At 67.1% G+C, this 220463-nt stretch carries 217 protein-coding genes and 2 tRNA genes (1 of these 219 cut by a window edge); 78 read left to right on the top strand and 141 right to left on the bottom strand.

Annotated elements, in window-relative coordinates; all coding sequences use genetic code 11:
- Positions 1-15 precede the first annotated feature (15 nt).
- From VAR608DRAFT_RS21785 to VAR608DRAFT_RS21765, 5 genes are all read left to right on the top strand, one after another.
- Complete coding sequence (locus tag VAR608DRAFT_RS21785; RefSeq protein WP_231972915.1) at positions 16-1374, top strand: CHASE3 domain-containing protein; 1359 nt, start codon at positions 16-18, stop codon at positions 1372-1374.
- A gap of 289 nt (positions 1375-1663) precedes the next feature.
- Positions 1664-1828 carry a DUF1328 domain-containing protein gene (locus VAR608DRAFT_RS21780; protein ID WP_088955960.1) on the top strand — a complete coding sequence of 55 codons (165 nt, stop codon included), beginning with the start codon at positions 1664-1666 and terminating at the stop codon, positions 1826-1828.
- Between the two features lie 56 nt (positions 1829-1884).
- Positions 1885-2259 carry a hypothetical protein gene (locus tag VAR608DRAFT_RS21775; protein ID WP_088955959.1) on the top strand — a complete coding sequence of 125 codons (375 nt, stop codon included), beginning with the start codon at positions 1885-1887 and terminating at the stop codon, positions 2257-2259.
- Positions 2260-2315: 56 nt separating this feature from the next.
- On the top strand, positions 2316-2696 hold the full coding sequence (locus tag VAR608DRAFT_RS21770; protein WP_088955958.1) for a phage holin family protein: 381 nt from the start codon (positions 2316-2318) through the stop codon (positions 2694-2696).
- On the top strand, positions 2686-3129 hold the full coding sequence (locus VAR608DRAFT_RS21765; protein WP_088955957.1) for a hypothetical protein: 444 nt from the start codon (positions 2686-2688) through the stop codon (positions 3127-3129). The genes VAR608DRAFT_RS21770 and VAR608DRAFT_RS21765 overlap by 11 nt, the downstream gene beginning before the upstream one ends.
- An 84-nt stretch (positions 3130-3213) precedes the next feature.
- Here the strand turns inward: VAR608DRAFT_RS21765 and VAR608DRAFT_RS21760 are convergent, their stop codons facing one another.
- The 19 genes from VAR608DRAFT_RS21760 to serA form a co-directional block, all read right to left on the bottom strand.
- On the bottom strand, positions 3214-3639 hold the full coding sequence (locus VAR608DRAFT_RS21760; RefSeq protein ID WP_088955956.1) for a BON domain-containing protein: 426 nt from the start codon (positions 3637-3639) through the stop codon (positions 3214-3216).
- A 25-nt stretch (positions 3640-3664) separates the two neighbouring features.
- Complete coding sequence (locus VAR608DRAFT_RS21755) at positions 3665-3862, bottom strand: CsbD family protein (protein WP_088955955.1); 198 nt, start codon at positions 3860-3862, stop codon at positions 3665-3667.
- A 148-nt stretch (positions 3863-4010) separates the two neighbouring features.
- Positions 4011-4835, bottom strand: a complete 825-nt coding sequence (locus VAR608DRAFT_RS21750) for a DUF429 domain-containing protein (RefSeq protein WP_088955954.1) — start codon at positions 4833-4835, stop codon at positions 4011-4013.
- A 49-nt stretch (positions 4836-4884) separates the two neighbouring features.
- The gene (locus VAR608DRAFT_RS21745) at positions 4885-5307 is read right to left on the bottom strand and encodes a BLUF domain-containing protein (RefSeq protein ID WP_088955953.1); all 423 of its coding nucleotides are present in this window, start codon (positions 5305-5307) and stop codon (positions 4885-4887) included.
- A gap of 5 nt (positions 5308-5312) precedes the next feature.
- On the bottom strand, positions 5313-6044 hold the full coding sequence (gene folE, locus VAR608DRAFT_RS21740; protein WP_088955952.1) for a GTP cyclohydrolase I: 732 nt from the start codon (positions 6042-6044) through the stop codon (positions 5313-5315).
- Positions 6045-6114: 70 nt separating this feature from the next.
- Positions 6115-6873 carry an endonuclease/exonuclease/phosphatase family protein gene (locus tag VAR608DRAFT_RS21735; protein ID WP_088955951.1) on the bottom strand — a complete coding sequence of 253 codons (759 nt, stop codon included), beginning with the start codon at positions 6871-6873 and terminating at the stop codon, positions 6115-6117.
- A complete protein-coding gene (gene nudB / locus VAR608DRAFT_RS21730) occupies positions 6870-7337 on the bottom strand; it encodes a dihydroneopterin triphosphate diphosphatase (protein ID WP_088955950.1) in 468 nt (155 codons plus the stop codon). Before nudB ends, VAR608DRAFT_RS21735 begins: the two co-directional genes overlap by 4 nt.
- A 105-nt stretch (positions 7338-7442) precedes the next feature.
- Entirely contained in the window at positions 7443-9248 is a 1806-nt protein-coding gene (aspS, locus tag VAR608DRAFT_RS21725) for an aspartate--tRNA ligase (protein WP_088955949.1), read from the bottom strand.
- Between the two features lie 29 nt (positions 9249-9277).
- The gene (locus tag VAR608DRAFT_RS21720) at positions 9278-9898 is read right to left on the bottom strand and encodes a DUF502 domain-containing protein (protein WP_088955948.1); all 621 of its coding nucleotides are present in this window, start codon (positions 9896-9898) and stop codon (positions 9278-9280) included.
- A 12-nt stretch (positions 9899-9910) separates the two neighbouring features.
- Positions 9911-10234 (bottom strand): FmdB family zinc ribbon protein, encoded by a 324-nt coding sequence (locus tag VAR608DRAFT_RS21715; protein ID WP_088955947.1) that lies wholly within the window; start codon positions 10232-10234, stop codon positions 9911-9913.
- 83 nt (positions 10235-10317) lie between these two features.
- Complete coding sequence (locus tag VAR608DRAFT_RS21710) at positions 10318-11766, bottom strand: sodium:solute symporter family protein (RefSeq protein WP_088955946.1); 1449 nt, start codon at positions 11764-11766, stop codon at positions 10318-10320.
- A gap of 15 nt (positions 11767-11781) precedes the next feature.
- Positions 11782-13347 carry a ubiquinone biosynthesis regulatory protein kinase UbiB gene (gene ubiB, locus VAR608DRAFT_RS21705; RefSeq protein WP_088955945.1) on the bottom strand — a complete coding sequence of 522 codons (1566 nt, stop codon included), beginning with the start codon at positions 13345-13347 and terminating at the stop codon, positions 11782-11784.
- Positions 13344-13898, bottom strand: coding sequence for a ubiquinone biosynthesis accessory factor UbiJ (locus tag VAR608DRAFT_RS21700; protein ID WP_088955944.1), 555 nt, complete (start codon positions 13896-13898; stop codon positions 13344-13346). The genes ubiB and VAR608DRAFT_RS21700 overlap by 4 nt, the downstream gene beginning before the upstream one ends.
- Positions 13899-14036: 138 nt before the next feature.
- A complete protein-coding gene (locus VAR608DRAFT_RS21695; RefSeq protein WP_088955943.1) occupies positions 14037-15077 on the bottom strand; it encodes a Tim44 domain-containing protein in 1041 nt (346 codons plus the stop codon).
- A gap of 34 nt (positions 15078-15111) precedes the next feature.
- Positions 15112-15843, bottom strand: coding sequence for a bifunctional demethylmenaquinone methyltransferase/2-methoxy-6-polyprenyl-1,4-benzoquinol methylase UbiE (gene ubiE / locus VAR608DRAFT_RS21690; RefSeq protein ID WP_088955942.1), 732 nt, complete (start codon positions 15841-15843; stop codon positions 15112-15114).
- Positions 15844-15917: 74 nt separating this feature from the next.
- Positions 15918-16331: a gamma-butyrobetaine hydroxylase-like domain-containing protein gene (locus VAR608DRAFT_RS21685; RefSeq protein ID WP_088955941.1), complete on the bottom strand. Its 414-nt coding sequence runs from the start codon at positions 16329-16331 to the stop codon at positions 15918-15920.
- Positions 16331-16771 (bottom strand): HIT family protein, encoded by a 441-nt coding sequence (locus VAR608DRAFT_RS21680; RefSeq protein ID WP_088958901.1) that lies wholly within the window; start codon positions 16769-16771, stop codon positions 16331-16333. Before VAR608DRAFT_RS21680 ends, VAR608DRAFT_RS21685 begins: the two co-directional genes overlap by 1 nt.
- An 11-nt stretch (positions 16772-16782) precedes the next feature.
- A complete protein-coding gene (locus tag VAR608DRAFT_RS21675) occupies positions 16783-20673 on the bottom strand; it encodes a DUF3683 domain-containing protein (RefSeq protein WP_088955940.1) in 3891 nt (1296 codons plus the stop codon).
- A gap of 93 nt (positions 20674-20766) precedes the next feature.
- Positions 20767-21996: a phosphoglycerate dehydrogenase gene (serA, locus tag VAR608DRAFT_RS21670; protein ID WP_088955939.1), complete on the bottom strand. Its 1230-nt coding sequence runs from the start codon at positions 21994-21996 to the stop codon at positions 20767-20769.
- Between the two features lie 192 nt (positions 21997-22188).
- Between serA and ugpB the strand changes: the two genes are divergently transcribed.
- The 6 genes from ugpB to VAR608DRAFT_RS21640 all read left to right on the top strand — a co-directional run bounded on the left by ugpB (position 22189) and on the right by VAR608DRAFT_RS21640 (position 29720).
- Positions 22189-23499, top strand: a complete 1311-nt coding sequence (ugpB, locus tag VAR608DRAFT_RS21665) for a sn-glycerol-3-phosphate ABC transporter substrate-binding protein UgpB (protein WP_088955938.1) — start codon at positions 22189-22191, stop codon at positions 23497-23499.
- A gap of 223 nt (positions 23500-23722) precedes the next feature.
- On the top strand, positions 23723-24604 hold the full coding sequence (ugpA, locus tag VAR608DRAFT_RS21660; protein WP_088955937.1) for a sn-glycerol-3-phosphate ABC transporter permease UgpA: 882 nt from the start codon (positions 23723-23725) through the stop codon (positions 24602-24604).
- A 1-nt stretch (position 24605) separates the two neighbouring features.
- On the top strand, positions 24606-25463 hold the full coding sequence (ugpE, locus tag VAR608DRAFT_RS21655) for a sn-glycerol-3-phosphate ABC transporter permease UgpE (protein ID WP_088955936.1): 858 nt from the start codon (positions 24606-24608) through the stop codon (positions 25461-25463).
- A 31-nt stretch (positions 25464-25494) separates the two neighbouring features.
- Entirely contained in the window at positions 25495-26502 is a 1008-nt protein-coding gene (gene ugpC / locus VAR608DRAFT_RS21650; protein ID WP_088955935.1) for a sn-glycerol-3-phosphate ABC transporter ATP-binding protein UgpC, read from the top strand.
- Positions 26499-27257 (top strand): glycerophosphodiester phosphodiesterase, encoded by a 759-nt coding sequence (gene ugpQ / locus VAR608DRAFT_RS21645; protein ID WP_088955934.1) that lies wholly within the window; start codon positions 26499-26501, stop codon positions 27255-27257. The genes ugpC and ugpQ overlap by 4 nt, the downstream gene beginning before the upstream one ends.
- A 39-nt stretch (positions 27258-27296) precedes the next feature.
- Complete coding sequence (locus VAR608DRAFT_RS21640; RefSeq protein WP_088955933.1) at positions 27297-29720, top strand: DUF3772 domain-containing protein; 2424 nt, start codon at positions 27297-27299, stop codon at positions 29718-29720.
- Here the strand turns inward: VAR608DRAFT_RS21640 and VAR608DRAFT_RS21635 are convergent.
- Positions 29717-29995, bottom strand: a complete 279-nt coding sequence (locus tag VAR608DRAFT_RS21635; protein ID WP_088955932.1) for a hypothetical protein — start codon at positions 29993-29995, stop codon at positions 29717-29719. The two genes, VAR608DRAFT_RS21640 and VAR608DRAFT_RS21635, sit on opposite strands and share 4 nt — an antisense overlap.
- 72 nt (positions 29996-30067) lie before the next feature.
- Between VAR608DRAFT_RS21635 and hemA the strand changes: the two genes are divergently transcribed.
- The 7 genes from hemA to VAR608DRAFT_RS21600 all read left to right on the top strand — a co-directional run bounded on the left by hemA (position 30068) and on the right by VAR608DRAFT_RS21600 (position 36718).
- Entirely contained in the window at positions 30068-31354 is a 1287-nt protein-coding gene (gene hemA / locus VAR608DRAFT_RS21630; protein WP_088955931.1) for a glutamyl-tRNA reductase, read from the top strand.
- Positions 31355-31446: 92 nt separating this feature from the next.
- Positions 31447-32535 (top strand): peptide chain release factor 1, encoded by a 1089-nt coding sequence (gene prfA, locus VAR608DRAFT_RS21625; RefSeq protein ID WP_088955930.1) that lies wholly within the window; start codon positions 31447-31449, stop codon positions 32533-32535.
- A gap of 38 nt (positions 32536-32573) precedes the next feature.
- Positions 32574-33386 carry a peptide chain release factor N(5)-glutamine methyltransferase gene (prmC, locus tag VAR608DRAFT_RS21620; protein ID WP_172843989.1) on the top strand — a complete coding sequence of 271 codons (813 nt, stop codon included), beginning with the start codon at positions 32574-32576 and terminating at the stop codon, positions 33384-33386.
- Between the two features lie 30 nt (positions 33387-33416).
- A complete protein-coding gene (gene grxD, locus VAR608DRAFT_RS21615; RefSeq protein WP_088955928.1) occupies positions 33417-33734 on the top strand; it encodes a Grx4 family monothiol glutaredoxin in 318 nt (105 codons plus the stop codon).
- A complete protein-coding gene (locus VAR608DRAFT_RS21610) occupies positions 33731-34210 on the top strand; it encodes a cupin domain-containing protein (protein ID WP_088955927.1) in 480 nt (159 codons plus the stop codon). Before grxD ends, VAR608DRAFT_RS21610 begins: the two co-directional genes overlap by 4 nt.
- A gap of 98 nt (positions 34211-34308) precedes the next feature.
- Positions 34309-35301 carry an AAA family ATPase gene (locus VAR608DRAFT_RS21605; RefSeq protein ID WP_088955926.1) on the top strand — a complete coding sequence of 331 codons (993 nt, stop codon included), beginning with the start codon at positions 34309-34311 and terminating at the stop codon, positions 35299-35301.
- 76 nt (positions 35302-35377) lie between these two features.
- Positions 35378-36718 carry a hemolysin family protein gene (locus tag VAR608DRAFT_RS21600; protein ID WP_088958900.1) on the top strand — a complete coding sequence of 447 codons (1341 nt, stop codon included), beginning with the start codon at positions 35378-35380 and terminating at the stop codon, positions 36716-36718.
- On the opposite strand, the gene VAR608DRAFT_RS21595 is transcribed toward VAR608DRAFT_RS21600, so the two are convergent.
- Complete coding sequence (locus tag VAR608DRAFT_RS21595; protein WP_172843885.1) at positions 36696-37355, bottom strand: lytic transglycosylase domain-containing protein; 660 nt, start codon at positions 37353-37355, stop codon at positions 36696-36698. The two genes, VAR608DRAFT_RS21600 and VAR608DRAFT_RS21595, sit on opposite strands and share 23 nt — an antisense overlap.
- A 121-nt stretch (positions 37356-37476) precedes the next feature.
- Positions 37477-39225: a proline--tRNA ligase gene (locus tag VAR608DRAFT_RS21590; protein WP_088955925.1), complete on the bottom strand. Its 1749-nt coding sequence runs from the start codon at positions 39223-39225 to the stop codon at positions 37477-37479.
- Positions 39226-39347: 122 nt separating this feature from the next.
- Between VAR608DRAFT_RS21590 and VAR608DRAFT_RS21585 the strand changes: the two genes are divergently transcribed.
- Together VAR608DRAFT_RS21585 and VAR608DRAFT_RS21580 are read left to right on the top strand one after the other, a co-directional pair.
- Positions 39348-40004 (top strand): RNA pyrophosphohydrolase, encoded by a 657-nt coding sequence (locus VAR608DRAFT_RS21585; RefSeq protein WP_088955924.1) that lies wholly within the window; start codon positions 39348-39350, stop codon positions 40002-40004.
- Positions 39961-40491, top strand: coding sequence for a CNP1-like family protein (locus VAR608DRAFT_RS21580; protein ID WP_231972914.1), 531 nt, complete (start codon positions 39961-39963; stop codon positions 40489-40491). The genes VAR608DRAFT_RS21585 and VAR608DRAFT_RS21580 overlap by 44 nt, the downstream gene beginning before the upstream one ends.
- 4 nt (positions 40492-40495) lie before the next feature.
- On the opposite strand, the gene proB is transcribed toward VAR608DRAFT_RS21580, so the two are convergent.
- From proB to rplU, 4 genes are all read right to left on the bottom strand, one after another.
- Entirely contained in the window at positions 40496-41641 is a 1146-nt protein-coding gene (gene proB, locus VAR608DRAFT_RS21575; RefSeq protein ID WP_088955922.1) for a glutamate 5-kinase, read from the bottom strand.
- 12 nt (positions 41642-41653) lie between these two features.
- Positions 41654-42709 carry an Obg family GTPase CgtA gene (cgtA, locus tag VAR608DRAFT_RS21570; RefSeq protein WP_088955921.1) on the bottom strand — a complete coding sequence of 352 codons (1056 nt, stop codon included), beginning with the start codon at positions 42707-42709 and terminating at the stop codon, positions 41654-41656.
- A 67-nt stretch (positions 42710-42776) separates the two neighbouring features.
- Entirely contained in the window at positions 42777-43034 is a 258-nt protein-coding gene (gene rpmA, locus VAR608DRAFT_RS21565) for a 50S ribosomal protein L27 (protein WP_088955920.1), read from the bottom strand.
- Positions 43035-43055: 21 nt separating this feature from the next.
- The gene (rplU, locus tag VAR608DRAFT_RS21560) at positions 43056-43367 is read right to left on the bottom strand and encodes a 50S ribosomal protein L21 (protein ID WP_088955919.1); all 312 of its coding nucleotides are present in this window, start codon (positions 43365-43367) and stop codon (positions 43056-43058) included.
- A 186-nt stretch (positions 43368-43553) separates the two neighbouring features.
- Here rplU and VAR608DRAFT_RS21555 point away from each other — a divergent pair, with 186 nt between their 5' ends.
- The 10 genes from VAR608DRAFT_RS21555 (at position 43554) to VAR608DRAFT_RS21510 (ending at position 53195) form a co-directional block, all read left to right on the top strand.
- Positions 43554-44546, top strand: a complete 993-nt coding sequence (locus VAR608DRAFT_RS21555) for a polyprenyl synthetase family protein (RefSeq protein ID WP_088955918.1) — start codon at positions 43554-43556, stop codon at positions 44544-44546.
- A 37-nt stretch (positions 44547-44583) separates the two neighbouring features.
- Positions 44584-44660, top strand: a tRNA-Pro gene (locus VAR608DRAFT_RS21550).
- A gap of 408 nt (positions 44661-45068) precedes the next feature.
- Positions 45069-46802, top strand: coding sequence for a type IV-A pilus assembly ATPase PilB (gene pilB / locus VAR608DRAFT_RS21545; protein WP_088955917.1), 1734 nt, complete (start codon positions 45069-45071; stop codon positions 46800-46802).
- A gap of 20 nt (positions 46803-46822) precedes the next feature.
- Positions 46823-48046, top strand: a complete 1224-nt coding sequence (locus VAR608DRAFT_RS21540; protein ID WP_088955916.1) for a type II secretion system F family protein — start codon at positions 46823-46825, stop codon at positions 48044-48046.
- Entirely contained in the window at positions 48046-49002 is a 957-nt protein-coding gene (locus tag VAR608DRAFT_RS21535) for a prepilin peptidase (protein ID WP_088955915.1), read from the top strand. The genes VAR608DRAFT_RS21540 and VAR608DRAFT_RS21535 overlap by 1 nt, the downstream gene beginning before the upstream one ends.
- A gap of 11 nt (positions 49003-49013) precedes the next feature.
- The gene (gene coaE / locus VAR608DRAFT_RS21530) at positions 49014-49616 is read left to right on the top strand and encodes a dephospho-CoA kinase (protein ID WP_088955914.1); all 603 of its coding nucleotides are present in this window, start codon (positions 49014-49016) and stop codon (positions 49614-49616) included.
- A gap of 78 nt (positions 49617-49694) precedes the next feature.
- The gene (locus VAR608DRAFT_RS21525; RefSeq protein ID WP_088955913.1) at positions 49695-51188 is read left to right on the top strand and encodes an MBOAT family O-acyltransferase; all 1494 of its coding nucleotides are present in this window, start codon (positions 49695-49697) and stop codon (positions 51186-51188) included.
- A gap of 1 nt (position 51189) precedes the next feature.
- On the top strand, positions 51190-52203 hold the full coding sequence (locus VAR608DRAFT_RS21520) for a hypothetical protein (protein ID WP_088955912.1): 1014 nt from the start codon (positions 51190-51192) through the stop codon (positions 52201-52203).
- A gap of 30 nt (positions 52204-52233) precedes the next feature.
- Complete coding sequence (zapD, locus tag VAR608DRAFT_RS21515; protein WP_088955911.1) at positions 52234-52989, top strand: cell division protein ZapD; 756 nt, start codon at positions 52234-52236, stop codon at positions 52987-52989.
- Positions 52986-53195: a DNA gyrase inhibitor YacG gene (locus tag VAR608DRAFT_RS21510; protein WP_088955910.1), complete on the top strand. Its 210-nt coding sequence runs from the start codon at positions 52986-52988 to the stop codon at positions 53193-53195. Before zapD ends, VAR608DRAFT_RS21510 begins: the two co-directional genes overlap by 4 nt.
- A gap of 8 nt (positions 53196-53203) precedes the next feature.
- On the opposite strand, the gene VAR608DRAFT_RS21505 is transcribed toward VAR608DRAFT_RS21510, so the two are convergent.
- The 4 genes from VAR608DRAFT_RS21505 to secA form a co-directional block, all read right to left on the bottom strand.
- Positions 53204-53641 carry an NUDIX domain-containing protein gene (locus VAR608DRAFT_RS21505; protein WP_088955909.1) on the bottom strand — a complete coding sequence of 146 codons (438 nt, stop codon included), beginning with the start codon at positions 53639-53641 and terminating at the stop codon, positions 53204-53206.
- A gap of 4 nt (positions 53642-53645) precedes the next feature.
- Positions 53646-54515, bottom strand: coding sequence for an ATP-binding protein (locus tag VAR608DRAFT_RS21500; protein ID WP_088955908.1), 870 nt, complete (start codon positions 54513-54515; stop codon positions 53646-53648).
- A gap of 76 nt (positions 54516-54591) precedes the next feature.
- The gene (gene argJ, locus VAR608DRAFT_RS21495) at positions 54592-55821 is read right to left on the bottom strand and encodes a bifunctional glutamate N-acetyltransferase/amino-acid acetyltransferase ArgJ (protein WP_088955907.1); all 1230 of its coding nucleotides are present in this window, start codon (positions 55819-55821) and stop codon (positions 54592-54594) included.
- A gap of 22 nt (positions 55822-55843) precedes the next feature.
- On the bottom strand, positions 55844-58621 hold the full coding sequence (secA, locus tag VAR608DRAFT_RS21490) for a preprotein translocase subunit SecA (RefSeq protein ID WP_088955906.1): 2778 nt from the start codon (positions 58619-58621) through the stop codon (positions 55844-55846).
- Positions 58622-58803: 182 nt separating this feature from the next.
- Here secA and VAR608DRAFT_RS21485 point away from each other — a divergent pair, with 182 nt between their 5' ends.
- A complete protein-coding gene (locus VAR608DRAFT_RS21485) occupies positions 58804-59109 on the top strand; it encodes a hypothetical protein (protein WP_088955905.1) in 306 nt (101 codons plus the stop codon).
- Positions 59110-59170: 61 nt separating this feature from the next.
- Here VAR608DRAFT_RS21485 and VAR608DRAFT_RS21480 read toward each other — a convergent pair.
- From VAR608DRAFT_RS21480 to petA, 6 genes are all read right to left on the bottom strand, one after another.
- A tRNA-Thr gene (locus VAR608DRAFT_RS21480) sits at positions 59171-59246 on the bottom strand.
- Positions 59247-59285: 39 nt separating this feature from the next.
- Entirely contained in the window at positions 59286-59861 is a 576-nt protein-coding gene (locus VAR608DRAFT_RS21475) for a ClpXP protease specificity-enhancing factor (RefSeq protein WP_088955904.1), read from the bottom strand.
- A 19-nt stretch (positions 59862-59880) separates the two neighbouring features.
- On the bottom strand, positions 59881-60492 hold the full coding sequence (locus VAR608DRAFT_RS21470; protein ID WP_088955903.1) for a glutathione S-transferase N-terminal domain-containing protein: 612 nt from the start codon (positions 60490-60492) through the stop codon (positions 59881-59883).
- Positions 60493-60583: 91 nt separating this feature from the next.
- Positions 60584-61339: a cytochrome c1 gene (locus tag VAR608DRAFT_RS21465; protein WP_088955902.1), complete on the bottom strand. Its 756-nt coding sequence runs from the start codon at positions 61337-61339 to the stop codon at positions 60584-60586.
- A gap of 15 nt (positions 61340-61354) precedes the next feature.
- On the bottom strand, positions 61355-62755 hold the full coding sequence (locus VAR608DRAFT_RS21460; protein ID WP_088955901.1) for a cytochrome b: 1401 nt from the start codon (positions 62753-62755) through the stop codon (positions 61355-61357).
- Positions 62756-62765: 10 nt separating this feature from the next.
- The gene (gene petA, locus VAR608DRAFT_RS21455) at positions 62766-63380 is read right to left on the bottom strand and encodes a ubiquinol-cytochrome c reductase iron-sulfur subunit (protein WP_088955900.1); all 615 of its coding nucleotides are present in this window, start codon (positions 63378-63380) and stop codon (positions 62766-62768) included.
- A gap of 181 nt (positions 63381-63561) precedes the next feature.
- Here petA and mscL point away from each other — a divergent pair, with 181 nt between their 5' ends.
- Positions 63562-63984, top strand: coding sequence for a large conductance mechanosensitive channel protein MscL (gene mscL, locus VAR608DRAFT_RS21450; RefSeq protein WP_088955899.1), 423 nt, complete (start codon positions 63562-63564; stop codon positions 63982-63984).
- Between the two features lie 7 nt (positions 63985-63991).
- Here mscL and pdxA read toward each other — a convergent pair whose 3' ends face one another.
- The 3 genes from pdxA to VAR608DRAFT_RS21435 are packed head-to-tail and all read right to left on the bottom strand — an operon-like array spanning position 63992 to position 67160.
- Complete coding sequence (gene pdxA / locus VAR608DRAFT_RS21445) at positions 63992-65029, bottom strand: 4-hydroxythreonine-4-phosphate dehydrogenase PdxA (RefSeq protein WP_088955898.1); 1038 nt, start codon at positions 65027-65029, stop codon at positions 63992-63994.
- Positions 65030-65034: 5 nt separating this feature from the next.
- Positions 65035-65808, bottom strand: coding sequence for a Nif3-like dinuclear metal center hexameric protein (locus VAR608DRAFT_RS21440; protein ID WP_088955897.1), 774 nt, complete (start codon positions 65806-65808; stop codon positions 65035-65037).
- A complete protein-coding gene (locus tag VAR608DRAFT_RS21435) occupies positions 65805-67160 on the bottom strand; it encodes an MFS transporter (protein ID WP_088955896.1) in 1356 nt (451 codons plus the stop codon). Before VAR608DRAFT_RS21435 ends, VAR608DRAFT_RS21440 begins: the two co-directional genes overlap by 4 nt.
- Before the next feature lie 284 nt (positions 67161-67444).
- Between VAR608DRAFT_RS21435 and VAR608DRAFT_RS21430 the strand changes: the two genes are divergently transcribed.
- Positions 67445-68605: a S1C family serine protease gene (locus VAR608DRAFT_RS21430; protein WP_088955895.1), complete on the top strand. Its 1161-nt coding sequence runs from the start codon at positions 67445-67447 to the stop codon at positions 68603-68605.
- 16 nt (positions 68606-68621) lie between these two features.
- Here the strand turns inward: VAR608DRAFT_RS21430 and tatC are convergent, their stop codons facing one another.
- From tatC to VAR608DRAFT_RS21385, 9 genes are all read right to left on the bottom strand, one after another.
- Positions 68622-69419 carry a twin-arginine translocase subunit TatC gene (gene tatC, locus VAR608DRAFT_RS21425; protein WP_088955894.1) on the bottom strand — a complete coding sequence of 266 codons (798 nt, stop codon included), beginning with the start codon at positions 69417-69419 and terminating at the stop codon, positions 68622-68624.
- A gap of 57 nt (positions 69420-69476) precedes the next feature.
- Positions 69477-69935 carry a Sec-independent protein translocase protein TatB gene (tatB, locus tag VAR608DRAFT_RS21420; RefSeq protein ID WP_088955893.1) on the bottom strand — a complete coding sequence of 153 codons (459 nt, stop codon included), beginning with the start codon at positions 69933-69935 and terminating at the stop codon, positions 69477-69479.
- 13 nt (positions 69936-69948) lie between these two features.
- Positions 69949-70185, bottom strand: a complete 237-nt coding sequence (tatA, locus tag VAR608DRAFT_RS21415; protein ID WP_088955892.1) for a Sec-independent protein translocase subunit TatA — start codon at positions 70183-70185, stop codon at positions 69949-69951.
- A gap of 65 nt (positions 70186-70250) precedes the next feature.
- A complete protein-coding gene (locus tag VAR608DRAFT_RS21410; RefSeq protein ID WP_088955891.1) occupies positions 70251-70610 on the bottom strand; it encodes a histidine triad nucleotide-binding protein in 360 nt (119 codons plus the stop codon).
- Entirely contained in the window at positions 70600-70989 is a 390-nt protein-coding gene (locus VAR608DRAFT_RS21405; protein WP_088955890.1) for a DUF4870 family protein, read from the bottom strand. The genes VAR608DRAFT_RS21410 and VAR608DRAFT_RS21405 overlap by 11 nt, the downstream gene beginning before the upstream one ends.
- Positions 70990-70998: 9 nt before the next feature.
- Positions 70999-71388 (bottom strand): phosphoribosyl-ATP diphosphatase, encoded by a 390-nt coding sequence (locus tag VAR608DRAFT_RS21400; protein ID WP_088955889.1) that lies wholly within the window; start codon positions 71386-71388, stop codon positions 70999-71001.
- Positions 71385-71786, bottom strand: coding sequence for a phosphoribosyl-AMP cyclohydrolase (hisI, locus tag VAR608DRAFT_RS21395; protein WP_088955888.1), 402 nt, complete (start codon positions 71784-71786; stop codon positions 71385-71387). Before hisI ends, VAR608DRAFT_RS21400 begins: the two co-directional genes overlap by 4 nt.
- A gap of 44 nt (positions 71787-71830) precedes the next feature.
- Positions 71831-72610 carry an imidazole glycerol phosphate synthase subunit HisF gene (gene hisF, locus VAR608DRAFT_RS21390; protein WP_088955887.1) on the bottom strand — a complete coding sequence of 260 codons (780 nt, stop codon included), beginning with the start codon at positions 72608-72610 and terminating at the stop codon, positions 71831-71833.
- 20 nt (positions 72611-72630) lie between these two features.
- Positions 72631-73473 carry a D-hexose-6-phosphate mutarotase gene (locus VAR608DRAFT_RS21385; protein ID WP_088955886.1) on the bottom strand — a complete coding sequence of 281 codons (843 nt, stop codon included), beginning with the start codon at positions 73471-73473 and terminating at the stop codon, positions 72631-72633.
- Between the two features lie 132 nt (positions 73474-73605).
- Here VAR608DRAFT_RS21385 and VAR608DRAFT_RS21380 point away from each other — a divergent pair, with 132 nt between their 5' ends.
- A complete protein-coding gene (locus VAR608DRAFT_RS21380; protein ID WP_088955885.1) occupies positions 73606-74913 on the top strand; it encodes a dicarboxylate/amino acid:cation symporter in 1308 nt (435 codons plus the stop codon).
- A gap of 8 nt (positions 74914-74921) precedes the next feature.
- Complete coding sequence (locus VAR608DRAFT_RS21375) at positions 74922-75860, top strand: amino acid ABC transporter substrate-binding protein (RefSeq protein ID WP_088955884.1); 939 nt, start codon at positions 74922-74924, stop codon at positions 75858-75860.
- Positions 75861-75873: 13 nt separating this feature from the next.
- Here VAR608DRAFT_RS21375 and hisA read toward each other — a convergent pair whose 3' ends face one another.
- The 31 genes from hisA to VAR608DRAFT_RS21220 form a co-directional block, all read right to left on the bottom strand.
- Positions 75874-76620, bottom strand: coding sequence for a 1-(5-phosphoribosyl)-5-[(5-phosphoribosylamino)methylideneamino]imidazole-4-carboxamide isomerase (gene hisA / locus VAR608DRAFT_RS21370; RefSeq protein ID WP_088955883.1), 747 nt, complete (start codon positions 76618-76620; stop codon positions 75874-75876).
- A gap of 136 nt (positions 76621-76756) precedes the next feature.
- Positions 76757-77407, bottom strand: coding sequence for an imidazole glycerol phosphate synthase subunit HisH (hisH, locus tag VAR608DRAFT_RS21365; RefSeq protein WP_088955882.1), 651 nt, complete (start codon positions 77405-77407; stop codon positions 76757-76759).
- Between the two features lie 31 nt (positions 77408-77438).
- Positions 77439-78068, bottom strand: coding sequence for an imidazoleglycerol-phosphate dehydratase HisB (hisB, locus tag VAR608DRAFT_RS21360; protein WP_088955881.1), 630 nt, complete (start codon positions 78066-78068; stop codon positions 77439-77441).
- Positions 78065-79156 (bottom strand): histidinol-phosphate transaminase, encoded by a 1092-nt coding sequence (hisC, locus tag VAR608DRAFT_RS21355; RefSeq protein WP_088955880.1) that lies wholly within the window; start codon positions 79154-79156, stop codon positions 78065-78067. Before hisC ends, hisB begins: the two co-directional genes overlap by 4 nt.
- Before the next feature lie 5 nt (positions 79157-79161).
- Positions 79162-79515, bottom strand: a complete 354-nt coding sequence (locus tag VAR608DRAFT_RS21350) for a Rap1a/Tai family immunity protein (protein WP_088955879.1) — start codon at positions 79513-79515, stop codon at positions 79162-79164.
- Entirely contained in the window at positions 79515-80831 is a 1317-nt protein-coding gene (gene hisD / locus VAR608DRAFT_RS21345; protein WP_088955878.1) for a histidinol dehydrogenase, read from the bottom strand. Before hisD ends, VAR608DRAFT_RS21350 begins: the two co-directional genes overlap by 1 nt.
- Before the next feature lie 7 nt (positions 80832-80838).
- Positions 80839-81480 (bottom strand): ATP phosphoribosyltransferase, encoded by a 642-nt coding sequence (hisG, locus tag VAR608DRAFT_RS21340; protein WP_088955877.1) that lies wholly within the window; start codon positions 81478-81480, stop codon positions 80839-80841.
- Entirely contained in the window at positions 81477-82763 is a 1287-nt protein-coding gene (gene murA / locus VAR608DRAFT_RS21335) for a UDP-N-acetylglucosamine 1-carboxyvinyltransferase (protein ID WP_088955876.1), read from the bottom strand. The genes hisG and murA overlap by 4 nt, the downstream gene beginning before the upstream one ends.
- Positions 82764-82781: 18 nt before the next feature.
- Positions 82782-83036 (bottom strand): BolA family protein, encoded by a 255-nt coding sequence (locus VAR608DRAFT_RS21330; RefSeq protein ID WP_088955875.1) that lies wholly within the window; start codon positions 83034-83036, stop codon positions 82782-82784.
- 27 nt (positions 83037-83063) lie between these two features.
- Positions 83064-83828 carry an ABC transporter permease gene (locus tag VAR608DRAFT_RS21325; protein ID WP_088958898.1) on the bottom strand — a complete coding sequence of 255 codons (765 nt, stop codon included), beginning with the start codon at positions 83826-83828 and terminating at the stop codon, positions 83064-83066.
- Positions 83829-83913: 85 nt separating this feature from the next.
- The gene (locus VAR608DRAFT_RS21320) at positions 83914-84861 is read right to left on the bottom strand and encodes an ABC transporter ATP-binding protein (protein ID WP_088955874.1); all 948 of its coding nucleotides are present in this window, start codon (positions 84859-84861) and stop codon (positions 83914-83916) included.
- A gap of 34 nt (positions 84862-84895) precedes the next feature.
- The gene (locus VAR608DRAFT_RS21315; protein ID WP_088955873.1) at positions 84896-85168 is read right to left on the bottom strand and encodes an STAS domain-containing protein; all 273 of its coding nucleotides are present in this window, start codon (positions 85166-85168) and stop codon (positions 84896-84898) included.
- A 7-nt stretch (positions 85169-85175) separates the two neighbouring features.
- A complete protein-coding gene (locus VAR608DRAFT_RS21310) occupies positions 85176-85829 on the bottom strand; it encodes an MlaC/ttg2D family ABC transporter substrate-binding protein (protein ID WP_088955872.1) in 654 nt (217 codons plus the stop codon).
- Positions 85830-85950: 121 nt separating this feature from the next.
- Positions 85951-86688 (bottom strand): MlaA family lipoprotein, encoded by a 738-nt coding sequence (locus VAR608DRAFT_RS21305; RefSeq protein ID WP_088955871.1) that lies wholly within the window; start codon positions 86686-86688, stop codon positions 85951-85953.
- Entirely contained in the window at positions 86685-87176 is a 492-nt protein-coding gene (gene mlaD, locus VAR608DRAFT_RS21300) for an outer membrane lipid asymmetry maintenance protein MlaD (protein WP_088955870.1), read from the bottom strand. The genes VAR608DRAFT_RS21305 and mlaD overlap by 4 nt, the downstream gene beginning before the upstream one ends.
- 27 nt (positions 87177-87203) lie before the next feature.
- Positions 87204-87986, bottom strand: coding sequence for a lipid asymmetry maintenance ABC transporter permease subunit MlaE (mlaE, locus tag VAR608DRAFT_RS21295; protein ID WP_088955869.1), 783 nt, complete (start codon positions 87984-87986; stop codon positions 87204-87206).
- Positions 87987-88101: 115 nt separating this feature from the next.
- A complete protein-coding gene (locus tag VAR608DRAFT_RS21290; RefSeq protein ID WP_088955868.1) occupies positions 88102-88926 on the bottom strand; it encodes an ABC transporter ATP-binding protein in 825 nt (274 codons plus the stop codon).
- Between the two features lie 118 nt (positions 88927-89044).
- Positions 89045-90523, bottom strand: a complete 1479-nt coding sequence (locus VAR608DRAFT_RS21285; protein WP_088955867.1) for a glutamate synthase subunit beta — start codon at positions 90521-90523, stop codon at positions 89045-89047.
- Between the two features lie 167 nt (positions 90524-90690).
- Positions 90691-95433 (bottom strand): glutamate synthase-related protein, encoded by a 4743-nt coding sequence (locus VAR608DRAFT_RS21280; protein WP_088955866.1) that lies wholly within the window; start codon positions 95431-95433, stop codon positions 90691-90693.
- A gap of 178 nt (positions 95434-95611) precedes the next feature.
- A complete protein-coding gene (locus tag VAR608DRAFT_RS21275) occupies positions 95612-96313 on the bottom strand; it encodes a transposase (RefSeq protein WP_088955865.1) in 702 nt (233 codons plus the stop codon).
- A gap of 22 nt (positions 96314-96335) precedes the next feature.
- A complete protein-coding gene (locus VAR608DRAFT_RS21270) occupies positions 96336-97196 on the bottom strand; it encodes a class I SAM-dependent methyltransferase (RefSeq protein ID WP_231972913.1) in 861 nt (286 codons plus the stop codon).
- Positions 97193-97765: a DUF1415 domain-containing protein gene (locus tag VAR608DRAFT_RS21265; protein WP_088955863.1), complete on the bottom strand. Its 573-nt coding sequence runs from the start codon at positions 97763-97765 to the stop codon at positions 97193-97195. Before VAR608DRAFT_RS21265 ends, VAR608DRAFT_RS21270 begins: the two co-directional genes overlap by 4 nt.
- The gene (locus VAR608DRAFT_RS21260; protein ID WP_088955862.1) at positions 97762-99027 is read right to left on the bottom strand and encodes an MFS transporter; all 1266 of its coding nucleotides are present in this window, start codon (positions 99025-99027) and stop codon (positions 97762-97764) included. Before VAR608DRAFT_RS21260 ends, VAR608DRAFT_RS21265 begins: the two co-directional genes overlap by 4 nt.
- Positions 99024-100154, bottom strand: a complete 1131-nt coding sequence (locus VAR608DRAFT_RS21255) for a deoxyguanosinetriphosphate triphosphohydrolase (RefSeq protein ID WP_088955861.1) — start codon at positions 100152-100154, stop codon at positions 99024-99026. Before VAR608DRAFT_RS21255 ends, VAR608DRAFT_RS21260 begins: the two co-directional genes overlap by 4 nt.
- Before the next feature lie 9 nt (positions 100155-100163).
- A complete protein-coding gene (gene aroB / locus VAR608DRAFT_RS21250; RefSeq protein ID WP_088955860.1) occupies positions 100164-101264 on the bottom strand; it encodes a 3-dehydroquinate synthase in 1101 nt (366 codons plus the stop codon).
- Positions 101265-101299: 35 nt separating this feature from the next.
- On the bottom strand, positions 101300-101845 hold the full coding sequence (locus tag VAR608DRAFT_RS21245) for a shikimate kinase (RefSeq protein ID WP_088955859.1): 546 nt from the start codon (positions 101843-101845) through the stop codon (positions 101300-101302).
- Between the two features lie 22 nt (positions 101846-101867).
- Entirely contained in the window at positions 101868-103991 is a 2124-nt protein-coding gene (gene pilQ / locus VAR608DRAFT_RS21240) for a type IV pilus secretin PilQ (protein WP_088955858.1), read from the bottom strand.
- Positions 103988-104527: a pilus assembly protein PilP gene (locus VAR608DRAFT_RS21235; RefSeq protein ID WP_088955857.1), complete on the bottom strand. Its 540-nt coding sequence runs from the start codon at positions 104525-104527 to the stop codon at positions 103988-103990. Before VAR608DRAFT_RS21235 ends, pilQ begins: the two co-directional genes overlap by 4 nt.
- On the bottom strand, positions 104524-105198 hold the full coding sequence (locus VAR608DRAFT_RS21230) for a type 4a pilus biogenesis protein PilO (RefSeq protein WP_088955856.1): 675 nt from the start codon (positions 105196-105198) through the stop codon (positions 104524-104526). The genes VAR608DRAFT_RS21235 and VAR608DRAFT_RS21230 overlap by 4 nt, the downstream gene beginning before the upstream one ends.
- Before the next feature lie 9 nt (positions 105199-105207).
- Positions 105208-105816, bottom strand: a complete 609-nt coding sequence (locus tag VAR608DRAFT_RS21225; protein WP_088955855.1) for a PilN domain-containing protein — start codon at positions 105814-105816, stop codon at positions 105208-105210.
- The gene (locus VAR608DRAFT_RS21220) at positions 105813-106892 is read right to left on the bottom strand and encodes a pilus assembly protein PilM (RefSeq protein WP_088958897.1); all 1080 of its coding nucleotides are present in this window, start codon (positions 106890-106892) and stop codon (positions 105813-105815) included. The genes VAR608DRAFT_RS21225 and VAR608DRAFT_RS21220 overlap by 4 nt, the downstream gene beginning before the upstream one ends.
- A gap of 241 nt (positions 106893-107133) precedes the next feature.
- Here VAR608DRAFT_RS21220 and VAR608DRAFT_RS21215 point away from each other — a divergent pair, with 241 nt between their 5' ends.
- Complete coding sequence (locus tag VAR608DRAFT_RS21215) at positions 107134-109536, top strand: penicillin-binding protein 1A (RefSeq protein WP_088955854.1); 2403 nt, start codon at positions 107134-107136, stop codon at positions 109534-109536.
- Here VAR608DRAFT_RS21215 and cyaY read toward each other — a convergent pair whose 3' ends face one another.
- A complete protein-coding gene (gene cyaY / locus VAR608DRAFT_RS21210; RefSeq protein ID WP_088955853.1) occupies positions 109537-109869 on the bottom strand; it encodes an iron donor protein CyaY in 333 nt (110 codons plus the stop codon).
- Positions 109870-109881: 12 nt separating this feature from the next.
- Between cyaY and lptM the strand changes: the two genes are divergently transcribed.
- Both lptM and lysA read left to right on the top strand, forming a co-directional pair.
- Complete coding sequence (gene lptM / locus VAR608DRAFT_RS21205; protein WP_088955852.1) at positions 109882-110127, top strand: LPS translocon maturation chaperone LptM; 246 nt, start codon at positions 109882-109884, stop codon at positions 110125-110127.
- Positions 110124-111407, top strand: a complete 1284-nt coding sequence (gene lysA, locus VAR608DRAFT_RS21200; RefSeq protein ID WP_088955851.1) for a diaminopimelate decarboxylase — start codon at positions 110124-110126, stop codon at positions 111405-111407. Before lptM ends, lysA begins: the two co-directional genes overlap by 4 nt.
- A gap of 22 nt (positions 111408-111429) precedes the next feature.
- On the opposite strand, the gene VAR608DRAFT_RS21195 is transcribed toward lysA, so the two are convergent.
- The 5 genes from VAR608DRAFT_RS21195 to VAR608DRAFT_RS21175 all read right to left on the bottom strand — a co-directional run bounded on the left by VAR608DRAFT_RS21195 (position 111430) and on the right by VAR608DRAFT_RS21175 (position 117550).
- Positions 111430-112086: a sulfite oxidase heme-binding subunit YedZ gene (locus VAR608DRAFT_RS21195; RefSeq protein ID WP_088958896.1), complete on the bottom strand. Its 657-nt coding sequence runs from the start codon at positions 112084-112086 to the stop codon at positions 111430-111432.
- 12 nt (positions 112087-112098) lie between these two features.
- Positions 112099-113097, bottom strand: coding sequence for a protein-methionine-sulfoxide reductase catalytic subunit MsrP (gene msrP, locus VAR608DRAFT_RS21190; RefSeq protein ID WP_088955850.1), 999 nt, complete (start codon positions 113095-113097; stop codon positions 112099-112101).
- 109 nt (positions 113098-113206) lie between these two features.
- Positions 113207-114637: a c-type cytochrome biogenesis protein CcsB gene (ccsB, locus tag VAR608DRAFT_RS21185; RefSeq protein WP_088955849.1), complete on the bottom strand. Its 1431-nt coding sequence runs from the start codon at positions 114635-114637 to the stop codon at positions 113207-113209.
- Positions 114634-116775: a cytochrome c biogenesis protein ResB gene (locus VAR608DRAFT_RS21180; RefSeq protein ID WP_088958895.1), complete on the bottom strand. Its 2142-nt coding sequence runs from the start codon at positions 116773-116775 to the stop codon at positions 114634-114636. Before VAR608DRAFT_RS21180 ends, ccsB begins: the two co-directional genes overlap by 4 nt.
- Before the next feature lie 106 nt (positions 116776-116881).
- Positions 116882-117550: a c-type cytochrome gene (locus tag VAR608DRAFT_RS21175; RefSeq protein ID WP_088955848.1), complete on the bottom strand. Its 669-nt coding sequence runs from the start codon at positions 117548-117550 to the stop codon at positions 116882-116884.
- A 70-nt stretch (positions 117551-117620) separates the two neighbouring features.
- Between VAR608DRAFT_RS21175 and yihA the strand changes: the two genes are divergently transcribed.
- Both yihA and VAR608DRAFT_RS21165 read left to right on the top strand, forming a co-directional pair.
- Positions 117621-118358 carry a ribosome biogenesis GTP-binding protein YihA/YsxC gene (gene yihA, locus VAR608DRAFT_RS21170; RefSeq protein ID WP_088955847.1) on the top strand — a complete coding sequence of 246 codons (738 nt, stop codon included), beginning with the start codon at positions 117621-117623 and terminating at the stop codon, positions 118356-118358.
- 51 nt (positions 118359-118409) lie between these two features.
- Positions 118410-119321: an alpha/beta fold hydrolase gene (locus tag VAR608DRAFT_RS21165; RefSeq protein ID WP_088955846.1), complete on the top strand. Its 912-nt coding sequence runs from the start codon at positions 118410-118412 to the stop codon at positions 119319-119321.
- On the opposite strand, the gene VAR608DRAFT_RS21160 is transcribed toward VAR608DRAFT_RS21165, so the two are convergent.
- Both VAR608DRAFT_RS21160 and VAR608DRAFT_RS21155 read right to left on the bottom strand, forming a co-directional pair.
- Positions 119315-120199 carry an LpxL/LpxP family acyltransferase gene (locus VAR608DRAFT_RS21160; protein ID WP_088955845.1) on the bottom strand — a complete coding sequence of 295 codons (885 nt, stop codon included), beginning with the start codon at positions 120197-120199 and terminating at the stop codon, positions 119315-119317. The two genes, VAR608DRAFT_RS21165 and VAR608DRAFT_RS21160, sit on opposite strands and share 7 nt — an antisense overlap.
- Complete coding sequence (locus tag VAR608DRAFT_RS21155; protein WP_088955844.1) at positions 120196-121086, bottom strand: lysophospholipid acyltransferase family protein; 891 nt, start codon at positions 121084-121086, stop codon at positions 120196-120198. Before VAR608DRAFT_RS21155 ends, VAR608DRAFT_RS21160 begins: the two co-directional genes overlap by 4 nt.
- Positions 121087-121264: 178 nt before the next feature.
- Between VAR608DRAFT_RS21155 and metK the strand changes: the two genes are divergently transcribed.
- Positions 121265-122446 carry a methionine adenosyltransferase gene (gene metK / locus VAR608DRAFT_RS21150; RefSeq protein ID WP_088955843.1) on the top strand — a complete coding sequence of 394 codons (1182 nt, stop codon included), beginning with the start codon at positions 121265-121267 and terminating at the stop codon, positions 122444-122446.
- A 70-nt stretch (positions 122447-122516) separates the two neighbouring features.
- Here metK and VAR608DRAFT_RS21145 read toward each other — a convergent pair whose 3' ends face one another.
- Positions 122517-123149 (bottom strand): phosphoribosyltransferase, encoded by a 633-nt coding sequence (locus VAR608DRAFT_RS21145; protein ID WP_088955842.1) that lies wholly within the window; start codon positions 123147-123149, stop codon positions 122517-122519.
- Positions 123150-123171: 22 nt separating this feature from the next.
- Positions 123172-125283 (bottom strand): TonB-dependent receptor, encoded by a 2112-nt coding sequence (locus VAR608DRAFT_RS21140; RefSeq protein WP_088955841.1) that lies wholly within the window; start codon positions 125281-125283, stop codon positions 123172-123174.
- A gap of 110 nt (positions 125284-125393) precedes the next feature.
- Here VAR608DRAFT_RS21140 and VAR608DRAFT_RS21135 point away from each other — a divergent pair, with 110 nt between their 5' ends.
- From VAR608DRAFT_RS21135 to groL, 8 genes are all read left to right on the top strand, one after another.
- Positions 125394-126992: a phospholipase D family protein gene (locus VAR608DRAFT_RS21135; protein WP_088955840.1), complete on the top strand. Its 1599-nt coding sequence runs from the start codon at positions 125394-125396 to the stop codon at positions 126990-126992.
- A 131-nt stretch (positions 126993-127123) separates the two neighbouring features.
- Complete coding sequence (pgm, locus tag VAR608DRAFT_RS21130; protein WP_088955839.1) at positions 127124-128779, top strand: phosphoglucomutase (alpha-D-glucose-1,6-bisphosphate-dependent); 1656 nt, start codon at positions 127124-127126, stop codon at positions 128777-128779.
- Positions 128780-128883: 104 nt separating this feature from the next.
- Positions 128884-129516 (top strand): response regulator, encoded by a 633-nt coding sequence (locus tag VAR608DRAFT_RS21125; protein WP_088955838.1) that lies wholly within the window; start codon positions 128884-128886, stop codon positions 129514-129516.
- A gap of 115 nt (positions 129517-129631) precedes the next feature.
- Positions 129632-130024, top strand: coding sequence for a hypothetical protein (locus VAR608DRAFT_RS21120; RefSeq protein ID WP_088955837.1), 393 nt, complete (start codon positions 129632-129634; stop codon positions 130022-130024).
- A gap of 264 nt (positions 130025-130288) precedes the next feature.
- Positions 130289-130453, top strand: coding sequence for a hypothetical protein (locus tag VAR608DRAFT_RS37185; protein ID WP_157731080.1), 165 nt, complete (start codon positions 130289-130291; stop codon positions 130451-130453).
- Between the two features lie 96 nt (positions 130454-130549).
- Positions 130550-130960, top strand: a complete 411-nt coding sequence (locus tag VAR608DRAFT_RS21115; protein WP_157731079.1) for an FHA domain-containing protein — start codon at positions 130550-130552, stop codon at positions 130958-130960.
- Between the two features lie 188 nt (positions 130961-131148).
- On the top strand, positions 131149-131439 hold the full coding sequence (gene groES / locus VAR608DRAFT_RS21110) for a co-chaperone GroES (RefSeq protein WP_088955835.1): 291 nt from the start codon (positions 131149-131151) through the stop codon (positions 131437-131439).
- Positions 131440-131484: 45 nt separating this feature from the next.
- The gene (gene groL / locus VAR608DRAFT_RS21105; RefSeq protein ID WP_088955834.1) at positions 131485-133137 is read left to right on the top strand and encodes a chaperonin GroEL; all 1653 of its coding nucleotides are present in this window, start codon (positions 131485-131487) and stop codon (positions 133135-133137) included.
- Positions 133138-133201: 64 nt separating this feature from the next.
- On the opposite strand, the gene VAR608DRAFT_RS21100 is transcribed toward groL, so the two are convergent.
- The gene (locus tag VAR608DRAFT_RS21100) at positions 133202-134668 is read right to left on the bottom strand and encodes a sensor histidine kinase (protein WP_088955833.1); all 1467 of its coding nucleotides are present in this window, start codon (positions 134666-134668) and stop codon (positions 133202-133204) included.
- Positions 134665-135381 (bottom strand): response regulator transcription factor, encoded by a 717-nt coding sequence (locus VAR608DRAFT_RS21095; protein WP_088955832.1) that lies wholly within the window; start codon positions 135379-135381, stop codon positions 134665-134667. Before VAR608DRAFT_RS21095 ends, VAR608DRAFT_RS21100 begins: the two co-directional genes overlap by 4 nt.
- 98 nt (positions 135382-135479) lie before the next feature.
- On the opposite strand from VAR608DRAFT_RS21095, the gene VAR608DRAFT_RS21090 reads away from it, so the two are divergent.
- The 4 genes from VAR608DRAFT_RS21090 to msrA all read left to right on the top strand — a co-directional run bounded on the left by VAR608DRAFT_RS21090 (position 135480) and on the right by msrA (position 138011).
- The gene (locus VAR608DRAFT_RS21090; RefSeq protein ID WP_088955831.1) at positions 135480-136106 is read left to right on the top strand and encodes a cytochrome b/b6 domain-containing protein; all 627 of its coding nucleotides are present in this window, start codon (positions 135480-135482) and stop codon (positions 136104-136106) included.
- The gene (locus VAR608DRAFT_RS21085; RefSeq protein WP_088955830.1) at positions 136103-136894 is read left to right on the top strand and encodes a molybdopterin-binding protein; all 792 of its coding nucleotides are present in this window, start codon (positions 136103-136105) and stop codon (positions 136892-136894) included. The genes VAR608DRAFT_RS21090 and VAR608DRAFT_RS21085 overlap by 4 nt, the downstream gene beginning before the upstream one ends.
- 86 nt (positions 136895-136980) lie before the next feature.
- Entirely contained in the window at positions 136981-137247 is a 267-nt protein-coding gene (locus tag VAR608DRAFT_RS21080) for a pentapeptide MXKDX repeat protein (RefSeq protein WP_088955829.1), read from the top strand.
- A 2-nt stretch (positions 137248-137249) separates the two neighbouring features.
- The gene (msrA, locus tag VAR608DRAFT_RS21075; RefSeq protein WP_088955828.1) at positions 137250-138011 is read left to right on the top strand and encodes a peptide-methionine (S)-S-oxide reductase MsrA; all 762 of its coding nucleotides are present in this window, start codon (positions 137250-137252) and stop codon (positions 138009-138011) included.
- Positions 138012-138014: 3 nt separating this feature from the next.
- Here the strand turns inward: msrA and VAR608DRAFT_RS21070 are convergent, their stop codons facing one another.
- The 3 genes from VAR608DRAFT_RS21070 to tal all read right to left on the bottom strand — a co-directional run bounded on the left by VAR608DRAFT_RS21070 (position 138015) and on the right by tal (position 140953).
- Positions 138015-138365 (bottom strand): DUF805 domain-containing protein, encoded by a 351-nt coding sequence (locus VAR608DRAFT_RS21070; protein ID WP_088955827.1) that lies wholly within the window; start codon positions 138363-138365, stop codon positions 138015-138017.
- A gap of 81 nt (positions 138366-138446) precedes the next feature.
- Positions 138447-140003 carry a glucose-6-phosphate isomerase gene (gene pgi / locus VAR608DRAFT_RS21065; RefSeq protein WP_088958894.1) on the bottom strand — a complete coding sequence of 519 codons (1557 nt, stop codon included), beginning with the start codon at positions 140001-140003 and terminating at the stop codon, positions 138447-138449.
- Complete coding sequence (gene tal / locus VAR608DRAFT_RS21060; RefSeq protein ID WP_088955826.1) at positions 140003-140953, bottom strand: transaldolase; 951 nt, start codon at positions 140951-140953, stop codon at positions 140003-140005. Before tal ends, pgi begins: the two co-directional genes overlap by 1 nt.
- A 122-nt stretch (positions 140954-141075) precedes the next feature.
- Here tal and VAR608DRAFT_RS21055 point away from each other — a divergent pair, with 122 nt between their 5' ends.
- Positions 141076-141747: a lipocalin family protein gene (locus VAR608DRAFT_RS21055; RefSeq protein ID WP_088955825.1), complete on the top strand. Its 672-nt coding sequence runs from the start codon at positions 141076-141078 to the stop codon at positions 141745-141747.
- On the opposite strand, the gene VAR608DRAFT_RS21050 is transcribed toward VAR608DRAFT_RS21055, so the two are convergent.
- From VAR608DRAFT_RS21050 to VAR608DRAFT_RS21040, 3 genes are all read right to left on the bottom strand, one after another.
- Positions 141693-142355, bottom strand: coding sequence for an HAD family hydrolase (locus VAR608DRAFT_RS21050; RefSeq protein ID WP_088955824.1), 663 nt, complete (start codon positions 142353-142355; stop codon positions 141693-141695). The two genes, VAR608DRAFT_RS21055 and VAR608DRAFT_RS21050, sit on opposite strands and share 55 nt — an antisense overlap.
- Entirely contained in the window at positions 142352-143410 is a 1059-nt protein-coding gene (locus VAR608DRAFT_RS21045; RefSeq protein ID WP_443082879.1) for an ABC transporter ATP-binding protein, read from the bottom strand. The genes VAR608DRAFT_RS21050 and VAR608DRAFT_RS21045 overlap by 4 nt, the downstream gene beginning before the upstream one ends.
- Before the next feature lie 162 nt (positions 143411-143572).
- Positions 143573-145786, bottom strand: coding sequence for an ABC transporter permease (locus tag VAR608DRAFT_RS21040; RefSeq protein WP_088955823.1), 2214 nt, complete (start codon positions 145784-145786; stop codon positions 143573-143575).
- Between the two features lie 139 nt (positions 145787-145925).
- Here VAR608DRAFT_RS21040 and zwf point away from each other — a divergent pair, with 139 nt between their 5' ends.
- Entirely contained in the window at positions 145926-147395 is a 1470-nt protein-coding gene (zwf, locus tag VAR608DRAFT_RS21035; protein WP_088955822.1) for a glucose-6-phosphate dehydrogenase, read from the top strand.
- A gap of 1 nt (position 147396) precedes the next feature.
- Here the strand turns inward: zwf and VAR608DRAFT_RS21030 are convergent, their stop codons facing one another.
- The 7 genes from VAR608DRAFT_RS21030 to VAR608DRAFT_RS21000 form a co-directional block, all read right to left on the bottom strand.
- Positions 147397-148389, bottom strand: a complete 993-nt coding sequence (locus tag VAR608DRAFT_RS21030) for an ABC transporter ATP-binding protein (protein ID WP_088955821.1) — start codon at positions 148387-148389, stop codon at positions 147397-147399.
- Positions 148386-149378 (bottom strand): ABC transporter ATP-binding protein, encoded by a 993-nt coding sequence (locus VAR608DRAFT_RS21025; RefSeq protein ID WP_088955820.1) that lies wholly within the window; start codon positions 149376-149378, stop codon positions 148386-148388. The genes VAR608DRAFT_RS21030 and VAR608DRAFT_RS21025 overlap by 4 nt, the downstream gene beginning before the upstream one ends.
- Positions 149379-149585: 207 nt before the next feature.
- A complete protein-coding gene (locus VAR608DRAFT_RS21020; protein WP_088955819.1) occupies positions 149586-150497 on the bottom strand; it encodes an ABC transporter permease in 912 nt (303 codons plus the stop codon).
- Between the two features lie 154 nt (positions 150498-150651).
- Positions 150652-152244 carry an ABC transporter substrate-binding protein gene (locus VAR608DRAFT_RS21015; RefSeq protein ID WP_088955818.1) on the bottom strand — a complete coding sequence of 531 codons (1593 nt, stop codon included), beginning with the start codon at positions 152242-152244 and terminating at the stop codon, positions 150652-150654.
- Positions 152245-152272: 28 nt separating this feature from the next.
- Complete coding sequence (locus VAR608DRAFT_RS21010) at positions 152273-153526, bottom strand: M20 aminoacylase family protein (RefSeq protein ID WP_088955817.1); 1254 nt, start codon at positions 153524-153526, stop codon at positions 152273-152275.
- Complete coding sequence (locus VAR608DRAFT_RS21005) at positions 153526-154506, bottom strand: ABC transporter permease (RefSeq protein WP_088955816.1); 981 nt, start codon at positions 154504-154506, stop codon at positions 153526-153528. The genes VAR608DRAFT_RS21010 and VAR608DRAFT_RS21005 overlap by 1 nt, the downstream gene beginning before the upstream one ends.
- A 174-nt stretch (positions 154507-154680) precedes the next feature.
- Entirely contained in the window at positions 154681-155946 is a 1266-nt protein-coding gene (locus VAR608DRAFT_RS21000; protein ID WP_088955815.1) for a porin, read from the bottom strand.
- Between the two features lie 282 nt (positions 155947-156228).
- Between VAR608DRAFT_RS21000 and coq7 the strand changes: the two genes are divergently transcribed.
- Positions 156229-156858, top strand: a complete 630-nt coding sequence (coq7, locus tag VAR608DRAFT_RS20995) for a 2-polyprenyl-3-methyl-6-methoxy-1,4-benzoquinone monooxygenase (RefSeq protein WP_088955814.1) — start codon at positions 156229-156231, stop codon at positions 156856-156858.
- Positions 156859-156883: 25 nt separating this feature from the next.
- Here coq7 and VAR608DRAFT_RS20990 read toward each other — a convergent pair whose 3' ends face one another.
- Complete coding sequence (locus tag VAR608DRAFT_RS20990; protein WP_088955813.1) at positions 156884-157333, bottom strand: OsmC family protein; 450 nt, start codon at positions 157331-157333, stop codon at positions 156884-156886.
- A gap of 263 nt (positions 157334-157596) precedes the next feature.
- On the opposite strand from VAR608DRAFT_RS20990, the gene ilvA reads away from it, so the two are divergent.
- Entirely contained in the window at positions 157597-159162 is a 1566-nt protein-coding gene (gene ilvA, locus VAR608DRAFT_RS20985) for a threonine ammonia-lyase, biosynthetic (protein ID WP_088955812.1), read from the top strand.
- A 10-nt stretch (positions 159163-159172) separates the two neighbouring features.
- Here ilvA and VAR608DRAFT_RS38295 read toward each other — a convergent pair whose 3' ends face one another.
- Positions 159173-159817, bottom strand: a complete 645-nt coding sequence (locus tag VAR608DRAFT_RS38295) for a type II secretion system protein N (RefSeq protein ID WP_088955811.1) — start codon at positions 159815-159817, stop codon at positions 159173-159175.
- A 67-nt stretch (positions 159818-159884) separates the two neighbouring features.
- Here VAR608DRAFT_RS38295 and gspG point away from each other — a divergent pair, with 67 nt between their 5' ends.
- The 10 genes from gspG (at position 159885) to gspE (ending at position 169448) form a co-directional block, all read left to right on the top strand.
- The gene (gene gspG / locus VAR608DRAFT_RS20975) at positions 159885-160325 is read left to right on the top strand and encodes a type II secretion system major pseudopilin GspG (protein ID WP_088955810.1); all 441 of its coding nucleotides are present in this window, start codon (positions 159885-159887) and stop codon (positions 160323-160325) included.
- Entirely contained in the window at positions 160300-160803 is a 504-nt protein-coding gene (locus VAR608DRAFT_RS20970) for a pilus assembly FimT family protein (RefSeq protein WP_088955809.1), read from the top strand. Before gspG ends, VAR608DRAFT_RS20970 begins: the two co-directional genes overlap by 26 nt.
- Before the next feature lie 95 nt (positions 160804-160898).
- On the top strand, positions 160899-161285 hold the full coding sequence (gene gspI, locus VAR608DRAFT_RS20965; RefSeq protein ID WP_443082962.1) for a type II secretion system minor pseudopilin GspI: 387 nt from the start codon (positions 160899-160901) through the stop codon (positions 161283-161285).
- Positions 161285-161932 (top strand): PulJ/GspJ family protein, encoded by a 648-nt coding sequence (locus tag VAR608DRAFT_RS20960; protein ID WP_088955807.1) that lies wholly within the window; start codon positions 161285-161287, stop codon positions 161930-161932. The genes gspI and VAR608DRAFT_RS20960 overlap by 1 nt, the downstream gene beginning before the upstream one ends.
- Positions 161929-163047: a type II secretion system minor pseudopilin GspK gene (gspK, locus tag VAR608DRAFT_RS20955; protein WP_088955806.1), complete on the top strand. Its 1119-nt coding sequence runs from the start codon at positions 161929-161931 to the stop codon at positions 163045-163047. Before VAR608DRAFT_RS20960 ends, gspK begins: the two co-directional genes overlap by 4 nt.
- Positions 163048-163178: 131 nt before the next feature.
- Positions 163179-164387, top strand: a complete 1209-nt coding sequence (gene gspL / locus VAR608DRAFT_RS20950; RefSeq protein WP_088955805.1) for a type II secretion system protein GspL — start codon at positions 163179-163181, stop codon at positions 164385-164387.
- Positions 164384-164938 (top strand): type II secretion system protein GspM, encoded by a 555-nt coding sequence (gene gspM, locus VAR608DRAFT_RS20945; protein ID WP_088955804.1) that lies wholly within the window; start codon positions 164384-164386, stop codon positions 164936-164938. Before gspL ends, gspM begins: the two co-directional genes overlap by 4 nt.
- Before the next feature lie 3 nt (positions 164939-164941).
- Positions 164942-165745: a type II secretion system protein N gene (gene gspN / locus VAR608DRAFT_RS20940; RefSeq protein WP_088955803.1), complete on the top strand. Its 804-nt coding sequence runs from the start codon at positions 164942-164944 to the stop codon at positions 165743-165745.
- A gap of 2 nt (positions 165746-165747) precedes the next feature.
- Positions 165748-168015: a type II secretion system secretin GspD gene (gspD, locus tag VAR608DRAFT_RS20935; protein ID WP_088955802.1), complete on the top strand. Its 2268-nt coding sequence runs from the start codon at positions 165748-165750 to the stop codon at positions 168013-168015.
- Between the two features lie 11 nt (positions 168016-168026).
- A complete protein-coding gene (gspE, locus tag VAR608DRAFT_RS20930) occupies positions 168027-169448 on the top strand; it encodes a type II secretion system ATPase GspE (protein WP_088955801.1) in 1422 nt (473 codons plus the stop codon).
- 1 nt (position 169449) lies between these two features.
- Here gspE and VAR608DRAFT_RS20925 read toward each other — a convergent pair whose 3' ends face one another.
- Positions 169450-170019 (bottom strand): hypothetical protein, encoded by a 570-nt coding sequence (locus tag VAR608DRAFT_RS20925; protein WP_088958892.1) that lies wholly within the window; start codon positions 170017-170019, stop codon positions 169450-169452.
- 95 nt (positions 170020-170114) lie between these two features.
- Between VAR608DRAFT_RS20925 and gspF the strand changes: the two genes are divergently transcribed.
- From gspF to VAR608DRAFT_RS20905, 4 genes are all read left to right on the top strand, one after another.
- Entirely contained in the window at positions 170115-171347 is a 1233-nt protein-coding gene (gspF, locus tag VAR608DRAFT_RS20920) for a type II secretion system inner membrane protein GspF (protein ID WP_088955800.1), read from the top strand.
- Between the two features lie 3 nt (positions 171348-171350).
- Positions 171351-172262, top strand: coding sequence for a 5'-nucleotidase (locus tag VAR608DRAFT_RS20915; protein ID WP_088955799.1), 912 nt, complete (start codon positions 171351-171353; stop codon positions 172260-172262).
- Positions 172259-173677 (top strand): 8-oxoguanine deaminase, encoded by a 1419-nt coding sequence (locus VAR608DRAFT_RS20910; protein WP_088955798.1) that lies wholly within the window; start codon positions 172259-172261, stop codon positions 173675-173677. The genes VAR608DRAFT_RS20915 and VAR608DRAFT_RS20910 overlap by 4 nt, the downstream gene beginning before the upstream one ends.
- Positions 173678-173776: 99 nt before the next feature.
- Positions 173777-175543, top strand: a complete 1767-nt coding sequence (locus VAR608DRAFT_RS20905) for an ABC transporter ATP-binding protein/permease (protein ID WP_088955797.1) — start codon at positions 173777-173779, stop codon at positions 175541-175543.
- Here VAR608DRAFT_RS20905 and queC read toward each other — a convergent pair.
- From queC to VAR608DRAFT_RS20885, 5 genes are all read right to left on the bottom strand, one after another.
- Positions 175522-176223, bottom strand: coding sequence for a 7-cyano-7-deazaguanine synthase QueC (gene queC, locus VAR608DRAFT_RS20900; RefSeq protein WP_088958891.1), 702 nt, complete (start codon positions 176221-176223; stop codon positions 175522-175524). The two genes, VAR608DRAFT_RS20905 and queC, sit on opposite strands and share 22 nt — an antisense overlap.
- Before the next feature lie 43 nt (positions 176224-176266).
- Positions 176267-176704 carry a TA system VapC family ribonuclease toxin gene (locus tag VAR608DRAFT_RS20895; protein ID WP_157731078.1) on the bottom strand — a complete coding sequence of 146 codons (438 nt, stop codon included), beginning with the start codon at positions 176702-176704 and terminating at the stop codon, positions 176267-176269.
- Positions 176701-176928, bottom strand: coding sequence for a hypothetical protein (locus VAR608DRAFT_RS37180; protein WP_157731077.1), 228 nt, complete (start codon positions 176926-176928; stop codon positions 176701-176703). The genes VAR608DRAFT_RS20895 and VAR608DRAFT_RS37180 overlap by 4 nt, the downstream gene beginning before the upstream one ends.
- Before the next feature lie 66 nt (positions 176929-176994).
- Positions 176995-177459, bottom strand: a complete 465-nt coding sequence (locus VAR608DRAFT_RS20890) for a cyanophycin metabolism-associated DUF1854 family protein (protein ID WP_088955795.1) — start codon at positions 177457-177459, stop codon at positions 176995-176997.
- Positions 177456-179726, bottom strand: coding sequence for a cyanophycin metabolism-associated ABC transporter (locus VAR608DRAFT_RS20885; RefSeq protein ID WP_088955794.1), 2271 nt, complete (start codon positions 179724-179726; stop codon positions 177456-177458). The genes VAR608DRAFT_RS20890 and VAR608DRAFT_RS20885 overlap by 4 nt, the downstream gene beginning before the upstream one ends.
- A gap of 139 nt (positions 179727-179865) precedes the next feature.
- Between VAR608DRAFT_RS20885 and VAR608DRAFT_RS20880 the strand changes: the two genes are divergently transcribed.
- Together VAR608DRAFT_RS20880 and cphA are read left to right on the top strand one after the other, a co-directional pair.
- On the top strand, positions 179866-182106 hold the full coding sequence (locus VAR608DRAFT_RS20880; protein WP_231972912.1) for a cyanophycin synthetase: 2241 nt from the start codon (positions 179866-179868) through the stop codon (positions 182104-182106).
- Between the two features lie 167 nt (positions 182107-182273).
- Complete coding sequence (gene cphA, locus VAR608DRAFT_RS20875) at positions 182274-184841, top strand: cyanophycin synthetase (protein ID WP_088955792.1); 2568 nt, start codon at positions 182274-182276, stop codon at positions 184839-184841.
- A 415-nt stretch (positions 184842-185256) separates the two neighbouring features.
- Here cphA and VAR608DRAFT_RS37175 read toward each other — a convergent pair whose 3' ends face one another.
- Positions 185257-185481 carry a hypothetical protein gene (locus VAR608DRAFT_RS37175; protein WP_157731076.1) on the bottom strand — a complete coding sequence of 75 codons (225 nt, stop codon included), beginning with the start codon at positions 185479-185481 and terminating at the stop codon, positions 185257-185259.
- A gap of 101 nt (positions 185482-185582) precedes the next feature.
- Between VAR608DRAFT_RS37175 and VAR608DRAFT_RS20865 the strand changes: the two genes are divergently transcribed.
- Both VAR608DRAFT_RS20865 and VAR608DRAFT_RS20860 read left to right on the top strand, forming a co-directional pair.
- On the top strand, positions 185583-185834 hold the full coding sequence (locus VAR608DRAFT_RS20865; protein WP_088955790.1) for a hypothetical protein: 252 nt from the start codon (positions 185583-185585) through the stop codon (positions 185832-185834).
- Between the two features lie 30 nt (positions 185835-185864).
- A complete protein-coding gene (locus tag VAR608DRAFT_RS20860) occupies positions 185865-187379 on the top strand; it encodes a CYTH and CHAD domain-containing protein (RefSeq protein WP_088955789.1) in 1515 nt (504 codons plus the stop codon).
- A gap of 20 nt (positions 187380-187399) precedes the next feature.
- On the opposite strand, the gene VAR608DRAFT_RS20855 is transcribed toward VAR608DRAFT_RS20860, so the two are convergent.
- From VAR608DRAFT_RS20855 to VAR608DRAFT_RS20810, 10 genes are all read right to left on the bottom strand, one after another.
- Entirely contained in the window at positions 187400-188329 is a 930-nt protein-coding gene (locus VAR608DRAFT_RS20855) for a dihydrodipicolinate synthase family protein (protein ID WP_088955788.1), read from the bottom strand.
- A gap of 9 nt (positions 188330-188338) precedes the next feature.
- Positions 188339-190072: an IlvD/Edd family dehydratase gene (locus VAR608DRAFT_RS20850; RefSeq protein ID WP_088955787.1), complete on the bottom strand. Its 1734-nt coding sequence runs from the start codon at positions 190070-190072 to the stop codon at positions 188339-188341.
- Between the two features lie 8 nt (positions 190073-190080).
- Positions 190081-191115: a galactofuranose ABC transporter, permease protein YjfF gene (yjfF, locus tag VAR608DRAFT_RS20845; protein WP_088958890.1), complete on the bottom strand. Its 1035-nt coding sequence runs from the start codon at positions 191113-191115 to the stop codon at positions 190081-190083.
- The gene (locus tag VAR608DRAFT_RS20840; RefSeq protein ID WP_088955786.1) at positions 191112-192176 is read right to left on the bottom strand and encodes an ABC transporter permease; all 1065 of its coding nucleotides are present in this window, start codon (positions 192174-192176) and stop codon (positions 191112-191114) included. The genes yjfF and VAR608DRAFT_RS20840 overlap by 4 nt, the downstream gene beginning before the upstream one ends.
- Positions 192173-193678, bottom strand: a complete 1506-nt coding sequence (locus tag VAR608DRAFT_RS20835) for a sugar ABC transporter ATP-binding protein (protein WP_088955785.1) — start codon at positions 193676-193678, stop codon at positions 192173-192175. The genes VAR608DRAFT_RS20840 and VAR608DRAFT_RS20835 overlap by 4 nt, the downstream gene beginning before the upstream one ends.
- A gap of 161 nt (positions 193679-193839) precedes the next feature.
- Positions 193840-195012, bottom strand: coding sequence for a multiple monosaccharide ABC transporter permease (gene mmsB, locus VAR608DRAFT_RS20830; RefSeq protein ID WP_231973580.1), 1173 nt, complete (start codon positions 195010-195012; stop codon positions 193840-193842).
- Between the two features lie 94 nt (positions 195013-195106).
- On the bottom strand, positions 195107-196630 hold the full coding sequence (mmsA, locus tag VAR608DRAFT_RS20825; protein ID WP_088958889.1) for a multiple monosaccharide ABC transporter ATP-binding protein: 1524 nt from the start codon (positions 196628-196630) through the stop codon (positions 195107-195109).
- A gap of 88 nt (positions 196631-196718) precedes the next feature.
- Positions 196719-197792, bottom strand: coding sequence for a multiple monosaccharide ABC transporter substrate-binding protein (gene chvE, locus VAR608DRAFT_RS20820; RefSeq protein ID WP_088955783.1), 1074 nt, complete (start codon positions 197790-197792; stop codon positions 196719-196721).
- A gap of 64 nt (positions 197793-197856) precedes the next feature.
- On the bottom strand, positions 197857-198822 hold the full coding sequence (locus tag VAR608DRAFT_RS20815; RefSeq protein ID WP_088955782.1) for an ABC transporter substrate-binding protein: 966 nt from the start codon (positions 198820-198822) through the stop codon (positions 197857-197859).
- A 57-nt stretch (positions 198823-198879) separates the two neighbouring features.
- Positions 198880-200331: an aldehyde dehydrogenase family protein gene (locus VAR608DRAFT_RS20810; protein WP_088955781.1), complete on the bottom strand. Its 1452-nt coding sequence runs from the start codon at positions 200329-200331 to the stop codon at positions 198880-198882.
- Between the two features lie 88 nt (positions 200332-200419).
- On the opposite strand from VAR608DRAFT_RS20810, the gene VAR608DRAFT_RS20805 reads away from it, so the two are divergent.
- The 3 genes from VAR608DRAFT_RS20805 to VAR608DRAFT_RS20795 all read left to right on the top strand — a co-directional run bounded on the left by VAR608DRAFT_RS20805 (position 200420) and on the right by VAR608DRAFT_RS20795 (position 203123).
- Complete coding sequence (locus VAR608DRAFT_RS20805) at positions 200420-201376, top strand: LysR family transcriptional regulator (protein WP_088958888.1); 957 nt, start codon at positions 200420-200422, stop codon at positions 201374-201376.
- 33 nt (positions 201377-201409) lie between these two features.
- On the top strand, positions 201410-202312 hold the full coding sequence (locus VAR608DRAFT_RS20800) for an SMP-30/gluconolactonase/LRE family protein (protein WP_088955780.1): 903 nt from the start codon (positions 201410-201412) through the stop codon (positions 202310-202312).
- A gap of 166 nt (positions 202313-202478) precedes the next feature.
- Positions 202479-203123, top strand: a complete 645-nt coding sequence (locus VAR608DRAFT_RS20795; protein ID WP_088955779.1) for a response regulator transcription factor — start codon at positions 202479-202481, stop codon at positions 203121-203123.
- A gap of 52 nt (positions 203124-203175) precedes the next feature.
- Here the strand turns inward: VAR608DRAFT_RS20795 and VAR608DRAFT_RS20790 are convergent, their stop codons facing one another.
- From VAR608DRAFT_RS20790 to VAR608DRAFT_RS20705, 18 genes are all read right to left on the bottom strand, one after another.
- Positions 203176-203730: a hypothetical protein gene (locus tag VAR608DRAFT_RS20790; RefSeq protein WP_088955778.1), complete on the bottom strand. Its 555-nt coding sequence runs from the start codon at positions 203728-203730 to the stop codon at positions 203176-203178.
- Positions 203731-203774: 44 nt separating this feature from the next.
- Positions 203775-204404: a hypothetical protein gene (locus VAR608DRAFT_RS20785; protein WP_088955777.1), complete on the bottom strand. Its 630-nt coding sequence runs from the start codon at positions 204402-204404 to the stop codon at positions 203775-203777.
- A 37-nt stretch (positions 204405-204441) separates the two neighbouring features.
- The gene (locus VAR608DRAFT_RS20780) at positions 204442-204810 is read right to left on the bottom strand and encodes a hypothetical protein (RefSeq protein ID WP_088955776.1); all 369 of its coding nucleotides are present in this window, start codon (positions 204808-204810) and stop codon (positions 204442-204444) included.
- 307 nt (positions 204811-205117) lie between these two features.
- Entirely contained in the window at positions 205118-205453 is a 336-nt protein-coding gene (locus VAR608DRAFT_RS20775) for a hypothetical protein (RefSeq protein ID WP_088955775.1), read from the bottom strand.
- Between the two features lie 96 nt (positions 205454-205549).
- Complete coding sequence (locus VAR608DRAFT_RS20770) at positions 205550-206446, bottom strand: hypothetical protein (protein WP_231972911.1); 897 nt, start codon at positions 206444-206446, stop codon at positions 205550-205552.
- Positions 206447-206555: 109 nt separating this feature from the next.
- Positions 206556-208001, bottom strand: coding sequence for an NAD-dependent succinate-semialdehyde dehydrogenase (locus VAR608DRAFT_RS20765; RefSeq protein ID WP_088955774.1), 1446 nt, complete (start codon positions 207999-208001; stop codon positions 206556-206558).
- Between the two features lie 132 nt (positions 208002-208133).
- Entirely contained in the window at positions 208134-208751 is a 618-nt protein-coding gene (locus tag VAR608DRAFT_RS20760; protein WP_157731074.1) for a hypothetical protein, read from the bottom strand.
- Between the two features lie 86 nt (positions 208752-208837).
- Entirely contained in the window at positions 208838-210313 is a 1476-nt protein-coding gene (locus tag VAR608DRAFT_RS20755) for an efflux transporter outer membrane subunit (RefSeq protein ID WP_088958886.1), read from the bottom strand.
- A gap of 25 nt (positions 210314-210338) precedes the next feature.
- Positions 210339-211991 carry a complex I subunit 5 family protein gene (locus tag VAR608DRAFT_RS20750; protein WP_088955772.1) on the bottom strand — a complete coding sequence of 551 codons (1653 nt, stop codon included), beginning with the start codon at positions 211989-211991 and terminating at the stop codon, positions 210339-210341.
- Positions 211988-213517 (bottom strand): complex I subunit 5 family protein, encoded by a 1530-nt coding sequence (locus VAR608DRAFT_RS20745; protein ID WP_197700402.1) that lies wholly within the window; start codon positions 213515-213517, stop codon positions 211988-211990. Before VAR608DRAFT_RS20745 ends, VAR608DRAFT_RS20750 begins: the two co-directional genes overlap by 4 nt.
- Complete coding sequence (locus tag VAR608DRAFT_RS20740) at positions 213518-213868, bottom strand: NADH-quinone oxidoreductase subunit K (RefSeq protein WP_088955771.1); 351 nt, start codon at positions 213866-213868, stop codon at positions 213518-213520.
- Positions 213868-214809, bottom strand: a complete 942-nt coding sequence (locus VAR608DRAFT_RS20735) for a hydrogenase subunit MbhD domain-containing protein (RefSeq protein WP_088955770.1) — start codon at positions 214807-214809, stop codon at positions 213868-213870. The genes VAR608DRAFT_RS20740 and VAR608DRAFT_RS20735 overlap by 1 nt, the downstream gene beginning before the upstream one ends.
- Positions 214806-215138: a cation:proton antiporter gene (locus tag VAR608DRAFT_RS20730; protein WP_088955769.1), complete on the bottom strand. Its 333-nt coding sequence runs from the start codon at positions 215136-215138 to the stop codon at positions 214806-214808. Before VAR608DRAFT_RS20730 ends, VAR608DRAFT_RS20735 begins: the two co-directional genes overlap by 4 nt.
- On the bottom strand, positions 215135-215452 hold the full coding sequence (locus tag VAR608DRAFT_RS20725; protein WP_197700401.1) for a monovalent cation/H+ antiporter complex subunit F: 318 nt from the start codon (positions 215450-215452) through the stop codon (positions 215135-215137). Before VAR608DRAFT_RS20725 ends, VAR608DRAFT_RS20730 begins: the two co-directional genes overlap by 4 nt.
- Entirely contained in the window at positions 215449-215952 is a 504-nt protein-coding gene (locus VAR608DRAFT_RS20720; RefSeq protein ID WP_088955768.1) for a Na+/H+ antiporter subunit E, read from the bottom strand. The genes VAR608DRAFT_RS20725 and VAR608DRAFT_RS20720 overlap by 4 nt, the downstream gene beginning before the upstream one ends.
- A gap of 11 nt (positions 215953-215963) precedes the next feature.
- Entirely contained in the window at positions 215964-219044 is a 3081-nt protein-coding gene (locus tag VAR608DRAFT_RS20715) for an efflux RND transporter permease subunit (RefSeq protein ID WP_088955767.1), read from the bottom strand.
- Positions 219041-220135 carry an efflux RND transporter periplasmic adaptor subunit gene (locus tag VAR608DRAFT_RS20710; protein WP_197700400.1) on the bottom strand — a complete coding sequence of 365 codons (1095 nt, stop codon included), beginning with the start codon at positions 220133-220135 and terminating at the stop codon, positions 219041-219043. The genes VAR608DRAFT_RS20715 and VAR608DRAFT_RS20710 overlap by 4 nt, the downstream gene beginning before the upstream one ends.
- A 51-nt stretch (positions 220136-220186) precedes the next feature.
- On the bottom strand, positions 220187-220463 hold the final stretch of the coding sequence (locus tag VAR608DRAFT_RS20705) for an arginine deiminase (RefSeq protein WP_443082961.1). It continues 914 nt past the right edge of the window; the window shows 277 of its 1191 coding nt (coding positions 915-1191); its start codon lies beyond the right edge, outside the window; the stop codon is at positions 220187-220189.

Here is a 220463-nt window from a genome sequence, read left to right as displayed (position 1 = left end):
TCGATCGGAGACCCCATGCGCTGGCTAGCTTTCCCGAAGATGGCGCTGAGCCTGACGCTGGCGACCCTCGCCGCCCTCGTGCTCGTGGGCATCAACGAAGCCGGCTATCGCCAGTCCCGCCAGGCCCTCGCGGAGGTGGGCGATGCGCAGCGCGCGCGTGTGGTGCTCAACCTCATGCTTCAGAACATCCTCGATGCAGAAACGGGCCAGCGCGGTTATCTGCTGACAGGCGAGCCCCGCTATCGCGAGCCCTATGACGTCGCGGTCAGGCAGGTCGACGGCCACCTTGCCGCACTCCAGCTTCTCTATGCCAATCGGCCGAACGAGCTCGCGCAGTTGAATCAGCTCGCCAAGCACGTCTCGAAGAAGCTGGCCGAGATGGACATGAGCGTGCGCCTGCGGCAGAGCGGCAACGAGGACGCCTGGAAGTTCATCATCACGACCGACGTCGGCCGCGAGGAAATGGACGCCATCCGCAACGAGGTCGGCGACCTCGTCGCCCTCAGCAGCGACGAGCTCACGCGCGGACAGCTCCAGGTCGTGAAGTCGCTGCGCTTCGCGCGCATCGGCATTGCGATCATCGCGATCGCCGCGCTCGTCGCGTTCTACCTCTACCTCAGGCAGACGCACGCATTGCGTCTGGCGGGAGAACGACAGCAGCAGGCCCTCGAACGCGAGCGCAATGCGCTGGAGGATGAAGTGCGCGAGCGCACCGCGACGCTCGCCGAGCTCGCGACCCACCTGCAGCAGGTGCGCGAGACCGAGCGCGGCTTTCTCGCGCGCGAGCTGCACGACGAGCTGGGCTCGCTGCTCACGGCGGCCAAGCTCGATGTCGCGCGGCTGAAGTCGCGAATGACCGATTCGCCGGATGCGATCCAGCGGCTCCAGCACCTCAACGACCTTCTCAACAGCGGTATCGCGCTCAAGCGCCGCATCATCGAGGACCTGCGGCCTTCGTCGCTCTCCAACCTCGGGCTGGTCGCGTCGCTGGAGATCCTGGGCCGTGAATTCGCGGAGCGTTCGAACATCGAGATCGAGATGGTGCTCGAACCGGTGGTGCTGAACGAGGCGAACCAGCTCACGGTCTACCGGATGGTGCAGGAGGGCCTGACCAACATCAGCAAGTACGCGCAGGCGACCGAGGCCAGCATCGTCATGAAGAACTACGGCAATCACGTCGTCGTCGAAGTGACGGACAACGGCAAGGGTTTCGATACGCAGCACAACCGGCCTACGAGCCACGGTCTTGCCGGCATGCGCCATCGCGTCGAGGCGGCCAAGGGCCGGCTGACCGTCACATCCAGGCCAGGGCACGGCACCCGACTGAGCGCGGTACTGCCGGCCACCCCCGTGCCATCCGCCGCCGTGGCATGAGCCGCCGGGCCGCCCCAAGGCGAATCCCGAGGCGCCGCTGCGCGAGGGTAGCCCGGTGAGCCGCCCGGCCGCCCCGAAGGCGAATACCGAAGCGCTACTGCGCGAAGGTACTCCAATGAGCCCCCGCCCGGCCGCTCCAAAGGCGGTCGCCGAGGCTTTCGGCCCTCTCCTACGCCTCGCTCCCGTCACTGCTGACAGGGTCGCCGCAGGGTGCCTCTTAACGTGGATCCGAGCGTGTTCCAAAAGAGCACGCTTGCACATCAATGCGGCCACGCCAAAGGAGTCAAGCATGTTGTACTACGCAGTCGTGTTCCTGGTCATTGCCCTGATCGCAGCCATCTTCGGCTTCGGCGGCATCGCAGCAAGTGCGGTGGGCATCGCCAAGATCCTGTTCATCATCTTCCTGGTCCTCGCGCTCGCGAGTTTCATCGCGGGCTTGATACGACGCGGGTAGCGTCGGTACGATGAGCAGGTTCCCGCAACCATCTTCCCGGAAGGAATTTTTTCATCATGAACACGACCGTCAAGACTCCCTCGCAACTGGCCGAAGACGCGCGGCAGACCGCGGCCGATGCGATCGATACCACGCGGGCCTATGCGCAGAACGCCGTGAACGCGGCGGGGGAAAAGGTGCGCGACCTGCGCCGTGACGCAGAGCCTGCCGTGGAGCAACTGGCAGCCCGCGTCCAGCAAGCCGTGCAGCGCGGACTGGACGCCGCATCGACCACCAGCGCCCGCGCACAGCGCCGCCTGGAACAAGCGGCCGACGTGACGGGCAAGTACATCGCCGATCAGCCGATGCGCTCGGTCCTCATCGCCGCCGCGGCCGGTGCAGCCATCACCGCGCTCATCGTGCTCGCAAGCCGCCGTCGGGATGACTATTGATCCCTAGTCCCTGACCTTCATCGGCGGCTCCCGGCGAGCCTCAACTGCCCGGCACCATGCTTCATCCCATTTATTCCACGGTGCTCGGGCATCCCGAGCTGATTGCCGATCACCTGGCCAACTATGCCGCGCTCCTGCGGGAAGAAGCGCGGGAAGCCAGCCGCAGCCTCATCGCCCGAACGGTCGCGGGCGTCCTGGCCGTGGTGAGCGTCATGCTGGCGCTCGGCCTCATCGGCGTGGCGATCATGCTCGGGGCAATGCACGACCGATTCCACTGGACGCTCGTGGCCGTACCCGCGGTCGCGATGCTGGTCGCACTGGTCTCGGCGCTCTACGCAGCCCGGCAGCGTGACGTTCCTGGCTTCGCGGAATTGCGGGCGCAGGTCGAGGCCGACATCCTTGCGCTTCACCTCGCGGGAGAACGCCATGAGCGCTGAGCATGAACAGCTCACGCCGCAGCAGCGCCTCTCGCTGTCGCGCCGGGCGTTGATCGCGCAACTGCAAGAAGGCACGTCGGCCGACTGGCGCGACGCGGCGCCCGATGAGTCGCCGCCGCGGCAAGTCGACGGACACCGCGGCCATCCGTGGAGCGAAGTGGCAAGCCATGTGGTGCGGCGCTGGTGGCGCCGCCATCCGGCCAACGCGGCGGGTCAGCTCGCCCGGCCCCTGCTCGAACGCTATGCGCGCGAGCAGCCGGCCAAGCTCATCGCAGCAGCCGCTGCAACGGGCGCGCTCGTCGTGCTGATCAGGCCATGGCGGCTGCTGTCGATCACCGCCGTCCTGGCCGCCGTGCTCAAGACATCGGACGTGGCCGATCTCGTGACCACGCTGATGAAGAAAACAGCCAACCCACGAAAGGATGCCCCATGAACACCGCGGTCACCGAACCGCGAATCGCCACCGCAATGAAAAAGCCCGGCATGCCGGGCTTTTCGTCGACCAGGCAGTGAAACCCTACATAGACTTCACTTCGAGGTTGTTGTGAACCGAGGCCACGCCGTTCACGGACTTCGCGATCTCTTCGGCGCGCGCCTTCGCGGCTGCATTCGGCGCCGGTCCGCTCAGACTCACGACGCCTCCCGCGGTGTCCACGTCGATCTTCGTGGCACTCAGGTCAGGGTCCTTCGCGAGCTTCGTCGACACGCTGGCGGTAATGGCCGCATCGTCGACGGCAGCACCCACCTTGGCGGCGGCGGATTCCGTCTTGGCCTTGGCGTCGGCACCGGCCTGCTCGGTCTTGGCGATCACCGAGTCCATCTTCTGACCCGCCGTCTGGTCGCCGGGCCCTTTGCCGCAAGCCGTCAGCGACAGCGCGGACCCCGCGACCGTCAGAATGAGCGCGGTGCGCAGGTGTTTCAAAACTTGATCGAGATCAGTCATAGGAGAGCTCCTTTGCTCAATCGGGTCAGGGTTTGCCCGCGCCGCTGCGGCCTGCATCCTTGACCTGTTCCTTGATATCGCCGTAGGTCTTCTGGACCTTGCCGGCGGCCTGTTCCACCGCGCCTCGAGTCTTCAGCTTGTCGCTGCCGAGGACCTTGCCCGCGGCTTCCTTCAACTTGCCCTTGGCTTCTTCCATGCGGCCCGACACCTGATCGTTGTTCATGACACATCCTTGCTGCGAATCGATAGATCGATGGGTTCGCGGATGACTCGCGCGAGCCCGTCCGTCTTCAATCTACGCAGCAACTCATCCGCCCGTATGCCAGCATGGGCGCGAAACAATGTAGGACAGGGGATAGGGCAGGAGAACCTCAGGCTGTCACGATCCAGCCTTCGAGCGGATCGATATCCGGGGGGAGTCCGTACCCGGGGCCTGCGCTCGCATGCCGCGCCACGCCCCAGGCGGCCTGCATCAGGCAGAGCACCGCATCGATGAAATCGCCCTTGGCATCGTCCACCATGCGGTCGCGCAGGCCCTCGGGCAGCACGAGCCGCAGCCCCAGCCTGGACGAACCCCGCTCCAGCGCCGCCAGAAGTTCGCTTCGCACCCACCGGCGCGCCGCCGATTGCGAGGCGGCCTGGTCACTCTTGTAGCTGCGGCGGCCGACCAGTTCGCGCGCCAGCAGGCCCGGATAGCCTTCCAGCGCGATACGGCTGCCGCCCTCCGCCCGCACGTGCAGGCCCGGCAGCGATGCGCCCGCCTCGATCAGCCGCGGCACGCCGGCGTGGAGCATGAACGCCACCGGCGGATTGACCCACTTCATCGACGGACTGGAGCCTGCGGGCCGATCCGTCGCGCGGTGCGCGAACTTGCCGCCCGCCGGACGGGCGGCGCAGAACGCCGCGAAAGTGTCCCGAATCCTCGCGCGCTCGATGGCCGTGTAGTGCTCGATGAGCGGCTTCCACTCCGAAGGCCATCCGAGTTCCACGACGAGTTCACGTGGAAGACCGAACGGGAAATCGAAAGCGCCCACCCACTGCGGTGTCTCGGCCAGCCAGCGGCCCCACGCGTCCAGCGATGGGAAGCACTCGAATCCATGAAGCTCGACCACGCCATCGCCCGATGCGCCGAGCGCGACGACGATCGGCTTGCGTGCAGTCGGCGCGCTCGAGAAATCGCAGCCGATCAGGCGCATGGAGCGCCCTCGATCCGCCGCGGCCCGGGCGGCGGTGGACACCGCAGGCTCAGTGCCGCCCGACGATGGCGGCGGTCGCCATCAGCTCTTCGAGCAGCGCCAGCGAGACCTGGCCCGAGACCGAATACGGGTCGAGTTCCGCCCGTTCGGAATACTTGAGCAGCGTCGACGCATTGAGCTTCGACAGGTTCACCTGCCCCATGGTCCAGCCGCCGAAGCGGCGTTCCGAGATCTCCTCGTAGTGCAGCAGCACCACGTCCTTGTGGCGGGGATCCCTCTGGATATGGCCGTACAGCTCGCTGATCGCCATGCGGCCACCCTCGATCGCCTGCAGGAACACGCCGGCGCCGTAGCACAGGATGCCGGTGACGCCGCAGGTCGTGTTGTGCGACCGTGCCTGGGCCAGGATCGCGTCGATCGCCTCCTGGCTGGTGTCCACGGCGCGGCTGGCATAGAGAAGACGTACGAGCATGATGTTCAGCGCTGGCGCGGAAGAAGGGAAAGAAATTCGCGGCGAAGGTTCGGGTCCTTCAGGAACACGCCGCGCATCACGGAGTTGATCATCTTGCTGTCCATCTCCTTGACGCCGCGCCACTGCATGCAGAAGTGCTCCGCCTCCACCACCAGCGCGAGGCCGTCGGGCTGCGTCTTCTCCTGGATGAGATCGGCGAGTTGCACCACCGCCTCTTCCTGGATCTGGGGGCGGCCCATGACCCACTCGGCGAGGCGCGCGTACTTCGAGAGGCCGATGACGTTGGTCTTCTCGTTGGGCATGACGCCGATCCACAGCTTGCCGATGATCGGGCAGAAATGGTGCGAGCAGGCGCTGCGCACCGTGATCGGCCCGACGATCATCAGTTCGTTGAGATGCTCCGCGTTGGGGAATTCGGTGAGCGAGGGCTGATTCACGTAGCGGCCCTTGAACACCTCCTGCAGGTACATCTTGGCGACGCGCCGGGCGGTGTTGTCCGTGTTGTGATCGTTCTCGATGTCGATCACGAGACTGCGCAGCACGTCCTTCATCTTGTCCTCGACCTCGTCGAGCAGATGCTCGAGTTCGCCCGGCTCGATGAATTCGGCGATGTTGTCGTTGGCGTTGAAGCGTCGTCGTGCGGCCTGCAGGCGCTCGCGAATCTTCACGGACACGGGTGTGCCCTCGTCTTCATCCCCTTCCACGGGGCGCCGTGCGGCGTCGATGGTCCTTAGCATCCAAGCATCCTAACAGCGAATGGGCGGTGGGCGATAAGCCCGGCAGCGCCCTACCCGCTTACGGTTGTTGCTACTTTTTCGATAGCAAAAAGTCGGTCACGAGCGGGAGATGGTCGGACATCCGCGCCCAGATCGGACCGCGAGGCACCGAACAGGCGACCGGTTCGAGCCGCCGCCCGTAGATGAAATCGAGCTGGGTCACCGGCAGCCGCGACGGATAGGTCAGCGTGCGCGGCCCGCGCAGGTCGCTCGAATCGCGCATGCCCATGGCGTTCATCGCATAGCGCATGCGCGCCCCCCAGTCGTTGAAGTCGCCGGCCACCACCAGCGCCTCGTGCGATGGGATCTCGCTGTCGATGAACTCCCGCAACTGGGCCACCTGGCGGATCCGGCTGCCCTTGATCAGGCCCAGGTGCACCACGATCGCATGCACCGGCTGGCGCTCGATCTCGATCACCGCATGCAGCAGCCCGCGCTGCTCGAAGCGGTGGTCCGAAATGTCCTGATGCGTCGTTTTGAGCACCGGCCAGCGGGTGAGCAGCGCGTTGCCGTGCTCGCCGTGCCGGGTGATGGCGTTGGTCTCGTAGACCGCGGTGTAGCCTTCAGGCGCGAGGAAGTCCGCCTGCGGCATTTCGGGCCAGTGCAGGAACCGCCGCGCCGCCTGCCGGTTCATCTTGCGGACTTCCTGCAGGCACACGATGTCCGCGTCGAGCTGCTCGATGGCGTGGCCGAGATTGTGGATTTCGAGGCGCCGCGCCGGCCCGATCCCTTGCACACCCTTGTGGATGTTGTAGGTGGCCACGCGGAGGGTGTTCGCCTGCGGATTCATCGCGCAAATTGTGGCAGGAGCAGGATGGCCTCGGCGTTCGACGGAGAAAAACAGGCATCCGCCGCTTCGCGGTACGGCAGCCAGCGCCAGTCCGTATGTTCGCGCGGATCGAGCCGTGGCGTCACGCGATCGGGCACGCAAAGGCCAAAAAGATGCTCCGTGTTGTGCGTCACGCCCGGCGCATAGCGCGAGCGCCAGCGCGGGTAGATCTCGTAGACGTTTTCCAGGCCCCAGTCGACCAGCCGTGCCGCCAGCTCGGAGCCTTCGCCGCAGTCGATGCCGGTTTCTTCCGCCACCTCGCGCGCCGCGGTGAGGGCCAGGGGCTCGTCTTCGGAATTCCTGCTGCCGGTGACCGACTGCCAGAAATCTTCGGCGTCGGCACGGCGGATCAGGAGCACGTCGAGCGCCGGCGTGTGGATCACGACCAGCACCGACTCCGGGATCTTCCAGGGGCGCGCGCTCATTGCGGCCCCCACGCTCGGCACTGCGTGTCCTCGCTGCCCCCCGAGGGGGCGCGAGCTTGCTTGGGGCGGCCCGGCGCGGCGCTCATGCTCGCCGCCCCTTCCCGATCAGTTTGCGGGTTGCGGGTTGCGCAGCTTGATATGCAGCTCGCGCAGCTGCTTCTCGTCGACCGGGCTCGGCGCCTGCGTGAGCAGGTCTTGCGCGCGCTGGGTCTTCGGGAAGGCGATCACGTCGCGGATCGACTCGGCGCCGCTCAGGAGCATCACGAGGCGGTCCAGGCCGATCGCGATGCCGCCGTGCGGGGGCGCGCCGTACTGCAGCGCGTCCAGCAGGAAGCCGAACTTGTTCTGCGCATCCTCGGCGCTGATCTTGAGCGCGCGGAAGACCTTGCTCTGGACTTCCTCGCGGTGGATACGGACCGACCCGCCGCCCATCTCGATGCCGTTGAGCACCATGTCGTAGGCCTTGGCGATGCACTTCTCCGGTGCGCTGTCCATGAGGTCCTCGTGGCCGTCCTTGGGCGCGGTGAACGGGTGGTGCACCGCCGACCAGCGCTGGCCTTCCTCGTCGAACTCGAACATCGGGAAGTCGACCACCCACAGCGGCGCCCAGCGGTCGTCGAACAGGCCGCTCTTCTTGCCGAAGGCGCTGTGGCCGATCTTGATGCGCAGCGCGCCGATCGCGTCGTTGACCACCTTGGCCTTGTCGGCGCCGAAGAACAGGATGTCGCCGTTGCGCGCGCCGGTGCGGGCGATGATCTCGGCCAGCGAGGCATCGTTGAGGTTCTTGACGATCGGGCTCTGCAGGCCCTCGCGGCCCTTCTCGGCATCGTTGACCTTGATATAGGCCAGGCCCTTGGCGCCGTAGATCTTGACGAACTCGGTGTAGGCGTCGATGTCGCCGCGCGACAGGCCGCCCTCGGCGCCGCCGCCCGGTACGCGCAGTGCGACCACACGGCCGCCCGTCGTGCTGGCAGCCTGAGCGAACACCTTGAACTCGACGTTGCGCATCACGTCGGTCAGCTCCGTGAACTCGAGCTTGACGCGCAGGTCCGGCTTGTCCGAGCCGTACTTGAACATGGCGTCGCCATAGGTCATGACCGGGAACGGCGGCAGCTCGACCTCGGCCGCGGCGCGGAACACCTTGCGGATCATGCCTTCGAACATCTCGCGGATCTCTTCCTCGGCCATGAACGAGGTCTCGATGTCGATCTGCGTGAACTCGGGCTGGCGGTCGGCGCGCAGGTCCTCGTCGCGGAAGCACTTGACGATCTGGTAGTAGCGGTCGAAGCCGGACACCATCAAGAGCTGCTTGAAGAGCTGCGGCGACTGCGGCAGCGCGAAGAAGCTGCCGTCATGCACGCGGCTGGGCACGAGGTAGTCGCGCGCGCCTTCGGGCGTGGACTTGCCGAGCATCGGCGTCTCGATGTCGATGAAGCCGTTGGCGTCGAGGAACTTGCGCGTCTCCATCGTCACCTTGTAGCGCAGCATCAGGTTGCGCTGCATCGCGGGGCGGCGCAGGTCGAGCACGCGGTGCGTGAGGCGGGTGGTTTCCGACAGGTTGTCGTCGTCGAGCAGGAACGGCGGCGTCACGGAAGGATTCAGCACCTTCATCTCGTGGCACAGCACCTCGATCTTGCCGCTCTTGAGGTTCTCGTTGGTCGTGCCCTCGGGGCGCGCGCGCACGAGGCCCGTGATCTGCAGGCAGAACTCGTTGCGCAGGCCCTCGGCGGTCTGGAAGGTGGCGGCGCGATCCGGGTCGCACACCACCTGGACGTAGCCTTCGCGGTCGCGCAGATCGATGAAGATCACGCCCCCATGGTCACGCCGGCGATTGACCCAGCCGCAAAGGGTGACGGTTTGCCCCAGTTGGGCTTCGGTCACGAGACCGCAATAGTTTGTACGCATGGCCATAGATGGATTCCGGCGCCTGTGGGCGCGTTTTATTTGATCGCGATCGCTGCGGGGCCGCCTGGTACGACGACCCCCATCGAGACGATGTACTTGAGCGCGTCGTCCACGCTCATCCTGAGTTCGATGCAGTCGCTGCGCTTGAGCATCACGAAATAGCCGCCCGTCGGGTTGGGCGTCGTCGGCACATACACGCCGAGATAGTCGCCGCCGCCCAGGTGGTTGACGACCTCGTGGCCGGGCGTGCCGGTCACGAAGGCGATCGTCCAGACACCCTCGCGCGGCCACTGGACCAGCACGGCGGTGCGGAATGCGTTGCCGTTCTCGGAGAACAGCGTGTCGGAAACCTGCTTGACGCTCGAGTAGATCGACCGCACGACCGGAATGCGCCGGACCACCGCGTCACCCCAGCCGAGCAGGCGCTTGCCGACGAAATTGCTCGCGACCGCGCCGACGGAGAGCAGGATGGCCAGCGTCAGCAGCACGCCGAGCCCGCGCACCTTGTGCTCGCTGAGGTATCGCTGCCAGTCCCCCGGCAGCAGCCACAGCGTCTGGTCGAGCGTGCCGATGATCCAGTTCAGCACGGCCAGCGTGATGGCCAGCGGAACGATGACCAGCAAGCCGGACAGCAGCCATTTGCGCAGGGCGAGCATGGCGCGGCGGCCTCAGTCCGAGCTAGGTGCGGGCGCCGCAGCAGGCGCTGGCGCTGCCGCAGGCGCCGGTGCGCTCGCGGGCGCTTCGGCCGGCTTGGCGGAAGCACCGTCGGAAGGAGAGCTGACGGAAGTCTTGTCGCCACCGGCCTTGCCGCCACCGCGGAAGTCGGTCACGTACCAGCCCGAGCCCTTGAGCTGGAAGCCGGCGGCGGTCACTTGCTTGCTGAACGCATCGGCGCCGCAAGTCGGGCACTCCGAGAGGGGTGCATCGGACATTTTCTGCAGCACATCCTTGGCAAAGCCACAGGCGCTGCACTTGTATGCGTAGATGGGCATGGATGGGGGACGATAGAAGCGGCCGGCGGCCGCTCGCAAAGCCCTCGATTATAGGGGCCGCCCCTCCAGCTGGGCGCCGCCGGTCAGGCCAGGTCGACCGCCAGGGGCCGGTGCGGCGTGCGCGCATTGGCCACCCATTGCGGCGCCAGCGATCCCACGACCATGCCGCCGAAGGAGGCGATCAGGCCCGCCAGTTGCGCGGGGAACACCGTGCTCCACGACGTCGCCAGGAACGCCAGCCACACGCCGACGCCGAGCAGCACCGCGGCCACGGCGCCCTGGGTGGAGGCGCGCCGCCAGTAGAGCCCGCACACGAGCGGCACGAAGGCGCCCACGAGCGGCACCTGATAGGCGCCGGACACCAGTTCGTAGATCGGCGTCCCCTGCATGCGGATCGCGTAGGCCAGCACGCAGACGCTGAACACCAGTACGGTGAGGCGCATCGTCATGAGGTTCGAACGGTCGGTGCCCGCGGGGCGGAACTGGCGCCAGATGTTTTCGGTGAAGGTCACGCTGGGCGCCAGCAGGGTCGCCGAAGCGGTGGACTTGATGGCGGAGAGCAGCGCCCCGAAGAAGAACACCTGCATCACGAAGGGCATCTTCTCGAGCACCAGCGTCGGCAGGACCTTCTGCGGATCTTCCTTGAGCAGCGTCGCGGTCTCGCTCGGCATGATCAGGAGCGCGCTCGCCACCAGGAACATGGGCACGAACGCGAACAGGATGTAGGCCACGCCGCCGATGACCGGCCCGAGCGTCGCGGCCCGGGTCCCGTTGGCCGACATCACGCGCTGGAACACGTCCTGCTGCGGGATCGAGCCCAGCATCATGGTGATCGCGGCCGCGAAGAAGAAGATCATGTCCTTGAGGGTCGGCTCGGGCCAGAACTTGAACAGGTCGCGGCTCACCGCGAAGCCGACCACCTTCTCGGCACCGCCGGCCATGTTGCCGGCGAAGACCGCGATCACGGCCAGGCCCAGCACGAGGATGATCATCTGGATGAAGTCGGTCACGGCCACGGACCACATGCCGCCGAAGAGCGTATAGGCCAGGATCGACACGACGCCGATCACCATGCCCATCGACACCCCGATCGCGCCGCCCGACAGCACGTTGAACACCAGCCCCAGCGCCGTGACCTGCGCCGACACCCATCCGAGGTAGCTCAGCATGATGATCAGCGAGCAGGCGATCTCGATGAACCGGCCGTAGCGCTCGCGGTAGTAGTCGCTGATGGTCAGCAGCGTCATGCGATAGAGCTTGCCGGCGAAGAACAGGCCGACCAGGATCAGGCAGGTGCCGGCGCCGAAGGGGTCCTCGACCACCGCATTCAGGCCGCCCTCGATGAACTTGGCCGGAATGCCGAGCACCGTTTCCGACCCGAACCACGTCGCGAAGGTGGTGGTCACGATCATGTACAGCGGCAGGTGGCGCCCCGCGATCGCGAAGTCGGTGGTGTTCTTCACCCGCTTGGCCGCATACAGGCCGATGGCGATGGTGACGAGCAGGTAGGCGATGACCAGGGTCAACAACAAGGCAAATTCTCCAAGTCAGAAAAGACGCACGCGCACCAGCACCTGCATCGCAAGCAATCCCAATACAAAACCCATGCCACCGTAGATGATCGCCTGCAGGAGCCGGTTGGTCCGCTTCTGGGCGGCCAAGAGCTCCAGCAGTTCGCGCCGGTGGTCGGCGGGGCGATTCTCCAGGAAATCGTGCATCAGGCGCGGCAGCTGGGGCAGCAATTTTGCGTACCGCGGCGCTTCGGCGCGCAATTGCTCGAACAGCTTGCGCGGGCCGATCTGCTCGCTCATCCACTTCTCGAGGAACGGCTTGGCGGTGTTCCAGAGGTCCAGATCGGGGTCGAGCTGCCGGCCCAGCCCCTCGATGTTGAGCAGCGTCTTCTGCAGCAGCACCAGCTGCGGCTGGATCTCGACGTGGAAGCGGCGCGAGGTCTGGAACAGCCGCATCAGCACCATGCCGAGCGAGATCTCCTTGAGCGGCCGGTCGAAGTAGGGTTCGCAGACCGTGCGGATCGCCGCTTCGAGCTCGTCGATGCGGGTGCCCAGCGGCACCCAGCCGCTTTCCAGGTGCAGCTCGGCCACGCGCTTGTAGTCGCGCCGGAAGAAGGCCACGAAGTTCTGCGCGAGGTATTCCTTGTCGGACTCGGTCAGCGTGCCGATGATCCCGAAGTCCAGCGACACGTAGCGACCGAAGGTCTCGGGCTCCAGGCTCACCTGGATGTTGCCCGGGTGCATGTCGGCATGGAAGAAGCCGTCGCGGAAGACCTGCGTGAAGAAGATCGTGACGCCGTCGCGCGCGAGCTTCGGGATATCGACGCCGGCCGCGCGCAGGCGGTCGAGCTGCGCGATCGGCACGCCCTTCATGCGCTCCATCACGATCACTTCGGGATGGCAGAAGTCCCAGAACATCTCCGGGATCAGCACCAGCTTTAGCTTGTCCATGTTGCGGCGAAGCTGGGCCGCGTTGGCCGCCTCGCGCACCAGGTCGAGCTCGTCGTGCAGGTACTTGTCGAATTCGGCGACCACTTCGCGCGGCTTCAGCCGCTTGCCGTCGGCGGAGAGGTTCTCGACCCACCGCGCCATCACGGCCATGAGCGCGAGGTCCTTCTCGATGACGTCGCGCATGCCCGGCCGCAGCACCTTGACCGCGACCTCCCGCACGGTGCCGTCGGGCACGCGCAAGGTGGCGAAGTGCACCTGCGCGATCGAGGCGCTGGCCACCGGCGTCTCGTCGAACTCCTCGAAGATCTCGCCCACGGGCCGCCGGAAGGCGCGCTCGATGGTCGCGATGGCCACCTTCGACGGGAAGGGCGGCACCCGGTCCTGCAGCCACGCCAGCTCGTCGGCGATGTCGGGCGGCAGCAGGTCGCGGCGCGTCGACAGCACCTGGCCGAACTTGACGAAGATCGGCCCGAGCCGCTCCAGGGCTTCGCGCAGGCGCTGGCCGCGCGGGGCATCGAGATTGCGGCCGAACGAGACGATCCGTGCCACCACGCGAAGCCAGGGCTTCTGCAGGCTCGTGAGGACGAGTTCGTCGAGGCCGTAGCGCAGCGCGACCCAGACGATGAAGATGCCGCGATAGATGCGCCTCATTCGGCGCCCGCGGAGCCGCCGCCCTTGCCGGAACGCTCGCCGACAAAGCGGCGCAACGCCTCCACCACCCGGCGTGCGCCGGTCGCGATCGTGTGCGCCGGCACATCGCCGATCAGGCGGGCGAGGTCGTCCTCGACATCCCATCGAACATGGTCGACGAGCCAGTTGACTTCCGCCGCCAGCTGCACGTCGCCCTCGATGCGCACCGCCGGCTTCTCACCGCTGAATGCGGCCCGGGCCAGGCCGAAGGGCGATTCCTCCGTGACGGTCAGGGTGAGCTCGGGTTCGGGGCCCTCGGGGGCGAGGTCCAGCAGACCGGCAGGCGTCGCGACGAACTTCATGGTCACGAAGCGCCATTGGAAAAGCGCCACCCGGCCCTGCTGGCGCATCAGCCGCTGCTGCGCCTCGGGCTCCTGTTGCAGGACGTGGTTCAGGAACAGCACCGTCCGGTGCTGGATTTCGCGGATCGCCCAGTCCGGCGGCTGCAGCCGGCTGCCGACGCGATTGAAGAGATCGTCTAGAAACGAAAAAGGGGACGATGGTGTAACCATGTCCCGATTATCAGCTCGCCCCCAGGCTTGCCCACTTCGTGTGGCCGCCAACCCCCTGCCGGGGGCAACACCAGCGGCCCGGCGGAGCCGGTTCCGCGGTGTTTCACCAACGGACCTGGCTACGCCGGCCGCATCCGTCTATTGCAATGCTTGGACGCCTGCCACCAGCCAGCCGCCGCCGCCGGTGGGCTTGGTCATGTTCCAGACTTCGCGGAACGGGCTCGGGCCGTTGGAAACGTCCTCGCGGATCATGCCGGAGAACTCGACGCTCGCCAGATAGGCGTCGGGCAGTTCCTCGATGCCCAGGAGCTTCGCGTCGAGCATCACGACCTCGGTCTTGTTCGGCTGGCCGCCGGTGTGGGTCTCGCGCTCGGCCAGCTGCTGGCGGATCTCGCCGACCATCTCGTCGGTCATCATCGATCGCAGCGTGCCGATGTCGGCGCGATCCCAGGCGTCCTGCAGGGTGACGAAGTTGCGCTTCGCGGCGGCGAGGAAGCCATCGGTGTCGAAGCCCGCCGGGATGCCCCAGGACTGCGATCCGACCAGGGCCGAGCCGATCATGCTGCCGCCCGCGGCGGCGGCGCCCGCCATCGACGAACCGGCCGGGTGGTCGGGCTGCTTGGCAGGGGTCGAATCGAAGGGCAACTGATTGCGCTCCCACGGCCGGGCCGAGGCATCGTTGCCGACGTTCTTGGGGCTGTACTGCGCCGGTGCCGTGGCATCGGCCGGATTGCCGGCGCCCTGGAACGCGAAGCCGCCGGTGCGCGGTGCCGATGCGCCGCGCGAACGCGAGGCAAAGATGCGCCACACGGCCACCGCGGCCAGCGCCAGCAGGATCATCAGCAGAACGTTGCCGAAGGCGGCGCCAAGGCCGAGGGAGTTGGCAAGCCACGCGAGGCCCAGGCCCGCGGCCAGGCCGCCGAGGATGCCGGCCCACGGACGCTTGGGGGCTGCGGGCGCGGTTTGCGGCGCAGCCGGCGCCGGCTTCGTCGCGGTGTCGTTCGCGCTCTGGGCGGGTGCGCCGGGCTGTGCGGGCGCCGCCGGCGGTGTCGCCTGGCGCTGGGTCACATTGCTCGACTGCTTGCCGAACGACTTCCCGCCACCCAGGCGTGCGGCGTCGGCGTCGATGCTCACGACGGCCAGCGCACACACCAGCATGACGGACCACAAATTCTTCATGACGTCTCCTCTACGGCCAACAAACATCTCAGGTTCAGCACTTGATTCCAACATGCAGCGCGACGACGCCGCCGGTCATGTTGTGATAGTCCACATGCCCGAAACCGCCCTCCTTCATGAGGGTCTTGAGTTCTTCCTGGCCCGGATGCATGCGGATCGACTCCGCGAGATAGCGATAGCTCGCATCGTCGCCCGCGACCACCTTGCCCAGGCGCGGCAGGACACTGAACGAATACCAGTCGTAGACCTTCTCCAGCGGCTTGGCGACCTTCGAGAACTCGAGCACGAGCAGCTTGCCGTGCGCTTTCAGCACGCGGTTCATCTCCTTGAGCGCGGCGTCCTTGTGGGTCATGTTGCGCAGGCCGAAGGCGACCGTGACGACATCGAAATGGTTGTCGGGGAACGGGAGTTTCTCGGCATCGCAGACCATGGTGGGCAGCACGACGCCCGCATCCAGCAGGCGGTCGCGACCGGTGCGCAGCATGGCCTCGTTGATGTCGGTGTGGACGACCTGGCCCGTAGCGCCGACCTTCTTCGCGAAGGCCAGGGCGAGGTCGCCGGTGCCGCCCGCGATGTCGAGCACCTTCGAGCCTTCGCTCACGTTCGCCACCATGACGGTGTAGGCCTTCCATGCCCGGTGAAGGCCCATGGACATGAGGTCGTTCATGAGGTCGTAGCGCGAGGCGACCGAGTCGAACACGCCGCGCACGCGCCGTGCCTTGTCGCTCTCGTCGACCGATTGGAATCCGAAGTGGGTGGTACTCATCCTGCCGATGTTAGGCCGGAAGCGTTCACTCTGCGCCGACGACCCCGTGGGGACACCGGGCATTTCTCACTGCATCAGTGGCTGCCACAGGCGTGCCCGCCCTTCTCGGGCATCGGTGCGTCGCGATCGACACCCGCGGCAGCGAGGCGCTTTTCATACTCGGCCCACAGTTCGTTCTGGCGTGCGCCGAGGTCGTAGAGCAGGTCCCACGAAAAGATGCCGCTCGCGTGGCCGTCGCTGAAGGTGGGCTGCACCGCATAGTTGCCGACGGGCTGAAGGTCCAGCAGGTCGACGTCGCGCTTGCCGGTCTGGAGGATTTCCTGCCCCGGGCCGTGGCCCTGCACTTCCGCCGAGGGCGAATAGATGCGCATCAGCTCGAAGGGGATCCTGAAGACCGCGCCGTCGGAAAAGCCGATCTCCAGCACGCGCGAAAGGCTGTGCACCGTGATCGATTGCGGCGTCGGAGCGCCTGCCTGCAAACCTGCCATCAGAAACTCCTGCTCGAAAGGCGCCGGATCATGTCGCGCTCCACCGCGGGCAGCGCCTGCTCGATGGCGGATTCGCGCCCGATATCTCGTTCGCGCTGCGCGGGCGCCCACACCGGCTGAGGGAAGCGCGTGTCCCAGTCGAAGCGCGCGATCACGTGCCAGTGAAGATGCGGCACCATGTTGCCGAGCGCCGCGAGATTGATCTTGACCGGCGCCAGCGCATCGCGCAGGCATTGCTCGACGATGGCGACGGCCTCCATGCAAAGGCCGCGATCCTCCGCCGAAAGCTCGGACCACTCCGCGACATGCGCCTTCCAGACCACACGATAGAACGCGGGAAAGCCCGCTTCCGCCGCATGGATCACGCGGAACTTCGCCGCATCGTGGACCAGCCTTCCGCCGGTCTCGTCGCACAGGGGGCAGCCTTCGACGCGGTTCATCAGCGCGGCGCTCACACCAGCACGCGCTCGATGCCGCCCTGGTTCGCGGCGGCCACGTAGTCGGGCATCCAGTTCTCGCCGAGGATCCTGCTGGCCATCTCGACCACGATGTAGTCGGCTTCGAGCAGGCCGTTGCTCAGGTCGTTGCCGTAGCGGCTCAGGCCCTGCAGGCAGCTCGGGCAGCTGGTGAGGATCTTGATGTTGCCTTCGGGCGCGACCTTGCCGGACGCGCGCAACGCGGATTCGCCCTTCTGCAGTTCCTCCTCCTTGCGGAAGCGGATCTGCGTGGAGATGTCCGGCCGCGTCACGCCGAGCGTGCCCGATTCGCCGCAGCAGCGGTCGCTCTTGAGCACGTTGTCGCCGACCAGCGCCTTCACCGTCTTCATCGGGTCCTGCAGCTTCATCGGCGTGTGGCAGGGGTCGTGGTAGAGGTAGCCCGCACCGCCCGCCTCGCCCAGCATGATGCCCTTTTCGAGCAGGTACTCGTGGATGTCGACGATGCGGCAGCCCGGGAAGATCTTGTCGAACTGGTAGCCCTGGAGCTGGTCGTAGCAGGTGCCGCAGCTCACCACCACGGTCTTGATGTCGAGGTAGTTGAGCGTATTGGCGACGCGGTGGAAGAGCACCCGGTTGTCGGTGATCATCTTCTCGGCCTTGTCGTACTGGCCGCTGCCGCGCTGCGGATAGCCGCAGCACAGATAGCCCGGCGGCAGCACCGTCTGCACACCGGCATGCCACAGCATGGCCTGGGTGGCGAGGCCCACCTGCGAGAAGAGCCGCTCCGAGCCGCAGCCCGGGAAGTAGAACACCGCCTCGGTCTCGGGCGTGGTCGCCTTCGGGTCGCGGATGATCGGCACGTAGTCGGCGTCCTCGATGTCGAGCAGCGCACGGGCCGTCTTCTTGGGCAATCCGCCGGGCATCTTCTTGTTGATGAAGTGGATCACCTGCTCCTTGACCGGCGCAGGGCCCAGCGTGGCCGGCGGCGCCGCGGTCTGCTTCTTCGCCAGCCCGCGCAGCAGGTCGTTGGCGAAACGCTGCGCCTTGAAGCCGATGTCGACCATGCCGGTGCGCATCGCCTTGATGGTCTGCGGGTTGGTGGCGTTGAGGAAGAACATCGCCGCCGCGTTGCCCGGCCGGAAGGACTTCTGCCCCATCTTGCGCAGCAGGTTGCGCATGTTCATCGACACGTCGCCGAAGTCGATCTTCACGGGGCACGGCGTCAGGCACTTGTGGCAGACCGTGCAGTGGTCGGCCACATCCTCGAACTCTTCCCAGTGCTTGATGCTCACGCCGCGCCGCGTCTGCTCCTCGTAGAGGAAGGCCTCGACCAGCAGCGAGGTCGCGAGGATCTTGTTGCGCGGCGAATAGAGCAGGTTGGCGCGCGGCACGTGCGTGGCGCACACCGGCTTGCACTTGCCGCAGCGCAGGCAGTCCTTGACGCTGTCGGCGATGGCGCCGATGTCGCTCTGCTGCATGATGATCGACTCGTGCCCCATGAGGCCGAAGCTCGGCGTGTAGGCATTGGTCAGGTCGGCATGCAGCGCGCGGCCGCCCTGCGCGAAGCCCGCGTTGTCGCGCAAGAGCTTGCCCTTGTTGAAGCGGCCTTCCGGATCGACCCGGCGCTTGTAGTCCGCAAAGGGCTGCAGTTCGTCTTCGCTCAGGAATTCGAGCTTGGTGATGCCGATGCCGTGCTCGCCGGAAATCACGCCGTCGAGGCTGCGCGCCAGCTCCATGATGCGCCCGACGGCCTGATGCGCCGTCTGCAGCATCTCGTAGTTGTCGCTGTTGACCGGGATGTTCGTATGCACGTTGCCGTCGCCGGCATGCATGTGCAGGGCGACCCAGACGCGGCCCTTCAGCACGCGCTTGTGGATGGCGTTGCACTCGGCCAGGATCGGCGCGAACTCGCCACCGGTGAAGATCGTCGCCAGCGGCGCGCGGATCTGCGTCTTCCAGCTCGCGCGCAGCGAGTGGTCCTGCAGCTGCGGGAACAGCGTGTCGACGTCGGCGAGCCAGCCCTGCCACAGCGTGCGAATCTCGGCCACGAGTGCCACCGCCTGCGCCACGCGGTCTTCCAGCAGCTCGGCCGTGGGGATGTCGTTCGCGTCGTCGCTCTTGCCCAGCGGCAGGTTGCCGCGCGCGAGGAACGCTTCGAGCTCGTCGGCGAGCGCGATCTTGTTGCGCAGCGACAGCTCGATGTTGATGCGCTCGATGCCGTCGGTGTACTCGGCCATGCGCGGCAGCGGGATCACCACGTCCTCGTTGATCTTGAAGGCGTTGGTGTGGCGGCTGATCGCGGCGGTGCGCTTGCGGTCGAGCCAGAACTTCTTGCGCGCCTCGGGGCTGATGGCGATGAAGCCCTCGCCGCTGCGCGAGTTGGCGATGCGCACCACTTCCGACGTGACACGCGCCACCGCGTCGGCATCGTCGCCGGCGATGTCGCCGAAGAGCACCATCTTCGGCAGGCCGCCGCCATGGCGCTTGGACTTGGTCGCGTACCCAACCGCCTTGAGGTAGCGGTCGTCGAGATGCTCCAGCCCGGCCAGCAGCACACCCGATCGCTTCTGTTCGGCGAACATGAAGTCCTTGATCTCGACGATGCTCGGCACCGCGTCCTTGGCGTTGCCGAAGAACTCGAGACAGACGGTGCGGGTGTGGGCCGGCATGCGGTGCACCACCCAGCGGGCGCTGGTGATCAGGCCGTCGCAGCCTTCCTTCTGGATGCCCGGCAGGCCCGAGAGGAACTTGTCGGTCACGTCCTTGCCGAGGCCTTCCTTGCGGAAGGTCTTGCCGGGGATTTCCAGCCGTGCAGTGCGCAGCGCGGTCTTGCCGTCGGCCGCGAAGTACTGCAGTTCGAAGACCGCGCTTTCGGCGTCGTGGATCTTGCCGAGGTTGTGGCCGACGCGCGTGACTTCGAGCCATTCGGCCTCTGGCGTCACCATGCGCCACGAGGCGAGGTTGTCGAGCGCCGTGCCCCAGAGCACGGCCTTCTTGCCGCCCGCGTTCATCGCGACGTTGCCGCCCACGCAGGAGGCCTCGGCGGAGGTGGGATCGACCGCGAAGACGAAGCCCGCGCGCTCGGCCGCATCGGCCACGCGCTGCGTGACGACGCCGGCTTCGGTCCAGATCGTCGGCACCGGTGCCGCGAGGCCCGGCAGCGAGCGCATCTCGACTTCGGTCATCGCCTCGAGCTTCTCGGTATTGATGACCACGCTGTTCCAGGTCAGCGGAATCGCGCCGCCGGTGTAGCCGGTGCCGCCGCCGCGCGGAATGATGGTCAGGCCGAGCTCGATGCAGCCCTTGACCAGGCCGGCCATCTCGGCCTCGGTATCGGGTGTGAGCACGACGAACGGGTATTCGACCCGCCAGTCGGTCGCGTCGGTCACGTGCGACACGCGCGAGAGCGCGTCGAACTTGATGTTGTCCTTGGCGGTCAGCCGGCGGAGCAGGCGCGTGGCCTTGCGCCGCAGGGCCGCGACGTCGCGGAACAGGGTGTCGAAGGCGGCAATGGCCCTGGCGACGAGCTCGACCAGCTCGCCCACCAGCGCGTCGCGCTGCGGATCGCTGGCGGGCGTGCGGCGCTTCTGCACTTCGGACAGGCGATGGTTGAGCGCGTCCACCAGCTGGCCGCGCCGGCGCGGGTTGTCCAGCAGGTCGTCGACCAGGTAGGGGTTGCGCTGCACCACCCAGATGTCGCCCAGCACCTCGTAGAGCATGCGGGCCGAGCGGCCGGTGCGGCGCTCGGAGCGCAGGGTCTGCAGCAGTTCCCAGCCCCGTTCGCCGAGCAGGCGGATCACGATCTCGCGATCGGAGAAGCTGGTGTAGTTGTAGGGGATCTCACGCAATCGCACAGGCTCTGCGGCCTGCGACAACAACGCCGTCAGGGCGGTCGGAGCATTCATCTGGGCGTCAAGGGTTGGGCCTCGGTCGGGCGCTGCGCGCCCCTGAACCAGGGGCACGGATTTTAAGACAGCCCCAAAGGACCTGCAGCCGGGTCAGAAGAGGACCCGGCTCCGGATGGTTCCCGGGACCTTGGCGAGCTTCTCCAGCGCAAGGTCGGACGATGCCGCATCGATGTCGGTCACGACGTAGCCGACCTTCTCGTTGGTCTGCAGGTACTGCGACGCAATGTTGATGTTGTTGTCGGAAAAGATCCGGTTGATCTCCGACAGCACCCCCGGCACGTTGCGGTGGATGTGCAGCAGCCGGTGCTTGCCCGGGTGCGCCGGCAGCGCCACCTCGGGGAAGTTGACCGACGAGGTCGAGGTGCCGTTGTCGCTGTACTTGACCAGCTTCTCGGCCACTTCGAGCCCGATGTTGGCCTGCGCCTCCATGGTCGAGCCGCCGATGTGCGGCGTCAGGATCACGTTGTCCAGCCCGCGCAGCGGCGACTGGAACTCGTCCTTGTTGCTGCGCGGCTCGACAGGGAACACATCGACCGCGGCGCCCAGCAGCTTGCGCTCCTTCAGCGCGGCGGCCAGCGGCTCGATCTCGACCACGGTGCCGCGCGAGGCGTTGATCAGGATCGCGCCCGGCTTCATCGCGGCGATCTGGGCCGCGCCGATCATCCATTGCGTCGCCGGCGTCTCGGGCACGTGCAGGCTCACGATGTCGGCGAGCGAGAGAAGCTCGTCCAGGTCCCTCACCTGCCGTGCGTTGCCCAACGGCAGCTTGGTCACGACGTCGAAGAAGACGACCTGCATGCCCAGCGCCTCGGCCAGCACCGAGAGCTGCGCGCCGATCGAGCCGTAGCCGACGATGCCGAGCGTCTTGCCGCGGATTTCGAAGGCGTTCTCGGCCGACTTGAGCCAGCCCCCGCGGTGCGCGACGGCGCTCTTCTCGGGCACGCCGCGCAGCAGCAGGATGGCTTCCGCCAGCACGAGCTCGGCCACCGAACGGGTGTTGGAGAAAGGCGCGTTGAAGACGACGACGCCATGCTCGCGCGCCGCATCGAGATCGATCTGGTTGGTGCCGATGCAGAAGGCGCCCACCGCCACGAGCTTCTGGGCGGCGGCGAACACTTGCGCCGTCAGCTGCGTGCGCGATCGGATGCCGAGGAAGTGCACGTCGGCGATGCGGGCCCTGAGCTCCGCGTCCGGCAAGGCGCCGGGGAGCGCCTCGACGTTGGTGTAGCCGGCGGCATTCAACACCTCGATCGCCGAAGGATGGATACCTTCGAGCAGGAGGAACTTGATCTTGCTTTTCTCGAGGGAGGTCTTGCTCATGAGGCAGGGCCGAAAAAAGGGAGGGCGATGCTAGCATGGTGCGCCGCAGCATGCAGGCGTCATGGCTGTTGCACCCAAAAAGGGTTTCCCCCGTTGGTGCACACTCCGCACCGCTTGAAAAATATTGTGACGCTGTCGTGTCATACGCGAACCCTAGCATTCGCGTTTCTCTTTTCCCCCAGAGGAGTCTTCATGCGATTCAAAACGCTCGCCTTGGCCTCGGCGCTCGCCGCAACGATTTCCACGTCCGCGCTGGCACAGACCGAGATCCAATGGTGGCATTCCATGACCGCCGTCAACAACGAGTGGGTCAACGATCTGGCCAGGCAGTTCAACGAGAGCCAGAAGGAATACAAGGTGGTGCCCGTCTTCAAGGGCCAGTACGACGAGTCGATGACCGCCGCGATCGCGGCCTTCCGCGCCGGCAACGCGCCGCACATCCTGCAGGTGTTCGAGGTGGGCACCGCGACGATGATGGCGAGCAAGGGCGCCATCATCCCCGTGGCCAAGGTCATGCAGGACGCGGGCCAGAAGTTCGATCCGAGCGTGTACATCCCCGCCGTCGCCGCCTACTACACGGCCCCCAACGGCCAGATGCTGAGCTTCCCGTTCAACAGCTCGACCACGGTCTTCTACTACAACAAGGACGCGTTCAAGGCCGCCGGCCTGGACCCGAACAAGGCGCCGTCGACCTGGCCTGAAGTGGTTGCCGCGGCGGCCAAGCTGAAGGCCAGCGGCCACAAGTGCCCGTTCACGACGGCATGGCAGAACTGGACCCAGTTGGAGAGCTTCTCCGCGTGGCACAACGTCGAGTTCGCCTCGAAGAACAACGGCCTCACGGGCATGGACGCCCGCCTGAAGGTGAACTCGCCGCTGCACGTGCGCCACATCGAGAACCTCGCGAACATGGCCAAGCAGGGGCTCTTTGTCTACAAGGGCCGCTCCAACATCCCCGAGGCCACGTTCATCTCCGGCGAATGCGCCATGATCAACACCTCGTCGGGCTTCTACGGCAACGTCGCCAAGAACGCGAAGTTCGCCTATGCCGTCGCGCCGCTGCCCTACTACCCCGACGTGCCGGGTGCGCCGCAGAACACCGTGATCGGCGGCGCCAGCCTCTGGGTGATGGCGGGCAAGAAGCCGGACGAGTACAAGGGCATTGCCGAGTTCTTCAAGTTCATCTCGAAGCCCGAAGTGCAGTCCGCCAGCCACAAGCGCACCGGCTACCTGCCCATCACCACCGCGGCCTACCAGCTCACCGAGGAGTCCGGCTTCTACAAGCAGAACCCCGGCACCGATGTGGCGGTGACGCAGATGATCCGCAAGGTGACGGACAAGAGCCGCGGCGTCCGCCTGGGCAACTACGTGCAGATCCGCACGATCGAGGACGAGGAACTCGAACAGGTCTGGAACGGCAAGAAGACCCCCAAGGAGGCGCTGGACGCCATCGTGAATCGCGGCAACGAGCAGCTTGAGCGGTTCCAGAAAGCGAATAAAGGCTGACGCCTTTTTCGCCAAGGCGGCACTGTTCGCACCCCACCCTGCCCTCCCCGCCGAGCGGGCTGACAAGGGCTGGGGCCCTTGCAGCCCTTCGGGCACAGGATGGCACCCCACCCTGCCCTCCCCGCCAGGCGGGGAGGGGTGCCTGCCGATAGGCCGCTGACTGGGGCGCAGTTAGACTCGCTGCCCCGCCGGGTGACTGGCGGGGTTTCTTCTTGAGGGGTTCATGGAAAAACGCGTTGTCTTCCGCTCGGGCTGGCTGCCTTGGGCGCTGCTCGCGCCGCAGTTGATCGTCATCGGCGTGTTCTTCTTCTGGCCCGCCGGCCAGGCGCTCGTGCAATCGATGCAGATGCAGGACGCCTTCGGCGCTTCGACCGAATGGGTGGGCCTGCAGAATTTCCGGGACCTGTTCAACGATCCGGGCTACATCGAGTCCTTCGAGACCACGGCCCTGTTCTCGGTCCTGGTCGCAGGCATCGGCATCGCGCTGTCGCTGCTGCTCGCGGTGTTCGTGGACCGCATCGTGCGCGGCGCGATGATCTACAAGACGCTCCTCATCCTGCCCTACGCCGTCGCGCCCGTCGTGGCCGCGGTGCTGTGGGTCTTCATGTTCTCGCCTTCGCTCGGCGTGGTCGCCTACGGGCTCGGCAAGCTCGGCTTCGACTGGAACCATCTGCTCAGCGGATCGCACGCCATGGCGTTGATCGTCATGGCGGCCGTCTGGAAGCAGATCTCCTACAACTTCCTGTTCTTCCTCGCGGGGCTGCAATCGATCCCGAAGTCGCTGATCGAGGCGGCGGCCATCGACGGCGCGCGACCCTGGCGGCGCTTCTGGACGGTGCAGTTTCCGCTCTTGTCGCCGACCACCTTCTTCCTGCTGGTGATGAATGTCGTCTACGCCTTCTTCGAGACCTTCGCGATCGTCGATGCCGCCACCCAGGGCGGCCCCGGCACGGCGACGCGCATCCTCGTCTACAAGGTCTACCACGACGGTTTCAAGGGCATGGACCTCGGGGGTTCGGCCGCGCAATCGGTGGTGCTGATGGCCGTCGTCATCGTGCTCACGGTGCTGCAGTTCCGCTACGTCGAGAAGAAAGTCAATTACTGAAATGATCGAACGTCGCCCCAGCCTCGGCATCCTGGCGCACGCCGTCGCGATCCTCGGCGTGCTCATCGTCGCCTTTCCGATCTACCTGGCCTTCGTCGCCTCGACCCACACTGCGCAGGAAATCGTCCAGAGGCCGATGCCGCTGCTGCCGGGCGGACATCTCTGGGAGTCCTACAAGACCGCGCTTCTTGGCCGCGCCGGGGGAGCGGGCGCGGGCTCCACGGCGCCGGTCGCGCGCATGATGTGGGTGAGCCTCGTGATGGCGCTGGGCATCACCTTCGGCAAGATCGCGATCTCGCTGCTGTCGGCCTTCGCGGTGGTGTACTTCCGCTTTCCCCTCAGGAGCCTGTGCTTCTGGGCCATCTTCGTCACGCTGATGCTGCCGGTCGAAGTGCGGATCGGGCCGACGTACCAGGTGGTCTCGGACCTGGGCATGCTCAACAGCTATTCGGGTCTGACCATCCCCTTGATCGCCTCGGCGACCGCGACCTTCCTGTTCCGGCAGTTCTTCCTCACCGTGCCCGATGAGCTCATCGAAGCGGCCCGCATGGACGGCGCCGGACCGATGCGCTTCTTCTGGGACGTGCTCGTGCCGCTGTCGAAGACATCGATCGCGGCCCTCTTCGTCATCCAGTTCATCTACGGTTGGAACCAGTACCTCTGGCCGCTGCTCGCGGCCACCGGCGAGGACATGTACCCGATCGTGATCGGCATCCGCCGCATGATCGGCGGCGGGGACAGCCAGAACGAATGGAACATCGTGATGGCGACTGCACTGCTCGCCATGCTGCCGCCTGCGTTGGTGGTGGTCCTCATGCAGAAGTGGTTCGTCAAGGGACTCGTGGATACCGAGAAGTGACCCTTTCCGACCCGAAGAAACAGAACAGAACATGGCATCCCTCTCGCTTCGCAACGTCATCAAGCGCTACGGCCACGGGCCGAAGGCGAACCAGGTCATCCACGGGGTCAGCGCCGAGATCGCGGACCACGAATTCATCGTCATCGTCGGCCCTTCGGGCTGTGGCAAGTCCACGCTGCTTCGCATGGTCGCGGGTCTGGAAGAGATCAGCGTGGGCGACATCCTCATCGGCGACCGGGTGGTGAACAATCTCGAACCGGCCGAGCGCGACATCGCGATGGTGTTCCAGAACTACGCGCTCTATCCGCACATGTCGGTGTTCGACAACATGGCCTACGGCCTGAAGATCGCCAAGGTGCCGTCCTCCGAGATCAAGATCCGGGTGGACAAGGCCGCGAAGATCCTCGAACTCGGCCACCTGCTCGACCGCAAGCCACGCCAGCTCTCGGGCGGCCAGCGCCAGCGCGTGGCCATGGGCCGTGCGATCGTGCGCCAGCCGAAGGTCTTCCTGTTCGACGAACCGCTGTCCAACCTCGACGCCAAGCTGCGCGCGCAAACCCGCCTCGAAATCCAGAAGCTGCACCGCGAGCTGGGCATCACCTCGCTCTTCGTGACGCACGACCAGGTCGAGGCCATGACGCTCGCACAGCGCATCATCGTGATGAACGGCGGCGTCATGGACCAGTTCGCGACGCCGGAAGAGGTGTATTCACGCCCGGCGACCACCTTCGTGGCCAGTTTCATCGGCTCGCCGCCGATGAACCTGCTCAAGCACGCGCCCGGCGTGCGGCCGGGCACGATCCTGGGCATCCGCCCCGAGCACCTGATGCTCGATGCGAACGGCTGGTCGGTGCAGGTCGAACAGGTCGAGCTCCTCGGCGCCGAACGCCTGATCTACGGCCGCATCGGCGAAGAGCAGCTCGTCATGCGTGTGGACGAAAGCCAGCCGGCGCCAGTGCCCGGCGACACGATGCGGATCGCCGCACGGCCCGACAAGTTGCACTGGTTCGACGCCGGCTCCGGCAAACGCGCGACATGAATACCGGCACGCCACTGGCCGATTGGCCCTATCCGCGCTGGGTTGCGCATCGCGGCGCCGGCAAGCTGGCGCCCGAGAACACGCTCGCGGCCTTCCGCCTCGGCGCCGAATACGGCTTTCGCATGTTCGAGTGCGATGCCAAGCTGAGCGCCGACGGCGTGCCCTTCCTGCTGCACGACACCACGCTGGATCGCACCAGCAATGGGCGTGGCGTTGCGGGCGACCAGCCGTGGTCCGCGCTGTCCCGGCTCGATGCCGGCGGCTGGCATTCGCGCCGCTATGCCGGCGAACCGCTAGCCAGCCTCGAATCCCTCATCCGCTTCTGCCTGGCCAACCGCCACGCCCTGAACGTCGAGATCAAGCCGACCCCGGGCCTCGAACGCAAGACCGGCGAGGTGGTCGCCCGGCATGCGGCCGAGGGGTGGTCCGACAGGGCTCTCCCGCCGCCGCTGCTGACCTCTTTTCAACCTGACTCCCTGCGCGGCGCGATGGCGGCGCAGCCCGAGCTGCCGCGCGGCCTGCTGCTCGACAGCCTGTGGGACGGCTGGTTCGACACCGCGCTGCAACTCGGTTGCAAGGCGATCGTCTGCAACTACGCACTCTGGGATGCGCAGGTGGTCGCCAAGGTGCATGCCGCCGGCCTTCGCGCGCTGAGCTACACCGTCAACGACGAATGGGTGGCCGAGCGGTTGACCGCGCTCGGCACGGACGGAATCATCACGGACCGCGTCGACAGGTTCAGCCCGGCCGGCTGACGCTTTCGGCAGGCGGCGGATGCCTTCTATGATGAAGTCATGAGCTGGTTCCCCCGCCTCGCGGCCCTGCTGCTGGCCGCCCTGTTCTGCTGCGCCTCGTTCGCGCAGGCCGACGCCCAGCAGGTCGAGCCCACGATCGCGGCGCTGCGCGCCGAGCTCGAGAAGATGCCGACGGTGGTCGAGAGCTCGGAGGACGTGAGCGCCCTGATCGCACAGCTCAACACCATCACCGCCGCGACCGAGAAGTTCATCGCCTCGCGCACCGGCGAACTCAACGACCTCAACGCGCGGCTCGGAGAGCTCGGACCCGTGCCCGCCGGCGGCGCCGCGGCCGAAACACCGGACATCACGGCGCGACGCGCCACGCTCACCAAGGAACGCAACGCGGTCGACGCCGATATCCGGCTGGCCCGGCTGGTGGCGGTCGATGCCCGGCAGCGCGCGACCGACCTGCTCGCCAAGCGCCGGGCCATCTTCGAGGCCCAGCTCACCGAGCGCGCGCCCACGCCGCTGGGACGCGAGTTCTGGGGCGATCTCGCCGAGGCGTGGTCCGGCGACGTCGACCGGCTCCAGGCGCTCGGCTCGGAAATCAAGGCCAGCGTGGGCGTGGCGACGCAGCCGGAGCACATCACGGCGGTGGTCTTCAGCCTGCTCTTCGCGCTACTGATCGCCCTGCCGGGCAACTGGCTGGCAGAACACACACTCACCCAGCTTGCGGCGCACGTCCTTCCGGCGGGCCGATTGAGACGCTCGCTGCTCGTGATCGCGATCGTCGCGGCCAACGTCCTCCTGGTCTTCCTGGCCGTCCGCGGCATCTACACGACCTTCGAGCTGCATGGCGTCTGGGGCGACGAGACGCGCAAGCTCGGGGATGCCATGGTGCAGTCGAGCATCTTCATCGCCTTCGTGGTCGGGCTCGGGCGAGCGCTGCTGTCCAACGGCCAGCCCTCGTGGCGGCTGCCGCCGATACCCGACGCCCTGGCGGCGCAGCTGGCGCCGTTCCCCTGGCTGATGGCCCTGGTCGCGGCGCTGGTCTGGCTGCCGACGCAGGTGAATGCCGTCGTGGAAGCCAGCTTCGCGGCCGTGGTCGCAACGCACGTCGTGGTGGCACTGGCGCTGACCGGCATGATCGGCGCCATGCTCCTGCGGCTGCGCGCCTCGCAAGCGGCACCGTTCGCGGAAGAAACGGCCGCTGCCGCTGCGTCGGCGGAAGAGGCGGAACGCCCCCTCTGGGTCGGCATCGTGCTGGGCCTGGTCGCGCTGATCCTGGTGGTGATCTGGATCCTGGTGGCCATCGGTTACGTCGCGATGGCGAGCTTCCTGGCGCAGCAGCTGAATTGGTCGGGCATCGTCCTGGCGGCGTTCTACGTGCTGTTCAAGTTCGCGGACGACCTGTTCATGGCGGTGGTGTCGTCGCACAGCAGCTTTGGCCAACGGCTGCAGGCCAGCTTCGGGCTCGCGTCGCGGACGCTCGATCAGGCGGCGGTCGCGCTGTCGGGCCTGAGCCGGGTCGCGCTCTTCTTCTACATGCTCATCGCGCTCGCGACGCCGCTGGGCACCAGTCCGGGCGAGGTGTTCCAGCGCAGCGGCAAGTTCGGCACCGGCGTGAAGGTCGGCGAGATCCAGCTGGTGCCGGGCGCGATCTTCAGCGCGACCGCGGTGCTCGTCGCGGGCTTCATCGCGCTGCGCATCGTCAAGAACTGGCTGGACCGGCGCTTCCTGCCGACCACGGCGCTCGAGCCGGGCATGCAGAGCTCGATCACCACGCTGCTCGGCTACGTGGGCGGCATCACGGTGATCGCGTTCGCGCTCTCCGCACTGGGCATCGGCATCGAGCGCATCGCCTGGGTGGCGAGTGCGCTGTCCGTCGGCATCGGTTTCGGCCTGCAGGCGATCGTGCAGAACTTCATCTCGGGGCTGATCCTGCTCGCGGAGCGGCCGGTCAAGGTCGGCGACTGGGTGGTGCTGGGCAACGCCGAGGGCGACATCCGGCGCATCAACGTGCGGGCCACCGAGATCCAGCTCGGAGACCGCTCGACGATGATCGTGCCGAACTCGGAGTTCATCACCAAGACCGTGCGCAACATGACGCTGGCGAACGCGGAAGGCCGCGTCCTGATCCGGCTGCCGATGCCGCTGAGCACCCATGCGACGCGGGCGCGGGAGGTGATCCTCGCGGCCTTCGGCAATCACCCCGGCGTGCTGTCGACCCCGGCGCCGAGCGTCACGCTGGAAGGGGTCGAGGTCGGCTTCCTCATCTTCCAGGCGGTGGCCTATGTGCAGAGCCCGCGGATCGCCGGAACGGTCCGCAGCGACGTGCTGTTCGCGATCCTCGACGGCCTGCGCGAGGCCGATCTGCAGATGGCCGCCTATCCGGGTATCCCCTCGCCGACCGGCGCACCGGCCCCCGCGCCAGCCGTGGCCACCCCCGCCCCGGGGATCCTGCCCGGCACCACCGCCTAGCGCCTCCAGGCGCCGGAAACGAGCCATTGGCTGGTGGCGCACGCGAGCACCAGCGCGCCATAGGTCGCCATCCGGCCGTCCTGCCCGAAGACGATCAGACCCGCCGCCAGCACCGCGACGCCGACCCCGAAATTGACGGCGCCCTGCACCCACCAGGCCATCCGCTGGCCCGACGGCCCCAGGCCGACCCGCCCGAGCAGCGCGCACAGGAAGCCGACGGCGAAGGCCGGGGCGACGAAGTTGAGGAGGTGGTCGAAAAAGTCCAGCGGGGCCATGGGAGTCGGCGCCGGGCGGTCATTTTGGGATGCCGGCGCGTCTGCGGGCGGCGGATTTTATAATCCCCGGCTATGTCAGTCTGGGCCCTGGGCTTGAACCATACGACCGCGCCGCTCGATCTGCGCGGTCGTTTTGCGTTCGCCGTCGACCAGATCGCCCCCACGCTGCACAGCCTGCGGCACTCCTTCGGCTCCAGCCGGCACCCCGACGTCGAAGCCGCCATCATCTCGACTTGCAACCGCACCGAGATCTACTGCGCGGCCGAACATCTCGCGCTCGACCACACCGTCGACTGGCTGGCCCAGAGCGGCGGCGTGTCGCCGGCGCTGCTGCGCTCGCACGCCTACACGCTGCATGACGACCAGGCGGCGCGCCACGCCTTCCGAGTCGCGAGCGGGCTCGATTCGATGGTCCTAGGCGAAGCGCAGATCCTCGGCCAGATGAAGGACGCCATCCGCGCGGCCGAAACCGCCGGATCGCTCGGCAGCACGCTGAACCAGCTGTTCCAGCGCTCCTTCGCGGTCGCGAAGGAAGTCCGCACCGCCACCGAGATCGGCGCCCATTCGATCAGCATGGCCGCCGCCGCGGTTCGGCTTGCCGGCCAGCTCTTCGAGGATCTCCAGCACACGCGCGTCCTCTTCGTCGGCGCCGGCGAGATGATCGACCTCGCGGTGACGCACTTCGCGGCCAAGCAGCCCAAGTCCATCGTGATCGCCAACCGCACACTGGAGCGCGGCGAAAAACTGGCTTCGCGCTTCGGCGGCGAAGCCATGCGCCTGGCCGACCTGCCGGGCCGGCTGGCCGAGTTCGACATCGTCGTGAGCTGCACCGCGAGCACGCTGCCGCTGATCGGCCTCGGTGCGGTCGAACGCGCGCTCAAGCTGCGCAAGCATCGCCCGATGTTCATGGTCGATCTGGCCGTGCCGCGCGACATCGAGCCCGAGGTCAAGGCGCTCGAAGACATCTATCTCTACACCGTCGACGACCTGGCGCAGGTCGTGCAGCAGGGCCACGCCAACCGGCAGGCCGCGGTGGCGCAGGCCGAGGTCATCATCGACGCCGGCGTGCAGAGCTTCATGCACTGGCTCGACCAGCGCGGCACCGTGCCGCTGATCCGCCAGCTCAATGCGCAGACCGACGAGTGGCGCGCGACCGAACTGGCGCGCGCGCGCAAGCTGCTCGCCCGGGGCGAGAACATCGACGCCGTGCTCGAAGCGCTGTCGCGCGGCATCACGCAGAAGATGCTCCACGGCGCGATGGCCGAGCTGCATGCGGGCGATGCCACCGCGCGCGAGCACACGGCGCAGACCATTTCGCGCCTCTTCCTGCGCAACGACCTGCGCAACAAAGAGCGTTAGCGACGCCTGCTCTCTTCCGGCGCCGCGCGCCGACCCGCCGTTGCCGCACCGCCTCTGCGGTCAACCTCTTCCGCAATCTGCCCCGATCTCCCGTGAAACCCTTTTTGCGTCACCAGCTCGAGCGCTACGCGCAACGCCTCGGCGAACTCGATTTCCTGCTTTCGCGCGAAGACATCATGTCCGACATGGCGCAGTACCGCACCATCTCGCGCGAGCATGCGGAGGTGACGCAGATCGCCGGCCGCTACGGCCGCTACAAGCAGCGCGAAGCCGACTTGGCCGGCGCGCGCGAGATGCTCGAAGACCCCGACATGGCCGAGATGGCGCAGGAAGAGATCGCGAGCGCCGAAGCGGAGCTGGTGCAGCTCGAGGACGAACTCCAGCGCCTGCTGCTGCCCAAGGACCCGGACGACGCGCGCAACGCCTTCCTCGAAATCCGCGCCGGCACCGGCGGCGACGAATCCGCGCTGTTCGCCGGCGACCTGCTGCGCATGTACACCCGCTACGCCGACCGCGCCGGCTGGCGCTGCGAGATCGTGAGCGAAAGCGAAAGCGAGCTCGGCGGCTACAAGGAAGTCGTGGTCCGCGTCGTCGGCGCCGATGTCTACGGCCGGCTGCGCTTCGAATCGGGCGGCCATCGGGTGCAGCGCGTGCCGGCGACCGAAACGCAGGGCCGCATCCACACCAGCGCCTGCACCGTCGCCGTGCTGGCCGAGCCGGACGAAGCACAGGCCGTGCAGATCAACCCGGCCGACCTGCGCATCGACACCTTCCGCGCCAGCGGCGCCGGCGGACAGCACATCAACAAGACCGATTCGGCGGTGCGCATCACGCACATCCCGACCGGCATCGTGGCCGAGTGCCAGGACGACCGCAGCCAGCACCGCAACAAGGCCAAGGCGCTGCAGGTGCTGTCGGCGCGCATCCAGGAAAGGGAACGCAGCGAGCGCGCCGCCAAGGACGCCGCGCTGCGCAAGGGGTTGGTGGGCAGCGGCGACCGCAGCGACCGCATTCGCACCTACAACTTCCCGCAGGGCCGGCTCACCGACCACCGCATCAATCTCACGCTCTACAAGCTGCTCGCGATCATGGAAGGCGACCTCGGCGAAGTGCTGGACGCGCTGAAGGCCGCGCGCGAGGCCGAGCAGCTTGCGGAGCTCGAAGCCAGCTTGCCGGCGTGACTTCCACCTACCCGCTCTCCCCCGCAACGCCGGCCGCCATGCTGTCCGCGGCGGCGTCGATGGGCATCGACCGCCTCGACGCCCAACTCCTCCTCTTGCATGTGCTCGGGCGGCAGCCGACCGATCGGGCCTGGCTGCTCGTGCACGACGCCGATCCGCTCGACGACGCGATCTGGCCGGACTACGCGCGCCTTTGCGCCCGCCGCAAGGCCGGCGAGCCGGTGGCCTACCTGGTCGGGGAGAAGGAGTTCCACGGCCTGCGCCTTCAGGTCGACCGCCGCGTGCTGGTGCCGCGCCCCGACACCGAAACACTGGTCGAGTGGGCGCTTCAGTGCATCGACGGACGGGCGGCGCCGTCGGTGCTCGACCTCGGCACGGGCAGCGGCGCCATCGCGCTCGCGATCCAGAACGCGCGGCGCGATGCCCGGGTCACGGCGGTCGACGCCAGCGCGGATGCCCTGGCGGTCGCGCGCGGCAACGCCGAGCGCCTGGGGCTGCCGGTGCGCTTCCAGCTGGCGGACTGGCTCGCCGACGCCGACGCGGGCTACGACCTGATCGTGTCGAACCCACCGTACATCCCGCGCAACGACATCCATCTTGCGGCACTGCAGCATGAGCCCCAGGGCGCGCTGGTCTCCGGCGAGGACGGGCTGGACGACATTCGCCGCATCGTCGAGGCCGCCCCGGCGCACCTCGCGGCCGGCGGATGGCTCCTGCTGGAACACGGCTACGACCAGGCCGAGGCGGTCCGGCAACTGCTCTCGCAGCGCGGCTTCTCCGAAGCCCAAAGCCGCGACGACCTCGCCGGCATCGCGAGATGTTCCGGCGGGATCTGGCGTGCGGTGAAATAATCCGCCCAGCCCAATTTCAGGAGTGCTCCCATGTCCGACGCCCAGCAACGCATCGACGATCTCGTCAAGACCAACGACCTTGTGCTCTTCATGAAGGGCAACGCCAGCTTTCCGATGTGCGGCTTCTCCGGTCGCGCGATCCAGATCCTCAAGGCCGTGGGCGTGGACCCCAAGACCCTCAAGACCGTCAACGTGCTGGAAGACGATGCCATCCGCCAGGGCATCAAGGAATACAGCAACTGGCCGACGATTCCCCAGCTCTACGTCAAGGGCGAGTTCGTCGGCGGCTCGGACATCATGATGGAGATGTACGAGTCCGGCGAACTGCAGCAGATGCTGAACGCATGACTCACCCCCAGGCTGGCGATGCCTGGAAACATGACGGCGTGCGCGTCATCCCCGGCAACCAGCTCGACACCAACACGGCCCAGACGCCGGGCATGAACCGCGCAGCCGCGATCAACTTCGCGCGCGTCGGTGCGCAGAAGCTCTGGGCCGGCACCGTCACCATCCACGCGAATGCGAAAACCGGCGCGCACCATCACGGCCATCTCGAATCGGTGATCTACGTCGTGCGGGGCCGCGCCCGCATGCGCTGGGGCGAACACCTGGAATACACGGCAGAGGCCGGTCCCGGCGATTTCATCTACGTGCCGCCCTACGTGCCGCACCAGGAAATCAACGCCAGCGAGACCGAAGCGCTCGAATGCGTGCTGTGCCGCAGCGATGGCGAAGCGGTCGCTATCAACCTCGACATCGAGCCCGTCGAGAAGCCCGAATCGGTGCTCTGGGTCGATCCCACGCACCCGCAAGGCGGTATTTGAGCGCCGCGCGACGAATCGGCAAATCCGAGAAAACATAGACACCCGCGGACGTTGGGCACGGCTTATGCTGTGTTCGAGTGTCCGAAACGGAGGTGTCCATGGAATCCCGCAGTCTCGTGCCAGCGTCGTCGTTCCAACTGCCGGTCGCTCACCTGCGCAGCGTCTTCCAGACGCAGGATGTCGAGCGCAAGCTCGCGAAGCTTCCGGATCACGATCACGAACACCTGCGCACCACCTACGAACGCATGCTGGAGCGCGGCCCCGAACGCTTCCAGGTCAAGCCCAGCGGTGTGCCGGAGATGTCCGGCCTTTACGCGCAACTGCCCAACTTCACCGAGGTGCTCGACGACGTGCGTCGCCATGTCGCCCTCTCGCAGGACAGCCGCGACGGACTCGAAGTCACGCCGATGCTGCTGGTGGGGCCGCCGGGCATCGGCAAGACCCACTTCGCGCGCAAGCTCGCCGAGCTGCTCGGGACCGGCATGTCGCTGGTGCCGATGAACTCGATGACCGCCGGCTGGCTGCTTTCCGGCGCCTCCTCGCAATGGAAGGGCGCCAAGCCCGGCAAGGTGTTCGAGGCGCTGGTGGACGGCCAGTACGCCAATCCGGTGATGGTCATCGACGAGATCGACAAGGCCGGCGCGGACACCCAGTACGACCCGCTCGGCGCACTCTACAACCTGCTGGAGCACGACACCGCGCACGCCTTCGTCGACGAGTTCGCCGAAGTGCCGATCGACGCCAGCCAGGTGATCTGGATCACGACCGCCAACGACGAGCGCAGCATCCCCGAACCGATCCTGAACCGCATGAACGTGTTCGAGATCGAGGCGCCCTCGCCCGAAGCCTCGCGCCAGATCGCGCACCAGCTCTACGCATCGATCCGCGGCGACCACGACTGGGGCCGGCGCCTGGCGCCGGAACCTTCGAGCGACGTGCTGGACCTGCTCGCCACGCTGGCGCCGCGCGAGATGCGACGCGCGCTGATGACCGGCTTCGGCAATGCCCGGCTCGCCGGCCGCGACGAGGTTCGCGTGGAGGACCTGCCGCGCGCCGGCGTTCAGCGCGGCCGCATGGGATTCGTGCAGTAGGCCCCGCGGCCGGGCGGCTTCACGGCTGAGCGCTCGCCGCTCTCGTGGCACCATGTCGGTCTTCGACGACCGACCCATGACCCTGACCCAAAGCCTGCTGGTCATCGTCGCGCTGATCGCGACGAGCGCCTTCTTCTCCCTCGCCGAGATATCCCTCGCGGCTTCGCGCCGCCTGCGCCTGCGGCAAATGGCCGACGAGGGCGATCTGCGCGCCGAGCGCGTGCTGCGCATGCAGGAGCAACCGGGCCACTATTTCACCGTGGTGCAGATCGGACTCAACGCGGTCGCGATCCTGGGCGGCGTCGTCGGCGAGGGATCGCTCAGCCCCTATTTCGCCGACCTGTTCGACCTGTGGCTCAGCCCGAAGGCCTCGCAGACCGCCGCGTTCCTCGCGTCGTTCGTCACGATCATCGCGATCTTCCTGATCTTCGCCGACCTCTTTCCGAAGCGGCTGGGCATGAGCAATCCCGAACGGCTCGCGGTGCGGATGGTCGGGCCGATGGGGATGCTGATCACTGCCATGAAGCCGCTGGTCTGGCTCTTTACCGTCAGCACGGACCTGCTCTTCAAGCTGCTTCGCATGCCGGCTGAGCGCGACGAGAAGATCACCTCGGCCGACATCCTCGCGATGACCGAAGCCGGCGCCCGGGCCGGCGTGCTCGCTGAGCGGGAACAGCAGGTGATCGCGAACGTCTTCGAGCTCGACACCCGGCTCGTCAGCAGCGTGATGACCTCGCGCGACCGCATCGCCTGGTTCCTCAAGGATGACGCCGAGTCGGTGCTGCGCGCCCGCATCATGGCCGAACCCTTTTCCGCCTATCCGGTGTGCGACGGCGATATCGACCATGTGCTCGGCTATGTGGACGCCAAGTTCATGTTCCAGCGCGTGCTGAGCGGCCAGCCGCTCTCCTTCGAACACGGCTTGCCGCTGCACAAGGCGCTGGTGGTCCCCGACAGGCTCTCGCTCACCGAGATGCTCGAACAGTTCCGGCAGGCGCACGAGGACTTCGCGATCATCGTCAACGAGTACAGCCTGGTGGTCGGCGTGATCACGCTGAACGACGTCATGAGCACCGTGATGGGCGACTTCGTCGGCGCGCAGGACGAGGAGCAGCAGATCGTCAAGCGCGACGAGAACTCGTGGCTGATCGACGGCGTCACGCCGATCCAGGACGTGGAGCGCGCGCTCGACCTCGAAGAGCTGCCGCACCGCGAGGAGTACGAGACCCTCGCCGGCTTCCTGATGGTGATGCTGCGCCGCGTGCCCAAGCGGACCGACAGCGTGACCTGGGCCGGCTACACCTTCGAGGTGATGGACGTGGACAGCTTCCGCATCGACCAGGTGATGGTCACGCGCGGCAAGCCGGCGGCAAGCGCCGATCTGGCCGCAAGCCTCAATCCGGGCGGGAATCCTTGAACACCCACAGGCGCTGGTTCGCGAACACGGCGCTCGGGTAAGGCGACTTGCCGCGGCTGCCGTTGTAGCGACCGAGCGTCATGAACAGATCGCCGCCCTCGCGGTCGAGGTAGTGCCGCAGGATCACGCAACCGAAGCGCAGGTTGGTCTGCATGTGGAAGAGCGTGGACGGATCGCCGTCGCCGATCGAGCGGGTCCAGAACGGCATCACCTGCATGTAGCCCCGCGCCCCGACGCTCGAGACGGCGAATTTGCGGAAGTTGCTCTCGACCTGGACCAGGCCGAGCACGAGGCTCACGTCGAGCCCCGCGCGGCGCGACTCGTACCAGACGGTCTGCAGGAATTCCTTGCGCATGGGCCAGTCGGGAAGCTTCTTCTTCAGCCGTTCGCTCATCTCGCCGAGCCAGCGCAGGTAGGCCAGGCGCGACGCGGTGTCCTTGAACTCGGGAACCGGCGGCGCCGTGTTGCGGATCGCCGCGGTCAACGCGGTGCGCACCGAGTCGATCAGGGGTTCCTCGATCTGGGCGCCGGCCAGCGCCGGCGTCGGCAGCGCCAGGGTCAGCGCCCCGGCTGCGGCGCCGCCCAGGCACAGGCGTCGCGAAAGTCCGGGCGCATCCATCGGCGCCACGGGGGTCATTGGGTAACCTTCGTGCTTCGCACTGCGGTGCGAGCCCCCTTCGGAACGGCCGGGCGGGGGCTCATTGGGCTACCCTCGCGCAGCGGCGCTTCGGGATTCGCCTTCGGAACGGCCGGGCGGCTCATGCAGCGGCCAGCCGGCCGGTGATGAAATCCGCGATGCCGGCAGCCGGCACCTTGGTCGCGGAGGTTTCGCGGCGGTGCTGGTATTCGTACTGGCCTTCCTTCAGGCCACGATCGGAAATCACCACGCGGTGCGGCACACCGATCAGTTCCCAGTCGGCAAACATCGCACCGGGCCGCTCGCCGCGGTCGTCGAGCATCACGTCGACGCAGGCCGCCAGCAACTGGTCGTGGAGCGCTTCGGCGGCGGTCTTGACCTCGGCGCTGCGGTCCATGCCGATCGGGCAGATGACCACGGTGAACGGCGCGATCGCGTCGGGCCAGATGATCCCGCGCTCGTCGTTGTTCTGCTCGATCGCCGCCGCCGGCAGGCGCGTGATGCCGATGCCGTAGCAGCCCATTTCCATGAACTGGGGCTTGCCCGCTTCATCGAGGAAGGTCGCGTTCATCGGCTTGCTGTACTTGGTGCCGAGCACGAACACATGGCCGATCTCGATGCCGCGCTCGATCGCCAGCACGCCCTTGCCATCGGGCGAGAGATCGCCGGCAACCACGTTGCGGAGGTCGGCCACGGCATCGGGCTCGGGCAGATCGCGGCCCCAGTTGACGCCGGTGATGTGGAAGTCGACTTCGTTGGCGCCGCAGATCCAGTCCGCCATCACGGCCACCTCGCGGTCGGCGACGATCCTGACCGACTGCTTCCGGTTCAGCGGCCCGAGGTAGCCCGGCTTGCAGCCGAAGTGGTCCTCGATCTCGGCGGTGGTCGCGAAGCGGAAGCCCTGGTCGAGCCCCGGCACCTTGCCGACCTTGATCTCGTTCATGTCGTGATCGCCGCGAACCAGCAGCAGCCAGATTTCGGCACCCTTGATCTCGCCCGCCTCATCGAGGATGTCGGTCGCGAGAACGAGCGACTTCACCGTGGTCGAGAGCGGCACGCCCAGCAGCTCGGCGACCTCTTCGCAGGTGGCCTTGCCCGGCGTCGGCGTCCTGGTCATCGGCTTGGCCGCCGCGGGACGGGGGCCGGACGGCGCGAGCGCCTCGGCCTTTTCCATGTTGGCGGCGTAATCGCTGCCCGGGCAGTAGACGATCGCGTCCTCGCCGGTGGCGGCGATGACCTGGAATTCCTGGCTGACGTCGCCGCCGATCGCGCCGCTGTCGGCGGCCACCGCCCGGTAGCGCAGGCCGAAGCGGTCGAAGATCTTCCGGTAGGCGTCGGCCATCACCTTGTAGCTGGCCTTGGCGGCATCCAGGTCGCGGTCGAAGCTGTAGGCGTCCTTCATGGTGAATTCGCGGCCGCGCATCAGGCCGAAGCGCGGCCGGCGCTCATCGCGGAACTTGGTCTGGATCTGGTAGAAGTTCTTCGGCAGCTGCTTGTAGCTGCGGATTTCCTGGCGGGCGATGTCGGTCACGACCTCCTCGCTGGTCGGCTGGATCACGAAGGAACGCTCGTGCCGGTCCTTGATGCGCAGGAGCTCCGGGCCGTAGGCCTGGAAGCGGCCGCTCTCCTCCCAGAATTCGGACGGCTGGACCACCGGCATGGTCAGCTCGACGGCGCCGGCGCGGTTCATTTCCTCGCGCACGATCGCCTCGACCTTGCGGATCACGCGCAAGCCCATCGGCATGTAGGTGTAGATGCCGGTGCCCAGCTTCTTGATCATGCCGGCCCGCATCATGAGCCGGTGGCTGACGATTTCGGCATCCGCCGGTGCTTCCTTGAGGGTGGAGATAAAGAACTGGGAAGCTTTCATCGGATGCGCAGAAGTGGAGAGGTAGGATGCAACGGATGGGCCCTCGGGCCCCGGGACTGGCCGCTTGCCGTGCGCAACTCGGCAGGCATAATCGACTCAGTTCAAAAAATTGGGGTTTGATTATGCTCGACCGGGACGGCTTCAGGCCCAACGTCGGCATCATCCTGCTCAACCAGAGAAACCAGGTTTTCTGGGGTAAGCGAATTCGTACACACTCCTGGCAGTTTCCTCAAGGCGGCATCGATCGCGGCGAAAGCCCCGAGCAGGCCATGTTCCGGGAACTGCACGAGGAAATCGGCCTCCACCCGGAGCATGTACGGATCGTGGCCCGTACCCGCGACTGGTTGCGCTACGAGGTGCCGGATCGGTTCATCCGCCGTGACGCACGCGGCCACTACAAAGGCCAGAAGCAGATCTGGTATCTGCTGCAATTGATCGGCCACGACTGGGACCTGAACCTGCGTGCCACCGATCATCCGGAATTCGACGCATGGCGTTGGCACGACTACTGGGTGCCACTGGACGTGGTCGTCGAATTCAAGCGCGGCGTCTATGAAATGGCGCTGACCGAACTTGCCCGCTACCTGCCGCGGCAGGATTTCCGCAACCGCTTCCTGCGCAGCAACGTGCGCGCCCGCGAATTCGAGCGACATCCGCCCGGGCCAGGCCACGAACCGACCTTCGAACTGCCGCCCGGCGCCAGCTTCGATCCCAATCCGAATGCCAATCTTGCGAATGAGTCTCCCTCGACAAGCGACCCGTTTTCTGCTCCGCGCTAGCGGGAGCGCTGTACTTGCCTGTGTTCTAGGCGCCTCGGGCCTTGCGCATGCCGAGCTGTTCGGAGATTCCGACTGGAAGGAATCGGAGGCGCCCCCGCCGCCCGCGTTCAGCCAGGACAAGCTGGTCGACATCGAGATGCCGCGCTATTCGAGCCTGAAGTTCGGCGTCGACCCGAACACCATCAAGGTGACCGGCGATGGCGTGGTGCGCTACGTGATCGTCGCCATGAACAAGGAGGGGGGCGGATTCAACGCCTTCTACGAAGGCGTGCACTGCGCCACCGATGAATACAAGACCTACGCGCGCTTCACCAGCGGCGGATCGTGGGAGGCTGTGCAAGCGCCCGAGTGGAAGCGGATCGGCGACCGGACTTCGCGCTACACCCAGGCCCTGGCCAACCAGGGGCTGTGCCGCGGCCACGCACCGCGTGCATCGGTCGGCGAGATGATCCGGTTCCTGAAGACGCCGATCCGGGAAGTCGAGTAGGCGGTCAGCGGCCGTCAGGCATCAGGACCATGTTGTCCCGATGGACCATTTCGGCCTCGGCGACGTAGCCGAGAAGCCGCTCGAACTCGGAGGACGGTTTGCGGCACAGCAGGCGAGCCTCGGCGCTCGAGTAGTTCGCCAGCCCGCGGGCAAGCTCGAAGCCCTGCTCGTCGCGGATGGCGATCACATCGCCGCGAGAGAAGTCCCCCTCGACCCCGGTCATGCCGATCGGCAGCAGGCTCTTGCCTTCGCCGCGCACCTTGGCGGCCGCACCGGCGTCTACCGACACAGCGCCGCGCAGCTGCAGGTGATCGGCCATCCACCGCTTGCGCGCCTGGTGCTTGGCCGTTTGCGCGAGCAGGAGCGTCCCGATGGACTCCCCGCGCGTCAGCCGCAGGAGCGCGTCGGGCTCGCGCCCCCAGGCGATCACCGTCGAGGCACCGGAACCCGCCGCGCGCTTGGCCGCGAGAATCTTGGTGATCATGCCGCCGCGCCCGATGCTGCTGCCTGCGCCGCCGGCCATGACCTCCAGCGCGGGATCGCCGGCGGTCGCCTCGTGCACGAAGCGGGCCTCGGGGTCCTTGCGCGGGTCGGCCGTGTACAGGCCCTTCTGGTCCGTCAGGATGACGAGCGCGTCGGCTTCGACGAGGTTGGCGACCAGCGCGCCGAGCGTGTCGTTGTCGCCGAACTTGATCTCGTCGTTGACGACGGTGTCGTTTTCGTTGATGACCGGCACCACGCCCAGTGCGAGCAGCGTCACGAGGGTGCTGCGGGCATTCAGATAGCGCTCGCGATCGGCGAGGTCCGCGTGGGTGAGCAGGACCTGCGCACTCCCGAGGCCGTTCTCGCGCAGCTTCGTTTCGTAGATCTGCGCCAGGCCCATCTGGCCGACGGCGGCGGCGGCCTGGAGTTCGTGGACTTCGTGCGGACGAGTCCGCCAGCCGAGCCGCTTCATCCCTTCCGCGACCGCGCCGCTCGACACCATGACCACTTCGCGGCCGTCGCGCACCAATGTCGCCAGCTGACGGCACCACTCGCCGATGGCGTTCTCATCCAGCCCCCGGCCTTCGTTGGTGACGAGGCTCGAGCCCACCTTGACGACGATGCGACGGGCGTCACGAAGTGCGGCCGAACCGGAACTTGATGTCATGGGAATTGAAACTCAGGAAAACCGCGGATCGACCTCGGCGGGCGGCTGCTCGGCTTCCTGCTGAGCCTTGACCTGCTGATAGATTGCCTGCACGAGCGGCTCACAGCCCTCCCGCGTGAGGGCGGAGATCTCGAAGACCGGCCCCTTGAAGCGAAGGCGCTTGACGAAATCCTTCACGCGCGCAGCGCGCTCGTCGAGCGGGATCATGTCGAGTTTGTTCAGGACCAGCCAGCGCGGCTTTTCGTACAGCTGGGGATCGTACTTCTTGAGCTCGCCGACGATCGCCTTCGCCTGCGCGACCGGATCGACGCCCTCGTCGAACGGCGCGAGGTCGACCACATGCAGCAACAAGCGCGTGCGCTGCAAATGGCGCAGGAACTGATGCCCGAGCCCGGCACCGTCGGAGGCCCCTTCGATCAGACCGGGCAGGTCGGCCACGACGAAGCTCTGCTCGGGCCCCACGCGGACGACGCCCAGATTGGGGTGAAGCGTGGTGAAGGGGTAGTCGGCCACCCGCGGACGGGCGTTGGAAACGGCGCTGATGAAGGTCGACTTGCCGGCGTTCGGCATGCCCAGCAGGCCGACGTCGGCCAACACCTTCAGTTCGAGCTTGAGACTCTTCTTCTCGCCGGGCCAGCCCGGCGTCTTCTGGCGCGGGGCACGGTTGATCGCGCTCTTGAAGCGCATGTTGCCGAACCCGCCGTCGCCGCCCTTGGCGATGGTGATCACCTCGCCAGGATTCAGCAGCTCGTAGAGCACTTCGCCCGACTCGGCGTCGGAAATGATCGTGCCGACCGGCATCTTGAGGGTGATGTCGTCGCCTGCGGCACCGAACATGTCCGACCCCATGCCGTGCTGGCCCCGCTTGGCTTCGTGACGACGCGAATAGCGGAAATCGACGAGCGTGTTCAGGTTCGGATCGGCAACGGCGAAGACATGGCCGCCTCGACCGCCATCGCCGCCGTTCGGGCCGCCGAACTCCTTGTACTTCTCATGGCGGAACGACACGCAGCCGTTGCCGCCATCGCCAGCGGCAATGTCGATGAAGGCTTCGTCGACGAACTTCATGAGATGTCCAGTTTACAAATGAAGAAGCCCCGGCAAAGCGGGGCTTCGAAAGATCGAAGTGATCGGCTCAGGCCGGGGTCACGCTGACCGTCTGCTTGTTGAGCGCACCCTTGGTGCCGAACGACACATGGCCGTCGACCAGGGCGAACAAGGTGTGATCCTTGCCGACGCCGACGTTCACACCGGGGTGGAACTGGGTGCCGCGCTGGCGCACGATGATCGAGCCCGCGCTGATCAGTTCGCCGCCGAAGGCCTTCACGCCGAGCATCTTGGGCTTCGAATCGCGCCCGTTTCGCGTAGAGCCGCCGCCTTTTTTCTGTGCCATGGAATCAGCTCCCGACCTGGGTTAAGCGGCGATCGCGCCGATTTGCAGTTCGGTGAACTGCTGGCGATGGCCTTGACGTTTCTGATAGTGCTTGCGACGGCGCATCTTGAAGATGCGAACCTTGTCGTGCTTGCCGTGCGACAACACGGTTGCCGTTACCGTTGCACCGGACACCAGGGGCGTACCAACCTTGATTGCGCTGCCGTCGCCGACTGCGAGCACCTGGTCGATCACGATTTCCTGGCCTACGTCCGCAGCAATCTGTTCTACTTTGATTTTTTCGCCGGAAGCAACGCGATACTGCTTGCCGCCGGTTTTTATGACCGCGTACATGTAAACCTCTTGGGAAAAGATGGCTCTACGGCGAATTCCGCAGAGCCGGCGATTCTAGCACGTAGACGATTTTCGCGCACCAGGAGCCGCCGCCCAACTGCGTGGCGGCCCCTTCCCTCCCTATAATCAGCAGCTTCCGGCCCAGCGCCATCGTCGCACCTCACGCAGCGCGCAAGCGCCCTCGCCTTGTCAGTTCCTGCCTCAGACCCCTCTTCCGCCGCCGGCGTCCTTCGCCTGATCGCCGACGACATGGCAGGGGTCGACCGCGTGATCGCGCGCCGCCTCGACACCGGCGTCCCACTCGTGAGCGAGGTGTCGAAGTACATCATCTCCGCCGGGGGCAAACGGCTGCGCCCTGCCCTGCTCCTGCTGATGGCAGGCGCACTGGGCTACCACGAGGACCAGCGCTTCAATCTGGCCGCCGTCGTCGAATTCATCCATACGGCAACCTTGCTGCACGACGACGTGGTCGACGAATCCACGCTCCGGCGCGGACGGCCGACCGCCAACGAATCCTTCGGGAATCCCGCCAGCGTGCTGGTCGGCGATTTTCTGTACTCGCGCGCGTTCCAGATGATGCTGGACGCGCACGACATGCGCGTCATGGAAATCCTCGCGGAAGCGACGAACGTCATCGCTGAAGGCGAGGTCCTCCAATTGATGAACATGCACGACGCTTCGCTCGACGAGGAAGCCTATCTGCGCGTCATTCGCTCCAAGACCGCAAAGCTGTTCGAGGCGAGCACACGGCTCGCCGCGGTGCTCGCCAAGGCGCCTGCGCATATCGAAGAGGCGTGCGCGACCTATGGCCAGGCGCTCGGCACGGCGTTCCAGGTCATCGACGACGTGCTCGACTACGCCGGCGACGCGAGCGAAACCGGCAAGAACGTCGGCGACGATCTGCGCGAAGGAAAAACGACCTTGCCCCTGATCCTGGCAATGCAGCGTGGAACGCCCGAGCAGCGCGATCTCATTCGCGCCGCGATCGAGGCAGGCGACACCAGCCAACTGCCCCAGGTCGTCTCGATCGTCCGGGAAACCGGAGCGCTGGAAGCCACACGAGCAGCCGCCGCGGCAGAGGCTCAACGTGCAATCGACGCACTTTCTGGCTTCCCCGAGAATTCTTACTCCAGAGGTTTGCTACAATTAGCGGCTCAGTTGCTTGAGCGACGCGCCTAAGTCACCACGAAGGACGACTCACTTTTCTTGCAACCATCGGGGTGTAGCTTAGCCTGGTAGAGCGCTACGTTCGGGACGTAGAGGCCGGAGGTTCGAATCCTCTCACCCCGACCAGATTTCTGGTCCTGCTCAATTCAGAGAATCGCCGCAGCGCGGACATCGAGCAGCTTCTCGCGCCAACCACACGACCGCCTATTTCGCAGTCGGTCGCTGTCGGTCGCAGCCGGTGTTGGACATCGACAACATTTTCCCAAGCGTAACGACACGGGATCTGCGTCGCGCTGCGCTGGACTGCTGCTAAGATGCCCTTCCCCTCTGCCATCGTGGCGAAGTGGGCCCGATCGTCGCGATGACCTGTTCGGGTTTTGCAAGCCGGAGGTACTAATCCCCGCTCAGCCCGACCCGCCTTTTTGCGCTGCAACTGCCAAATGCTCCGCGAGCGGAGCCGCCGCGGCGGTTTACAGCCCGAAGGTGATCAGCGATGATCGTGAAGCAAATTCTCACGTTTTTTACATTCGTTGAATGGCCGCTGCCGAACCCCTAGTCAAAGAAAGCTCGCCAGTCGCCTTGCCGGGACTCGCGCGTGCCTTGGTTTCGGCTGGAAAACTCCCCGCCAAAGCCGCCGAGGACATCTACCAGAAGTCGCTTAGCGGACGGACCAGCTTCATTGCGGAGCTGACCGGTACCGGGGCCGTCTCGGCCGCCGACCTGGCGCACACCTTGTCGAGCGCATTCGGCGCCCCCCTTCTCGATCTCGACGCGATCGATCCCCAGCGCCTTCCCAAGGACCTTCTGGACACCAAGCTTTGCCAGGCCTACCGCGTGGTGGTCCTGAGCAAGCGCAACAACCGCCTCATCGTCGCGACCGCAGATCCGTCGGACCAGCAGGCGGCGGAGAAGATCAAGTTCGCCTCGCAGATGGGGGTGGACTGGGTCATCGCCGAATACGACAAGCTCTCGAGGATGATCGAAGCGGCCGCGGTGACCGCTTCCGAGACCATCGACAACATCATCGGCGCCGAGTTCGAGTTCGACGAGGTTTCGACGGAAGCCGCCAGCGACACGGCCGAGCAGGCCGTCGCCGAAGTCGAGGATGCGCCCGTCGTCCGCTTCCTGCACAAGATGCTGCTCGATGCATTCAGCATGCGTGCGTCGGACATCCACTTCGAGCCCTACGAACACAACTACCGCGTGCGCTTTCGCATCGACGGCGAGTTGCGCGAGATCGCCAGTCCGCCGACCGTCATCAAGGACAAGCTCGCGTCGCGGATCAAGGTGATCTCCCGGCTCGACATCGCGGAGAAGCGCATCCCGCAGGACGGGCGGATGAAGCTCAAGATCGGTCCCGAGCGCGTGATCGACTTCCGGGTGAGCACGCTCCCCACGCTTTTCGGCGAGAAGATCGTCATTCGTATCCTCGACCCGAGCAGCGCGCGCATGGGCATCGACGCGCTCGGCTACGACGCCGACGAAAAGGAGCGCCTGCTCCACGCGATCAACCGGCCCTACGGGATGGTGCTGGTCACGGGGCCCACCGGCTCGGGCAAGACGGTCTCGCTCTATACCTGCCTGAACCTGCTCAACAAGCCCGGCGTGAACATCGCGACGGCGGAGGATCCGTCCGAAATCAACCTGCCGGGCGTGAATCAGGTCAACGTCAACGAGAAGGCGGGCCTCACTTTCGCGGCCGCGCTGCGCGCTTTCCTGCGGCAGGATCCGGACATCATCATGGTCGGCGAAATCCGCGACCTGGAGACGGCCGACATCGCGATCAAGGCGGCACAGACGGGCCACCTGGTGCTCTCGACGCTCCACACCAACGACGCACCCACGACGCTCACGCGGATGCGCAACATGGGCATCGCGCCCTTCAACATCGCTTCGAGCGTGATCCTGATCACCGCCCAGCGCCTTGCCCGCCGCCTGTGCACCGTGTGCAAGGCGCCCTCGGATGTTCCCCGGCAGGCGCTGCTCGACGCAGGCTTCCGGGAACACGAGCTCGATGGCAGTTGGAAGCCCTACCACCCCGTCGGGTGCTCCGCATGCAACGGCGGCTACAAGGGGCGCGTCGGCATCTATCAGGTGATGCCCATCAGCGAGGAGATCCAGAAGATCATTCTTCGCGACGGGTCGGCACTCGACATTTCAACCCAGGCCGAAGCCGAAGGCGTCCGTTCGTTGCGTCAATCGGGACTGAAGAAAGTCATGCAGGGACTGACCTCGCTCGAGGAAGTGCTCGCAGTCACCAACGAATAGCATTCAACGGCGGAGAACCCATGGCAACGGCAGCAGCATCGAACCGAACGCTCAAGGAATACATCTTCGAGTGGGAAGGGAAGGACCGCAACGGCAAGGTGGTGCGCGGCGAACTTCGTGCCGCCGGCGAGAACCAGGTGCAGGCTGCGCTGCGGCGCCAGGGCATCCTCACGACGAAGATCAAGAAGCGGCGGATGCGGTCCGGCAAGGCGATCAAGCCGAAGGACATCGCAATCTTCACCCGCCAGCTGGCAACGATGATGAAGGCCGGCGTGCCTTTGCTGCAAGCCTTCGACATCGTGGGCCGCGGCAATGCCAATCCGAGCGTCGGCAAGCTGCTCAACGACATTCGCAGCGACGTCGAGACGGGTACCTCGCTGTCGGCCGCGTTCCGCAAATTCCCGAAGTACTTCGACAGCCTCTACTGCAACCTCGTGGAAGCCGGCGAGGCGGCCGGTATCCTGGAAGACCTGCTCGATCGCCTCGCCACCTACATGGAGAAGACCGAGGCCATCAAGTCGAAGATCAAGTCGGCCCTGATGTATCCGACCTCGGTGATCGTGGTGGCCTTCGTGGTGGTGGCGATCATCATGATCTTCGTGATCCCCGCCTTCAAGCAGGTGTTCACCTCCTTCGGTGCGGACCTGCCCGCGCCGACGCTGTTCGTCATGGGCATGAGCGAATTCTTCGTTGCCTACTGGTGGTTGATCTTCGGCGTGGTCGGCGGCGGGATCTACTTCTTCCTCCAGGCCTGGAAGCGCAACGAGCGCGTGCAACAGGTCATGGACCGCCTCCTGCTTCGCCTGCCGATCTTCGGCGCGCTCATCGACAAGTCCTGCGTCGCGCGCTGGACGCGCACGCTCGCCACCATGTTCGCGGCCGGCGTACCGCTGGTCGAGGCACTGGACTCGGTGGGTGGCGCGTCCGGCAACTCGGTCTATTCGGAAGCGACGACCAAGATCCAGCAGGAGGTGTCGACCGGCACCAGCCTGACCGCCGCGATGACCAATGCCAACCTCTTTCCATCGATGGTTCTGCAGATGACCGCCATCGGCGAGGAATCCGGCTCCATCGATCACATGCTGGGCAAGGCCGCCGACTTCTACGAACAGGAAGTCGATGACATGGTCGCAGGGCTTTCGAGCCTCATGGAACCGATCATCATCGTGTTCCTCGGCGTCATCATCGGCGGCATCGTGGTGTCGATGTACCTGCCCATCTTCAAGCTCGGCCAGGTCGTCTGATGCTCGTCTCGCAGGGGGTGGACGCGGCACTGGCCGGCGTCCTCGGGTTATTGATCGGCAGCTTTCTGAATGTGGTCGTCTACCGGACGCCCGTGATGATGTACAGGGACTGGCTGTTCGACGCCGTCGGCCATCTCATGACCTCGCCCGACGGCGGGCCGTCGCTCTGGGCGCGCGCGCTGGCGCCTGCGTCGCCGGCGGACGAGGGACTCAGGGCGGCGGCGGACGAAGCCGTCCCGGTGCTCGAGGCGCTGCCGCCTTTCGACCTCGCACGGCCCGCGTCCCGCTGTGGCCATTGTGGGCAGCCGGTGCGCTGGTATCGCAACGTGCCGGTGATCAGCTATCTGGCGCTCGGTGGCCGCTGCGGCGACTGCAAGGCTCGCATCAGTCCGCGCTACCCCATCGTCGAACTCCTGACCGGCCTGTTGTTCGCATGGTGCGGATGGCGCTTCGGTCTCACACCGGTTGGCGCGTTGTGGGCAGCTTGCGCGGCGCTCCTGGTGTGCCAGTTCCTCATCGATCTCGACACGCAGTATCTGCCTGACAGCTACAACTACATGCTGCTCTGGCTGGGCCTGATCGGCGCGGCCCTGGGGTGGACCGGCATTCCGCTCGCTTCCGCCGTCTGGGGGGCGGTGGCCGGCTACGCGAGTCTCTGGCTCATCTACCAGGCCTACCTGCGGCTCACCGGCAAGGAGGGCATGGGCTTTGGCGACTTCAAGCTGCTGGCCGCGCTGGGCGCCTGGTTCGGGGTCGAGTTCCTGCTGGCGATCGTGCTGGTCTCCTCGCTCGTCGGTGCGGTGATCGGCGGCACGCTGCTCCTGGTCGGCAAGCTCGCGCACAAGGACGTGCCGATCTCGTTCGGGCCCTTCCTCGCCGGCGCCGGCCTGGTCTGCCTGGTCGCCGGACCGGCGCGCGTCCAGGACTGGCTGCCATTCGCTTTTCCCTTCCACTGAGAACTGCTGCCATGCGCATCGGGCTGACCGGCGGGATCGGCAGCGGCAAGAGCACCGTGGCCGCGATGCTGGTCGCACGCGGCGCGAAGCTGGTGGACACCGATGCCATCGCCCGATCCATCGCAGAGCCGGGCGGCGCCGCCTTGCCTGCACTCGAAGCGGAATTCGGACCCTCCATCCTGACCGCCGAGGGAGGCATGGATCGGGCCCGGATGCGGGAACTCGTGTTTTCCGATGCAGAGGCGAAAAAGCGCCTCGAGGGCATCCTCCATCCGCTGATCGGCGCCGAGTGCGAGCATCAGGCGGCCTCGGCCCAGCCTGGCCAGCCCGTCGTCTTCGACGTGCCCTTGCTGGTCGAATCGAAGCGCTGGCGCGCCATCGTCGACCGCGTCCTGGTGATCGATGCGAGCGAGCAAACGCAGATGGAACGCGTGATCGCCCGCTCCGGCTGGACGCCCGATGCAGTCCGCGCCGTCATCGCGCAGCAGGCGCATCGCGCCCTTCGCAGGGCTGCGGCGGACGCCCTGATCTACAACGATGGCCTGGGGCTGGCGGAACTCTCCTGGCACGTCGAGGGTCTCTGGGAACAGTGGACTGGCGCAGGCGCGCGATAATCCACGGTTGGCCGGCCTTCAGCGCCGGAGAAAAAGAAAGCGGCGTGCCAGCGAGCCCCGCGGCAACGCTCCCCCAAGATGCTCTTCAACTCCTACGCGTTCATCTTCTGCTTTTTCCCGATCGTCCTCTTCGGGTTCTTCCTTATCGGAAGGCGAAATGTACGCGCTGCAGCCGGCTTTCTCGCGCTTTCGTCGCTGTTCTTCTACGGCTGGTGGAGCGTCGAGGCCCTGCCGCTGCTGTTGGCATCGATCTGCTTCAACTACTGGGCGGGCCTCCGCCTGACGCGCGGCCCCGGCCGCACCGACGCGGGACGAAAGCGCATGCTCGTGCTCGCGCTGGTCGTGAATCTCGCAGTGCTGGCGACTTTCAAATACGCGAACTTCTTCCTCGGCAACGTGAATGCAGGGATTGCCGCGGCGGGATTCACGCCGCTGCCGATGCTGCATATCGCCCTGCCGATCGGCATTTCCTTCTATACCTTCACGCAGATCGCGTTCCTGGTGGACTGCTGGCAGGACAAGGTCCACGAACGCAGCTTCGTGCACTATCTGCTCTTCGTCACCTACTTCCCTCATCTGATCGCGGGCCCGGTGCTGCATCACGCGCAGATGATGCCGCAGTTCGCGAATCCGGCGACCTACCGCATCGATCTCGACAAAGTCTCGCTCGGCCTGGCGATCTTCGTCTTCGGTCTGGCCAAGAAGCTCCTCTTCGGCGACAAGGTGGGCGAGTACGCCGACCTCATGTTCAACGGCGTCCACAACGGCACGGCGCCCGGGATCTACACGGCATGGCTTGGCGTGCTGGCCTACACCCTGCAAATCTATTTCGACTTCTCGGGCTATTCGGACATGGCCGTCGGCCTGTCGTTGTGCCTGGGGGTGAAGCTGCCGCTCAACTTCAACGCGCCCTACAAGTCGACCAACATCATCGAGTTCTGGCGCCGCTGGCACATCTCCCTGTCGACCTTCCTGCGGGACTATCTCTACATCCCGCTGGGCGGGAATCGCAAGGGGCCGGCGCGCCGCTACCTGAACCTGTTCATCACCATGCTGCTGGGCGGCCTGTGGCACGGCGCCGCATGGACCTTCGTGATCTGGGGCGGCCTGCACGGCATGTACCTCGTGATCAACCATCTCTGGAACGGCAAGGTTCGCCGCGACGCAAAGCCCGGCCGGCTGGCGAAGGTCCTCGGCTGGTTCCTCACGTTCCTGTGCGTCATGATCGCCTGGGTCGTGTTCCGCGCGGAAAGCATGCATGCCGCGATGGAGATCTACAAGGGCATGCTCGGCTTCCACGGAACTGCGCTGGAGGCATTCACCGAGTTCGGGCCCGTCCCGTCCCGCAAGCCGGAATTCTTCCAGACCTTGCTGGTCGGCCTCTTCATCTGCCTTGCGCTGCCGCCGACCATCACGCTGCAACGCTGGGTTCCGCTGGCCCAGTCGCTGGCCGGCCGGCCGCGCGCCTCGCTCGTGTTCACCCCATTCATGGCGCTCCTCACGGTCCTCCTGCTCGGGCTCTGCGTCTCGAAGCTGGGCTCCTACAGCCCGTTTCTCTATTTCCAGTTCTGATATGACGCCCGCAAAACTCTGGCTGCAAATCTTCACAGCCGGCTTCGCTGTGATCGTTGCCATGCTGATCGTCACGCTGAACACGCCGATCCCCTACGGCGACCTGTCGCGGATCGGCCTGGTCTCCGACCACGAGTTCGGATGGCAGCTCGAGCCGCCGCACGTCGAGCGGAAGTACCTTCGCTCCGCGCCGATCAACGAAGCCGACATCCTCGTGATCGGGGACAGCTTCTCCATGAGCCTGCGCTGGCAATCGGTGCTGCAGAAGCGGGGCTTGCGCATCGCCACGATCTACTGGGGCGAATTCCGCGAGTCGCTCTGCGACGACTTCGACGCGTGGCTCGACCACGCGGGCTTCAAGGGCAAGCTGGTCGTGATCGAGAGCGTCGAGCGGCTTCTCGCCGACCGCCTGGCCAACACGCAGAAGTGCAAGGCGATGAGCAAGCCCCCCGAGTCGCGCGCCGAGCCCTTCTACGAGTTCCCCGAGCACGTGCCAGGGTTCGCACTCAACTGGAAAGCCAAACTCACCTCGGGCTATCTCACCTACCTCAACACGCGCGAAGCGAAGGAGGAAGAAGGGTCGACGCTGGCCGCGAAGCAGACCTGGGTCCGCCCCGTGCCCGATGGCTGCTCGATGTTCAGCAACCGCTTCTGCAGCAAGGCCCTGTTCTTCAGGGACGACGACGACAACGGCGAACTCACGGTGGAGCACGTCGAGCAGATGCGCGCCTTCTCCGAAGCGCATCGCGCCCGCTCCATCGTGTGGATGGTGATCCCCAACAAGACGACGACATACGTCATGCCGGACCATTCGAAAGATTTTGTGACCGCTTTTGCGAAAGCCGGCCTCGGGCCTGACCTCTTCACGTTCGCCCGGGAGCAGAAGTCCAGGATCCGGGACTTCTATTTCCCCAACGACACCCACCTGTCGATGCATGGCCAGTTGGCGGTCGGGGATGTCATGCTCGGCGCGGTCCGCAAGATCTTTCCGCAAGCTCCCACGCAGCCTTCTTGAGGCTATGATCGCGACCGGAAGCCGTCACGCGTGATCCTTTACGAGTACCCATTCAACGAGCGCATCCGGACCTACCTTCGGCTGGAGCACCTGTTCCGCCGTCTCGGCGAGTTGGTGCCGGCCGAATCGGCACTGCTTCATCACTACGCGCTCGTCACGATCTTCGAGATCATGGATGTGGCGGCGCGCGCCGACCTCAAGGCCGACGTGCTGAGGGACCTCGACAAGCACAAGAATGTCTTCAACAGCTATCGCGGCAACCCCGCGATCGCCGAGACGGTGCTCGATCAGGTGGTCGGCAAGCTCGAGAGCAACTTCAATACGCTCAATACCGTGCCGGGAAAGGCGGGCCAGGCGCTCACCGAGAACGAGTGGCTGATGAGCATTCGCAGCCGCGCGGGCATTCCCGGCGGGACCTGCGAGTTCGACCTGCCCGCCTACTACGCCTGGCAGAACCGCCGCGCCGACGATCGGCGCGCCGACCTGGAGCGCTGGTCGTCGACGCTCGCCCCCTTGGCCGAGTCGATCTACCTGCTGCTCAAGCTGCTGCGCGACGCGGATGTCCCCTACAAGGTCATGGCATCGAAAGGACAATTCCAGCAGGCCCTGCCGCAGGGTCGGAGCTTTCAGTTGCTGCGCCTCCGGATCGACCCCCGACTCGGGCTGATTCCGGAAATCAGCGGCAACCGTTTGATGGTGTCGGTGCGGCTGATGCGGCAGGAAGCCGATGACCGGCTCCACCAAAGCACCGAGGACACCCCGTTCGAATTGACGCTCTGCGCATGAGCACGTCCCCTCCGATCGGCGAACGCATCGTCAAGTGCCCTGCGTGCGGGAAGGACAGCGTCTACGCCGCCAGCAACCCCTACCGGCCTTTCTGCAGTGCACGCTGCAAGGGCATCGACCTGGGCGCCTGGGCCAGCGAGGAATTCAGGGTGCCCGCGGAGTCACCGCCGGACGATGATCCGTTCGGCGATCCGAAACGCCAGTAAGGGCCCGGCTACGCCGCCGGCGTGACGACCGCATCCGCCGGCAGCCCACGCTCTTCGGCCAGCCACGCCAGCACCGGGAGCGCGCCCGGCAGCACCGGCGACACATCGAGCGGCAACTGCTGCCAACACATCGCCTGTCCCTCGCGCATCTCGAAATCACCGGACCAGTCGGTCACCTTGCACCAGTGCAGGCGGACCAGGGCATGGGGATAGTCGTGCTCGGTCACCTTCCACACGTCGGCGCCGGCGATCGTGATGCCGAGCTCCTCGTGCAGTTCGCGCCGCAGCGCCTCTTCGACTGTTTCACCGGCTTCGATCTTTCCGCCCGGGAACTCCCAGTAGCCCGCGTAAGGTTTGCCTTCGGGCCGGGTGGAAAGCAGCAGTGCGTCGTCCCCGCGAATGAGGATGCCGACCGCGACCTCCGTATGCTTGCGCTGCGCATTCATGGCGTCAGCTGCGTCCCGCATAGTCACGGGCGAACTGGTAGGCCACGCGCCCGCTGCGCGATCCGCGCTCGAGCGCCCACACCAGCGCTTCGGCCCTCGCCGCTTCGATCGCCTTCTCGTCGACACCGAACGAAGACAACCACTGCGCAACGATCGTCAGGTATTCGTTCTGCGTGAACGGATAGAAGCTCACCCAAAGCCCGAAGCGCTCGGACAGGGAGATCTTTTCCTCGATCACCTCGCCAGGATGGACCTCGCCGTCCTCGGTGTGGGTGTAGCTGAGGTTCTCCTTCATGTACTCGGGCAGCAGATGGCGCCGATTGCTGGTCGCGTAGATCAGCACATTCGGCGTCGCCGCGGCCACAGAACCGTCGAGGATCGACTTGAGCGCCTTGTAGCCGGGTTCGCCCTCGTCGAAGCTCAGGTCGTCGCTGAAGACGATGAATTTCTCGGGCCGGTTGGAAACCACCTCGACGATGTCCGGCAGATCGGTGAGCTCGGCCTTGTCGACCTCGATCAGACGCAAACCCTGGGGCGCGTAGGCGTGAAGGCAGGCCCGGATCAACGACGACTTGCCGGTGCCACGCGCGCCGGTCAAGAGCACGTTGTTGGCCGGCTTGCCTTCGACGAACTGGCGGGTGTTGCGTTCGATCTTCTCTTTCTGGGCGTCGATCTCCTTCAATGCATCGAGCGGCATCGACGCCACATGCCGGACCGGCTCCAGCGTCCCGTGGCCCGAACTGCGGCGGCGATAGCGCCAGGCGATGGAGGCATTCCAATCCGCCGGCGCGGCCAATGGCTGCGGAAGAATCGATTCGATCCGGCCGATCAGTTGCTCGGCGCGCTCGATCAGGCGTTCGAACTTTTCATTCATGACAGCGCCCGCCCGGCCGCCCGAAGGGCGCTGAGCTCCCCCTCGGGGGGCAGCGAGCAAAGCGAGCGTGGTGGCCTCATGATCTGTAGTCGGCGTTGATCGACACGTAGTCGTGGCTCAGGTCGCAGGTCCAGACGGTGTCCGCCGCGTTGCCGCGACCGAGCGCGATGCGAACGGTGATCTCGCTCTGCTTCATCACGCGCTGCCCGTCTTCCTCGCGATAGGACGGATTGCGGCCGCCCCTCACCGCCACGTGCACCTCGTCCAGGAAGAGGTCGATGCCCGTCTGATCGAGGTCCGCGATGCCGGCGTAGCCGACGGCCGCGAGGATGCGGCCCAGGTTCGGGTCGCTCGCATAGAACGCGGTCTTCACCAGCGGCGAATGCGCCACGGCATATGCGACCTGCCGGCACTCGGCTTCGTCGCGGCCGCCCTCGACGCGGACGGTGATGAACTTGGTCGCCCCTTCGCCGTCACGCACGATCGCCTGCGCGAGCTGGCGCGCCACGTTCTGCATGGCCTGCAGCAGCGCCTGGCCGGCGGCGGATTCGAGCGAGGTGATCGTCGGGTGCGCCGCCTTCTGCGTGGCGATGACGACGAAGGAATCGTTGGTCGACGTGTCGCCGTCGATCGTGACGCGATTGAACGACGCGTCCGCCAGCGCCTTGGATAGCGGCTGGATCAGGGACGGATCGATCTTCGCATCCGTCGCCATGAAGCCGAGCATGGTGGCCATGTTCGGACGGATCATGCCGGCGCCCTTGCTGATGCCGGTGATGGTGACGGTCGCGCCGTCGATCGGCACCTGCTGGCTGAAGGCCTTGGGCACGGTGTCCGTGGTCATGATGCCCTCGGCGGCTCGCGCCCAGTGAGTGGGCGATGCATCGGCGAGCGCCGCCGGCAATCCGGCTTCGATGCGATCGATCGGCAGCTGCTCCATGATCACGCCGGTGGAAAACGGCAGGATCTGCTCAGGCGCCAGGTTCAGCCTGCGTGCCAGCGCGATGCAGGTCGCCCGCGTGCGCGCCAGGCCGTCTTCGCCGGTTCCCGCGTTCGCATTGCCGGTGTTGATCAGCATCGCGCGGATGCCGAGATTGCGGGCCAGATGATCGCGGCAGACCTGCACCGGCGCGGCGCAAAAGCGGTTCTGCGTGAACACGCCACCGACGGCGGCGCCTTCGTCGATCAGCACCACCGTGAGGTCCTTGCGGTTGGCCTTGCGCACACCGGCTTCGGCGACGCCGATACGAATACCCGGCACCGCATGCAGCGCGGCGGGATCGGGAGCAGAGAGATTCACGGGCATGGCGATGTCCTGCTGATCGATATCAAGTGAGCTTGCCGTGGCAGTGCTTGAACTTCTTGCCACTGCCGCATGGGCAAGGATCGTTGCGGCCCACGCGCGCGAAGGCCGCCGCCCCGATGCTCAGGCCGCTCGCGGCCTGGCGGTTGACGCTTTCTTCGTCCACGCGAACCTCGACCTCGCCGGTCTCGGTCGGTGCGCTGTAGGTGATGTTCGACAGGTTCTCGCCACGGCTTTCCATGGCTTCGGCGGCCTGCTCGAGCTGCTCGCTCGATTGCACGCGGACCGTCATCAGCTGGCGGGTGACCTCGTTCTTCACGGAGTCGAGCAGCTGGCCGAAAAGCTCGAAGGCTTCGCGCTTGTATTCCTGCTTCGGCTGCTTCTGCGCATAGCCGCGCAGATGGATGCCCTGACGCAGGTAGTCCAGCGAGGCCAGATGCTCGCGCCAGTGCGTATCGATGCTTTGCAGCAGCACCATGCGCTCGAACTGCGTGAAGTTCTCCTGGCCGATCAACGCGACCTTGCCGCTGAATGCTTCGTTGGCCGCGGCGCCCACTTTCTCGACCACGTCCTCGTCACCGACCGCACTGGCGGCCTCGACCTCCTTGCGCAGCGGCAGGTCGATCTGCCAGTCGTCCGCGAGCACCTTTTCGAGACCGGCGAGATCCCACTGCTCCTCGACCGATTCGGCGGGCACGTACTGGCGCACCAGGTCGTTGAAGCAGCCTTCGCGCAGCGCCTCGATCTGCGCGGTCAGGTCGCCGGCGTCGAGGATGTCGTTGCGCTGCTGGTAGATGACCTTGCGCTGATCGTTGGAGACGTCGTCGTACTCGAGCAGCTGCTTGCGGATGTCGAAGTTGCGCGCTTCGACCTTTCGCTGCGCGCTCTCGATGCTGCGCGTGACGATGCCGGCCTCGATCGCCTCGCCGTCGGGCATCTTGAGGCGGTCCATGATGGCCTTCACGCGGTCGCCGGCGAAGATGCGCATCAGCGGGTCGTCCAGGCTCAGGTAGAAACGCGAAGAGCCCGGGTCGCCCTGACGGCCGGAACGGCCGCGAAGCTGGTTGTCGATGCGCCGCGATTCGTGGCGCTCGGTGGCGATGATGCGCAAGCCGCCGACGGACTTGACGAATTCATGGTCCTTGTCCCACTGGGCACGCAGCCGGGCGACCTCCGCCGCCCTGGCCGCGGGATCGGCCGCCTCGTCGGCTTCGACCGCCTCGATGGTCTTCTCGACATTGCCGCCCAGCACGATGTCGGTACCGCGACCCGCCATGTTGGTCGCGATCGTGATCATCTTGGCACGGCCGGCCTGGGCCACGATCTCGGCTTCGCGCGCATGCTGCTTGGCGTTGAGCACCTGGTGCGGCAAGTCGGCCTTCTGCAGCAGGGCCGAGATGATCTCGGAGTTCTCGATCGACGAGGTTCCGACGAGCACCGGCTGGCCCCGCTCATTGCATTCGCGGATGTCCTGGATGGCCGCTTCGTATTTCTCGCGCGTGGTCTTGTAGACGCGGTCGAGCTGGTCCTCGCGCTTGCTCGGCCGGTTCGGCGGAATGATCACGGTCTCCAGGCCGTAGATCTCCTGGAACTCGTAGGCTTCGGTGTCGGCCGTGCCGGTCATGCCCGCAAGGCCGGTGTAGAGCCGGAAATAGTTCTGGAAGGTGATCGAGGCGAGGGTCTGGTTCTCGGACTGGATCTCGACGCCTTCCTTGGCCTCGACGGCCTGATGCAGGCCGTCGCTCCAGCGCCGGCCGGTCATCAGGCGGCCGGTGAACTCGTCCACGATGATCACCTCGCCCTGCTGGACCACGTAGTGCTGGTCGCGGTGGTAGAGGTGCTTCGCCCGCAGCGCTGCGTTCAGGTGGTGCATCAGCGTGATGTTGGCCGGGTCGTAGAGCGACGCGCCTTCGGGCAACAGCTTGAATTCGGTCAGGACCTGTTCGGCCTTTTCATGGCCGTCCTCGGTCAGGAACACCTGGTGGGTCTTCTCGTCGACCGTGAAGTCGCCGGGCTTGGTGACGCCCTCGCCGGTGCGCGGATCGGCTTCGCCCTCCTGGCGCACGAGCAGCGGCACGACCTTGTTGATCGCCAGATAGAGGTCGGTGTGGTCCTCGGCCTGTCCGCTGATGATCAGCGGGGTGCGCGCCTCGTCGATCAGGATCGAGTCCACCTCGTCGACGATGGCGTAGTTCAGCCCGCGCTGGACCCGGTCGCCGGGCTCGTACACCATGTTGTCGCGCAGGTAGTCGAAGCCGTATTCGTTGTTCGTGCCGTAGGTGATGTCGCTGCCGTAGGCCTGCTGCTTTTCCTCGCGCGGCATCTGCGGCAGGTTGATGCCGACCGACAGGCCGAGATAGTTGTAGAGGCGCCCCATCCAGGTGGCGTCGCGGCTGGCGAGGTAGTCGTTGACCGTCACCACATGCACGCCCTTGCCGGTGAGCGCGTTGAGATAGACCGGCAGCGTCGCGGTCAGCGTCTTGCCCTCGCCGGTGCGCATTTCGGAAATCTTGCCGTAGTGCAGCGCCATGCCGCCCAGCAACTGGACGTCGAAGTGGCGCATCTTCATGACCCGCTTCGATGCCTCGCGCACCGCGGCAAAAGCCTCCGGCAGCAGCGAATCGAGCGATTCGCCCTTGGCGACGCGGTCCTTGTACTCCTGGGTCTTGGCGCGGAGCGCGGCTTCGTCCAGCTTCTCGAACGACGGCTCCAGCGAGTTGATGCGTTCGACCGTCTTGCGATACTGCTTCAGAAGGCGATCGTTGCGACTGCCGAAAATTTGAGTCAGGAAGTTGGTGGCCATGAATGGAGATCGAAGCACACTCGCTGCATGCGGATGCCTCGACCGAAATCCCTAAGGTAGACGAGAAGGAACTTGGGCGCGCTTTGCCACAATACAAGCTGCAAGCCAATCGGCCCGCGCGATTGCCGGCAAACCGCGCATTTTAGCCCTCTTGTTTGATCCCCTGATTGCAGACCACCCCCATGAAGAGCCGCTTCAACGCCGTCACCGTGTTCCAGGCCACCGAGGGGTCGCCGACCCTCGCGAGCCTCACGGCGCGGGCGCGCGACGCGTCTGAAAGACTCGCGGCCATCCAGGATCTGATCCCCCCGGAGCTGCGTCCCAGCGTCAAGGCGGGCCCCGCGGAAGACGACGTCTGGTGCATGCTCGTCACCGGCAACGCGGCCGCCGCCAAGCTGCGTCAGTTGGCTCCGGCATTCCAGTCGCGCCTCAAGGCCCGGGGGTGGCATGTCGCGACGCTGCGCATCAAGGTCCAGGCGCGAAGCTGACGGCGCTCGGCAACCCGGCAATGGGAAAGCCCCGGACAGCAGAGCTGCCCGGGGCCTGGATTGGTGCCGCTTGTCGGAATCGAACTGACGACCTACCGCTTACAAGGCGGTTGCTCTACCAACTGAGCTAAAGCGGCGAAGTATGGGATTCTAGCGAGCCGAGGTTCGCGGAAATCTCACTTGATGCGCTTCAGCGAGGGGCGGGACCCCCCTCCCGCGGGCGGCCTGGGCGGATCTTCCGGATGGGTTGGCAGAGGGCCGGCCTCCACGGTTTCCTCGGGCCCCTCGCCGGTGACGAGGTGGACGACGCGTCCGGGATCGCCTTCCGCGCCCCGCGTGGCGTCGCGCAGCGGCGCACGCGGCGGGGCGGCCAGGGGCGCAGGCACCGGCGCCGCGGCTGCCGGAGCGCCTTCGGGCGGCTGGACCGGCACCGGCGCGGGAAACGCCATCCCCTGCCCGTTCTCGCGCGCATAGATCGCGATCACGCGGCTGACCGGCACGATGATCTCCCGGGCCGTGCCCGCGAAACGCGCCTTGAATTCGATGAACTCGTTGCCGAGGTTCAGCGAACTCGTCGCATCGAAGCTGATGTTCAGCACGATCTCGCCGTTCTTGACGTACTCGCGCGGGACCTGGACCGAGTCGTCGACCTGCACCGCGACATACGGCGTGAAGCCGTTGTCGGTGCACCATTCATAGAGCGCCCGAATGAGATACGGGCGGGTCGAGGACGATTCGAGCGCGTTGATCATGACCGGCTGCGCCAGCGTTTCACTTCCGCATGACCTTTTCGGACGGGGTCAGTGCTTCGATGTAGGCCGGACGGGAAAAGATTCGCTCAGCGTACTTCAAAAGCGGCGCCGCGTTCTTGCTGAGGTCGATGCCGTAGTAATCCAGGCGCCAGAGCAAGGGGGCGATCGCGACGTCGAGCATCGAGAAATTGTCGCCCAGCATGTACTTGTTCTTGAGGAACACGGGCGCGAGCTGCGTCAGGCGGTCGCGGATGTGCGAACGGGCCTTTTCGAGGGCCTTTTCATTGCCCTTGGAGCTGCGGTTCTCGAGCGTGGAGACGTGCACGAAGAGCTCCTTCTCGAAGTTGAGCAGGAACAGGCGCACGCGCGCGCGGTCGACCGGATCGCCCGGCATCAGTTGCGGGTGCGGGAAGCGCTCGTCGATGTACTCGTTGATGATGTTCGACTCGTACAGGATCAGGTCGCGCTCGACGAGGATCGGCACCTGTCCGTACGGATTCATCACGCTGATGTCTTCCGGCTTGTTGTAGAGATCGACGTCGCGAATCTCGAAATCCATGCCCTTCTCGAACAACACGAAACGGCAGCGATGAGAAAAAGGGCAGGTCGTTCCCGAATACAAGACCATCATGGCGAAAGGCTCCTAAAAATCAAAAAGAGTGGGTCGCGTACGCAACCCACTCTGCGGGACCAGGCGCACGGGGCACCCGATCGGCATGGCGTTACTTGACGTCTTTCCAGTACGCGGCATTCAAGCGCCAAACAAAAACCACTGCCATGACAAGGAACAGCAGCACCCAGACGCCCACGCGGACGCGCGTGTTCTGCGCCGGCTCGGCCATCCATTGCATGTAGCTGACGAGGTCGCCCACGGCCTGGTCGTACTGGACCGGCGTCATGGTTCCGGGCGTGATCTGCTCCCAGCCCTTGAACACCTCGACTTCGTGGTCGTGCGACTCGACCTTGTCGAAAATGGGCCGGCGCTCGCCCTGCAGTTCCCACAGCACGTGCGGCATCGCGACGCTCGGGAAGGCCAGGTTGTTCCAGCCCGTGGCCTTCGTGTCGTCGCGGTAGAAGGTGCGCAGGTAGGTGTAGAGGTAGTCCGCACCGCTGCCGCCGTGGCCGGCGCGAGACCGGGCGACCAGCGTCAGGTCGGGCGGAATGCCACCGAACCACTCCTTCGCCTGGCGCGGATCGATGTTGGCCTTCATGGTCTCACCGACCTTGTCGGTCGTGAAGAGAAGGTTGTCCTTGATCTGCTGCTCGGTGATGCCGAGGTCCTGCAGCCGGTTGTAGCGCATGAACGCCGCCGAATGGCAGTTGAGGCAGTAGTTGACGAAAAGCTTCGCACCGTTCTGCAGCGCCGCCAGGTCGGTCGTGCGGTTCGGCGCCTTGTCCCAGGGGATGCCGCCTTCCGCGGCATGGGCGCCGGCCACGAAACCAAGCGCCGCGATCAGCGTGAGGATCAGTTTCTTCATTCTTGTTTTCTCCGGTCAGTGGGCTGCGAAGGTCACGCGCTCAGGGACCGGCTTGAATTCGCCCAGACGGCTCCACCATGGCATCAGCAGGAAGAAGCCGAAGTAGAACAGCGTCCCGACCTGCGACACGCGCTCGCCGACGGGCGACGGCGGCTGCACGCCGAGGTAGGCGAGCACCACGAAGTTGATCACGAAGACGCCGTACAGGTACTTGTGCCAGCCCGGACGGTAGCGGATCGACTTCACGGGGCTGTGATCCAGCCACGGCAGGAAGAACAGGATGATGACGGCGCCGCCCATGATGATCACGCCCCAGAACTTGGCATCGGTGTTGAGCATCGTGGCGATCACGGCCACGGCAACCACGGCGATGGCGCCCTTGAAGATCGAAGGGATGCGCGCCTTCCAGACACCGAAGCCCGCCCCGGCCACCACGCAGGCGATGAGCACGTACACCATTTCGCTCGTGATCGCCCGAAGCATCGAATAGAACGGCGTGAAGTACCACACCGGCGCGATGTGATTCGGCGTCTTCAGCGAGTCGGCGGGAATGAAGTTGTTGTACTCGAGGAAGTAGCCGCCGGCCTCGGGCGCGAAGAAGATCACCGCCGAGAAGATCGTGAGGAACACCACCGTGCCGAGGATGTCGTGCACCGTGTAGTAAGGGTGCGAAGGGATGCCGTCCACCGGATGGCCGTCGGGGCCGCGGTTGGCCTTGATCTCGATGCCGTCGGGGTTGTTCGAGCCCACTTCGTGCAGCGCGATCAGATGCGCGACCACGAGACCCAGCAGCACCAGCGGCACCGCGATGACGTGGAAGCTGAAGAAGCGGTTGAGGGTCGCATCGCTCACCACGTAGTCGCCGCGGATCAGGATCGCGAGATCCGGACCGATGAACGGGATCGCGGAGAACAGGTTGACGATCACCTGCGCGCCCCAGTAGCTCATCTGGCCCCACGGCAGCAGATAGCCCATGAACGCCTCGGCCATCAGGCAAAGGAAGATCGCGCAACCGAAGATCCAGACGAGTTCGCGCGGCTTGCGATAGCTGCCGTACATGAGCCCGCGGAACATGTGCAGGTACACCACGATGAAGAACGCCGAAGCGCCCGTGGAGTGCATGTAGCGGATCAGCCAGCCCCAGGGCACGTCGCGCATGATGTACTCGACCGACGCGAAGGCCAGCGCCGCGTCGGGCTTGTAGTGCATCACCAGGAAGATGCCGGTCACGATCTGGATCACGAGGACCAGCATCGCGAGCGAGCCGAAGATGTACCAGATGTTGAAGTTCTTGGGCGCGTAGTACTTGCCCCACTGGTCCTCCCAGAGCTTGGTCAGCGGGAAGCGGTTGTCGACCCAGTTGAGGAGCTTCTCGCCTGCCGGCGCGTTCGGGGAGATTTCCTTGAAGTCAGCCATGTCGTTCTCCTCAAGCCTTCTTGTCTTCGCCGATCAGCAGGCGGGTGTCGGAGAGGTACATGTGGGGAGGGACTGGCAGATTGTCCGGCGCGGGCTTGTTCTTGAAGACCCGGGCCGCGAGATCGAAGGTCGAGCCGTGACAGGGGCAGAGGAAGCCGCCTTTCCAGTCATCGGGCAGCGACGGCTGGGGACCCGCCTGGAACTTGTCGGTCGGAGAGCACCCGAGATGGGTGCAGATCCCGACGACCACCAGGATTTCGGGCTTGATCGAGCGATGCTCGTTGCGCGCGTACGGGGGAGTGAACTCGTCCGGATTGCGCTTGGATTGCGGATCGGCGAGCAGCGGATCGAGCTTGGACAGTTCGGCGATCTGCTCGGGCGTGCGCTTGAGGATCCACACGGGCTTGCCGCGCCATTCGACCGTCATCTTCTCGCCCGCCTGGAGGCCGCCGATGTCGACTTCCACCGGAGCTCCGGCAGCCTTGGCTCTTTCGGATGGCTGGAAAGTGCTGACGAACGGCACGGCGACAGCCACTCCGCCCACCGCTCCTGCACAACCCGATGCGATCAACCACGTCCGCTTGCTAGTGTCAACCCGGGCGTGGCCGGCTGCGCTATCACTCATGGGGGATCCTCAATGTTCTTCGCTAAGGTCTTGGGGTCAACCAACGATTGTAGCGGAGCGTAAATCGCGAATTCAATGCAGCGAGACGCGCGTAAGCGACACATTGCCTTCGTATTAATCCACGTCAAACGCACCCCTATACTGGCCGGCGTTTCGCAATTCCGGACATGAGGTACCCGACATGAGCTTTCTCAAGGAGTTTCGTGAATTTGCCGTCAAGGGCAACGTGATCGACCTCGCGGTCGGCGTGATCATCGGTGCTGCCTTCGGCAAGATCGTCGAGTCCTTGGTGGGCGACATCATCATGCCGATCGTCGGGCTCGTGTTCGGCAAGCTCGATTTCTCGAATCTCTATATCCTCCTCGGGCCCAAGCCGGCCAATGTGGGCGACGCGCTGGTGGAACTGAAGAAGGCCAACGTGCCGGTGCTGGCTTATGGCAATTTCATCACCGTCGCGGTCAACTTCCTGATTCTTGCCTTCATCATTTTCCTGATGGTCAAGCAAATCAACCGGCTGCGGAAGACGCAAGAAGCACCGCCACCGGCAACACCGGAAGACACCGTGTTGCTGCGCGAGATCCGGGACAGCCTCAAGCAGCGCTGAGCGCCGCTCAGTGCGCTTTCGCCGCCTCGCGTGAAAGCGATCGCGCCATGCGAACCGCCTCGATGAGGCTCGACGCATCGGCGCGTCCGGTCCCCGCGATATCGAACGCGGTGCCGTGATCGGGGCTCGTCCGCACGAGCGGCAAGCCGAGCGTCACATTGACGCCCTTCTCCACACCGAGGTACTTCACCGGGATCAGCCCCTGGTCGTGATACATCGCGACCACCACGTCGAACGCTCCGGTCCGCGCGCGCATGAAGACGGTGTCCGGCGCATGCGGCCCGTCCGCATCGATGCCCTCGTTGCGCGCCGCGGCGATCGCCGGCGCGATGATGTCCCGCTCCTCGGTGCCGAAGAGACCCCCCTCCCCCGCATGAGGATTGAGGCCCGCGACACCGATCCTCGGCGGCCTGCCGAGCACGGCGGTCAACGAGCGCTGCGTGATCCGCAGCGTCTCCAGGACGCCGTCGAAGCTCACCGCCTCGATGGCTGCGCGCAGCGACACGTGAATGCTCACGAGGACCGTGCGCAACTCGTCGTTGGCGAGCATCATCCGCACCGGCACCTCGGAAACCGGGCGGCCGAGGTAGGCGGCCGCCTCGGACTGGAGCAGTTCGGTATGACCCGGGAAGCTGAACCCGGCTGCGGCGAGGGCTTCCTTGTGCAATGGCGCGGTCACGATGGCCGCGATCTCGCCGTGCAGCGCCGCGCGGGCGGCCCAGACCACGCAATCGCCGGCAATGCGCCCCGCCGGGGCGCTGACCTCGCCGAGCGGAATGGACGCTTCGGCCTTCTGCACGACCTGCAGCACCGGCACGCAGTTCGGAGGGATGCCGGCCACCTCCGCAAGCGATTCGATCTCGGCAACAGGCAATGCGAGGGCGCCGGGCGCCGCGAGCCGCCCCGCGGCACGCCGGACGAGGCCGACATCCCCCGCAACGAAGCATCCGCGCATGGCCTCGCCCGCATCCCGGAACGCCTTGACGATGATCTCGGGACCGATGCCTGCAGGGTCACCCAGGGTGACGGCAATGGGAAGCGACACGGTACTCAGGCGGGGTTGTCGATGTCGATGAATTCGTGCGCCAGCCCCAGTTGCTGCGCCACATGGCCCGCAACCGCCGGCGCACCGTAGCGCTCGGTCGCATGGTGCCCGCAGGCCAGGAAGGCGACGCCCATCTCGCGCGCATAGTGGACCTGCGGTTCGGAGATCTCGCCGGTGATGAAGGCATCCGCCCCGGCGGCAATCGCGGCCTCGAAATAGCCCTGCGCGCCGCCCGTGCACCACGCGACGTTCCTGATCGGGCGTGCGGCGCCCTCGACGAGCGTGACCGGCTTCCCGAGCGCCTTCTCGACGTGCGTTGCCAGGGCCTTCGCATTGGCAAAGGTCTCGCCATTGCTTCGGGCACCGAGAAAGCCCAGTTCCTGCTCGCCGAATCGGCCTGCGGATCCGGCATGGGCGGCGAGGCCCAGTCTGGCGCCAAGCTGCGCGTTGTTGCCGAGATCCGGATGCGCATCCAGCGGCAGGTGATAGGCGAACAGGTTGACGTCGTCGCCGAGCAGCAAGCCCAGGCGCTGCCGCATCCACCCCGTCACACGGCCGTCCTGTCCGCGCCAGAACAGGCCGTGGTGAACGAAGATCGCATCGGCCTCGGCGTGGATGGCGGCCTCGATGAGCGCGCGGCTCGCGGTGACGCCGGAAACGATCTTGCGGACCGTGGTGCGGCCTTCGACCTGCAGGCCGTTCGGTCCGTAGTCCTTGAATCGCTCGGGAGCGAGCAGCAGATCGAATGCGTGAAGGAGTTCGTGGCGGGTCGTACTCATTGCGCCATTGTGGCCCGGGCCGGCGCGGCCCGCATCGCATGGCCGCGCGCCGCCAGGGGCGACAGGCCGAGCGCGAAGCCCAGCACCGCCAGCAGGCCGACGTAGTGCGCCGGCGCCATCGGGTCCTTCGCGAGCCACAGCGTGAGGATGACCGGCGTCAGGCCGCCGAAAACCGCATACGACATGTTGTAGGCGAACGAGAGCCCGGTGAAGCGCACCGGTGCCGGAAAGGCGCGCACACCGACGATCGGCACCGTGGCGACGGTGCCGACGAAGAGGCCCACCAGCCCGTAGTGCCACACGAGCGAAGCCGGCGTGCCGGGCAGGCTCGTGTAGAACAGGTACGTGGTGACGAAAAGGCCACCCCAGCCGATCAGCATGACTGCGCGCGTGCCGATACGGTCCGTCGCCCAACCCACGAGGATGCAGCCGAGCGACAGCATCAGCGTGGCGACCGCGTTCGCTTCGAGCGCGAGCGTCGCGGGCACATGGTGAACCTTCTGCAGGTAGGTGGGCGTGTACAGCGCCACCACCACGATCGCCGCCGACAACACCCAGGTCAGCAAGGCGACGAGCACACTGGCGCCGCGATGTTCGCGCAGCACCGTCTTGAGCGGCAGTTCGCGCGCGACGCTGCGGCGGTCCGCCAGCTCCCGGAAGACCGGCGTCTCGTGAAGGAAGCGCCGCAGGTAGACCGACACCAGTCCGAACACCCCGCCGAGGATGAACGGGATCCGCCAGGCAAAGCCCGACACCTCGGCCGGCGAATAGTGCCTGTTGATGGCCACCGCGACCAGCGATCCCAGCAGGATGCCGCCCGTGATGCCCGAGGTGAGCGTGCCGACACCGAACCCGTAGCGGCGTGCCGGCACGTGCTCGGCCACGAACACCCAGGCGCCGGGCATCTCGCCGCCGATCGCCGCGCCCTGCAGCACCCGCATCGCGAGCAGCAGCAGCGGCGCCGCCACACCGATGCTCGCGTAGGTCGGCAGCAGACCGATGACCAGCGTCGGCGCCGCCATCAGGAAGATCGAGAGGGAGAACATGCGCTTGCGGCCGAGCTTGTCGCCGAAATGCGCGATCACGACGCCGCCGATCGGCCGGGCCAGATAGCCGGCGGCGAAGATGCCGAAGGTCTGAAGCTGGCGCAGCCAGTCCGGCATGTCGGCCGGGAAGAAAAGCGCCCCCAGCACCGAGGCGAAGAAGACGTAGATGACGAAGTCGTAGAACTCGAGCGTGCCACCGAGCGCCGACAGCGCCAGCGTCTTGTAGTCGCGGGCATCGAGAGTGCGCGCCGAAGAGGCGCGCGCGGAGGGCGCCGAAGCGCCTTCGACGAAGGCTTGTGCAGTCATGGGCAGACGAAAGAGAAACCGGGAAAAGCGACCCTCGGCGGACCGAGGCCTGGGGTCTTGCGGATGCGGCTTCTCGCTGCAGGGTCTTGCGCGCGCCGCGCCGAAGAAATCCCTGTAGGGCGCCCGGCTGCAAGCGCCTCGATTTTAGGGTTTACCCTTATTTCTTGCCGTCCGTAGGGATGAAGCCCCTACCCACGCCTGCCAGCCCGAGCTAGCGACTGGTGGACAATCGAATTCTTTGGCGCCCACGCGGGGCACCGTTTTCATCGTTCTTCAGCTCTTTCATGAAACGCACCTGGCTGCTGTTCTCACAGGCCGTCACCGTCCTTCTTGCGGCCTATTTCGTGGTCGCAACGCTCAAACCCGAATGGCTCGACAAGAGGGCGAGTTCGCTCGGCGGCGTGGTCTCGGTCGTCGAGGCACCGCCGGCCAATCCCCTGGCCGCCGCGCCGGGCAGCCTGAGCGCCGCGGCGAAGAAGGCCTCCCCGGCCGTGGTGAGCATCAACACCAGCAAGGCGGCCCAGCTCAATCCGCGCAACAGCGATCCCTGGTTCCGCTTCTTCTTCGGCGACCAGGGCACGGACCAGCCCCAGGTCGGCCTCGGCAGCGGCGTGATCGTCAGTGGCGAGGGCTACATCCTGACCAACAACCATGTCGTGGACGGCGCGGACGAGATCGACGTCACGCTCAACGACGGCCGCCACGCGCGCGGCAAGGTGATCGGCACGGACCCCGAGACCGACCTCGCGGTCCTCAAGATCGAGCTCGACAAGCTGCCCGTGGTCGTGCTGGGCAACTCCGACGCGCTGCAGGTCGGCGACCAGGTACTCGCCATCGGCAATCCGTTCGGCGTCGGCCAGACTGTCACGAGCGGCATCGTGTCGGCGCTCGGCCGCAACAAGCTCGGCATCAACACCTTCGAGAACTTCATCCAGACCGATGCCGCGATCAACCCCGGCAATTCGGGCGGCGCGCTGATCGACGTCTACGGGAATCTCGAGGGAATCAACACCGCGATCTTTTCCCGCTCGGGCGGCAGCATGGGGATCGGGTTCGCCATTCCAGTCTCGACGGCCAAGCAGGTGCTGGAGGACATCGTGAAGTCCGGCCGGGTCACGCGCGGCTGGATCGGGGTGGAACCGAACGATCTTTCGCCGGAACTGGCGGAGACCTTCGGCGTGAAGGCCCGTACCGGCGTCATCATCACCGGCGTGCTGCAGAACGGCCCCGCGGCCAAGGCCGGGGTGCGTCCCGGCGACGTCATCACCGGCGTCGGCGACAAGAACATCGGCAATGTTCAGGAACTGCTGACGGCCGTCGCCGGACTCAAGCCGGGCAGTGCCACGCGCTTCGCGCTGCAGCGCGGCGGCGACAAGCTGGAACTGGACGTCACGCCGGGTTCACGGCCGAAATCGCAGATCCGGCGCGCGCCGGACAGCGAATAACGGCCCGGGGATCCGCTCAGGACTGGGCGGAATCGGCGCTCTCTTCGGGCGCCTTGCTGTACTTGGTGAAGTAGCGCGCCCCGACGATGCCGACCTCGTACAGCAGGCACATCGGGATGGCGAGCGCCAGTTGCGAAACGACGTCCGGCGGCGTGAGCACCGCCGCGACGACGAACGCGACGACGATGAAATAGCCACGGAAGGAGCGCAGCTTCTCGATCGTGACCATGTCGAAGCGCACCAGCAGCATCACCACGATCGGCACCTGGAACGCCACACCGAAGGCGATGTAGAGCGACAGGATCGCCTCCACGTAGGACGCGATGTCGGGCGTGGCCGCGACCGCCGCGGGCGTGAATCTCTGGATGAAGCCGAACATCTTGTCCAGCACGAAGAACTGCACGAAGGCAATGCCGGCATAGGCCAGCAGGCTGCCGAAGATGATCAGCGGCAGCGCGAACCGCTTTTCGTGGCTGTAGAGCCCCGGCGCCACGAACATCCAGCACTGGTACATGAGCCAGGGCAGCGCCAGCAGCACCGCCGTCATCAGCAGCACCTTCAGCGGCACGAAGAAGGGCGAGAAGACGCCGATGGCGATCAGCTTCGCGTCGTGCGGCATGTGGGCGCGGATCGGCACCGCGATCAGGTCGATCAGGCCGCTCGGCCCCGGCCAGATGGCGAGCAGCACGCCGGCGACCGCAAGACCATAGATGCAATAGAGCAGGCGGTCCCGCAGCTCCATCAGGTGTTGGACGAAGGGCTGTTCCGTGCCAGCCAGTTCGTCTTCTTTGTTCTTGTCTGTGGGGTCAGCCATGTGGGGGCGCGGTCGGGAACTCGGGACGCGCGGGGCGCGAGCGGATCGCCGCCGGAGCTAGTTGATCTTGTGGGGGCGGTAGCGCGCCACGCGCGCCGCGCCTGAAAGCGCCTTGGTGCGCACACCGTTGCGGGCCTTGTACCACTGCGGCGTGGCGCCCTGCTTCAGGCGCCAGTTCTTGCGCGGATGCTTGTACTCGGGGTAGACCGGCGCTGCCTCGACAGATTCGGAGAACGACTGGCCGACATCGGCGAACTGCTTTTCGAGCTCGCTCGCGCCGGACTGGATGCTGTGCTCGACCTCGCGGGCGGCATCCTGCACCGTGTCCTTCATCCTGCGCAGCTCGTCGAGGTCCATCGAGCGATTGACCTCGGCCTTGACGTCGTTCACGTAGCGCTGCGCCTTGCCGAGCAAGGTGCCGACCGTGCGCGCCACCCGCGGGAGCTTTTCCGGCCCGAGAACGATCAGCGCAATGGCGCCGATCAGCGCAAGCTTCGAGATGCCGAGATCGATCACGGACGGCTGTCGCTCAGGACTTCTGGCGCGCTTCGACGTCGATCGTCGACTTGTCGGCCGCCGCGTTGTTGGTGACCTGCGCGTTCGGCGCCGGCGGCGTTTCGGGGGCCGAGCCGTCCTTCATGCCGTCCTTGAAACCCTTGACGGCGCCGCCGAGGTCGGACCCGATGTTGCGAAGCTTCTTGGTGCCGAAAATCATCACGACGACCAGCAGCACGATCAGCCAGTGCCAGATGGAAAGTGAGCCCATGGATTACTCCTGAAGAATGTGAACAATTTTAGTCGGCGCGCAAATGCCGCCCGACAAGGCGGATATCAACCTCTGAGCCAGGGACGCGGACCGCCCATGACGTGGACATGCAGATGGTGGACTTCCTGGCCGGCTTCGGCACCGGTATTGACCACGATGCGGAAACCGCCCTCCGGATACGGCCTGCAGCCCTGCTCGATCGCCAGTTTCGGAGCCAGCGTCATGATCCGTCCGAGCAGCGCGGCATCGTCCGAAGTGACCTGGGCCATCGAGGGAACGTGGCGCTTGGGCACGATCATGAAGTGCACCGGCGCCCACGGCGCGATGTCATGGAAGGCGACAAGCTCCTCGTCCTCGTAGACCTTGCGGGAAGGAATCTTCCCTTCGATGATCTTGCAGAAGACGCAGTGGGGGTCAGAGGACATCGGACGGCTCCATGGATCGGCCCGCATTCATTCGCACCATCCCCTTGACGATGCGATAGAGGAACCAGAGGGAAATGAGTGCCCAGGCAGCCCAGCCCGGCACCAGAAACAGCAGCCACAGCCAGGAGGTCAGCACATACAGCAGGCCGGCCCAGAGCACGGAGCGGATGCGCCAGCTGAAATGCGACGCCTGCCAGGTGCCGGCGGCATCGTCGCGCTTGACCAGGTCGACGATGAGCGCGATCAGCAAAAGCCCGATCGAGGCCTGGGCGCCCGGCAGCACGGCGCCCACGGCCACCACCAGGTGCAGGATGTAGCTGACCCAGCCCCAGGTCTTGAGCGAGTCATCAGGGTCCACGGTGACGATGTCGTTGGGCATGGTGTCCTCTCAATCGTTCGAAGCTTCGCGCACCTGCGCCTTGCGCAGGGCCTTTTCCTCGATCCCGCTGGTGCCTTCGCGGCGCTCGAGTTCCGCCACCACGTCGCTCGGCGCAAAGCCGTAGTGCGCGAGGGCGATCATGCTGTGGAACCACAAATCGGCGACTTCGTTCACCAGTTTCGTGCGATCGCCGCCATGGTCGGCGTCTTTCGCGGCCATGACGACCTCGGTCGCTTCCTCGCCGATCTTCTTGAGGAACGCATCCGGGCCGCGGTGCAGCAGCCGGGCAACATAGCTCTTCTCGGGGTCGCCGCCGCGCGCAGGCAGGCGGCTTTCGATGACGGCGGCGAGACGCGCCAGCGCGTCCTCGGCATTCCGCCCTGGGGTGTCGGTGCTCATCTTGGAGTCGGTGTGTAGATCGATGCGGGGTCTTTCAGGACCGGTTCGGTCACGACCCAGCGGCCATTCTCGTACTTGCTGAAAAAGCAGCTGTGACGGCCGGTATGGCAGGCAATGCCCGGCTCGTGGCCCTGCTGCGTGACCTTGAGCAGCACGACATCGTTGTCGCAGTCGAGCCGGATCTCGTGCACGGTCTGGACGTGGCCCGACTCCTCGCCCTTGAACCAGAGCCTGGCGCGCGACCGGCTGAAATACACGGCACGGCCGGTCTCCGCGGTCTTGGCCAGCGCCTCGCGATTCATCCAGGCGAACATCAGCACGTCGTTGCTGCCGCGTTCCTGCGCGATGACCGGCACGAGGCCGTTCGCGTCCCACTTCACTTCGTCCAACCAGTCCATTCGCCTATTGTCGGTGCAATAGAGGCCACACCGCCGGCAGTCGGTTACTGCCGCACGGGAATGCCGCGCGCAGCCATCTGCGCCTTGGCTTCGCCGACGGTGAATTCGCCGTAGTGGAAGATGCTGGCCGCGAGCACCGCATCCGCGCCGCCGATCTGGATGCCGTCCGCCAGATGCGCCAGGCTGCCGACGCCGCCGGAAGCGATCACGGGGACGCTGACCGCATCGCTCACCGCCCGGGTGAGCTCGAGGTCGAAGCCGCTCTTGGTGCCGTCGCGGTCCATGCTGGTGAGCAGGATCTCGCCGGCGCCGCGGCGGGCCATCTCGACCGCCCACTGCACCGCATCGAGGCCGGTGTTCTTGCGGCCGCCGTGGCTGTAGACGTCCCAGCCCGGCCCGCGCGTCGCCGCGTCCTCGGCACTGCGGCGCTTGGCGTCGATGGCCACCACGATGCACTGCGCACCGTACTTGCGGGACGCGTCCTCGATCACCTGCGGATTGGCGATCGCGGCCGAATTGAAGCTGGTCTTGTCCGCCCCGGCATTCAGCAGCCGGCGCACGTCCGCGACCGTCCGCACGCCGCCGCCGACGGTCAGCGGAATGAACACCTGCGAGGCGACCGCCTCGATGATGGGCAGGATCAGGTCCCGGTCGTCGCTGGTCGCCGTGATGTCGAGGAAGGTGAGTTCGTCGGCGCCCTGAGCGTTGTAGCGGGCAGCGATTTCGACCGGGTCGCCGGCGTCCCGCAGTTCGACGAAATTGACGCCCTTGACGACACGGCCGCCGGTGACGTCGAGGCAGGGAATGATGCGTTTGGCAAGCATGGGAGATTCAGGACAAGGATTCAGGAGACGGTGAGCTGCTGCCAGCACTGCCACTGCGCACCGGGCGCCAGCAGAACGGACTCGTCGATGCGCGCGGCCTCGACGCACAGCATGTGGCGCCAGCCGTCGTCCGGCAGGTCGTCGAGCTTGGCGCTCAAGGCCGGACCGGGGTTCCACACCACGGTTTCTGTGCAGCTCGCGCTCTGGGCGATTTCGAGCGTGCCGGACGGCTGAACGAGGCGCAGCGGCTGCGCGGGGGACGCATAGACGCTATCGAATTCGCTGCCGAAGCGAAGCGCCGGCGCCACATCCACATGGCGGTCGTCGCGCACCGCGTCCCAGCGGTTGGCGCCTTGCAGGCCCTCGAGCCGGGCCGCCGTGACGTCGTCGACGCGCAGATAGGAATGAAGCGCCGCGGCGAACGACCACGGCCCGCTGCCGGTGTTGCCGATCGCGAGCGCCAGCCGCAGCGAATGCGGCTCCAGCGTGACGACGAGACGCGCCCGGAACGAATGCGGCCAGATCGCCCGCGTCGCGGCGTCGTCGTGCAGCGCGAGGGTGGCGGTCGCGTGCCTGCCGTTCACCTCGACGGCTTCCGCCTGCCAGGCGACATTGCGCACGAAGCCGTGCTTGGGCAGGGGGCCGCGCATGTTGAACTGCGGCCAGCAGATCGGCACGCCGCCGCGGATGGCACTCTGGCCGTCGAAGCGCGCGTCGGGGCTCAGGTAGAGCCGCTCGACGCCGTCGGCCGTCATCCAGGACAGCACATGCGCGCCGTGCAGCGCCACCATGCAGCTGTCGCCGCCGGACAGCGCGAAGCGCACCACCGGCTGGCCGCGAAAGATCGACGTTTGGACGGACATGGCCCGATTTTAGGTTTGGCCCGCGCCGGGATTGCGGCCGGCGCTGTTTTCGCTTGAAATCTCATCGGCAGACGCTCGCGGAGGCGGTCGTCGGCCAGGAGCGACTCGCCGGTCCCGTCACCAGGAGAACCCATGAGAAAAAAGCTGCCGCCCGCCGCCTGGATCCTGATCGCGATGGTGATCGGGATCATCGTGGGTTACATGGTCTTCGTGAATTTCCCCAACAAGCGGACGGCGGCGGAGATCGCGGGCTACATCTCGATCGTCTCGGACGTGTTCCTGCGGCTCATCAAGATGCTGATCGGCCCGCTGGTGTTCTCCACGCTGGTGGTGGGCATCGCGCACATGGGCGACGCCGCATCGGTGGGGCGGGTGTTCGGCAAGGCACTGGCGTGGTTCATCACCGCGTCGCTGGTCTCGCTGGTGCTGGGCCTCGTCATGGCCAACCTGCTGCAGCCGGGACACAACCTGGGGTTGCCGCTGCCCGACATCGGCGCCTCGGCGAACCTCGCGACTGCCAAGTTCACGCTGAAGGATTTCATCTCCCACATGGTGCCGAGATCCTTCGTGGAGGCGCTCGCGAACAACGAGATCCTGCAGATCGTGGTGTTCTCGATGTTCTTCGGCGTCGCCCTGGCCTCGCTCGGCGACAAGGGCAAGACGCTGGTCGCCTCGATCGACGAGCTGTCGCACGCCATGCTCAAGATCACCGGCTACGTGATGAAGTTGGCGCCGCTCGCGGTGCTGGCGGCCATGGCTGCGACGGTGGCGGTCAACGGCCTCGATATCCTGATCAAGTTCGCGGTGTTCATGGGCGGCTTCTATCTGAGCCTCTTCCTGCTGTGGAGCCTCTTGGCCTTGGCCGGGTTCGTGTTCCTCGGCCCGCGCATCGTGAAGCTGCTGCAGTACATCCGCGAGCCCTTCCTGCTGTCGTTCGCCACCGCGAGCTCGGAGGCGGCGTACCCGAAGATCCTGGTGGCGCTCGACCGCTTCGGCGTCAAGCGCAAGATCTCGAGCTTCGTGATGCCGATGGGCTATTCCTTCAACCTCGACGGCTCGATGATGTACTGCACCTTCGCGGTGCTCTTCATCGCGCAGGCCTACGACATCCCTCTCACGATCGGCACCCAGATCACGATGCTGCTGATCCTGATGCTGACCTCCAAGGGCATGGCCGGCGTGCCGCGCGCCTCGCTGGTGGTGATCGCGGCGACGCTGAACCAGTTCAACATCCCGGAGGCCGGGCTGCTGCTGATCCTCGGCGTGGACACCTTCCTGGACATGGGCCGCTCGGCCACCAACGCGGTGGGCAATTCGATCGCCACCGCGGTGGTCGCCAAGTGGGAAGGCGAGCTGCTGACCGAGACCGAGGCCGACGCCAACGCGCGCTCCATGGACGCGGAGAGCGCGGCCACGCTCGCCCACCCGATGCACGCCTGAGGCCCATCATGACGCTCGTGCGGATGCTGCCGGCCATCGCGGCCCTGTGGATGGGCCTCGCCGGCTTCGTGCCGCAGGCCTCGGCGCAGACCGAGCCGACGCCGACAACGCCCGCCGCGCTCACCGGCACGCTGGCGAAGGTGCGCGACGCGGGCGCCGTGACCATCGGCTACCGCGAATCGTCGATCCCGTTCTCGTTCCTGTCGCCGCGCAACGAGCCGATCGGCTATTCCATCGAGCTGTGCAAGGCGCTGGTGGAAGCCATGAGCGACGCGGTGCACAAGACGCTGGCGACGAAATGGGTGCCGGTGACCGCGGAATCGCGCATCGATGCGGTGGTCAGCGGACAGGTGGACCTCGAATGCGGCTCGACCACCAGCAACCTGGAGCGGCAGAAGCGGGTCGCGTTCTCGCCGACGATCTTCGTCTCGGGCACCAAGCTCCTGGTGCGCAAGGACTCGCCGATCCGGTCGTTCCGGGACCTGGGCGGCCGCGCCGTCGCGGTCACCAGCGGCACGACCAACGAGAAGACCATGCGCGACATCGCCGCGCGCTTCAGGATCGGCATGAACCTGCTGGCCTCGCGCGACCACGCCGAGTCTTTCGCGCTCGTGAAGTCCGGCAAGGCCGAGGCGTTCGCGACCGATGACGTGCTGCTCTACGGCCTGATCGCGCAGGACCGGGGCGGGAGCGGCGGCGAAAGCAGCTACGAGGTCGTGGGCGAATTCCTTTCGTACGACCCGTATGGCGTGATGTACCGGAAGGACGATCCGCAGATGACGCGGGTCGTGAACGACACCTTCCACGATCTGGCGGAGGACGGCGAGATCGAGCGGCAGTACAAGCGCTGGTTCCTGCGCAAGCTGCCGTCGGGCACGGCGCTGAACCTGCCGATGAGCCCCCAGCTCGAGACCATCATCCAGACGATGGCCGTGCGCTCGGAATGAGCGCGGCGAAGCGTCAGGCCGCGTCGGCCAGTTCGTCGGCGCGGGCCTGCGCGGCCGCGAAGTCGAGGTCGCCCGAATAGATCGCACGGCCGCAGATCACGCCTTCGACGCCCTCGTCCTCGATGGCGCAGAGCTTCTCGATGTCGGCCATGTTCGACAGCCCGCCCGATGCGATGACCGGAATGGTCAGCGCCTGCGCCAGGCGCACCGTGGCTTCGATGTTGATGCCCGAGAGCATGCCGTCGCGGCCGATGTCGGTGTAGATGATCGACTCGACGCCGTAGTCCTCGAACTTCTTGCCGAGATCGGCCACTTCGTGGCCGGTCAGCTTGCTCCAGCCGTCGGTCGCCACCTTGCCGTCCTTGGCGTCCAGGCCGACGATGATGTGGCCGCCGAAGGCGCTGCACGCATCCTTGAGGAAGCCGGGGTTCTTGACCGCGGCGGTGCCGATGATCACGTAGCGCAGACCGTCGTCGATGTAGCGCTCGATGGTGTCGAGATCGCGAATCCCGCCGCCGAGCTGCACCGGGATGTCATCGCCCACTTCCCTCAGGATGGCCTTGATCGCCGCGTGATTCTGCGGCTTGCCCGCGAACGCGCCGTTCAGGTCGACGAGATGCAGCCGCCTTGCACCGGCGTCCAGCCACTTGCGTGCCATCGCGGCGGGATCTTCGCTGAACGTGGTCGACTGGTCCATATCGCCCTGCTTGAGGCGAACGCAGTGGCCATCTTTGAGGTCGATCGCAGGAATGAGGAGCATGGTGCGGGATTGCTTGGAACGAGCGATGGAGTCGCGGGAAATCTAAGCGGGGTGAGGGAGTGGAAGGCGGCAATCGTACCCAGAATCCGGCGTGCGCATCGGCGGTCCGGGCCGGTCGGTCGATGCGTCTGCTGCCTCAAGGATTCCAGTGGAGGAAATTTCGATAGAGCTGCAACCCATGGTCGGCGCTCTTCTCGGGGTGGAACTGGGTGGCAAAAATATTATCGCGCGCAACGGCGGCGGTAAAGCGCTCGCCATAGTCCGCCTCGCCCACGCTGTGCGCGCGATCGGCAGGCTTGGCATAGAAGCTGTGCACGAAATAGAAGTAGCTCTGGTCGGGCACCCCGGCCCACACGGGGTGCGGATGCGTCTGCGCGACCTGGTTCCATCCCATCTGCGGGACCTTGTAGCGGCTGCCGTCGGGCTGCCTGCGGCCCTCGAGTTCGAAGCGCCGGACCTCGCCCGGGATGAGGCCGAGCCCCTCGGTCGGCCCCTCGTCGCTGTGCGACAACAGCATCTGCATGCCGACGCAGACGCCGAACAGCGGCTTGCTCGCCGCCGCTTCGAGCACAGGCTCCAGAAGGCCCGAATCGCGCAGCTCGCGCATGCAGTCGGGCATCGCGCCCTGCCCCGGCAGCACGACGCGGGTGGCGCGGCGCACCACGTCCGGATCGGAGGTGACGAACACCTCGACCCCGACCTGATCCGCCGCATGCTGGACCGCCTGCGAGACCGACCGCAGGTTGCCCATGCCGTAGTCGATCACGGCCACAGTGTTCTTCGTCATGGATGAGTCTCCGTGCAGCAACGGTTCCGGTTCAGAGCGATCCCTTGGTCGAAGGGATGACGCCCGCCGAACGCGGATCGAGCTCCAGCGCCGCGCGCAGCGCGCGGGCGAAGGCCTTGAACACCGTCTCGCACTGGTGGTGCGCATTGACGCCTTTGAGGTTGTCGATGTGCAGCGTGACGAATGCGTGATTGACGAAACCGTGGAAAAACTCGGAGGTGAGCTGCGTGTCGAAGGTGCCGATCATGCCGCTCGTGAAAGGCACGTCCATCACGAGTCCGGGGCGGCCCGAGAAGTCGATCACCACGCGGCTGAGCGCCTCGTCGAGCGGCACGTAGGCATGGCCGTAGCGGCGGATGCCCTTCTTGTCGCCCACCGCCTTCGCGACCGCCTGGCCGAGCGTGATGCCGACGTCTTCCACCGTGTGGTGGCCGTCGATGTGCAGGTCGCCCTGGCAGTCGATTTCCAGATCCATGAGGCCGTGGCGGGCGATCTGGTCGAGCATGTGGTCGAAGAAGCCGATCCCGGTCGACAGCTTCGCCTTGCCGCTGCCGTCCAGGTTGACGTGGACCGTGATCTTCGTCTCGGCCGTGTTGCGGGTGACGGACGCGGTTCGCGCGCCAGCGGCGACGACTGCTTCGGGGGCCGTGGGGGTGTTCATAGTGAGGATTCCAGCGCCGCGATCATCCGCGCATTCTCGTCGGCGGTCCCGACGGTCAGCCGCAGGCAGTTCGCGAGCAACGGATGCATTTTAGAAACGTTCTTGACCAGCACGCCGGCGGCCTTCATGCCCTCGAAGGTCCTGGCGGCATCGGGCACGCGGATCAGGATCATGTTCGCCTCGCTCGGCCAGCTCTTCACGGCGGGCAGCCGCGCGAGGGCCTCGAAGATCCGGGCGCGCTGGCGGCGGATATCCGCCGCCTGCCCGGCGAACACGTCGGCATGCTCCAGCGCGAACAGGGCGCACTCGCAGTTCAGCACGCTGACGTTGTAGGGCGGGCGGACCTTGTCGATCTCCGACACCAGCGCGGCCGGGCCCATCATGTACCCGAGGCGCACGCCGGCAAGGCCGAACTTGCTGAGCGTCCGCATCAGCAGAACATGGTCGTGGCGCGTCACGCGGTCGATGTAGCTCTTGGCGGCGAACGGCTGGTAGGCCTCGTCGATGACGACCAGGCCGCCCTGCTCGCCCTGCGCCTTCACGATCCGCTCGATCGCCGCATCGTCCCAGAGGTTGGCCGTGGGGTTGTTCGGATAGGCAAGGTAGACGATCGCGGGCTGCTCGCGCGCGATGGCATCCAGCATCGCGCCTTCGTCGAGTTCGAAGTCCGCCGTCAGCGGCACGCCGACGAAGCGCAGGCCCTGCAATTGGGCGCTCATCGCGTACATCACGAAGCCGGGCACCGGGGCGAGGATGGCCGCACCCGGCAGATCGCAGGCCATGGCCAGCAGCGAAATCAGCTCGTCCGAGCCGTTGCCCAGCATCAGCGAGAAGCCTTCCGGCATGGCGGCGTATTCGGCCAGGGCGCGCTGCAGATCGGCGCCGCGCGCGCCGGGATAGCGGTTCAGCGCGAGCGCGCCCAGGCGCCGGCCGAGCGCGGCCTGCAGCGCCGGCGGCAGGCCGTGCGGGTTCTCCATGGCGTCGAGCTTGAGCATGCCTCGGGCGTCCTGGACGGCGTAGGCGTGCATCGATTGCACGTCGGCGCGGATGCGGTCGAGTGCGCGGTTCGTCTGGATCGTGGATGTCATTCGGTTCAGGGCGAGCAGCGGTAGCTGTTGCGCAGGGCGGCGGCGAGCACGAGCTGCACCGGCATGTCGGCCTCGTAGTTGTCGGCGTTGCGCGTCAGTTCGGTCTGGAAGAGCGAGCGCGCCATGGCCGGCTCGAGCTTGCGCCCGTTGACGCAGAAATGCGGCTTGAGCCCCGCGCGCTGGTCGGCGTCGCTGGCTTCACGCAGACCCTCCATGACGCCCACCAGGTAGTAGTTCGCGTAGTTCTTGCCGTCCTTCTCGTTGGATTCGAGGGTGCGCAGTTCGCGGATGGACATCGCCTGCGCGCCAGCAGCAGCGAATGCCAAGGCGGCAAACACGAGCAGCTTGGGGGAGAACATCACTTGATCCGCATTCGCGCCGCTTCCGCGTGCGCTGTCAGGCCCTCGCCTTCGGCCAGCGTCACGGCCACGCGCCCCAAGGCCTGGGCGCCGGTTTCGCTGACTTCGATGAGGCTCGAACGCTTCTGGAAGTCGTAGACGCCCAGCGGCGAGCTGAAGCGCGCGGTGCCGCTGGTCGGCAGCACGTGGTTCGGGCCCGCGCAGTAGTCGCCGAGGCTTTCGCTGGTGAACGCGCCAAGGAAGATGGCGCCCGCGTGCCTGAGCAGCGGCTCCCAGCGATGCGGCTCGCGGCTGCTGACTTCGAGGTGTTCGGGCGCGATTCGGTTGCTGATCTCGCAGGCCTCTTCCATGCTGCGGGTCTGGATCAGTGCACCACGCCCGTTCAGCGAGGCCGCGATGATCTCCGCGCGCGGCATGGCGGGCAGGAGCCGGTCGATCTCCTGCTGAACCCGCTCGATGTAGGCGGCATCCGGACACAGCAGGATGCTCTGCGCGAGCTCGTCGTGCTCGGCCTGGCTGAAGAGGTCCATCGCGACCCAATCGGGCGGCGTCGTGCCGTCGGCCAGCACCAGGATCTCGCTCGGCCCCGCGATCATGTCGATGCCGACCGTGCCGAACACCCGGCGCTTGGCGGCGGCCACATAGGCATTGCCGGGGCCGGTGATCTTGTCGACCGCCGGGATCGCGGCCGTTCCGTACGCGAGTGCCGCCACCGCCTGGGCGCCGCCGATCGTGAAGGCGCGGCTCACGCCGGCCACGTGCGCCGCGGCCAGCACGAGCGGGTTCTTCTCCCCACCCGGCGTCGGCACGACCATGATGATCTCGGCCACGCCCGCGACATGCGCCGGAATGGCGTTCATCAGCACGCTGGACGGATAGGCCGCCTTGCCGCCGGGCACGTAGATGCCGACGCGGTCCAGCGGCGTGACCTTCTGGCCCAGCAGCGTGCCGTCCGCATCGCGGTAGCTCCAGCTTTCGCCGCTCGCCTTCTTCTGCGCCTCGTGATAGCTGCGCACCCGGCTTGCCGCGGCTTCGAGCGCGTTGCGCTGCTCGGCCGGCAGCGACTCGAAGGCGCTGCGCAATTCGGCGGCGCTGAGTTCGAGCGCCTCCATGCCGGCCGCTTCGAGCCGGTCGAAGCGGCGCGTGTACGCCAGCACCGCCTCGTCGCCGCGACGCTGCACATCCGCGAGGATGTCCGCCACCACCTGCTCGATGGCCGCGTCCGCCTCGGCGGACCAATGCAGGCGCGCCTTGAATTCGGCCTCGAAACCGGCCGAAGCGGTCGACAGGCGCGAAGGGGTGGCTTTCAGGTTCATGGCAAGGTCACGAGGAAGGAATGGCCGACTCGAACGCGTCGACGATGCGCCGGATCGCTTCGCGCTTGAGCTTGAGCGCCGCCTGGTTGACGACCAGCCGCGCGCTGATGTCCATGATGCGCTCGACCTCGACCAGGTGGTTGGCCCTGAGGGTATTGCCGGTCGAGACCAGGTCGACGATGGCGTCCGCGAGCCCGGTCAACGGCGCCAGCTCCATGCTGCCGTAGAGCTTGATCAGGTCGACGTGCACGCCCTTGCTGGCGAAGAAGTCGCGGGCCAGGCCCACGTACTTGGTCGCCACCTTGATGCGCGAACCCTGCTTCACGGCCGAGGCGTAGTCGTAGTCTGCGCGCACCGCGACGCTGAGGCGGCAGGCGGCGATGCGCAGGTCGAGCGGCTGGTACAGGCCCTGGTTTCCGTGTTCGAGCAGCACGTCGAGCCCGGTCACGCCCAGGTCCGCGCCGCCGTACTGCACGTAGGTCGGCACATCCGAGGCGCGCACCAGCACGACGCGAACGTCCGGCCGGGTCGTCGCCAGGATGAGCTTGCGGGACTTTTCGGGATCTTCCGTCACCTCGATGCCCGCCGCGGCGAGCAGGGGCATGGTCTCCTCGAAGATCCGCCCCTTCGAGAGCGCGAGCGTGATCATGGCTGCACCTCGGCAGGACCGGCCACGCGCTCGATGTCGGCCCCGATGCCGCGCAGCTTCGATTCCATGCGGTCGTAGCCGCGATCGAGGTGGTAGATCCGGTCGACCAGCGTTTCGCCATCGGCCACGAGCCCGGCGATCACCAGGCTGGCGGATGCGCGCAGGTCGGTCGCCATCACGGTCGCGCCCGACAGCTGCGAACCGCCTTCGATCACCGCCACCTTGCCGTCGGTCTGGATGCGCGCGCCGAGGCGCAGCATTTCGTCGACGTGCATGAAGCGGTTCTCGAAGATCGTCTCGGTCACCGTCGACGTGCCGTCGGCGATCACGTTGAGCGCCATGAACTGGGCCTGCATGTCGGTCGGGAAGCCCGGGTACTCGGTCGTACGGAAGCTCTGGGCCTTGAGGCGGCCCTGGCTGCGCACGCGGATGCCGTCCTCGGCGGCCGTCACTTCGGCGCCGGCGGCGAGCAGCTTTTCGATCACGGCGTCGAGATGATCGGCACGGCCATGTTTCAGGAAGACATCACCGCCGGTGGCCGCCACGGCGCACAGGAAAGTGCCCGCCTCGATGCGGTCCGCCACCACCTGGTGCGTGCAGCCGCCGAGCTTTTCCACGCCCTGGATGCGGATGCGGCTGGTGCCATGGCCTTCGATCTTCGCGCCCATCGCGATCAGCATCTCGGCCAGGTCGGTGATCTCGGGCTCCTGGGCGGCGTTCTCGAGCACCGTCTCGCCTTCGGCCAGCGCGGCCGCCATCAGGAAGTTCTCGGTGCCGGTGACGGTCACCATGTCGGTCGTGATGCGCGCACCGTGCAGGCGCTTGCGGCCACCGCCGAGGCTCGCGATCATGTAGCCGTGCTCGACCACGATCTCGGCACCCATCGCCTGCAGGCCCTTGATGTGCTGGTCGACCGGCCGCGATCCGATCGCGCAGCCACCGGGCAGCGAGACCTTGGCGCGCCCGAAGCGGGCGATCAGCGGCCCGAGTGCGAGCACCGACGCGCGCATGGTCTTGACCAGCTCGTACGGCGCCTCGGGCACTTCGAGCGAGCGCGCATTGATGCGCACCGTCCCGTTGTCGTCGCGCTCGGCCGCCACGCCCATGTTGTGGACCAGCTTGAGCATGGTCTCGACGTCCTTCAGCCGGGGCACGTTGTGCAGTGTCACCGGCTGGTCGGTCAGGAGCGCCGCGCACAGTTCGGGCAGGGCGGCGTTCTTGGCGCCGGAAATGCGTACTTCGCCGCGAAGCGTACGCCCGCCGCGAATCAGAAGTTTGTCCATGAAGAATCCAGCGGAGGTCTAGAGGGAGGGCGAAGAAGTCTGCTTCGCCCACTCGGCGGGCGTGTAGGTTTTCATCGAGAGCGCATGCACCTCGTCGGTGTGCATTTTGGCACCCAGGGTCGAGTAGACGAGCTGATGGCGCTGGATCGCGCGCTTGCCCTCGAACGCGGGGGAGACGATGGTTGCGTACCAATGGCGTCCGTCGCCCTCGAGCGTGATGTGCTCGCAGGCGAGGCCCGCCGAAATGATCGATTGGAGTTCTTCCGCGGTCATGATGTCAGTAGGAACGAAGGTGCGGGTTCATCCGCGAATCTTGTAGCCGATGCGCAAGAGATGCACGGCGATGGCGCTCACGACCAGCCAGGCGGCGCCGACGATCGCCAGGCTCAGCCACGGCGACACGTCGCTCACGCCGAAGAAGCCGAAGCGGAAGCCGTCGATCATGTAGAAGAACGGGTTCAGGTGGCTCACGGTCTGCCAGAAGGGCGGCAGCGATCCGATCGAATAGAAGACGCCCGAGAGGAAGGTCATCGGCATGATCAGGAAGTTCTGGAACACCGCCATCTGGTCGAACTTCTCGGCCCAGAGTCCGGCGATCAGCCCCAGCGTGCCGAGGATCGCGGCCCCCAGGAAGGCGAAGACGATGATCCACCACGGCGCGACGAAGCCCGGCATCGCGAAGAGCGCCGTCACCACGAAGACGCCGAGCCCGACCGCCAGCCCGCGCACGACCGACGAGCCGACGTAGGCCAGGAACCAGCCCCAGTGCGACAGCGGCGTGAGCAGCACGAACACCAGGCTGCCCATGATCTTGCTCTGGATGATCGACGACGAGCTGTTGGCGAAGGCGTTCTGCAGCACGCTCATCATCACGAGGCCCGGCACCAGGAAGGCCGTGTAGCTCACGGTCCCGTAGACCTTGACGTGGTCCTCGAGCACATGCCCGAAGACCATCAGGTAGAGCAGCGCGGTGAGCACGGGCGCACCGACGGTCTGCAGGCCGACCTTCCAGAAGCGCAGGATCTCCTTGTACAGCAGAGCGCGCCAGCCCAGCGCATTGACCATCATTGGAGCCCCCTCGCTCGGCACTTCGTGTCCTCGCTGCCCCCCGAGGGGGTGCGAGCTTGCTTGGGGCGGCCCGGCGCTGCGCTCATCTGGCAACCTCCAACGGCGTCTGTTCCCCGGCCATCAGGTCGATGAAGACGTCTTCCAGATCGGCCTTGCGCATTTCGACATCCTCGACGTCGAGTCCCGCTTCACGGATGGCCGCCAGCAGTTGCTCGACCTCGTGCGCGTTCTGTGCCGGCAGTTGAACAATTCGGCCGGTGACGCGCGCATGCTGCGCGATCGACCAGGGCAGCATGTCGTCGGTCTTGAAGCGAAGGACGTTGCTCGCCGCCGAGCGCAGCAGCTCGCTCGTGCGGTCGAGCGCGATCACGCGGCCCAGCTTCAGCATCGCGATGCGATGGCACAGCGCCTCCGCCTCTTCCAGATAGTGCGTGGTGAGCAGCACCGTGCTGCCCTGCTTGTTGAGCTTGGCGACGAACTGCCAGAGAGTCTGCCGCAGCTCGACGTCGACGCCCGCGGTCGGCTCGTCGAGCACGATCACCGGCGGCTTGTGCACCAGCGCCTGCGCGACGAGCACGCGGCGCTTCATGCCGCCGGAGAGCTGCCGCATGTTGGCGCTCGCCTTGTCCGCCAGGCCCAGGCTGTGCAGGAGTTCGTCGATCCAGTCGTCGTTGTTGCTGATGCCGAAATAGCCGGACTGGATGCGCAAGGTCTCGCGCACGTTGAAGAACGGATCGAAGACCAGTTCCTGCGGCACGATGCCGAGCTGGCGGCGGGCCCGGCCATATTCGCGCTGAACGTCGAAGCCGTGCACCGCGATCGTGCCCGCGCTGGGACGCGAAAGGCCGGCGAGCATGCTGATCAGGGTGGTCTTCCCGGCGCCATTCGGGCCCAGAAGGCCGAAGAATTCGCCCTCCTCGATCTCGAAACTCACGTTGTCGACAGCGCGCAGGCCCGGTTTTCCCTGGGCCCGTTGCTGGCGCGATGGAGGATAGGTCTTCGAGACCGATTGAAACGAAATCGCAGGCATGGGAACCCACGATTTTACGGGGCAGACGCTTTTTCTATGGCGCGGCAGGTAAAAGGCCGGCCACGCCGTACAGCGATGCAAGCTCGCGCAGGCGCGACGGGAGCCCCTTCACTGCGAAGCCGCGCCCGAGCGCGGCGGACTCGCGCCGGCACTCGAGCAGCACCGCCAGCGCCGAGGAATCGAAGTGAGTGAGCGCCGTGGCGTCGACGACCGTTGCGCTGCCGGTCTGGCCGGCCAGCCCCCGCTGGAGCATGTACACACAGGCGGAGGCCTCGTCGTGGGTCAACTTCGGCGGCAGGACCAGCATGACCCGGTCAGCCCTTGGCGTTGGACTTGTTGCGCGCAGCGAGGGCTGAGATCAGGCCGTCGATGCCGCTGGTGTTGATCTGCTGCGCGAACTGGCTGCGGTAGGTATCGACCAGCCACACGCCAAGGACGTTGATGTTGTAGATCTTCCAGCCCTCCCCGTCACCAGGCGTCCTTTCGAGGCGGTAGTCGAGTTGCACCGGATCGCCGTTGCCGCGGACTTCGGTTCGGACGAGCACTTCCTTCTCGTCCGGAGATCCGCGGAAGGGCCGTACGCTGACGGTCTGATCGCTGACCTGGCTGAGCGCACCCGCGTAGGTGCGCACCAGGAGTGTCTTGAACTCTTCCTCGAGCCGCTTTTGCTGCTCCGGCGTCGCCTGGCGCCAGGCCGGACCCACTGCGGAAGCCGTCATGCGCTGGAAATTGACGTGCGGCATGATCTTGGAGTCGACCAGCGCCATGATCTTGTTGACGTCGCCGGCCTTGATGGACTTGTCGGCCTTGATGGTGTCGAGCACGTCGACGGAGATGCGCTTGACGAGCGCATCCGGCGTCTCGTCGGCAGCGTGCGCCGGGCGCACGAAGGCGACCGCAGCACCGGCCAGCAGCAGGCCGGCCAGCGCAAAACGCCCAAAGGTACGGCGTTGAAGAATCTGATTCATCTGGAATTTCCCTGTTTTTCAAGTCACAAGAACGCTCACGCGAGCGGTTGGAGACAACTTAGCCGTCGGGGTTCCTCCGGCAGGTAAGCCGCCGCAACCGAATGCAAGCGCGCGTGCGGCCTCATTTTTCTTCGTCGGGCAGGTTGCCTTCGTACACTTCGCTCCGACGACGCTGTAGGAAAGCATCGCGTGTGAACGTATACCGATCGAGCGCCGCGTCCTCGAGCAGCTGGCTGGCCCGCAGCAGGTTGGACCGCAGATCCACCAGCCGCAGCGCAATGAGTGAGTTGCGCACCGGAATGTTGTTGACGTAGCTGAGTGCATCACCCCGGAAGTCCAGCGGCAGCGCGGCCGTGTCGCGCAGGGTCGAGGGGCCGAGCAGCGGCAGCACCAGATACGGGCCGCTCGGAACGCCCCACCGGCCGAGCGTCTGACCGAAGTCCTCGCTGTGGCGGTCCAGGCCGGCCTCGGTGGCGATGTCGAGCAGGCCGCCCAGACCGAAGAAGGTGTTGACGTTCACGCGCGCGAAGGTCTGCGCGCTGTCCTGCAGCTTCAGCTGCAGGGCGCTGTTGACGAAGCTCCAGATGTCCGAGAGGTTGCCGAAGAAGTTGTTGACGCCCGTGCGCACTGGTGAGGGCAGCACGCGCTGGTAGATCGTGGCGACCGGACGCAGCACTGCGTCATCGACCGTGTCGTTGAAGCGCGCGACCTGCCGGTTCAGCGGCTCCAGCGGATCCGCCGGATTGGCGTTCGGGCCCGTAGCGCAACCCGTGACCAGCACGAGGGCGGCGACGGACGAGGCCGCGCGCGCGGCAGACACGCCGGCGAAACGCGCAGCGAAGGATGATCTTGGTTTCATTTCTTGTTGGCGTTGCCCTGCGGACTGCTGCCTCCCTCGGCTGCCTTGCTGTAGAGGAACTGTCCGATGAGGTTCTCGAGCACGACGGCAGACTGGGTTGCGGTGATGACGTCGCCCGGCTGCAGGTTCTTCTCGTCGGCGCCCGCCTCGATGCCGATGTACTGCTCGCCGAGCAGGCCGCTGGTCAGGATCTTGAGGGAGCTGTCCTTCGGAAAGCTGTAGCGGCTTTGCAGCGCCAGCGTGACGTTGGCCTGGAAGTTCTTGTCGTCGAACCCGATCGACTCGACGCGCCCGACCACGACGCCTGCGCTCTTGACCGCGGTCTGCGGCTTCAGGCCGCCGATGTTGTCGAAGCGGGCGGTCACCGCGTACGTCTTCTGGAAGTTCAGGCTCAGCAGATTTGCGGACTGGAGCGCGAGGAACAGCAGCGCCACGGCGCCGATCAGCACGAACAGGCCGACCCAGATGTCTTTGTTGGAACGTTGCATTTCTTGCACTCTCCTCTGATCGTTTCTCTAGATGCTGAACATCATGGCGGTCAGCATGAAGTCGAGGCCCAGCACCGCGAGCGACGCCACCACGACCGTGCGCGTCGTGGCGCGCGAGACGCCTTCGGGGGTCGGCTGCGATTCATAGCCTTCGAGCAGCGCAATGAACGTGACGGTCAGGCCGAAGACGACGCTCTTGACCACGCCGTTGCCCACGTCGCGCCACACATCGACGCCGCCCTGCATCTGCCCCCAGAACGCGCCGGGGTCGACGCCCAGCATCAGCACCCCGACCACATAGCCGCCCAGCACGCCCACCGCGCTGAAGACGGCGGCGAGCAGCGGCATGGTGATCACGCCACCCCAGAACCGCGGCGCCAGGATGCGCTGCACCGGATCGACCGCCATCATCTCCATCGCGCTCAGTTGCTCGCCGGCCTTCATCAGGCCGATCTCGGCGGTGAGCGAGGTGCCGGCGCGGCCGGCGAACAGCAGCGCCGCGACCACCGGGCCCAATTCGCGCACCAGACTCAGCGCCACCAGCAGGCCCAGCGCCTCCGACGATCCGTAGCGCTGCAGCGTGTAGTAGCCCTGCAGGCCGAGCACGAAGCCCACGAACAGGCCAGACACCGCGATGATCGCGAGCGAGTAGTTGCCGAGGAAGTGGATCTGGTCGCGCACCAGCCCGAAACGGCGGAAACTGCGCATGCCGCCGATGAAGAGGCGCAGGAACAGTCGCGCCCCCACGCCAAGGTCCGCGAGCTTGCTGCGCACGGCGAAGCCCACATCCGATGGCCGGTACCAGCTCATTGGCTAACCTCCGCGCAGCAGCGCTGCGGTATTCGCCTTGGGGCGGCCCGGCGGCTCATTGGAGTACCTTCGCGCAGCAGCGCTTCGGTATTCGCCTTCGGAGCGGCCGGGCGGCTCATGCCCGCCCTCCGTGGCTGTTGCCGAAGTCGTCCTCCACCGTCATGGCCGGATAGTGGAAATGAACCGGCCCTTCAGGCAGGGCATTGACGAACTGGTGCACCAGCGGATCGTCGCTGCGGCGCACGTCATCCGGGCGCCCCTGCGCCGCGATGCCGCCGTTGGCAAGGATGATCACGTGATCGGCGATGCGGAAGGTCTCTTCGAGATCGTGCGAGACGATGACGCTCGTCAACCCCAGCGTGTCGTTGAGTTGCCGGATCAGGCGCGCAGCGGTGCCCAGCGAGATCGGATCGAGGCCCGCGAAGGGCTCGTCGTACATGACCAGGTCCGGATCCAGCGCGATCGCACGCGCAAGCGCCACGCGGCGCGCCATGCCGCCCGAAACCTCGCTGGGCATCAGCTCGCGCGCACCGCGCAGGCCGACGGCGTCGAGCTTCATGAGTACGATGTCACGAACGAGCGATTCGGACAGGTTCGTGTGCTCGCGCAGCGGAAAGGCCACGTTGTCGAACACGCTCATGTCGGTGAAGAGCGCGCCGAACTGGAAAAGCATGCCCATGCGGCGCCGCGCCGCGTAGAGTCCCGCGGTATCGAGCTTGCCGACGTCCTGGCCGTTCACGAGCACCTCGCCGCGTTGCGCCCGAAGCTGGCCGCCGACGAGGCGCAGGACCGTGGTCTTGCCGCCGCCGGATGCGCCCATCAGCGCGGTGACCTTTCCGCGCGGGACGGCGAAGGAGACGTCATTGAGGATCGCGCGCGAGTCGTAGCCGAAGGCGACGTGACGGAACTCGACGAGCGATGAATCTGGTGTTGGGTCCATGGCAATGAAAAAGCCGGGGCGTCTTTCGACATCCCGGCTCGCGGTAACCCAATGATACGGGAAGCCTGCGCCCGGCCCCGCCGGCGCGCTTCCCGGGCGTACCACCCCAACAACAGCCTCAGCGCGGCAGATCGCTGAATCCCATCAGGAATTCATCCACCGAGCGCGCGGCCTGGCGGCCTTCGCGAATGGCCCAGACGACCAGCGACTGGCCGCGGCGGATGTCGCCGGCGGCGAACACCTTCGGCACGTTGGTCGCATAGCCGCCGATGAAATCGACGCTGGCACGGGCGTTGCCGCGCGCGTCCTTGTCGACGCCGAATGCATCCAGTACGCTCGCCACCGGGCTCACGAAGCCCATCGCGAGGAGCACGAAGTCCGCCTTGAGCACCTGCTCGCTGCCCGGGACTTCGACCATCTTGCCGTCCTTCCACTCGACGCGGACGGTCTTCAGGCCGGTGACCTTGCCCTTCTCGCCGATGAATTCCTTGGTCGAGATCGCGAATTCGCGCTCGCAGCCTTCTTCGTGGCTGGAGCTGGTCCTGAGCTTGTACGGCCAGTAGGGCCAGGTCAGCGGACGGTTCTCTTCCTCGGGCGGCTGCGGCAGCAGTTCGAACTGCGTGACGCTGGCCGCGCCATGGCGGTTGCTGGTGCCCACGCAGTCGGAGCCGGTGTCGCCGCCGCCGATGACGATCACGTGCTTGCCGTCGGCGCGCAGCTGGCCCTTGACCTTGTCGCCGGCATTGAGCTTGTTCTGCTGCGGCAGGAACTCCATCGCGAAATGGATGCCGTCGAGGTCGCGGCCCGGCACCGGCAGGTCGCGCGACTGCTCGGCGCCGCCGGTCAGCACGATGGCGTCGAACTCCTTCTGGAGCTCATCGGGCGTGACGGTCTCCTTGGACCAGTTCGTGACCTTGGAGCCCTTGCCGAGCGGATCCTTCGCGGCGCCGACCATCACGCCGGTGCGGAAGGTGACGCCCTCGGCCTTCATCTGCTCCACGCGGCGATCGATGTGCGACTTCTCCATCTTGAAGTCGGGGATGCCGTAGCGCAGCAGGCCGCCGATGCGATCGTTCTTCTCGAACAGCGTCACGTCATGGCCGACGCGCGCGAGCTGCTGGGCAGCCGCCATGCCGGCCGGGCCGGAACCGACCACCGCGACCTTCTTGCCGCTCTTGTGCTTCGCGGGCCGCGCTGCGACCCAGCCTTCGTCCCAGGCGCGATCGATGATCGCGTGCTCGATCGACTTGATGCCGACCGCGTCGTCGTTCACGTTGAGCACGCAGGCCGCCTCGCAGGGCGCGGGGCAGATGCGGCCGGTGAACTCCGGAAAGTTGTTGGTCGAATCGAGCACCGTGAAGGCGCTCTGCCAGTCGGCGCGATACACCAGATCGTTGAAATCCGGAATGACGTTGTTGACCGGGCAGCCGCTGTTGCAGAACGGCGTGCCGCAGTCCATGCAGCGCGCGCCCTGGACCTTGGCCTGGGCCTCGTCCAGGCCGACGACGAACTCCTTGTAGTGCCTGACCCGTTCCTCGACGGGCCGGTAGCCCTCCTCGATACGTTCATGCTCCATGAAGCCGGTGATCTTTCCCATCGTGATTCCTTAGTTCGCCCCCGTTGCTTGCTCACTTCGTGTAGCCGCCTCCCCCCATCCGGGGGCAGCACCAGCAGCCCGGCAAAGCCGGTTCCGCGGTGCTCCCCGCAGGGAGAGAAAGCGCCGACAGCAAGCTTGCACGGAGCGTGAAAGTGTTGTTGCTCGGGTTAAGCCGTGACTGGCTTGCTGACGGCCGCATGGGGCTCCATGCCCGCATGCGCGTTGTTGCCGCTGCTCGTGAGCTCGACCTCGCGGTCGTGCATCTCGGCCAGCGCCCGCTTGTATTCGTTGGGGAACACCTTCACGAACTTGGTGCGTGCGACCGCCCAGTTGTCCAGCAGCTCGCGCGCGCGCTTGCTGCCGGTCCAGCGGTGATGTTCCTCGAGCAGCTTCTTCAGGCGCGCTTCGTCGGTCTCGCCGTCGTGCCACACCTTGCGATGCACGCTCGCGGTCTGCTCGGCCGAGGTCAGGACCTTGTCGAGCGACACCATCGAGAGATTGCAGCGCGAGGCGAACTGGCCGTCCTCGTCATAGACGAAGGCGACGCCGCCGCTCATGCCGGCCGCGAAGTTGCGGCCGGTCTTGCCGAGCACCGCCACCGTGCCGCCGGTCATGTATTCGCAGCCATGGTCGCCGGTGCCTTCGACCACGGCCGTGGCGCCCGACAGACGCACCGCGAAGCGCTCGCCGGCCACGCCGCACAAGTAGGCTTCGCCGGTGGTCGCGCCGTAGAGCGCGGTGTTGCCGACGATGGTGTTGCGCGTCGCTTCGCCGCGGAAGTCCAGGCTCGGACGCACCACCACGCGGCCACCCGAGAGGCCCTTGCCGGTGTAGTCGTTGGCATCGCCGATCAGGTACAGCGTGATGCCGCGCGCCAGGAAGGCGCCGAAGGACTGGCCGCCCGTGCCCTCGAGCTGGATGCGGATCGAATCGTCCGGCAGGCCCTGCGGGTGCACCTTGGTGAGCGCGCCCGACAGCATCGCGCCGACCGAGCGGTTCACGTTGCGGGCGACCTCGATGAACTGCACCTTCTCGCCCTTGTCGATGGCGGGACGCGAACGCTCGATGAGCTTGTTGTCCAGGCTCTTCGCGAGACCGTGGTCCTGCTCCTCGACGTGGAAGCGCGGCACATCGGCCGGCACGTTCGGCTGCGCGAACAGGCGGCTGAAGTCGAGGCCGCGTGCCTTCCAGTGCTCGATGCCCTTGCGGGTGTCGAGCAGATCGGCGCGGCCGATGAGGTCGTCGAACTTGCGCACGCCGAGCTGCGCCATGATCTGGCGCACTTCCTCGGCGACGAAGAAGAAGTAGTTCACCACGTGCTCGGGCTTGCCCGAGAACTTCTTGCGCAGCACCGGGTCCTGCGTGGCCACGCCCACCGGGCAGGTGTTGAGGTGGCACTTGCGCATCATGATGCAGCCCTCGACGACCAGCGGCGCGGTCGCGAAGCCGAACTCGTCCGCGCCGAGCAGCGCGCCGATGGCGACGTCGCGGCCGGTCTTCATCTGGCCGTCGGCCTGCACGCGGATGCGGCCGCGCAGGCGGTTGAGCACCAGCGTCTGCTGGGTCTCGGCCAGGCCGATTTCCCACGGGCTGCCCGCGTGCTTGATCGACGACCAGGGCGAAGCGCCCGTGCCGCCATCATGGCCGGCGATCACGACGTGGTCGCTCTTGCACTTGGCGACGCCCGCGGCGATGGTGCCGACGCCCACTTCGCTCACCAGCTTGACGCTCACGCTCGCATGCGGCGCGACGTTCTTCAGGTCGTGGATCAGCTGGGCCAGGTCCTCGATCGAATAGATGTCGTGGTGCGGCGGCGGCGAGATCAGGCCGACGCCCGGCACCGAGTAGCGCAGCTGGCCGATGTACTGCGACACCTTGCCGCCCGGCAACTGGCCGCCTTCGCCGGGCTTCGCGCCCTGCGCCATCTTGATCTGGAGCTGGTCGGCCGATGCCAGGTATTCCGCCGTGACGCCGAAGCGGCCCGAGGCCACCTGCTTGATCTTGGAGCGCAGCGAATCACCTTCCTTGAGCGGCAGATCGACTTCGACGTTCGCGGTGCCGATCACGCTCTTGAGCGTGTCGCCCGTCTTGATCGGAATGCCCTTGAGCTCGTTGCGATAGCGCGCCGGGTCCTCGCCACCTTCGCCGGTGTTGCTCTTGCCGCCGATGCGGTTCATGGCCACGGCCAGCGTCGAGTGCGCTTCGGTGCTGATCGAGCCGAGCGACATGGCGCCGGTCGCGAAGCGCTTGACGATCTCGCTCGCGGGCTCGACCTCGTCCACCGGAATCGCCTTGGCCGGATCGAACTTGAACTCGAACAGGCCGCGCAGCGTGAGGTGGCGGCGGCTCTGGTCGTTGACGATCTGCGCGTATTCCTTGTAGGTGCCGAAGTTGTTCGCGCGCGTGCTGTGCTGCAGCTTGGCGATGGCGTCCGGCGTCCACATGTGCTCTTCGCCGCGCGTGCGCCAGGCGTATTCGCCGCCGGCGTCGAGCATGTGCGCGAGCACCGGGTCGTCGCTGAACGCCGCCTTGTGCATGCGGATCGCTTCCTCGGCGATGTCGAACACGCCGATGCCCTCGACCCGGCTCGCGGTGCCGGTGAAATACTTCTCGACCGTCTCGCTGTTGAGGCCGATGGCTTCGAACAGCTGCGCGCCGCAGTAGCTCATGTAGGTGCTGACACCCATCTTCGACATGATCTTCGACAGACCCTTGCCGATCGCCTTGACGTAGTTGTAGACAGCCTTCTCGGCGCTCAGGTCGCCCGAGAGGTCTTCGTGCATCGCGGCCAGCGTTTCCATCGCGAGGTACGGGTGCACCGCTTCCGCGCCGTACCCGGCCAGCACGCCGAAGTGATGCACTTCGCGCGCGGAGCCCGTCTCGACCACGAGGCCGGCGGTGGTGCGCAGGCCTTCACGCACCAGGTACTGGTGGATGGCCGACAGCGCGAGCAGCGCCGGAATCGCGATCTGCGCCGGGCCGACGTTGCGGTCGCTCACGATCAGGATGTTGTGGCCGAGCTTGATCGCGTCGACCGCTTCCGCGCACAGCGACGCGAGCTTGGCTTCGACGCCCTCTTCGCCCCACCCGAGCGGATAGGTGATGTCGAGCGTGTAGCTCTTGAACTTGCCCTGCGTGTACTTGCCGATGTCGCGCAGCTTCGCCATGTCGGCGAAGTCGAGGATCGGCTGGCTCACTTCGAGCCGCATCGGCGGGTTGACCTGGTTGATGTCCAGCAGGTTCGGCTTCGGGCCGATGAAGGACACCAGCGACATCACGATCGCCTCGCGGATCGGGTCGATCGGCGGGTTCGTCACCTGCGCGAACAGCTGCTTGAAGTAGTTGTAGAGCAGCTTGTTCTTGTTCGAGAGCACGGCCAGCGGGCTGTCGTTGCCCATGGAGCCGATGCCCTCCTCGCCTGCGGCGGCCATCGGGCTCATCAGGAACTTGATGTCTTCCTGCGTGTAGCCGAAGGCCTGCTGGCGGTCGAGCAGGCTGACAGGGCTGGCCAGGCGCTGCACCGGCTCGGCCTCGACGCTGTCGAGCTTGATGCGCAGGTTCTCGATCCACTGCTTGTAGGGCTTGCTGTTCGCGAGGGTGGCCTTGACTTCCTCGTCGTCGATCATGCGGCCCTGCTCGAGGTCGATCAGGAACATCTTGCCGGGCTGCAGGCGCCACTTGCGGACGATCTTCTGCTCGGGAACCGGCAGCACGCCCGATTCGGAACCCATGATGACGAGGTCGTCGTCGGTCACGCAGTAGCGCGAGGGGCGCAGGCCGTTGCGGTCGAGCGTGGCGCCGATCTGCCGGCCGTCGGTGAAGACGATCGAGGCCGGGCCGTCCCACGGCTCCAGCATCGCGGCGTGGTATTCGTAGAACGCGCGGCGGCGCGTGTCCATGGTGGCGTGCTGCTCCCACGGCTCGGGGATCATCATCATCACGGCCTGGCTGATCGGATAGCCGGCCATCGTGAGCAGCTCGAGGCAGTTGTCGAAGGTCGCGGTATCGGACTGGCCGGCGAAGCTGATCGGATAGAGCTTCTGCAGGTCGGCGCCCAACACCGGCGAGGACATCACGCCTTCGCGCGCCTTCATCCAGTTGTAGTTGCCCTTGACCGTGTTGATCTCGCCGTTGTGCGCGACGTAGCGGTACGGGTGGGCCAGCGGCCACTCGGGGAAGGTGTTGGTCGAGAAGCGCTGATGCACGAGGCCGAGCGCCGAGACGCAGCGCTTGTCCTGCAGGTCGAGGTAGTAGGTGCCGACCTGGTCGGCCAGCAGCAGGCCCTTGTAGACCACCGTGCGGCTCGACATGCTCGGAACGTAGTACTCCTTGCTGTGCTTGAGCTTCAGGCGCTGGATGTTGGCGCTCGCGGTCTTGCGGATCACGTAGAGCTTGCGCTCCAGCGCGTCCTGCACGATCACGTCGTTGCCGCGGCCGATGAAGATCTGGCGCAGCAGCGGCTCCTTGGCGCGCACCGTCGGCGACATCGGCATTTCGTGGTTCACCGGCACGTCGCGCCAGCCCAGGAGCACCTGGCCTTCGGCCTTGACGGCGCGCTCGAGTTCCTGCTCGCAGGCCTCGCGGGAGGCGTGCTCCTTCGGCAGGAAGATCATGCCGACGCCGTATTCGCCCGGGGGAGGAAGGGTGACGCCCTGCTTCGCCATCTCCTCGCGGTAGAGCAGATCGGGCAGCTGGATCAGGATGCCGGCGCCGTCGCCCATGAGTTTGTCAGCGCCTACTGCGCCGCGGTGGTCGAGATTCTCGAGAATCTTGAGCGCCTGGCCGACGATGGCGTGGCTTTTTTCGCCCTTGATGTGGGCCACGAAGCCGACACCGCAGGCGTCGTGTTCGTCAGCGGCGGAATAAAGACCGTGTTGTTGGAGATGCTCGATCTCGGCAGCCGTCGTCATGGCGTGCTCCTTCAGTTTTCGCAGGGAAACGGAGCATATTGCTTTGCACAAATAATGCCAAACGGTTTAATTGGGGTCAGATTGAAATTAAATCTCACCCCATTCGGTCAACATTTAAATGGGGACACATCAAAAACGATAGCAACAAGTCCTTTTCAGGCAAGGAAATTTTCGCCATCTAGCCGCCGTGCTTGCGATGAACGCGCGGGCGCCCCGGACGCGCCTTGTGCACGCGCCGCGCTGTGGTTTTTTGTAACGATTCGAGGAACTGGCTGTCTCCCACCGCCCAGCCGTGGAGAACGCCCTCGGTCAGCAGCGCCCGATCGGCGTCGGAAATGCCCGCGCGCACCAACTCAGCGTAGGCCGCTTCGCGCGCGAACGGCGTATTGCCGAGCGCCCAGTAGCGCGGATGCGGCGTCAGCAGCTTGTCATGGCGCAAGCCCGCGTAGTGGCCATAGCTCGACCACGGGTAGTCGCGGACATCGGCCACCAGCCCGGCGCGCACCGGATTGAGGTCCATGTAGACCATGCAGGGCAGCAGGTAGCGATCCGTCTGGATCAGGGTCGACTTGTAGCGCCCTTCCCAGAGCGTGCCGGTGCGGCCATGGCGGTCGTTGAAGTAGCGAACATAGCGGCGTCCGACGGCCTGCATCCACTGCGGCAGCGCGTCGACGGTCGAAGGGGTGGCGAGCAGATGGAAGTGGTTCTCCATCTGCACGTAGGCATGAAGCGCCACGCCGTGGCGTTGCGCGTTCTCGCCCAAGAGGGCCAGCATCGTTTCGTGGTCGACGCGGTCCACGAAGATCGGCTGGCGGTTGTTGCCATGCTGGATGATGTGGTGCGGCTGGTTGGCCAGCGTGAGGCGGGGCAGTCGGGCCATGGCGCAGGAAGCGGCGGGTCGCTCAGGACAGCCTGAAGCGCGTCTCCATCAGCGACTCGAGCCCGAACTGGGCGAGCAGCTCGCGCAGCCTCGCCGCGGCACTGGCTTTTCGCTGACCGGTGTGGCGGGCGATGATGAGCTCGTTCTTCAGGCTGTGCTCCCAGCCCACGAGTTCGGTGACGGTGACCTGGTAGCCGTTGGCCTCGAGATAGAGGCAGCGCAGCACGTTGGTGAGCTGGCTGCCGATCTCGCGCGTATGCAGCGGGTGCCGCCACAACTCGGCCAGCGGCGTGCGCGACAGCGCGAGCGCCTTGCTCTGGCGCAGGCAGGCGGCCACCTCGGCCTGGCAGCAGGGCACCAGCACCATGAAGCGCGCCCGCTTGGCAAGGCCGAAGGCGATGGCGTCGTCCGTGGCGGTGTCGCAGGCATGCAGGGCGGTGACCACGTCGATCCGCTCCGGCAGCTCGGCGGCGTCCGCGGATTCGGCCACGGTCAGGTTGAGGAACGACATGCGCTCGAAATGCAAGCGCTCGGCCAACGCCCGCGACTTGTCGACCAGATCGGCGCGCGTCTCGATCCCATACACATGCCCCCCGCTGCGCGCGCGGAAGAACAGGTCGTAGATGATGAATCCGAGATACGACTTGCCCGCGCCGTGGTCGGCCAGCGTTGCGCCGGCACCGTCCCCGGGCAGCTCCAGCAGCAGCTTCTCGATGAACTGGAAGAGGTGCAAGACCTGCTTGAGCTTGCGCCGCGAATCCTGGTTGAGCCGGCCTTCGCGCGTGAGGATGTGCAGTTCCTTGAGCAGCTCGACCGATTGCCCAGGGCGCAGTTCGCCCAGCACCTCGGCCTCGGCCTTCGCGGACTTGGCGAGCTTGCTCATCGCGCGGCTCCCGGACCGACGTCGAGCGCCGCCCATCCGTCGGCGCCCAGCGCCTCGAGCTTTTCCATGTTGCGCCCGAAGATCTCCTCGGCATCCGGAAAAGCTTCGACCGCACGGTCCAGGCTGTCCTCGCGCAGCAGATGCAGCGTGGGATACGGCGCGCGGTTGGTCGCGTTCGTGATGTCGTCCGCTTCGGTGCCGGCGAACTGGAAATGCGGGTGGAAGCTGGCCAACTGGAGTTCGCCCTCGAAACCTTCGCGCGCGAGCCGCCGTTCGGCCCGCCCGATGAAATCATTGAAATCGAAGAAGTCGGCCAAGGTATTGGGTGCGATCAGCAGAGTGGTGTCCCTTTCGGCGGCGCCGATGTGGTGGAGCGCCCGGGCCTCGGCGAGCAGGGCCTCGATCAACTCGGCGGCGTCGGATGGAAGGTACACCGCATAGTGGATCTGTCCACGGACGTGGACGGCTTTCGCGAACGGACACAGGTTGAGCCCGATCACGGCGCGCTCGAGCCAGCGGCGCGTGTCGGCTTCGGCCAGCTCGGCAGTCACGGTCGAGGGCTCGTTCATGATGCGGTCCCCGCTCGCGGGAGGGCCGGTGACAGCCGGCCGGCCAGCGCGATACCCACCATCGAGCAGGCGAGGGTCACGACCCAGGTCCATTCCCAGCCGCCCGCCCGATGCGCAATCCAGGCGACGAACGGCGGCGCGACGAACTGGCCGAGCGACGACGCCTGCTGCATGAGGCCGATCGTGGTCGAGACGGCCCCGGGCCCCGGCGCCAGCCGGACGCCCAGCATGAACAAGGTGGCGGGCACCATCCCCCCGGCGAGCGAGAACATGCACACGGCCAGGTAACGCAGCGCCGGCGGGAGGCCGAGCGCGCCCTCTGGCGCACCGATCTGCGCGAAGGCGGCGACGCTGCCGAGCGCCATCACGGCGAAGCCCCAGCGAAGCAGGCGGTCCGGCGCGACGCCGCGCTGCAGCAGTCGGCCGCCCGTCACGTTGCCGACGATGTTCGTCGCTGCCGCAAAGGCCGTCAGCGCGGCCGTCCAGCTGCCCGCAACGCCGGCATCGACATAGATGGCCGGCAGAAATCCGATCACCGCCATCCACTGCGACGAATAGACGCCGAATGCGAGCGCGAGCGTCCATGGGCCGCTGGCGCGAGCGGTCTCAAGCAGGCGTCTCTGCCATGCCTCGGCAGTTCCCTTCGGGGCCCGCGCGCGCACCTTGTCACTCGGCACGACCCATGCAACCCATGCAGCGGCTGTGAGGGACAAAAGGGCGACCGCCCACCACCAGCCCGGCCAGTCGAACCATGCAATGAACGCCGGTCCCGCGAGCAAGGCAAGGGCAACCCCCAAAGGCATGTACGCTCCCCAGAGCCCCATGGCGGCCTTCTCCGCATTCGGCGGCACCACGGTGCGGATCAGACCCGGCCCGGGCATTGCCGCGAGGAGGAAACCGAAGCCCTCGAGGGCGCGCAGCACGAGAAGCAGCGGCAACGCCTCGGCCTTGTCGTGCATCGACATGCCGACCAGGCCGCCCAGGAGGCTCGCAAGGGAAACGAGCACCAGCCCCGAAAGCATGCTCCGGCGCAGGCCGATCGTGTCCGCAGCCAGGCCGACGAAGATGCCCAGGGCCATGCCCGCGAGCTGCACCAGCGAGAGCAGGAAGCCCGCTTCGACCAGGCCGATCCCGAGTCCGGACTGGAGGGCCGGCACCGCCGGCGGCAGCTTGCCGATGTGCAGTGCCGCCGCAACCCCAGCAGTCACGACGGCCAGAGCGGCGCCGGGCACATGGACGCCGGTGTGGGTGCCGCTTTTCATTCGATCCACCGCCGTCCGGTCAGGCGCTCGTATTCACGGATCGCGAAACGATCGGTCATCCCTGCAATATAGTCCGCCACCGCGCGCTGCCGGTCGGTGCGCTGCGCGTAGCGTTCGGGCATCTGCACCGCGTCGGCGAGGTAGGCATCGAACAGGGCGCGGACCACGTCCTTCGCCTGGTCGGTCGTTGCCATGACCCGCGGGTGCCGGTACAGGTTGCGAAACAGGAAGCGCTTGAGCTCGGACGATTCCCGGCGCATGGTGTCGCTGAACAGGACGAGCGGCTGCGCCTTCCGCACCGCCTCCGCATCGGAAGGCGCGGCGGACCGGATCGCCGCCGACGTGGCGTCGATCACGTCGTACACCTGCGCGCTGAGCATGCGCCGGATCGCTTCATAGAGCACCCGCCTTCCGTGAAGCGCCGGGTATTCGGCCAGCACCTCCCTTCGGTAGCGCTCGAACAGGCCGAGCTCGCCCAAGAGCTCGATATCGAGCAGCCCCGACCTGACGCCGTCGTCGATGTCGTGTGCGTTGTAGGCGATCTCGTCGGCGAGGTTGCACAGCTGCGCCTCCAGGCTGGGCTGCGTGCGATCGCAGAACCGGCGCGCCACACCGCCCGGCTCCGCCGCCTCGAGGCGCTCGGCGTTCGCGCGGGAGCAGTGCTTGAGGATGCCCTCGCGGGTCTCGAAGCAGAGGTTGAGCCCGTCGTACCGGGGGTAGCGGTGCTCGAGTTCATCCACCACCCGCAGGCTCTGCAGGTTGTGCTCGAAGCCGCCGTGGTCCTGCATGCAGGCGTCGAGCGCATCCTGGCCAGCATGGCCGAACGGCGTGTGCCCGAGATCGTGCGCGAGCGCGATCGCCTCGACCAGATCCTCGTTCAGCCGCAGCGCCCGCGCGATCGAGCGGCCCAGCTGCGCCACCTCGAGCGAATGCGTCAGCCGGGTCCGGAACAGATCGCCCTCGTGATTGAGGAACACCTGCGTCTTGTAGACCAGGCGCCGGAACGCGGTCGAGTGCACGATGCGATCGCGATCGCGCTGGAACGCGTCGCGCGTGGGAGCCGGCGTTTCGGCATGCCTGCGCCCGCGCGACAGCGACGCATGGCTGGCGTAAGGCGCAAGACGCATCCGCGCCGCTCAGCCCGCGCAGCACTGCGCGAGCACCTCGCGCACCATCGCTTCGGGCGCACTGCGCATCACGGCCGAGCCTGGCTTGTCGATGACGACGAAGCGGATCTCGCCGGCTTCGGACTTCTTGTCGATGCGCATCAGTTCCAGATAGCGGTCCGCGCCCAGCGCGGGCCCGATGACCGGCAAGCCGGCCCGCCGGATCAATGCGGTGAGCCGCTGCACGAAGGCTTCGTCGACCCCGCCGAGGCGCTGCGACAGGTGGGCGGCCATGACCATGCCGCAGCCCACCGCCTCGCCGTGCAGCCATTCGCCGTAGCCCAGGCCCGATTCGATCGCATGCCCGAAGGTATGGCCGAAATTGAGAATCGCGCGCAGGCCCGTCTCCCGCTCGTCCTGCCCCACGACTTCGGCTTTGATCTCGCAGCTGCGCTTGACGGCGTGCGCGAGCGCCGAAGCATCGCGCGCGACCAGCGCATCGATGTTCGCTTCGATCCAGTCCAGGAATGCCATGTCATGGATCGGGCCGTACTTGATGACCTCCGCCAGCCCGGCACTGAGTTCGCGCGGCGGCAGCGTCGCCAGCGTGGAGAGATCGCACAGCACCAGCCGGGGCTGGTAGAACGCGCCGATCATGTTCTTGCCGAGCGGGTGATTGATGGCCGTCTTGCCGCCGACGGACGAATCGACTTGCGCCAGCAAGGTCGTCGGCACCTGCACGAACGGCACGCCGCGCATGTAGCTCGCGGCGGCAAAACCCGTCATGTCCCCGACGACGCCGCCGCCGAGCGCGAACAGCACCGTCTTGCGGTCGCAGCCGTGGCCGAGCAAGGCATCGAAGATCAGGTTCAGGGTCTGCCACTCCTTGAACGCTTCGCCGTCCGGCAGTTCGAGCACGTGCACGGCGCGGAATCGCTTCGCGAGCGCCGCCCGCAAGGTCTCGGCGTAAAGCGGTGCAACGGTGGTATTCGTGACGATCAGTGCAGTCGCGGCAGTCGGCAGCGCCGCGAAACTGCCCGGCTCGCCGACGAGGCCGCTGCCGATCAGGATCGGGTAACTCCGGTCGCCGAGCTGGATCTCGACGCTTTCAGGTGGGGCGGACAATGGCATGCCCCGAGTTTAGGTGCATGCCGAAACACGCTCTTTCAGTCGGGAAGATCGCTGTCAGGCGGCGGCGATGCGATGCCCGCGAGTTCGAGCTGCATCACGATGATGTTGACCAGCGTCGCCACCGTCGGACGCCCGGTTTCGACCACGTCGTGCGCGGTTTCGCGATACAGGGGATCTCGCGCGCCGTAGAGCTCGCGCAAGCGCCCGAGCGGATCCGCCACCTGGAGCAGCGGACGCTTGACATCGTGCCTAAGCCGCCGGAACAGGTCTTCCGGCGCCGAGCGAAGGTAGATCACGTGAAAGCCCGAACGCAGGGCGGCCCGGTTGGCCTGCCGCAGAACGGCGCCTCCGCCGGTCGCTACGATGCCGTGAGGTGCCGCCGCGAGTTCGGCAATCACTGCTTGTTCGAGATCGCGGAAGCGCTCCTCCCCTTCCCGCTCGAAAAAGTCGCGGATCGAGCAGCCGATCCGTTCCTCGATCACGTGATCGCTATCGATGAACGGAACCTGGAGGCGTTGCGCGAGGCGCCGGCCCACTGCAGATTTGCCGGCGCCGGGCAATCCGACGAGTGCGACCGCCACGCGGTGCTGCGAACACCGCGCGTCAACGCGCGGCGTTACGGTCGGTAATCATCTTCGGGGTGATAAAGACGAGCATTTCAGTCTTGTTGGCAACGCGATTGCGCGTACGGAACAGTGCGCCGAGGTAGGGCACTTCACCCAGGACCGGTATGCGCGATTCGTCGTTGGTTTCGGTGAGCTCGAAGATACCACCAATGACGACCGTGCCGCCGTTCTCGACCAGGACCTCGGTCTGCACGTGCTTCGTGTTGATCGCGAAGCCCGCGGTGGTGGCCTGGCCCACCGTGTCCTTGTTGACGTCCAGGGACAGGATGATGTTGCCTTCGGGCGTGATCTGGGGCGTGACCTCGAGCTTGAGGTTGGCCTTGCGGAAGGCGATCGAGGTCGCACCGCTCGAAGTCGCAACCTGATACGGCAGTTCCGTACCCTGTTCGATCAGCGCCTTGGTCTGGTCAGCCGTCACCACCCGCGGGCTCGACACCACCTTGCCCCTGCCGTCGGCTTCGAGGGCCGAGATTTCGAGGTTCAGGATGCGGGAGAGGCTGGAATTGAAGAGCGAGATCGCGAAAGTGCCGGGTGCGTTGCCGTTGCCGGAGACGCCCGTCGACGGCAGATTGACGAAGTTGCTGGCCGTGACCGTCTGGGTGATGGTTGCCGGGGTCGTCGCCGTCGCGGGCGTGATGACCGGCGCCGGCCCGATCGCGTTGTTGTGGTTCAGCGCGCCGCCGCCGAGGCGCACACCCAGCGACTTGCCGAAAGTATCCGTTGCTTCGACGATCCGCGCCTCGATCAAGACTTGACGCACCGGCACGTCGAGCTTCTGGATCAGCTCCGCCACTTGCGCCAGCCGCGACGGAATGTCGGACACGAAGATCTGATTGGTCCGCGCTTCGGCCAGCACGCTGCCGCGCGGGCTCAGGATGCGGGTCGTGGTGCCCGCACCGCCGCCGGCGCCGCCGCCTGCGGCGCCCGTACCGGTCAGACCCTGGGCAATCGTCACGGCCTTCGTGTAGTTGAGCTGGAAGGACTGCGTGCGCAGCGGCTCCAGGTTCTGGATGGCGTTCTCAGCCTCGAACTGCAGCTTTTCCTTGGCGTTGATCTCGTCCTTCGGCGCAATCCAGAGGACGCTGCCGTTCTTGCGCATGCCGAGGTTCTTGGCCTGCAGGATGATGTCCAGCGCCTGGTCCCATGGCACGTCCTTCAGACGGAGGGTCAATGCGCCGGTGACCGAATCGGAGGTCACGATGTTGAAGTTCGTGAAGTCGGCGATCACCTGGAGCAGCGAACGGACTTCGATGTTCTGGAAGTTCAGCGACAGCTTTTCGCCGCTGTAGCCCACACCCTGGGTCAGCTTGGTCGGATCGACCTTGCGCGGCCGGACCTCGACGACGAACTGGTTTTCGCTCTGATAGGCGCTGTGCTCCCACTCGCCCTTGGGCTCGATGGTCATGCGCACGCGGTCGCCCACCTGCTGGGTCGTCACCATCTGAACCGGCGTGCCGAAGTCAGCCACGTCGAGCCGGCGGCGCAGGCCTTCCGGCAGCGTCGACTTGGTGAACTCGACGACGAGGTTCTTGCCCTGCTGGCGGATGTCGACGCCGACCTGGTTGTTGGCCAGATCGACGATCACGCGACCGGTGTTGTCGGACCCGAGACGGAAATCCACGTCCTTCAACGGCAGCATGTCGCGATTGCGGTTCTCCGCGAACGCACCCTGCGCGGACTGGGCGAGCGCAGCGCCGGGCACGGGCTCCAGCGCGACCAGGAGGGACTTTCCTTGAATCTCGGTCTTGTACGCAGTCGCCTGCTTGAGGTTCAGCACGAGGCGCGTTCGTTCGCCGGCCTGGACCACATTGATCGAGCGCAGATTGCCTTGGTTGACGTCGATGGAAGAACGACCGATCGCGTTCGTCACACCGGGAAAATCGAGCGCGACACGCGCCGGGGTCTGGATCGCGAACCCGGTGGGCGGTGCAGCAAGCGGCTGCGTGAAGTCGATCCGGACGACCTCCGAGCCCGACTGCATCGAGCTCGTGACCGACTCGATGGCGTTCTGGGCATGCACGACGGCAGCGGCACTGAACGCCAGCACAGCCGCACCCGCGGCGCGCAGCCAGTGCGCGAGCATCGATTTTCGTTGATTCATTTCGTCCTCTCTTGCAACTGCAGCGTCGCCACGCGTTCGATCCATTCACCGGCGGCGTCCTGCACGATTTCACGCAAGGCGAGTTCGGTTTCGGTGATACGGGTGATCTTCCCGTAGTTGAGTCCCAGGTAGTTGCCCACCTTCACTTGATAGAGCAGCTTGTCGACGCTGATCAGGGCCACCGGCTGTCCGTTGCGATTCAGGCTGCCCACCATCGCCATCGCGTCGAGCGGGAAGGCCTCGAGCGCCTCCTTGCGGCGAGTCAGCTCGGGCGCGATCAGGCCGGAGGTGCTGGGCTGGTTCGAATCGCGGCGCAGGGCCTGCGTCAGCTTCTGCATGTTGAACGGCTCGATCGCACCGGCCTCGGTGTAGGGCTGCGGCGTGAACTTCTTGGGTTCGGCGATCGGCGGCACGTTCGGCTTGACCTGCGCACGCTGCTCGGTCATCCAGGTTCGCAGTTCGTCCTGATCCGAGCCGAAGCAACCGGTCAGCCCCACGACGGCGGCACAGAGCCCCAGAAATCCGAGCGTTCTCATTTCTTCTTCGCCGCCGCTGCCGCCGCGCGCCTTTGCATGTCCTGCTCTTGCTCGTCCAGATAACGGTAGGTCCGCGCGGTGGCGTCCATCACGAGCGCCCCATCCTTGGCCGGCGTCACGGCGAGATTGTTCAAGGTCACGATGCGCGACAGGTTCGCGACGTCCGCGACGAAGGCGCCCATGTCGTGATAGCGGCCGGTCACGCGCACCGCGATCGGGAGCTCGGCGTAGTAGTCCTTGACCGAGACCTGTCCGGGCCGGAACAGCTCGAACTGCAGGCTGCGACCGAGTCCGGCCTGGTTGATGTCCGACAGCAGCGCATCCATTTCAGCCTTGCTCGGGAGCTGCTTTTCGAGCAGCGTGACGTACTGCTGGACTTGCTCGCGCTGCTTCTTCAGCAACTCGAGATTGGCCGCCTGGGCGACCTTCTTCTGATAGTCCGCCTTGAGCGTGACCTCCTTCGCGCGAGCGGCTTCCAGCTCGTCGTTCGAATTGGTGAGCCAGACGAACCAGAGCGCCACGACCACCGCGGCGGCGACAGCGACGCACAGCGCATAGCGCGGAATGGCCGGCCAGGCCGAAGGATCGTTCGGGTTGAGGCCCTGGAATTGCGCGCCGAAGCTGCGCAGCGCGGCCCCGACGTCGATCTTGGGAGAGCGTTTGGTTGCCATGATGGACGCTTACCCCTTGGCTGCCGGCGCAGGCGCGCCAGCCGGCTTCTGAGCGTCGGTGGGCCGCTTCAGGCCGATGCGCATCGTGAAGTTGGCAACGCGGCGCTGATCGCGGGGACTCAGGTTGATGTTGGTCGACGTGATCTCGACCAGTTCCGGCTTCACCAGCCACGGACTGTTGTTGCCGAGATTGCGCAGCAGCTCGGACACGCGCTCATTGGACTGCGCCATGCCCTGCAGCGTGACCGTCTGGTTCTCCTGCTTCATGTTGGTGAGGTAGACGCCGTCGGGCAACTGGCGCACGAGCTCGTTCAGCAGGTGCACCGGCATGTTGCGGTCGCCCTGGAGGTCTTCCACGGCCTGCTGGCGCGCGCGCAGGGCGGCGATCTCGGCCTGCAGTGTCGAGATTTCCTTGATCTCGGCATCCAGCTTGGTGATCGCCGACTGCAGGATGCCGTTCTTCTCCTGCTGGTTGGAGATTTGCGCCTGGAACCACAGATAGGCGGCGCCGGCGATCAGCAGACCGGCGACCGCGGCCAGGCCCAGGGTGGCGAAGAAGGTCTCGCGACGGCGCTTGCGCGCCGCCTCGCGGTGGGGGAGAAGGTTGATGAGGATCACTGCAGGAACCTCCGCATCGCGAGGCCGCAGGACGTCAGGTAGGACGGGGCCTCGCGACGCACTTTCTTCTCGCGAATGCTGCTGCCGATTTCCATGCCATCGAACGGGTTCACGAGCGAACACGCGAACGAGGTCTGGCGCGTGACGGCACTGGTCAGGCCGGGCAGCGATGCGGAGCCTCCGGCCAGCAGCACGTAATCGACGCGGTTGTGCGGCGTGCTCGTGAAGAAGAACTGGAGCGCGCGGGCAATTTCCTGCGCGATGCTCGCCACGAACGGCTTGAGCACGCCGGCGGCGTAGTCCTCGGGCAGGTCGCCACTGCGCTTCTTGGCCTCCGCCTCCTCGGCGGAGAAGCCGTACTGGCGAACGATGAGCTGCGTGAGCTGCGCGCCGCCGAAAGCCTGGTCGCGGTCGTACAGGACTTCCTGGTTTCGCAGCACCTGCATGCTGGTGGTGAATGCACCCACTTCAAACAATGCCACGACGGCATCGCGCCCCTGGCCGGGCAGCTGCTCGATCAAGCGCGCGGTCGCGAGACGCGATGCATAGGATTCGACATCGAGGATCACGGCCTTCAGCCCCGACGCTTCGGCAAGGCCTTGACGATCCTGCACCTTCTCCTTGCGCGAAGCGGCGATCAGGACTTCGACATCGCCCGCGGAGGCCGCGCTCTGCCCCATCACGCAGAAATCGAGGCTCACCTCGTCGAGCGAAAAGGGAATGTACTGGTTGGCTTCGGACTCGACCTGGATCTCGAGTTCCTGCTCGCTCATGCCACCGGGCAGAACGATCTTCTTGGTGATGACGGCGGATGGCGGCAGGGCCAGCGCAACGTTCTTGGTCCGGGTGCCGCTCTTGCGCACCACGCGGCGCACGGCCTCGGCCACCTCGTCGAACTTCTCCACGTTGCCGTCGGTGATCCATCCACGCTCCAGCGGCTCGATGGCGCAGCGCTCGAGCACCAGCTTGCCGCTGGCATCGCGGCCGAGTTCGACAAGCTTGACGCTGGAAGAACTGACGTCCAGCCCGAGCAAAGGCGCGGGCTGACGGCGAAACAACGATCCCAGGTCAATCAAGTTCGATCCCATCCGTTTGTAACGATTGGAAAAATTTGCGTGTGGTTGCATGCTAGCAGCAAGGCGCAATGCCAACCAAGTGCCGAATCCCGACTCCAGCGCCAATCGTTGTCAAAAGTCGACGTAACAGTTCCCGTCTGCAACTTTCGTCACAAATAAGAGTACTTGGGTCCTAACTGCTACGAACCGGGCCTCTGCGAGGACCGCTTTTTTATAATGCTCGCAGACTCCGACCGCCTCAATGCCCGAAACATCCCGAACCAAAGGGCCTGCAAAAGCCCCTCCTCCAAAACGCGCGACGTGGCTGACATGGGTGATGCGGATCCTGCTGTGGGCCTTGGGGATCGCAGCGGCCGGCGCCGTCGCCATCGTGTGCATCATCGCCGTCGCGCTCGCAGTGGCCTATCCCAATCTTCCCGATATTTCGGAGCTGTCGGACTATCGGCCGAAGCTGCCGCTGCGCGTCTTCTCGTCCGAGGGAATATTGATCGGGGAATTCGGCGAAGAGCGGCGAAATCTGACGCCGATTTCCACCGTTCCCAAAGTCATGAAGGACGCAGTGCTCGCCGCCGAAGACGCGCGCTTCTATGACCATGGCGGCATCGACTACAAGGGAATGCTGCGCGCCGGAATCGCGAACTTGAATCGCGTCAAGAGCCAGGGCGCGTCGACCATCACGATGCAGGTAGCGCGAAATGTCTATCTGAGCTCCGAAAAAACGCTGACGCGCAAGGTTTATGAAGTTCTTCTGACCTTCAAGCTGGAACACCTTCTGACGAAGGACCAGATCCTCGAGATCTATGTGAACCAGATCTATCTCGGCAATCGGGCCTATGGATTCGCGGCGGCATCCGAAGCCTATTTCGGCAAGCCGCTCCAGGACATCACGATCGCGCAGGCGGCGATGCTGGCCGGTCTGCCGAAAGCGCCGGGCGCCAACAACCCCGTGAACAACCCCGCGCGTGCACGGGCGCGGCAGCTCTATGTGATCGACCGCATGCAGGAAGCCGGCTTCATCACGGCGGAGCAGGCGGCGGAAGCAAAGAAGGAAGACCTGCACCTGCGCGACGCCGCCGACCCGTCGCGGCTGCACGCCGAATACGTCGCCGAGACGGTTCGCCAACTGATGTACGCACAGTACGGCGACAGCACGTACACGCGCGGCCTCAAGGTCTACACGACGCTGGTTGCCGCCGATCAGGCCGCAGCGTATCGAGCGCTTCGCAAGGGCATCATGGACTACGAGCGCCGCCAGATCTACCGCGGCCCCGAGAAGTTCGTCGATCTGCCCAATAACCCCAAGGAACTCGACGAGGCCGTGGACGACGCACTCGCCGAGCATCCCGACAATGGCGACGTGATGTCGGCGGTGGTGCTCAAGGCCAATGCGAAGGAGATCAATGCGGTCCGCGCCAACGGCGACGCTGTCCAGATCGTCGGAGACGGCCTGAAGCCTGCCCAGTCCGGCCTCTCGGACAAGGCCGCGCCCAACATCAGGATCCGCCGCGGTGCCGTCATCCGCGTGGTCAAGACACCGAAGGACACCTGGGAAATCACGCAGTTGCCCGAAGTGGAAGGCGCATTCGTCGCCGTCGACCCGCGCGATGGCGCGGTCAAGGCCATGGTCGGCGGCTTCGACTTCGACAAGAACAAGTTCAACCACGTGACGCAGGCGTGGCGCCAGCCGGGCTCGAGCTTCAAGCCCTTCATCTATTCCGCCGCGCTCGAGAAGGGATTCACGCCCAGCACGGTAATCAATGACGCGCCACTGTTCTTCGACGCCGGCACCACCGGTGGCCAGCCCTGGGAGCCGAAGAACTATGACGGCTTGTTCGAAGGCCCGATGCCGATGCGGCGCGCGCTGATGAAGTCCAAGAACATGGTGTCGATCCGCATCCTGCAATCGATCGGTACTCGCTACGCGCAGGACTGGATCACCAACTTCGGCTTCGAGCGCGAGAAGCATCCTGCCTATCTCCCGATGGCGCTCGGCGCGGGCTCGGTCACGCCGATGCAGATGGTGACGGCCTATTCGGTGTTCGCCAACGGCGGCTATCGCCTGAACCCCTATCTCGTGACGCGCGTGACCGACCACAAGGACAAGGTCCTGGTCGACAGGCAGCCGCCTCTGCTCAACGAGTCGATGCGTGCGATCCCACAGCGCAATGCGTTCATCATGGACAGCCTGCTGCAATCGGTGGCGAGCGGCGGCACGGCAGCCAAGGCACAGGCGACGCTCAAGCGCACCGATATCTACGGCAAGACCGGCACCACGAACGAGTCGATGGACGCCTGGTTCGCCGGATTCCAGCCGACGATGACCGCGGTCGCGTGGATCGGCTACGACACGCCGCGCAAGCTCGGCGACAAGGAGACCGGCGGTGGCTTGGCCCTGCCGATCTGGATCACCTACATGGAAACGGCGATCAAGGGCATTCCGGTGGCCGAGGTGCCCGCGCCTGCCGGCGTGGTGAATGTCGGCGGTGAGTGGTACTACGACGACTACGCACCGGGCCGCGGCGTCGCGAGCCTGGGTGTCGAGGGCGGCCCGACGCCGCCGGCCGAGGCGATCTCGGCGCCCCCGATCGGTGCGCCGCCGGCGCCCGAGGAACGCAGCAAGATCCTCGACCTGTTCCGGAACTGATCAGCCGGCGGAGAAGGTCAGCGGCTGGCCCGCCTGCAAGGTCGCTTCGCGCGTCAGGTTGCCGAAGAATTCCTCGCGGGTCTTGGTGTCGACCCAGGCACTGCCGTCATGGCGGTAGTGGTAGCCGCCGGAGCGCGCCGCCAGCCAGATCTCGTGCAGCGGCTTCTGCAGGTTGACGATCAACTGGCTGCCGTTGCGGAAGGTGATCGTGATCATTCCTCCCACGCGCTGGTTGTCGATGTCGGCATCGGTCGCATCGTTGATGCGATCGCAACTGCGTTCGATCGCGGCCAGCGCGGCCTCGGCCTGGTCCATGTATTCGGGGTCGGTCATTACAATTTCGCCATGTCTGTTCGCCAAATTCTAGTGAGCGCCGTTGGCCTCGCGCTCGTTGGGGTCGGCTTGTCCGCCTGTGGTCAAAAAGGCTCGCTTTACCTGCCGACCGATCCGGCCGCAAAAGACCGGGCCACCTTGCCCCAGGTCCTGATACCCGGCCGCACCACCACGACCGAAACGCCGACGAAGCCCGCGCAAGCGCCGGCCCCGCAAAAAGATAACGATGCTCCGGCATCCACCGAAGGCACGAAATGAGCCAGCCGGCACTTCTTCCAGGACACCCGCACATCGCACGCACGAGGGGCGATCTGCAGGTCGAAGCCGTCTCGCTCGCCTCGCTGGCACGTGAGCACGGCACGCCCCTCTTCGTCTATTCGAAGCAATGGATGCTCGACGCGCTGGCTGCCTATCAGCGCGGCTTCGAGGGCCGCGATGCCATGGTCTGCTATGCGATCAAGGCCAATTCCTCGCTCGGCGTCCTGCGCGTCTTCGCGCAAGCGGGCTGCGGCTTCGACATCGTGTCGGGCGGCGAGCTCGCGCGGGTGCTCGCGGCGGGCGCCGATCCGGCCAAGGTGATCTTTTCCGGTGTCGGCAAGACGCGCGCCGAGATGCGGCAGGCGCTCGCCGCCGGCATCGGCTGCTTCAACGTCGAAAGCGAGGCCGAGCTCGAGGTGCTCAATGCCGTCGCGCTCGAGGAGGGCCGGCGCGCAGCCATCAGCGTGCGGATCAATCCCAACGTGGACCCGAAGACGCACCCCTACATCTCGACCGGCCTGAAGGGCAACAAGTTCGGCGTGGCGCATGACCGTGCAGTCGCGATCTATGGCCACGCGGCATCGCTCGCGGGCCTCGAGGTGGTCGGCATCGACTGCCACATCGGCTCGCAGATCACCGACGCGTCGCCCTACCTCGAGGCGCTGGAGCGCGTGCTCGATCTGGTCGAGGCGATCGAGAAGACCGGCATCCGGCTGCACCACCTCGACTTCGGCGGCGGTCTGGGCATCGACTACAACGGCGACACTCCGCCCGGCGCCGATGCGCTCTGGCGGCAGATGCTGGCACGCCTCGATGCGCGCGGCTTCGGACAGCGGCGGCTCATCGTCGAACCCGGCCGTTCGCTGGTCGGCAATGCCGGCGTCTGCGTCACGCAGGTGCTCTACACCAAGCCGGGCGAAGAGAAGAACTTCTGCATCGTCGATGCGGCAATGAACGATCTGCCCCGGCCGGCGATGTACCAGGCTTTCCACCAGATCGTCCCGCTGACCGCTCGCGACGATGGCGAGGCCGTCCTCTACGACGTGGTCGGTCCGGTGTGCGAAAGCGGCGACTGGATCGGGCGCGACCGCAAGCTGCAGGTCGCAGAGGGCGACCTGCTCGCCGTGCTCTCGGCCGGCGCGTACTGCATGGCGATGGCGAGCAACTACAACACCCGCGGCCGCGCGGCCGAAGTGCTGGTCAGCGGCGAGCGCGCCACGCTCATCCGCCGCCGTGAAACGCTCGACGACCAGTTGCGCGCGGAGCGGCTGGAGGACTGAGTCGCCAGCCGCAGCCGCCGGATCATTCGGTCGGCTGCGGCTGCACGCCTGCGCTTCCCATTGGCACAGGCCGCAGCGGCTTCCTCTTGCTGGCGAAGTTCCACACCCGCCATCCGAGCAGGACGCCGATGATCGCGGCATAGACGAAGACTTCGGCGAAGTTGTGCTTGCCGGCCCGCATCCAGAAGAAGTGCAGGAGGCCCAGGCCGGCAATCAGGTAGACCAGCCGATGGAGCAGCTGCCAGCGCTTCGCGCCGAGCGCCCTGATCGCGCGATTGAACGACGTCGCGGCCAGCGGCGTGAGCAGCAGGAATGCGCTGAAACCGACCAGGATGAACGGCCGCTTGGCGATGTCCTTGGCGATGTCCTGCAGCTCGAAGCCCATGTCGAACCAGCTGTAGCTCAGCAGATGGAAGACGACGTAGAAGTAGGCGAAGAGCCCCAGCATCCGGCGAAAGCGCGCCAGCGCGTTGGTCTTGGTGATGACCCGCAACGGCGTGACGGCCAGCACGATGCAGATGAAGCGAAGCGTCCAGTCGCCGGCCGAGCGGATCAGGTGCTCCGCCGGGTTCGCGCCGAGGCCGTCGGTGAGCGCACCGTAGAACAGCCACGCGAACGGCAGAAGGCAAAGCACGAAGACGACCGGCTTGGCCGCCGGGTGCATCAGGAGCTTGTTCACGGCCAGGCCCAATCAGTAGTACTTCTTCAGGTCCATGCCCGCGTAGAGCTGGCCGACCTGCGCCTCGTAGCCGTTGAACAACAGCGTCTTGGTGCGCTTCGCGAAGAGGCCGCCGCCATCGCCGATGCGGCGCTCGGTGGCCTGGCTCCAGCGCGGGTGGTCGACGTTGGGGTTCACGTTCGAATAGAAGCCGTATTCCTGCGCCGCGGCCTTGTTCCACGCCGTGCCCGGCTCCTTCTCGACGAAGCGGATCTTGACGATCGACTTGCCGCTCTTGAAGCCGTACTTCCACGGCACCACGACGCGCACCGGCGCGCCGTTCTGGTTGGGCAGCACCTCGCCGTACATGCCGAAGGTGAGGAGCGTGAGCGGGTGCATCGCCTCGTCCATGCGCAGGCCTTCGGTGTAGGGCCAGTCGAGGATGCGCGAGCCGACGTAGGGCATGGTCTTGGGGTCGGCCAGCGTCACGAACTCGACGTACTTGGCGCTGCCCTGCGGCTCCACGCGCTTGATCAGTTCGGCCAGCGAATAGCCGACCCACGGAATCACCATGGACCAGCCCTCGACGCAGCGCAGCCGGTAGATGCGCTCTTCCTGGGCGCTCAGCTTGATCAGGTCTTCGATCCCGAACTTGCCGGGCTTGTTGACGAGGCCTTCGACCTCCACGGTCCAGGGACGGGTCTTGAGCGTGCCGGCGTTCTTGACCGGGTCGCCCTTGTCGGTGCCGAACTCGTAGTAGTTGTTGTAGCTGGTGGCGTCCTTGTAGTCCGTCAGCTTTTCCATCGTCTGCGCGCCCGGGACGGCCGACTGGGCCCCGCGCAGCGGCGGCAGCTTTCCGGGCCCGGTGGCCTCAGCAAGCGCGTCGCGCGATGCCCATGACGCCATCGCGGCGCCGGCCACGCCGCTCGCCAGCCACTTGAGCATGTCGCGACGTCCCTCGTAGACGCCTCGCGGCGTGATTTCGCTCGAATCGGGATGGATGAAGCCGCTGTCGCGGGATTGAATCAGCATGGATCGCCTTTCACCAGAAACTGCCGTGCAAGCATAGATTCGTTGCCAGCCTCGAATTGGTTACGCGCGATCCGGATTCTGTTCACGCTGACTTCCCTTGTCAGCCCCGCTACAGCGTGCCGTAGCTGTGCAGGCCGCTCAAGAACATGTTGACGCCCAGGAAGGCGAAGGTCGTGACCGCCAGCCCGCCGAGCGCCCACCAGGCCGCGACCGTCCCGCGCAGGCCCTTGACCAGCCGCATGTGCAACCAGGCCGCATAGTTGAGCCAGACGATCAGCGCCCAGGTTTCCTTGGGGTCCCAGCTCCAGTAGCCGCCCCACGCGTCGGCGGCCCACAGTGCGCCCAGCACCGTGGCGATGGTGAAGAACGCAAAGCCCACGGTGATGGACTTGTACATCACGTCGTCCAGCACCTCGTTGGCCGGAAGCCGCGCCGCGATGCGCCGGCGGCCCAGCAGGATGCCGGCGGCGATCAGCGCCGAGATGAGCGCATAGCCCACCCAGTAGCTCCCGCCAGCCTCCTGCGCGCGCTGGCGGAATGCCACCGGCACGAAGCACAGTGCGACGCCGAGCAGCCAGATCGGTGTCAGCTTGTACCAGCGCGTCTCCTGGGCCTGCTCCTTGATCAGGTAGGCGAATGCCACCATGGCGGAGAGCGAGAAGGTGCCGTAGCCGATGAAATTGGCCGGCACGTGCAGCTTCATCCACCAGCTTTGCAGCGCCGGCACCAGCGGCTGGATCTCTTGCGCATCGCGCACCAGCGTGTACCACAGCAGGAAGCCGACCGCCGCGCTGACCACCAGCATCACGAACGCGCCCAGAGCGCGCGTGCGGTAGCGCGATTCGAAGTAGAGATAGAACGCCGCCGTCAGCCAGCAGAAGAGGACGAAGACCTCATACAGGTTGCTGACCGGGATGTGCCCGATGTCCGGACCGAGCTGATGGCTCTCGTACCAGCGGACCATCGTGCCGATCAGCGCCATGGCCACTGCGGCCCACGCGAGGCGCGAGCCGATGAGATCCATGGTGTCGCCCTGCCCCCCAGGGGGGCCGTTTTTGTCTTGGGGCGGCCCGGCGACAAAAAAAGCCCCCACGCTCGGCACTTCGTGTCCTCGCTGCCCCCGGAGGGGGCCGTTTTTGTCTTGGGGCGGCCCGGCGACAAAAAAGCCGATCCAGTAGAACAGCGTGCTCATGAAGAAGAGCACGCTCATCCAGAGGATGGCCGACTGGCTCGACAGGAAGTACTTGAGCCAGAAGACCGAGTCGGCGCGTGCCAGATCGCCCTGGTAGGAGGCGATCGCCAACAGCGACGCAGCGGCCACCACGATCGCGAGCACCCGCAGCGGACGCCAGAACCAGCCGATCGAGATGGTCGCGGCCACCGCGGCGATCAGGATGGTCTTCTCGTAGTAGTCCATCGATGCCGCATAGCGCGAGAACGCGATGGCGCCGCCAGCCAGCACCAGCACGGCAAAGACCCAGTCGAACACGCTGCGCCGCGAGAGCCAGCTGTCGTTGAGCGTGAGGGTGGTCGTGGTCATGGCGCGGTGTCTTTCCTGATGGCGAGCAGCTTGTCCTTGAGGTGCTCGAATTCACGATCGCTGTCCATGGTCTTGCGGTTGACCGAGAAAGCCATGGTGGCCGCGGTGCCATCCGCGGATGTGTCGTCCTTCGCGAGCCACACCCAGAGCCGGCGCTCGCGGATGTAGAGCATGGCAAAAATGCCGATGATCAGCAACAAACACCCCAAATAGACGATGTTCTTGCCGGGGGCACGCGCCACCTGGAAGACGCTGGCCTGCACCTGCTTGAAGTCCGTCAGCAGCATCGCCACCGGCGCCGGGTAGAAGTGCGCATCGCTGATCGCCAGCACCGCCTGCGTGAGATAGGCCTGCGTCTTTTCATCGGCGGGCAGCGCCGCCAGGCCGGCCTTCTCGCGGCTCACGTTGAGCACCTCGAAGAGCACGTCGTTGAGGATGCGCACCAGCACCGCGCCGGCGCGCTCGCGCTCGCCTTCCGGCACATTGGCCTCCATGAACTCGGCAATGGCCTGCCAGCCGCCGGTGCTGACCGCGTTGGCCTTGGCGCGCTCCGCGCCGGCAAAGAGCGCGAGGGCGCGACCGGCCGACGCGCGAAGCTGCTCGGCGAGCTCCGGCCGCTTGGGGTCGGTCGCGCGCGCGATGTAGCGGTCGATGGCGCGCGCCCGCGCAGCGCCGTCCGCCAGCGTATCGCGCATGCGCACGAAGTCGTCCATCGAGCCCTTGTCGTCGGCCGGGACGCGGAGGTAGCGGAAGGGCTCGTCCGGCCGCTCGCGCACGCCGAGCAGGAACACCGGCTGACCGTCGCCGGTGTCGACCGGCACCATGTAGTTCTGGAATTCGCGCGCCTGCCCTGCCGCATCGCGCAGCTTGTAGCCGATGCTGGGCCCGATGTTGCGCAGCACCTTCGGCCTGTTCGTCTTGTTGGCGGCGCCCAGCCGCGATTCGAGTTCGCCGCGCAGGTCGACCTTGCGCACGTCGGCGCCGCTGGTCATCGGGCCGCCCGCGGCTTCACCGAAGTTCTCGACGTTGATCACGCGCAGCGCGGTGTATTCGAGCGTGAGGCGGTCGGTGCCGTTGGTGATCTCGCTGCTGTTGCCGATGATGCCCTCGACCTCGAAGGGCTTGGCGGCCGCGGCCATCGGAACGGCCTTGAGCTTCACGCTCGAACCGCCGTCGTCGAAGCTCGACTGGTAGATCTCGATGCCCTTGTAGCTCGCCGGATGGTTCACCTCGATGCGTGCCGGGACCTGTGCGCCGGTCTCGCGGTCGTGCAGCACGACTTCGCTCGCGAACAGCTTGGGCATGCCGGTCGAGTAGTAGTCGACGATGAACTTCTTCAGCTCGATCGAGAACGGCAGTTCCTGCAGCAGCACGCCGTCCGACTGGTTGAGGATCGCGACCGCCGACTGCCCGCCTTCGGGCACCAGGATGTTGCCGCGGAAGGTCGGGTTGTTCGGCGACAGGCGGTGCTGGGGCGGCACGTCGGCGATCAGCCCGCCGCCCGTGTAGATGCTCTTGCCGTTGAACCAGGTCTGCGCGCGCACGATCAGGTCGCCATCGAGCAGGCCGCCCAGGCACACCAGCACGATCGCGCCGTGCGCCGCGATGTAACCGAGCTTGTGCGCACCACCCGCGCGCGCCGCGACCATCCAGCCTTCGCCCTCCCGGTGCTGCAGCTTGACCTTCCATCCGCCGCTCGCCAGAAGCTGCCCGATGCGATTGGCCGCGCCGTCGGGCGTCTCGGCAAGAACCGTTTCGGCGCGCTGCCCGAAGGCCCGCAGGCTCTGCGCGCGGATGCCTTCCTTGTAGGTGCGCAGGTCCGCGACGATCCGCGGTGTGTTGCGTGCGATGCACAGCGAGGTGCTGATCACCAGGAACGCCAGGATCAGCAGGAACCACCAGGCGCTGTAGACCGAATCGAGCCGCGCGGTCTGGAAGAGCTCGGCCCAGAACGGCCCGAACTGGTTGATGTAGTTGTTGATCGGCTCATGCTGCTTGAGCACGGTGCCGATGATCGACGCGATGCAGATGACGGTCAGCAACGCGATCGCGAAGCGCATCGACGAAAGCAGCTCCACCGCCGCACGGGCCGCGCGGGGACCGTGATGGACTCGAAGACCGTGGGTGTAGACCGACATGAAAAGCGAACTCTCGAAAAGCAAAAAGGCGGGCCATCCTCGCTGGATCGGCCCGCCTGTTTGGGGTTTGTTATCGGCGGTTAGTTCACGGGCGAGCCGCGGGGATTCATCGCAGCCCGGCGATGTAGTCGGCCACGGCCTTGATCTCGCGGTCGCTGAGCTTGGCGGTCACGCCGGTCATCTGGGGCGAATTCTGGCGGGCGCCGTCGCGGAACAGGGTTAGCTGCTGCACCGTGTAGTCGGCATGCTGGCCGCCCAGACGCGGGTACTGCGACGGAATGCCTGCGCCGTCCGGGCTGTGGCAGCCGGCACATGCGGGGATCTGGCGATCGGCCAGGCCGCCGCGGAAGATCTTCTCGCCGAGCGTGACGAGGTCCTTTTCCTTGGCGAAACCGGTCTTGACCTTCTTCGAGCCCACGAACCAGGCGATGTTGCGCATGTCTTCCTCGGACAGCGAGGCCACCATCGGCTTCATGATGGCGCTCTTGCGCTTGCCGGACTGGAAGTCCTGGAGCTGCTTGAAGATGTATTCGGGATGCTGCTGCGCGAGCTTGGGGTTGGTCGCGATCGCGGAGTTGCCGTCTGCGTTGTGGCAGGAAGCGCAGGCCGCGCCATTCGGAGGCGCCGTGGTGAAGAGTGCTTCGCCTTTGGCCGGGTCGGGCTTCTTGGCGGGCGCCGCAGCGGCCGGCTTTTCGGTTTGCTCGTCGGCCGCAAAGCCGACGTTGACGACGGCGCTCAGAAGGGCCGCAAGCAGAAAATTGGCAAACAACTTCATATCGGGGGCTCGAATTTATGGCGCAAAACCCGGCGATTCTACAATGGCGCCCCGCTAGGAAAGCCCATCAATGACCACCCCGCCGCGCAAGCCGGCCGCCCCCTTCCGCACCCGATCCGCCGTCGACCCGGCGCTGGCCGAGCGCTTCCGCACCGCGCGCGGCTGGCTGCACACCGCCCATTTCCTCACGAGCGCGCCGCAGCTCGAGCACCTGCCGCAGCTCGAGCTGCCGGAAATCGCCTTCGTCGGCCGCTCCAACGCGGGCAAGTCCACCGCGATCAACACGCTCACGCAGCAGACCCGCCTGGCCTTCGCGTCGAAGACGCCGGGACGCACGCAACACATCAACCTGTTCGGCGTCGGCAAGCAGAAGGTCGACGATGCGGTGCTCGCCGACCTCCCGGGCTACGGCTATGCGGCGGTTCCGCGCGAGGCCAAGCTGCGCTGGCAGCGCGTGATGGGCAACTACCTGATGACGCGCGAGACCCTGCGCGGCGTGGTGCTGATGTGCGATCCGCGGCATGGCCTGACCGAACTCGACGAGATCCTGCTCGAGGTGATCCGCCCGCGCGTCGAGCAGGGCCTCAAGTTCCTCGTGCTGCTCACCAAGGCCGACAAGCTGACCCGCTCGGAAGGCGCCAAGGTGCTGTCCATCGTGCGACTGCAGGCCGGCGGCGGAGAGGTCAAACTGTTCTCCGCGCTGAAGCTGCAGGGCGTCGACGAGGCGGCCGAACTGCTGTGGCGCTGGACCCACCCGGAAGAACCCGGCCAGACAGGCGAGACGGAGCCGGCAGCCCCAGGAGACTGAATCCGCGGTCACCGGGCGCCTCATCCGCAAGAGCAACCAAGGAGACGACCCGTGATCGAGACTTTCACCCGCGCATTGCCCAACGGCACCACCCTCAGCTGCCGCGCGACGGGCGCCGCGGGACGTCCGCTGATGATGTTCCTGCACGGCTTCCCCGAAGCCGCGTTCATCTGGGACGAACTGCTCGAGCATTTCGCGCGGCCCGAGAACGGCGGCTTCCGGTGCGTCGCGCCGAACCTGCGCGGATTCGAGAAGTCGAGTTCGCCCGCCGAAGCAGCGGCCTACCGCCCGCATCTGCTGGTGCAGGACGTCGCCGAACTCGCCGCGAGTGAGAACGCGCAAGGCCGGATCGAGGTGCTCGTGGCGCACGACTGGGGCGGCGCCTTCGGATGGGGCTACGCGAACCAGCACGCCGACCGGCTCGGCCGGCTGGTCATCATCAATTCCCCGCACCCCGGCACCTTCGCGCGCGAACTGCTGAACAGTCCGGCGCAACAGGCCGCGAGCGCCTACATGAACTTCCTCGCGCGGCCCGACGCCGAGGCCCTGCTGGCCGAGGATGACTTCCGGCGCATGTGGACCTTCTTCGAGCGGATGAAGGCCGGGCCCGAGGGCTACGGCTGGCTGACCGAGCCAGTGAAGGATCAATACCGGGAAATCTGGCGAGCCGGGCTCACTGGCGGATGCAATCTCTACCGCATCACGCCGCTGAAACCGGCGATGCCCGGCCAGACCGCCCAGATTCCGATGCTCCCGATGGAACGCCTCACAATCACCGTGCCCACGCTGGTGCTGTGGGCGCTCGACGACGTGGCGCTGCTGCCGGGCCTTTTGCAAGGGCTCGAAGCGTACGTCCCCAACATCGACATCCGGAAGGTTCCGGGTGCGACGCACTGGATCGTGCATGAGCAACCGGACCTCGTCGCCGGCGAGATCAAGGCCTTCCTGGCCCGGACTCAGTAAATGGAGGGCTCGCCCTCGGGGCGCGTCTTGAAGCGCCGGTGCACCCAGTAGTACTGCGAGGGCATGGTGTCGATGTACTGCTCGAGCCGCTTGTTCATGAGGGCGGTGTCGGCCATCACGTCATCGGTCGGGAAGTCCTTCCATGCCGGCAGCAGCTCGATCTCGTAGCCGCCCTCGACGAGCCTCGAGATCACCGGCACCACTCTCGCGCGACCCAGCCGGGCGAAACGCGACAGCGACGGCATGGTCGCCGCCTGCACGCCATAGAACGGCACGAACACGGTCTGGTCGCGACCGAAGTCCATGTCGGGGAGCAGGTACAGCAAACCGCCCTTGCGTAGCCCCGCGACGATCGGCTTGATGCCGTCGACGCGATTCAGGGTCGTCACGTTGCCGAAGCGCCTGCGGCCTTCGCCGACCCATTCGTCGATCATCGGATCGCGCTGGGTCGTGTAGATGGTGGTGGAGGGGCGCGCGGTTCGCATCGTGAGCCCCGTGGCCGCTGCATCCAGCCCGTAGAAGTGGGGCGCGAACAGGATGGTCGGCTCGTCACCGTTGATGAGCGCGTCGATCTCGCTCGCGCATCCCACGACCTTCAGGCGGCTGGCCACCACCTCTTCGGGGGCGTGCCAGAGCCAGCTTCGGTCGAGCCACGACTGGGCGACGTAGACGAAGGTCTCGCGCGCGATGCGACTGCGCTCGGCGGCCGATTTCTCGGGAAAGCACAACGCCAGATTGGCATCGACGACACGCCGGCGAGGCTTGGCGAGCAGGTACAGGACCGGCCCCAGCGCGGCGCCGAAACCGCGCACCAGGGGCAGCGGCACGCGGGCCAGGGCGCGCATGAAGCCGATGCCGAGTCGCGACGTGAGGCTCATGCGACACCCTTCGGGCTGTCGGCCGTCACGACCTCTTCGCGCGGCTCTTTGTAGCGCGCGTAGTCCCAGACATACTGGCCGGGGAGGCTGCGGATCAGGCGCTCGATGCCCTCGTTCATCGCGGTCGCGGCGGCCTCGGGCGTGGCTTTGGGGTCGCTCATCGCTGTGCCGTCGAAGGGCTCGAAGCGAATCGCATAGCCCGCGCCGCGCGGCAGCCGCTCGCACACGCCCAGGAAGACGCGTGCGCCGGTCTGCTGCGCGAGGCGCGGCAGCAGCGTCATCGTGTAGGCGGGGCGGCCGAAGAACGGCGCCCAGACGCCCTGTCCGAGCGGCGGCACCTGGTCGGGCAGGATGCCGGTGTAGCCGCCGCTGCGCAGGGTGCGGATCAGGCCCCGCACGCCGGCCACGGTGGTGGGCAGGGTCTGCAGTCCGGGGCGGTCGCGCGAACCGGCGATCAGGTCCGCCATGAATCGCTTGCGCGCCGGCCGGAAGAGCGCGGTGATCGGTCCGTAGGTCTCGAAGAAGCGCTCGCCGACCGCCTGTCCGAAGGTTTCCCAGCTGCCGAGGTGCGGCGACACGAGGATCACGCCCTTTCGTGCCGCGAGCGCGGCCTCGAATTCCTCGATGCCGTCCCAGCGCACGATGTGCGGCAGCAGGCTCTGCCCCTCTGGCCGCGACCAGACCAGTGGAAGCTCCCCCACCATCCGGCCCGCCGCGGCGATTGCCGGGCGGTACTGCTGCGGCGTGAAGCCCGCGGCCTTCGCGTTTTCCTTGAACCGCCGCCGGTAGTCCGGCGCCAACCACCAGACCAGCCACCCGATGCAGCCGCCGATCGCATGCATCCAGGGCAGCGGCACGCGCGCGAGCAATCGGAACAAAGTGATCATCGAGACAGGGGGTGAAAAGATGGCGCGCGCGCAACAAGGGCGCGGCTCGAATAGAATGCGGATTGTCGCCGAGTTATGGAACTACTTGCAGGGCGACGTTAAACCCAACTGCTAAAGCGTTCGCCAAAGCTCCACGAGGCTGGCAACGCGCCAACCAACTTGCATGGAGTTTCATCGAATGGCGAACGACTTTCTCTTCACCTCCGAATCGGTTTCCGAAGGCCACCCCGACAAGGTCGCGGACCAGATCTCGGACGCGATCCTGGACGCGATCTTCGCCCAGGACCCCCGCTCGCGCGTCGCCGCGGAGACGCTGACCAACACCGGCCTCGTGGTCCTCGCCGGCGAGATCACCACCAACGCGCATGTCGACTACATCCAGGTCGCGCGCGACACCATCAAGCGCATCGGCTACGACAACACCGACTACGGTATCGACTACAAGGGTTGCGCCGTGATGGTCTGCTACGACAAGCAGTCCAACGACATCGCCCAGGGCGTGGACCACGCGAGCGACGACCACCTGAACACCGGCGCCGGCGACCAGGGCCTGATGTTCGGCTACGCCTGCGACGAAACGCCCGAGCTGATGCCCGCGCCGATCTACTACGCGCACCGCCTCGTCGAGCGCCAGGCCCAGCTGCGCAAGGACGGCCGCCTGCCCTTCCTGCGCCCCGATGCCAAGAGCCAGGTCACGATGCGCTATGTCAACGGCAAGCCGCACAGCATCGACACCGTCGTGCTCTCGACGCAGCACCACCCCGACCAGAGCGAGACGCCGACCAAGATGAAGTCCTCGTTCATCGAGGCGGTCGTCGAGGAAATCATCAAGCCCGTGCTCCCCAAGGAGTGGCTGAAGGAGACCAAGTACCTGATCAACCCGACCGGCCGCTTCGTCATCGGCGGCCCGCAGGGCGATTGCGGTCTCACCGGCCGCAAGATCATCGTCGACACCTACGGCGGCGCCTGCCCGCACGGCGGCGGCGCGTTCTCGGGCAAGGACCCGAGCAAGGTGGACCGCTCGGCCGCCTACGCCGCGCGCTACGTGGCCAAGAACATCGTCGCCGCAGGCCTTGCGCGCCAGTGCCAGATCCAGGTCGCCTACGCGATCGGCGTGGCCCGCCCGATGAACGTGACCGTCTACACCGAAGGCACGGGCGTCATTCCCGACGAGAAGATCGCCGAACTGGTGCAGGAGCACTTCGACCTGCGTCCGAAGGGCATCATCCAGATGCTCGACCTGCTGCGCCCGATCTACAGCAAGACCGCGGCGTACGGCCACTTCGGCCGCGAGGAGCCCGAGTTCACCTGGGAGCGCACCGACAAGGCCGCCCTCCTGCGCGCCGCCGCCGGCCGCTGACGCCGTCGGCGCGGCGCCGCCATCGAAGCCTGTGGATGCTCCCGCATCCGCAGGCTTTTTTCATTGCGGCTCAGGGGCCGCCGGACAGCAGCGCTTCCACCTCTTCGTCGCTCGTCTGCCCGAAGTCCTGATACCAGAGGCCGACCGCCCGGAAGTGCGCGGGCGTGTAGGGGCAGACCACCTCGTCGGCCAGCGCACCCACGATCTGGACGGCCTCGACCGAGGCCACGGGCACCGCGACCACGATCCGCTTCGGGTTGGCCGTTCGCGCCGCCTGCACCGCGGCGCTCATCGTCGCGCCCGTGGCCAGGCCGTCGTCGACCAGGATCAGCACCCGGTCGGTCATCTCGGGCGCGGGCCGGCCTGCGCGATAGCGCCGTTCGCGCCGCGTGAGCTCGGCCTGCTCGCGGGCGACGATCGCTTCGAGCTGTCGCTCCGATACGGGCCAGGCGCCCTCGGGTTCGCTCATCACGCGGATGCCACCCGACGCGATCGCACCCATCGCGAATTCCTCCTGGCCCGGGAAGCCCAGCTTGCGCACCACGAGCACGTCGAGCGGCGCAGCGAGCGCCTGCGCCACTTCCCAAGCCACCGGCACGCCGCCGCGCGGCAGGGCCAGCACCAGCACATCGGACCGCCCGCGCCAGGCCTCGAGCGCCTTGGCGAGCCGGCGGCCGGCATCACGCCGATCCTTGAATTGCATCCGAGCTCCTTTCGGCCGGATTTCAGAAGCGATAGGCCCCGCTCATCCCGACCGTCCAGTTGCGCCCTGGCGCCGGCTCGATGTGGCGGCCATTGCCCTCGTTGACGATGACCGAGCCGATGTAGTGCTTGTCGAACAGGTTGTCGACGCGCGCAAAGGCATTGAATTCGAAGCGGTCCCAGCGCTTCACGTAGCCGGCGAACAGCGCCACCACACCATAGCCCGGCGCGCTGACCGTGTTGCGATCATTGGCTTCGATGCTGGAGGCGGCGCGCAGCTCGGTGCCGCCGCGCCACCCCTCCGGCGGCACCCAGCCGTAGGAAGCGAAGAGCAGCTGCGACGGGATGCCGGGGATGCGGTTGCCGGCCGGCACGAAGCTCGCCGCCGTGCAGGGTACGGTGCCGCAGAACGGGTCGCTGTAGCGCGCGTCGAGCCAGGTGTAGGCGAGCTGCGTGCGCCAGTGGTTCTCGGTCTCGTGCTGCCAGGCGAGTTCGAGGCCGTCGCGCTTGGTGCGGCCGGCATTCTGGAAGGTCGCGCGGCCGCCGACGTTGGTGGCGGTCACGATCTCGTCGTCGGTGCGGGTTTCGAACACCGCGGCGGTCAGCAGCCCGCCGGCGAGCCGCGCCTTGGCGCCCACCTCGACGCTGTCATTGGTCGCGGGCTGCAGCGCGAAGTTGAGGCCGCTCCTGCCATCGGGCCGATAGGACAGCTCGTTGAGCGTCGGCGTCTCGAAGCCGCGCCCCACCGAGGTGTAGAACGCCAGATCGCGCGTGGCCTCGTAGCGCAGGGAAGCCACCGGGAGCGTCTTCTCGTAGCGCACGCTGCCGCTGTCGTCGCGGTTCGCGCCGACGATGTAGTGGTCCTCGGAATCGAAATCGACCTTGCTGTGGCGCACACCGAGTTCGAGCGTCCACTGGTCGGCGAACCGCCAGTTGGCCTGCGCGTAGGGATCGACGTTGTAGACCTTGTTGATCTCGTTGCGCCGCAGCCGGCCCTGCACGCCGAGGATCGGGTTCAGGGCGCTGCCGATGTAGTTCTCGTAGCCGGTGCGGTGCTCGCGCAGGTCGTCGTAGCCGAGGCCGGCGACGATCTCGAAGGGACGGCCGGCCAAGGTCAGCTGCGAGGTCCATCGCACATCGGCGCCGCCATAGTCGCGGTCCAGGCCGATCACGCCGCCGGCGCTCGTCGGGCTCAGCTGCGCCGACGGCGGGATGGCCTGGAACTGCGTGGTCTTGCGCTCGCCGGTGTAGAGCATCAGCCGCAGCCCGTTGGCCGAGTCGATGCGGCGCTCGTACAAGAGGCCGCCCTGCGTCTGGTCCACGGTCTTGCGGGTGTTGAACTGCTCCGCGACAGCGGCGCTGCGCGGGTTCAAGGCGTATTGCTCGGCCGTCAGGCCGAGCGGGTCCTGCGCGTTGATGTTCACGCTGTTGACGATCAGCGTGAGCCGGCTTCCATCGTCGAGCGAGAAGCCCATCTTGCCGTTGACGATGTTGCGCTGCGCTTCGCTGTGATCGCGCCAGCCGTCGGTGGAGAAATGGCTTCCGCTCAGCAGGTAGTCCACCGCGCCGGACGAGCCGCTCACCTGCGAGCTGATGCGGCTGGTGCCGAAGCTGCCGCCGGCCATCGAGAAGCCGAGCCGCGGCGGCCCCTCGCCGGTCTCGGTGAACGACTGCACCACCCCGCCCGACGAGTTGCCGTACAGCGCCGAGAAAGGCCCGCGCAGCACCTCGACGCGATCGAGCGAGCCGATGTCGATGTTGGAGGTCTGCCCCTGGCCGTCCGGCATGGTCGCTGGGATGCCGTCGACATAGAGCCGCACGCCGCGGACGCCGAATGTCGAACGCGCGCCGAAGCCGCGAATCGACAGCTGCAGGTCCTGCGCGTAGTTCTGCCGGTTCTGGATCAGGAGGCCCGGCACCGGCCCGAGGCCTTCGGAGAGGTTGACGCCGAGGCGGCTGTCGCGGATGTCATCGCCATCCACCCGATCGACCGAGCCGGGGACATCGAAAGCCGGGGCCGGGCCGCGCGGCGTGGAGACCGTGACTTCGCCGAGCGTCGGCGCGGCCACCTGTGCATGAAGCGCGGGCGACGCCGCGAACAGGACGCAGGCCGAAAGGGCGACGGTCTTTTTCATCGCCGCGATTCTGCGGGGATGCGCCGCGTCGCGGTGGGGGGACTGACCCTAGGGAAGCGCGAGTGGAGCTGCCGGCGGCTACCATCCCGCGCCAATCCTTTCGGCCAGCCATGTCCCCATCTCTCGTTCGGCCATTTCCGCTTCTTCGCTGCTTCGTGTTCGCGCTGGCCTGCCTGCTCGCGGCTTGCGCGAGCGTTCCGCCGCGCACGGTCACGCCGTACGCGCCGGGACTTCCGCCGTCGCAGGCGACCGAGCTGGGCCGGCTCACCGCGGGTTTCCGCCACGACCCCGACGGCCTGTCCGGCGCCCGGGTCCTGCCGCAGGCCGCCTTCGCGCTCGATGCCCGGCTTGCGCTCATCCGCCGGGCCCGGTCGTCGCTCGATCTGCAGTACTACCTGCTCGGCAACGACAAGACCGGCAAGCTGGTCGCGCGCGAACTCCGCGACGCCGCCGCGCGCGGCGTGCGGGTGCGGCTCTTGCTCGACGACTTCTACACCACCAGGCTCGATCCGATGCTGCTGGGCCTGGCGGCCCATCCGAACGTCGAGATCCGCCTGTTCAACCCGTTCGTGACCGGCAGGGATCATTCCGCGACGCGCTGGATGAACTTCGCAGCCGACTTCCGCCGCCTCAACCACCGGATGCACAACAAGCTGTTCATCGCCGACGGCGCGCTGGCGGTGGTCGGGGGCCGGAACCTCGCGGACGAGTATTTCCTGCGCGCGAGCGGCGCCAATTTCATCGACCTCGACGTGATGCTGGCGGGGCCGGTCGTGGCCGACCTCCAGACGATCTTCGACAACTACTGGAACAGCGAGGTCGTGTTCCCCCTGCACGACATCGTGCAGAGCACCAGGCCGCCCGACGAACTGCGCAGCAGGTTCGACGCGATCACTTCCATGGGAGAGGCGCCGCTGCCGCCCGCAACGCCGGAAACCGACATGTTCGGCGAGCCGCCCGTGAGCGCTGCCATCGCGCAAGGCAGGCTGGACCTGAGTCCGACGCGGGCCAGCGCGATCGCGGATTCGCCCAACAAGGCGCTGGTCGCCGCCGAGGGCGACGATCCCCGCCAGCACCGCCCGCCGACCGTGGCCGAGCGCATGCGCGCCCAGTTCGAGCACGCCCGGTCCGAGATCAACATCATCTCGCCCTACTTCATCCCGGGCGAAGCGGGCATGAACGACATCGCGCGGCTTCGCGCACGCGGCATCCGCATCACGGTGGCGACGAACTCGCTGGCCGACACCGACGAGCCGCTGGTGAACATCAACTACAACCGCTTCCGCGTCGAGATGCTCAAGCTCGGCGTGTCGCTCTACGAGGTGAGCTCGGAGCAGATGAAGCGCAGCCTGAACCTGCGCAAGATCTTCCGGGAGTCGCGCGGCGCGCTCCATGCCAAGCTCGCGCTGGTCGACCGCGAATGGGCGCTCGTCGGCTCGCTGAATTTCGATCCGCGCTCGGCCTACCTCAATACCGAACTCGGCGTGCGCCTGGACAGCTACGACGTCGCGCATCGCCTGCTCGAAGCCTTCCAGATCGACAACGTCGAAAGCGTCTACGAAGTCCGGCTGCGACCGGGCACGGATTCGATCCAGTGGGTGACGACCGATGGCGAGAACATCGTGCTCGACGAGGAACCGGACGCCAACGCGCTGGTCAAGCTGAAGCTGCTGCTGTTCTCGTGGTTCGTGCCCACCGACCTGCTCTAGAAGGGCCTGTTCACCCTATTTCCGGGGTCTCGGAAATAGGGTGAACAGGCCCTCTAGCCGCGCTCGACTTTTGGCTCGGCCGGGAAGATGATGGCCGTCCCCACTTCGACCTCGGACACAGGGCGCACAGCATGGCCTCGCGAATCAACCCCCTCGCCGGCAAGCCGGCACCGCCCGAAACCCTCATCGACGTCGACCGGCTCATCGCGGCCTACCACGACGGCATTCCGGACCCGGCCGTCCCGGCGCAGCGCGTGGCGTTCGGCACCTCGGGCCATCGCGGCACGTCCTTCGAGCTGTCGTTCAACGCATGGCATGTGCTCGCCATGACGCAGGCGATCTGCGACTGGCGCAAGGCGCATGCGATCGACGGGCCGCTGTTCCTCGGCATCGACACGCACGCCCTGTCCGGCCCGGCCGCCGAGAGCGCGCTCGAGGTGCTGGCGGCGAATGGCGTCGACGTGATGCTGGCGGCGAACGGCGAGTTCACGCCGACGCCCGCGCTCTCGCACGCGATCCTCACGCACAACCGCAGCCGGCCCTCCGGGCTCGCGGATGGCATCGTGGTCACGCCTTCGCACAATCCTCCGCGCGACGGCGGCTTCAAGTACAACCCGCCCAACGGCGGACCGGCCGCGCAGGACATCACGGGCTGGATCGAGTCCGCCGCCAACCGCTATCTCGAAGGGCGGCAGGGCGGCGTGAAGCGCATGCCGCATGCCGACGCATTGCGCGCGGCCACGACCCACCGGCACAGCTACCTCGACGCCTACGTCGGCGACCTCGAACACGTGATCGACATGGCCGCGATCCAGGGCGCCAAGGTCCGCATCGGCGTCGACCCGATGGGGGGCGCCGGCGTGCACTACTGGAGCGCCATCGCCGACCGCTACAAGATCGACCTGAGCGTGGTCAACGATGCGGTCGACCCGCGTTTCGGCTTCATGACGCTCGACTGGGACGGCCAGATCCGCATGGATCCCTCGTCGGCCTACGCGATGCAGCGCCTGCTCGACATCAAGGACCGCTTCGACGTCGGCTGTGCCTGCGACACGGACCACGATCGCCACGGCATCGTGACCCGCAGCGCCGGATTGATGCAGCCGAACCACTATCTCTGCGTGGCCATCGACTACTTGTTCCAGCATCGCCCGCAGTGGCCGGCGACCGCCGCGGTCGGCAAGACCGCCGTATCGACCGCGCTCATCGACCGGGTCACTGCCCGGCTCGGCCGCCGGCTGTACGAGGTGCCGGTGGGCTTCAAGTGGTTCGTGGAGGGCCTCCTGGATGCCTCGCTCGGCTTCGTCGGCGAGGAGAGCGCGGGGGCCACGTTCCTGCGCCGCGACGGTTCGGCCTGGACCACCGACAAGGACGGCATCACGGCGGCGCTGCTCGCGGCCGAGATCACGGCCCGCACGGGACGGGATCCCGGTGCGCACTACGCCGATCTCGCGGCTGAATTCGGCCGCCCGTACGCCGACCGGATCGACGCACCGGCCACCGTGCCGCAGAAGAAGCAGCTGGCCGCGCTCACGCCCGACCGCCTGCAGGCGAGCGAACTCGCCGGGGATCGGATCACCAGCGTGCTCAGCCACGCGCCGGGCAACGGCGGCGCGATCGGCGGGGTCAAGGTGATCTCCGAAGGCGGCTGGTTCGCTGCGCGCCCGTCCGGAACCGAGAACATCTACAAGATCTACGGCGAGAGCTTCCGCAGCGCCGAGCACTTGCAGCGCATCCTCGGCGAGGCGCAGGCGATCGTCGATGCGGCGATCGCGCCCGCTTCCTGACCTTCGGAACGAGTCGTTACTTTCCTACGCGCGATCGGGACGCCGGCAGACCCACCCGGCGACTGATCAGGCGCATCCTCGGTACGTCACACTGGAGGAAAGCAATGATCAAGATCGGAATCGTGGATGACCATGCCATCGTGCGCACGGGTCTGCGCGACTTCTTCTCGCAACATGTCGATCTCCGCGTCGTCGGGGAAGCCGCGACGGGGCGCGAAGCGATCGATCTCGTGCGGTCCAACGAAATCGACGTGCTCGTGATGGACCTCTCAATGCCGGGCCAGAGCGGCATCGACGCGATCGCGATGATCCGCGCCAAGGCGCCGGATACCGGCATCCTGATCCTGAGCGGCTATCCGGAGGAGCACTACGCGATGAACCTCATCCGGCAGGGCGCCAGCGGCTACCTCAACAAGGAGTGCGATCCGATGGAGATCGTGGATGCGATCCGCACCATCGCGCTGGGGCGTCGCTACATCACGCCGGCGGTGGCCGAGTTGCTCGCGCGGCAGCTCGATCGCAACAGCGACGTCGCGCCGCACGAGCAGTTGTCGGAGCGCGAATTCCAGGTCTTCCTCAAGCTCGCGACCGGCGAAACGGCCGGCAGCATCGCCGAGTCGCTGTCGCTGTCGGTGAAGACGGTGAGCACCTATCGCAGCCGGCTGATGGAAAAGATGAATCTCACGTCCAACAGCGACCTGACCTACTACGCGCTCAAGAACCAGTTGATCAGCTAGGCACCCGTGGGCGCGCTGCCCGGCGGCCTTTTGTCCTGCCAGGCTTTCGCAACTGCCTCGGCCGAAGCACACTCTCACCGCGCAGGACGCTTTTTCAGCGAATGCGAGGTTTCTCATGAATGTGCGTTTCGTTTTCGTCGCGTGCCTTTCGATGGCAGCCGCCGGTGGGCCCTGGCCGGCGCATGCCCAGACGACGAGCGCCGCCGGCATCTCCGCCGAATCGAGCGAGCAGCTCGAAGCCGACTACCGCGTGATTGCCGCCCGCTGCGGAACCCCCGCCTTCGAGAAGTCCTTCTACAAGCAATCGAGGGCCGCGGTCGCCGCCGGCCTGGTCACGCGGCACCGCGACCCGGCGCAGGTCGAGAAGAGCGTGACCGCGCTCAGGCGCAACCCGGTGGTGCTGATCGGCGCACAGTCCGACTGTCCGGCCCAGATCGAGCACCTGAAGGAAGTCCAGAAGGAACGCGCCAAGGCGCTGCGCAGAGGCGGCGGCGGAGCCAGGGCATGAGCCGCCCGGCCGTTCCGAAGGCGAATCCCGAAGCGCTGCTGCGCGAGGGTAGTCCAGTGAGCCGCCGGGCCGCCCCAAGGCGAATACCGCGGCGCTTCTGCGCGGAGGTTACCCAATGATCCGAGCATCAACCACATTCCCGGCCCGGTGCGCGATGACGAAAGCTGTAGGCCCTCGGTCGACAACACCGGTCGATTGGCCGATTTCCAATCCCGTCGGCCCCAAGCAGACTGCCCGCATCGAAATCGTCAAGGGATGCGGACCATGGAAACTGACCTCTACACGCTGGGCGTACTCGGGATGGTGCTGATCTGCGGCTGGCTCGTGAACCATGCCAATCCCTGGAGCGCTTCGGATCTCGCGCCGGCACTGCGGCTTCAGCTGGTCCGGTCAACCGACGCCATTCGCGGCATACCGCATCACCGGTGAGATCCTCGCGGCCCCTGGCCGTGCTCGTTTAACCCACCACGCGCATTGGCCTACCCGGCTGTGAAATCATCGGGGGAATATTTCGACATCCCCGACATGCCGCATTTGATGCTGACGACGGCCTCCGGCGAAACCACGCCGATCACGCTCAAGCCCGACGAGAACACACTGGGCCGGGGCCCCAGGAACGACATCGTCATCGACTCCCCGCAGGCGAGCCGCGTCCACGCCGTCATCACGGTCGAGCCGGCGTTCGTCACCATCCGGGACCTGGGCAGCCGCAACGGGACCTACGTCAACGACCACCGCATCCAGAGTCAGATGCTGGTCCACGACGACACGATCAGGCTTGGAAGCTACGAAATGCGCTTCGTCTCGGGCGACCAGGAATTCAGCCACGTCGAAGCCGAGCGGGTCTCCACCGAGCCCCGGCTGCTGCTGCAGCTGGACCTGGAAGACGACCCCACCGCGACCGATCTGCCCACGACGAGCCCGGGAAAACCCTGATTCAGAATGGCCGCATCGGCGAAGCCGTTCTCGAAACGGCCTCGCGCCGACCTTGAAACGACACAAAACGCCCTTATGATTAGCACTCGTTGAAGTTGAGTGCTAACAACCACGGCGCTCTCGACAATGCGGTGCAGGCCTGGTGCCGGGCACCGAACCCAACCCCCCGTTTCTTATCAGGAGATGCAATGAAACTTCGTCCTTTGGCCGATCGCGTGATCGTCAAGCGCATTGAAAGCGAAACCAAGACCGCCTCGGGCATCGTGATCCCCGACAACGCGGCTGAAAAGCCCGATCAAGGCGAAGTCCTGGCCGTCGGCCCGGGCAAGAAGAACGACAAGGGCGACATCGCGGCGATGAGCGTCAAGGTCGGCGACCGCGTGCTGTTCGGCAAGTACAGCGGCCAGACCGTCAAGGTCGATGGCGACGAACTCCTGGTCATGAAGGAAGACGACCTGTTCGCGGTCGTCGAGAAGTAATCCCTCCTTCATCCCCCAACACAAACTGAATCTCGGAGAAATCACATGGCAGCAAAAGACGTAGTCTTCGGCGGCGAAGCCCGCGCGCGCATGGTCGAAGGCGTGAACATCCTCGCCAACGCAGTCAAGGTCACCCTCGGTCCCAAGGGCCGCAACGTGGTGCTCGAGCGCTCCTTCGGCGCCCCCACGGTGACCAAGGACGGCGTGTCGGTCGCCAAGGAAATCGAACTCAAGGACAAGTTCCAGAACATGGGCGCCCAGCTCGTGAAGGAAGTGGCCTCGAAGACCTCGGACAACGCCGGTGACGGCACCACCACCGCGACCGTGCTGGCCCAGGCCATCGTTCGCGAAGGCTTCAAGTACGTGGCCGCCGGCATCAACCCGATGGACCTCAAGCGCGGCATCGACCGCGCCGTCGCGGCCCTGGTCGAAGAGCTGAAGAAGGCATCGAAGGCCACCACCACCTCGAAGGAAATCGCGCAAGTCGGCTCGATCTCGGCCAACAGCGACGAGACGATCGGCAAGATCATCGCTGACGCGATGGACAAGGTCGGCAAGGAAGGCGTCATCACCGTCGAAGACGGCAAGTCGCTCGACAGCGAACTCGACGTCGTCGAAGGCATGCAGTTCGACCGCGGCTACCTGTCGCCCTACTTCATCAACAACCCCGAAAAGCAGAGCGCGATCCTCGAGAACCCGTTCGTGCTGCTGTTCGACAAGAAGATCAGCAACATCCGCGACCTGCTGCCGACGCTGGAACAAGTCGCCAAGGCCGGCCGTCCGCTGCTGATCATCGCTGAGGAAGTCGAAGGCGAAGCCCTCGCGACGCTGGTGGTCAACACCATCCGCGGCATCCTGAAGGTCGTGGCCGTCAAGGCGCCTGGCTTCGGCGACCGCCGCAAGGCCATGCTCGAAGACATCGCCATCCTGACGGGCGGCAAGGTCATCGCCGAAGAAGTGGGCCTGACCCTCGAGAAGGTGACGCTGGCTGACCTCGGCCAGGCCAAGCGCATCGAAGTGGGCAAGGAAAACACCATCATCATCGACGGCGCCGGCGCCAACGCCGACATCGAAGCCCGCGTGAAGCAGATCCGCGTGCAGATCGAGGAAGCCACCAGCGACTACGACCGCGAAAAGCTGCAAGAGCGCGTGGCCAAGCTGGCCGGCGGCGTGGCCGTGATCAAGGTCGGCGCTGCCACCGAAGTCGAAATGAAGGAAAAGAAGGCGCGCGTCGAAGACGCCCTGCACGCCACCCGCGCTGCAGTGGAAGAAGGCGTGGTGGCCGGTGGCGGCGTGGCACTGCTGCGTGCCAAGCAAGCCGTGGGCGACAAGATCAAGGGCGACAACGCCGACCAGGACGCCGGCATCAAGCTGGTCCTGAAGGCGGTCGAAGCGCCCCTGCGCGAAATCGTGAACAACGCCGGCGGCGAAGCCAGCGTCGTGGTGAACGCAGTTCTGGCCGGCAAGGGCAACTACGGCTTCAATGCCCAGAACGACACCTACGGCGACATGCTCGAGCTGGGCATCCTGGACCCGACGAAGGTCACCCGCACCGCTCTGCAGAACGCTGCCTCGGTGGCTTCGCTGCTGCTGACGACCGAAGCCATGGTCGCCGAAGCACCGAAGGACGAGCCGGCTGCCGGCGGCGGCATGCCCGACATGGGCGGCATGGGTGGCATGGGCGGCATGGGCATGTAATTCACGCCCGGCTTCCAGCCAGACGAAAAACCTCGCGAGCGAAAGCCGCGAGGTTTTTTTTCGCCTAGGTCAGCAGAAACGAGAACACGGCCCCCTTCTCGGGCCGAGGCAGCAGGCGGATGTCGCTGCCGTGCAGCTGCAGGATGCGCTGGACGATCAGCAACCCGAGGCCGCCGCTGCGCCCTCCGGCCGAAGAGAACATCGGCCGCGTGAACAGCGCGGTGCGCAACTCGCTCGGGATGCCGGGGCCGGTGTCGCTGATCTCGACCCGCACGCCCGCCTCGTCCGGCCGCAACTGCACCACGATCTCGCCGCCCGCGGGCGTGTGGCGGATCGCGTTGTCGAGCAGGTTGGTCAGCACGCGCTCGATCATGCCGAGATCGGCCGTCACGGCCGGCAATGAGGGCGCGATGTCCGCCACCAGCCGCTGCTGGCGCGCCTCGGCCGACAGTTCGAACTTCTGGAACACGTCCTGCACAAGGTCGGCCAGTGCGAAATGTTCCTTCTCCGGCTTGACGACGCCGTATTCCAGGCGCGCCAGCTCGAACAGCTCCTGCGACAGCCGCGAGACCTTGCGGCTTTGCGCCAGCGCGATCTCCAGGTAGCGACGGCGCTCCGCGAGGTCCAGCATGTCGGCCTTGACGAGCAGCGTCTCGAGGTAGCCGTGCAACGAGGTCAGCGGTGTGCGCAGGTCGTGCGAGATGTTGGCGAACAGTTCGCGCCGCTGTTGATCCTGCCGCGTGAGTTCGCGCCATTGCTCGGCGATGCGCTGCGTCATCTGGGTGAACGCCTGGGCCAGGGTGGCGATCTCGTCGCCGCCGCGGCTGGCGCGCTCGAAGGCCGGCGCGGCGTCCGGCAGCGCCGCCATGCCCTCGCTTTCGAACTTGCGCACGGCGCCGGTCAGCTCGCGCAGCGGCCGCGTGATCAGATGGAATGCCGCCAGGCCCGCGATCAGGCCCAGCAAGGCCACCAGCGCCACCGACACCAGCGTCGTGCGCAGCACATTGCTGGCCGCGGCATCGGCCAACAGCGCATCGCGCTCCTCGCCCGACAGCACGACGTAGACATAGCCGACCTCGCGGCCGTCGATGGTGAGTGGCGCCGCGCTGAACACCTTGCGCGCACCGCCGCTGCGCGGGTCGTCGCCGACGATCGGCAACGGCGCGCCTTCGAGCAGGCGGCGGACCGGCGCGAGATCGACCCGGTCCCGCTTCAGGTGCCCGGGTGGGGCGGCCTGGGCCTGGATCCGGCCATCGAGACCCAGCAGGTAGACCTCGACGCTGGGGTTGACCGCCATCAGCTTGTCGAACAGGTCGTGCACCGCCGCCTGGTTGAGCCCATCGCGCTCCATCAGCGTCGAGTTCTCCGCGATGTGCGCGGCCAAGCCGCGGGAAAGGCGCTGCGTCACCTCCTGCTCGTGGCGACCGCTGGCCTGCATCTGCAGCCAGATCGAGGCGCCGCAGCAGGCCAGCAGCAGCGCGGCGAACACCAGCGAGAGGCGGCGCGACAGGCTGCCCGCAAGGAGATTCATGGCCCGCCCTCCTGCGCCGCCAGCTTGTAGCCGCGACCCCAGACCGTGAGGATCCGGCTCGGCTGCGCCGGATCGGCCTCGATCTTCATCCGCAGCCGGTTGATGTGGGTGTTGACCGTGTGCTCGTAGCCGTCGTGCTGGTAGCCCCAGACCTGGTTCAGCAGGTCGAGGCGCGAGAACACCTTGCCCGGATGGCGGGCGAAGAAGTGCAGCAGGTCGAATTCGCGCGGCGTGAGCTCGACCGGCTTGCCGTCGACCTGCACCTCCCGCGCCACCGGATCGATGCCGAGATTGCCGATGTCAAGACGCCCCGCCTCCATCCGCGCATTGCGCGCCAGGGCATCGCTGCGGCGCAGCAGCGCCCGCACCCGCGCCACCAGTTCCAGCACCGAGAACGGCTTGGCCAGGTAGTCGTCCGCACCAAGCTCCAGCCCCAGGATGCGATGCACCTCGCTGGACCGGGCGCTGGTGATGATGATCGGGGTGTAGCGGGTCATGGCCCGGGCACGGCGGCAGATCTCGAGGCCGTCGACGCCCGGCAGCATCAGGTCGAGGATCAGCGCATCCCAGCTGCCGCGCTCGAGTTCGCGCAAGCCGGCGTCGCCATCGGCCGCATGCGTGATGGCAAAGCCCTCGTCCTGCAGGTGCATGCGCATCAGCTCGGCGATGTCGGCGTCGTCCTCGACGATCAGAACGCGTCTGGCGGTGTCCATGGCACAGGATTGTGCGGCGATATCGCGAGCCCGTTTGTCACGATTAATTGAACTCTTCGTGATGAATCGGCCAGCAGGTGCGGCCAACAATCCGCCCCATGCAACGCGAACTCCCGCCACCGAAGAGTGCACCGATCCATCCGCTGTGGATGCGCATCACGCATTGGGTCAATGCGGTTGCGGTGCTGGTGCTGGTCACGAGCGGCTGGCGCATCTACGACGCCTCGCCGCTGTTCGGCTTCGAGATCCCGGCCTCCATCACCCTGGGCGGCTGGCTCGCCGGCGCGCTGCAATGGCACTTCGCCGCCATGTGGCTGCTGGTGATCAACGGCCTGGTCTACCTCAGCATGAACATCGCGAGCGGCCGGCTCAAGCGCAAGTTCTTCCCGCTCACGCCGGCCGGGATCTGGCGCGACGCGGTCGCGGCCCTGCGCGGCAAGCTCTCGCACGCCGATCCGCGCCGCTATAACAACGTGCAGCGCCTGGCCTACCTGTTCGTGATGCTCGACCTGGTCCTGATCGTGCTGTCGGGCCTGGTGCTGTGGAAGTCGGTCCAGTTCCCGCTGTTGCGCGAACTGCTGGGCGGCTACGAATTCGCGCGCCGGATTCATTTCTTCGCGATGGCGGCGCTGGTGTGCTTCGTCGCGCTGCACCTCGTGATGGTCGCGCTGGTGCCGCGCACCCTGCTCACGATGCTCAGCAGCCACGGCAAGGAGGCCGCATGAAGATCCTCAAACGACCCGTTCCGCCCGCGATCGACAGCGAAGCGGTGCTTGCCGAGGCGCGCAGGCAGATCGGGCGCCGCATCGAGCAGCCGGCGCGGCGCGCCTTCCTGCAACGCTCGCTGACCCTGGGTGGCCTGTCGCTGCTGACGGGCTGCAGCATCAGCGACAACAGTACCGTCGAAGCGGCGCTGGGCCGCATCTCGCGCTTCAACGACGCGGCGCAGGGCTGGCTGTTCGACCCGAACCGGCTGGCGCCGACCTATCCCGAATCGATGATCACGCGGCCGTTCCCGTTCAACGCCTACTACGGCGAGGACGAGGTCCGGGTGGTCGAGGAGGCCGGCTTTCGGCTCGAAGTGACGGGCCTGGTCGCCGACAAGCGCAGCTGGACCCTGGCCGACCTGCGGGCGATGCCGCAGCGCGACCAGGTCACGCGGCACATCTGCGTCGAAGGCTGGAGCGCGATCGGCAAGTGGGGCGGCGTCCCGTTCGCCGATTTCCTGCGCAGGGTCGGCGCCGACACGAGCGCGAAATACGTCGGCTTCAAATGCGCCGACGACTACTACACCAGCATCGACATGGCGACGGCGCTGCATCCGCAGACCCTGCTCGCGCTGAGTTGGGACGGCCAGCCGCTGCCGCCCAAATACGGCTTCCCGATGAAGCTGCGGATGCCCACCAAGCTGGGCTACAAGAACCCCAAGCACATCCAGGCGATCTTCGTCACCAACACCTACTCTGGCGGCTACTGGGAAGACCAGGGCTACAACTGGTTCGGCGGCAGTTGAGTCCACCGGCTCGATGCTGTTGAAAACGCGCGGCCGTGTTCGCTCGAACCGTGCCCATCGAAACTTCAACTTGAGGATTTCCGAAAATGAACAAGCTCACCACTACGCTCCTCGCCGGCTTCCTGGCCATCGGCTCGGCTTCGGCCTTCGCGGCCGACGACATGAGCAAGGACGCCATGTCGAAAGATGCCATGACCAAGGACAGCATGAAGAAAGACTCGATGACCAAGGACAGCATGAAGAAGGACTCGATGGCGAAGGACGCCATGAAGAAGGACTCGATGGCCAAGGACGCCATGTCGAAGGACGGCATGTCGAAGGATGGAATGGCCAAGGACGAAATGAAAAAGTAGCCATGAACCTCCCTTTTCCCTCATCGCCTGCCACGCGCCCGCACGGCGCGCGGCCCAGCGGACTGGCCCGGCGCCCCGTGCTGGTCCTGCTGGCACTCGCGGCGGCCGCGGCGCTGTCGCGTGTCGGGCCCTCGTTCGCGGCCGAACCGGCGGTGGTGATTCCCCCGCCGGCCGAAGATGCGCCATCGACGTCCGGCGCCGGCCCGGAGACAGCAGTGATCGCCGGCGGCTGTTTCTGGGGCGTGCAGGGCGTGTTCCAGCACGTCAAGGGCGTGACCAGCGCCGTCTCCGGCTATGCCGGCGGCGAGGCCGGCACGGCCCAGTACGACGCGGTCGGCATGGGCAACACGGGCCACGCCGAATCGGTCCGGATCACTTTCGACCCCCAACAGATCAGCTATGGACAGATCCTGCAGATCTATTTCTCGGTCGCCCACGATCCGACCCAACTGAACCGGCAAGGGCCGGACGTCGGCATGCAGTACCGCTCGACGATCTTTGCGTCGAGCCCGCAGCAGTCGCGCATCGCCAAGGCCTACATCGCGCAGCTCGACCGCGCGAAGGTGTTCGGCAAGCCGATCGCCACCACGGTCGAGGCGCTCAAGGCCTTCTACCCGGCCGAGGCCTACCACCAGGACTTCATGACCCGCAACCCGGACCACCCGTACATCGCGTACAACGACCTGCCGAAGATCGACAACCTGAAACGGGTGTTTCCGGATCGCTATCGCGCGAAGCCGGTGCTGGTGGGTTCCGGCGCCTGAAGCTCAGACGCTCGCCGGCTGGGGTTGCGGCGGCGGCCCGTAGGCGTTGGACTCGGCCTGGCTCGGCTGCACCGTGAAGTAGAGCAGCACCAGCCCGCCGATGACGGGGACCAGCCCGATCAGCAGCAGCCACGCGGACTTGCCCACGTCATGCAGACGCCGGGCGCCGGCGGCCAGCAGCGGCAGCAGGAAGGCCAGGACCACCAGCAGGTAGAGGTAGTCGTTGATGAGGCGGGCGGCGAAGGAAAGGATCACGTACGCCAAGACGAACCACCAATATTCGGGCCGCGAGGCGCGGCCGGAAAAGTCGACGTACTTGCGAAAGCAGGTCTGAACGGCCTGTTGAAAGTTCATGAGCAACTCCTCTCATTGATTCCCACGGGACAGCCCCGCGGCCATCATATCGAGCAGCGCTGCCAATGCCGATGACGGCCGTCAAGCTCGCGGCCGCAACTTCCGAAGCAGCCCCGCCGTGGAAGAGTCCAGCCCCTCGACATTGCCGGAAGCCAGCCGCGGCTCGATGTCCCTGGCCAGCACCTTGCCGAGCTCCACGCCCCACTGGTCGAAGCTGTTGATGCCCCACACCGAGCCGCTCGTGAACACGCGATGCTCGTAGAGCGCGACGAAGGCCCCCAGCGATTCCGGCGTCAGCTTCTCGAGCACGAAGAAGCTGCTGGGCCGGTTGCCCGGGAAGTTCCTGTGACCGCCGGCATCGGCCTGCCCGACCATCAGCGCCTGGGCCTGCGCCAGCGCGTTCGCGAGCAGCTTGGGGTGGTGGCCTTCGAGGTCGTGGGCCGCATCGCGCACCGCGATGAACTCCAGCGGAATCACGTCCGTGCCTTGGTGCAGCATCTGGAAGTAGGCATGCTGCCCGTTGGTGCCGGGTTCGCCCCAGAGCACCGGCGAAGTGCCGAACGGCACCGGCTTGCCGTCCATGTCGACCTGCTTGCCGTTGCTCTCCATCTCGAGCTGCTGCAGATAGGCCGGCAGCCGCCGGAGCGGGCTGTGGTACGGCGCGATGCCACGGCTCGAGAAGCGGTGGAAGTTCCGGTACCAGACATCGAGCAGGCCCAGCCGCACCGGCAGGTTCTGTTCGAGCGGCGCGGTGAGGAAGTGTTCATCCATCGCACGCGCGCCGGCCAGCAGCCGCCGGAAGCCCTCCGACCCGATCGCCAGCGCAATCGGCAGGCCGATGGCGGACCACAGCGAGTAGCGCCCGCCGACCCAGTCCCAGAAGCCGAAGGTGGTCTCGATGCCGAACGCGCGCGCCGCCTCGACGTTGGTGGTGAGGGCCGCGAAATGGCGCGCGATGTCGACGCTGCCCGACTGTTCGAACCAGCGCTTGGCCGAGTGCGCATTGGCCATCGTCTCGGCGGTGGTGAAGGTCTTCGACGCGATCAGGAACAGCGTGTGTTCCGGCGCGAGTCCCCGCAGCACGCCATTGAGTTCATGGCCGTCGACGTTGGAGACGAAGTGGAAGCGCTTGCCGGGCGCGACGTCGGCTTCGAGCGCCAGCACCGCCATCTGCGGCCCGAGGTCGGACCCGCCGATGCCGATGTTGACCACGTCGGTGATCGTGTGGTCCGCGCGGACCGCCTCGGCGAAGGCCAGCATCGCGCTCAACGTCGCCTGGACATCGTTGAACGCCGACGCAAGGCCCGCATCCACCGCAGCGCCCTGTGGCGTGCGCAGCAGGGTGTGGAGCACCGCGCGCTTCTCGGTGGCATTGATGTGCTGGCCGGCGAACATCGCGTCCCGATGCGCCTCCAGCCCCGTTTCGCGGGCCAGCGCCATGAGCAAGGCCTCGGTGCGCGCGTCGATCAGGTTCTTCGACAGGTCCGCGAACACATGGGGCGCCGACTGGCTCAGCGCCTCGAAGCGCTTCGCATCCTCCGCAAAGGCGCGCCGCAGATCGAAGCCCTTGCCGCTCGCCTCGTAGTGCGCCTCGAGCGATGCCCAGGCAGCCGCCCGGTCTGCGCGCGTGCGCTGCATCATGAGGCTCCCATGAGCTTCTCGAGCTTCACCGCGTCGGCGGCGAAGGCGCGGATGCCTTCGGCGAGCTTCTCGGTGGCCATGGCGTCATCGTTCAGCGCATATCGGAATGCCGGCTCGTCGAAGGCGACCTTCGGGATGTCCTTGCGCTTCGCCGCTTCGGCGTCCAGCGCGTGCGCGAGCGGCGCTTCGCTGGTGGCGAGTTCGGCGAGCAGCTCCGGGCTGATGGTCAGCAGGTCGCTGCCGGCCAGCGCCGCGATCTGGCCCACGTTGCGGAAGCTCGCGCCCATGACCTCGGTCCGGATGCCGTGCTTCTTGTAGTAGTCGAAGATCGTGCGAACGGATTTCACGCCCGGGTCGTTGGCGCCGGCGTTCTCCGTCTCGACCCAGTGGCTGCCGGCCGACTTCTTGTACCAGTCGTAGATGCGGCCGACGAAGGGCGAAATGAGCTGCACCCCGGCCGCCCCGCAGGCCACCGCCTGCGCGAACGAAAAGAGCAGCGTCAGGTTGCAGTGGATGCCCTTCTGCTCGAGCCGGCGCGCCGCCTCGATGCCCTCCCAGGTGGAGGCGATCTTGATCAGCAGGCGCTTCTCGACGTCGATGCCCTCGGCGCGGTACAGCGCCACGATGCGCTCGGCGCGCGCGATCGTCGCCTCGGTATCGAAGCTCAGCCGTGCATCCACCTCGGTGGACACGCGGCCGGGAATGATCGAGAGGATCTCGGTGCCGAAGCGCACCAGCAGGCGGTCGATCACCTCGTCGATGGGCATTCCGTCGTGCTTGCGGACCGCCTCGTCGAGCAGCGGCCGGTATTCCGGCTTCTGCACCGCTTTCAGGATGAGCGACGGATTGGTCGTCGCATCGCGCGGCTTGAACTGGGCGAGCTGGCGAAAATCACCGGTGTCGGCTACCACGGTGGTCCACTGACGGAGGGTATCGAGTTGGTTCATGCGGCCATTATCCCGCCGCAAAACTACAGCTCGTGTGGTCCCCGGCTGACGCGGGCCCCTGCCGCGCGTCGCTAGTCTCGGCTGTTCCACCCACTTCACTCAGGACACTCAGGAGGAACTCCATGGGTCTGCGCACTCGCCGGGCACCACCGCCCGCCGCCGCCTTCGACGACCGCGCCATGAGCGCCTCGATCGGAACGCTGGCCACTGCCTTCTGCGTCGGCAGCGCGCTGACGCTGCTGGCGCTTTCCACCGCGCGCACGGCACGCAACGGCGCGGTCCCCGGCCCGGCGGACGGCGCGCCGCTGATGCGCGCGCCCCTGCAGGTGGTCGCACCCGTCGATCTGCGGCGTTACGCGGGCCTCTGGCACGAACAGGCGCGTTTGCCGAACCGGTCCGAACGCCGATGCGCGGGCCCGGTGACGGCCGAATACACCGTGACGGACGACGGCAGCGTGCGAGTGCGCAACCGCTGCATCCTGGACGACGGACGCCTCGACGAATCGGTCGGCACGGCGCGCGTGGTGGAGGTTCCGGGCCAGCCGGGGGCGGGCCGGCTCGAAGTGCGTTTCGCGCCCGACTGGCTGGCCTGGCTGCCGGCCGTGTGGGGCGACTACTGGATCCTGAAGCTGGACCGCGACTACCAGGTCGCGCTGGTAGGCACGCCCGACCGCAGGTGCCTGTGGGTGCTGTCGCGCGCGCCGGTACTCGACGTGGCGATGCTCCACGCGGAGCTCGACTACGCGCGCACGCTCGGCTTCGATGTCGACAAGGTGGAGCTGACCGGCAAATAGGCCGCGAGTTGGGCGGGCACCTGGCTCGGCCGTTCGCAGTGGATCGCCTTCCAGCCGAACTCGCGTGCGGCCGCGACGTTGGCGGCGGAATCGTCGATGAAGACGGTCTCCGAGGCCTGGAGGCCGTAGCGCTGCGCCAGCAGGTCGTAGATGCCGCGCTGCGGCTTCACCACCTTCACGTCGCCGGAAAAGATGCCGCCATCGAACCACGCGAAGAAGGCATGGCGGTATTCGAGCACCCGCGCATAGGGCGCCGGCATGTTCGAGAGGTAGTAGAGCCGCAGGTCTTCGCCGGCATCGCGCCGATCGCGCAGCCTGGCGAGCAGGTCCACCGTGACCCCGATCGGCTCCAGCCTCTCGCCCATGGGCGCAAGCACCTCGGTCAGCCGATCGCTCGGCAAGGAAAGACGCAGGGCCATGCGGCCGATCGCGTCGTCGAGCGAATGCGTGCCGCGGTCGAAGCCGAGCCAGTCCTCGTGGTGGAACATCTGGCTCGCGAGCGCGTGCGCCGCATCGGCCGTGGGCGCATGGGCCGGGAAATGGGTCTGCACCAGGTCCACCGGTTCCCAGGTCAGAAGAACGGCACCGAGGTCGAAAACGACATTCATAGGGCAACCGGCACGATGGAGACGCCGTGGTTGGTCAGGGACAGGTGGGTCTGCGCGCCGGCGGCAAGCGGATGCACGAGGTCGGTCGACACGACGAACACCGAACCGAGCGCGGTGTCGAAAGCATACTCGTAGAAGTTGCCGAGGAAAGACGCCTTGCGCACCGTGGCCGGCAGGCCCACCGCGGCACCGATGTACCAGGCCTCCGGCCGCACCGCGACCTTGACGATGCCGGGCGCGACCGCGTGGTGCGGCGTCAGGGTCAGCGGCCCCATCTGCACCCGCCCGTCGGGCTGCGCGAGCGCCGGGAACACCATCGCCTCGCCCATGAAGCCGGCGACGAATTCGCTTTCCGGGTTGCCGTAGAGCTGCTCGGGCGTGCCGCGCTGGGCGATCACGCCATGGTCCATCACGATGATCTGGTCGCTCACCGCCAGGGCCTCGCTCTGGTCGTGCGTGACGTAGGCCACCGTGAGTTGCAGGCGCTGCTGCAGGTTGCGGATTTCCTCGCGCATCTCGCGGCGCAGCCGTGCGTCGAGGTTCGACAGGGGCTCGTCGAACAGCAGCACCGCGGGCTCCAGCACCAGCGCACGCGCCAGCGCCACGCGCTGCTGCTGCCCGCCGGAGAGCTCGCTCGGAAGCCGCTCGTCGAAATCGACCAGGCCGACGCCTTTCAGCGCATCGCGCGCCCGCGCGCGGGCTTCGTCCTTCCGCATGCCGCTCATGCGCAGGCCGTAGCTCACGTTCTCGATCACGTTCATGTGCGGGAAGAGCGCATAGCTCTGGAACATCATGCTCACGTTGCGCTCGGCGGGGCCGAGCCCGGTGACGTCGCGGCCGCCCATGATGATCGTGCCCGAGGTGGGGGATTCCAGGCCGGCGATCATGCGCAGCGTGGTCGTCTTGCCGCAGCCCGAAGGGCCGAGGATGGTGGTCAGCGTGCCGGCCGGCACCTCGAAGCTGATGCCCTTGACCGCCAGCGGCGCGTTCGCGTTCTTCCCGTAGCGCTTGGTGACGTTGCGAAATTCGATGCCGTTGCTCATGGGTTCCTGCATTTGAGTTTTCCACCACGCTATCGCGTGACCCGCGACGCATGAAACCGGCGCGCGAAAGGCCAGGAACCCCGCGGAACCGGCTTTGCCGGGCCGCCGGGGTTGCCCCCGGAGAGGGGGTGTCCGAGCCACACGAAGTGGGCGAGGCTGGGGGTGAGTTTCATTTCAGGTCGCGACCGGGACCAGCGCGGGCGCGTCGGCCTTGCGGCGGCCGAGCTTGCGCTCGCCGACGACGAGCTGCACGAGCACGATCGCCGCCGCCATCAGGATCATGAGCACCGTGCAATAGGCGAGCGCGACGCCGTAGTCGCCGTTGCCGACGCGGCCGATGATGTAGGTGGTTGCGAGTTCGTTCTCGGCCGTGACCAGGAAGATCACCGCGCTCACCGTCGTCATCGCGCGCACGAAGCTGTAGACCAGCGCCGCCGCCAGCGCCGGCTTCAAGAGCGGCAGCACCACCTTGAAGAGCGTCTGCGAGGTCGATGCGCGCAGCATGAGCGAGGCCTCGTCGAGCGAGCGGTCGATCTGCTTGAACGCCGCCGTGCCCGCACGCACGCCGACCGGCAGGTTCCGGAACATGAAGCACAGCACGATGATGAGCCCGGTGCCCGTGAGCTCCAGCGGCGGCACGTTGAACGCAAGGATGTAGCTCACGCCGAGCACCGTGCCCGGTATGGCAAAGGCCAGCAGCGCCGCGAACTCGAAGGCGCCCTGGCCCCTGAATTCGTTGCGCGAGAGCAGCCACGCGATCAAGAGGCCCAGCCCGGCGGTGAGCGGCGCGGAAATGCCCGCGAGCTTGAGCGTGGTGATGAGCGAATTCCACGCGGTGCCCGCCCACACCACGCCGAACTGGCCCCACTCGAGCGCGAACGCCGTCCTGAAGTGATGGAGCGTGAAGCTGTAGTCGCGCCCCCAGGTCTGCACGAAGCCGCCCGCGAAGGCGAAGAGGTAGACCACCACCGTGAACACGATCCACGGCAGGGCGATGCAGTAGATCGCGTGCCGCACGCCGTCCGGCAGCGGCATCGCGATGCCGGCATCGCCCTTGCCGCTCACCGTGGTGTAGCTGCGCCGGCCGAGCAGCCCGCGCTGGAGCGCGAACACCGCGAGCGCGAAGAAGGTCAGCACCCATGCCAGCGAAGCGGCGCGGCCCTGGTCGTACTGCGCGCCGACGATCGCGAAGAAGATGTCCGTCGACAGCACCGAGAACTGGCCGCCGACCACGATCGGGTTGCCGAAGTCCGCGATGCTTTCGATGAAGCCGACGAGGAACGCATTCGCGAGCCCCGGCCTGATGAGCGGCAGCGTGATCGTGAAGAAGGCGCGGCGACGGTCTGCGCGCAGCATCAGCGCCGCCTCCTCGAGACTCGGCGCCACGCCCTGCACCACGCCGCGCATGATCATGAAGGCGATCGGCGTGAACGCGAAGAGCTGCGCGACCAGCACGCCCGGCATGCCGTAGAACCAGCGCGTGGGCTCGATGCCGAAGGCGCTTTCGAGCAGCTGGTTGACCACGCCCGCGCGGCCGAAGAGCAGGATCAAGCCGAGGCCGACCACGAACGGCGGCGTGATGATCGGCAGCAGCGCGAGCACGCGCAGCGGCGCCTGCCAGCGCCGGCTGCCGCGCTCGGCCACGAGCGCCATCAGCGTGCCGAGGAAGGTCGTGCCCGCCGCGGTGAGCAGCGCGAGCACCAGCGTGTTCCACGCAACGCCGCAACGAACGCCGCCCGTGAGGCAGCCCAGCCCCCACACGCGCTCGGTGGCGATGCGCGCCAGGAACGCGGCCGACGACCAGCGCCCGTCCTCGTCGAGAAAGGCCCCCGCCAGCGCCTTGCTCACCGGGTAGGCGATGAACACCGCCATCAGCACGCCCGAGGCGATCACCGCGCCGGCGACGAAAAGATCGCCCTTGAAAAAGCCCAGGCGCGCGATCCCGAACGCCGCCAGCAGCAGCAGCGCCGAGAACGCCACGAACCCGCCTGCGCCCATCCCGAACTGGTTCACCGGCAGCTCGCCGAGCTGCGTGTTGAGGATCGCCAGCGACCAGCCCCGCGCGCCGATGAGGAAGCCGCTCAATGCCAGGCCGATGCTCCCCACCGCGCCGCCGATGAACAAGAGCCGCCCCTGCGCGCGTCCGCCGCGAAGCAGGCCGCCGAGCAGGCACAAGGCCAGCCCGATGAGACCGATCCAGAGCCAGCTGCGGCCCTGGAACGCCGCCTGCATCACGCCGTTGGCCGCTTCGCCATCGCCGAACACCTGCGGAATCGCCTCGTACCACGCGGTGTCCTGGATCGCGTACCACGGCAGTGCGAGGTAGCCGACGAGGCCCGCGACGATGCAGGTCCAGATGGATCGGTTGGGGCTGCGCCGCCCGTGCATGAGGTCCTCGTCGAAAAAACAAAAATGGCCCCGCGGGCCGCTTTCAGCTTAGCGCGGAGTCACGAATGACCGGATCGGTACAAGTACCATTCGCTGGCAAGCTTCATGCTCGCCCCTTCGCAACCACAGGGATGTATCCATGAGTTTCGATCTCGTACTTTTCGGCGGCACCGGCGACCTCGCATGGCGAAAGCTGATGCCTGCCCTCTTCCAGGCATTCCGGCACGGCACCTTGCCCGAGGGTGGCCGCATCATCGGCATCGCGCGCGACGACCTCGACGACGACGCCTACCGCGAGCTGATCCAGGCGCGCTTCAATGCGGTCGAAGGCGCCAAGCGGCCGTCTCCCGAAGAATTCAAGAAGTTCGCCTCGCTGCTCTATTTCCTGCGCATGGATCTTTCGCAGCCGGCGGACTACCAGAAGCTCGCGGAGAAGCTGAAGGCGCGCAATGCCAATGTCGTGGTGATGTACCTCGCGACCGCACCGGCGCTGTTCACGCAGGTGGTCGAACAGATCGCGGCAGCGGGCCTCAACGGAGAGCAGACCCGCGTGGTGCTCGAAAAGCCGCTGGGCCACGACCTCGCCTCGAACCGCGCGATCAACAGCGCGGTGCGCAAGGTGCTGGCCGAGCAGCAGGTGTTCCGCATCGACCACTACCTGGGCAAGCCCTCGGTGCAGAACCTCTTCGCGATGCGTTTCGGCAACGCGCTGTTCGAGCCGATCTGGCGCCGCGAGCACATCGCCAACATCCAGATCACCATCGCGGAAGACCTCGGCGTCGAGAAGCGCGGCGCCTTCTACGACCAGACCGGCGCGCTGCGCGACATGGTGCAGAACCACGCGCTGCAACTGGTCTGCGCGATCGGCATGGAGCCGCCGATCAACGCCCATGCCGATGCGATCCGCGACGAGAAGCTCAAGGTGCTGCGCGCGCTCAAGCCGTGGACGGCCGAATCGATCGGGCTGCACGCGATCCGCGGCCAGTACACCGCGGGCACCGCCTACGGCGAACGGGTGCCGGGCTATCGCGAGGAGCCGGGCGTGGATCCCGACAGCCGCACCGAGACCTTCGTGGCGCTGCGCACCGAGATCGCCAACTGGCGCTGGGCCGGCGTGCCGCTCTACATCCGCACCGGCAAGCGGCTGGCGTCACGCGACGCACGCATCGAGGTCAGCTTCCGGGAGACACCGCACGCGATCTTCCGCGCGCCGGCGAACTCGGTGAACAAGCTGGTCATCAACCTGCAGCCCAAGGATGGCCTGGAGCTCCACATGCTCGCGCAGGCGCAGGACAACCGGCAGCGCAATGGCAACCGGCGTGTGGGACCGCAGCTCGCACCGGTGCAACTCGACCTCGACTTCGACAAGCGCTTCGGCTCGGAACGGGTGGGCGCCTATGAGCGTCTGCTGCTGGACGTGATCGACGGGCGGTTGAACCTCTTCGTGCGCAGCGACGAGCAGGAGGTGGCCTGGCGCTGGGTCGAACCGCTGATCGACAGTTGGAGCTCCGACGGCACACCGCGCCCCTATGCCGCCGGCACCTGGGGCCCGAGCGCGTCGAGCGCCATGATTGCCCGCGACGGTTACGCCTGGGGCGAGGAACAGTAGCCTAGTCTCGACCTTCCTCCACTGCGTGGCATGCCACCTGCACGCCGCGCAATGACAGCAGCTGCGGGCGTTCGGTCTTGCAGCGCTCGTTGGCGAGCGGGCAGCGCGGATGGAAGGTGCAACCCGGTGGCGGATCGAGCGGGTTCGGCACCTCGCCCTGCACGGGCGTGCGCGACCGGCCCACGTGCTTCATCTGCGGGATGGCATCGAGCAGCATGCGGGTGTACGGGTGCTGCGGCGACTCGAACAGCTTGTGCTTGTCGGCCAGCTCGACCAGCCGCCCGAGATACATCACGCCCACCTGGTCGGCCACATGCCGCACCACCGCAAGGTTGTGCGAGATGAACAGATAGGTCAGCCCCTGCTGCCGCTGCAGGTCCTTCATGATGTTGAGCACCTGCGCCTGCACGCTCACGTCGAGCGCCGAGGTCGGCTCGTCGCACACCAGGAATTCCGGCTGCGTCGCCAGCGCCCGGGCGATCGAGATGCGCTGGCGCTGCCCGCCGGAGAACTGGTGCGGGTACTTCACCATGTCGGCCGGGCTCAGGCCCACCGACTTCAGCAGCTCGCCGACGCGCTCGTTCAGCGCGGGGCCTTCCTTCAGGATGCCGTGCTCACGCAGCGGCTCGCCGATGATGGCTTCGACGGTCCAGCGCGGGTTGAGGCTCGCGTAGGGGTCCTGGAAGATCATCTGGATGCGGCGCCGCAGCGCGCGGCCGCCGGGACTCCTGTAGGCCGCATGCACATCCTGCCCGTCGAAGTGCATGCCGCCGCGCGAGGGCTCGTACAGGCCCACGAGCAGCCGCGCCACCGTGCTCTTGCCGCAGCCGGATTCGCCGACGAGCGCCATCGTCTTGCCGCGCTCGATCGTGAAGCTCACGCCGTCGACCGCGCGCAGCAGCACGCGCGGCTTGCGCTCCAGCACCCGGTTGAGCCAGGGCGGCGAGACGTCGAAATTCTTGGCCAGGTCGTTGGCCTGCACCAGTGCATTCATCGGATGACCTCGGCTTCTGCGTGGGCCGGCGCGGCCGCGTGCAACCAGCAGGCGGCCCGCGTGGCGCCCGCATTCATCAGATCGGGGCGGTCGACCCGGCAGCGGTCGAAGACGCGCGGGCAGCGCGGATTGAACGCGCAGCCGCCCGGAATCGCATTGAGCCTCGGCATCGCGCCGTCGATCTGGTTGAGGCGCTCGCGGTCCATCGTCATGTCGGGAATCGAGGCCATGAGGCCCGAGGTGTATGGATGCGCCGGCTGGTGGATCACCTCCTGCACCGGCCCGATCTCCGCGATGCGGCCGGCATACATCACGGCCACGCGGTCGCAGGTCTCGGCGATCACGCCCATGTCGTGCGTGATCAGCATCACCGCCGCGCCGCGCTCCTTGCAGATGCCCTTGAGCAGCTGGATGATCTGCGCCTGGATCGAGACGTCGAGCGCGGTGGTCGGCTCGTCCGCCACGATCAGCTTGGGCTCGGCCGCCAGCGCCAGCGCGATCACCACGCGCTGCCGCATGCCGCCGGAGAACTGGTGCGGATAGTGGTCGATGCGCTGCGCGGCGCCGGGGATGCCGGTGTCTTCCAGCAGCCCGATCGCGCGCCGGCGCGCCTCCTGCTCGCCCACCGGCAGGTGCGTGCGGATGGTCTCGGTGAGTTGCCGGCCGATCGTGTAGAGCGGATTGAGCGAGGTCAGGGGGTCCTGGAAGATCGCGCCGATCTTGCGCCCGCGGATGCGGCGCATCGCCTCGTTCCCGAGGTTGTCGATGCGCTGGCCTTCGAGGCGGATCTCGCCCCCTGCCACGCGGCCGGGCGGCTCCAGCAGGCCGATGATGGCCGCGCCGGTGAGCGACTTGCCCGCGCCGGACTCGCCGACCACGCCGAGGATTTCACCGGGCGCGATATCGAAGGAGATGTCGTCCAGCGCCCGCAGCGTGCCGTGCCGGTGCGGAAACTCGACGACGAGGTTGCTGACCTGCAAAAGACTCATGGTGCTATCTGCCATCGGCCGGCGAAGCCAGGCCCGTTGGTGAAACACCGCGGGTCCGGCTTCGCCGGTCCGCTGGTGTTGCCCCCTTGAGGGGCTGAGGACCGCGGCTCCGAGCCTGCCAATGCAGGCTTGGACGGGCCTGAAGAGCCGCTGCCTCTGGCAGCGACTCGGAGGAGGCTACACGAAGTGAGCAAGCAACGGGGGTGTTCATCGAAGTCTGGGATTGAGCGCATCGCGCAGCCAGTCGCCCAGGAGGTTCACGCTGAGGGCGATCAGCACCAGCATGAGCCCCGGAAAGACGGTGATCCACCATTCGCCGGAGAACAGGTAGTCGCGCCCGGTGTTGATCAGCGTCCCGAGCGAAGGCGAGGTCGGCGGCACGCCGACGCCGAGGAAGGACAGCGTGGCCTCGGTGATGATCGCGGTGGCGACATGGATCGTCGCCAGCACCATCACCGGCCCCATCACGTTGGGCAGCACGTGGCGCAGCATGATGCGAACCGGCGGCACGCCGGTGACGCGCGCGGCCTGCACGTATTCCTTGTGGCGCTCGACGAGCGTGGACCCGCGCACCGTGCGCGCGTACTGCACCCAGCCCGCGAGCGAGATCGAGATGATGAGCACGCCGAAGGCCAGTGACCCGTGCGCGTCGGGAAAGAGCGCACGGCCGATGCCGGCGATCAGCAGCGCGATCAGGATCGGCGGAAAGGACAGCATCACGTCGCACAGGCGCATCAGGAAGGCATCGAGCCATCCGCCGAAGAAGCCTGCGGCGAGGCCGAGCGCGACGCCGACGACCAGCGACAGCAGCACCGACACCAGCCCGACCACGAGCGAGATCCGCGCGCCGTACATCAGCGCCGAGAGGATGTCACGGCCCTGGTCATCGGTGCCGAGCAGGTACTTGGTCGTGCCCTCGGCGCTCCATGCCGGCGGCAGCCGTGCATCGCCCAGTTCGAGCACCGCGAGGTTGAACGGGTCGTGCGGCGACACCCAGTTGGCGAAGACCGCGCAGAAGACGCAGACGAAGGCGATCACCGCCGCGAGCATCGCCACGGGCGAGCTGCGGAAGCTGTAGCCGACATCGCTGTCGAGCCAGCGTGCAATTGTCTTGTTCATCGTTGTGTTCCACCGCGCTTCACGCGACACGCGACCCGCGACATCGGCACGGCCAAGCCCAGGAAGCCCGCGGAACCGGCTTGGCCGGGCCGCTGGGCTTGCCCCCAGAAGGGGGTGTCAGAGCCACACGAAGTGGGCGAGGCTGGGGGTGAGCTCAAGGTTGCTGCGGCTTGATGCTCATCCACTTGAAGAACATGAAGTTGTCGGCGAGCTGCGTGAGCTCCACCTTCTTGCTCACGCCCCAGGCGAGCGACTGCTGGTGCAGCGGCAGGTGGCCGATGTCGTCCGAGTGGATCTTGAAGGCTTCCTTGATCATCTCGTTGCGCTTGTTCTTGTCGGTCTCGGACTGGATCTTCCGGGTCAGCTCGTCGAGCTTCGGATTGCAGTACGAACCGAGGTTGAACTGGCCCGTGCCCTTGTCGTCCGGACACGCCATCAGCGAGCTCAGCGCGTTGTGCGAGTCGTAGGTGGTCGGCGTCCAGCCCAGCATGTAGAAGCTGGTGTCGCGGCGCAGCACCTTCGGGAAGTAGCTGCCCTTGGTCTCGGCCACCAGATTGATCTTGACGCCGATGCGCGCCAGGCCGGCGGCGACACCCTGGCAGATCTGCGCGTCGTTCACGTAGCGGTCGTTCGGGCAGTTCATCGACACCTCGAAGCCGTTCGGGTAGCCCGCGTCGGCCAGGAGCTTCTTGGCCGCGTCGATGTCGTAGGGCAGGCGCTTGTCCTGCTCGGCATTCCAGCCGTTGATGCCGGGGCCGACCATCAGCGCGGTCGGGCGCGATGCGCCGCGCATGACGGTGCGCTGGATGCCGGCGATGTCGATGGCCTGGTAGAAGGCCTGGCGCACGCGCTTGTCCTTGAAGGGGTTCTTGCCCTTCACGTTCGAGTAGAGCAGTTCGTCGCGCTTCTGGTCCATGCCCAGGAAGATCGTGCGCAGCTCGGGGCCGGCGATCACGCGGGCGTTCGGGCTGGCATTGATGCGCGCGATGTCCTGCACCGGCACCGGCTCCATGACGTCGACTTCGCCGGAGATCAGCGCGGCGACGCGGGTCGCCGGGTTGGCGATCGGCGTGAAGACGATCTCCTGTGCGTTGCCTTCGATCTTGCCCCAGTAGTTGGGGTTGCGCGTGAACACGGTGCGCACATCGGGCTGGCGCTCGCGCACGCGGAACGGCCCGGTGCCGTTGGCCTTGAACGATGCGGTGTTCTCGACGCCCTTGCGCTTGTCGACCGGCTTGGCTGCGCCGTTTTCCTCGCACCACTTCTTGCTCATCATCATCGTCAGCGTGATGACGTCGGGCAGGATCGGGAACGGGCCGTTGGTTTCGATCTCGACCGCGAGATCGCCGACCTTGCGCACTTCCTTGATGTCACTGAGCGTCGCCTTCATGTCGGAGCCGTCGCCCTTCGCGCGGGCGAAGCTGAAGACCACGTCGTCGGCCGTGAACGGCGTGCCGTCATGAAAGGTCACGCCGCGGCGCAATTCGAAGCGCCACACGTTCGGCGAAGTCTGCTTCCAGCTCGTGGCGAGCAGCGGCGCGAGGCTCAGGTCCTTGTTGCGGCCCACGAGCGGCTCGTAGGCATTCGAGGTCACGCTCAGCTGCAGCGATTCGTTGAGCGAGTGCGGGTCGAGCGAAAGTGCGTCCCCCTGGTTCGCGATGCGAATGGTTTGCGCGCCGGCCACCAGGCTCGTGGCCGCGAGCACGGACAGGATCGCCGCGGCGATCACGTTTTTCTTCAGACTCATGTGAAGCACTCCTCTGGGTTGGAAAGGTTCAAGAGGCCGCCTGGGCCATCTTGCTTCTTGGGCTGCCGGCCTCGGCGGCCAGCGGCATGCCCTGCTCGATCAGACCCGCATGCAGCGCGGCGCCGAGCGGCAGGATTTCATCGTTGAAGTCGTAGCGGCTGTTGTGCAGGAAGGCGCCGCCCTTCGCGTCCTGGCCGATGCGCAGGTAGGCGCCCTTCTTCTGCTGCAGCATGAAGGAGAAGTCCTCGGCGCCCATGCTGGGCTCCATGTTGCGCTCGACGTTGTGCGCGCCGACCAGCGACTGCGCGACGTCGCCCGCGAACTGCGCCTCGGGCGCGGTGTTGATGGTGGCCGGATAGATGCGCTCGAACTTCACGTGCGCCGTCGCGCCGAAGCCCGCGGCGACCGCCGAGCACAGCTCGGCGAGACGGCGCTCGACCTGCTCCTGCACGCGCGAGCTGAAGGTGCGCACCGTGCCCACCAGCGTGGCCCTGCCCGGCACCACGGCCATCGCGCTGAGATCGCCGGCCTGTACCGCGCAGATGCTGATCACCGCCGCGTCGATCGGCCGCACGTTGCGCGACACGATGCTCTGCACGGCCGTGATGATGTGCGCCGACACCACGACCGGATCGACCGTGAGATAGGCGTGCGCGCCGTGCCCGCCCTTGCCCGTGACCTCGATCGTGATGCGGTCCGCCGCCGCCATCATGGCGCCGCGGTTGATGCCCACGGTGCCGGCCGGCAGCCCCGGCCAGTTGTGCATCGCGTAGACCGACTCGACCGGGAAGCGATCGAACAGGCCGTCCTCGATCATCACGCGCGCGCCCGCGAAGCCTTCCTCGCCGGGCTGGAAGATCAATACCGCGGTGCCGTCGAAGTTGCGCGTCTCCGCCAGATAGCGCGCCGCGCCGACCAGCATCGCGGTGTGGCCGTCGTGTCCGCAGCCATGCATCAGGCCGTTCTTGGCCGAGCGCCATGCGAAGTCGTTGTCCTCGCACATCGGCAAGGCATCCATGTCGGCGCGCAGGCCGATCATGCGGCCGCTTCCGGTCGAGCGCCCGCGGATCACGCCGACCACGCCCGTGTTGCCGATGCCGGTGTGGATCTCGTCGACCCCGCAGACCCGGAGCGCCTCGGTCACGCGGCCGGAGGTGTAGACCTCCTCGAAGCCGAGCTCGGGATGCGCATGCAGATCGCGCCGGAACGCGGTGATCTCGGGGTGGAAGCGGGCGATATGGGCAAACGCCCTTCCGGACGCCTGCAAACGGGGTTCAGTCATCAGTGTCCTCCTGCAGTGCCGACGCGCAATCGCGGATCGACGACGAAGTAGAGCAGATCGACCACGAGATTGATGACGACGAAGATCAGCGCGATCAGGCAGAGGTAGGCCGCCATCACCGGGATGTCGGCGAAGGTCACCGCCTGGATGAACAGCAGCCCCATGCCGGGCCACTGGAAGACGGACTCGGTGATGATCGAGAAGGCGATCAGGCCGCCGAGCTGGAGCCCGGTGATGGTCATCACCGGCACCAGGGTGTTCTTCAGCGCATGGCCGAAGTGGATCGCGCGGTCGGAGAGCCCGCGTGCGCGAGCGAACTTGATGTAGTCGGTACGCAGCACCTCGAGCATCTCCGCCCGGACCAGACGCATGATGAGCGTGAGCTGGAAGATCGCCAGCGTCGCGGCCGGCAGCACGATGTGCGTCCAGCCGTCGGCGCGCAACAGGCCCGTGCTCCACCAGCCGAATCGAACCACCTCTCCGCGACCGAAGCTCGGAAGCCATCCGAGCAGGACCGCGAAGACGAGGATCAGCAGGATGCCGACCAGGAAAGGCGGCAGCGAAACGCCGAGCAGCGACAGCGTCATGAACACCTGGCTCATGAAGCTGCCGCGCCGCAGCGCGGCGTAGACGCCCATCGGGACGCCGATCGCGAGCGCCAGGACGGCGGCCACCATCGACAGTTCGAGCGTGGCCGGGAAGCGCTCCGCGATCAGCCGGGACACCTTCGCACCCTGCCTCAGGCTCAGGCCGAATTCCCCCTGCGAGGCATTGACGAGGAAATGCCAGAACTGGACGAAGAAGGGCTGGTCGAGCCCGAGGGCCGTACGCAGCTCCCGGATCTGCTCGGGCTTGGCATCCTGCCCGAGCAGGAACACCACCGGGTCACCGACGTACTGGAAGAGGAGGAAGGCGATGAAGGCAACCGCGACCATCACGATCACGGCCTGAATCAGGCGGCGCAGTACGAAAGCGATCATTCAGCAGATGAAGTGTTCATCGATGCTAGCAGCAGCAAGGTACATGCCCATGCAGGAGTTCCCCAGTGTGGTGCGGCGGCACACATCGCGGTCGAAATGAAAAAAAAGCCACTCGACTTTCGTCGAGTGGCTTTCAGGAACTTCCCATTGATGCTGGCTTATGCCAGCGTCAGATCAGAAAGCGTGACGGATGCCGATGTCGTAGGCCGTCGAGGTCTTCGGGACGTAGCCGGTGGTGGTGCTCACGTAAGAACCGGTGGTCGACAGACCGTTGCCGGTCAGGCGGTTGTCCTTGTTGTTGACGTAGGCCACGGTGGTGTACAGGGCCGTGCGCTTCGACAGGTTGTGCACGTAGCCGATCGCCCACTTGTCAGCCTTCGGATCTTGCAGGCCGAAGACCTGGGTCAGGTTCTGGCTGATGGCGTTCGTGGCTCCGGGGATGCGCAGGTCGCTGTACTTGACGGCCGAGTACGAAGCGCGGATCAGGCCAGGGCCGACCGGCACGGTCGCGCCGAGGAGCCAGCCCTTGGCGCCCGGTTCGGTGAAGGCGAAGATGTCGGTGACGTTCGGAACCGAGTAGTCGACCTTGTTCTTGGCCTGCGAGTACTCACCGAAGAGCTTGACGACGCCGAAGTCATACGAAGCGCCGAGGTTCCAGGTCTTCAGCGTGCTCGTCGAACCAGCGAAGAAATCGTCACCGATCGTGGCTTCGCCATAGGCGGCGGCAACGTCCAGCGGGCCGTTGGCGTAGCCGAAGCGGCCACCGACGTAACGGCCGGTGCGCTGCGAGTTAGCCACGTTCGGGGTCAGGATGCCCGGATCATACTTCGTCGCTTCGTTGAAAGCGTACATGACCTGGCCGTAGAAACCACCCAGGTTCGGCGGCAGGAAGTAGCCGACCGAGTTGCTGGCGCGGACGTACAGCTGGTTCGTCGTGAAGCCGGTGGCATTGGGGATCGAGCCGCCGTTGGCCGTATTGATCAGGTTGCTGCCAACGCCGTTGGTGCCGAACGGATCGAACACGGTGTCGTTCCAGAAGGTCGGGACATAGTCGCGGCCGAGGCGGACTTCACCGAATGCACCCGAGAGGCTCACGGTCGAACGACGGTTGAAGAGACCCGTCGTGGTCGTACCGGTCACGTTCGAAACGTTGCCGCCCGTGGTGCCGTCGTCGTTGGCGATACCGGCTTCGAGCCAGAAGCTGGCAGCCAGGCCGCCACCGAGGTCTTCCGTACCGCGGAAACCCAGACGGCTGCTGTTGTAGCCCGAGTTCGTCAGCTGGTTCTTCGTGATCTTGGCGGTCTGGCCGAAGACGTTTTCCGACTTGTTCGAGTAGCCGTTGAAGGTCGCGTCGACCACGCCGAACAGCGTCACGGACGACTGGGCCGAAGCAACGCCGGCGACAGCCAGAGCAGCCAGGGCGACTAGAGATTTTTTCATTGCAAGTTTCTCCAAGGTTAAACATAGGGCTCCGGTGCGAAGGGCTCACCGTGACTGGCACTTCTGTGCACCCACCGGACCCCGGGCCAACCTCCTTTTGGGAAGTTGACGCTATTGCACCAGAGGCGCTCCGCAAGGGCAAAACAAATCGCCCGAAATGTCGGCCGGGCTCGACGTTTCGTTGCACGACTGCAACAAAGCATCTCGAACCCGCGGCGTACCGCAATGCGAAAACTGCCCCGCGGGATTTGTGTCCTTTTGTAGATCGGTTCCAATTGCCTCATGAACCGATCGCTCGACTCCGTCCTGTCGGTGGCAGACGCGGCACTGCGCACCCTCTTCGCCTCGTCGCACGCGACGCGGCCGACACCCTCGCCAGCCTCGCCGCCCGGCGCATTGAGCGACGCGGAACGCCGCGAAGCCGGCGCCCTGATGCGCGTCAATCATGTGGGAGAGGTCTGCGCGCAGGCGCTCTACACCGCGCAGGCCGCGGTGAGCCGGGACCCCGCGCTGCGCATGCACTTCAATGACGCCGCGCGCGAAGAAACCGACCATCTCGCGTGGACGCAACAGAGACTGGATGAACTGGGGGCGCGCCCGTCCATGCTGAATCCGCTCTGGTACCTCGGCGCATTCGGCCTCGGCCTGGTTGCGGGAAGGCTCGGCGATGCATTGAGCCTGGGATTCGTCGCGGAGACCGAACGACAGGTCGAAGCCCATCTCGATGGTCATCTGGACCGATTGCCGGCCGGCGATACGGCATCGCGGGCCGTCATCGACCAGATGAAGCTGGATGAAGCGCGCCACGCCAGCCAGGCATGGAGCGCGGGCGCCAGGGAGTTGCCGCCGCCGGCCAAGGCGCTGATGCGCGCGGCGGCCAAGGTCATGACGACGGTCGCGCACCGCATCTAGCGGATCGCATGGGCCGCCCCTTGCATCAGAGATCGATCAGATCGAAGCTGGTCGTGATCTCGGCCGTCTTCCCCAGCATCACGCTGGCCGAGCAATAGGTGTCGTGGCTCAATGCGATGGCCCGTTCCACTGCCGCAGCCGGAATGCCCTTGCCCGCCACGGTGAAGTGCATGTGGATCTTCGTGAAGACCTTGGGGTCCTTCTCCGCGCGTTCGCTGGTGAGCTTGACGCTGCATCGCTCGACCTGGTGCCGGCCGCGCTTGAGGATCAGCACGACGTCATAGGCGGTGCATCCGCCCGTGCCGGCGAGCACCGTCTCCATGGGCCGCGGTGCCAGGTTCCGGCCGCCGTTCCCGGGCTTCGCCGCATCGGGCGCGCCATCCATCATCAGGACATGGCCGGTTCCGGTCTCGGCGACGAAGCCCATCGCCGATTGCGTGCCGGAATTTCCGGTCCAACTGACAGTACATTCCATCTTCGATCACTCCAAGGAGGGGTCACGAACGCGCGTTGAACGAGAAAAACGTTCCGGCGGCGTGAATTTGTGTCTGAAAAGCGTCACTCGCTTGTTGCAATGCAACAAACAGTCGATATACTTTATTTCATCGCACACGAAGCCGTGTGCACCGGTTGTCTCCTCCACCCTCCCAATTGGTGGATTTAGCCCCGAGCCGCAAGGCCCGGGGCTTTTTTCTTGGGAGAGCCGACTGCGGGTGAGAGGCCTATGATCGCGGCCCTATGTCCAGCAACCCGAATCCGCCAGCCCAGACGCTCAGTTCCGCCGACTATCTCAAGCGAATCCTGACCGCTCGCGTCTATGACGTCGCCGTCGAATCGGCGCTCGAGCCGGCGCGCGCGCTGAGCGCAAGGCTCGGCAACACCGTGCTGCTCAAGCGCGAAGACCAGCAGCCCGTCTTCAGCTTCAAGCTGCGCGGCGCCTACAACAAGATGGCGCATCTGAGCCCCGAGCAACTCGCGAGCGGCGTGATCTGCGCCTCGGCGGGCAACCATGCGCAGGGTGTGGCGCTCGGGGCCCGAAAGCTCGGTACCCGGGCGGTGGTGGTGATGCCGGTCACCACGCCTCAATTGAAGATCGATGCCGTCAGGGCGCTCGGCGGCGAGGTCCATCTGCATGGCGACAGCTACTCCGACGCCTACGTCTATGCCCTCGAGCAGCAGAAGTCGCATGGCCTGACCTTCGTCCACCCCTTCGACGATCCGGACGTGATCGCGGGGCAGGGCACGATCGCCATGGAGATCCTGCGCCAACACCAGGGTCCGCTCGACGCGGTCTTCGTCGCCATCGGCGGCGGCGGCCTGATCGCCGGCGTTGCGAGCTACATCAAGGCGCTGCGCCCGGAGATCAAGGTCATCGGCGTGCAGATGAACGATTCGGACGCCATGATCCAGTCGGTCGCCGCGAAAGAACGCGTGGCCCTGCCCGACGTGGGCCTTTTCTCCGACGGCACCGCCGTCAAGCTGGTCGGCGAGGAAACCTTCCGCCTGGCGTCGGGGCTGGTCGACGAGTTCATCGCCGTCGACACCGACGCCGTCTGCGCCGCCATCAAGGACATCTTCATCGACACGCGCAGCATCGTCGAACCCGCGGGCGCGCTCGCGGTCGCCGCGATCAAGCAATACGTCGAGGAACGCGGCACGCGCGGCGAGACCTACGCCGCCATCCTGTGCGGCGCCAACATGAATTTCGACCGCCTGCGCTTCGTCGCCGAGCGCGCGGAAGTCGGCGAGGAGCGCGAGGCGCTCTTCGCGGTCACGATCCCCGAGGAGCGCGGCAGCTTCCTTCGCTTTTGCGAGCTGATCGGGCAGTTGCCCGGCGCTTCGCGCAACGTCACCGAGTTCAACTACCGGATCAGCGACTCGAAGGAAGCACACGTCTTCGTCGGCCTGACCACCACGACGCGGGGCGAATCCAGGACGATCGCGGACACCTTCGTGGCGCATGGCTTCGGCGCCATCGACCTCACGCACGACGAGCTCGCGAAGGAACACATCCGCCACATGGTCGGCGGACGGACGGGCCTCGCCCACGACGAGCGGCTGCTGCGCTTCGTGTTCCCCGAGCGGCCCGGCGCGCTGTTGAAATTCCTGAGCCTGCTGCGGCCGAGCTGGAACATCAGCCTCTTCCACTACCGCAACCAGGGCGCCGACTACGGGCGCATCCTCGTCGGACTGCAGGTTCCTGCGAGCGACGACGCGACCTTCGACGAGTTCCTCCAGACGCTCGGCTATCCCTTCGTCGAGGAGACGCAGAACCCCGCGTACCGCCTGTTCCTGCAGGCCTGAGGCGACGCGTTCAGGTCGGTTCGGCCGGAGGCGCCATCGCCGGCGCGACCCCTGGCGTGGGGAGATTCGGCGGCAGCGGCGGCGGAGCCGTCACGGCTGGCGGCGCGCCCGCCGGTGACGGCGGTGCTGCCACAGCCGGTTGCGGCGGCGCACCAACGTTCGGCGGCGGCGGGGCCGCCAGCGCAGGCTGCTGCGGCGGCGACGGGATGGCCAAAGGCCGCGCCGGCAGTTGCAACGTCAAGGCCGGCTTGCCATCCAAGCTCGGACCGAGCGCGGCCGCACGCGTCGTCACCGACTGGAGCACGAATCCCTCGGCCACCTTGGCGCCGACCTTGAACGGGCGCGCAGGCTTGCCATCGACCGCGATGAGCGCGGCGCCCCGCTGATCCTCGTCCGCCACCACGCCGAGCAAGGCGAAGCGGCTCGCCGCCTCAGGCGTCGCGGCCACGGGCTGGTTCGACACAGCGCCCAGCATCTGGGCCACGGCGGCCGGATCGGGCTCCAGCGGCGTCTTGACAACGGCGGGCGGCGCCACTGCATCGGAGGGCGCCGTCAATCTCAGGCCCCAGAACACGAGACTCGCCGCCGCGAGCGCCCAGATACCGGCCGTCGCAGTGGCTGCGGGCCATCGGGCAGGTGCGTACGGGACTGACATAGGGCCGGATTATCATTCACCGAACACGTCGCGCGCCGCGCTCCCCCACGGGTTTTCCTTTCAATCCATGCCCCTTTCCTACCGCTCCATTCCACGCGCCCTGCAGCGCGGCTTCACGCTGATCGAACTGATGGTGGTGCTGGTCATCATCGGCGTGCTCGCCGCGCTGATCGTGCCCAACGTCATCGAGCGCGCGGACGACGCGCGCGTGACCGCGGCGAAGACCGACATCAACAACCTGATGCAGGCGCTCAAGCTATACCGGCTGGACAACCAGCGCTATCCGACGGCGGAGCAAGGCCTGCAGGCGCTGGTCGCGCGTCCGACCAGCGGGCCGGCGGCGCCCAATTGGAAGCCCTATATCGACAAGCTGCCCAACGACCCCTGGGGCCACCCCTACCAGTACATGAACCCGGGCGTCAAGGGCGAGGTCGACGTGCTTTCGCTCGGCGCCGACGGCCAGCCCGGCGGCGAGGGCAAGAATGCCGACATCGGCAGCTGGCAATAGGGGCGAGCGCCGACCCGTCCAGCGAGCACGCCGCACCCGTGGCGGCTTCACGCTGCTCGAGCTGCTGGTCGTCATCGCGATCATCGCGGTGGCCACGGCGGGCGTCAGCTTCGCACTGCGCGATTCCAGCCAGGCCGCGCTCGACCGCGAGGCGGAAAGGCTCGCCGCCCTGCTCGAATCGGCGCGCGCGCAGTCGCGTGCCAGCGGCATCGTCGTGCGCTGGCGGCCGACGCCGGAAGGGCCCGGCAACTTCAGCTTCGACGGGCTGCCCGTGGGCACGCTGCCGAACACCTGGCTCGCCGAAGGCATCGTGGCGCAGCCGATGACGGCGGGCCGGGTGGCGGTGCCGGCGCTGCAGCTCGGGCCCGATCCGATCATCGCGTCCCAGCAGGTGCTGCTGACGTCCGAGGCACTGCCCAATCGCAGCCTGATCGTCGGCACCGACGGCCTGCGGCCATTCACGGTGATGACGCCATGAGCCGCACGGCCGTTCCGAAGGCGAATCCCGAAGCGCCGCTGCGCGAGGGTAGTCCAGTGAGCCGCACGGCCGTTCCGAAGGCGAATCCCGAAGCGCTGCTGCGCGAGGGTAGTCCAGTGAGCCGCATCCGCCAGGCCGGCTTCACGCTGATCGAGGTGCTGGTCGCGCTGGGCATCGTCGCCATCGCGCTGGCCGCCGGCACGCAGGCGACGATGGCGCTGACGCGCAATGCGCAGCGCCAGTCCGACGTCATGCTGGCCCAGATGTGCGCCGAGAACGAGCTCATCAAGGCCCGCCTTGCCAAGCAGTTGCCCGGGGTCGGCGACACAGGCTCCACCTGCATCCAGGCCGATACGGCGTTCGGTGTGACCGTCACCACCAGCGCCACGCTGAACCCCAACTTCCGCCGCGTCGACGTGCAGGTCGTCGATGCGGACCAGGCGCCGGTGCTGAGAATCTCCACCGTCGTGGGGCGCTACTGATGCGGCGCTCGAACGGCTTCACGCTCATCGAGCTGCTGGTCGCGATCGCGGTCATGGCGCTGCTCGCGATCATGAGCTGGCGCGGGCTGGACGGCATGGCTCGCGCGCAGGCGCAGAACCGCGAGCGCGGGGATGCGGTCCTCACCCTGCAGACCACCCTGACCCAATGGGGCGCCGACCTCGACGCCACGGTGGCGCTGTCGCGCATACGTGCCATCGACTGGGATGGCCGGGTGCTGCGCCTGACCCGCCGCAGCACCGACGGCGACACGCCCCGCATCCATGTCGTCGCCTGGACGCTGCGAACGGACCCGGCCACGGGCACGCGCTGGCTGCGCTGGCAGTCGCCGGGCTTCACCACCCAGGCCGAATGGCAGCAGGCCTGGGACCGTGCAGCGGCGTGGGCGCAGGGCAGTTCCGGCAACGCCGGCGACGCCGAGGTCGACCTGCTGCCGGTCGCGCAGTGGCAGGTCTACTACTTCCGCAACGACGCCTGGAGCCCGGCGGTCAGCGCCGAGACGCTCGGCACCAGCACGCCGCTGCCCGATGGCGTCAGGCTGGTCCTCGGCATTCCTGCGGGCGCGTCGCTCTCGGGCACGATCACGCGCGACTGGGTGCGTCCTTCCCTCACGGTGCCCAAGTCATGAAGCGGACCCAGCGCGGCGCGGCCCTGTTGACCGCCATGCTCACCGTGACGCTGGTCGCGACCTTTGCCGCGGCCGCGCTCTGGCAGCAGTGGCGTGCCACGGAAGTGGAGGGCGCCGAACGGGCGCGCGTGCAGTCCGGCTGGGTGCTGGTCGGTGCGCTGGACTGGTCGCGGCTGATCCTGCGCGAAGACGCGCGCGCGAGCGCGAGCAGCCACGGCGCCGACCACCTCGGCGAGCCGTGGGCCATCCCGCTCGCGGAGGCCAAGCTGTCGAGCTTCCTGGCGGCGGACAAGAACATCTCCAGCGACGCGCTCGAGGGCCTGCCGGACGCCTTTCTCTCGGGCCGGATCATCGACGCGCAATCCAAGCTCAACGTGATGAATCTGGTCCAGGGCGGCAAGCCGGTGGAATCGGCCGTGGCAGCCTTCACCAAGCTCTTCCAGCTGCTGAACCTACCGGCCGGCGAGGTCAGCGCGCTGGTCAGCAATCTGCAGCGGGCACTGCCGCCGGCCGCGGCCGCGAGCACCAGCAGCACGGCGACCGGCAGCACCGCGGCCACGACGACGGGGACGACTTCGACCACCTCGACCGGGTCGACGTCCACCAGCTCCACCAGCTCCACCACCTCCACGAGTGCCGCGGCCGACACCACGGCGGCGAGCAACAGCCCAGGCACCGGACCGCTGATTCCCCAGCACACTTACCAGCTCGTCTGGCTCGGCCTGTCGTCGTCGACCGCGGCGGCCCTGGAACCGTACGTGACCGTGCTGCCGGCGACGACGACGCCGCTCAACCTCAACACCGCCAGCGCCGAAGCGATCTACGCGAGCGTCCCGAAGCTCGACCTGGCGGGTGCCAAGCGGCTGGTCGAGCGCCGCGCGCGCAGCTATTTCCGAAGCCTGGCCGACGCCAACGCGCTGGTGCAGGAGAGCTCGGTCCAGTTCATCGAGGGGCAGCACAGCATCGCCACCAGCTATTTCGAAGTGCAGGCCCGCTTGAGGCTCGACAATGCCTGGGTCGAGGAGCGGACCCTGCTCCAGAGAAACAATCTCGACGTCCGCATCGTGTGGCGCGAGCGTGGCGCGGGCGCCACGGTCCTGCCGCCTAAATCCTGACGGCCCGGTCCACCTGACATTGAATGGGTCAAGAATGTTCGTAACGCGCGCAGCTTCAGTATGGGGCGCTATCAAATCTGTAGCGGAAATTGTCGTCCCGCACCTAAAATGACGACCTTTTTTCTCCATTCATGTCCGTGCTGCTTGTAACCATTCCTATCACCCCCGGTTCGGCGATCGCCGAATACGGCTGGGCGGACTGGTCCAGCGACGGCCGGAAGCTGCGTGCCCAGGGGAGCGCACCCGCGGCCTTGTTGCCGTCCGGCGACGAAGTCGTCCTCGGCGTGCCGATCGCGGCGCTTTCGTGGCATCAGGTGACGCTGCCGCAGGGCAGCATGAGCGGCAGCGCGCGGCTGCGCTCCGTGCTCAACGGTCTGCTGGAGGACCAGCTCCTCGACGAGCCCGAGTCCCTGCACTTCGCGCTGGAGCCGGGGGCCCACGTCGGCGCCCCGATCTGGGTCGCGGCATGCAACCGAACCTGGCTGCGCAGCGCCGTGCAGGCGCTTGAGGCCGCCGGCCGCCGCGTCACGCGCATCATTCCCGAGTTCGCGCCCGCGCCCGCCGGCGGCCCCTCGATGCTCTTCGTCATCGGCGAGCCCGAGGCGGCAGTCTGCGTGATCACCGGTCCGGACGGCGTGGCAACACTGCCCTTCGACGACGCGAGCCTCGAACTGGTGGGCACGCTTCCACCCGGCACCAGCGCACTGGCCGAGCCGGCGGTCTCCGAGCTGGCCGAAAGCGCCCTCGGCCAGCGCGTGCCGATCATCAAGCCGGCGGAGCGCTGGCTCCAGGCCAGCGAATCGCCCTGGGACCTGGCGCAATTCGACCTCGCCTCGACCGGGCGCGCCCGCGCGAGCAAGAAGCTCGCGGCGATCTCGCGCGAGCTGTGGCGCGGCCGCCGCTGGCGTGCGGCGCGCTGGGGCGCGCTGGTGCTGGTGCTGGCGCAGTTCGTCGGTCTCAACGCCTGGGCCTGGAAGGAGCGCAGCGCGCTCGAAGCCAAGCGCGCTGCGGTGCGAAACGTGCTCACCCAGACCTTTCCCTCGGTGCGGCTCGTGGTCGATGCGCCGGTCCAGATGTCGCGCGAGGTCGCGGCGCTGCAGCAGGCGACCGGCGGGGTCACCGCCGGCGACTTCGAGCCCATGCTGGGCGCCCTGTCCGCAAGTCTCCCGCGCGGGCGCGTTCCGACGGCCATCGATTTCAGCGCCGGCCAGCTTCGCCTGCGCGGCCTGGGTCTGCAGCCTTCCGAGCTGACCAGCGTGGCTTCGGCACTTTCCTCGCGCGGCTACAGCGCGCGCAGCGAGGGCGACCTGCTTCTCGTGCAGGCGGAGGCGACGCGATGAAGTGGACCGAAACCCTCGAAGCCCGCTGGCGGGCGTGGTGGCCCGAACTCGGCGCGCGCGAGCAGCGCCTGGTCATCGCCGGCGGCGTGCTGGTGGCGGTCGCCCTGTTCTGGTGGATCGGACTCGCACCCGCATTGCGCACGCTGTCTTCCGCCCCCGCCGAACACGCAGAGCTCGATGCGCAATTGCAGAACATGACGAACCTGCAGGCGCAGGCCAAGGCGCTGCAATCGCAGCCGCGCGCGAGCCGCGACGACGCCATGCGCAGCCTCGAAACCTCGGTGCGCGAGGACCTGCGCGGCACGGGGCAGCTGCAATCCGCCGGCGCCGGCGAAGCCGCGACCGTCGCAGTGCGCGGCGCCTCCGCCGAGACCCTGGCGCAATGGTTCGCGCAGGTCCGCAGCAACGCCCGCGCGGTGCCGCGCGAGGTCCACCTGACGCGCAACACGCAGCAGGGCGGCAAGCCGACGGCACCCGGGTCCCCGCCAGGCGGCGAGCCCTCGGGCGCGCGCTGGGACGGCACCCTCGTCATGAGCCTGCCGGCACGCTGAACCATGGCCACCGCACGCCCCGCCCCAAGCTCCGACGGCGCCTCCGGCTGGCGCTGGGCCGCGCTCGGCGGGCTGGTCGGAGTCGCGTTCGCGCTCTCCTTCTTCGCGCCGGCGCGCTGGCTGGCGGCCGGGTTGTCCCAGTGGAGCAACGGCCATCTGAAACTCGTCAACGCGCGCGGGACGGTCTGGACCGGCAGCGCCGGACTGGTGTTTTCCAGCGGCGCGGGCGGCGCCGAGGCGATCTCGCTGCCTGGCACGCTCGGCTGGACGCTGCGCCCGCGCTGGGACGGCGTCACCGCCGCGCTCGACATTCCCTGCTGCGCCGCCCAACCGCTCGAATTCCGGGCCCGGCCGCGTCCGGGCGGCCTCGAGCTCGCATGGCGCGACGGCCAGTCGCGCTGGCCCGCCGCGCTGCTGACCGGCTTCGGCGCACCGTGGAACACGCTCAAACTCGACGGCACCATGGACGTCTCGATGCAGGCCTTCACGCTGCGCTGGGACGGCCCCCAGCTCGCGCTGGCCGGGCGCGCGACCCTCGACGCGACCGATATTTCCTCCAGTCTCTCGACCTTGAAGCCGATGGGCAGCTACCGCGTGGCCCTCGAAGGCGGTCCGGCGCCGAGCGTGCTGCTGACCACCCGCGAAGGCAGCGGGCTGCAACTGAGCGGCAGCGGCCGATGGAACGGCAGCACGCTGCACTTCGACGGCGAGGCCAGCGCCGCGCCGGGACGGGAAGACGCGCTCTCGAATCTGTTGAACATCATCGGGCGACGCGAAGGCGCACGCTCGCTCATCACACTGGGATGACCATGAAGAAGCCTGAGACTTCGTACGGTGCGCGCATCGGCACCATCGCGCTCGCCGCACAGATGCTGATTGCCGCCGCGTGCATCCCCTCGGCATTCGCGCAGGACGCTCCGCGGCGAGGCGAACCGATCACGCTGAACTTCACCAACGCGGAGATCGAATCGGTCGCCCGGACCATGGCGGTCGTGACCGGGCGCGACGTGGTGGTCGATCCGCGCGTGAAGGGCACCGTGACCCTGCAGACCGACCGCGCGATCGCGCCCGAAGCCGCCTTCAACCAGTTCGCCGCGGCGCTGCGGCTGCAGGGCTTCGCGGTCGTGCAGTCCGAAGGGCTCTACAAGATCGTGCCCGAGGCCGACGCCAAGCTGCAGAGCACCACGGTGACGACCGCCACGCCCGTCACCTCGAGCCTGAGCGGCAACCAGATCGTCACGCAGGTCTTCAAGCTCAACTACGAGTCGGCGAACAACCTGCTGCCGGTGCTGCGTCCGCTGATCGCGCCGAACAACACGATCAACGTGAACCCCGGCAACAACTCGCTGGTCATCACCGACTACGCCGAGAACATGCGCCGGCTGGCGCGCATCATCGCCGCGCTCGATCTGCCGAACGCCTCGGACATCGAGGTGATTCCCCTCAAGCATTCGGTCGCGACGGATCTCGTGCCCCTGGTGACCCGGCTTCTCGAAGGCGGCGCCGGCACCGGGCCGGCGGCCGGCGCGGCACCCGGGACGACCGACGCTTCGTTCCGCACCGCGCTCCTGGCCGAGCCCCGCGGCAACACGATCATCCTGCGGGCCGCCAATCCGGCACGGGCGCAACTGGTTCGCACGCTGATCGAAAAACTCGACCGTCCGCCCGTGGACAGCGGCAACGGCGCCGCGGGCAATGTGTACGTGGTCTACCTCAAGAACGCCGACGCGGTGAAGCTCGCCGCGACGCTGCGCGCCGCCATGTCGGCCGAAGCGCGCGGGGGCGGCGGCGCGACCGGCTCGCTCCAGGCCACCAGCCCCACGACCCAGCCGCTGCAGCAGCAGGCCAGCGCGACGCAGACCGGCATGTCGCAGAGCCCGCAGGCCACGGCGCCCCTGAACAACGCCAACCAGCCGTCCACCGGCGGGCAGATCCAGGCCGACCCCTCGACCAATTCGCTCGTCATCACGGCGCCCGAGCCGCAGTACCGGCAGATCCGCGCCGTGATCGACAAGCTCGACGGGCGCCGCGCCCAAGTCATGATCGAGGCCCTGATCGTCGAAGTCAGCGCCAATAAGGCGGCGCAATTCGGCGTCCAGTGGCAGAGTGCGGTCGGCAACAACGGCGTCATCGGCACCAATTCCAGCCTGTCCGGCGCCAACATCCTGGCGCTCACCGCCGCGCTGGCGGCCAAGACGCCCGCGGCCATCACGACCCTGGGAACCGGCATCAACATCGGTGTCGGGAAACGGTACGGCAACCAGTTCGCCCTCAACGCGATCGCCAACTTCTTCGCCGGCGACGCCGATTCCAATCTGCTCTCGACGCCCAACCTGTTGACCCTGGACAACGAGGAGGCCAAGATCATCATCGGCCAGAACGTGCCGTTCGTGACCGGCCAGTTCACCAACACCGGCGCGGCCAGCGGCTCGGTGAACCCGTTCACGACGATCGAGCGCAAGGACGTGGGCCTGACCTTGCGCGTGCGCCCGCAGATCAACGAGAACGGGACCATCAAGATGATCGTGTTCCAGGAAACATCGACGGTGCAGGCGGGCACCGAAAAAGATGCGAACGGCCCGACCACCAACAAGCGCTCGATCGAGTCCAGCGTGCTGGTCGAAGACGGCGGCCTGGTCATGCTGGGCGGCCTCTTGTCCGACAACTACAGCAACAACATCGACAAGGTCCCGCTGGCCGGCGACATTCCGGTGCTCGGCAATCTGTTCAAGAGCGAGAACCGCTCGCGGCAAAAGACCAATCTGATGATGTTCCTGCGGCCCATCGTGCTGCGCGATGCGGCCACCAGTACCGGGCTCGCCAACGACCGCTACGACCTGATGCGGGCCCTGCAAGGGCAGTTGCAACCCGAGGACCACCCGATGCTGAACAACGTGGACGCGGCTCCGGTGATGCCGCCGCCGCCCCCGCTTCAGACCGGGCCTGGAACCCTCCGAATGGACGGCACCACGCTGATTCCGCCGCCGATCGCGCCGGTCCAGCGACTGGCACCATCACCCTTGAAAGGTTCCTTGCCCCCGACCTCGGATCCGGCGACCTCGCGCGAGCTGCCTTAGGACGAAAATTGATGCGCTACCCTCTTCCCTACGCTTTCGCGCGCAGCCAGCAGCTGCTGCTCGAGGAAACGGACGACGGCAACCTGACGCTCTGGATGCCGAAGGTGCCGCCGCGCAGCGCGCTCGGCGAGGTGCTGCGCAAGTTCCAGGTCAAGGCCTTCGAGCCGCTCGCGCCCGACCAGCTCGCCAAGCGCATCAGCGCCGCCTATGCGCAGGGCGAGTCCAACGCCGCTGCGGTGGTCAGCGAGGTGCAGAGCGATGCCGACCTCTCGCGCATGATGCAGGAGCTGCCCGCGGTCGAGGACCTGCTCGAGTCCGCCGGCGACGCACCGATCATCCGCATGCTCAACGCGCTGCTCACCCAGGCGGCGCGCGACGGCGCGAGCGACATCCACATCGAGCCCTACGAGCGGACCTCGTCGGTGCGCTTCCGCATCGACGGCACGCTGCGCGAAGTGGTGCAGCCGAATCGCGCGCTGCATGCGGCCCTGATCTCGCGCCTGAAGATCATGGCCGACCTCGACATCTCCGAGAAACGGCTGCCGCAGGACGGCCGCATCAGCCTGCGCATCGGCACGCGCGCGGTGGACGTGCGGGTCTCGACGCTGCCGTCGGCGCACGGCGAACGCGCGGTGCTGCGTCTGCTCGACAAGTCCGAGAGCAAGCTCACGCTCGAATCGGTCGGCATGCTGGGCGACACGCGCGCGCGCTTCGAGCACCTGATCGGACAGCCGCACGGCATCGTCCTCGTGACCGGGCCGACCGGCTCGGGCAAGACGACTACGCTCTACGCGGCGCTCGGCCAGCTCGATGCCAGCAGCAGCAACATCATGACGGTGGAAGACCCGATCGAATACGAGCTGCCCGGCGTCGGCCAGACGCAGGTCAACGCGAAGATCGACCTGACTTTCGCCAAGGCCCTGCGCGCGATCCTGCGGCAGGACCCGGACGTGATCATGATCGGCGAGATCCGCGACTTCGAGACCGCGCAGATCGCGATCCAGGCCTCGCTCACCGGCCACCTCGTGTTCGCGACGCTGCACACCAACGATTCCGTCAGCGCGGTGACCCGGCTGACCGACATGGGCGTCGAGCCCTTCCTGCTGAGTTCATCGCTGCTCGGCGTGCTCGCGCAGCGGCTGGTGCGCAAGCTGTGCCCGGTGTGCTCGGCGCCCGGGCCCGGCGGCGGCGAAGCGGTGCCGGTCGGATGCGACGCCTGCGGCCAGACCGGCTACCAGGGCCGCACCGGCATCTTCGAGCTGCTGGTGGCCGACGACACGGTGCAATCGCTGATCCACAGCCGCGCGCCCGAAAGCCAGATCTTCGTGGCGGGCGAGCGCGGCGGGCTGCGCTCGATGCGCGAGGACGGCGAACGGCTGGTCAAGGCCGGCGTCACATCCCGCGCCGAGCTGCTCCGGGTCACCCGGGAATAGCTCAGTCCGCCACCACCAGGTTCTTGGTCTGCGGATCGGTCACGATCTCGCGCACCTTGCCGGCCTTGTCGAAGACGACCTGGTATTCGGCGAAGCTGCTGATCCACATGCGCCACATCTCGGCGTCGAGCTTCGGGTTCTCGCTGCTGATCGGCCAGCCGACCGCCATCGCGACCTGCTCGCGCGTCATGCCCTTGGTCACGCGTGCTTCCTTGATGGCTGCCTGGATCTTCGGCGGGAAACTCGCGATCCTGGCGGCCGGGTCTTCCTGCACCACCCAGCGCTGGGCGAACGCGCCGAGGTCGATGTCGCGGCTGTAGTCGTTGCCGATGTCCTGCTTGCCGCCGTTGATCTCGACGTGCACGCGGTAGCGGCCATAGCCCGTCACCCGCACCGGCGTGCCCACCGGGATGATGCGCTTACCACCTTCGGCATAGTTGCTGTCGCTGGCCCAGCTGCCGTCGGTGCGCAGGTTGCAACAGAGGTAACCGCTGAAGGTGGGGTGCGCCCAGGCGGGAATGGCAAGGGCGCCGAGCAGGGCAGCGACGGCGACGGGCGTGCGAATCGGCATGATGAACCCCTCCGGTCGGTATGGCGGCGCCCAGTGGCGTATCGGCCTGCCGAACGCCGACAATGCGGGCTCGCGCATTCTGCAACCCGTCCCCCATGCCTGCCTATTCCTTCGAAGCCATAGACCAACAGGGGCAGCCCCGCAAGGGCGTACTCGAAGCCGACACCGCGCGCAGCGCGCGCGGCATGCTGCGTGCCCAGTCGCTGATCCCGCTCGAGGTGACGGTGGTCGGCAGTGCCGAAAGCGGCGCGCCGGCCGCCGGCGGCTGGAAGCGCGTGATCGGCGGCGGCCGCATCTTCAACTCGACCACCCTGGCCGTCTGGACGCGCCAGCTGGCCGGGCTGGTGTCGTCGGGACTGCCGCTCGAACGCGCGCTCACGGCGCTCACCGACGAGGCGGAGAGCGAGGCGCAGCGCAACCTCGTGGCCTCCCTGCGCGCCGAGGTCAACGCAGGCTCGCCCTTCGGACGCGCGCTCTCGCAGCATCCGCGCGAGTTCTCCTCGATCTACACCGCCGTGATCGGCGCCGGCGAACAAAGCGGCAATCTCGGCCTGGTGCTCGAACGCTTGGCGGACGACCTGGAGCAGCGACAGGCGCTGCAGCAGAAGCTGGTCGGCGCGGCGCTCTATCCGGCGATCGTGACCGTGGTCGCGATCGTGATCGTCGTCTTCCTCGTGAGCTACGTGGTGCCGCAGGTGGCGAACGTGTTCGCCGGCACCAAGCGGGCGCTGCCGATCCTTACCGTCGCCATGCTCGCGATCAGCGACTTCGTGCGCCACTATGGGTGGGCGATGCTGGGCGTGGTCGTCCTCGCAGCCCTCGGCGGGCGCATCGCGCTCTCGCGTGCCGCATTGCGCGAGCGCTTCGACGCGGCCTGGCTCAACCTGCCGCTGGTCGGCAAGCTCTCGCGCGGCTACAACGCGGCGCGCTTCGCGAGCACGCTCGCGATGCTGGCCACGGCCGGGGTGCCGATTCTTCGCGCGCTGCAGGCGGCCTCCGAAACCCTGGGCAACCGCGCCATGCGCGCCGACGCGCTCGATGCGCTGGTGCTGGTGCGCGAAGGCGCGCCGCTCGCATCGGCACTGGCGCAGAAGAAGCGCTTCCCGGGCATCGTCTCGATGTTCGCGCGGCTCGGCGAACAGACCGGCACCTTGCCGCTGATGCTGCAGCGCGCAGCCAACCAGCTCGGCGCCGAGGTGCAGCGCCGCGCCATGCATCTGGCGACGATCCTCGAGCCGCTGCTGATCGTGGCGATGGGCGGCGTCGTGATGCTGATCGTGCTGGCGGTGCTGATGCCGATCATCCAGCTCAACCAGTTCGTCAAGTAGCGTATGCCGGTCACTCTCGAAGACAAGCTCGTGGTCGCGATCTCATCGCGCGCGCTGTTCGATCTCGAAGAAGAGAACCGCGTCTTCGAATCGGGCGATCACGAGGGCTACATGCGCCTGCAGCTCGAACGGCTGGACGTGCCCGCGCGGCCGGGCATCGCGCACGCGATGGTGCGCAAGCTGCTGCGCTTCAACGAAGACGGCGTGCAGCGGGTGGAGGTCGTGATCCTCTCGCGCAACGACCCGGTCTCGGGCATGCGCATCTTCCAATCGGGCGCGGCGGCCGAGATGCAGTTGCAACGCGGCGTCTTCACGCAAGGGCGGGCGCCCTTCGGCTACCTGCGACCGCTCAACGCCGACATCTTCCTGTCGGCCAACCCGCACGACGTGCGCGAGGCGCTGGCCGCCGGCTTTCCGGCCGCGCACGTGATGGTCGAGGCGGTGCGCGCCACCGACCACTACCCTGACGAGCTGCGCATCGCATTCGACGGCGACGCGGTGCTCTTCAGCGACGAGGCCGAGCGCGTGTTCCAGCGCGACGGCCTCGCGGCCTTCCAGCAGCATGAATCGAGCAAGGCCGACGAGCCGCTGTCCGAAGGCCCCTTCAAGCCCTTTCTCGTGGCGCTGCACCGGCTGCAGCAATCGGGCACCTCGCGCATGCGCATCCGCACCGCGCTGGTCACCGCGCGCGGAGCCCCGGCGCACAGGCGCGCCATCCGCACGCTGATGAAATGGAACATCAAGGTCGACGAAGCGATGTTCCTCGCCGGCCTGCCCAAGGGCGAGTTCCTGCGCGAATTCGAACCCGACTTCTTCTTCGACGACCAGACCGGCCACGTCGATTCGGCGGCCCGCCATGTGCCGGCGGGCCATGTCGCGAGCGGCATCAGCAACGAGGCACCGGGCGGGTCATGACGAGCACGCATGCGCCGCATCGCCCCCTGATCGTCCGGCATGCCGACGTGCTGGTCACGATGGACGCCGCCCGGCGCGAGATTCCCGATGGCGCGGTGGTCGCCGAAGGGCCCGCCATCGCCTGGGTCGGGCCCTCCGCCGAACTGCCGCCCGCGTATGCCGATGCGGTGCAGAGCGGGCAGGCCGACGCGATCGACATGCGCGGCCATGTGGTGCTGCCCGGGCTGGTCAACACGCACCACCACATGTACCAGAGCCTCACGCGTGCGGTGCCCGAGGCGCAGGACGCCGAGCTCTTCGGCTGGCTGAGCCACCTCTACCTGCTGTGGGCGCGCATCACGCCGGAGATGATCCGCGTCTCGACGCAAACCGCGATGGCCGAGCTGATGCTCTCCGGCTGCACGACGACCAGCGACCACCTCTACCTCTTCCCCAACGGCGCACGGCTCGACGACTCGATCGAGGCCGCAGAGGCAATGGGCATGCGCTTCCACGCCGCGCGCGGCAGCATGAGCGTGGGCCGCAGCCTGGGCGGTCTGCCGCCCGACGAAGTGGTCGAGTCCGAAGACGCCATCCTGCGCGACAGCGACCGCCTCATCGGCCGCTGGCACGATCCGTCGCGCCACGCGATGCGGCGCATCGTGCTCGCGCCCTGCTCGCCTTTCTCCGTTTCGCGCGACCTCATGCGCCTGTCGGCCGAACTGGCGCGCGAGCGCGGCGTGTCGCTGCACACCCATCTGGCCGAGAACGACAACGACATCGCCTACTCGCGCGAGAAGTTCGGCATGACGCCCGCCGAGTACGCCGAGGACCTCGGCTGGGTCGGCCGCGACGTCTGGCACGCCCACTGCGTGAAGCTCGACGAGGCCGGGATCGCGCTCTTCGGCCGCACCGGCACCGGCGTCGCGCATTGCCCGTGCTCGAACATGCGCCTGGCCTCGGGCATCGCGCCCATCGGCGCGATGCGCCGCGCCGGCGTGCCGGTGGGGCTCGGGGTGGACGGCAGTGCGTCGAACGACGGCGCGCACCTGCTCGGCGAGGCCCGGCAAGCCATGCTGCTGCAGCGCGTGGGCTTCGGCCCCGCCGCGATGACGGCGCGCGAGGCGCTGGAGATCGCAACCCTGGGCGGCGCGCGCGTGCTCGGCCGCGACGACATCGGCGCGCTCGCGCCGGGCATGTCGGCGGACCTCGTCGGCTTCGACCTCCGCGGCGTCGCGCATGCCGGCGCGGGCCACGATCCGGTGGCGGCGCTGGTGTTCTGCCAGCCCGGCGCGGTCGCCCTCTGCGTTGTCAACGGACGTGTCCGCATCCAGGGCGGACGCTTCGAGGACGTCGAACTCGCACCGCTTCTGGCACGGCATCGCGACCTCGCGCGCATGCTGTACGAGAGCGCAAGGCACCCGCACACGGCCTGAACGGCCGGCTTCGCGCTTCAGAATGACCTAAGAAAGACGGGCGGCCCGGCGCTACGATCGGCGCAACGCGCCCGTCCGGGCGAGCCCCATGCTCACGCCATGACAGATCCTGCCGTTTCCCACAACCTCCTCACCACGCTGCGCCGCATCGGCGCGCTGGCCGCGCCGTACTTCCGCTCGGAAGAAAGATGGAAGGCGCGCGGACTCCTCGCCGCGATCGTCGCGCTCAATCTGGGCGTGGTCTACATGCTGGTGCTCAACAACCAGTGGTACGCGCGCTTCTACGACGCCCTGCAGAACAAGGACCAGGCGGTGTTCTGGCGCGAGATCGTCTTCTTCTGCTGGATCGCCGCCGGCTACATCGTCATCGCGATCCTCAAGTTCTACCTGACCCAGTTGCTGCAGTTGCGCTGGCGTGCATGGATGACGCGCAACTACCTCGGCCGCTGGATGGCCGACAACACCTTCTACCGGCTCGAGCTCGCGCGCTACGGCCGGCAGGACGGCGAGTCGCCCGACAACCCCGACCAGCGCATCCAGGAGGACATGCAGATGTTCACCGACTACACGATGACGCTGTCGATGGGCCTGCTCAACGCGGTCGTCACCCTGGTGAGCTTCATCGGCATTCTCTGGATGGAGAGCGGCACCACGAGCCTCACACTGTTCGGCAGCACCTACACGGTGCCGGGCTCGATGGTCTGGATCGCGGTCCTGTATTGCACGGCGGGCACGATCATCACCCACTACATCGGCCGCCCGCTGATCGGCCTCAATTTCCAGCAGCAGCGCTTCGAGGCCGACTTCCGGCATCACCTGATGCGCGTGCGCGAATACAGCGAGGCGATCGCGCTCGATCGCGGCGCGCAAGTCGAGCACGGCCAGCTCAAGCTGCGCTTCGGTGCCGTGCTCAAGAACTACCTGCAGCTCATCAACAAGCAGAAGAACCTCGTGGCCTTCACCGCATCGTTCGGGCAGGCCTCGGTGATCTTCGCATTCATCGTGCAGGCGCCGCGCTTCTTCAGCGGCGCGATCCAGCTCGGCCAGCTCATGCAGGTCAACTCGGCCTTCGGCCGCGTGCAGGATTCGCTGAGCTGGTTCGTCGACAACTACGACCGCGTGGCCGTGTGGCGCGCCACCGCCGATCGTCTGACCACCTTCGAGGCCGCGATGCGCGCGCACGCCGGTGCCGCCAGCCCGCTCGAACGCACCCCCGCGCCGAGCGGCCAGGGCCTGAGCGCAGCCGATGTGAGCGTCGCGCTGCCCGACGGCGCACCGCTGATCCAGGGCGCCGCGCTCTCGGTTCAGCCGGGCGACAGCGTGATGCTGCAAGGCCCCTCGGGCAGCGGCAAGTCCACGCTGTTCCGCGCTTTCGCGGGCATCTGGCCCTTCGCGCACGGACGGGTGTCGATCCCTGCCAACGCGATGTTCATCCCGCAGCGGCCTTACGTGCCCAATGGCCGGCTGCGCGACGCGCTGGCCTATCCGCAGCCGGCGGGCGACTACAGCGACGAACAGCTCGTGGCCGCCTTGAACGACGCGATGCTGCCCGACTTCGCGGCCCGCCTCGACGACAGCGATGCCTGGAGCCAGAAGCTTTCCGGCGGTGAGCAGCAGCGCCTCGCGATCGCGCGCGTGATGCTGCGCAAGCCGGCGTGGCTGTTCGCCGACGAGGCCACGAGTGCGCTCGACGTCGAGACGGAAGAAACGCTCTACAAGCGGCTCGCGGCCGGGGTGAAGGCCGCCGGCGGTGCGATGGTGTCGATCGCGCACCGCGCCTCGGTCGGCGCCTTCCACGACAGGCGCTGGACGCTGGTGCCCGAATCGAACGGCGCGGCGGCCCGCTACAGGGTCGAGGCGATGTAGCGTTCCCAGCCGCGGGCGCGCAGCTCGCAGGCCGGGCAATTGCCGCAGCCGTAGCCCCAGGCGTGGCGCTGGGCACGATCGCCGAGGTAGCAGGTGTGCGTGTCCTCGACGATGAGATCGACCAGTGCGTCGCCGCCGATGCGATGCGCCATCTCCCAGGTCGCGGCCTTGTCGATCCACATGAGCGGCGTCTCGATCAGGAAGCGCCGGTCCATGCCGAGCGAAAGCGCGAGCTGCATCGCCTTCATGGTGTCGTCGCGGCAGTCGGGGTAGCCGGAGAAGTCGGTCTCGCACACCCCGGTCACGATCACGTCGATGCCGCGCCGGTACGCCAGCGCACCGGCCAGCGTGAGAAACAGCAGGTTGCGTCCCGGCACGAAGGTGTTCGGCAAGCCGTTGGCCTGCATCTCGAACGCGATGTCCTGCGTGAGCGACGATGCGCTGATCTGCCCCAGCACGTCGACCACGAGCATGTGGTCCTCGCCGAGCCGGGCGTCCCAGCGCGGGAAGCGCTCGCGCAGATGCCCGAGCACCTTGCCGCGCGCCTCCAGTTCGATGCGATGGCGCTGGCCGTAGTCGAAGCCGACCGTTTCGACGCGCTCGTACTTGTCGAGCGCCGCGGCCAGGCAGGTGGTCGAGTCCTGGCCGCCGGAGAAGAGGACGAGTGCGGTGGTGTGCATGGTGAACACCATTTTCGCAAGGAAGCGAGCCGGGCAGGCGAGATCAGGCTGGCGTATGCAGGTAGCGCGCTCGCTCGTCAGGTGTGGCGAACAACTGCCCGATGCCGCTGTCGAAAGTGACGAGTCGCACGCCGTGGCGGACCGCCAGCGCGAGCAGCCACGCGTCGGTGACCTGACGATGGCCTCGCAGCCCGCCGGTGCAGCAGCCAAGGACATGCTCGAAACCGAAGTCCATGGGCAGCATGCGATGCTTCGGATGCGCAGTATTGCGCAGCAGCACCTCCGCGATATCGCTCACTGCGACCGGCCGGCCCGAGAATGCGGGCTGGGAAATGACGCGAACGAACGCGGCCTGCGTGAAGGCCGTCGTCGCCCAGCCGTGGCGGGCGTGAGCCCTGAACCAGCGGATCATGCGCTCGTGATGTTCATGCGCAGGCCATCCCAAAGCGATCAGCGCATTGGCATCCAGCAGATAGCTCAAGGCGCGTCGTCCAGCAAGTCCTTGACCTGACTGCTCGTGACTCGAGGGGACTCGGGCGGCAGGTCGAATACCCAGACACCCGCCCTTTTTCGTACCTGCAGGCGCTCGCCGCTGCCACGCCGAATCAGCTCGGAGATGGCTTGTCCCAACTTGAGCGCACGCGCCTGCGCGTAGGCCTGAGCCACCGCGAAGGCATCGTCCTCCAGAGTGACGGTTGTACGCATGATTGATGCATGTTCAACAGTTTGATGCAGACCATTGTATTTGATGCACCTCACACCCGCGCCGCCTTACAGGAAGCGCTCCAACAGCTTTCGTGAATGGCGGTCCAGCGCCTTCGCGTCCGGGATGCGGAACTGCAGGCCGTGCGCGCTCGCGATCAGCAGCGCGCCGCCTTCGAGCCGGCGGATGTCTTCCTCGGCCTTGAGCACGAAGCGGGTCTCGCCGCGGTCGGTGCTCACGCTCCAGGTGCTCGGCACGCCGAAGCTCGACACCTTGTGGAGCTTCTGCAGCGTCGGCGCGAAGTCGCGCGCCACCAGATCCTGGTCGAGCAGCGCGCGCATCGCACTGGGCAAGTCGGCGATGCGGTCGATCCAGACGAGCTCCCGCCCGTCGGTCCCCACCAGCGAGATCCCGTGATCCGGCGAGGTGAGCGGAAATGCCCGCACGGGCACCACGCCCACGTGACGCAGGCCCTCGCCATCCGTCAGCACGAGCCGCCCGAAGGCATCGCGTTCGAGTTGAAAGTCGTTCATGCGTCCCCCGCCGGATGGGCTGCGTGCGCGCCGAGCGCGGCGGCCACGGCACTGCGTTCGGCCACGGCGCCCGCGCTCTCTTCGTCGGCCTGCCGCAGTTGCGCCTGGTAGAGCCGCCAATAGGCGCCCTGCTTTTCCATGAGCGCGTCGTGCGGGCCCACTTCGACGATCTCGCCGCGGTCCATCACCACGAGGCGGTCGGCCTTGCGCAGCGTGGAAAGCCGGTGCGCGATCGCGATCGTGGTGCGGCCCTGCACGAGGTTGTCGAGCGCCTTCTGGATTTCCTTCTCGGTCTCGGTATCGACCGCCGAAGTCGCTTCGTCGAGGATCAGGATGCGCGGGTCGATCAGGAGCGCGCGCGCGATGCTGATGCGCTGCCGCTCGCCGCCCGACAGGCCCTGGCCGCGCTCGCCGACCAGCGAGTCGTAGCCGTGCGGCAGGCGCAGGATGAAGTCGTGCGCATGCGCCGCGCGCGCGGCGGCCACGATCTCCTTGCGCGTGGCGGCGGGCTTGCCGTAGGCGATGTTCTGGGCGATGGTGCCGAAGAAGAGGAAGGGCTCCTGCAGCACCAGCCCCACGTGCCGGCGGTAGTCGGCAACGGCGAAGCGGCGGATGTCGGTGCCGTCGACCTTGATCGCGCCGTCGGTCACGTCGTAGAAGCGGCAGATCAGGTTCACCAGCGTGCTCTTGCCCGAGCCGCTGTGGCCGACCAGGCCGATCATCTCGCCCGGCTCGATCACCAGGCCGAGGTCGCGGATCACCGCGCGGCTGCCGTAGCGGAAGCCGACATCGTCCATCTCGATGCGGCCCTGCACCCGGTCGACCTGCACCGGGTTCGCGGGCTCGGGCACGTTGCTCACATGGTCGAGGATGTCGAAGATGCGCTTGGCGCCGGCCGCCGCCTTCTGCGTGACCGAGACGATGCGGCTCATCGAATCGAGCCGCGTGTAGAAGCGCCCGATGTAGGCGATGAACGCGGTGAGCACACCGACCGTGATCCTGCCGCGCGCCACCTGCCAGATGCCGAAGGCCCAGACCACCAGCAGGCCGACCTCGGTCAGGAGCGACACGCTCGGCGTGAAGAGCGACCAGGTCTTGTTGAGCTTGTCGTTGACCTGCAGGTTGTAGGTGTTGGCGGCGCGGAAGCGGTCGGATTCGCGCTGCTCCTGCGCGAAGGCCTTGACGACGCGGATGCCGGGGATGGTGTCGGCGAGCACGTTGGTGACCTCGCTCCACACCCGGTCGATCTTCTCGAAGCCGGTGCGCAGCTTGTCGCGCACCACGTGGATCATCCAGGCGATGAAGGGCAGCGGCACCAGCGTGACGATCGCCAGCAGCGGGTTGATCGAGAACAGGATCACCGCCGTCATCGTGATCATCAGCACGTCGGTGAGGAAATCGAGCGCGTGCAGCGACAGGAAGACGTTGATGCGGTCGGTCTCCGAGCCGATGCGCGCCATCAGGTCGCCGGTGCGCTTGCCGCCGAAGTAATCCAGGGGCAAGGTCAGCAAGTGTTCGTAAGTGGTGGTGCGCAGGTCGGCGCCGATGCGTTCGGACACCAGCGCCAGCAGGTAGGTGCGCGCCCACCCGAGCGCCCAGCCGACCAGCGCCGCCGCCAGCAGGGCGCCGAGGAACAGCACCACCTTGTGGACCGCGATCTGCTGCCCGTTCTGGAACGGGATCAGGATGTCGTCCATCAGCGGGATGGTCAGGTAGGGCGGCACCAGCGTCGCGGCGGTCGAGGCCAAGGTCAGCAGAAACCCGGTGATCAGCTGCTTGCGATAGGGCTTGGCGAAGCGGCCGAGCCGCAGCAGCACCCAGGTCGAGGGCGGCGGCTGGAGCTCGGTTTCGGCCGCCTCGTCCGCATCGGCGCCCGGCAGTGTCACCTGCGCGACACGTTCGGCGTGCTGTTCGAACAGCTTCTGCACCTTCAGCGCCCCGGCCTGGTGCGCGAGGGTGTAGCGCCAGCGGGCCAGCCGGCCCTTGTCGTCCAGCAGGTCCAGGGTGCCGATGCCGGCATGGTCGGAAAGCTGCAATTCCAGCCCCGGCGCGGGGAGCGCCCATTCGAACCAGGCGCCGCCCGGATTGCGCACCAGCAGGCGCCGGTCGGTCAGCGCCAGCAGGCCGGAGGCAAACCGAAGTTCCTCGTCAAGGTCAACCGGCAGAGTCGCCAGAACGTTTTCCGCCGGTAGGAGCCGGCTCTCCAGCGCCGCTGAAGCCTCCTCTGATTCGCCCCCCGGGGTGCCGACTGGATCGTGATGTTGCATTGTGTTTCTAAATCTCCGGCCCGCTGCCGGACCCTTCATGGCGCCCAGGACCTGTTTCCGAGGGCGCCGATTCTGACCGATCGCCATGGGCGCCGTTGAGGGCGCCGCCGTGCTCGGCCAAAGCACATCGAACGTTTTCATGACCCGTTTCGACGACATCCGACTGCTGCGCATCAACTATTTGCGCGGCCCGAACCTCTGGACCTACCGACCCGTGCTGGAAGTCTGGCTCGACCTCGGCCGGCTGGAGGAGCATCCGTCCAACACCATCCCGGGTTTCACCGACCGGCTCACGACCCTGCTGCCGGCGCTGATCGAGCACCACTGCGGCGTCGGCGAACGCGGCGGCTTCATCCAGCGCCTGACCGAAGGCACCTGGGCCGGCCACGTGCTGGAACACGTCGTGATCGAGCTTTTGAACCTCGCCGGCATGCCCACCGGCTTCGGGCAAACCCGGAGCACGTCGGAACATGGCGTCTACCGCATGGTCTTCCGCGCCCGTGACGAGCAGGTCGCCCGGGTCGCGCTGGCCGAGGGCCACAAGCTGCTGATGGCGGCGATCAACCACGACCCCTTCGGCGCGGCGGACGTGCAAAAGGCGGTCGACGCGGTCAAGGCCAAGGTCGAGGACTGCTACCTCGGTCCGAGCACCGCCTGCATCGTCGGCGCCGCCACCGACCGCGGCATTCCGCACATGCGCCTGAACGACGGCAACCTCGTGCAGCTCGGCTACGGCGCGAACCAGCAGCGCATCTGGACCGCCGAGACCGACTACACCAGCGCCATCGGCGAATCGATCGCCAGCGACAAGGAACTGACCAAGTCCCTGCTCGCCAGCTGCGGCGTGCCGGTGCCCGAAGGCCAGGTCGTCGCCGATGCCGAGGAAGCCTGGGAAGCGGCCGAGGACATCGGCCTGCCGGTGGCGGTCAAGCCCTCCGACGCCAACCACGGCCGCGGCGTTTCGCTCGAACTCAACACGCGCGAGGAAGTCATGGCCGCCTTCGCGGTCGCCGAGCCCGAAGGCAGCGACGTGATGGTCGAGCGCTTCATCCGCGGCGCCGAGCATCGCCTGCTGGTGGTCGGCGGCCAGGTGGTGGCGGCCGCGCGCGGCGAAATCATCACGGTGACCGGCGACGGCCGCGCCACCGTCGCCGAGCTGATCGACAGCCAGCTCAACAGCGACCCGCGCCGCGGCGCGGAAGAGGAATACCCGCTGGACGTCATCATTCTGGAGACCGACGCCAAGCTGCAGCTCGAACTCAAGCGCCAGGACCTGGACGGCAATTCGGTGCCCGCCGCCGGCCGGGTCGTCACGATCCAGCGCAACGGCAACATGTCGATCGACTGCACCGACCAGGTCCACCCCGAAGTGGCGCATGCGGCCGTGCTCGCGGCGCGCGTGGTCGGCCTCGACATCGCCGGCATCGACCTGGTGGCGCAGGACATCGCCAAGCCGCTCGCGGTCCAGGGCGGTGCGATCGTCGAAGTCAACGCCGGCCCCGGCCTGCTGATGCACCTGAAGCCGGCGGTCGGCTCGCCGCGCCCGGTGGGACGCGCGATCTGCGATCACCTCTTTCCGGACGACGCGCCGGGCCGCATCCCGGTCGTCGGCGTCGCCGGCTCGCGCGACACCGCGGTGCTGTCGCGCCTGGTCGCGTGGCTGATCGGCCTCGGCGGCCGCCACACCGGCCTCGCCTGCCGCGACGGCCTGTTCCTCGAACGCCGCCGCGTCGACGCGCGCAACAGCGCCAACTGGGAAGCCGGCCATCGCCTGCTGGTCAACCGCGCGGTGCAGGCGGTGGTCATCGAGAACGGCGCCGAAACCATCCTGCGCGACGGGCTGGCCTACGACCGCTGCGAAGTCGGCATCGTGACCGACCTCGACGGCTGCGAAGCGCTCTCCGAATTCGACATCACCGAGAGCGACCAGATGGTCAAGGTGCTGCGCACGCAGGTGGACGTGGTGCTGCCCGAAGGCACCGCGGTGCTCAACGCGGCGGACCCGCGCGTGGCCGGACTCGCGCCGCTGTGCGACGGCGACGTGATCCTCTATTCGACCGACCCGCAGGCCGAAGCGCTCGGCAAGCACCAGGCCGCCGGCGGCAAGGCGGTGCTGGTGCGCCAGGACCGCGTGGTGCTCGCCAACGGTTCCAGCGAATCCTTCCTGCCGGGCCTCGGCCGCCTGACGGTCTGGCGCGCGACGCATGCCGGCGTCAGCCTCGAAAGCCTGCTCGCGGCGGTCGCCGCCGGCTGGGCGATGGGCATCCCGCTGAACCTGATCGGTGCGGGCGTCGAAGCCTTCGAGGCCGACCTGCAGGCGGCGCTCGCTTCGCTCCAGCTCTCGCAGACCCTGCTGTCCCCCGAACAACAACTCGCCTGAAGTGAAACAAGCACCCCCCAAGCCGCTTCGCGGCTCCCCCCTCTCTCGCCTTCGGCGGGAGGGGGGCAATCCCAGCGGCCCGGCAAAGCCGGTTCCGCGGGATTCCTGGCCTTCGCTGCGCCAGTTTCATGGGTCGGGGACGGTGCGAAACGCAATGGACAACTGACATGGAAGTCATCCGTACCCGCGCTCTTCGCGGCCCGAATCTTTGGAGCCGCCACACCTGCATCGAGGTCGTCGTGCGCTGCGAAGGCGACGAGAACGCCGTCGAGCGGCTGCCCGATTTCGAGAATCGCCTGCGCGCCCTGTTCCCGACCATCGGCGAGCTGCATCCGATCGTGCTCGGCCAGCCGCTCGCCGTTGCGCATGTGCTCGAGAACGCCGCGGTCGCGCTGCAGGCGCAGGCCGGATGCGCGGTCAATTTCGGCCACACCGCGCGCACGGTCGAGGAAGGCGTCTACCAGGTCACCTTCCAGTACAGCGAGGAAGCCGTCGGCCGCCGCGCGCTCGAACTGGCACTGAAGCTCATCGAAGCGGTGCGCACCGGCGGCGAATTCGACGCCACCGCCGCGATCACCGAACTGCGCGACCTCGACGAGGACGAGCGGCTCGGTCCAAGCACCGGCTCCATCGTGGATGCGGCGGCGGCGCGCGGCATTCCGTACCGCCGCCTCACCCGCGGCAGCCTCGTGCAGTTCGGCTGGGGCTCGAAGCAGCGCCGCATCCAGGCCGCCGAGGTGGACAGCACCAGCGGCGTCGCCGAATCGATCGCGCAGGACAAGGAGCTCACCAAGCAGCTCTTGAACGCCGCCGGCGTGCCGGTGCCGCTCGGCCGCCCGGTCGCGGACCTCGACGACGCCTGGGCCGCCGCGCAGGAGATCGGCCTGCCCGTGGTCGTCAAGCCGCAGGACGGCAACCAGGGCAAGGGCGTGACGGTCAACATCACGACGCGCGAGCAGCTCGACGCGGCCCATGCCTCCGCCGCGCACTACGGCGAAGTGATGGTCGAGAAATTCCTGCCCGGCTTCGACTTCCGCCTGCTGGTGGTGGGCAACCGCCTGGTGGCCGCCGCCCGCCGCGATCCGCCGCAGGTGAACGGCGACGGCGTGAAGACGGTGCGCGAGCTGGTCGACATCGTCAACCAGGATCCGCGCCGCGGCGAAGGCCATGCGACCTCGCTGACCAAGATCCGCCTCGACGACATCGCCGTCGGCCGCCTCGAAGCGCAAGGCCTCGCGCCCGACAGCGTGCCGGCGCTCGGCCAGCGCGTGGTGCTGCGCAACAACGCGAACCTTTCCACCGGCGGCACCGCCACCGACGTGACCGACACCGTGCACCCCGAAGTCGCGGCGCGCGCGGTCGACGCGGCCCAGATGGTCGGCCTGCACATCTGCGGCGTCGACATGGTCTGCGAGAACGTGCTGCGCCCGCTCGAGGAACAGCACGGCGGCGTGGTCGAAGTCAACGCGGCGCCCGGCTTGCGCATGCACATCTCGCCTTCGTTCGGCCGCGGCCGCGCGGTCGGCGAGGCGGTGATGGACACGCTCTTCGCACCCGGCGACGACGGCCGCATCCCGGTCGTGGCGGTCACCGGCACCAACGGCAAGACCACCACCGCGCGCCTGATCAACCACCTGCTCGCGAGCAGCGGGCTGCGCACCGGCATGACCAACACCGATGGCGTCTATGTCGATGGCCGCCAGACCGACAGCGGCGACTGCAGCGGCCCGAAGAGCGCCCGCAACGTGCTGCTGCACCCCGACGTCGACGCCGCCATCTTCGAAGTGGCGCGCGGCGGCATCCTGCGCGAAGGCCTGGGCTTCGATCGCTGCCAGGTGGCGGTGGTGACCAACATCGGCAGCGGCGACCACCTCGGCCTCAACTACATCACCAGCGTGGAAGACCTGGCGGTGCTCAAGCGCGTGATCGTGCGCAACGTGGCGCCCGGCGGCTACGCGGTGCTCAACGCGGCCGACCCGACCGTGGCCGCGATGGCGGCCACCTGTCCCGGCAACGTGATCTTCTTCGCCGCCGACAGGCAGCATCCGGTGATGGCCACGCACCGCGCACAGGGCAAGCGCACCGTCTACGTCGACCAGGACGCGGTGGTCGCGGCCGAAGGTTCGTGGCGCGAACGCATTCCGCTGCGCGACGTGCAGATCACGCGCAACGGCACGATCGGCTTCCAGGTCGACAACGTGATGGCCTCGGTCGCCGCCGCCTGGGCGGTCGGGCTCGACTGGGACACCATCCGCAGCGGGCTCGCGAGCTTCAAGAACGACGCCGCCGGCGTGCCCGGCCGCTTCAACGTGATGGACTACCGCGGCGCGACCGTGATCGCCGACTACGGCCACAACACCGACGCGATGCGCGCGCTGGTGGCTGCCGTCGACACCATGCCGGCGAACAGGCGCTCGGTCGTCATCAGCGGCGCGGGCGACCGGCGCGATTGCGACATCCGTGACCAGACCGCGATCCTCGGCGAGGCATTCGACGACGTCATCCTCTACCAGGATGCGGCGCAGCGCGGCCGCGCCGACGGCGAGGTGATGGCGCTGCTGCGGCAGGGCCTCGAAGGCGCGAAGCGCACCCGCTGCATCGACGAGATCCGCGGCGAGTTCATCGCCATCGACGCCGCCCTCGCGCGGCTGCAACCCGGCGATCTGTCGCTGATCCTGGTGGACCAGGTCGAGGAAGCGCTCGCTCACCTCGCAAAGCGCATCGCCGAGGCCTGAGCCACCGGCAAGACGCGCGCGGCCGCCAGCCGGTCTTGTCCGACACGAACGCGCGCCGCCGGGCGCTGGCCCTGGGCAGGCCTCGCTCACATACTGGGTTCTCCTGGCAGCACGCCGCACTGCGGCAGGCGCCGCCATGCTGCGCCGCGCCGCACAGAAAAGGAGTGACCATGAAGAGCGCTGTTCGTTCGTGTCTTGCTGTTCTTGCCGCCGCTGGGGGTCTGGCCGTGACCTGCTCGGCCCTGGCCCAATCCTCCTCCCTCCCCTGCGACGGGGTCATGCAGGACCGGGCCGCCTGTCTGCGCGAAAGGGGCGCTGCCGCCCAGACCGCGCGCCAGGGCGGATTCCCGAAGATGGATGAAGCCCAGCTGCGCCAGAACGCGTTGGCCCGCTGCGCCCGGCAGCCCCCCTCCGATCAGGCCGCCTGTGAGCAGCGCGTGCTCGGCACCGGCCAGACCACGGTCGCCGGAAGCGTGCTCGGCGGCGGCGTGATCCGCACCACGGAAACGCCGGTCCCCGCACCATCGATGGCCCCCATGCCGGAACCGGCGCCCGCGGCGGAGCCGATGATGCCGGCGACGCGGCCCGCTCCGATGCCGATGCCGATGCCGATGCCCGCTCCGTCCCGATAGGCAGGCATCGCGCACCGCCGACCCGATCCCGGTTTGTCACAAAACGGTAACAACCGGATCGGGACCGCTGGCTATAGTCACGGGCTTGTCTCAATCGAGGAGAGCTCCCATGAATGCCATCAAGGTCGCGCGTCGCTTCATCGAAACCGACCCGACCAACGAGTCGGCACAAATTCTTGCAAGGCTCGTGCTCGCGCTCGAGTCGGAAAACAGCTTCGAGCTCGTCCACCTGTACGACCTCGACTACAAGAGCTTCCAGCTGGCGATCGACATCCTGAAGGAATGGCGGCTCGACCGGTACTACGCGAGCAAGTCCAAGCTGTTCGATCTTTCGCTGCAGGTCCGCGAACTGCAGGAGTAATCGAGGCCGAAACGGCCTGTCGACCGAGCCGTGACCGAATTCGAACTCAAGTTCCAGATCAGCCCCTCGCAGCGCTCAGCCGTCGAAGCGGCCGTGGGGCGGGGGCGGTCGCATGTCACGCGGCTGCGCGCGCGCTATTTCGACACCGCCGACGGCGCGCTGGCCGCGCAGCACATCGTGCTGCGCCTGCGCAAGGAAGGCCGCACCTGGTGGCAGACCGCGAAGGCGCCCGGCGGCACGCTGCTGGAACGCCATGAGCACAACGTCGAGCTGCCGCCCGTGAGCGCGCGCGAAGTGCCGGTGCCGCGCATCGAGCGCCATGAAGGCACGCCGGTCGGCGCGCTGATCCACGAGGCGCTGCGCAAGGCCGGACACGATCCCGCGACGGTGGAGCTCGCCGCGGTCTACGGCACCGACGTGCGCCGCACCACGCGCGAGATGCGCACCGGCGACGCCCTGGTCGAGCTCGCCTTCGACCAGGGCGAGGTGAGCGCAGGCGAACGCTCGCACGCGCTGTGCGAGCTCGAGATCGAACTCAAGAGCGGCAGCCCGCATTCGATGCTCGAACTCGCCCATCGCTGGCGCAACCGCTACGCGCTCTGGCTCGACACGGTGTCGAAGTCCGCGCGCGGCCAACGCCTGGCCCAGGGTGCATCGTTCGGCGACCCGGTCAAGGCCGTGCCGCCCAGCCTCGACGACGATTCCGATGACGGTCCGCAGGTTCTTTGCGCGGTCATCAAGACCTGCCTGTCGCAGATCCTCGCCAACGCGAGCGAGGTCGCGGCCGGCAGCACGGACGCCGAGCATGTGCACCAGTTGCGCGTGGGCATCCGGAGACTGCGCACGGCGCTGCGCGAGATGGAAGCGCTGGCGCCATCGCTCATCGATCCCGCGTGGGAATCGGCCCTGGTGACCGCGTTCCGCGCACTCGGCCGCCAGCGCGACCGGGACCATCTGCTGCAGGACGTCCAGCCCCGGCTCGAGGCCGTCGGTGCGCCGCCGATCGCGTGGGCTGACGCAGCCCCGCCGCCCGATCCGGCCGACGTGGTCCGCAGCGCCGAATTCCAGAACACGCTGCTCGAACTCGTGGCCGCCACCCTGCCCACCGAGACGGCAGACGATGACGCCGCCGCCGAAGAGCCGGCCGCGCAACCCGCCCCCGCGCGCAAGCCCTTGCGCAAGCGGCTCTCGAAGCTGCATCGCCAGGTCGTGCGCGACGGCCAGCGCTACGAAGCGCTGGAGCCGGCCGCGCAGCATCGCGTGCGCAAGCGGCTCAAGCGCCTGCGCTATCTTGGCGAATTCGTCGCGCCGATGTTCGGATCGCGCGACGCGAAGCGCTACCTCAAAAAGCTCGAACCCGCACAGGACGCACTCGGGCAGCACAACGACAACGCGGTCGCGATCAGCGCCTACCGCGACAACGCGTCGCACGACGGGCAATCGTGGTTCGCCGTCGGTTGGCTGAGCGCTCGTCAGCCCGCCAGCGCCGTCCAGTGCCGCGAGGCGCTCGACGAGGTCGCGAAGGCGCAACCTTTCTGGAAATAGGGCCGGCTCACAGGCCCTGGTCAGCGCCCCCAGCGCAGCACCAGCGGATCGAGCCGCCGCGCGGTCTCGATCAGTCCGGCACGGGTATCCGGATGCATCGGCGCGAGCGGATGCCGCGGCGCTTCGCAGGCGATCACGCCGCCCTCCTTCATCAGGGCCTTGCAGGCGAGCAATCCGGCCTGCCGGTTCTCGTAGTTGATCAGCGGCAGCCACTGCTGGTAGCGCTCGAAGGCCTGCTCGCGCCGGCCCGCGAGGTGATCGAAGATGATCGGACGCAGCCCGTCGGGAAAGCCGCCGCCGGTCATCGAGCCGGTCGCGCCCGCATCGAGATCGGCCATCAGCGTGATCGCCTCCTCACCGTCCCACGGCCCTTCGATCGCATCGCCGCCGAGCCGGATCAGTTCGCGCAGCTTCGATGCCGCGCCGGCCGTCTCGATCTTGAAGTACGCGATGTGCTCGATCTCCTTCGCCATCCGCGCCAGGAACGGTGCCGAGAGCACGGTGCCGCTCGCCGGTGCGTCCTGGATCATGATGGGGATGTCCACCGCATCGGACAGCCGCGCATAGAAGTCGAAGATCTGCGGCTCCGGCACGCGGAAGGTCGCGCCGTGGTAGGGCGGCATCACCATCAGCATCGCCGCCCCCATGTCCTGCGCGCGGCGGCTGCGCTCGGCGCACACCTTGGTGCTGAAGTGCGTGGTGGTGACGATCACCGGCACGCGGCCCGCCACGTGTTCGAGGATCGTGCGCGTGAGCACCTCGCGCTCTTCGTCCGACAGCACGAACTGCTCGGAGAAGTTCGCGAGGATGCAGATGCCGTCCGAGCCCGCATCGATCATGAAGTCGATGCAGCGCTTCTGGCTCGCGAGATCGAGTTCGCCCGATTCGGTGAAGGTGGTCGGGGCCACCGGGAAGATGCCCTGGTAGCGGCGTTTGGCGGATGGGGTCATGGTCATGGATCAATGGGAATGCTTCGGCACCGCTGCACCGCGGCAGCCGACGAGGAAATCGAAATCGCAGCCCTCATCGGCCTGCAGCACATGGTCGATGTAGAGCCGCTGGTAGCCGCCGCCCTTCTCGCGCGCGGGTGCGACGGACTGGAGCCGGTCGGCCAGTTCCGCATCGCTGATGTCCAGGTGCAGCCGGCCCTGCTCGCAATCGAGCTCGATCCAGTCGCCGTCGCGCACCGCCGCGAGCGGCCCGCCGGCCGCGGCCTCGGGCGCGACGTGGAGCACCACGGTGCCATAGGCCGTGCCGCTCATGCGCGCATCGGAGATGCGCACCATGTCCTTGATGCCCTGCCGCAGCAGCTTCGGCGGCAGGCCCATGTTGCCGACCTCGGCCATGCCCGGGTACCCCTTGGGGCCGCAGTTCTTCATCACCAGCACCGAGCTGGCATCGACATCGAGCGATTCGTCGACGATGCGCGCCTTGTAGTGCTCGAAGTCCTCGAACACCACCGCGCGCCCGCGATGCCTGAGCAGCTCGGGCGATGCCGCCGACGGCTTGAGCACCGCGCCGCGCGGCGACAGATTGCCGCGCAGGATGCACATGCCGCCGTCCTCGATCAGCGGCTTGTCGATGGGCCGGATCACTTCGTCGTTGTGGCTCGGCGCATCGCGCACGTTGTCCCACAGCGATCGGCCATTGACCGTGAGCGCACCGGGATGCGGCAACAGCCCGTGCTCGCCGAGCCGGCGCAGCACTGCCGGCAGGCCGCCCGCGTAATAGAACTCCTCCATCAGGAAGCGGCCCGAGGGCATCAGGTCGACCAGCGTCGGCGTGCCGCGGCCGATGCGCGTCCAGTCCTCCAGTTCGAGCGCGACGCCGATGCGCCCGGCGATCGCCTTCAGATGGATGACCGCATTCGTCGATCCGCCGATCGCCGCATTGGTGCGGATCGCGTTCTCGAAGGCCTCGCGCGTGAGGATCTTCGACAGCGTGAGGCCCTCGCGCGCGATCTCCACCGCGCGCATGCCCGACATCTGCGCAAGCACGTAGCGGCGCGCATCGACCGCCGGGATGGCCGCGTTGTGCGGCAGCGCCACGCCCAGCACCTCGGCCATGCAGGCCATCGTCGATGCGGTGCCCATGGTGTTGCAGGTGCCCGCCGATCGCGACATGCCCGCTTCCGCCGAGAGGAACTGATGGACGTCGATCTCTCCCGCCTTCATCGCCTCGTGCAGCTGCCACACGGCGGTGCCCGAGCCGATGTCGCGCCCTTCGAGCTTGCCGTTGAGCATCGGACCGCCCGACACCACGATCGCAGGAATATCGCAGCTCGCCGCGCCCATCAGCAGCGCGGGCGTGGTCTTGTCGCAGCCGGCCAGCAGCACGACCGCATCGATCGGGTTGCCGCGGATCGCTTCCTCCACGTCCATGCTCGCGAGATTGCGCGTCAGCATCGCGGTGGGACGCAGGTTGGACTCGCCGTTGGAGAACACGGGAAACTCGACCGGAAAGCCGCCTGCTTCGGATATACCGCGCTTCACGTGCTCGGCGATCTTGCGGAAGTGCGCATTGCACGGCGTGAGCTCGGACCATGTGTTGCAGATGCCGATGATCGGCCGGCCGTCGAACTCGTGATCGGGAATGCCCTGGTTCTTCATCCAGCTCCGGTACATGAAGCCGTTCTTGTCGGCGGGGCCGAACCAGTCGGCGGAACGCAGTTTCTTGGGTTTCTGATCGGACATTCGGATTCCTAGCGCTCCGCGGCGCGTGCAGTGAAAAGTCGTTGAAGCAGGCAGAAGACGAAGAGCAGCACGCCGACGACGATGCGGGTCCACCATGAACTGAGCGTGCCGTCGAAGGAGATGAGCGTCTGGATGATCCCGAGCATCAGCACGCCGAACAGCGTGCCGACCACGTAGCCGACGCCCCCCGTGAGCAGCGTGCCGCCGATCACCACCGCCGCGATCGCATCGAGCTCCAGCCCCACCGCGTGCAGGCCGTAGCCCGACAGCATGTAGAAGGTGAAGACCACGCCGCCCAGCGCCGAGCAGAAGCCCGACAGCGTGTAGACGCCGATGATGGTCGAGCGCACCGGCAGCCCCATCAGCACCGCCGACTGCTCGCTGCCGCCGATCGCGTACACCGCGCGGCCGAAAGGCGTGTAGTGCGCCACGTACACCGCGACGGCCACCACCCCGAGCGCGATCAGGCCGCTGAGCGAGATCGATGCGCCGCCCCACACCGGCAGGCGCCACTGCGAGACCTCCGAGTAGAACTCGTTGGTGATGCTGATCGAATCGATGCTGATGAGATAGCACAGCCCCCGCGCGAGGAACATGCCCGCGAGCGTCACGATGAAGGGCTGCAGCCGGAAGCGCTCGATCAAGAGCCCCATGAAGGCGCCGAACAGCGTTCCCATCGCCAGCACGAGCGGGATCACGATCGCGGGGCTGAAGCCGTGCTTCTCGACCAGCGAGGCCGACACCATGGTGGTCAGCGCGATCACCGAGCCGACCGACAGGTCGATCCCGCCCGAGAGGATCACGAAGGTCATGCCGACCGCGACCACGCAGAGGAAGGCGTTGTCGATCAAGAGGTTGAGGAACACCTGCAGCGAGAAGAAGCCGTCGTAGAACACCGAGCCGAGCGTCGCCATCAGCACGAACAGCGAGATCGTCGCGGCCAGCGGCAGGTACTTCGGATCGAAGCGCGTGCGCGGGCGCGTCTCGGGCGCGATGCCGGCCTTCGCCCGCACCGCGGTCGATTCGGGAACGACGGCGCTCATCGCACCCACTCCCCGCGCGCCGGGCGCTGCACGAGCTGGCGCAGGCTCGCGCGGAACTCGGCCGACTGCAGCAGCATGACCACGAACACCACCGCCGCCTTCACCACCAGGTTGATCTCCGGCGGCACGCCCAGCGAATAGATGCCGTAGGTCAGCGTCTGGATGATGAGCGCGCCGATCACGCTGCCCACCAGGCTGAACCGCCCGCCGGTCAGCGCAGTGCCGCCCAGCGTGACCGCGAGGATCGCATCGAGCTCCAGCAGCTGTCCGGCGTTGTTGCCATCCGCGCTCTTGACGTTGGAGCTGACCAGCAGCCCGGCCACGCCCGCGCAGAAGCCGCAGAACATGTAGGCGCCGACGACGATGCGCCGCGCGCGGACGCCGGCCACGCGGGCCGCGCTCGGATTGATGCCGACCGACTGCACGAACAGGCCCAGCGCCGTGTGCGTGATCGCGAGATACACCAGCGCGAACACCAGCGCCGCGATGTAGACCGAGAACGGCAGGCCGAGGAGATAGCCGCTGCCGATGAAGAAGAACGGCGCGTAGTAGATCGTGATGATCTGCCCGCCGGTGATGAGCTGCGCGATGCCGCGCCCCGCCACCATGAGGATCAGCGTCGCGATGATCGGCTGCATGCCGACGCGCGCCACCAGGAGGCCGTTCCACAGCCCGCAGATCGCCGCCACGCCGAGCGCCGCCAGGACCGCCATCCACATCGGGAAGCGGCTCACCTCGGCGGCGGCGCCGTTGCTCACGACCAGCGAGCCGCCGATCATCCAGGCCGCCAGCGCCGCCGCGATCGCCACCACCGCGCCGACGGAGATATCGATGCCGCGCGTGGCGATCACCAGCGTCATGCCGAGCGACACCAGCACCAGCGGCGACGCGCGGTTGAGGATGTCGATCAGGCTGCCGTAGAGATGCCCGTCGCGCACTTCGATGCGCAGGAAGCTCGGGTTGAACGCCGCGTTGATCGCGAGCAGGATCACGAGCGTGATGACGGGCCACGCGAGGCGGTGCCGGAAGATGCGCGCGATGGGCTCGGTCATGTCGCTCATGCCTCCGCCGCGATGAGGTCGTAGACGGCGTCCTCGCTGGTTCCAGCGGGCAGCTCGCCCACCTTGCGCCGCTCGCGCAAGACCACGATGCGGTGCGAGACGCGCACCACCTCGTTCATCTCCGACGAGATGAAGAGCACCGCCATGCCGCCGCGCGCGAGGCGAAGGATCTCGTCCATGATCTCCTGCTTGGCCGCGACGTCGATGCCGCGCGTCGGTTCGTCGAGGATCAGCAGGCGCGGCTCGGTCGCCAGCCAGCGCGCCAGCAGCGCCTTCTGCTGGTTGCCGCCCGAGAGCAGGCCGATCGGCGTGTCGACGCTCGCGGTCTTGATGCCCAGCGCCTTGACGAAGCGTTCCGCCAGCGCAGTCTGCTCGGCACGCGTCATCGCATTGCGCACGCCGCGACGCGCCTGCAAGGCCAGCGCGATGTTCTCGCGCAATGAAAGATCGGCCACGATGCCGTCGGTCTTGCGCTCCTCGGGGCACAGCGCGAGTCCGTGCCGCACCGCATCGGCCGGGCCGGCCAGGTCCACCGCCACGCCGTCGATCCGCAATGCGCCGCAATCGGGCTTCGCGAGACCGAAGATGAGGCGCGCAAGTTCGGTCCGGCCCGAGCCGAGCAGCCCCGCGAGGCCCACCACCTCGCCTTTTCGCACCCGCAGATCGACCGGCTGCAACTGGCCGTGCTGGCCCAGCCCTTCGGCTTCCAGCTCGTTGCCGGCCGCTTCATCGATGGCGGGCAGTTGCGCGGGCCCCGTCGCCTGCGCCGCAAGCTCGCGCCCGACCATCGCCGAGATCAAGGCCTGCGGGCCCAGTTCACGGGTCGGCCATTCGCCGACCCACGCGCCGTTGCGCAGCACCGTGATGCGATCCGACACCGCATAGACCTGGTTGAGAAAGTGCGTGACGAACAGGATCGCCATGCCCTCGCCGCGCAAACGCCTGAGCACCGCGAAGAGGCTCTGCACCTCGTCGTCGTCCAGGCTCGACGTCGGCTCGTCGAGGATCAGCACTTTCGACGACAGCCCCAGTGCGCGCGCGATCGCCACCATCTGCTGCACCGCCACCGAGTAGCTCGACAGCAGCCGCGACACGTCGATGTCCACGTCCAGCCGGGCGAGCAGCGTGCGCGCCTCGCGGTTGACGGCCGCCCAATCGATGCGCAGGCCCCGGCGCGGATAGCGGCCCGCCAGGATGTTCTCCGCCACCGACAGGTTCGGGCAGAGATTCACTTCCTGGTAGACCGTGCTGATGCCCATCTTCTGCGCCTCGATCGGCGAGGCGGGGCGTATCGGCTGGCCCGACAGGACCATCTCGCCGCTGTCGGCCGCATGCACGCCGGTGAGCACCTTGATGAGCGTCGACTTGCCCGCGCCGTTCTGCCCCATCAGCGCATGGATCTCGCCTGCGCGCAGCCGCAGCGACACGCCGCGCAGCGCCGCGACGCCGCTGAACTGCTTGTCGATGCCCGTGAGCTGGAGCACCGGCGCAGAAGATTCCATCTCAGTGCTCCAGGACGCTATGCGTCGTCCGCGAGGCATGCAACCGACACACCCGAGGCCAGGAACCCCGCGGAACCGGCTTTGCCGGGCCGCTGGGGTTGCCCCCGGAGAGGGGGTGTCCGAGCCACACGAAGTGGGCGAGGCTGGGGGAGAGCTTCATGCTATTTGTTCTTGTTGTAGACGTCGATGAAGACCGCCGCCAGCAGCACCAGCCCCTTGATGACCTGCTGGTAGTCGATGCCGATGCCGAGGATCGACATGCCGTTGTTCATCACGCCCATGATGAAGGCGCCGATCACCGCGCCCATGACCTTGCCCACGCCGCCCGAGGCCGAGGCGCCGCCGATGAAGCAGGCCGCGATCACGTCGAGCTCGAAGCCGAGGCCCGCCTTCGGCGTCGCGGTGTTGAGCCGCGCCGCGAACACGAGCCCCGCCAGCGCTGCCAGCACGCCCATGTTCACGAAGGTGAGGAAGGCCAGCCGCTGGGTCTTGATGCCCGACAGGCGGGCCGCCTTCTCGTTGCCGCCCAGCGCGTAGATGCGGCGGCCGATGGTGGTGCGGTTGGTGACGAACTCGTAGGCCACGATCAGCACCGCCATCACGATCAGCACGTTGGGCAGGCCCTTGTAGGTGGCGAGCAGGTAGCTCAGCAGCAGGATCGCGCCGGCGAAGAACAGGTTCTTCACGAGGAAGAAGCCATAGGGTTCCTGCGCCATGCCGTGCTGCGCCAGCCGCGCGCGGCCGCGCATCTTGAAGAACACGAGTGCACCGGCGGCGAGCGCGCCGAGCAGCAGCGAGGTGGTGCGCAGGCTCTCGCCGCCGATCACGTCGGGCACGAAGCCCGAGCTGAGCTTCTGGAAGGCCTCGGGGAACGGCCCGACCGACTGCCCCGCGAGCAGCGCCAGCGTGAGCCCCTTGAACACCAGCATGCCGGCCAGCGTGACGATGAACGAGGGGATGCGGAAGAAGGCCACGAACCAGCCCTGCGCCGCGCCGATCGCGCCGCCGGCGATGAGGCACACGATGAAGGTCGGCACGAAGTGCCATTCGTACTCCACCATCAGCACCGCGGCGAGCGCGCCGATGAAGCCGCACACCGAGCCGACCGAGAGGTCGATGTGGCCGGCCACGATCACCAGCAGCATGCCCAGCGCCATGATGACGATGTAGCTGTTCTGCAGCACCAGGTTCGTGAGGTTCAGCGGCCGCATCAGCGTGCCGTCGGTCAGGAACTGGAACAGCACCATGATGGCGACGAGCGACAACAGCATGCCGTACTCGCGCAGGTTGTTCTTGATGAAGCCCGAATGCTCCGCCGCTGCTACGGAGGCCAGGGACCCCGCAGAACCGGCTTCGCCGGGCTGCTGGGGTCGCCCCCGGAGAGGGGGTGTCCGAGCCACACGAAGTGGGCGAGGCTGGGGGTGAACGTTATTGCTCATGGACGCTGCTCCCGGACGCTACGATGACTCTCATGATTCTTTCCTGCGATGCCTCCGCCACCGGAAACTCGGCGACGAAGCGCCCTTCGTTCATGACATAGATGCGGTCGCACATGCCGAGCAGCTCGGGCAGTTCCGATGAGATCATCAGGATGCCTTTGCCCTCGCTCGCGAGCCGGTCGACGATGGTGTAGATCTCGTACTTGGCGCCCACGTCGATGCCGCGCGTGGGCTCGTCGAGCATCAGCAGCTCGGGCTCGGTGAAGAGCCATTTGCTCAGCACCACCTTCTGCTGGTTGCCGCCCGAGAGATTGACCACGCGCTGGGTCACGCCCGGGCAGCGGATGTTGAGCGCACGCCGGTAGTCGTTGGCCACCTTGAATTCGCGCGCGTCGTCGATCACGCTGCGATCCGAGATCGCCGTGAGGTTCGCCAGGCTCACGTTCTTGCGGATGTCTTCCTCGAGCACCAGCCCCGCGCTCTTGCGGTCCTCGGTGACGTAGGCGATGCCGTGGTCGATCGCCTTGCGGATCGTGCTGACGTCGACTTCCTTGCCGTGCATGTGCACCGAGCCGCTGATGCGCTGGCCGTAGGAGCGCCCGAACACGCTCATCGCGAACTCGGTGCGGCCGGCGCCCATCAGGCCCGCGATGCCGACGATCTCGCCGCGGCGCACCTGGAGGTTCACGCCCTTGATCTGCTCCCGGTCGGCATGCAGCGCATGGTGCACGCGCCAGTCGCGCACCTCGAAGATGACTTCGCCGATGTCCGGCGTGCGCTCGGGGTAGCGGTGCGCCATGTCGCGCCCGACCATGCCGCGGATGATGCGGTCCTCGCTGATCGGCGCGGCGCGGCAGTCCATGGTCTCGACCGTCGCGCCGTCGCGCAGCACGGTGATCGAATCGGCCACCTTGGCGATCTCGTTGAGCTTGTGCGAGATGAGGATCGACGAGATGCCCTGCGCCTTGAGCTCCAGCAGCAGCTTCAGCAGCGCATCGCTGTCGCTTTCGTTGAGGCTCGCGGTCGGCTCGTCGAGGATCAAGAGCCGCACCTTCTTCGACAGCGCCTTCGCGATCTCCACCAGCTGCTGCTTGCCCACGCCCAGGTTGGTGATGAGCGCGGTCGGCGCCTCCTTGAGCCCCACCTTGGCGAGCAGCTCGCGGGTGCGCGCATAGGCCTCGAACCAGTCGATCACGCCGCCCTTGGCGGTCTCGTTGCCGAGGAAGATGTTCTCGGCGATCGACAACAGCGGCACCAGCGCGAGCTCCTGGTGGATGATGATGATGCCGAGCGCCTCGCTGTCGGCGATGTCCTTGAACCGCCGCAGCTCGCCGTCGAAGTGGATCTCGCCCTCGTAGGAGTCGCAGGGATACACGCCGCTCAGCACCTTCATGAGCGTGGACTTGCCCGCGCCGTTCTCGCCAACCACCGCATGGATCTCGCCTGCGCGCACCGCGAGGTTGACGTTGTCCAGCGCGTTCACCCCCGGAAAGGTCTTGGTGATGCCGCGCATCTCCAGAATCACATCGTTCACCCTGTCTCCTTCGATCCCGCGGGGCCGGCGAACCGGCCCCGCGTCGCCTTCATCACTTTCGCGGCGACTACTTGATCTGGCTTTCCTTGTAGTAGCCGGTGTCGACCAGCGCCTGCTTCCAGTTCGTCGCATCGACGCTCACCGGCTTGAGCAGATACGAAGGCACGACCTTCACGCCGTTGTTGTAGGTCTTGGTGTCGTTCACCTCCGGCGCCTTGCCGGCCATCATCGCGTCGACCATGTTGACCGTCACCTTCGCCAGTTCGCGCGTGTCCTTGAAAACGGTGGAAGTCTGTTCCTTCTTGAGGATCGACTTGACCGAAGGGACTTCCGCGTCCTGGCCGGTCACCACCGGCATCGGCTGCTGCGGCGTGCCGTAGCCCACGCCCTTGAGCGAGGAGATGATGCCGATCGAGAGCCCGTCGTACGGCGACAGCACCGCGTCCACCCGGTCCTTCGTGTAGTAGGCCGACAGCAGGTTGTCCATGCGCGCCTGCGCCACGGCGCCGTCCCAGCGCAAGGTCGAGACCTTGTCCATGCCCAGCTGCTTGCTGCGCACCACCAGCTTGCCGCTGTCGATATAGGGCTTGAGCACCGACATCGCGCCGTTGTAGAAGAAGAAGGCGTTGTTGTCATCGGGCGATCCGCCGAAGAGCTCGATGTTGTACGGGCCCTTGCCCTCCTTGAGCTTCAGCGCCTGCTCGATGTACTGCGCCTGCAGCACGCCGACCTGGAAGTTGTCGAAGGTCGCGTAGTAGTCGACGTTCTTCGAGCCGCGGATCAGCCGGTCATAGGCGATGACCTTGATCCCCTTGTCCGCGGCCTTCTGCAGCACGTCGGACAGAGTCGTGCCGTCGATCGCCGCGATCACCAGCACCTTCGGCCCCTTCGTCACCATGTTCTCGATCTGCGCGAGCTGGTTCGGAATGTCGTCCTCCGCGTACTGCAGATCGGTCTTGTACCCCTTCTCGTTGAAGTACTTGACCATGTTGCCGCCGTCCGCGATCCAGCGCGCCGACGACTTCGTCGGCATCGAGATCGCGACCATGCCCTTGTCCTGCGCATAAGCCACAGGCCCGAGCCCCAGCACGACAACGGCCGCCACGCCGCCAACCAAGGTCTTCAAAAATTGTCTCTTCATCAACGTCTCCTCTAGGTAAATGTGTGTGCAACGCGGCCGCGAAGCGCGCCGCCGTTCGTGGGGGTCAGTACTTGCGGTTGGGGAATTCGGCCTTGGCGACCTCCATCGGGAAGATGCCCTCCTTCGTCAGGATGCGCTTGGGCAGCGGCTTGCCGGCCTTGATGTCCTTGACGGCACTCATCAGCTGCGGGCCGAGCAGCGGGCTGCATTCGACCGAGACGTTGAGCTTGCCGGCCATCATGGCCTCGAAGGCGCCCTTCACGCCGTCGATGGAGATGATCACGATGTCCTGCGCCGGCTTCAGCCCCGCCTCTTCGATGGCCTGGATGGCGCCGATCGCCATGTCGTCGTTGTGCGCGAAGAGCACATTGATGTTCTTGCCCTCGGCCTTGAGGAAGGCCTCCATCACCTCCTTGCCCTTGGCACGGGTGAAGTCGCCGGTCTGCGAACGGATGATCTTGTACTTCGGATCGCTCTTGATGATCTCCTCGAAGCCCTTCTTGCGGTCGATCGCGGGCGCCGAGCCGACCGTCCCCTGCAGCTCGACGATGTTCACCGGCCCCTTGTTGTCCTTCATCTTCTCGACCAGCCAGCGGCCGGCCTTGCGGCCTTCCTCGACGAAGTCCGAGCCCATGAAGGTCACGTAGAGGGTGTCGTCCTTGCTGTTGACGGCACGATCGGTCAGCACCACCGGGATGTTGGCCGCCTTGGCTTCCTTCAGCACCGTGTCCCAGCCCGACTCGACCACCGGCGAGAAGGCAATCACGTCGACCTTCTGCGCGATGTACGAGCGGATGGCCTTGATCTGGTTCTCCTGCTTCTGCTGCGCGTCGGAGAACTTGAGGTCGATGTCGGCCTCCTTCGCGGCCGACTTGATCGACTCGGTGTTGGCGGTGCGCCACTCGCTTTCCGCGCCCACCTGGGCAAAGCCCAGCACGATCTTCTTCTGCGCCAGCGCCGGGACAGGCAGCAGTGAAGAAAGCGACGCGCTGGCCAGAGCGATGTTGAGCGTGCGACGGTTCAGTTTCATGTTGTCTCCTGTTGACGTGGTGGTGAAAGAAATCTTCGGTGTTGTTGTATCGATCACTCAGGCCAGCACGTAGCCGGTCTTGACGGTGGTGTAGAACTCCGCGGCATGGCGGCCCTGCTCGCGCGGGCCGTAGCTGGAGGCCCTCCGGCCACCGAAGGGGACGTGGTAGTCGACGCCCGCGGTCGGCAGGTTGACCATGGTCATGCCGACGCGCGCATGGCGCTTGAAGTGCAAAGCCCGCGCGAGCGAGGTGGTGCAGATGCCCGCGCACAGGCCGAAGGGCGTGTCGTTGGCGAGCGCCAGCGCGTGCTCGTAGTTGTCGGCCTGCAGCACGCAGGCCACCGGGCCGAAGATCTCCTCGCGCGCGATGCGGTGCTCGGGCCGCGCGAGGAACAGCGCCGGGCTCATGAAGTAGCCGTCGCTCGCGCGCTGCAGCCGCTCGCCGCCCCAGACGTGCTCGGCGCCTTCCTCGACGGCGCTCGCGACCGCGGCGAGGTTCTGGTCGAGCTGGGCGGCATCGACCACCGGGCCGATGTCGATGCCGCGCTCCAGCGCATGGCCGACCTTGAGCGCGGCCAGCCGATGGCGCAGGCGCACCACGAAGGCGTCGTGCACCGCGGCTTCGACGATCAGCCGGCTCGACGCGGTGCAGCGCTGGCCGGTCGAGAAGTAGGCGCCCTGCACCGCGCAATCGACCGCGCGATCGAGGTCCGCATCCGCGAGCACCACCAGCGGGTTCTTGCCGCCCATCTCGAGCTGCACCTTGGCGCGCCGGCGCGCGGCCGCCTGCAGGATCTGCTCGCCGGTCGGCACCGAGCCGGTGAAGCTGATCGCGTCGACCAGCGGACTGTCGACGATGGTCTGCCCCACTTCGCGGCCGCTGCCCATCACGAGGTTGAAGGTGCCCGCCGGCAGTGCCGCGCGGCTGATGATCTCGGCCAGCGCCCAGCCGCAGGCCGGCACCAGCTCGGCCGGCTTGAAGACGACGCTGTTCCCATGGGCGAGCGCGGGCGCGATCTTCCAGGCGGGGATCGCGAGCGGGAAGTTCCATGGCGCGATGAGGCCGACCACGCCGACCGGCTCGCGCGTGATGTCGACCTGCACGTCGGGCCGCACGGAGGCCAGCAGCTCGCCGCCGGCCCGCAAGGCCTCGCCGGCGAAGAACTTGAAGATGTGGCCGGCACGGGCCGCCTCGCCGACCGCCTCGGGCAGCGTCTTGCCCTCTTCGCGGGCGAGCAGCATGCCGAGCTCTTCGCGCCGCGCGAGGATCTCGCTGCCGATCTGGTCGAGCACGTCGGCACGCCGCTGCGGCGTGGTGTGGCTCCAGTGCGGGAAGGCGTCGGCCGCGGCGCGGATCGCGAGATTGGTCTGGTTGCGGTCGGCACGCGCGTATTCCGCCACCACCTCCCGGGTGTCGGACGGGTTCCGGCTGATTCCGGTGGTCACGCCGGTCTCCCAGCGGCCGTTGATGAACTGCCGGGTGCGTTGCTGAAGCTCGTTGCGTTTCAAGATGGGGCGAGTCTAGGAATCCCCCTGATATCTTTCCAATCAAGATTTGGATGAAATCGATATCGAAACCGGCATCCAGGTAAACCCCATGACCAACTACACGCACTGGTTCATCCGCGCGCGGCTCAAGACGCGCCAGCTGCTGCTGCTCGTCGCGCTGGCGGAAGAGGGCAACATCCACCGCGCGGCCCAGGTGCTCAACATGACGCAGCCGGCAGCCTCGAAGCTGCTGAAGGACCTCGAGGACGTGCTGCAGGTGCCGCTGTTCGAGCGCCTGCCGCGCGGCATGCAGCCGACCTGGTACGGCGAGACGATGATCCGCCACGCCCGCGTCGCGCTCGCGAGCCTCAACCAGGCGCACGACGAACTGATGGCGCTGAAGGCGGGCGGCGCGGGGCAGGTGAACATCGGCGCGATCACCGCGCCGGGGCTGGTGCTGCTGCCGCCGGCAGTGGCCGCGGTGAAGCGCGAGCACCCCAACCTGCGCGTGTCGCTGGAGATCGAGACCAGCCCGGTGCTGCTCGAGCGGCTGGAGCAGGGCAAGCTCGACCTGCTCGTCGCGCGGCTCTTCGCGGAGCACGACAAGACCAACCTGCGCTACGAGGCGCTCACCGAGGAGCCCGTCTGCGCGCTGGTGCGGCCCGGCCATCCGCTGCTGGGCATGACCGGGCTCGGCTTGCGCGACCTCGTCTCCGCCGGCTGGATCGTGCCGCCGGCCGGCAGCGTGCTGCGGCACCGCTTCGACCTGATGTTCCAGGAGGAAGGACTCGCACCGCCGATCAACGTCATCGAGACCGCGGCGCTGCTCTTCATCACGCGCATGCTGCAGCAGAGCGACATGGTGGCGGTGCTCGCGTCCGACGTGGCGCGCTACTACGCGGCGCACGGCATCGTCACGCTGCTGCCGGTGGAGATGCCCTGCCACATGGACGCCTTCGGCATCATCACGCGCACCGACCGCCTGCTCTCGCCCGCGGCCAAGGTGATGATGAAGGCGCTGAAGGCGGAGAGCTTCGCGGCGTACGGGAAGCGCCTGGACGACTGAACCCGATCAATCAGCAGCAATCAGGAGATACGCATGACCACCATCCCCCAAGCCCTCGATGCACCGCGCTGCGTCTGGCCGGCTGCCGCCACGCTGGGCGAAGGCACGCTCTGGTCCCGGCGCGAGGAGGCGCTCTACTGGGTCGACATCCTCGAGCGGCGGCTGCATCGCTACCACCCGGCCAGCGAGGCCCGCGCGAGCTGGGATTTCGATGAAGAGATCTCCGCGGTCGCGGAACGCGCCGCCGGGCCCGGCCTGATCGTGACGCTGCGACGCGGCTTCGCGCTGTTCGATCCGGCGCGCAATGCGCCGGCGCAGTACCTCCATCAGCCGGAGCCCGAGCTGACGACGAACCGCTTCAACGACGGCAAGTGCGACGCCCAGGGCCGCTTCTGGGGCGGCACCATGGACTTCGACTGCGAGGCACCGACGGGCTCGCTGTACCGCTTCGATGCGGATGGCCGCTGCACGAAGCACGACGAAGGATTCGCGGTCACCAACGGACCGACCTGGTCGCAGGGCGGGCGCACCATGTACTTCAACGACACGGTCAAGGGCCGCATCCATGCCTACGACTTCGATGCCGACAGCGGCACGCTCTCGAACAAGCGCGAGTGGCATCGCTTCGAGCGCGGCGACGGCTATCCCGACGGCATGACCACCGACGCCGCGGGCCGGCTCTGGATCGCGCACTGGGGCGGCGCCTGCGTGAGCTGCCACGATCCGGTGACCGCCGAGGAGCTGCTGCGCATCAAGCTGCCCACGAGCCACATCACGAACTGCGCGTTCGGCGGCCCGGGCCTGCGCACGCTCTACATCACGAGCGCGACCAGCGGGCTCACGCCGGCGCAGCGCGAGGCCGAGCCGCTGGCGGGCGGCCTGTTCGCGGTGCCGCTCGACGTGGCGGGCTTGCCCGCAGCTTGTTTCGCGGGCTGACGCCGATCGCGGCGCCCTTAGTCCATGGCAACCATTTTTTCAAGCCTTTGACAGCGGACTACACCAAAGGGCCGGTTGCCTTGCACCAAGGCTGAGTGTTCAATGCACCGGGCATGGCGGAACGAAGCCCCAACAACAACCCGCCAATGCGAACTGGAGAAGAGACATGGACGATCCGAACTTGAATCCAGCGGAGGAATTGCCGGTGGTCCGGCTCATCGATGACGATGTGTCCTTCCGTCGCGCCGTGCGCCGCCTGCTGCTGGCGGCCGGCCACCGTGTCACGGAGTACAGCTCCGTCGGTGCCATGCTGCTCGAAGGCATCGGTAGCGCGCCGGGCTGCCTGGTGCTCGACATCCACATGCCCGGGCCGAGCGGGCTCGATCTTCAGGAAATGATCGCCACGCAGCCCGAGCCGCTGCCCGTGATCTTCGTGACCGCCGAAGCCACGGTGCAGGAGACGCTGCGCGCGATGAAGGCCGGCGCGGCCGACTTCCTCTTCAAGCCGGTCGACGGCGACACGCTGGTGTCGGTGGTCAACAAGGCGGTGGCCGAAGACGCCGCGCGGCGCAAGGCCCGACGGCATCTCGCCGAATTGCAGAACCGCTACGCACGCCTGAGCCCACGCGAGCGGCAGGTGCTGGACATGGTCGTCAACGGCGCGCTCAACAAGCAGATCAGCGCCGAGCTCGGCGCGGCGGAGCGCACCGTCAAGGCCCACCGCGCGCACGTGATGGCGAAGATGGGCGTGAACTCGCTGGCCGACCTGGTCCGCGCGGTCGTGCAGCTGGACGCGCCGGTCGGGGCCTGACCCAGGGCCTGCTCACACTATTTCCGGGTCGCGGAAATAGTGTGAGCAGCCCTTAGCGTTTCAATCGCAGGCCGGTGACCAGGTAAGTCAGGCCCAGCAGCGCGGTCAGCGCGACCACGATCAAGCGGCGGCTGTCCTCGGTGGAGAGGCCGAAGATCAGCGCCAGCCCGAAGAGCAGCGTGCCGAGGCTGACGATGAACGCGGTCAGCGCGCCATTGCGCTGGCCGTTCGGCAGGGGTTGCCTGCCCTTCGTGGCGGTAAAGATGATCCCGACCGCGCCGAGGGCGATGCACAGCACGATGACCGCGCCGTAGTAAGCCACCGAGCCGAGCATGCGCGACTGGATGCCCGGATTGGCGAGCCCGAACAGGCCGATCGCGAGGCGCAACGCCGCATCCGCGAACACCAGCGTGGACAGCCATCGCGCCGGCGGGTACTTCGAGACCGTGAACCACAGCGCCAGGCCGATCAGTCCGTCGACCAGCGCGAAGTGGCCGCTGCGCCCCAAGCCCTTCTGCGCTTCGGCGGAGATCGGCGTGATCAGCAGGAAGGCCACGAAGAGCAGGCTGATCGCCCCCCGAAGCAGCAGGACCAGTCGCAGGTTCATTGGTTAAGCTCCGCGCAGCAGCGCTGCGGTATTCGCCTGTTTCTCTATTTCTTCCTGGCGGCCTTGCCCCTCGGCTCGACGAACAGCGCCTCGCCCTGGACCAGCGTCGCCTCCACCTGGTCGCCGACCTTCAGCGAATCGAGCAGCTTCGGATCGTCGACTTCGAACTTGCGCGTCTCGCGCACGCCGCGCAGCGTCACGGTCTTCTTCTTGTGGTCGATGGCGAAGACATTGACCACCGCATGGACCGTGTGCCGCACCCCCACGCCGGGGCTCTGCCCGGGCTGCGAAAGGAACACCTCGACCCAGTCGGTGCGCTGGCGGATGCCGCCGCCCTCCACCTTGCGCAGCTCGACCAGCAGCGCCGCGCCCTGTTTCAGCGTCACGACATCGCCGACCTTGAGCTGGTCGAAGTTCTTGACCGCATCGCCGGCCCGGATCGTGACCTCGTTGCCATCGGGCCGCTTGAGGGTGATGTCGCGCGTCGCGGAATCGATCTTGGTGATGGTGGCCGAGCGCGTGCGCACCCCGCCCGCGACCGCCCCGCCCGGCTCGCGGCCGATGACGACCGCGCCGGCGTCCGGCGGCGCGGCCTGGGGCTTGTCCTGCGACCAGGCCGGAACCGCCAGCGTGGCGGACACCGCCAGCACGAGACCCGCAAAGCGCTTGTTCATGAATGAAGCTCCTTGATGATGTGACAGAAAGAATCGATCAGCTGCCAGACCAGGGTCCGGCCACCTTCCACTGTGGCGCTCCCTTGGCGCTGCTCTTGTTCCTGCAGAAGATGTAGTCGCCGGCGTTCTGCAGCGAGCCATGGCGGTTCTCCACGCGCGCAAGCTTGCAGTCGGGGCGGCCTTTCGGATCCTTCGAGGGCGTGACGCTGCCGCTGGCGCTGGCACCGCTTTCCCACTTGGTGGTGACGCCATCCTCGCCGTCCAGCGCCTTGTTGATCGCCCGGGTCATGACCTCGACGTCGGCCTTGCTGAACCGGGTGATCGGCGTGTCGCGCATCGAGTTGTAGTTGCTGAGCGGGCGCTGCGCGCCCGCCGATGCCGCGGCCAGCACCGCCGCGGCGGCCACCAGCCATCTGATTCCCTCGCTCCTTTGCATCCTCGCCCCTTTGCTTCGGAAGATTGACATCGACCTCGCGATCCGCGAACGAACCCGTCCCGATCCGACGCGTTCGCTGGCCGGATCGTGTTGTAGCCGGCCCGCAGTGCGAAGTCCATCGGGAGGTGCTGCGCCCATCTTGGGGCTCGCCGCGCGGCCTGCAAATCGGCCCGACGGGCAACGCCGCATGCCCCTTCGGGCAATAGACCGGACGCGCCATGCGCGCTAAGGGAAACAAGGGGCGTCGCAGCCCGGTGGCGAGATAGCCGGGCGGGCGTCAGAGCCCGCCGTAGATGCTTTCGCCGGACGATGCGTGATCGTGCCGTTTCGAGGCGCTGCGCAGGCTCAGGACCCAAAGCCGCGCATGCCGCTGTTCGCGGCTCTCGAAATGTTCGGTGAAGCGGCGTATGCCAGGCCGTTCGATCGCGGCGAGCGTCATCCAGTCGGTGCCGCCGAACGAGGGCGACTCCCCGCTGCGATCGACCAGGGCCGGTCGCAGCGCGGTCACCCATTCGGTGGGAACGGACGGATCGCGATCCAGTGTGCGCAGTGCGATCTTGGCGGCCTTGGGGCTCAGCGCCTGGATCTTTTGAAGGTGGAAATCGAGGTCCAAGAGGTCACCCTCCTTTCAGACACATCAGGATACATGTGTATCTGAAATTTACGCAAGGGTGATGCCTAGGGATTTCCTGTGGTTTGCGCGCACTGGCTACTCGGAGCTCATTCGTTTGTATTCATTCCGCTTCATCGCGAGGTAGTCCTGCTTCTCGACCTCGTGCAACTGGCGTGCGTAGCGCTCCGTGTTGTCGAACCACAGGGCGAGGCGGTCGGGCAGCTGGGCCTTGGTGGGCCGCTCCATGTAGGCGTCGATCGCGAGGTAGTAGCGCATGGTGTTGCGCTCGACCACGCCGAGCATGCCGCCGATGTATTGGGGCTCGCCCGAAGAGTCCTTGCCGCTGGAGGTGAAGCCGACCTTGTCGGCACCGAGCGTCTTGAGATAGGCCGACATCGCGATCCGCGCCGCCGTGCCGTAGCCGTAGGAGTAGCCGAGATGGATGAAGGTCTTGCCGTCCGGCAGCGGTGTCGCTTCGAGGTCGATGTCGTAATCATGCGTCGACATCGGCCCCGTCTCCGCGGTCAGCGACACGGCGAGGTAGTCCGCCGAGACCTTCGGCGAATGCCAGACGAAATTGATGCGCTGCGCTTGCGACAGCGGCTGGTCGAACTTGCGGCCCTCGGCGACGTCGAGCTGCGTGGCATCGCCCGATGAACGCACGGCACAGTACTTGGTGTTGAGGTGCAGCATCAGCACGTCGCACCAGACCGCCGGCTGGCCGAGCGATGCGCTCACCTCGCTGAAAGGATGGTTCAGCACCGCGAAGATGCTGCCGCTCAGTTGCCCCGACGCCTCCTTGGATTCCAGCGCCAGCGGCCGCCCGAAGACGTTCTGCGCCAGTTGCGGCTTGACGGCGGCGTACTTGGCCTGCAGGGCTTCGGCGCCGCCGAGCGCCTGCGACTCGGCCAGCGCCACGGCGGGCACGAGCGCCGGCAGGAAGAGAATGAACAGCCAGAGCGCCAGCCGGCGGAATGTCGAGTGCTTCATCATGATGAATACATCCTTCCGGCACGGCGTTGCTTGGCTTGCAGAACGGGCCCTCACCGGGGCGATGCATGCTGCGCGCCGTGCAAAGCGCAGCACGCGCCGCCCCGCGGCATCAAGCGGCCGTGACCGACACGGCCTTGGTCACGAGGTAGGCCTCCATGGCTTCGGGGCCGCCTTCCGAACCATAGCCCGAGTCCTTCACGCCGCCAAAGGGCATTTCCGGCGTCGGCGTCGCGGGCTGGTTGACCCAGAGCATGCCCACTTCGAGCTGATGCGACAACAGGTGCAGGTTCTTGATGGACTTGGTGTAGGCGTAGCCGGCCAGGCCATAGGGCAGGCGGTTGGCTTCGGCGATGGCTTCCTCGATGGTGTCGAAGCCGCGGATCGCCGCGATCGGGCCGAAGGGTTCGTTGTTGAACACGTCGGCTTCGAGCGAGACGTCGGTCAGCACGGTCGGGGCGAAGAAGTTGCCGTCGCTGCCCACGCGCTCGCCGCCGGTCGCCACCGTCGCGCCGGTGGCACGGGCGTCCTCGATCACCTTGGCCATCGCGCTCAGGCGGCGCGCGTTGGCCAACGGGCCGAGCGTGGTGCCTTCGGCCAGGCCGTCGCCGAGCTTGAGGCTTTCGGCGTGCTTCACCATCGCCTTCGCGAAGGCGTCGCAGAGGCTCTTGTGCACCAGGAAGCGGGTCGGCGAGATGCAGACCTGGCCGGCGTTGCGGAACTTGGCCGCGCCCGCGGCCTTGACCGCGAGTTCGACGTCGGCGTCCTCGGCCACGATCACCGGCGCGTGGCCGCCCAGTTCCATCGTGGCGCGCTTCATGTGCGCACCGGCCAGCGCGGCGAGCTGCTTGCCGACCGGCGTCGAGCCGGTGAAGGTCACCTTGCGGATGATCGGATGCGGGATCAGGTAGCCGGAGATCTCGGCCGGATCGCCGAACACCAGCCCGACGGTGCCCTTCGGCACGCCGGCGTCGACGAAGGCCTGCAGCAGCGCGGCCGGCGAAGCGGGCGTCTCTTCAGGTGCCTTGGCGAGGAAGGAGCAGCCGCTCGCGAGCGCCGCGCCCAGCTTGCGCACGATCTGGTTGATCGGGAAGTTCCACGGCGTGAAGGCTGCCACCGGACCGACCGGTTCCTTGATCACCAGCTGCTGCGCGTTCAGGTTGCGCGACGGCACGATGCGGCCGTAGACGCGGCGGCCTTCGTCGGCGAACCACTCGATGATGTCGGCGCCGGCCAGCACCTCGCCGCGCGCTTCGACGAAGGGCTTGCCCTGCTCCTGCGTGAGCACGCGGGCGATGTCGGCGGCGCGCTCGCGCACCAGGCCGGCAGCACGGCGCATGATCGCGGCGCGCTCGTTGGCCGGCACTCGGCGCCAGGCCAAGAAGCCGCGCTGCGCCGCGTCCAGCGCGCGATCGAGGTCGGCGATGCCGGCATGGGCGACCTTGCCGATGGCCTTGCCGGTCGCGGGATTGATCACATTCAACGTCTTGCCGCTCGCGGCGTCGCACCATTCGTTGTCGATGAGCAGGCGCGTGTCGGGATAACTGGCTGAAGTCATGCTGGGTCCTTGAATCCGTGAGGGGGGTGTGCCGGTTCGGGCGAATCGAACGCGGCGAAGGCCGGCCGCCGGGGGCGGCGCCGGGCGCAGCGCGCATCCTAGCGCCGTTGGCAACGGCCCGCCCGCGCCGGGTCAATGCTGCTCGCCGCGGCCGGCGCGCACCCAGTAGAAGGTCTTCGGCGCCGCCGGCATGGAAGGCGCACGCAGCCGCCGCATGGGCGTGGTGCGGATCTGGCCATCCCTCGTACAGTGCAGCGGCTCGCCTTCGGGCAGGCTCCGGTGCGCGTCGAGCATCACCGAGAGCGAAATCTCGGCACTGTGGCAGCGGGTGTCCACGCAGCGGACGTAGAAGCGCTCGCGCGTCGCGACGAGCTGGCTGTGCGGCTCTTCGTCACCCCCGGGCCCGATCCAGGTGGCGCCGACATCGAACGCGAGCATCACCGCATCGGGCGTGTCCATCCCGGCGAGCGAGCCGCTGTGGGCCGCCGACAGCCATCCGAGCAGCTGGGGCGTGAGTTCGAAGCGGACGGAATCCGGCCCCGAGGCGCCGGTGCCGGGCACTTCGACGAACACCGTCCGGGTCGCACGGCTGGCCGCTTCGGCCAGCAGCATGCGCCGTCGATGTCGGCGCGCGCGCACCTGGACGACGGCGATCAACCCCGCCAGCGGCCCCGCGGTCGCCAGCACCTCGAAGGCATTGAAGCCCGACAGCGCCGCATGCACGCCAGCACCCGCGATTCCCAGACTCACACCCGCTCCTCACGAGACAGGCTCGCCGGAATCCGCGAGCGCCTGCCGCAACAGGCTTATCGGCCGCTCGCAGGAAAACTTGAGTGTTACTTGATCGACCCCACCGGCCGGGGCGTCATCGAGTCCGCGACGTCCACCCAGCCCCCGCCCATCGCCTGGTAGACATTGACCACCTGCGTGTAGCGGTCGGTCGTGAGCCCCACCAGCGCGAGCTCGGCCGCGAAGAGATCGGTGTCGGCCACCAGCACTTCGAGGTAGCCGATCAGCCCGCTCTCGAACTTCAGCCGCGACAGCCGCGCGGACTCACGCAAAGCGATCACTCGCTCGCGCTGGAACGCAACGCCCTCGATGGTCTTCTGGGTGCCGATCAGCGCGTCGTTGGTGTCGCGGAAGGCGTTGAGGATGGCCGACTGGTAGACCAGCTCCGCCTGCGCCTTCTGCGCCTCGGCGGAGCGGACCTGCCCTTCGATCGCACCGAAGGTGAAGATCGGTCCGGTCATGCTGGCAGCCGCCTGCCACGCGGTCGCCGGGCCGCGGAGGAAGCTCCCCGCCGCGGTGCTGGTCGAGCCGTAGAGTCCGGTGAGGGCGATGCTCGGGTAGTACAGCGCGCGCGCCGCGCCGATGCTGGCGTTGGCAGCGACGAGGTTCTGCTCGGCCTGCAGGATGTCGGGCCGGCGTTCGAGCAGGCTCGACGGCAGGTCCGCCGGGACCAGCGGCGCCACGAGCTCGTCGATGGTCTTGCCGCGCGGGATCGGCCCCGGGTCGCGCCCGAGCAGGATCGAGATGCGCCCTTCCACCGCGGCGATCTGCTGCTCGATCACCGGGATCGATGCCAGCGCCTGCTGCTGCTGGGAGCGCACCTGCATGACCTCGGTCTTCGAGACGATCCCGGACTTGAAGCGCAGATCGAAGATGCGCGCCGTCTCGCCGAAGTTGGCGGCGGTCGCCAGCGCGATCTCGCGCTGGCGATCCAGTCCGCGCAGCGTGATGTAGCTCGTTGCGACGCCGGCGACGAGCGTGAGCACCACGCCGCGCTGCGCCTGCTCGCTCGCGTAGACCTGCGCCTGCGCCGCTTCACCGAGGCGCCGCACCCGGCCGAAGAGATCGATCTGCCAGCTCGCGCCGAGCGCGGCCTGGTAGAGCGTGAAGTACGGATCGGCCGGCTCCGGGACTGGCGGCTGCCCGACGCGGCTCGCGCGGCTGCGGCTCGCCGCGCCGCTGTACGCAAGCTGCGGATAGAACTGCGAGCGCACCGTGCCCAGCGTGCCGATGAACTGGTCGATCCGCGCCGCCGCCACGCGCACGTCGAGGTTGCCCTGCAGCGCGGTTTCGACGAGCTCGCCCAGCACCGGGTCGCCGAACTGCTCCCACCATCGGGTGTTCGCCACGTCGGCGGCTCTCGGATAGTCGATGCGCCATGCGGCGGGTGCCTGCACCTCGGGGCGCCGGTAATCGGGACCGACGGTGCAAGCGGTGAAGGCCATGGCGACGGCGGCCAGCGCAGCCGCCGCGAGCCTGCGCGTGTCGCGTTGGCGCGCTGGAGTGGGTGTGGAGTGGGGCATCGATCGAAACATCGAAAAAAAAAGCTCAGAGGAAGGCCCAGACGAAGAGCAGCGTGACGGCCAGCATCACGACGCAGGCCACCGGCCAACGCCGCAGGAAGGTGTCGGTGCGTTCGAGCGCGGCGCCCGCCGAAAGGGCCGGGCCCTCGAGGCCGCCCAGCGCGATGCCGAGGTCGCCGGCAGGCACGCGCGGCAGGCCCCGGAACCGGTCGAGCACGAACGCCAGCAGCGCGCCGACGAGCACCGGCCACAGCGCATCCCACAGCGCGGCCGGCGCGAGCGCCTTCGGCAGCGCTTCGATCGGAAAGTCCAGATAGAGCAGCCACGGGACGACCAGCGATGCCAGGGCCATCGCGATCCAGGCGAAGGCCAGCACGCCGGGTGCGCGCGCGTTGGCATCGACCGCGGTGCTCTCGGCCAGACGGCGGGTGAAGTGGATCATCAGGAGCGTCGAGGCGATCGACGACAGCACCGCCACCGTGCCTGCGGGCCCGTCGCCGAGCAGGTCCTTGGCCGCGTACTTGGCGAGCGAGCCGCCGGTCAGCGGCAGGCCCCCGAGGCCGAGCGCGATGATGGCCGCCGGCAGCAGCATCGGCCACAGATGCCGCCGGCCCGTGAGCGCGACGACACCCACCGCGAGGAAGAGCGAACCCTTCACGAGCAGGTGGTGCGCCGCATAGAACGCGGCGGCCACCGGCGCCCCGGCATCGCCCGCCGCGAGCCCCATGCCGATCACCGCGACCACGAAGCCCATCTGGCTCACGCTCGAATAGGCGAGAACGGTCTTCGGGTCGCGCTGCGTGATGCCGATCAGCACGCCGTAGAGCGCACCGAAGAGGCCGAGCACCGCGAGCGCCTGGCCGAAGCCGGGCAGCGCGACGTCGAGCGGCAGGAAGCGCAGCAGAGCGATCACGCTCGCCTTGACCACCGCGCCGCTCATCACCGCGGCGGCGGGAATCGGCGCGGCCGTGTAGGCCAGCGGCATCCAGAAGTGCAGCGGCACCAGGCCCGCCTTCATGCCGAGGCCGATGAGCAGCAGGGTCACGGTGAGATCGCGCGTCGGCGAATCGGGCAGCGCGGCCACCGCATCGCTGATCAGCAGGCTGCCATCGGGCGTCGCGTTCGCCATGAGGACGAGGCCCGCGAGCAGGAAGGCCTCCGCCAGCAGCGCGAGCGCGAGGTACACAGCGCCGGCGCGCATCGCGTCCGGCCCCTCGCCCTGCAGCACGAGGCCGCTCGCGCCCACGCTCAGCACCGCGAGCAGGAAGTAGAAGCCGATCAGGTCCGCCGCCAGGAACACGCCGACGCAACCGGCGAGCGTCATCAGCCAGCAGACGATGAAGCCGTCGGGCTCGGCGCGGCCGCGCAGGAAACGCGCGGCATAGAGGCCCGATGCGATCCACAGCAGCGCCGCCACGCCGAGCAGCATCGCGCCCGGCGCATCGAGCGAGAAGCGCAGCGCGAAGGCCTGGTTGCCCAGCTCGAAGCTGCCCGCATCCGCATCGAACAGCGCCGCGAGCAGGGCCGGCACCGGCGCGATCACGAACAGGCGCGGCATGCGGCGACGCAGCCGCTTCGAGGCGCAGGCCACGAGCAGCAGCAGCGGCAGCCCGAGCGCGAGCGGCACCATCACCCCGACGCCGAGCAGGATCGCAAGCAGGGCGGTGGCGGCGATCACGGTCCCTCCACCCAGACCAGCAAGGGCCGGCCGATCAGCGCCACGTCGACCGGGCACAAGGCCGCGATGCCCAGGAGGAACGAGCACAGCGCGAGCACCAGCACCGCGACCTGCTGGTAGCGCGGCACCGCCTTTCGGGGCATCCACCCGGGTGCGGCCGGCTGCATCGCGCGCACCACCACGATGAACACGTAGGCGCTGGTGAGGAGGCCGCCGACCAGCATCACGAGCGCCCACCACCATTGCGCGGTCGCGATGGCAGAAGTCAGCAGCAGCCACTTCGCGAGGAAGCCGCCGGAGGGCGGCAGGCCGATCAGCGAAGCGCCGCCGAGCGCGAAGGCGCCCAGCGTCATCGGCAAGGCACGGCCCGCGCCGCGCAGGTCGGCCACGCGGTCGTGCCCGAGCGTGGAATAGATCAGCCCGGCGGCCATGAACATCGCGGCCTTCGCGGTCGCATGCGAGATCGCCTGCAGCATGCCGCCGTTGATCGCCGGAGCGCTGTCGATCTGCGCCGCCTCCAGGCCCGCGATCAGCGGGAACATGAGGAACAGGTAGCCGATCTGCGCCACGGTCGAGTAGGCGATCAGGAGCTTCAGCCGCGCCTGCCGCAAGGCGACCACGTTGCCGACCAGGATGGCCGCCGCGCCCAGCGCGGCAATCGACTGGGCTGCGGGCCGGGTGACGATGTCGGCGAAGACGTCGAGCCACAGGCGCACGACGAGGAACCATCCGCCCTTGATGACCAGCGCCGACAGCACCGCGCTCGCCGCCGCCGGTGCGCCGGCATGCGCGGGGGGCAGCCACAGGTGCAGCGGGAAGAGCGCGGTCTTCGCCAGCAGGCCGACCGTCATCAGCACCGCGGCGGTCCAGCTGATCGGCTCGGCACGCATGCTTTGGGCGAGCAGCGGGATGTCCAGCGTCCCGTACGCGCCGTACAGCAGGAAGACGCCGAGCAGGTAGAACATCGACCCGAGCAGCGCGAAGAGCAGATAGCGCAGCGCCGCCTGCAAGGTCTCGCCGCGCCCGTCGAGGCTCACCAGCGGCACGCCCGCGAAGGTCAGCAGCTCGAGCGCGACGTAGAGCGTGAACACGTCGCCGCTCACGAACACCAGGTTGAGCGAACCCCACACCGCGAGCAGCAGCAGCCAGAAGGCGTAGGGCGCACGCGCCTCGCGCACGCCCGCGGGCGTGCCGAAATCGCCGCAGGCATAGATGCCGATCACGCCGATCACCACCGCGATCGCGACGATCATCAGCACCGACAGACCGTCCGCGCGCAGCGCCACGCCCAGCGGCGGCACCCACCCGCCCAGCAGGTAGACCAGCGGCCGGCCCGAACCCACGACCGCATCGGCGATGCCCAGCGCGATGCCGAGCCCGAGCAGCAGCGTGACCAGCGCCACGCGCTGCGCATTGCGCCCGCCGAGCACGAAGCCCAGCATCGTGCCGACGAAAGGCAGCAGCACCGACAGCACCAGCAGCAGCCCGCCCGGCGTGGTCGCATTCATCGAATCGGCCACCGGCACCTAGCGATCTCCGGCGGCGGCATCCGCCTTCGCGGGAGCGGCGGGCGGCTCGGCCGCCAATGCGGCCTCGCCGGTTTCCTCGTGCAGCCGCAGCAGCAGCGCGACCGCCAGCGCCGACGCCGCGAAGGCGACCACGATCGCGGTGATCAGCAGGGCCTGCGGCACCGGATCGCCGCCCAGCCCGGCCGCCGCGCCGCGCCGCGCGATCACCGCGCACACGAGGAACACGCCGTTGCCGATCAGGTTGAACGCGAGGATCTTGCGCAGCGGCTGCGGGTTGACGACGACGCCGTACAGGCCGAGCCCGATCAGCGCCGCCGCGCAGAGCCCGAAAAGCTGGGTCGCTTCCATCATTTCTGCAACGCCCTGTGGGGAGCACCGGCAAGCAGGAGGCCCAGCGTGAGCGCGAGCGAAGGCATCAGTGCGAACTCGACGGCCACGATCCACAGCTTCGCGAGGCCGTCCGGATAGCCGAGGAACGCACCCGCCGTGAGCGCACCCGCGAAGCCGACGAGGATGAACACCAGCGGCCCCGCGACCAGCCAGAAGCGCAGCGCGAAGCGCCCCACCCGCGGGACGTCGGCGAGCCCCGCCATCATCGCCAGCAGCCACATCGCCGCGAGGATCGTTGCGCCCTGGAACTTGCCGCCCGGATGGTCCGCGCCGTACCACAGGATGTAGACCCCGATCACGATGCCGATCGGCGGCAGCATGCGCGCGAAGTGCGCGAGGATGCTGTTCGGCTGCGCGATGGGCTGCAGGCTCGGCCGGCCACCCCAGGCGAGATCCGGCGCGAGCGACCAGACGCCCAGGAGCCCGAAGGCCAGCACGATCGCCTCGAGCAGCGTATCCATCGCGCGAAACGACAGCAGCACCGCCGTGATCGGGTTGCCGACGCCGGTGGTGTGGATGTTGTCCATCACCGCCGGCGCGAGCGTCGGCGTGGCTTCGGGCAAGAGCAGCACGCAGACCGCGACGAAGCCCGCGACCGCAACCGAGCCGATCGCCGCCAGCACGCGCGTCCAGGCACCGGGACGCAGGCGATTCGTCCGCGCTTCGGTGGCGCGCAGGCGCGCGGCCGCGCCCACCAGCAGCGCCCCGGTCAGGCCGGCGCCGATCGCGGCCTCGGTGATCGCGACATCGACCGCCACCAGCCGCAGCCACACCACTGTCAGCAGCAGGCCGTACGGAATGAACCCGGCCACCGCCGCGAAGGTGTCGCGCGTCAAGACCGTCCACGCCGCGAGCCCGATGAACAGCAGCACGAGCGCGAGGTTCAGCAGCACGCTCATCGGCGAGCCTCCCCGGGGTCCGGTGCGGCCGAAGCATCCGTTCGCCCGGTCTCGCGAATGGCGCGCGCGATCATCTGCGATGCGGTCGCCGACGCGAGCAGCACCAGGAACCAGATCGCGATCAGCTTGAGGGCGAGGCTCACGCTGCCGGCCTGCGGCAGGAGCCCGAGAACGATCAGGCCCAGCCCGAGGTTGTCGGCCTTGGTCAGCGCATGCAACCGCGTGTAGGAGTCCGGAAAGCGCAGCAGCCCCACCGTGCCGGCCAGGAAGAAGAACCCGCCTGCGCAAACGGCCACGACGGTGAAGAGGTCGGCGATCGTGCTGATCATGGCTTGCCCGCCTGCGCGCTGCCTGCCGTGTCGGCGGCGGATTCGTCGCGCACCAGCACCGCGCCGGCCCGCACGAACGCGATGGTCGCGAAGGGCGCCAGCACCGCGAGCGTGAGCACGACGTTGATGACGATCTCCATGCCGTGGATCGTGCCCAGCAGCAGGAGGCTCGCGATGCCGCCGGTGCAGAACAGCATCGCCGCCATCATGCGCGCGCTGCTCCCCGGCCCGCGCAGCACCACGACGAGGCTCACCGCGATCATCAGCAGCACGAAGGCGCAGGCGCTGAGCAGGAAGTCGTCCATGGCGCTCATCCACCCGGCTCCACCACGACCAGCGCATCGAGCAGCAACTGCTCTTCCTTCGCCATCGTCTTCGCGAGCGGCTGGTCGGTGTCCAGGCAGTGATAGACCACGGCATCCGCCGTCTCGCCCACCGGCAGCGAACCCGGCATGAGGCTCATGATCGAGACGAAGTCGTTGCGCGCCAGGCCCGGCGGCAGGCCCACCGGGCAGGCGACGAAGCCGTCCTTGAGCGGCATCCGCGGCGACATCGCGCGCCTGGCCACGTCCACGCCGGCCATCACCGACTGCCACAGGAAGTGCGGCACGAAGGCCAGCAACGGCAGCAGCCGCACGTAGCCCACTTCGGGCGGCATCAGGCGAACGCTGGTCCAGGTCGCGGCGACGGTGGCGAAGAGCCCGACCGCGAGGTCGGCCGGCTCGAGGCTCGGCATCAGCACCAGCCAGAGGCCGAGGAACAGCAGGCCCCGGCTGACCACGGTGCGCGCGACGGGGGCGGCGGGTGCTTTCATCGGGCCAGCACTCAGGCCGCGTCGACCGCCGGCCGCACGCCCTCGGCGCGCCGGGCCTGGTCTTCCTTGCCGAACACCGCGACGTACATCGTGGGCAGCAGCACCAGCGTCAGCAGCGTCGCCACCAGCAGGCCGCCCATGATCGCGAAGGCCATCGAGCCCCAGAACACGGTGGGCGCGATCGGGATCAGGCCCAGCACGGTGGAGATCGAGGTCAGGATCATCGGCCGCAGCCGCGAGGTGCCCGACATCATCACCGCGTCGAGCACGCTCTGGCCCTCGGCGCGGTAGGTCTCGATCTGCACGACCAGGATCACCGCGTTCTTCGCGATCATCCCGATCAGCGCCAGGATGCCGAGGATCGCGACGAAGCCCAGCGGCCGGTTGAAGATGAGCAGCGACAGCACCACGCCGATCAGCCCCAGCGGCAGGATCACCACCACCATGGCCAGCCGCCTGAAGCTCACGAGCAGCACCATCACGCACAGCAGCATCAGCACGATCATCAGCGGCACCACCGCGAACACCGAGGCGCTCGATGCCGCGCTTTCCTCGAACAGGCCGCCGGTCTCGACCTTGTAGCCCCTGGGCAGCTTGGCGTTGAACTCCTTGATGCGGTCGGCCAGCGCGACCACCACCGTGTCCGGCAGCACGCCATGGGTCACGTCCGCGCGCACCGTGAGCGTCGGCACCCGGTTGCGACGCCAGACGAGCGGCAGCTCCTGTTCCTCGTCGAAGGTCGCGAACTGGGCGAGCGGCACCATGCGGCCGGCCGGCGTGGGCACCGCCAGCGAGCTCAGGCTCTGGAACGACACGCGCTGCTGCTCGGTGGCGCGGGCGACGACGTTGACGAGATAGATGTCGTCGCGCACCTGCGTCACCACCGACCCGGTGATCGCCGAGTTGAGGATGGCCGCCAGTGCCGCGGAACTGACGCCGAGCTGCCGCGCCTCCTCCTGGTTGATGCGGATCTTGACCTGCCGCGCAGGCTCCATCCAGTCGAAGTTGACGTGCCGCACACGCGAATCCGATCCGAGAACGCCCGCGAGGTCGAGCGAGTACCTGCGCACCTCGTTCGCGTCGGGGCCGCTCACGCGGTACTGCAGCGGCCATCCGACCGGCGGGCCGAGTTCGAGCGGCGATACGCGTGCGACCACGTCGGGGAACTGCTCGGCAAGCACCTGCTCGAGCTTCTGGTGCAGGCGGTCGCGGGCCTGCACGTCCTTCGCGACGATGACGAACTGCGTGAAGAACGGATTCGCGAGCTGCACGTTCAGCGTGAGGATGAAGCGGATCGCGCCGCGGCCCACGTAGGTGCTGAAGTGGTCGACGTCCGGATCGCTCCTGAGGAACTGCTCCAGCCGCTCGGCCTGCGCCTCGGTCGCGTGGATCGATGCGTTCTGGCGCAGCGTCATGTCGACCGTGAGCTCGGGCCGGTCGGAGGCCGGGAAGAACTGCTGCGGCACGAAGCGCACCAGGAAGAGCGTCGCCACGAAGGCCGCGATCGTCACCGCGAAAGTGACCCACTTCGCGCGGATCGCGCCTTCGAGGAAGCGGCCGTACACCGCCGTCACCTTGCTCGGCTTGGCGGCCGGCGCATCGGCCTTGGGCGCCTTCAGGATCGCCTTGCCCACCAGCGGCGAGAAGACCACCGCGCCGAGCCACGACACCAGGAGCGCCAGCGCCACCACGCTGAAGATCGAGAAGGTGTATTCGCCCGCCGAGCTGCGCGCGAAGCCGATCGGCACGAAACTGGAGATGGTGACCAGGGTGCCGATCAGCATCGGCGCGGCCAGCGTCCTGTAGGCGAAGGTCGCGGCCTGGTCCTTGGTGTCGCCGGCCGCGAGCCGGTTGATCATCGCGTCGACCGTGGTCATCGCGTCGTCCACCAGCAAGGTGAGCGCGATGATCAGCGCGCCGAGCGAGATGCGGTGCAGGTCGATGTGCAGCATGTCCATCAGCGCGAACACGATCGCCAGCGTGAGCGGGATCGACAGCGCCACCACCATGCCGGGCCGCACGCCCAGGCTCACGAAGCTGCACGCCAGGATGATGATGATCGCCTGCCAGAGCGAGGACATGAAGTCGTTGATCGCGACATCGACCGTCACCGCCTGGTCGGCCACCAGCGTCGGCTCGATGCCGTGCGGCAGGTTGGCGGTGAAGTCGGCCATCTCCTTCTTGATGTTGGCGCCGAGAGCGAGGATGTCGCCCGCCTCGCGCATCGCGATCGCGAGACCGATGGCCGGCTTGCCGTTGACGCGGAACATCGGCTGCGGCGGATCGACGAAGCCGCGCCGCACGCTGGCGATGTCGCCGAGCCGGAGCATGCGGTTGCCCAGCACCAGGGTGACCGCCTCGATGTCGTGCTCGGAATCGAAGGCGCCGCTCACGCGCATGAAGACGCGCTCCTGCTCGGTCTGTATCGTGCCCGCGGGGCGGATCACGTTCTGCGCCTGCAGCGCGTTGACGATGCTCGGGTAATCCAGCCGCAGGCCGGCGAGGCGCTCGGTGGAGAACTCGATGAGGATCTGCTCGTCCTGCGCGCCGAGCACCTCGATCTTCGACACGTCCGGCACCTGCAGCAGCCGCGAGCGCGCGGCCTCGACATGGTCGCGCAGCTCGCGGAAGTTGAAGCCGTCGGCGGTAAAGGCGTAGATGATCCCGAAGGTGTCGCCGAAGTCGTCGTTGAAGAACGGGCCGACCACGCCCTGCGGCAGGGTCTGCCGCATGTCGCCGACGTTCTTGCGCACCTGGTACCAGATGTCGGGGATCTCGCCCGGCGGCGTGGACTGCTTGAGGTCGACGAAGATCGTGGTCTGGCCCGCCACCGTGTAGCTGCGGACGCGGTCGAGATGGCGCGTCTCCTGCAGCGTGCGCTCCAGGCGCTCGGCGACCTGCTGCAGCGTTTCGTCGACGGTCGCACCGGGCCAGCCGGCCGCGACGACCATGGTGCGGAAGGTGAAGGCCGGATCTTCGGCACGCCCGAGGCGCAGGAAAGACAGGGCCCCGGCGACCACCGAGATGATCATCAGGAACAGCACCAGCGAGCGCTTGGACAGCGCCCATTCCGACAGGTTCGGCCCGATCACTGCGCGGCCTCGAGGATGCGGACCTTCTGGCCGGGGCGCAGCGCCTGCACGCCCGCCGTCACGACCAGGTCGCCGGGCGACAGGCCGGCAGTGACCTGGACGCGCGCCGCGTCGAAGGCGCGCACCTCGATCGGGCGCGCCGCGACGACGCCGCTCTTCGGATCGACCACCCACACCGAGGCGCTGTTGCCCGCGCGGTTGAGCGCCGACGCGGGAATGTCGATGGCCGGCGAGCTGTCGAGCTTCATGCGCCCGGTCACGGTGGAGCCGAGCCGGATCGCCGCGGGCGCGTCGATGAGCCGCACCCGCACGCTGAAGGTGCCCGTCACCGGATCGGCGCGCGGCGACACCTCGCGCACCTGCCCCCGTGCGGTGACCTTCGGGTCGTCGGTGAGCGAGACGCTGATGTCGGGATTGGACGGCGCACTGTTCTTGACCTGCGCCGGCACGTCGAACACCGCGTCGCGCGCGCCTTCGCGCGCCACCTGCACCACCATGCGGCCCGCCTGCACCACTTCGCCGGGCTCCGGCCCGCGCGCCGTGACCACGCCGGACACGTCGGCATTGAGGCGCGTGTAGTTGAGGCGGTTCTGCGCCAGCGTCACCTGCGACTGCGCGGTCTCGACCTGCGACTGCGTGACCTTCAACAGCGAGTCGGCCTGGTCGAACGAGGCGCGCGACACCGCGTTCTCGGCCAGCAGATCACGCAGCCGCGTGTGGTTGGTGCGGGCCTCGATGTTCTGCGCCTGCGCCGCCGCCAGTTGCGCGCGCGCCGATTGCAGCGCCGTCTCTTCGTTCAGGGGATCGAGCCGGGCCAGCAACTGGCCCTGCTTCACCCGGTCGCCGATCTCGACGCTGCGTTCGATCAAGCGCCCGTCGATGCGGAACGACTGGTTGATCTCGGTCTGCGCCTGCACGTTGCCGGTCAGCGTGACCGTGTCGCCGATCGCGCGCGTCTCGATCTTCATCACGCGCACCGGACGGATCTCCGCCACCGGCGCCTCGTCCGCGCGCCTGCAGGCCGACAGCGAGACGGCTGCGGCCAGCGCGACGAGCGCCGTGGCCCGGGACAGGACCCTGGAATGGCTCACATTTTTTTCAGGCACGGGCACCCGTCCTCTCTCGTCGGTTGGATTGACGACTCAGTAGTCCACGGGGTCGCGCACGATCGGGCAGGTCATGCAGTGGCCACCGCCGCGGCCCCGGCCGAGCTCGGCGCCCACGATGGTGATCACCTCGATGCCGTGCTTGCGCAGCAGCGTGTTGGTGTAGGTGTTGCGGTCATACGCATAGACCACGCCCGGCGATGCGCAGACCAGGTTCGCGCCGCTGTCCCACTGGGTGCGCTCGCGCTGGTAGTCGCTGCCGCCGGCTTCCACGACGCGCATCTTCTTCAGGCCCAGCGCTTGCGTGACCACG

Origin of the sequence: Variovorax sp. HW608 (assembly GCF_900090195.1) — a bacterium.
In the GTDB taxonomy this organism is placed as follows: domain Bacteria; phylum Pseudomonadota; class Gammaproteobacteria; order Burkholderiales; family Burkholderiaceae_C; genus Variovorax.
The sequence above is the reverse complement of the archived record's forward strand: the minus strand, read 5'-3'. Positions and strand labels throughout refer to the sequence as shown.

What these genes read in the sequence shown, in the direction of transcription:
- VAR608DRAFT_RS21785 (WP_231972915.1), top strand. Translation starts at nt 16, where the DNA reads ATGCGCTGGCTAGCTTTCCCGAAGATGGCGCTGAGCCTGACGCTGGCG.
- VAR608DRAFT_RS21780 (WP_088955960.1), top strand. Translation starts at nt 1,664, where the DNA reads ATGTTGTACTACGCAGTCGTGTTCCTGGTCATTGCCCTGATCGCAGCC.
- VAR608DRAFT_RS21775 (WP_088955959.1), top strand. Translation starts at nt 1,885, where the DNA reads ATGAACACGACCGTCAAGACTCCCTCGCAACTGGCCGAAGACGCGCGG.
- VAR608DRAFT_RS21770 (WP_088955958.1), top strand. Translation starts at nt 2,316, where the DNA reads ATGCTTCATCCCATTTATTCCACGGTGCTCGGGCATCCCGAGCTGATT.
- VAR608DRAFT_RS21765 (WP_088955957.1), top strand. Translation starts at nt 2,686, where the DNA reads ATGAGCGCTGAGCATGAACAGCTCACGCCGCAGCAGCGCCTCTCGCTG.
- VAR608DRAFT_RS21760 (WP_088955956.1), bottom strand. Translation starts at nt 3,639, where the DNA reads ATGACTGATCTCGATCAAGTTTTGAAACACCTGCGCACCGCGCTCATT.
- VAR608DRAFT_RS21755 (WP_088955955.1), bottom strand. Translation starts at nt 3,862, where the DNA reads ATGAACAACGATCAGGTGTCGGGCCGCATGGAAGAAGCCAAGGGCAAG.
- VAR608DRAFT_RS21750 (WP_088955954.1), bottom strand. Translation starts at nt 4,835, where the DNA reads ATGCGCCTGATCGGCTGCGATTTCTCGAGCGCGCCGACTGCACGCAAG.
- VAR608DRAFT_RS21745 (WP_088955953.1), bottom strand. Translation starts at nt 5,307, where the DNA reads ATGCTCGTACGTCTTCTCTATGCCAGCCGCGCCGTGGACACCAGCCAG.
- folE (WP_088955952.1), bottom strand. Translation starts at nt 6,044, where the DNA reads ATGCTAAGGACCATCGACGCCGCACGGCGCCCCGTGGAAGGGGATGAA.
- VAR608DRAFT_RS21735 (WP_088955951.1), bottom strand. Translation starts at nt 6,873, where the DNA reads ATGAATCCGCAGGCGAACACCCTCCGCGTGGCCACCTACAACATCCAC.
- nudB (WP_088955950.1), bottom strand. Translation starts at nt 7,337, where the DNA reads ATGAGCGCGCGCCCCTGGAAGATCCCGGAGTCGGTGCTGGTCGTGATC.
- aspS (WP_088955949.1), bottom strand. Translation starts at nt 9,248, where the DNA reads ATGGCCATGCGTACAAACTATTGCGGTCTCGTGACCGAAGCCCAACTG.
- VAR608DRAFT_RS21720 (WP_088955948.1), bottom strand. Translation starts at nt 9,898, where the DNA reads ATGCTCGCCCTGCGCAAATGGCTGCTGTCCGGCTTGCTGGTCATCGTT.
- VAR608DRAFT_RS21715 (WP_088955947.1), bottom strand. Translation starts at nt 10,234, where the DNA reads ATGCCCATCTACGCATACAAGTGCAGCGCCTGTGGCTTTGCCAAGGAT.
- ubiB (WP_088955945.1), bottom strand. Translation starts at nt 13,347, where the DNA reads ATGAGGCGCATCTATCGCGGCATCTTCATCGTCTGGGTCGCGCTGCGC.
- VAR608DRAFT_RS21700 (WP_088955944.1), bottom strand. Translation starts at nt 13,898, where the DNA reads ATGGTTACACCATCGTCCCCTTTTTCGTTTCTAGACGATCTCTTCAAT.
- VAR608DRAFT_RS21695 (WP_088955943.1), bottom strand. Translation starts at nt 15,077, where the DNA reads ATGAAGAATTTGTGGTCCGTCATGCTGGTGTGTGCGCTGGCCGTCGTG.
- ubiE (WP_088955942.1), bottom strand. Translation starts at nt 15,843, where the DNA reads ATGAGTACCACCCACTTCGGATTCCAATCGGTCGACGAGAGCGACAAG.
- VAR608DRAFT_RS21685 (WP_088955941.1), bottom strand. Translation starts at nt 16,331, where the DNA reads ATGGCAGGTTTGCAGGCAGGCGCTCCGACGCCGCAATCGATCACGGTG.
- VAR608DRAFT_RS21680 (WP_088958901.1), bottom strand. Translation starts at nt 16,771, where the DNA reads ATGAACCGCGTCGAAGGCTGCCCCCTGTGCGACGAGACCGGCGGAAGG.
- VAR608DRAFT_RS21675 (WP_088955940.1), bottom strand. Translation starts at nt 20,673, where the DNA reads ATGAATGCTCCGACCGCCCTGACGGCGTTGTTGTCGCAGGCCGCAGAG.
- serA (WP_088955939.1), bottom strand. Translation starts at nt 21,996, where the DNA reads ATGAGCAAGACCTCCCTCGAGAAAAGCAAGATCAAGTTCCTCCTGCTC.
- ugpB (WP_088955938.1), top strand. Translation starts at nt 22,189, where the DNA reads ATGCGATTCAAAACGCTCGCCTTGGCCTCGGCGCTCGCCGCAACGATT.
- ugpA (WP_088955937.1), top strand. Translation starts at nt 23,723, where the DNA reads ATGGAAAAACGCGTTGTCTTCCGCTCGGGCTGGCTGCCTTGGGCGCTG.
- ugpE (WP_088955936.1), top strand. Translation starts at nt 24,606, where the DNA reads ATGATCGAACGTCGCCCCAGCCTCGGCATCCTGGCGCACGCCGTCGCG.
- ugpC (WP_088955935.1), top strand. Translation starts at nt 25,495, where the DNA reads ATGGCATCCCTCTCGCTTCGCAACGTCATCAAGCGCTACGGCCACGGG.
- ugpQ (WP_088955934.1), top strand. Translation starts at nt 26,499, where the DNA reads ATGAATACCGGCACGCCACTGGCCGATTGGCCCTATCCGCGCTGGGTT.
- VAR608DRAFT_RS21640 (WP_088955933.1), top strand. Translation starts at nt 27,297, where the DNA reads ATGAGCTGGTTCCCCCGCCTCGCGGCCCTGCTGCTGGCCGCCCTGTTC.
- VAR608DRAFT_RS21635 (WP_088955932.1), bottom strand. Translation starts at nt 29,995, where the DNA reads ATGGCCCCGCTGGACTTTTTCGACCACCTCCTCAACTTCGTCGCCCCG.
- hemA (WP_088955931.1), top strand. Translation starts at nt 30,068, where the DNA reads ATGTCAGTCTGGGCCCTGGGCTTGAACCATACGACCGCGCCGCTCGAT.
- prmC (WP_172843989.1), top strand. Translation starts at nt 32,574, where the DNA reads ATGCTGTCCGCGGCGGCGTCGATGGGCATCGACCGCCTCGACGCCCAA.
- grxD (WP_088955928.1), top strand. Translation starts at nt 33,417, where the DNA reads ATGTCCGACGCCCAGCAACGCATCGACGATCTCGTCAAGACCAACGAC.
- VAR608DRAFT_RS21610 (WP_088955927.1), top strand. Translation starts at nt 33,731, where the DNA reads ATGACTCACCCCCAGGCTGGCGATGCCTGGAAACATGACGGCGTGCGC.
- VAR608DRAFT_RS21605 (WP_088955926.1), top strand. Translation starts at nt 34,309, where the DNA reads ATGGAATCCCGCAGTCTCGTGCCAGCGTCGTCGTTCCAACTGCCGGTC.
- VAR608DRAFT_RS21600 (WP_088958900.1), top strand. Translation starts at nt 35,378, where the DNA reads ATGACCCTGACCCAAAGCCTGCTGGTCATCGTCGCGCTGATCGCGACG.
- VAR608DRAFT_RS21595 (WP_172843885.1), bottom strand. Translation starts at nt 37,355, where the DNA reads ATGACCCCCGTGGCGCCGATGGATGCGCCCGGACTTTCGCGACGCCTG.
- VAR608DRAFT_RS21590 (WP_088955925.1), bottom strand. Translation starts at nt 39,225, where the DNA reads ATGAAAGCTTCCCAGTTCTTTATCTCCACCCTCAAGGAAGCACCGGCG.
- VAR608DRAFT_RS21585 (WP_088955924.1), top strand. Translation starts at nt 39,348, where the DNA reads ATGCTCGACCGGGACGGCTTCAGGCCCAACGTCGGCATCATCCTGCTC.
- VAR608DRAFT_RS21580 (WP_231972914.1), top strand. Translation starts at nt 39,961, where the DNA reads ATGAGTCTCCCTCGACAAGCGACCCGTTTTCTGCTCCGCGCTAGCGGG.
- proB (WP_088955922.1), bottom strand. Translation starts at nt 41,641, where the DNA reads ATGACATCAAGTTCCGGTTCGGCCGCACTTCGTGACGCCCGTCGCATC.
- cgtA (WP_088955921.1), bottom strand. Translation starts at nt 42,709, where the DNA reads ATGAAGTTCGTCGACGAAGCCTTCATCGACATTGCCGCTGGCGATGGC.
- rpmA (WP_088955920.1), bottom strand. Translation starts at nt 43,034, where the DNA reads ATGGCACAGAAAAAAGGCGGCGGCTCTACGCGAAACGGGCGCGATTCG.
- rplU (WP_088955919.1), bottom strand. Translation starts at nt 43,367, where the DNA reads ATGTACGCGGTCATAAAAACCGGCGGCAAGCAGTATCGCGTTGCTTCC.
- pilB (WP_088955917.1), top strand. Translation starts at nt 45,069, where the DNA reads ATGGCCGCTGCCGAACCCCTAGTCAAAGAAAGCTCGCCAGTCGCCTTG.
- VAR608DRAFT_RS21540 (WP_088955916.1), top strand. Translation starts at nt 46,823, where the DNA reads ATGGCAACGGCAGCAGCATCGAACCGAACGCTCAAGGAATACATCTTC.
- VAR608DRAFT_RS21535 (WP_088955915.1), top strand. Translation starts at nt 48,046, where the DNA reads ATGCTCGTCTCGCAGGGGGTGGACGCGGCACTGGCCGGCGTCCTCGGG.
- coaE (WP_088955914.1), top strand. Translation starts at nt 49,014, where the DNA reads ATGCGCATCGGGCTGACCGGCGGGATCGGCAGCGGCAAGAGCACCGTG.
- VAR608DRAFT_RS21525 (WP_088955913.1), top strand. Translation starts at nt 49,695, where the DNA reads ATGCTCTTCAACTCCTACGCGTTCATCTTCTGCTTTTTCCCGATCGTC.
- VAR608DRAFT_RS21520 (WP_088955912.1), top strand. Translation starts at nt 51,190, where the DNA reads ATGACGCCCGCAAAACTCTGGCTGCAAATCTTCACAGCCGGCTTCGCT.
- VAR608DRAFT_RS21510 (WP_088955910.1), top strand. Translation starts at nt 52,986, where the DNA reads ATGAGCACGTCCCCTCCGATCGGCGAACGCATCGTCAAGTGCCCTGCG.
- VAR608DRAFT_RS21505 (WP_088955909.1), bottom strand. Translation starts at nt 53,641, where the DNA reads ATGAATGCGCAGCGCAAGCATACGGAGGTCGCGGTCGGCATCCTCATT.
- VAR608DRAFT_RS21500 (WP_088955908.1), bottom strand. Translation starts at nt 54,515, where the DNA reads ATGAATGAAAAGTTCGAACGCCTGATCGAGCGCGCCGAGCAACTGATC.
- argJ (WP_088955907.1), bottom strand. Translation starts at nt 55,821, where the DNA reads ATGCCCGTGAATCTCTCTGCTCCCGATCCCGCCGCGCTGCATGCGGTG.
- secA (WP_088955906.1), bottom strand. Translation starts at nt 58,621, where the DNA reads ATGGCCACCAACTTCCTGACTCAAATTTTCGGCAGTCGCAACGATCGC.
- VAR608DRAFT_RS21485 (WP_088955905.1), top strand. Translation starts at nt 58,804, where the DNA reads ATGAAGAGCCGCTTCAACGCCGTCACCGTGTTCCAGGCCACCGAGGGG.
- VAR608DRAFT_RS21475 (WP_088955904.1), bottom strand. Translation starts at nt 59,861, where the DNA reads ATGATCAACGCGCTCGAATCGTCCTCGACCCGCCCGTATCTCATTCGG.
- VAR608DRAFT_RS21470 (WP_088955903.1), bottom strand. Translation starts at nt 60,492, where the DNA reads ATGATGGTCTTGTATTCGGGAACGACCTGCCCTTTTTCTCATCGCTGC.
- VAR608DRAFT_RS21465 (WP_088955902.1), bottom strand. Translation starts at nt 61,339, where the DNA reads ATGAAGAAACTGATCCTCACGCTGATCGCGGCGCTTGGTTTCGTGGCC.
- VAR608DRAFT_RS21460 (WP_088955901.1), bottom strand. Translation starts at nt 62,755, where the DNA reads ATGGCTGACTTCAAGGAAATCTCCCCGAACGCGCCGGCAGGCGAGAAG.
- petA (WP_088955900.1), bottom strand. Translation starts at nt 63,380, where the DNA reads ATGAGTGATAGCGCAGCCGGCCACGCCCGGGTTGACACTAGCAAGCGG.
- mscL (WP_088955899.1), top strand. Translation starts at nt 63,562, where the DNA reads ATGAGCTTTCTCAAGGAGTTTCGTGAATTTGCCGTCAAGGGCAACGTG.
- VAR608DRAFT_RS21440 (WP_088955897.1), bottom strand. Translation starts at nt 65,808, where the DNA reads ATGAGTACGACCCGCCACGAACTCCTTCACGCATTCGATCTGCTGCTC.
- VAR608DRAFT_RS21435 (WP_088955896.1), bottom strand. Translation starts at nt 67,160, where the DNA reads ATGACTGCACAAGCCTTCGTCGAAGGCGCTTCGGCGCCCTCCGCGCGC.
- VAR608DRAFT_RS21430 (WP_088955895.1), top strand. Translation starts at nt 67,445, where the DNA reads ATGAAACGCACCTGGCTGCTGTTCTCACAGGCCGTCACCGTCCTTCTT.
- tatC (WP_088955894.1), bottom strand. Translation starts at nt 69,419, where the DNA reads ATGGCTGACCCCACAGACAAGAACAAAGAAGACGAACTGGCTGGCACG.
- tatA (WP_088955892.1), bottom strand. Translation starts at nt 70,185, where the DNA reads ATGGGCTCACTTTCCATCTGGCACTGGCTGATCGTGCTGCTGGTCGTC.
- VAR608DRAFT_RS21410 (WP_088955891.1), bottom strand. Translation starts at nt 70,610, where the DNA reads ATGTCCTCTGACCCCCACTGCGTCTTCTGCAAGATCATCGAAGGGAAG.
- VAR608DRAFT_RS21405 (WP_088955890.1), bottom strand. Translation starts at nt 70,989, where the DNA reads ATGCCCAACGACATCGTCACCGTGGACCCTGATGACTCGCTCAAGACC.
- VAR608DRAFT_RS21400 (WP_088955889.1), bottom strand. Translation starts at nt 71,388, where the DNA reads ATGAGCACCGACACCCCAGGGCGGAATGCCGAGGACGCGCTGGCGCGT.
- hisI (WP_088955888.1), bottom strand. Translation starts at nt 71,786, where the DNA reads ATGGACTGGTTGGACGAAGTGAAGTGGGACGCGAACGGCCTCGTGCCG.
- hisF (WP_088955887.1), bottom strand. Translation starts at nt 72,610, where the DNA reads ATGCTTGCCAAACGCATCATTCCCTGCCTCGACGTCACCGGCGGCCGT.
- VAR608DRAFT_RS21385 (WP_088955886.1), bottom strand. Translation starts at nt 73,473, where the DNA reads ATGTCCGTCCAAACGTCGATCTTTCGCGGCCAGCCGGTGGTGCGCTTC.
- VAR608DRAFT_RS21380 (WP_088955885.1), top strand. Translation starts at nt 73,606, where the DNA reads ATGAGAAAAAAGCTGCCGCCCGCCGCCTGGATCCTGATCGCGATGGTG.
- VAR608DRAFT_RS21375 (WP_088955884.1), top strand. Translation starts at nt 74,922, where the DNA reads ATGACGCTCGTGCGGATGCTGCCGGCCATCGCGGCCCTGTGGATGGGC.
- hisA (WP_088955883.1), bottom strand. Translation starts at nt 76,620, where the DNA reads ATGCTCCTCATTCCTGCGATCGACCTCAAAGATGGCCACTGCGTTCGC.
- hisH (WP_088955882.1), bottom strand. Translation starts at nt 77,407, where the DNA reads ATGACGAAGAACACTGTGGCCGTGATCGACTACGGCATGGGCAACCTG.
- hisB (WP_088955881.1), bottom strand. Translation starts at nt 78,068, where the DNA reads ATGAACACCCCCACGGCCCCCGAAGCAGTCGTCGCCGCTGGCGCGCGA.
- hisC (WP_088955880.1), bottom strand. Translation starts at nt 79,156, where the DNA reads ATGACATCCACGATCCAGACGAACCGCGCACTCGACCGCATCCGCGCC.
- VAR608DRAFT_RS21350 (WP_088955879.1), bottom strand. Translation starts at nt 79,515, where the DNA reads ATGTTCTCCCCCAAGCTGCTCGTGTTTGCCGCCTTGGCATTCGCTGCT.
- hisD (WP_088955878.1), bottom strand. Translation starts at nt 80,831, where the DNA reads ATGAACCTGAAAGCCACCCCTTCGCGCCTGTCGACCGCTTCGGCCGGT.
- hisG (WP_088955877.1), bottom strand. Translation starts at nt 81,480, where the DNA reads ATGATCACGCTCGCGCTCTCGAAGGGGCGGATCTTCGAGGAGACCATG.
- murA (WP_088955876.1), bottom strand. Translation starts at nt 82,763, where the DNA reads ATGGACAAACTTCTGATTCGCGGCGGGCGTACGCTTCGCGGCGAAGTA.
- VAR608DRAFT_RS21330 (WP_088955875.1), bottom strand. Translation starts at nt 83,036, where the DNA reads ATGACCGCGGAAGAACTCCAATCGATCATTTCGGCGGGCCTCGCCTGC.
- VAR608DRAFT_RS21325 (WP_088958898.1), bottom strand. Translation starts at nt 83,828, where the DNA reads ATGGTCAATGCGCTGGGCTGGCGCGCTCTGCTGTACAAGGAGATCCTG.
- VAR608DRAFT_RS21320 (WP_088955874.1), bottom strand. Translation starts at nt 84,861, where the DNA reads ATGCCTGCGATTTCGTTTCAATCGGTCTCGAAGACCTATCCTCCATCG.
- VAR608DRAFT_RS21315 (WP_088955873.1), bottom strand. Translation starts at nt 85,168, where the DNA reads ATGCTGGTCCTGCCGCCGAAGTTGACCCACGACGAGGCCTCCGCCTGT.
- VAR608DRAFT_RS21310 (WP_088955872.1), bottom strand. Translation starts at nt 85,829, where the DNA reads ATGAATCAGATTCTTCAACGCCGTACCTTTGGGCGTTTTGCGCTGGCC.
- VAR608DRAFT_RS21305 (WP_088955871.1), bottom strand. Translation starts at nt 86,688, where the DNA reads ATGAAACCAAGATCATCCTTCGCTGCGCGTTTCGCCGGCGTGTCTGCC.
- mlaD (WP_088955870.1), bottom strand. Translation starts at nt 87,176, where the DNA reads ATGCAACGTTCCAACAAAGACATCTGGGTCGGCCTGTTCGTGCTGATC.
- mlaE (WP_088955869.1), bottom strand. Translation starts at nt 87,986, where the DNA reads ATGAGCTGGTACCGGCCATCGGATGTGGGCTTCGCCGTGCGCAGCAAG.
- VAR608DRAFT_RS21290 (WP_088955868.1), bottom strand. Translation starts at nt 88,926, where the DNA reads ATGGACCCAACACCAGATTCATCGCTCGTCGAGTTCCGTCACGTCGCC.
- VAR608DRAFT_RS21285 (WP_088955867.1), bottom strand. Translation starts at nt 90,523, where the DNA reads ATGGGAAAGATCACCGGCTTCATGGAGCATGAACGTATCGAGGAGGGC.
- VAR608DRAFT_RS21280 (WP_088955866.1), bottom strand. Translation starts at nt 95,433, where the DNA reads ATGACGACGGCTGCCGAGATCGAGCATCTCCAACAACACGGTCTTTAT.
- VAR608DRAFT_RS21275 (WP_088955865.1), bottom strand. Translation starts at nt 96,313, where the DNA reads ATGGCCCGACTGCCCCGCCTCACGCTGGCCAACCAGCCGCACCACATC.
- VAR608DRAFT_RS21270 (WP_231972913.1), bottom strand. Translation starts at nt 97,196, where the DNA reads ATGAGCAAGCTCGCCAAGTCCGCGAAGGCCGAGGCCGAGGTGCTGGGC.
- VAR608DRAFT_RS21265 (WP_088955863.1), bottom strand. Translation starts at nt 97,765, where the DNA reads ATGAACGAGCCCTCGACCGTGACTGCCGAGCTGGCCGAAGCCGACACG.
- VAR608DRAFT_RS21260 (WP_088955862.1), bottom strand. Translation starts at nt 99,027, where the DNA reads ATGAAAAGCGGCACCCACACCGGCGTCCATGTGCCCGGCGCCGCTCTG.
- VAR608DRAFT_RS21255 (WP_088955861.1), bottom strand. Translation starts at nt 100,154, where the DNA reads ATGCGTCTTGCGCCTTACGCCAGCCATGCGTCGCTGTCGCGCGGGCGC.
- aroB (WP_088955860.1), bottom strand. Translation starts at nt 101,264, where the DNA reads ATGCCATTGTCCGCCCCACCTGAAAGCGTCGAGATCCAGCTCGGCGAC.
- pilQ (WP_088955858.1), bottom strand. Translation starts at nt 103,991, where the DNA reads ATGAATCAACGAAAATCGATGCTCGCGCACTGGCTGCGCGCCGCGGGT.
- VAR608DRAFT_RS21235 (WP_088955857.1), bottom strand. Translation starts at nt 104,527, where the DNA reads ATGAGAACGCTCGGATTTCTGGGGCTCTGTGCCGCCGTCGTGGGGCTG.
- VAR608DRAFT_RS21230 (WP_088955856.1), bottom strand. Translation starts at nt 105,198, where the DNA reads ATGGCAACCAAACGCTCTCCCAAGATCGACGTCGGGGCCGCGCTGCGC.
- VAR608DRAFT_RS21215 (WP_088955854.1), top strand. Translation starts at nt 107,134, where the DNA reads ATGCCCGAAACATCCCGAACCAAAGGGCCTGCAAAAGCCCCTCCTCCA.
- cyaY (WP_088955853.1), bottom strand. Translation starts at nt 109,869, where the DNA reads ATGACCGACCCCGAATACATGGACCAGGCCGAGGCCGCGCTGGCCGCG.
- lptM (WP_088955852.1), top strand. Translation starts at nt 109,882, where the DNA reads ATGTCTGTTCGCCAAATTCTAGTGAGCGCCGTTGGCCTCGCGCTCGTT.
- lysA (WP_088955851.1), top strand. Translation starts at nt 110,124, where the DNA reads ATGAGCCAGCCGGCACTTCTTCCAGGACACCCGCACATCGCACGCACG.
- msrP (WP_088955850.1), bottom strand. Translation starts at nt 113,097, where the DNA reads ATGCTGATTCAATCCCGCGACAGCGGCTTCATCCATCCCGATTCGAGC.
- ccsB (WP_088955849.1), bottom strand. Translation starts at nt 114,637, where the DNA reads ATGACCACGACCACCCTCACGCTCAACGACAGCTGGCTCTCGCGGCGC.
- VAR608DRAFT_RS21180 (WP_088958895.1), bottom strand. Translation starts at nt 116,775, where the DNA reads ATGTCGGTCTACACCCACGGTCTTCGAGTCCATCACGGTCCCCGCGCG.
- VAR608DRAFT_RS21175 (WP_088955848.1), bottom strand. Translation starts at nt 117,550, where the DNA reads ATGAAGTTGTTTGCCAATTTTCTGCTTGCGGCCCTTCTGAGCGCCGTC.
- yihA (WP_088955847.1), top strand. Translation starts at nt 117,621, where the DNA reads ATGACCACCCCGCCGCGCAAGCCGGCCGCCCCCTTCCGCACCCGATCC.
- VAR608DRAFT_RS21160 (WP_088955845.1), bottom strand. Translation starts at nt 120,199, where the DNA reads ATGAGCCTCACGTCGCGACTCGGCATCGGCTTCATGCGCGCCCTGGCC.
- VAR608DRAFT_RS21155 (WP_088955844.1), bottom strand. Translation starts at nt 121,086, where the DNA reads ATGATCACTTTGTTCCGATTGCTCGCGCGCGTGCCGCTGCCCTGGATG.
- metK (WP_088955843.1), top strand. Translation starts at nt 121,265, where the DNA reads ATGGCGAACGACTTTCTCTTCACCTCCGAATCGGTTTCCGAAGGCCAC.
- VAR608DRAFT_RS21145 (WP_088955842.1), bottom strand. Translation starts at nt 123,149, where the DNA reads ATGCAATTCAAGGATCGGCGTGATGCCGGCCGCCGGCTCGCCAAGGCG.
- VAR608DRAFT_RS21140 (WP_088955841.1), bottom strand. Translation starts at nt 125,283, where the DNA reads ATGAAAAAGACCGTCGCCCTTTCGGCCTGCGTCCTGTTCGCGGCGTCG.
- VAR608DRAFT_RS21135 (WP_088955840.1), top strand. Translation starts at nt 125,394, where the DNA reads ATGTCCCCATCTCTCGTTCGGCCATTTCCGCTTCTTCGCTGCTTCGTG.
- pgm (WP_088955839.1), top strand. Translation starts at nt 127,124, where the DNA reads ATGGCCTCGCGAATCAACCCCCTCGCCGGCAAGCCGGCACCGCCCGAA.
- VAR608DRAFT_RS21125 (WP_088955838.1), top strand. Translation starts at nt 128,884, where the DNA reads ATGATCAAGATCGGAATCGTGGATGACCATGCCATCGTGCGCACGGGT.
- VAR608DRAFT_RS21120 (WP_088955837.1), top strand. Translation starts at nt 129,632, where the DNA reads ATGAATGTGCGTTTCGTTTTCGTCGCGTGCCTTTCGATGGCAGCCGCC.
- VAR608DRAFT_RS37185 (WP_157731080.1), top strand. Translation starts at nt 130,289, where the DNA reads ATGGAAACTGACCTCTACACGCTGGGCGTACTCGGGATGGTGCTGATC.
- VAR608DRAFT_RS21115 (WP_157731079.1), top strand. Translation starts at nt 130,550, where the DNA reads ATGCCGCATTTGATGCTGACGACGGCCTCCGGCGAAACCACGCCGATC.
- groES (WP_088955835.1), top strand. Translation starts at nt 131,149, where the DNA reads ATGAAACTTCGTCCTTTGGCCGATCGCGTGATCGTCAAGCGCATTGAA.
- groL (WP_088955834.1), top strand. Translation starts at nt 131,485, where the DNA reads ATGGCAGCAAAAGACGTAGTCTTCGGCGGCGAAGCCCGCGCGCGCATG.
- VAR608DRAFT_RS21100 (WP_088955833.1), bottom strand. Translation starts at nt 134,668, where the DNA reads ATGAATCTCCTTGCGGGCAGCCTGTCGCGCCGCCTCTCGCTGGTGTTC.
- VAR608DRAFT_RS21095 (WP_088955832.1), bottom strand. Translation starts at nt 135,381, where the DNA reads ATGGACACCGCCAGACGCGTTCTGATCGTCGAGGACGACGCCGACATC.
- VAR608DRAFT_RS21090 (WP_088955831.1), top strand. Translation starts at nt 135,480, where the DNA reads ATGCAACGCGAACTCCCGCCACCGAAGAGTGCACCGATCCATCCGCTG.
- VAR608DRAFT_RS21085 (WP_088955830.1), top strand. Translation starts at nt 136,103, where the DNA reads ATGAAGATCCTCAAACGACCCGTTCCGCCCGCGATCGACAGCGAAGCG.
- VAR608DRAFT_RS21080 (WP_088955829.1), top strand. Translation starts at nt 136,981, where the DNA reads ATGAACAAGCTCACCACTACGCTCCTCGCCGGCTTCCTGGCCATCGGC.
- msrA (WP_088955828.1), top strand. Translation starts at nt 137,250, where the DNA reads ATGAACCTCCCTTTTCCCTCATCGCCTGCCACGCGCCCGCACGGCGCG.
- VAR608DRAFT_RS21070 (WP_088955827.1), bottom strand. Translation starts at nt 138,365, where the DNA reads ATGAACTTTCAACAGGCCGTTCAGACCTGCTTTCGCAAGTACGTCGAC.
- pgi (WP_088958894.1), bottom strand. Translation starts at nt 140,003, where the DNA reads ATGCAGCGCACGCGCGCAGACCGGGCGGCTGCCTGGGCATCGCTCGAG.
- tal (WP_088955826.1), bottom strand. Translation starts at nt 140,953, where the DNA reads ATGAACCAACTCGATACCCTCCGTCAGTGGACCACCGTGGTAGCCGAC.
- VAR608DRAFT_RS21055 (WP_088955825.1), top strand. Translation starts at nt 141,076, where the DNA reads ATGGGTCTGCGCACTCGCCGGGCACCACCGCCCGCCGCCGCCTTCGAC.
- VAR608DRAFT_RS21050 (WP_088955824.1), bottom strand. Translation starts at nt 142,355, where the DNA reads ATGAATGTCGTTTTCGACCTCGGTGCCGTTCTTCTGACCTGGGAACCG.
- VAR608DRAFT_RS21045 (WP_443082879.1), bottom strand. Translation starts at nt 143,410, where the DNA reads ATGCAGGAACCCATGAGCAACGGCATCGAATTTCGCAACGTCACCAAG.
- VAR608DRAFT_RS21040 (WP_088955823.1), bottom strand. Translation starts at nt 145,786, where the DNA reads ATGCACGGGCGGCGCAGCCCCAACCGATCCATCTGGACCTGCATCGTC.
- zwf (WP_088955822.1), top strand. Translation starts at nt 145,926, where the DNA reads ATGAGTTTCGATCTCGTACTTTTCGGCGGCACCGGCGACCTCGCATGG.
- VAR608DRAFT_RS21030 (WP_088955821.1), bottom strand. Translation starts at nt 148,389, where the DNA reads ATGAATGCACTGGTGCAGGCCAACGACCTGGCCAAGAATTTCGACGTC.
- VAR608DRAFT_RS21025 (WP_088955820.1), bottom strand. Translation starts at nt 149,378, where the DNA reads ATGAGTCTTTTGCAGGTCAGCAACCTCGTCGTCGAGTTTCCGCACCGG.
- VAR608DRAFT_RS21020 (WP_088955819.1), bottom strand. Translation starts at nt 150,497, where the DNA reads ATGAACAAGACAATTGCACGCTGGCTCGACAGCGATGTCGGCTACAGC.
- VAR608DRAFT_RS21015 (WP_088955818.1), bottom strand. Translation starts at nt 152,244, where the DNA reads ATGAGTCTGAAGAAAAACGTGATCGCCGCGGCGATCCTGTCCGTGCTC.
- VAR608DRAFT_RS21010 (WP_088955817.1), bottom strand. Translation starts at nt 153,526, where the DNA reads ATGACTGAACCCCGTTTGCAGGCGTCCGGAAGGGCGTTTGCCCATATC.
- VAR608DRAFT_RS21005 (WP_088955816.1), bottom strand. Translation starts at nt 154,506, where the DNA reads ATGATCGCTTTCGTACTGCGCCGCCTGATTCAGGCCGTGATCGTGATG.
- VAR608DRAFT_RS21000 (WP_088955815.1), bottom strand. Translation starts at nt 155,946, where the DNA reads ATGAAAAAATCTCTAGTCGCCCTGGCTGCTCTGGCTGTCGCCGGCGTT.
- coq7 (WP_088955814.1), top strand. Translation starts at nt 156,229, where the DNA reads ATGAACCGATCGCTCGACTCCGTCCTGTCGGTGGCAGACGCGGCACTG.
- VAR608DRAFT_RS20990 (WP_088955813.1), bottom strand. Translation starts at nt 157,333, where the DNA reads ATGGAATGTACTGTCAGTTGGACCGGAAATTCCGGCACGCAATCGGCG.
- ilvA (WP_088955812.1), top strand. Translation starts at nt 157,597, where the DNA reads ATGTCCAGCAACCCGAATCCGCCAGCCCAGACGCTCAGTTCCGCCGAC.
- VAR608DRAFT_RS38295 (WP_088955811.1), bottom strand. Translation starts at nt 159,817, where the DNA reads ATGTCAGTCCCGTACGCACCTGCCCGATGGCCCGCAGCCACTGCGACG.
- gspG (WP_088955810.1), top strand. Translation starts at nt 159,885, where the DNA reads ATGCCCCTTTCCTACCGCTCCATTCCACGCGCCCTGCAGCGCGGCTTC.
- VAR608DRAFT_RS20970 (WP_088955809.1), top strand. Translation starts at nt 160,300, where the DNA reads ATGCCGACATCGGCAGCTGGCAATAGGGGCGAGCGCCGACCCGTCCAG.
- VAR608DRAFT_RS20960 (WP_088955807.1), top strand. Translation starts at nt 161,285, where the DNA reads ATGCGGCGCTCGAACGGCTTCACGCTCATCGAGCTGCTGGTCGCGATC.
- gspK (WP_088955806.1), top strand. Translation starts at nt 161,929, where the DNA reads ATGAAGCGGACCCAGCGCGGCGCGGCCCTGTTGACCGCCATGCTCACC.
- gspL (WP_088955805.1), top strand. Translation starts at nt 163,179, where the DNA reads ATGTCCGTGCTGCTTGTAACCATTCCTATCACCCCCGGTTCGGCGATC.
- gspM (WP_088955804.1), top strand. Translation starts at nt 164,384, where the DNA reads ATGAAGTGGACCGAAACCCTCGAAGCCCGCTGGCGGGCGTGGTGGCCC.
- gspN (WP_088955803.1), top strand. Translation starts at nt 164,942, where the DNA reads ATGGCCACCGCACGCCCCGCCCCAAGCTCCGACGGCGCCTCCGGCTGG.
- gspD (WP_088955802.1), top strand. Translation starts at nt 165,748, where the DNA reads ATGAAGAAGCCTGAGACTTCGTACGGTGCGCGCATCGGCACCATCGCG.
- gspE (WP_088955801.1), top strand. Translation starts at nt 168,027, where the DNA reads ATGCGCTACCCTCTTCCCTACGCTTTCGCGCGCAGCCAGCAGCTGCTG.
- VAR608DRAFT_RS20925 (WP_088958892.1), bottom strand. Translation starts at nt 170,019, where the DNA reads ATGCCGATTCGCACGCCCGTCGCCGTCGCTGCCCTGCTCGGCGCCCTT.
- gspF (WP_088955800.1), top strand. Translation starts at nt 170,115, where the DNA reads ATGCCTGCCTATTCCTTCGAAGCCATAGACCAACAGGGGCAGCCCCGC.
- VAR608DRAFT_RS20915 (WP_088955799.1), top strand. Translation starts at nt 171,351, where the DNA reads ATGCCGGTCACTCTCGAAGACAAGCTCGTGGTCGCGATCTCATCGCGC.
- VAR608DRAFT_RS20910 (WP_088955798.1), top strand. Translation starts at nt 172,259, where the DNA reads ATGACGAGCACGCATGCGCCGCATCGCCCCCTGATCGTCCGGCATGCC.
- VAR608DRAFT_RS20905 (WP_088955797.1), top strand. Translation starts at nt 173,777, where the DNA reads ATGACAGATCCTGCCGTTTCCCACAACCTCCTCACCACGCTGCGCCGC.
- queC (WP_088958891.1), bottom strand. Translation starts at nt 176,223, where the DNA reads ATGCACACCACCGCACTCGTCCTCTTCTCCGGCGGCCAGGACTCGACC.
- VAR608DRAFT_RS37180 (WP_157731077.1), bottom strand. Translation starts at nt 176,928, where the DNA reads ATGCGTACAACCGTCACTCTGGAGGACGATGCCTTCGCGGTGGCTCAG.
- VAR608DRAFT_RS20890 (WP_088955795.1), bottom strand. Translation starts at nt 177,459, where the DNA reads ATGAACGACTTTCAACTCGAACGCGATGCCTTCGGGCGGCTCGTGCTG.
- VAR608DRAFT_RS20885 (WP_088955794.1), bottom strand. Translation starts at nt 179,726, where the DNA reads ATGCAACATCACGATCCAGTCGGCACCCCGGGGGGCGAATCAGAGGAG.
- VAR608DRAFT_RS20880 (WP_231972912.1), top strand. Translation starts at nt 179,866, where the DNA reads ATGACCCGTTTCGACGACATCCGACTGCTGCGCATCAACTATTTGCGC.
- cphA (WP_088955792.1), top strand. Translation starts at nt 182,274, where the DNA reads ATGGAAGTCATCCGTACCCGCGCTCTTCGCGGCCCGAATCTTTGGAGC.
- VAR608DRAFT_RS37175 (WP_157731076.1), bottom strand. Translation starts at nt 185,481, where the DNA reads ATGCCTGCCTATCGGGACGGAGCGGGCATCGGCATCGGCATCGGCATC.
- VAR608DRAFT_RS20865 (WP_088955790.1), top strand. Translation starts at nt 185,583, where the DNA reads ATGAATGCCATCAAGGTCGCGCGTCGCTTCATCGAAACCGACCCGACC.
- VAR608DRAFT_RS20855 (WP_088955788.1), bottom strand. Translation starts at nt 188,329, where the DNA reads ATGACCCCATCCGCCAAACGCCGCTACCAGGGCATCTTCCCGGTGGCC.
- VAR608DRAFT_RS20850 (WP_088955787.1), bottom strand. Translation starts at nt 190,072, where the DNA reads ATGTCCGATCAGAAACCCAAGAAACTGCGTTCCGCCGACTGGTTCGGC.
- yjfF (WP_088958890.1), bottom strand. Translation starts at nt 191,115, where the DNA reads ATGAGCGCCGTCGTTCCCGAATCGACCGCGGTGCGGGCGAAGGCCGGC.
- VAR608DRAFT_RS20840 (WP_088955786.1), bottom strand. Translation starts at nt 192,176, where the DNA reads ATGAGCGACATGACCGAGCCCATCGCGCGCATCTTCCGGCACCGCCTC.
- VAR608DRAFT_RS20835 (WP_088955785.1), bottom strand. Translation starts at nt 193,678, where the DNA reads ATGGAATCTTCTGCGCCGGTGCTCCAGCTCACGGGCATCGACAAGCAG.
- mmsA (WP_088958889.1), bottom strand. Translation starts at nt 196,630, where the DNA reads ATGCGCGGCATCACCAAGACCTTTCCGGGGGTGAACGCGCTGGACAAC.
- chvE (WP_088955783.1), bottom strand. Translation starts at nt 197,792, where the DNA reads ATGAAGAGACAATTTTTGAAGACCTTGGTTGGCGGCGTGGCGGCCGTT.
- VAR608DRAFT_RS20815 (WP_088955782.1), bottom strand. Translation starts at nt 198,822, where the DNA reads ATGAAACTGAACCGTCGCACGCTCAACATCGCTCTGGCCAGCGCGTCG.
- VAR608DRAFT_RS20805 (WP_088958888.1), top strand. Translation starts at nt 200,420, where the DNA reads ATGACCAACTACACGCACTGGTTCATCCGCGCGCGGCTCAAGACGCGC.
- VAR608DRAFT_RS20800 (WP_088955780.1), top strand. Translation starts at nt 201,410, where the DNA reads ATGACCACCATCCCCCAAGCCCTCGATGCACCGCGCTGCGTCTGGCCG.
- VAR608DRAFT_RS20795 (WP_088955779.1), top strand. Translation starts at nt 202,479, where the DNA reads ATGGACGATCCGAACTTGAATCCAGCGGAGGAATTGCCGGTGGTCCGG.
- VAR608DRAFT_RS20790 (WP_088955778.1), bottom strand. Translation starts at nt 203,730, where the DNA reads ATGAACCTGCGACTGGTCCTGCTGCTTCGGGGGGCGATCAGCCTGCTC.
- VAR608DRAFT_RS20785 (WP_088955777.1), bottom strand. Translation starts at nt 204,404, where the DNA reads ATGAACAAGCGCTTTGCGGGTCTCGTGCTGGCGGTGTCCGCCACGCTG.
- VAR608DRAFT_RS20770 (WP_231972911.1), bottom strand. Translation starts at nt 206,446, where the DNA reads ATGATGAAGCACTCGACATTCCGCCGGCTGGCGCTCTGGCTGTTCATT.
- VAR608DRAFT_RS20765 (WP_088955774.1), bottom strand. Translation starts at nt 208,001, where the DNA reads ATGACTTCAGCCAGTTATCCCGACACGCGCCTGCTCATCGACAACGAA.
- VAR608DRAFT_RS20755 (WP_088958886.1), bottom strand. Translation starts at nt 210,313, where the DNA reads ATGCCCCACTCCACACCCACTCCAGCGCGCCAACGCGACACGCGCAGG.
- VAR608DRAFT_RS20740 (WP_088955771.1), bottom strand. Translation starts at nt 213,868, where the DNA reads ATGGAAGCGACCCAGCTTTTCGGGCTCTGCGCGGCGGCGCTGATCGGG.
- VAR608DRAFT_RS20735 (WP_088955770.1), bottom strand. Translation starts at nt 214,809, where the DNA reads ATGAGCGTGCTGCTGAACCTCGCGCTCGTGCTGCTGTTCATCGGGCTC.
- VAR608DRAFT_RS20730 (WP_088955769.1), bottom strand. Translation starts at nt 215,138, where the DNA reads ATGATCAGCACGATCGCCGACCTCTTCACCGTCGTGGCCGTTTGCGCA.
- VAR608DRAFT_RS20725 (WP_197700401.1), bottom strand. Translation starts at nt 215,452, where the DNA reads ATGAGCGCCATGGACGACTTCCTGCTCAGCGCCTGCGCCTTCGTGCTG.
- VAR608DRAFT_RS20720 (WP_088955768.1), bottom strand. Translation starts at nt 215,952, where the DNA reads ATGAAAGCACCCGCCGCCCCCGTCGCGCGCACCGTGGTCAGCCGGGGC.